General features: G+C 61.0%; 198 protein-coding genes (2 of these 198 running past the window's edge). 98 read left to right on the forward strand and 100 right to left on the reverse strand.

Annotated features, from left to right (window positions below; genetic code table 11):
* Nucleotides 1-660 carry the 3' portion of a glycosyltransferase gene (locus OHL13_RS00305; RefSeq protein WP_263408114.1) on the forward strand. Its footprint begins 642 nt before the window's first position, so the window shows 660 of its 1302 coding nt (coding positions 643-1302); its start codon lies off the left edge, out of view; the stop codon is at nucleotides 658-660.
* A 126-nt stretch (nucleotides 661-786) separates the two neighbouring features.
* Nucleotides 787-3123 (forward strand): GH92 family glycosyl hydrolase, encoded by a 2337-nt coding sequence (locus OHL13_RS00310; protein WP_263408115.1) that lies wholly within the window; start codon nucleotides 787-789, stop codon nucleotides 3121-3123.
* Nucleotides 3124-3273: 150 nt separating this feature from the next.
* On the opposite strand, the gene OHL13_RS00315 is transcribed toward OHL13_RS00310, so the two are convergent.
* Nucleotides 3274-4371 (reverse strand): hypothetical protein, encoded by a 1098-nt coding sequence (locus OHL13_RS00315; protein ID WP_263408116.1) that lies wholly within the window; start codon nucleotides 4369-4371, stop codon nucleotides 3274-3276.
* A 24-nt stretch (nucleotides 4372-4395) separates the two neighbouring features.
* Nucleotides 4396-7038, reverse strand: coding sequence for a TonB-dependent receptor (locus tag OHL13_RS00320; RefSeq protein WP_263408117.1), 2643 nt, complete (start codon nucleotides 7036-7038; stop codon nucleotides 4396-4398).
* Between the two features lie 181 nt (nucleotides 7039-7219).
* Here OHL13_RS00320 and OHL13_RS00325 point away from each other — a divergent pair, with 181 nt between their 5' ends.
* The 7 genes from OHL13_RS00325 to OHL13_RS00355 all read left to right on the forward strand — a co-directional run bounded on the left by OHL13_RS00325 (nucleotide 7220) and on the right by OHL13_RS00355 (nucleotide 14221).
* The gene (locus OHL13_RS00325; protein WP_263409097.1) at nucleotides 7220-8146 is read left to right on the forward strand and encodes an ABC transporter ATP-binding protein; all 927 of its coding nucleotides are present in this window, start codon (nucleotides 7220-7222) and stop codon (nucleotides 8144-8146) included.
* Nucleotides 8146-8919, forward strand: coding sequence for an ABC transporter permease (locus tag OHL13_RS00330; RefSeq protein ID WP_263408118.1), 774 nt, complete (start codon nucleotides 8146-8148; stop codon nucleotides 8917-8919). Before OHL13_RS00325 ends, OHL13_RS00330 begins: the two co-directional genes overlap by 1 nt.
* A gap of 26 nt (nucleotides 8920-8945) precedes the next feature.
* On the forward strand, nucleotides 8946-10046 hold the full coding sequence (locus OHL13_RS00335; protein WP_263408119.1) for a sensor histidine kinase: 1101 nt from the start codon (nucleotides 8946-8948) through the stop codon (nucleotides 10044-10046).
* Entirely contained in the window at nucleotides 10043-10654 is a 612-nt protein-coding gene (locus OHL13_RS00340) for a response regulator transcription factor (RefSeq protein WP_263408120.1), read from the forward strand. Before OHL13_RS00335 ends, OHL13_RS00340 begins: the two co-directional genes overlap by 4 nt.
* A gap of 135 nt (nucleotides 10655-10789) precedes the next feature.
* Nucleotides 10790-12343, forward strand: coding sequence for a DUF5060 domain-containing protein (locus OHL13_RS00345; RefSeq protein ID WP_263408121.1), 1554 nt, complete (start codon nucleotides 10790-10792; stop codon nucleotides 12341-12343).
* Nucleotides 12344-12544: 201 nt separating this feature from the next.
* Complete coding sequence (locus OHL13_RS00350; protein ID WP_263408122.1) at nucleotides 12545-13696, forward strand: VWA domain-containing protein; 1152 nt, start codon at nucleotides 12545-12547, stop codon at nucleotides 13694-13696.
* A gap of 9 nt (nucleotides 13697-13705) precedes the next feature.
* The gene (locus OHL13_RS00355; RefSeq protein ID WP_263408123.1) at nucleotides 13706-14221 is read left to right on the forward strand and encodes a hypothetical protein; all 516 of its coding nucleotides are present in this window, start codon (nucleotides 13706-13708) and stop codon (nucleotides 14219-14221) included.
* On the opposite strand, the gene OHL13_RS00360 is transcribed toward OHL13_RS00355, so the two are convergent.
* From OHL13_RS00360 to OHL13_RS00380, 5 genes are all read right to left on the reverse strand, one after another.
* On the reverse strand, nucleotides 14207-14689 hold the full coding sequence (locus OHL13_RS00360) for a VanZ family protein (RefSeq protein WP_263408124.1): 483 nt from the start codon (nucleotides 14687-14689) through the stop codon (nucleotides 14207-14209). The genes OHL13_RS00355 and OHL13_RS00360 overlap by 15 nt on opposite strands.
* 48 nt (nucleotides 14690-14737) lie before the next feature.
* On the reverse strand, nucleotides 14738-16261 hold the full coding sequence (gene guaB, locus OHL13_RS00365; RefSeq protein WP_263408125.1) for an IMP dehydrogenase: 1524 nt from the start codon (nucleotides 16259-16261) through the stop codon (nucleotides 14738-14740).
* A gap of 276 nt (nucleotides 16262-16537) precedes the next feature.
* A complete protein-coding gene (locus OHL13_RS00370) occupies nucleotides 16538-17722 on the reverse strand; it encodes a GGDEF domain-containing protein (RefSeq protein WP_263408126.1) in 1185 nt (394 codons plus the stop codon).
* A 179-nt stretch (nucleotides 17723-17901) separates the two neighbouring features.
* Complete coding sequence (efp, locus tag OHL13_RS00375) at nucleotides 17902-18477, reverse strand: elongation factor P (protein ID WP_263408127.1); 576 nt, start codon at nucleotides 18475-18477, stop codon at nucleotides 17902-17904.
* A 267-nt stretch (nucleotides 18478-18744) separates the two neighbouring features.
* A complete protein-coding gene (locus tag OHL13_RS00380; protein WP_263408128.1) occupies nucleotides 18745-19374 on the reverse strand; it encodes a hypothetical protein in 630 nt (209 codons plus the stop codon).
* Between the two features lie 210 nt (nucleotides 19375-19584).
* Between OHL13_RS00380 and OHL13_RS00385 the strand changes: the two genes are divergently transcribed.
* From OHL13_RS00385 to OHL13_RS00440, 12 genes are all read left to right on the forward strand, one after another.
* The gene (locus OHL13_RS00385; protein WP_263408129.1) at nucleotides 19585-21765 is read left to right on the forward strand and encodes an LptA/OstA family protein; all 2181 of its coding nucleotides are present in this window, start codon (nucleotides 19585-19587) and stop codon (nucleotides 21763-21765) included.
* Entirely contained in the window at nucleotides 21765-22493 is a 729-nt protein-coding gene (gene lptB, locus OHL13_RS00390) for an LPS export ABC transporter ATP-binding protein (protein ID WP_263408130.1), read from the forward strand. The genes OHL13_RS00385 and lptB overlap by 1 nt, the downstream gene beginning before the upstream one ends.
* Nucleotides 22494-22620: 127 nt before the next feature.
* Nucleotides 22621-24201, forward strand: a complete 1581-nt coding sequence (rpoN, locus tag OHL13_RS00395) for an RNA polymerase factor sigma-54 (protein ID WP_263408131.1) — start codon at nucleotides 22621-22623, stop codon at nucleotides 24199-24201.
* Between the two features lie 36 nt (nucleotides 24202-24237).
* Complete coding sequence (gene hpf / locus OHL13_RS00400) at nucleotides 24238-24891, forward strand: ribosome hibernation-promoting factor, HPF/YfiA family (RefSeq protein WP_263408132.1); 654 nt, start codon at nucleotides 24238-24240, stop codon at nucleotides 24889-24891.
* Nucleotides 24892-24903: 12 nt separating this feature from the next.
* Complete coding sequence (rapZ, locus tag OHL13_RS00405) at nucleotides 24904-25806, forward strand: RNase adapter RapZ (protein ID WP_263408133.1); 903 nt, start codon at nucleotides 24904-24906, stop codon at nucleotides 25804-25806.
* A 213-nt stretch (nucleotides 25807-26019) separates the two neighbouring features.
* Nucleotides 26020-27867, forward strand: coding sequence for an ABC transporter ATP-binding protein (locus tag OHL13_RS00410; RefSeq protein WP_263408134.1), 1848 nt, complete (start codon nucleotides 26020-26022; stop codon nucleotides 27865-27867).
* Nucleotides 27864-28769, forward strand: coding sequence for a YicC/YloC family endoribonuclease (locus OHL13_RS00415; protein ID WP_263408135.1), 906 nt, complete (start codon nucleotides 27864-27866; stop codon nucleotides 28767-28769). Before OHL13_RS00410 ends, OHL13_RS00415 begins: the two co-directional genes overlap by 4 nt.
* 107 nt (nucleotides 28770-28876) lie before the next feature.
* A complete protein-coding gene (gene gmk, locus OHL13_RS00420; RefSeq protein WP_263408136.1) occupies nucleotides 28877-29539 on the forward strand; it encodes a guanylate kinase in 663 nt (220 codons plus the stop codon).
* 165 nt (nucleotides 29540-29704) lie between these two features.
* Nucleotides 29705-29908 (forward strand): DNA-directed RNA polymerase subunit omega, encoded by a 204-nt coding sequence (gene rpoZ / locus OHL13_RS00425; RefSeq protein WP_263408137.1) that lies wholly within the window; start codon nucleotides 29705-29707, stop codon nucleotides 29906-29908.
* 9 nt (nucleotides 29909-29917) lie between these two features.
* The gene (locus OHL13_RS00430) at nucleotides 29918-30826 is read left to right on the forward strand and encodes a uracil-DNA glycosylase (protein ID WP_263408138.1); all 909 of its coding nucleotides are present in this window, start codon (nucleotides 29918-29920) and stop codon (nucleotides 30824-30826) included.
* Nucleotides 30827-30844: 18 nt separating this feature from the next.
* Nucleotides 30845-31633, forward strand: coding sequence for a 2-keto-4-pentenoate hydratase (locus OHL13_RS00435; RefSeq protein ID WP_263408139.1), 789 nt, complete (start codon nucleotides 30845-30847; stop codon nucleotides 31631-31633).
* A gap of 6 nt (nucleotides 31634-31639) precedes the next feature.
* Nucleotides 31640-32179: a c-type cytochrome gene (locus OHL13_RS00440; protein WP_263408140.1), complete on the forward strand. Its 540-nt coding sequence runs from the start codon at nucleotides 31640-31642 to the stop codon at nucleotides 32177-32179.
* Nucleotides 32180-32262: 83 nt separating this feature from the next.
* Here the strand turns inward: OHL13_RS00440 and OHL13_RS00445 are convergent, their stop codons facing one another.
* The 3 genes from OHL13_RS00445 to msrP all read right to left on the reverse strand — a co-directional run bounded on the left by OHL13_RS00445 (nucleotide 32263) and on the right by msrP (nucleotide 35646).
* Nucleotides 32263-32880: a LysE family translocator gene (locus OHL13_RS00445; RefSeq protein WP_263408141.1), complete on the reverse strand. Its 618-nt coding sequence runs from the start codon at nucleotides 32878-32880 to the stop codon at nucleotides 32263-32265.
* Between the two features lie 228 nt (nucleotides 32881-33108).
* On the reverse strand, nucleotides 33109-34392 hold the full coding sequence (locus OHL13_RS00450) for a PQQ-dependent sugar dehydrogenase (RefSeq protein WP_263408142.1): 1284 nt from the start codon (nucleotides 34390-34392) through the stop codon (nucleotides 33109-33111).
* 312 nt (nucleotides 34393-34704) lie between these two features.
* The gene (gene msrP, locus OHL13_RS00455; RefSeq protein ID WP_263408143.1) at nucleotides 34705-35646 is read right to left on the reverse strand and encodes a protein-methionine-sulfoxide reductase catalytic subunit MsrP; all 942 of its coding nucleotides are present in this window, start codon (nucleotides 35644-35646) and stop codon (nucleotides 34705-34707) included.
* A 119-nt stretch (nucleotides 35647-35765) separates the two neighbouring features.
* On the opposite strand from msrP, the gene OHL13_RS00460 reads away from it, so the two are divergent.
* The 5 genes from OHL13_RS00460 to OHL13_RS00480 all read left to right on the forward strand — a co-directional run bounded on the left by OHL13_RS00460 (nucleotide 35766) and on the right by OHL13_RS00480 (nucleotide 43352).
* Nucleotides 35766-37220 carry an FAD-linked oxidase C-terminal domain-containing protein gene (locus tag OHL13_RS00460; RefSeq protein WP_263408144.1) on the forward strand — a complete coding sequence of 485 codons (1455 nt, stop codon included), beginning with the start codon at nucleotides 35766-35768 and terminating at the stop codon, nucleotides 37218-37220.
* Nucleotides 37220-38410: an FAD-binding oxidoreductase gene (locus OHL13_RS00465; protein ID WP_263408145.1), complete on the forward strand. Its 1191-nt coding sequence runs from the start codon at nucleotides 37220-37222 to the stop codon at nucleotides 38408-38410. The genes OHL13_RS00460 and OHL13_RS00465 overlap by 1 nt, the downstream gene beginning before the upstream one ends.
* Nucleotides 38411-38416: 6 nt before the next feature.
* A complete protein-coding gene (locus tag OHL13_RS00470; protein ID WP_263408146.1) occupies nucleotides 38417-39799 on the forward strand; it encodes a heterodisulfide reductase-related iron-sulfur binding cluster in 1383 nt (460 codons plus the stop codon).
* 57 nt (nucleotides 39800-39856) lie between these two features.
* Nucleotides 39857-41707 carry a sensor domain-containing diguanylate cyclase gene (locus OHL13_RS00475; protein ID WP_263408147.1) on the forward strand — a complete coding sequence of 617 codons (1851 nt, stop codon included), beginning with the start codon at nucleotides 39857-39859 and terminating at the stop codon, nucleotides 41705-41707.
* A gap of 100 nt (nucleotides 41708-41807) precedes the next feature.
* Nucleotides 41808-43352: an alkaline phosphatase family protein gene (locus tag OHL13_RS00480; RefSeq protein ID WP_263408148.1), complete on the forward strand. Its 1545-nt coding sequence runs from the start codon at nucleotides 41808-41810 to the stop codon at nucleotides 43350-43352.
* Between the two features lie 97 nt (nucleotides 43353-43449).
* On the opposite strand, the gene aceB is transcribed toward OHL13_RS00480, so the two are convergent.
* The gene (gene aceB / locus OHL13_RS00485) at nucleotides 43450-45054 is read right to left on the reverse strand and encodes a malate synthase A (protein ID WP_263408149.1); all 1605 of its coding nucleotides are present in this window, start codon (nucleotides 45052-45054) and stop codon (nucleotides 43450-43452) included.
* A 54-nt stretch (nucleotides 45055-45108) separates the two neighbouring features.
* Here aceB and OHL13_RS00490 point away from each other — a divergent pair, with 54 nt between their 5' ends.
* Both OHL13_RS00490 and OHL13_RS00495 read left to right on the forward strand, forming a co-directional pair.
* Entirely contained in the window at nucleotides 45109-46320 is a 1212-nt protein-coding gene (locus tag OHL13_RS00490; RefSeq protein ID WP_263408150.1) for a DUF2264 domain-containing protein, read from the forward strand.
* A gap of 115 nt (nucleotides 46321-46435) precedes the next feature.
* The gene (locus tag OHL13_RS00495) at nucleotides 46436-47176 is read left to right on the forward strand and encodes an SDR family oxidoreductase (protein WP_263408151.1); all 741 of its coding nucleotides are present in this window, start codon (nucleotides 46436-46438) and stop codon (nucleotides 47174-47176) included.
* Between the two features lie 127 nt (nucleotides 47177-47303).
* Here OHL13_RS00495 and OHL13_RS00500 read toward each other — a convergent pair whose 3' ends face one another.
* Together OHL13_RS00500 and cyaY are read right to left on the reverse strand one after the other, a co-directional pair.
* Nucleotides 47304-48062: a glycosyltransferase family 2 protein gene (locus tag OHL13_RS00500; protein ID WP_263408152.1), complete on the reverse strand. Its 759-nt coding sequence runs from the start codon at nucleotides 48060-48062 to the stop codon at nucleotides 47304-47306.
* A 45-nt stretch (nucleotides 48063-48107) separates the two neighbouring features.
* Nucleotides 48108-48437, reverse strand: coding sequence for an iron donor protein CyaY (gene cyaY, locus OHL13_RS00505; protein WP_263409098.1), 330 nt, complete (start codon nucleotides 48435-48437; stop codon nucleotides 48108-48110).
* A gap of 374 nt (nucleotides 48438-48811) precedes the next feature.
* On the opposite strand from cyaY, the gene OHL13_RS00510 reads away from it, so the two are divergent.
* Nucleotides 48812-49159 (forward strand): hypothetical protein, encoded by a 348-nt coding sequence (locus OHL13_RS00510; protein ID WP_263408153.1) that lies wholly within the window; start codon nucleotides 48812-48814, stop codon nucleotides 49157-49159.
* 75 nt (nucleotides 49160-49234) lie between these two features.
* On the opposite strand, the gene OHL13_RS00515 is transcribed toward OHL13_RS00510, so the two are convergent.
* The 5 genes from OHL13_RS00515 to cyoE form a co-directional block, all read right to left on the reverse strand.
* On the reverse strand, nucleotides 49235-51154 hold the full coding sequence (locus OHL13_RS00515) for a GGDEF domain-containing protein (RefSeq protein ID WP_263408154.1): 1920 nt from the start codon (nucleotides 51152-51154) through the stop codon (nucleotides 49235-49237).
* Nucleotides 51155-51340: 186 nt separating this feature from the next.
* The gene (locus tag OHL13_RS00520; RefSeq protein WP_263408155.1) at nucleotides 51341-51808 is read right to left on the reverse strand and encodes a single-stranded DNA-binding protein; all 468 of its coding nucleotides are present in this window, start codon (nucleotides 51806-51808) and stop codon (nucleotides 51341-51343) included.
* A gap of 118 nt (nucleotides 51809-51926) precedes the next feature.
* Complete coding sequence (locus tag OHL13_RS00525; RefSeq protein ID WP_263408156.1) at nucleotides 51927-52151, reverse strand: hypothetical protein; 225 nt, start codon at nucleotides 52149-52151, stop codon at nucleotides 51927-51929.
* A 97-nt stretch (nucleotides 52152-52248) separates the two neighbouring features.
* On the reverse strand, nucleotides 52249-52803 hold the full coding sequence (locus tag OHL13_RS00530) for a DUF420 domain-containing protein (RefSeq protein WP_263408157.1): 555 nt from the start codon (nucleotides 52801-52803) through the stop codon (nucleotides 52249-52251).
* Nucleotides 52804-53733 (reverse strand): heme o synthase, encoded by a 930-nt coding sequence (gene cyoE / locus OHL13_RS00535; protein ID WP_263408158.1) that lies wholly within the window; start codon nucleotides 53731-53733, stop codon nucleotides 52804-52806.
* A gap of 183 nt (nucleotides 53734-53916) precedes the next feature.
* On the opposite strand from cyoE, the gene OHL13_RS00540 reads away from it, so the two are divergent.
* Nucleotides 53917-55005, forward strand: coding sequence for a serine hydrolase domain-containing protein (locus OHL13_RS00540; protein WP_263408159.1), 1089 nt, complete (start codon nucleotides 53917-53919; stop codon nucleotides 55003-55005).
* Between the two features lie 17 nt (nucleotides 55006-55022).
* Here the strand turns inward: OHL13_RS00540 and OHL13_RS00545 are convergent, their stop codons facing one another.
* From OHL13_RS00545 to OHL13_RS00580, 8 genes are all read right to left on the reverse strand, one after another.
* Complete coding sequence (locus OHL13_RS00545) at nucleotides 55023-55388, reverse strand: VOC family protein (protein ID WP_263408160.1); 366 nt, start codon at nucleotides 55386-55388, stop codon at nucleotides 55023-55025.
* Nucleotides 55389-55513: 125 nt separating this feature from the next.
* On the reverse strand, nucleotides 55514-56143 hold the full coding sequence (locus tag OHL13_RS00550; protein WP_263408161.1) for a DUF2306 domain-containing protein: 630 nt from the start codon (nucleotides 56141-56143) through the stop codon (nucleotides 55514-55516).
* 79 nt (nucleotides 56144-56222) lie between these two features.
* On the reverse strand, nucleotides 56223-57158 hold the full coding sequence (hemH, locus tag OHL13_RS00555) for a ferrochelatase (RefSeq protein WP_263408162.1): 936 nt from the start codon (nucleotides 57156-57158) through the stop codon (nucleotides 56223-56225).
* A gap of 43 nt (nucleotides 57159-57201) precedes the next feature.
* Complete coding sequence (gene hemE / locus OHL13_RS00560) at nucleotides 57202-58242, reverse strand: uroporphyrinogen decarboxylase (protein ID WP_263408163.1); 1041 nt, start codon at nucleotides 58240-58242, stop codon at nucleotides 57202-57204.
* A gap of 32 nt (nucleotides 58243-58274) precedes the next feature.
* Nucleotides 58275-58604, reverse strand: a complete 330-nt coding sequence (locus OHL13_RS00565; protein ID WP_263408164.1) for a DMT family transporter — start codon at nucleotides 58602-58604, stop codon at nucleotides 58275-58277.
* Between the two features lie 12 nt (nucleotides 58605-58616).
* Nucleotides 58617-60035 carry a hypothetical protein gene (locus tag OHL13_RS00570; RefSeq protein WP_263408165.1) on the reverse strand — a complete coding sequence of 473 codons (1419 nt, stop codon included), beginning with the start codon at nucleotides 60033-60035 and terminating at the stop codon, nucleotides 58617-58619.
* Between the two features lie 14 nt (nucleotides 60036-60049).
* Entirely contained in the window at nucleotides 60050-61198 is a 1149-nt protein-coding gene (locus OHL13_RS00575) for a glycosyltransferase (RefSeq protein WP_263408166.1), read from the reverse strand.
* A 114-nt stretch (nucleotides 61199-61312) separates the two neighbouring features.
* Complete coding sequence (locus tag OHL13_RS00580; protein ID WP_263408167.1) at nucleotides 61313-62185, reverse strand: energy transducer TonB; 873 nt, start codon at nucleotides 62183-62185, stop codon at nucleotides 61313-61315.
* Nucleotides 62186-62642: 457 nt separating this feature from the next.
* Between OHL13_RS00580 and rplM the strand changes: the two genes are divergently transcribed.
* The 8 genes from rplM (at nucleotide 62643) to OHL13_RS00620 (ending at nucleotide 69521) form a co-directional block, all read left to right on the forward strand.
* A complete protein-coding gene (gene rplM, locus OHL13_RS00585; RefSeq protein WP_263408168.1) occupies nucleotides 62643-63077 on the forward strand; it encodes a 50S ribosomal protein L13 in 435 nt (144 codons plus the stop codon).
* 24 nt (nucleotides 63078-63101) lie between these two features.
* Nucleotides 63102-63497, forward strand: a complete 396-nt coding sequence (gene rpsI / locus OHL13_RS00590) for a 30S ribosomal protein S9 (protein ID WP_263408169.1) — start codon at nucleotides 63102-63104, stop codon at nucleotides 63495-63497.
* Between the two features lie 141 nt (nucleotides 63498-63638).
* Nucleotides 63639-64550 (forward strand): 30S ribosomal protein S2, encoded by a 912-nt coding sequence (rpsB, locus tag OHL13_RS00595; RefSeq protein ID WP_263408170.1) that lies wholly within the window; start codon nucleotides 63639-63641, stop codon nucleotides 64548-64550.
* Nucleotides 64551-64697: 147 nt separating this feature from the next.
* On the forward strand, nucleotides 64698-65363 hold the full coding sequence (tsf, locus tag OHL13_RS00600; RefSeq protein WP_263408171.1) for a translation elongation factor Ts: 666 nt from the start codon (nucleotides 64698-64700) through the stop codon (nucleotides 65361-65363).
* A 145-nt stretch (nucleotides 65364-65508) separates the two neighbouring features.
* Entirely contained in the window at nucleotides 65509-66690 is a 1182-nt protein-coding gene (locus OHL13_RS00605; RefSeq protein WP_263408172.1) for an RtcB family protein, read from the forward strand.
* A 201-nt stretch (nucleotides 66691-66891) separates the two neighbouring features.
* Nucleotides 66892-67590, forward strand: coding sequence for a MarC family protein (locus OHL13_RS00610; RefSeq protein ID WP_263408173.1), 699 nt, complete (start codon nucleotides 66892-66894; stop codon nucleotides 67588-67590).
* Nucleotides 67591-67692: 102 nt separating this feature from the next.
* A complete protein-coding gene (locus OHL13_RS00615) occupies nucleotides 67693-68439 on the forward strand; it encodes an SDR family NAD(P)-dependent oxidoreductase (RefSeq protein WP_263408174.1) in 747 nt (248 codons plus the stop codon).
* A gap of 230 nt (nucleotides 68440-68669) precedes the next feature.
* Complete coding sequence (locus OHL13_RS00620; protein WP_263408175.1) at nucleotides 68670-69521, forward strand: aldo/keto reductase; 852 nt, start codon at nucleotides 68670-68672, stop codon at nucleotides 69519-69521.
* 74 nt (nucleotides 69522-69595) lie between these two features.
* Here the strand turns inward: OHL13_RS00620 and OHL13_RS00625 are convergent, their stop codons facing one another.
* From OHL13_RS00625 to OHL13_RS00650, 6 genes are all read right to left on the reverse strand, one after another.
* On the reverse strand, nucleotides 69596-71911 hold the full coding sequence (locus OHL13_RS00625; RefSeq protein WP_263408176.1) for a Tex family protein: 2316 nt from the start codon (nucleotides 71909-71911) through the stop codon (nucleotides 69596-69598).
* 101 nt (nucleotides 71912-72012) lie between these two features.
* Nucleotides 72013-73308, reverse strand: coding sequence for a serine hydrolase domain-containing protein (locus tag OHL13_RS00630; RefSeq protein ID WP_263408177.1), 1296 nt, complete (start codon nucleotides 73306-73308; stop codon nucleotides 72013-72015).
* Nucleotides 73309-73326: 18 nt separating this feature from the next.
* Nucleotides 73327-75060, reverse strand: coding sequence for a DUF4097 family beta strand repeat-containing protein (locus OHL13_RS00635; protein ID WP_263408178.1), 1734 nt, complete (start codon nucleotides 75058-75060; stop codon nucleotides 73327-73329).
* A gap of 5 nt (nucleotides 75061-75065) precedes the next feature.
* On the reverse strand, nucleotides 75066-76217 hold the full coding sequence (locus OHL13_RS00640; protein WP_263408179.1) for a B-box zinc finger protein: 1152 nt from the start codon (nucleotides 76215-76217) through the stop codon (nucleotides 75066-75068).
* On the reverse strand, nucleotides 76214-77053 hold the full coding sequence (locus tag OHL13_RS00645) for a zf-HC2 domain-containing protein (protein WP_263408180.1): 840 nt from the start codon (nucleotides 77051-77053) through the stop codon (nucleotides 76214-76216). Before OHL13_RS00645 ends, OHL13_RS00640 begins: the two co-directional genes overlap by 4 nt.
* A gap of 9 nt (nucleotides 77054-77062) precedes the next feature.
* Complete coding sequence (locus tag OHL13_RS00650; protein ID WP_263408181.1) at nucleotides 77063-77836, reverse strand: RNA polymerase sigma factor; 774 nt, start codon at nucleotides 77834-77836, stop codon at nucleotides 77063-77065.
* A 206-nt stretch (nucleotides 77837-78042) separates the two neighbouring features.
* On the opposite strand from OHL13_RS00650, the gene OHL13_RS00655 reads away from it, so the two are divergent.
* Nucleotides 78043-79113 (forward strand): SRPBCC family protein, encoded by a 1071-nt coding sequence (locus OHL13_RS00655; protein WP_263408182.1) that lies wholly within the window; start codon nucleotides 78043-78045, stop codon nucleotides 79111-79113.
* 159 nt (nucleotides 79114-79272) lie between these two features.
* Here the strand turns inward: OHL13_RS00655 and OHL13_RS00660 are convergent, their stop codons facing one another.
* From OHL13_RS00660 to OHL13_RS00705, 10 genes are all read right to left on the reverse strand, one after another.
* Nucleotides 79273-79785 (reverse strand): superoxide dismutase family protein, encoded by a 513-nt coding sequence (locus OHL13_RS00660; protein ID WP_263408183.1) that lies wholly within the window; start codon nucleotides 79783-79785, stop codon nucleotides 79273-79275.
* A gap of 62 nt (nucleotides 79786-79847) precedes the next feature.
* Nucleotides 79848-80465 (reverse strand): thymidine kinase, encoded by a 618-nt coding sequence (locus tag OHL13_RS00665; protein WP_263408184.1) that lies wholly within the window; start codon nucleotides 80463-80465, stop codon nucleotides 79848-79850.
* A 111-nt stretch (nucleotides 80466-80576) separates the two neighbouring features.
* Entirely contained in the window at nucleotides 80577-81350 is a 774-nt protein-coding gene (locus OHL13_RS00670; protein ID WP_263408185.1) for an ATP-binding cassette domain-containing protein, read from the reverse strand.
* A 2-nt stretch (nucleotides 81351-81352) separates the two neighbouring features.
* Entirely contained in the window at nucleotides 81353-83224 is a 1872-nt protein-coding gene (locus OHL13_RS00675; protein ID WP_263408186.1) for an amidase, read from the reverse strand.
* A 40-nt stretch (nucleotides 83225-83264) separates the two neighbouring features.
* Nucleotides 83265-83918, reverse strand: a complete 654-nt coding sequence (locus OHL13_RS00680) for a BON domain-containing protein (protein WP_263408187.1) — start codon at nucleotides 83916-83918, stop codon at nucleotides 83265-83267.
* 111 nt (nucleotides 83919-84029) lie between these two features.
* Complete coding sequence (locus OHL13_RS00685) at nucleotides 84030-84335, reverse strand: hypothetical protein (RefSeq protein WP_263408188.1); 306 nt, start codon at nucleotides 84333-84335, stop codon at nucleotides 84030-84032.
* A gap of 219 nt (nucleotides 84336-84554) precedes the next feature.
* Nucleotides 84555-85445 carry a succinate--CoA ligase subunit alpha gene (gene sucD, locus OHL13_RS00690; protein WP_263408189.1) on the reverse strand — a complete coding sequence of 297 codons (891 nt, stop codon included), beginning with the start codon at nucleotides 85443-85445 and terminating at the stop codon, nucleotides 84555-84557.
* Between the two features lie 10 nt (nucleotides 85446-85455).
* Entirely contained in the window at nucleotides 85456-86082 is a 627-nt protein-coding gene (locus tag OHL13_RS00695; protein ID WP_263408190.1) for a hypothetical protein, read from the reverse strand.
* A gap of 9 nt (nucleotides 86083-86091) precedes the next feature.
* Entirely contained in the window at nucleotides 86092-87264 is a 1173-nt protein-coding gene (gene sucC / locus OHL13_RS00700) for an ADP-forming succinate--CoA ligase subunit beta (RefSeq protein WP_263408191.1), read from the reverse strand.
* 89 nt (nucleotides 87265-87353) lie between these two features.
* Entirely contained in the window at nucleotides 87354-88028 is a 675-nt protein-coding gene (locus OHL13_RS00705) for a hypothetical protein (RefSeq protein WP_263408192.1), read from the reverse strand.
* A gap of 116 nt (nucleotides 88029-88144) precedes the next feature.
* On the opposite strand from OHL13_RS00705, the gene trpD reads away from it, so the two are divergent.
* Entirely contained in the window at nucleotides 88145-89155 is a 1011-nt protein-coding gene (gene trpD, locus OHL13_RS00710) for an anthranilate phosphoribosyltransferase (protein ID WP_263408193.1), read from the forward strand.
* Nucleotides 89156-89227: 72 nt separating this feature from the next.
* Nucleotides 89228-89563: a YbjQ family protein gene (locus tag OHL13_RS00715; protein ID WP_263408194.1), complete on the forward strand. Its 336-nt coding sequence runs from the start codon at nucleotides 89228-89230 to the stop codon at nucleotides 89561-89563.
* Between the two features lie 52 nt (nucleotides 89564-89615).
* Here OHL13_RS00715 and OHL13_RS00720 read toward each other — a convergent pair whose 3' ends face one another.
* The 3 genes from OHL13_RS00720 to OHL13_RS00730 all read right to left on the reverse strand — a co-directional run bounded on the left by OHL13_RS00720 (nucleotide 89616) and on the right by OHL13_RS00730 (nucleotide 91715).
* Entirely contained in the window at nucleotides 89616-90668 is a 1053-nt protein-coding gene (locus OHL13_RS00720) for an alkene reductase (protein ID WP_263408195.1), read from the reverse strand.
* A gap of 64 nt (nucleotides 90669-90732) precedes the next feature.
* Entirely contained in the window at nucleotides 90733-91296 is a 564-nt protein-coding gene (locus OHL13_RS00725; RefSeq protein WP_263408196.1) for an LOG family protein, read from the reverse strand.
* Nucleotides 91297-91361: 65 nt separating this feature from the next.
* Entirely contained in the window at nucleotides 91362-91715 is a 354-nt protein-coding gene (locus OHL13_RS00730) for a hypothetical protein (RefSeq protein ID WP_263408197.1), read from the reverse strand.
* A gap of 232 nt (nucleotides 91716-91947) precedes the next feature.
* Here OHL13_RS00730 and OHL13_RS00735 point away from each other — a divergent pair, with 232 nt between their 5' ends.
* From OHL13_RS00735 to OHL13_RS00755, 5 genes are all read left to right on the forward strand, one after another.
* Complete coding sequence (locus tag OHL13_RS00735; RefSeq protein WP_263408198.1) at nucleotides 91948-94662, forward strand: ATP-dependent helicase; 2715 nt, start codon at nucleotides 91948-91950, stop codon at nucleotides 94660-94662.
* Nucleotides 94663-94723: 61 nt separating this feature from the next.
* On the forward strand, nucleotides 94724-94879 hold the full coding sequence (locus OHL13_RS00740; RefSeq protein ID WP_263408199.1) for a hypothetical protein: 156 nt from the start codon (nucleotides 94724-94726) through the stop codon (nucleotides 94877-94879).
* 62 nt (nucleotides 94880-94941) lie between these two features.
* Nucleotides 94942-95343, forward strand: a complete 402-nt coding sequence (locus OHL13_RS00745; protein ID WP_263408200.1) for a hypothetical protein — start codon at nucleotides 94942-94944, stop codon at nucleotides 95341-95343.
* Between the two features lie 90 nt (nucleotides 95344-95433).
* Nucleotides 95434-96969: an amino acid permease gene (locus OHL13_RS00750; RefSeq protein ID WP_399255265.1), complete on the forward strand. Its 1536-nt coding sequence runs from the start codon at nucleotides 95434-95436 to the stop codon at nucleotides 96967-96969.
* 79 nt (nucleotides 96970-97048) lie between these two features.
* Nucleotides 97049-97801 (forward strand): glucose 1-dehydrogenase, encoded by a 753-nt coding sequence (locus OHL13_RS00755; protein WP_263408201.1) that lies wholly within the window; start codon nucleotides 97049-97051, stop codon nucleotides 97799-97801.
* Nucleotides 97802-97840: 39 nt separating this feature from the next.
* Here OHL13_RS00755 and OHL13_RS00760 read toward each other — a convergent pair whose 3' ends face one another.
* Complete coding sequence (locus OHL13_RS00760; RefSeq protein ID WP_263408202.1) at nucleotides 97841-98485, reverse strand: helix-turn-helix domain-containing protein; 645 nt, start codon at nucleotides 98483-98485, stop codon at nucleotides 97841-97843.
* Nucleotides 98486-98615: 130 nt separating this feature from the next.
* Here OHL13_RS00760 and add point away from each other — a divergent pair, with 130 nt between their 5' ends.
* Complete coding sequence (gene add, locus OHL13_RS00765; protein WP_263408203.1) at nucleotides 98616-99653, forward strand: adenosine deaminase; 1038 nt, start codon at nucleotides 98616-98618, stop codon at nucleotides 99651-99653.
* Between the two features lie 105 nt (nucleotides 99654-99758).
* Here the strand turns inward: add and OHL13_RS00770 are convergent, their stop codons facing one another.
* Nucleotides 99759-100310 (reverse strand): hypothetical protein, encoded by a 552-nt coding sequence (locus OHL13_RS00770; protein WP_263408204.1) that lies wholly within the window; start codon nucleotides 100308-100310, stop codon nucleotides 99759-99761.
* A 111-nt stretch (nucleotides 100311-100421) separates the two neighbouring features.
* On the opposite strand from OHL13_RS00770, the gene OHL13_RS00775 reads away from it, so the two are divergent.
* The 4 genes from OHL13_RS00775 (at nucleotide 100422) to OHL13_RS00790 (ending at nucleotide 103555) form a co-directional block, all read left to right on the forward strand.
* Nucleotides 100422-100694: a hypothetical protein gene (locus OHL13_RS00775; protein ID WP_263408205.1), complete on the forward strand. Its 273-nt coding sequence runs from the start codon at nucleotides 100422-100424 to the stop codon at nucleotides 100692-100694.
* Between the two features lie 134 nt (nucleotides 100695-100828).
* Nucleotides 100829-101773 (forward strand): ACP S-malonyltransferase, encoded by a 945-nt coding sequence (gene fabD, locus OHL13_RS00780; protein WP_263408206.1) that lies wholly within the window; start codon nucleotides 100829-100831, stop codon nucleotides 101771-101773.
* Between the two features lie 25 nt (nucleotides 101774-101798).
* On the forward strand, nucleotides 101799-102611 hold the full coding sequence (locus OHL13_RS00785; protein ID WP_263408207.1) for an ABC transporter ATP-binding protein: 813 nt from the start codon (nucleotides 101799-101801) through the stop codon (nucleotides 102609-102611).
* Between the two features lie 191 nt (nucleotides 102612-102802).
* Complete coding sequence (locus OHL13_RS00790) at nucleotides 102803-103555, forward strand: metallophosphoesterase family protein (RefSeq protein WP_263408208.1); 753 nt, start codon at nucleotides 102803-102805, stop codon at nucleotides 103553-103555.
* A gap of 88 nt (nucleotides 103556-103643) precedes the next feature.
* On the opposite strand, the gene OHL13_RS00795 is transcribed toward OHL13_RS00790, so the two are convergent.
* Nucleotides 103644-105887, reverse strand: a complete 2244-nt coding sequence (locus tag OHL13_RS00795) for a patatin-like phospholipase family protein (RefSeq protein WP_263408209.1) — start codon at nucleotides 105885-105887, stop codon at nucleotides 103644-103646.
* Between the two features lie 131 nt (nucleotides 105888-106018).
* Between OHL13_RS00795 and OHL13_RS00800 the strand changes: the two genes are divergently transcribed.
* Entirely contained in the window at nucleotides 106019-106417 is a 399-nt protein-coding gene (locus OHL13_RS00800) for a MerC domain-containing protein (protein ID WP_263408210.1), read from the forward strand.
* A 138-nt stretch (nucleotides 106418-106555) separates the two neighbouring features.
* On the opposite strand, the gene OHL13_RS00805 is transcribed toward OHL13_RS00800, so the two are convergent.
* On the reverse strand, nucleotides 106556-107167 hold the full coding sequence (locus tag OHL13_RS00805) for a superoxide dismutase (protein ID WP_263408211.1): 612 nt from the start codon (nucleotides 107165-107167) through the stop codon (nucleotides 106556-106558).
* A gap of 331 nt (nucleotides 107168-107498) precedes the next feature.
* Between OHL13_RS00805 and OHL13_RS00810 the strand changes: the two genes are divergently transcribed.
* From OHL13_RS00810 to OHL13_RS00840, 7 genes are all read left to right on the forward strand, one after another.
* Nucleotides 107499-109922, forward strand: a complete 2424-nt coding sequence (locus tag OHL13_RS00810) for a glycoside hydrolase family 15 protein (protein ID WP_263408212.1) — start codon at nucleotides 107499-107501, stop codon at nucleotides 109920-109922.
* Between the two features lie 96 nt (nucleotides 109923-110018).
* Nucleotides 110019-111992 (forward strand): transketolase, encoded by a 1974-nt coding sequence (gene tkt / locus OHL13_RS00815; RefSeq protein WP_263408213.1) that lies wholly within the window; start codon nucleotides 110019-110021, stop codon nucleotides 111990-111992.
* 332 nt (nucleotides 111993-112324) lie between these two features.
* The gene (gene gnd, locus OHL13_RS00820; RefSeq protein ID WP_263408214.1) at nucleotides 112325-113233 is read left to right on the forward strand and encodes a phosphogluconate dehydrogenase (NAD(+)-dependent, decarboxylating); all 909 of its coding nucleotides are present in this window, start codon (nucleotides 112325-112327) and stop codon (nucleotides 113231-113233) included.
* A 44-nt stretch (nucleotides 113234-113277) separates the two neighbouring features.
* Nucleotides 113278-114816 (forward strand): glucose-6-phosphate dehydrogenase, encoded by a 1539-nt coding sequence (gene zwf, locus OHL13_RS00825; RefSeq protein WP_263408215.1) that lies wholly within the window; start codon nucleotides 113278-113280, stop codon nucleotides 114814-114816.
* Nucleotides 114817-114835: 19 nt separating this feature from the next.
* Nucleotides 114836-115618, forward strand: coding sequence for a 6-phosphogluconolactonase (gene pgl, locus OHL13_RS00830; RefSeq protein ID WP_263408216.1), 783 nt, complete (start codon nucleotides 114836-114838; stop codon nucleotides 115616-115618).
* Nucleotides 115615-116652, forward strand: a complete 1038-nt coding sequence (gene glk / locus OHL13_RS00835) for a glucokinase (protein WP_263408217.1) — start codon at nucleotides 115615-115617, stop codon at nucleotides 116650-116652. Before pgl ends, glk begins: the two co-directional genes overlap by 4 nt.
* A 195-nt stretch (nucleotides 116653-116847) precedes the next feature.
* The gene (locus OHL13_RS00840; RefSeq protein WP_263408218.1) at nucleotides 116848-119415 is read left to right on the forward strand and encodes a M1 family metallopeptidase; all 2568 of its coding nucleotides are present in this window, start codon (nucleotides 116848-116850) and stop codon (nucleotides 119413-119415) included.
* Between the two features lie 8 nt (nucleotides 119416-119423).
* Here OHL13_RS00840 and OHL13_RS00845 read toward each other — a convergent pair whose 3' ends face one another.
* The 3 genes from OHL13_RS00845 to arsM form a co-directional block, all read right to left on the reverse strand.
* The gene (locus OHL13_RS00845; protein ID WP_263408219.1) at nucleotides 119424-121001 is read right to left on the reverse strand and encodes a VWA domain-containing protein; all 1578 of its coding nucleotides are present in this window, start codon (nucleotides 120999-121001) and stop codon (nucleotides 119424-119426) included.
* 168 nt (nucleotides 121002-121169) lie between these two features.
* On the reverse strand, nucleotides 121170-121571 hold the full coding sequence (locus OHL13_RS00850; RefSeq protein WP_263408220.1) for an arsenate reductase ArsC: 402 nt from the start codon (nucleotides 121569-121571) through the stop codon (nucleotides 121170-121172).
* Nucleotides 121572-121580: 9 nt separating this feature from the next.
* Entirely contained in the window at nucleotides 121581-122480 is a 900-nt protein-coding gene (gene arsM, locus OHL13_RS00855) for an arsenite methyltransferase (RefSeq protein ID WP_263408221.1), read from the reverse strand.
* Between arsM and OHL13_RS00860 the strand changes: the two genes are divergently transcribed.
* Nucleotides 122479-122979, forward strand: a complete 501-nt coding sequence (locus OHL13_RS00860) for an ArsR/SmtB family transcription factor (protein WP_263408222.1) — start codon at nucleotides 122479-122481, stop codon at nucleotides 122977-122979. The two genes, arsM and OHL13_RS00860, sit on opposite strands and share 2 nt — an antisense overlap.
* A complete protein-coding gene (gene arsB / locus OHL13_RS00865; RefSeq protein ID WP_263408223.1) occupies nucleotides 122980-124083 on the forward strand; it encodes an ACR3 family arsenite efflux transporter in 1104 nt (367 codons plus the stop codon). It begins immediately after the preceding gene.
* Here the strand turns inward: arsB and OHL13_RS00870 are convergent.
* Nucleotides 124078-124566, reverse strand: a complete 489-nt coding sequence (locus tag OHL13_RS00870) for a heme-degrading domain-containing protein (RefSeq protein ID WP_263408224.1) — start codon at nucleotides 124564-124566, stop codon at nucleotides 124078-124080. The genes arsB and OHL13_RS00870 overlap by 6 nt on opposite strands.
* Before the next feature lie 65 nt (nucleotides 124567-124631).
* Between OHL13_RS00870 and OHL13_RS00875 the strand changes: the two genes are divergently transcribed.
* Entirely contained in the window at nucleotides 124632-125822 is a 1191-nt protein-coding gene (locus OHL13_RS00875) for an MFS transporter (RefSeq protein ID WP_263408225.1), read from the forward strand.
* Between the two features lie 458 nt (nucleotides 125823-126280).
* Nucleotides 126281-129487: a vitamin B12-dependent ribonucleotide reductase gene (locus tag OHL13_RS00880; protein ID WP_263408226.1), complete on the forward strand. Its 3207-nt coding sequence runs from the start codon at nucleotides 126281-126283 to the stop codon at nucleotides 129485-129487.
* Between the two features lie 186 nt (nucleotides 129488-129673).
* On the opposite strand, the gene OHL13_RS00885 is transcribed toward OHL13_RS00880, so the two are convergent.
* Together OHL13_RS00885 and OHL13_RS00890 are read right to left on the reverse strand one after the other, a co-directional pair.
* Nucleotides 129674-130060, reverse strand: a complete 387-nt coding sequence (locus OHL13_RS00885) for a c-type cytochrome (RefSeq protein WP_263408227.1) — start codon at nucleotides 130058-130060, stop codon at nucleotides 129674-129676.
* Between the two features lie 70 nt (nucleotides 130061-130130).
* Nucleotides 130131-130790, reverse strand: coding sequence for an adenine nucleotide alpha hydrolase (locus OHL13_RS00890; protein ID WP_263408228.1), 660 nt, complete (start codon nucleotides 130788-130790; stop codon nucleotides 130131-130133).
* 191 nt (nucleotides 130791-130981) lie between these two features.
* Between OHL13_RS00890 and OHL13_RS00895 the strand changes: the two genes are divergently transcribed.
* The 5 genes from OHL13_RS00895 (at nucleotide 130982) to era (ending at nucleotide 138491) form a co-directional block, all read left to right on the forward strand.
* A complete protein-coding gene (locus tag OHL13_RS00895; protein ID WP_263408229.1) occupies nucleotides 130982-134329 on the forward strand; it encodes a TonB-dependent receptor in 3348 nt (1115 codons plus the stop codon).
* A gap of 248 nt (nucleotides 134330-134577) precedes the next feature.
* Nucleotides 134578-135615 carry a PhoH family protein gene (locus OHL13_RS00900; protein ID WP_263408230.1) on the forward strand — a complete coding sequence of 346 codons (1038 nt, stop codon included), beginning with the start codon at nucleotides 134578-134580 and terminating at the stop codon, nucleotides 135613-135615.
* Between the two features lie 85 nt (nucleotides 135616-135700).
* Nucleotides 135701-136150 carry an rRNA maturation RNase YbeY gene (ybeY, locus tag OHL13_RS00905; RefSeq protein ID WP_263408231.1) on the forward strand — a complete coding sequence of 150 codons (450 nt, stop codon included), beginning with the start codon at nucleotides 135701-135703 and terminating at the stop codon, nucleotides 136148-136150.
* Entirely contained in the window at nucleotides 136147-137478 is a 1332-nt protein-coding gene (locus OHL13_RS00910; RefSeq protein WP_263408232.1) for a hemolysin family protein, read from the forward strand. Before ybeY ends, OHL13_RS00910 begins: the two co-directional genes overlap by 4 nt.
* A 2-nt stretch (nucleotides 137479-137480) precedes the next feature.
* Nucleotides 137481-138491, forward strand: a complete 1011-nt coding sequence (era, locus tag OHL13_RS00915) for a GTPase Era (protein WP_263408233.1) — start codon at nucleotides 137481-137483, stop codon at nucleotides 138489-138491.
* Nucleotides 138492-138632: 141 nt separating this feature from the next.
* Here era and OHL13_RS00920 read toward each other — a convergent pair whose 3' ends face one another.
* On the reverse strand, nucleotides 138633-139883 hold the full coding sequence (locus OHL13_RS00920; RefSeq protein ID WP_263408234.1) for an FAD-binding protein: 1251 nt from the start codon (nucleotides 139881-139883) through the stop codon (nucleotides 138633-138635).
* Nucleotides 139884-140064: 181 nt separating this feature from the next.
* On the opposite strand from OHL13_RS00920, the gene OHL13_RS00925 reads away from it, so the two are divergent.
* Nucleotides 140065-141540, forward strand: coding sequence for a hypothetical protein (locus tag OHL13_RS00925; RefSeq protein WP_263408235.1), 1476 nt, complete (start codon nucleotides 140065-140067; stop codon nucleotides 141538-141540).
* Nucleotides 141541-141574: 34 nt separating this feature from the next.
* On the opposite strand, the gene OHL13_RS00930 is transcribed toward OHL13_RS00925, so the two are convergent.
* A complete protein-coding gene (locus OHL13_RS00930) occupies nucleotides 141575-142924 on the reverse strand; it encodes a sigma-54-dependent transcriptional regulator (RefSeq protein ID WP_263408236.1) in 1350 nt (449 codons plus the stop codon).
* Nucleotides 142925-142942: 18 nt separating this feature from the next.
* Nucleotides 142943-145207 (reverse strand): sensor histidine kinase, encoded by a 2265-nt coding sequence (locus OHL13_RS00935; RefSeq protein ID WP_263408237.1) that lies wholly within the window; start codon nucleotides 145205-145207, stop codon nucleotides 142943-142945.
* Nucleotides 145208-145239: 32 nt separating this feature from the next.
* On the opposite strand from OHL13_RS00935, the gene OHL13_RS00940 reads away from it, so the two are divergent.
* Nucleotides 145240-145653, forward strand: coding sequence for a helix-turn-helix transcriptional regulator (locus OHL13_RS00940; RefSeq protein ID WP_263408238.1), 414 nt, complete (start codon nucleotides 145240-145242; stop codon nucleotides 145651-145653).
* Nucleotides 145654-145738: 85 nt separating this feature from the next.
* Complete coding sequence (locus tag OHL13_RS00945) at nucleotides 145739-149074, forward strand: TonB-dependent receptor (RefSeq protein WP_263408239.1); 3336 nt, start codon at nucleotides 145739-145741, stop codon at nucleotides 149072-149074.
* A 133-nt stretch (nucleotides 149075-149207) separates the two neighbouring features.
* Here OHL13_RS00945 and OHL13_RS00950 read toward each other — a convergent pair whose 3' ends face one another.
* The 4 genes from OHL13_RS00950 to OHL13_RS00965 form a co-directional block, all read right to left on the reverse strand.
* Complete coding sequence (locus OHL13_RS00950; protein ID WP_263408240.1) at nucleotides 149208-150461, reverse strand: Gfo/Idh/MocA family protein; 1254 nt, start codon at nucleotides 150459-150461, stop codon at nucleotides 149208-149210.
* A gap of 33 nt (nucleotides 150462-150494) precedes the next feature.
* Nucleotides 150495-151493: an FAD:protein FMN transferase gene (locus OHL13_RS00955; RefSeq protein ID WP_263408241.1), complete on the reverse strand. Its 999-nt coding sequence runs from the start codon at nucleotides 151491-151493 to the stop codon at nucleotides 150495-150497.
* A gap of 11 nt (nucleotides 151494-151504) precedes the next feature.
* The gene (ald, locus tag OHL13_RS00960; RefSeq protein ID WP_263408242.1) at nucleotides 151505-152620 is read right to left on the reverse strand and encodes an alanine dehydrogenase; all 1116 of its coding nucleotides are present in this window, start codon (nucleotides 152618-152620) and stop codon (nucleotides 151505-151507) included.
* A gap of 68 nt (nucleotides 152621-152688) precedes the next feature.
* A complete protein-coding gene (locus OHL13_RS00965) occupies nucleotides 152689-154263 on the reverse strand; it encodes a hypothetical protein (protein ID WP_263408243.1) in 1575 nt (524 codons plus the stop codon).
* Between the two features lie 312 nt (nucleotides 154264-154575).
* On the opposite strand from OHL13_RS00965, the gene OHL13_RS00970 reads away from it, so the two are divergent.
* The 8 genes from OHL13_RS00970 to OHL13_RS01005 all read left to right on the forward strand — a co-directional run bounded on the left by OHL13_RS00970 (nucleotide 154576) and on the right by OHL13_RS01005 (nucleotide 166626).
* Complete coding sequence (locus OHL13_RS00970) at nucleotides 154576-155871, forward strand: hypothetical protein (RefSeq protein WP_263408244.1); 1296 nt, start codon at nucleotides 154576-154578, stop codon at nucleotides 155869-155871.
* A 74-nt stretch (nucleotides 155872-155945) separates the two neighbouring features.
* Nucleotides 155946-157010: a rod shape-determining protein gene (locus tag OHL13_RS00975; RefSeq protein ID WP_317889889.1), complete on the forward strand. Its 1065-nt coding sequence runs from the start codon at nucleotides 155946-155948 to the stop codon at nucleotides 157008-157010.
* Between the two features lie 60 nt (nucleotides 157011-157070).
* Complete coding sequence (gene mreC, locus OHL13_RS00980) at nucleotides 157071-158171, forward strand: rod shape-determining protein MreC (RefSeq protein ID WP_263408245.1); 1101 nt, start codon at nucleotides 157071-157073, stop codon at nucleotides 158169-158171.
* The gene (mreD, locus tag OHL13_RS00985; protein WP_263408246.1) at nucleotides 158171-158701 is read left to right on the forward strand and encodes a rod shape-determining protein MreD; all 531 of its coding nucleotides are present in this window, start codon (nucleotides 158171-158173) and stop codon (nucleotides 158699-158701) included. The genes mreC and mreD overlap by 1 nt, the downstream gene beginning before the upstream one ends.
* A gap of 65 nt (nucleotides 158702-158766) precedes the next feature.
* A complete protein-coding gene (gene mrdA / locus OHL13_RS00990) occupies nucleotides 158767-160671 on the forward strand; it encodes a penicillin-binding protein 2 (protein ID WP_263408247.1) in 1905 nt (634 codons plus the stop codon).
* 71 nt (nucleotides 160672-160742) lie between these two features.
* Nucleotides 160743-161843 carry a rod shape-determining protein RodA gene (gene rodA, locus OHL13_RS00995; RefSeq protein ID WP_263408248.1) on the forward strand — a complete coding sequence of 367 codons (1101 nt, stop codon included), beginning with the start codon at nucleotides 160743-160745 and terminating at the stop codon, nucleotides 161841-161843.
* Between the two features lie 574 nt (nucleotides 161844-162417).
* Complete coding sequence (locus OHL13_RS01000; protein WP_263408249.1) at nucleotides 162418-165552, forward strand: Rne/Rng family ribonuclease; 3135 nt, start codon at nucleotides 162418-162420, stop codon at nucleotides 165550-165552.
* A gap of 168 nt (nucleotides 165553-165720) precedes the next feature.
* Nucleotides 165721-166626, forward strand: a complete 906-nt coding sequence (locus OHL13_RS01005; protein ID WP_263408250.1) for a hypothetical protein — start codon at nucleotides 165721-165723, stop codon at nucleotides 166624-166626.
* Nucleotides 166627-166698: 72 nt separating this feature from the next.
* Here the strand turns inward: OHL13_RS01005 and OHL13_RS01010 are convergent, their stop codons facing one another.
* From OHL13_RS01010 to mqnC, 4 genes are all read right to left on the reverse strand, one after another.
* A complete protein-coding gene (locus OHL13_RS01010) occupies nucleotides 166699-167079 on the reverse strand; it encodes a hypothetical protein (protein ID WP_263408251.1) in 381 nt (126 codons plus the stop codon).
* Between the two features lie 11 nt (nucleotides 167080-167090).
* Nucleotides 167091-168452 carry a M24 family metallopeptidase gene (locus tag OHL13_RS01015; protein WP_263408252.1) on the reverse strand — a complete coding sequence of 454 codons (1362 nt, stop codon included), beginning with the start codon at nucleotides 168450-168452 and terminating at the stop codon, nucleotides 167091-167093.
* A 22-nt stretch (nucleotides 168453-168474) separates the two neighbouring features.
* Nucleotides 168475-169977, reverse strand: coding sequence for a cellulose synthase family protein (locus tag OHL13_RS01020; protein WP_263409101.1), 1503 nt, complete (start codon nucleotides 169975-169977; stop codon nucleotides 168475-168477).
* Nucleotides 169978-170211: 234 nt separating this feature from the next.
* Nucleotides 170212-171258 (reverse strand): cyclic dehypoxanthinyl futalosine synthase, encoded by a 1047-nt coding sequence (mqnC, locus tag OHL13_RS01025; RefSeq protein ID WP_263408253.1) that lies wholly within the window; start codon nucleotides 171256-171258, stop codon nucleotides 170212-170214.
* Nucleotides 171259-171306: 48 nt separating this feature from the next.
* Here mqnC and OHL13_RS01030 point away from each other — a divergent pair, with 48 nt between their 5' ends.
* Both OHL13_RS01030 and OHL13_RS01035 read left to right on the forward strand, forming a co-directional pair.
* On the forward strand, nucleotides 171307-171480 hold the full coding sequence (locus OHL13_RS01030; RefSeq protein ID WP_263408254.1) for a hypothetical protein: 174 nt from the start codon (nucleotides 171307-171309) through the stop codon (nucleotides 171478-171480).
* Between the two features lie 71 nt (nucleotides 171481-171551).
* Nucleotides 171552-172265: a hypothetical protein gene (locus OHL13_RS01035; protein WP_263408255.1), complete on the forward strand. Its 714-nt coding sequence runs from the start codon at nucleotides 171552-171554 to the stop codon at nucleotides 172263-172265.
* Between the two features lie 58 nt (nucleotides 172266-172323).
* Here the strand turns inward: OHL13_RS01035 and OHL13_RS01040 are convergent, their stop codons facing one another.
* On the reverse strand, nucleotides 172324-173889 hold the full coding sequence (locus OHL13_RS01040; protein WP_263408256.1) for an alpha-L-fucosidase: 1566 nt from the start codon (nucleotides 173887-173889) through the stop codon (nucleotides 172324-172326).
* Nucleotides 173890-173993: 104 nt separating this feature from the next.
* Between OHL13_RS01040 and OHL13_RS01045 the strand changes: the two genes are divergently transcribed.
* From OHL13_RS01045 to OHL13_RS01055, 3 genes are all read left to right on the forward strand, one after another.
* Nucleotides 173994-174905: an ABC transporter ATP-binding protein gene (locus OHL13_RS01045; RefSeq protein ID WP_263408257.1), complete on the forward strand. Its 912-nt coding sequence runs from the start codon at nucleotides 173994-173996 to the stop codon at nucleotides 174903-174905.
* Complete coding sequence (locus OHL13_RS01050) at nucleotides 174902-176440, forward strand: hypothetical protein (protein WP_263408258.1); 1539 nt, start codon at nucleotides 174902-174904, stop codon at nucleotides 176438-176440. The genes OHL13_RS01045 and OHL13_RS01050 overlap by 4 nt, the downstream gene beginning before the upstream one ends.
* Nucleotides 176441-176563: 123 nt before the next feature.
* Nucleotides 176564-178141, forward strand: a complete 1578-nt coding sequence (locus OHL13_RS01055; protein ID WP_317889890.1) for an ABC transporter permease — start codon at nucleotides 176564-176566, stop codon at nucleotides 178139-178141.
* 27 nt (nucleotides 178142-178168) lie between these two features.
* Here the strand turns inward: OHL13_RS01055 and OHL13_RS01060 are convergent, their stop codons facing one another.
* Entirely contained in the window at nucleotides 178169-178651 is a 483-nt protein-coding gene (locus OHL13_RS01060; RefSeq protein ID WP_263408259.1) for a hypothetical protein, read from the reverse strand.
* 146 nt (nucleotides 178652-178797) lie between these two features.
* The gene (locus tag OHL13_RS01065; protein ID WP_263408260.1) at nucleotides 178798-179580 is read right to left on the reverse strand and encodes an SDR family NAD(P)-dependent oxidoreductase; all 783 of its coding nucleotides are present in this window, start codon (nucleotides 179578-179580) and stop codon (nucleotides 178798-178800) included.
* 96 nt (nucleotides 179581-179676) lie between these two features.
* Between OHL13_RS01065 and OHL13_RS01070 the strand changes: the two genes are divergently transcribed.
* Both OHL13_RS01070 and OHL13_RS01075 read left to right on the forward strand, forming a co-directional pair.
* Nucleotides 179677-180204: a TetR/AcrR family transcriptional regulator gene (locus tag OHL13_RS01070; RefSeq protein WP_263408261.1), complete on the forward strand. Its 528-nt coding sequence runs from the start codon at nucleotides 179677-179679 to the stop codon at nucleotides 180202-180204.
* Nucleotides 180205-180555: 351 nt separating this feature from the next.
* Nucleotides 180556-182232 carry a cytochrome c oxidase subunit I gene (locus OHL13_RS01075; RefSeq protein ID WP_263408262.1) on the forward strand — a complete coding sequence of 559 codons (1677 nt, stop codon included), beginning with the start codon at nucleotides 180556-180558 and terminating at the stop codon, nucleotides 182230-182232.
* A 52-nt stretch (nucleotides 182233-182284) separates the two neighbouring features.
* On the opposite strand, the gene OHL13_RS01080 is transcribed toward OHL13_RS01075, so the two are convergent.
* The 5 genes from OHL13_RS01080 to OHL13_RS01100 form a co-directional block, all read right to left on the reverse strand.
* Complete coding sequence (locus tag OHL13_RS01080; protein WP_263408263.1) at nucleotides 182285-182989, reverse strand: Crp/Fnr family transcriptional regulator; 705 nt, start codon at nucleotides 182987-182989, stop codon at nucleotides 182285-182287.
* Between the two features lie 64 nt (nucleotides 182990-183053).
* Complete coding sequence (locus OHL13_RS01085; protein ID WP_263408264.1) at nucleotides 183054-184097, reverse strand: NAD(P)-dependent alcohol dehydrogenase; 1044 nt, start codon at nucleotides 184095-184097, stop codon at nucleotides 183054-183056.
* 34 nt (nucleotides 184098-184131) lie between these two features.
* On the reverse strand, nucleotides 184132-185049 hold the full coding sequence (locus OHL13_RS01090; RefSeq protein ID WP_263408265.1) for an AraC family transcriptional regulator: 918 nt from the start codon (nucleotides 185047-185049) through the stop codon (nucleotides 184132-184134).
* Between the two features lie 127 nt (nucleotides 185050-185176).
* The gene (locus tag OHL13_RS01095) at nucleotides 185177-185716 is read right to left on the reverse strand and encodes an adenine phosphoribosyltransferase (protein ID WP_263408266.1); all 540 of its coding nucleotides are present in this window, start codon (nucleotides 185714-185716) and stop codon (nucleotides 185177-185179) included.
* Nucleotides 185717-185933: 217 nt separating this feature from the next.
* Nucleotides 185934-186215 (reverse strand): acylphosphatase, encoded by a 282-nt coding sequence (locus tag OHL13_RS01100; protein ID WP_263408267.1) that lies wholly within the window; start codon nucleotides 186213-186215, stop codon nucleotides 185934-185936.
* Nucleotides 186216-186769: 554 nt separating this feature from the next.
* Between OHL13_RS01100 and OHL13_RS01105 the strand changes: the two genes are divergently transcribed.
* The gene (locus tag OHL13_RS01105) at nucleotides 186770-187066 is read left to right on the forward strand and encodes a hypothetical protein (RefSeq protein WP_263408268.1); all 297 of its coding nucleotides are present in this window, start codon (nucleotides 186770-186772) and stop codon (nucleotides 187064-187066) included.
* A 44-nt stretch (nucleotides 187067-187110) separates the two neighbouring features.
* Here OHL13_RS01105 and efp (OHL13_RS01110) read toward each other — a convergent pair whose 3' ends face one another.
* From efp (OHL13_RS01110) to pncA, 3 genes are all read right to left on the reverse strand, one after another.
* Nucleotides 187111-187671 carry an elongation factor P gene (efp, locus tag OHL13_RS01110; protein ID WP_263408269.1) on the reverse strand — a complete coding sequence of 187 codons (561 nt, stop codon included), beginning with the start codon at nucleotides 187669-187671 and terminating at the stop codon, nucleotides 187111-187113.
* Between the two features lie 117 nt (nucleotides 187672-187788).
* On the reverse strand, nucleotides 187789-188121 hold the full coding sequence (locus OHL13_RS01115) for a hypothetical protein (RefSeq protein ID WP_263408270.1): 333 nt from the start codon (nucleotides 188119-188121) through the stop codon (nucleotides 187789-187791).
* A gap of 21 nt (nucleotides 188122-188142) precedes the next feature.
* A complete protein-coding gene (gene pncA, locus OHL13_RS01120) occupies nucleotides 188143-188775 on the reverse strand; it encodes a bifunctional nicotinamidase/pyrazinamidase (RefSeq protein ID WP_263408271.1) in 633 nt (210 codons plus the stop codon).
* A 23-nt stretch (nucleotides 188776-188798) separates the two neighbouring features.
* Here pncA and OHL13_RS01125 point away from each other — a divergent pair, with 23 nt between their 5' ends.
* On the forward strand, nucleotides 188799-189221 hold the full coding sequence (locus OHL13_RS01125) for an acyl-CoA thioesterase (protein ID WP_263408272.1): 423 nt from the start codon (nucleotides 188799-188801) through the stop codon (nucleotides 189219-189221).
* Between the two features lie 63 nt (nucleotides 189222-189284).
* On the opposite strand, the gene OHL13_RS01130 is transcribed toward OHL13_RS01125, so the two are convergent.
* A complete protein-coding gene (locus OHL13_RS01130) occupies nucleotides 189285-189965 on the reverse strand; it encodes a porin family protein (RefSeq protein ID WP_263408273.1) in 681 nt (226 codons plus the stop codon).
* Between the two features lie 101 nt (nucleotides 189966-190066).
* On the opposite strand from OHL13_RS01130, the gene OHL13_RS01135 reads away from it, so the two are divergent.
* Nucleotides 190067-190699, forward strand: coding sequence for a c-type cytochrome (locus tag OHL13_RS01135; RefSeq protein WP_263408274.1), 633 nt, complete (start codon nucleotides 190067-190069; stop codon nucleotides 190697-190699).
* A 68-nt stretch (nucleotides 190700-190767) separates the two neighbouring features.
* Here OHL13_RS01135 and OHL13_RS01140 read toward each other — a convergent pair whose 3' ends face one another.
* Complete coding sequence (locus OHL13_RS01140; protein WP_263408275.1) at nucleotides 190768-191916, reverse strand: DUF481 domain-containing protein; 1149 nt, start codon at nucleotides 191914-191916, stop codon at nucleotides 190768-190770.
* A 281-nt stretch (nucleotides 191917-192197) separates the two neighbouring features.
* Here OHL13_RS01140 and OHL13_RS01145 point away from each other — a divergent pair, with 281 nt between their 5' ends.
* The 3 genes from OHL13_RS01145 (at nucleotide 192198) to OHL13_RS01155 (ending at nucleotide 195297) form a co-directional block, all read left to right on the forward strand.
* Nucleotides 192198-192866 (forward strand): trimeric intracellular cation channel family protein, encoded by a 669-nt coding sequence (locus OHL13_RS01145; protein WP_263408276.1) that lies wholly within the window; start codon nucleotides 192198-192200, stop codon nucleotides 192864-192866.
* 229 nt (nucleotides 192867-193095) lie between these two features.
* The gene (locus tag OHL13_RS01150; RefSeq protein WP_263408277.1) at nucleotides 193096-193896 is read left to right on the forward strand and encodes a GvpL/GvpF family gas vesicle protein; all 801 of its coding nucleotides are present in this window, start codon (nucleotides 193096-193098) and stop codon (nucleotides 193894-193896) included.
* 129 nt (nucleotides 193897-194025) lie between these two features.
* On the forward strand, nucleotides 194026-195297 hold the full coding sequence (locus OHL13_RS01155; RefSeq protein WP_263408278.1) for an aminotransferase class V-fold PLP-dependent enzyme: 1272 nt from the start codon (nucleotides 194026-194028) through the stop codon (nucleotides 195295-195297).
* A 200-nt stretch (nucleotides 195298-195497) separates the two neighbouring features.
* Here OHL13_RS01155 and pgsA read toward each other — a convergent pair whose 3' ends face one another.
* The 6 genes from pgsA to OHL13_RS01185 form a co-directional block, all read right to left on the reverse strand.
* Entirely contained in the window at nucleotides 195498-196172 is a 675-nt protein-coding gene (pgsA, locus tag OHL13_RS01160) for a CDP-diacylglycerol--glycerol-3-phosphate 3-phosphatidyltransferase (RefSeq protein WP_263408279.1), read from the reverse strand.
* A gap of 115 nt (nucleotides 196173-196287) precedes the next feature.
* Complete coding sequence (locus OHL13_RS01165; RefSeq protein ID WP_263408280.1) at nucleotides 196288-197562, reverse strand: Glu/Leu/Phe/Val family dehydrogenase; 1275 nt, start codon at nucleotides 197560-197562, stop codon at nucleotides 196288-196290.
* A gap of 224 nt (nucleotides 197563-197786) precedes the next feature.
* A complete protein-coding gene (locus tag OHL13_RS01170) occupies nucleotides 197787-198830 on the reverse strand; it encodes an AI-2E family transporter (protein ID WP_263408281.1) in 1044 nt (347 codons plus the stop codon).
* Nucleotides 198831-198959: 129 nt separating this feature from the next.
* On the reverse strand, nucleotides 198960-199538 hold the full coding sequence (locus OHL13_RS01175; protein ID WP_263408282.1) for a shikimate kinase: 579 nt from the start codon (nucleotides 199536-199538) through the stop codon (nucleotides 198960-198962).
* A gap of 383 nt (nucleotides 199539-199921) precedes the next feature.
* Nucleotides 199922-201316 (reverse strand): aspartate ammonia-lyase, encoded by a 1395-nt coding sequence (locus OHL13_RS01180; protein ID WP_263408283.1) that lies wholly within the window; start codon nucleotides 201314-201316, stop codon nucleotides 199922-199924.
* 188 nt (nucleotides 201317-201504) lie between these two features.
* Nucleotides 201505-201960: a DUF3224 domain-containing protein gene (locus OHL13_RS01185; protein ID WP_263408284.1), complete on the reverse strand. Its 456-nt coding sequence runs from the start codon at nucleotides 201958-201960 to the stop codon at nucleotides 201505-201507.
* Between the two features lie 88 nt (nucleotides 201961-202048).
* Between OHL13_RS01185 and OHL13_RS01190 the strand changes: the two genes are divergently transcribed.
* On the forward strand, nucleotides 202049-203590 hold the full coding sequence (locus tag OHL13_RS01190; protein ID WP_263408285.1) for a fumarate hydratase: 1542 nt from the start codon (nucleotides 202049-202051) through the stop codon (nucleotides 203588-203590).
* 13 nt (nucleotides 203591-203603) lie between these two features.
* Here the strand turns inward: OHL13_RS01190 and OHL13_RS01195 are convergent, their stop codons facing one another.
* Together OHL13_RS01195 and OHL13_RS01200 are read right to left on the reverse strand one after the other, a co-directional pair.
* Entirely contained in the window at nucleotides 203604-204788 is a 1185-nt protein-coding gene (locus tag OHL13_RS01195) for an acyltransferase family protein (protein ID WP_263408286.1), read from the reverse strand.
* Nucleotides 204789-204829: 41 nt separating this feature from the next.
* Entirely contained in the window at nucleotides 204830-205435 is a 606-nt protein-coding gene (locus OHL13_RS01200) for a nitroreductase family protein (RefSeq protein WP_263408287.1), read from the reverse strand.
* Between the two features lie 85 nt (nucleotides 205436-205520).
* On the opposite strand from OHL13_RS01200, the gene OHL13_RS01205 reads away from it, so the two are divergent.
* Entirely contained in the window at nucleotides 205521-206513 is a 993-nt protein-coding gene (locus tag OHL13_RS01205; RefSeq protein WP_263408288.1) for a YpdA family putative bacillithiol disulfide reductase, read from the forward strand.
* A gap of 58 nt (nucleotides 206514-206571) precedes the next feature.
* A complete protein-coding gene (locus OHL13_RS01210; protein WP_263408289.1) occupies nucleotides 206572-208470 on the forward strand; it encodes a sensor histidine kinase in 1899 nt (632 codons plus the stop codon).
* A 166-nt stretch (nucleotides 208471-208636) separates the two neighbouring features.
* On the opposite strand, the gene OHL13_RS01215 is transcribed toward OHL13_RS01210, so the two are convergent.
* From OHL13_RS01215 to OHL13_RS01230, 4 genes are read right to left on the reverse strand one after another with little or no spacing between them, the layout of a single operon-like run.
* Nucleotides 208637-209464 (reverse strand): ABC transporter permease, encoded by an 828-nt coding sequence (locus OHL13_RS01215; protein ID WP_263408290.1) that lies wholly within the window; start codon nucleotides 209462-209464, stop codon nucleotides 208637-208639.
* 2 nt (nucleotides 209465-209466) lie between these two features.
* Nucleotides 209467-210408: an ABC transporter ATP-binding protein gene (locus OHL13_RS01220; protein ID WP_263408291.1), complete on the reverse strand. Its 942-nt coding sequence runs from the start codon at nucleotides 210406-210408 to the stop codon at nucleotides 209467-209469.
* 11 nt (nucleotides 210409-210419) lie between these two features.
* Nucleotides 210420-211616, reverse strand: coding sequence for an efflux RND transporter periplasmic adaptor subunit (locus tag OHL13_RS01225; RefSeq protein ID WP_263408292.1), 1197 nt, complete (start codon nucleotides 211614-211616; stop codon nucleotides 210420-210422).
* A 17-nt stretch (nucleotides 211617-211633) separates the two neighbouring features.
* The gene (locus OHL13_RS01230) at nucleotides 211634-214831 is read right to left on the reverse strand and encodes an efflux RND transporter permease subunit (protein ID WP_263408293.1); all 3198 of its coding nucleotides are present in this window, start codon (nucleotides 214829-214831) and stop codon (nucleotides 211634-211636) included.
* 191 nt (nucleotides 214832-215022) lie between these two features.
* Between OHL13_RS01230 and OHL13_RS01235 the strand changes: the two genes are divergently transcribed.
* Complete coding sequence (locus tag OHL13_RS01235) at nucleotides 215023-215271, forward strand: hypothetical protein (protein WP_263408294.1); 249 nt, start codon at nucleotides 215023-215025, stop codon at nucleotides 215269-215271.
* A 34-nt stretch (nucleotides 215272-215305) separates the two neighbouring features.
* Here OHL13_RS01235 and OHL13_RS01240 read toward each other — a convergent pair whose 3' ends face one another.
* From OHL13_RS01240 to OHL13_RS01255, 4 genes are all read right to left on the reverse strand, one after another.
* Nucleotides 215306-216094: an SDR family NAD(P)-dependent oxidoreductase gene (locus OHL13_RS01240; RefSeq protein WP_263408295.1), complete on the reverse strand. Its 789-nt coding sequence runs from the start codon at nucleotides 216092-216094 to the stop codon at nucleotides 215306-215308.
* Between the two features lie 75 nt (nucleotides 216095-216169).
* Nucleotides 216170-217783, reverse strand: coding sequence for an OmpA family protein (locus OHL13_RS01245; RefSeq protein WP_263408296.1), 1614 nt, complete (start codon nucleotides 217781-217783; stop codon nucleotides 216170-216172).
* Nucleotides 217784-217997: 214 nt separating this feature from the next.
* On the reverse strand, nucleotides 217998-218711 hold the full coding sequence (locus OHL13_RS01250) for a response regulator (RefSeq protein ID WP_263408297.1): 714 nt from the start codon (nucleotides 218709-218711) through the stop codon (nucleotides 217998-218000).
* A gap of 47 nt (nucleotides 218712-218758) precedes the next feature.
* A complete protein-coding gene (locus OHL13_RS01255) occupies nucleotides 218759-219463 on the reverse strand; it encodes an Hpt domain-containing response regulator (RefSeq protein WP_263408298.1) in 705 nt (234 codons plus the stop codon).
* 64 nt (nucleotides 219464-219527) lie between these two features.
* Between OHL13_RS01255 and OHL13_RS01260 the strand changes: the two genes are divergently transcribed.
* Together OHL13_RS01260 and OHL13_RS01265 are read left to right on the forward strand one after the other, a co-directional pair.
* Complete coding sequence (locus tag OHL13_RS01260; RefSeq protein WP_263408299.1) at nucleotides 219528-221252, forward strand: DUF2339 domain-containing protein; 1725 nt, start codon at nucleotides 219528-219530, stop codon at nucleotides 221250-221252.
* Nucleotides 221252-222496 carry a DUF3999 domain-containing protein gene (locus OHL13_RS01265; RefSeq protein WP_263408300.1) on the forward strand — a complete coding sequence of 415 codons (1245 nt, stop codon included), beginning with the start codon at nucleotides 221252-221254 and terminating at the stop codon, nucleotides 222494-222496. Before OHL13_RS01260 ends, OHL13_RS01265 begins: the two co-directional genes overlap by 1 nt.
* Before the next feature lie 58 nt (nucleotides 222497-222554).
* Here OHL13_RS01265 and OHL13_RS01270 read toward each other — a convergent pair whose 3' ends face one another.
* The 5 genes from OHL13_RS01270 to OHL13_RS01290 form a co-directional block, all read right to left on the reverse strand.
* Nucleotides 222555-225068 carry a 2-oxoglutarate dehydrogenase E1 component gene (locus OHL13_RS01270; RefSeq protein WP_263408301.1) on the reverse strand — a complete coding sequence of 838 codons (2514 nt, stop codon included), beginning with the start codon at nucleotides 225066-225068 and terminating at the stop codon, nucleotides 222555-222557.
* Between the two features lie 190 nt (nucleotides 225069-225258).
* Nucleotides 225259-228483 carry a carboxypeptidase-like regulatory domain-containing protein gene (locus OHL13_RS01275; RefSeq protein WP_263408302.1) on the reverse strand — a complete coding sequence of 1075 codons (3225 nt, stop codon included), beginning with the start codon at nucleotides 228481-228483 and terminating at the stop codon, nucleotides 225259-225261.
* Between the two features lie 139 nt (nucleotides 228484-228622).
* Nucleotides 228623-229711: a YeiH family protein gene (locus tag OHL13_RS01280; protein ID WP_263409103.1), complete on the reverse strand. Its 1089-nt coding sequence runs from the start codon at nucleotides 229709-229711 to the stop codon at nucleotides 228623-228625.
* 25 nt (nucleotides 229712-229736) lie between these two features.
* Nucleotides 229737-229865 carry a hypothetical protein gene (locus tag OHL13_RS01285; protein WP_263408303.1) on the reverse strand — a complete coding sequence of 43 codons (129 nt, stop codon included), beginning with the start codon at nucleotides 229863-229865 and terminating at the stop codon, nucleotides 229737-229739.
* A 449-nt stretch (nucleotides 229866-230314) separates the two neighbouring features.
* Nucleotides 230315-230686, reverse strand: partial view of a YceI family protein gene (locus OHL13_RS01290; RefSeq protein WP_263408304.1) — the 3' portion only. Its footprint extends 300 nt past the window's final position; the window shows 372 of its 672 coding nt (coding positions 301-672); its start codon lies beyond the right edge, outside the window; its stop codon occupies nucleotides 230315-230317.

Below are 230686 nucleotides of genomic sequence, written 5' to 3' on the forward strand. Positions count from 1 at the left end.
TTCACCACGCAGGCTTTCGAGTACCCCATGGTCGATCTTCCGCGGAACCTCGTCTTCGTCGGTCCCATTGTGCCGAAGCACGAGGACACCGAAACGCCCGTCTGGATCGACGATCTCGATCCGGAAAAGCCGGTCGTCTTCATCACGCAGGGAACCGTGGCGAACTACGACCTGACGCAGTTGCTGCAGCCCGCGCTCGATGGCCTTGCGGACGAACCCGTGCAGGTAGTGGCTACCGCCGGCGGTGTCGATCCCGGTCGCCTGCGCGTTCCACCCAACGCCCGCGTCGAAAGCTATCTCTCCTACGCGGCCATTCTGCCGCGCACAGCGGTCTTCGTGACCAACGGTGGATACAACGGTGTACAGATGGCGCTGCGTGCGGGCATTCCCATCGTCAGCGCAGGCGCTTCGGAAGACAAGCCCTTCGTCTCCGCCCGCGTGGAGTGGAGCGGTTGCGGTCTCGACCTGAAGACCGGAACCCCCACTGCCACCCAGGTGCGGGATGCCGTACGGACCATCCTTTCCAACCCCGGCTACCGCGCAAAGGCACAAACTCTCGCCTGCGCCTTTGAAGGCTGCGACGCGCTCCGCAACTCGCTGCGTGCGGTGGAAGGTCTGCTGGTGAATTCAAACGTGGCCGAAGAACTGGCCATGATCTAAGTTCCTCCCCTGGATGCCATATTGGGCCCTGCGTCAGCACAACCGGACGCAGGGCATTTTTTACCGCCGTCTACATTCATTGCCTGCGAGACAGCGTTAATCCTGGTGCGGTATAAAGGCGCTGCCATGCGACTGCGCCCCCTGATCCCCGCTCTTGTTCTTCTCTGCTTTTCTGCTTCCATCGCGCTGTACGCGCAGAAGGCCGGGGAGATTGACCCCATGCTTGGCGCCGATAAAGGGGGCAATGTTTTCGTCGGCCCAACGTTGCCTTTTGGCATGGCGAAGCCCGGGCCAGACTATGGTGTGAGCGGCGGCAACTCCGGATGGAAGCCAACGGGGAATCTCAGCGGCTTTTCGCAACTCCATGTCTCCGGTACGGGCGGCGGCCCGAAGTACGGCAACATCCAGGTGCAGGCCATGCTGGGCAAGGCCGACCCCGCGCATAGTGCTGTACCGCGTAAGGACGAGCACGCTGAAGTCGGTTACTACTCCGTCGTTCTGGGCGATACCGGCATCCATGCGGAGATCACCACCGCGCGCCGCACTCCCGTCTATCGCTTCACCTATCCTGCGGGCAAAGACCGCACGCTGCTTGTCGATGTCGGCCACCTGCTGATGCAGTTGCACGATTCACCGCATCGTTATCACGAAGGGCAGATCGTCCACTCCACCCAGGTCGAGGTGCTCTCTCCAACCGAGATCGCGGGCATGCAGGCCTCCGTCATCGGATGGAACATCCAGACCACACCGATGAAGGTCTACTTCTACCTGAAGACGGACACGTCCGCCGTCGCCAGCGGCACATGGCAGGACGGTAAGGCTCCCGTCGCGGGCGCGAAGTCCGCCACCTACGCCATGCCCTTCACCATGAAGACGCTGCCCGATCCACCTGCGCCCATCGTCAGCACCGGCGCATACCTCACCTTCGCTCCCGGCGCAAAGCCGGTCATGGTGAAGGTGGGTGTCTCCTTCGTCTCGATCGAACAGGCAAAGCAAAACGCGATGACGGAGGTCCCAGGCTTTGACTTCGACGGTACGCGCAAAGCCGTGGTCGCTGCATGGGACAAGGCTCTTTCTACTCTCAAGGTCGAAGGCGGCACCGCCGACGAACGGCAGCAGCTCGCCACCGGGCTCTATCACTCCATGCTGATGCCGGTCGACCGCACGGGTGAGAATCCGCTGTGGCAAAGCAGCACGCCCTACTATGACGACTTCTATTGCATCTGGGATACCTTCCGCTCATCCACGCCGCTGCTTACCCTGCTTGCGCCACAGCGCGTCACCGCGATCCTGCAATCGCTGTTGGAGATCCAGGACCACGACGGCTTCTTCCTCGATGGCCGCGCCGGCAACTTCGCAGGCCGTACGCAGGGTGGATCCGACGCGGAGATGATGTTCACCGATGCCTACGTAAAACATCTATCGGGGCTCGATTGGGAGCGTGTCTACAAGGCCATGCGTCATGATGCGGATGTTGACTCGCCGGAGTACACACGCTTTGGCCGCGGCGATATGGAGGAGTGGAAGCGTCTCGGCTATCTCTCCATCGAACACTCTGACCCCACCGGTGGCCCAAACGGTGGTCCGGACCGTCCCGGCAACCGCTCCATGGAGTATGCCGCGAATGATTACGCCGTCGCGCTGATGGCCAAGGGTCTGCATCACGATGCCGATGCAACGCTCTTTCAGGAGCGCGCCGCGAACTGGAAGCGGCTCTGGTACCCGGAGGCCGTGGACCATACCGAAGGTGGCGACATAAAAGGCTTTATCTGGATGAAGCACGCCGACGGACGTTGGAAAGAGAACTTCAACCCGCGTCTGGTGGGCACCTGGTACACCGATAACTTTTACGAGGCCAGCACCTGGACCTACTCGTTCTACGTGCCGCAGGACATGCGCGAACTCATCCGCACCATGGGCGGTGACGTCGCTTTCAAAAAACGGCTTGACCTGTTCTTTGCCAACGACCTCAGCAAGCGTAGCCGCTACCGCTTTGACGTGGGCAACGAACCCGGCTTCCTCACGCCCTACCTCTATAACTGGATCGGCGAGCAGAGCAGCACGGCCAGCCTGATTCACAAGGTGCTGGACGCAAACTATCACTCCGGCACCGGCGGTCTGCCGGGCAATGATGACTCCGGCGCCATGGGCTCCTTCTATGTCTTCAATCGCATGGGCTTCTTCCCGGTGGCGGCGCAGGATGTCTACCTGATCGGATCGCCATCGTTTCCGCGTTCGACCATCACGCTCGGTAACGGCAAACAGTTTTCGGTGATCGCGGAAAATTTATCACCCGCCAATTTCTACATCCAAAGCGCGACGTGGAACGGCAAACCCTATCATCGCTCCTGGTTCACCCACGAACAGCTCGCCAGCGGAGGCGATCTGAAGCTGGTCATGACCGATAAGCCAACACACTGGGACACCGGTGACCCGCCGCCTTCCATGTCCGACAAACAGTAACTTCTTTCCTGTTTGTCATCCTGCAAAGATCAGCTTCTCAACAATCTTCGCCAGGGCACGGCTCCAGCCGTGCCGCAAAGTTTGGATTAGAAAAACCGACGCCGTCCTCGATGGCCGGCGTCCCTTTCCTGGTCATTCTGAGATCAAGACCTACGGGTGCACCACCAGGGTCACGCCCTCCGCGCTGATCGTGTTCGACCCCGTCAGCACCTTCCCTTTCGTCCAGTCCGGCGCCTTCATCGAGAGCTGGTACTTCACCGGCGTTCCGGTCAGCGTGGCCGAGGCGATCTTTGTCTTCTTTCCGATGACAATGTCCATGGTTGAGGTCTCCGTCTGTCCAAACGCAGGGGAGAACTGCAGCGTCATGCCATGGTCTTCGGCATGCACCGGCGCATAGCGAATCTTCTCAATGGCCCAGTTCGTTCCGTCGTAAGCAGCCTCAATCGTCTGCTTCACCAGCGGGTTGCTTTCCACGCCAATGGTGTAGTGCGGCGCGGCGGCTTTCTCAATCTTCAGCACCAGCGTGCGCCCGCTCTCCTGCGTCAGCTTCCAGGCTGCACCAGGCTTCAGTTCGCTCGGCGCTTCGGCCACCCTGAAGCTCTCACTGCCGGCAGCCAGCACCGCGGTCGTCGCGGCATGCGTCAGCGCGCCATGCCATGCAACAAAATACGGCGGCTTCGAAATCTCCTTCCACATCTCGGCCATCGATGTTTTATCGCCCACCACAATCGCCGATCCTTCACCGGCAACCGCCGACTCCTCACGATACGCAAAGACCGGAATCTTCAACTCGGGCATGGCGTTCAAGCCACCGCCCTGCTGCAGAATGTCCGAACCCTGGATGAACCTCCACTCCACCGGTGTTCCATCCTGCAGCCGCAGGCGAAGATCGAAGGTTGCCCCGTTAACCTCGCTGTCGGGCCGCGTGAACTCTATCTGCGCGGCATACGCTTCGCCATCCTGAGCCTTGGCAATCGCCACCAGTTGAGGCTGGTTGGCATAGTGAATGCGCTTGCCGGTCTCGCGGCTGGTGACGATGAAGTCATACAACGGCTTGCCGTTGTTCTCGTCATAATCCAGTTCCACCATCGAGTAAGGAACCTCCGGTCCGGTCCACTGTACAAACTGCTCCGGCCAGAACCGGTAGCTGACCATCAGGCCGGAGACCGGCGGTGCAATGGCCTTCTGCTGTGCGTGTGCCGCGGGAATCATGGTGGATGCGAGGAGCAACGATGCGATGCGGTTCATGAGGGGTCTCCTTGGGAAGATGGGTTAGAAGTTGAAGCGCGCGCCGAACTCGATGCGGCGGCCGGCGTCCGAGGCGTAGGGCTTGAGGAACAGCGGCGAGCCAAGCACGCTGCCCATCGCCGTTACGTTGGTGTGGTTCAGCAGATTGGCTGCGCGTGCGTTGAAGGTGATGGTGCGTGCAGTGTCCTTCTTCGAGAGTGCAAAACTGCGGCTCAGGTTGGTATCAAGCTGAACGGTCCAGGGAAGCGTCGCTGCATTGCGTGGAAAGGCTCCCGTGCCGCCGGTTGCGGTCAGCAGGCCAAAGGGTGTCTGGTACGCATTGGCCGCGGACGTTGCATACTGCGGCCGTTCGTTGAAGATGCCATCGCCGTTGGTATCAAGCCCAGTGGTCAGGTTGACCGGCGAGCCTGAGGTTGCGTTGAACACCTGGCTGAGCGTGAACTTCTGCGGAAGGCTGACCTGCCCAATGCTGATGACACGATGCGTATTCACCCACGATGGCCGCGACTCCTCACCCGCCTTCGTCAGGTTCGACTGCGGGAAGGTACCCGCGCCATCGCTGTCCGAACGCAGGTCCATGCGCACATAGCCGAGAAAGATCTGGAAGCGGCGCAGGCTGTGCTGGTCCACACCGACAAACAGGACGTTGCCGTGGATGTGCCCGGTCTGCTGGTACTGAAAAATATTGGTATTGGCCAGCGAGGGGCGTGGACCCGTGGGCTGGTTGTTCAGCGGCGCATTCACATTGCGCGAACGCATGGTGTCCCACGCACGCACGACGTAGAGATTACTTTGCACGTGCCAGTGACCGGGCATCTCATACTCCGCGCCAAGGTGCGTCTGCAGTGACGGAACCTGCATCATGTTGCCCGCATAGGTGCGCAAGGCGTGGACCGGAGTCGCACCGGCGAACGGCGACCCGTAGTTCGCGTTGTAGATCAGGTTCTGTTGCTGCGTGATGCCGTTCAGGCGCAGCGTTGCTGCTGTGTTACTGGTGTCAATCGGCGAGAAGAACAACCCCGCACGTGCGCGCAGCACCAGCCGCTGTTTCTTGTCTGGCGACCAGGAGATTCCGGCGCGTGGCCCAAAGTTGGTAAAGGTCGAAGGCGATGTCTGCAGGGCATAGCGCAGGCCCAGGGCAACCTGCACATGCGGCGTCAGCTTCCACTGGTCCTGTGCGAAGAGCACAAGGCGAAGCTGGTTGAAGTCGACGGTGGGCGAGCCCTGGTTGACGGTGTACGTCGTTGCGGTGCCGCCGGGCAGCCCAAGCAGCGCGCGGCGATACTGCTCCACGCCGCTGATGTTCAGCCCGTTGACCGTTGCTCCGCTGAAGACATAGCTGCCGTTGAAGGTGTCCGGCTGGTTCAGATGCTCCAGGTTGTTGATCATCTGCAGACCCAGCTTGATGGCGTGCTTCTTCGTGCTGAGAAGGATGTCGTCATCTACTTCAGTCACCTTCTCGTGGCTTTGAAACAACCCGCCGGTGTAGCCGCCCGCGGTAAACGCGCCTGCAACCTGCAGCGCAGCCGCCGTGGAGTGAGGAGCATCATCGCGGTTGCGCCACATAAAGCTGGTGCGTGTTTCATGCACAATGCGTGGCGAGACCGTCGTAACATTCGTCGCGCGAATGATGTGCTCGGCCTGCTGGCTGTCATAGCCGGCTTCCGGCAACGACGTGCCCCCCACGGCAAGGTTCGCCAGCGAGTTCACGTTCGCCGTATAGCTGACAGTGAAGTTGTTCTTCGGGTTGAGCATCATGCCCAGCCGCGCGTTGGCCATCCACAACCGCTGCGGAGTAGGCACATTCTGGTTGGTTACCTGCTGGTTGCCGTTGCTGTCCAGCGTCACAGCGTTCACCACGGCGAAGTCATCGATGTCGCGCTTCTCCAGCGACAGGGTAAAGTCGCGCTTCTTCGAAAAGAACGGTCCTGACAGATCAAACCCATAGCGACGCTTTCCGATCGCGGCACGGCTGGTTGCAAAGGGATCGCGCGCATTGAACAGCGTGTCGGAGTCGGTCAGGAACAGTGAGCCATGAAACTTGTCCTGCCCCGGCCGCGTGATGATCTCGATGCGTCCACCTTCATACGGAGGGCGTTCGTACTCGGCAGAGAACAGGTCGGGATTCACCCGCACAAACGCAATGGATGACTTCGGCGGCATGCGGCTGCCGTTTTGAAATCCGTCGACCGTGATAGTGGCCGCACCCGGCGCCCCTCCGGAGACCGCCGCCATGGCCTGCAACTGTCGCTGCAGATCGTCAGGATCGTCAGCCATCTGGGCCAGGTCCTGGCGATTGAGTGTGCGCGATCCCGCCGCCTCGCCCGCGCTGGTGTCGAGCCCACTACCGTCCAGCACGGCGTCGACCGCTGTGGTCACCGTCTCCGGCTTCAGCGTGATGTTGAACGTAGTGGCGCCATTCAGTGGCAGCGTCTCTGGCGCAAAACTAATGGCCTCGACCAGTAGCGTATGTCTGCCGCTAAGGCAGCCCAGCGAGAAGCGGCCCTGCTTATCGGTGACGATGGCTGGCCGGGTGTCCACCGTTACGGTGGCATCCGCGATCACCGCGCCCGTCGCATCATGCACCATGCCCGTAACGGGCGTGCACTGCTGGGCTGCGAGCGTTCCGGCGAAGAGTGTGGTGAGTACGAGTGTCTTCAGGTGCATCGCTGGTTTCTCCTTGACGAGTTCAAGACTCAGGGAAGCCGCGCCTGCAAAACAGTGTGAGATGTCAGCTTTTGGGCATGACATTTGTCAGTGTGACAAATGTCACCTGTTGAAGATGACATCCGGCACTGTTTCGCAGGCAGCCCCGGGGCGATGCTGAGGATGCAAAGGAGGTGTGGCGATGGTGGCGGTGGACGAAATGGAACCGGTAACAACACCGGCGATGGCAGAGGTGGCCCATCTGTGCGGTGTCACCCGGCGGTATGGCGCACATACGGCGGTGGACGATGTCTCGCTCACGCTGCGCGCGGGTGAGGTGGTTGCGCTGCTTGGCCCCAACGGCGCCGGGAAAACAACGGCAATCAAGCTGCTGCTCGGTTTGCTCGGTCCGGATGCCGGCGAGGTGCGCATCTTCGGCGGCAACCCGCGCGAGACCGCAACCCGCACCCGCATCGGAGCCATGCTGCAGGTGGCGCGCGTGCCGGAGACCTTGAAGGTCAAGGAGTACGTTGACCTGTTCCGCAGCTACTATCCCGCACCGCTCAGCGTGCAGCACATCGTGCGCGTCGCAGGCCTGGCAGGCATTGAGAACCGCATGTTCAGCCAGCTCAGCGGAGGCCAGAAGCAGCGTCTTCTTTTTGCCCTGGCCATCTGCGGCAACCCGGACCTGATCTTCCTGGATGAACCGACGCTGGGCATGGACATCGAAACGCGGCACGCTCTGTGGCAACAGGTACGCGACCTTGCCGCACAGGGAAAGACTGTTCTGCTGACTACGCACTACCTGGAAGAGGCCGACGGCCTGGCCAGCCGCATCGTGGTCATCAACAAGGGGAAGGTGATCGCCGAGGGTACGCCTTCGCAGATCAAGGCGAAGGTCACCGGCCGCACCATCAAGTGCGTCACCGATCTGGAGGAGAGCGTGCTGTGGACCCTGCCGGAGGTCACTTCCGTGGAAGTAAAGCTCGGTGTCACCATCGTTCGCACGGCGCAGGCTGAAGCCGTAATACGCCAGATGCTGCGGATGGATGAATCACTGCACAGCCTCGAAATCACAAGCCCCGCGCTTGAGGATGCCTTCCTTGCGCTGACCAAAGGAGAAGAGTAATGGCAACCATGACCGTAGCTCCCCGCCTCCCGCTGTTCCGCAAAGAGGCAAAGTATGAGTTTCTTCGCCTGCTGCGCGCCCGTACCTTTACCCTGGCAACCATCGGCTTTCCGCTGATGTTCTACCTGCTCTTCGGTGTGGTGAACAGCCGCGCCGGGCAGGAGAATCTTTCCGCCAGCAAGTATCTGATGGCTACCTACGCTATCTTCGGGCTGGTGGGCTCGTCGCTGTTCGGTATCAGCATTACGTTGGCCAGCGAGCGCACGCTGGGCTGGCTGGAGCTGAAGCAGGCCAGCCCGATGCCCGCCTCCGCCTACCTGGTGGCCAAGCTGCTGACCGCCTTTGCCTTCGCCATGATCATCTTTGGCCTTCTGCTGACCATCGGCCTGACAATGGGACATGTAACCATCAGCGTCCTTGAGATCCGCAACCTTGCGCTGACCATCTTCGGAGGCGTGCTGCCCTTTGCCTCCATGGGGCTGATGCTGGCCATGGTGGTGCCGCCGCAGGCTGCTCCCGGCATCATCAACCTGATCTACCTGCCCATGAGCTTCTGCTCCGGCCTGTGGATGCCCATGACTATGCTGCCCCATTGGCTGCAGACCATCGCTCCGCTGTGGCCCACGTATCACCTTGCGCAGCTTGCCATTCACGGCATCGGTTTCCCCATGCGGGGCACCGTCGCCGGACACATTCTGGCTCTGGCAGGGTTCACCGTGCTGATGCTCACGCTCGCAATCCTGCTCTTCCGCCGTAATGCGAGCCGCGCATGAATTACACTCGCGGGCAGGAGAGGTTGATGGAGACGTGTGACACGATCACGGAAGCTGCCCCGCCGCAGAAGCCGCGGCGGATGCTCCGCTACATGTCGCTGCTCTACACCGCCTTCTGCCTGATTCAGCCGATTCTCGACAACACGCGCCGCGAGTGGATCTTGCTCGCGATTGCATACAGCATCTTTCTGGCGTCGTACATCGCTGCCACGGAACTGCGTCCCGGGAAGCTCCGCGCGCTCAGCTTCGTGGTGCTCTTTGCAATCGGCTATGTGTATGTGCCATTCAATAACAGCGCCTCTGGCCTGTACGTTTATCCAACGGCGATCCTGCCGTTTACGGTCCGGTCGCCTCGGCATGTCATCTATGCGCTGTGTGCGCATTGTGCAGCCATCGTCGTTAGCATGAAGCTTCTTGGCGCGCAGCCCTGGTCGGTTGGCCTGGGACTCTTCCTCACCGTCGTCGTTTGCCTCAGCAACCTGTACTATGCGGCGCAGCAGAAGAGCGATGCCAAGCTGCGGATGGCGCATGAGGAGATTGAACACCTGGCCACGGTGGCCGAACGCGAACGCATTGCACGCGACCTGCATGACCTTCTGGGCCACACGCTCACCGTCATTGCGTTGAAAAGTGAGCTCGCGGGCAAGTTGATTGCGCAGAACCCCGACGCTGCTGCGGCGGAGATTGCGGAGATCCAGCAGACCTCGCGTCACGCGCTGGCCGAGGTGAGGGAAGCCGTGCTGGGCTACCGCTCCCAGGGGCTGAACGCCGAGGTAGATCGTGCTCGCAAGACGCTGGCGACGGCCAGCATCAAGCTGGTGTGTGACGGCCTGCCCAACGAGCTTCCTATCGCGGAGGAGACGGTTCTCTGCCTTGCCATACGCGAAAGCATGACCAACATCATGCGTCACTCCGGCGCCACCGAGGTCTGGATGCGTTTCCGCTTTCACGATGGTCGCCTGAACATGACCGTGGAAGACAATGGCAAGGGCGGCGTTAAGGAAGAGGGCTTCGGTCTGCGCGGCATGCGTGAACGCATTGAAGCGCTGGGCGGGCGGCTCTCCATCCAGTCGGAAGCAGGAACGCGGCTGACCATTGACCTGCCGAAGGGTGCCGCAACCGCATGACGAAGATTGAAGTACTCCTGGCCGAAGACCAGGGCATGGTGCTGGGCGCTCTGGCCGCACTACTGAATACAGAGCCGGACATCACCGTGGTGGGCACGGCAAGCAATGGCAGCCTCGCCCTGGAGGCAATTGCGAAGAAGCCGCCGCAGGTGCTGGTCACCGACATCGAGATGCCGCAGATGACCGGCCTGGAACTGGCCGCCGCCGTGAAGGAACGCTTCCCGAAGACACGCATCGTCATCCTGACCACCTTCGCGCGCCCCGGCTACCTGCGCCGCGCTCTCGATGCAGGGGCGCAGGGATACCTGCTGAAAGATCGTCCCGCATCGGAACTGGCCGAGGCCATTCGCCGCGTCCATCGCGGGCTGCGCGTTGTAGACCCCGATCTCGCCGCCGAAGCATGGACCGCGGACCCGGACCCGTTGACCGATCGCGAACGCCAGATCCTGCAGCGCGCCGGCGATGGCATGTCCACAGCCGAGGTTGCGCGCGAGCTTGGCCTCAGCGAAGGCACCGTGCGCAACTACCTGTCCGAATCCATCGCGAAACTCGGCGTCTCCAACCGCATCGAAGCCGCACGCCTGGCACGCTCCAAGGGCTGGCTGTAAAAGCAGTTCTTAGTTGTGAGTTGGGCTTGCGCACGCAACCGGCTTTTCTTGTCCTTTGTCATTGTCATCCTGCAAGGATCCGCTTCTCTTCCCAACCTATGATTTTCTTTCCACTTAACCGATACACTTTTCCCCATGAACCGCAGAGAGATGCTGAAGTCCGGCGGCGCGCTTTTGGTGGCCGGTGTGTCGACAAACAGTATGCAGGCGGCTGCCCCCGCTGCAAAAAACAGTGCAAAGGTTGAGCGCTGGGACGTCTTTGAGATCACGTTGAACGGCCCGAAGGAAGGCAATCCCTTCCTCGATGTCTGGGTCAGGGCCAGCTTCCGCAAGGGCGGCCGCGAGATGCTCATCGACGGCTTCTACGACGGTGACGGCGTCTACAAGGTGCGCTTCATGCCGGACTCAACCGGTGCCTGGAGCTACACCACTGACAGCAACAGCACCGCGCTCAAGGGCAGGACCGGCAGCTTCGAGGTGACGCCCGCAACGGCCGGCAACCACGGTCCGGTCGGCGTACGCGACACCTTCCACTTCGGCTACGCGGACGGCACTCCCTACTACCCCTTCGGCACCACCTGCTACGCGTGGGTGCACCAGACGGAACAGCTTGAGCAGGAGACGTTGGCCGCGCTGAAGACCGGACCCTTCAACAAGATGCGCATGTGCATCTTCCCCAAGTGGTACCAGTACAACCACGGTGTTCCTCCGCGTTTTCCGTTCCCGCGCACGGGAGAGACCAACGACTACTCCCGCTTCAATCCGGAGTTCTTCCAGCACATTGAGAAGCGCATCCTCGACCTCCGCGCCCTGAACATTGAAGCTGACCTGATCCTCTTTCACCCCTATGACCACTGGGGTTTTCAGGAGATGCCTGCCGAGGTCGACGACCGTTATCTGAAGTATGTGATCGCGCGCTTCGGAGCCTACCGCAACGTCTGGTGGTCGCTGGCCAACGAATTTGACCTGATGAAGAAGAAGAACTCCGGCGACTGGGACCGTTATGCGGAGATCGTTACAGAGAACGATCCCTATGGCCACCTGCGCTCCATTCACTACAGCAAGGCTCCGTATGACTATGCACGTGTGTGGTGCACCCACGCCTGCGTGCAGGACTACGCCTTCGACAAGGCCGCAAGCTGGCGCGCCGCCTGGCGCAAGCCCGTCATTTTTGATGAGTGCATGTACGAGGGCAACATCAACTCGCGCTGGGGCAATCTGTCCGGCGAAGAGATGACGCGCCGCTTCTGGCTCTGCGTGGTTGCGGGCGTCTACGCAGGCCATGGTGAGACCTACGTCACCGAAAACGACATCGAGAATGACAAGGCCATTCTCTGGTGGTCGCACGGTGGCTCGCTGAAGGGCACCAGCCCCGGGCGCATCGGCTTCCTGCGCAAGCTCGTTGAGGATACGGCAGCGGCAGGCGGCGGACAGATCGGCTTCACGCAGATTGAGCCGCCCTACTATCCCAGCGCGAAGCGCAGCCAGGACGAGGCCTTCCTCTTCTACCTCGACTTCCACCAGGCGCTCTACTACGACTTCCTTCTGCCGGAGAAGGGCAAATACAAGGCGGACCTGATCGATCCGTGGGCGATGACCGTGACGCCTGTCACCGGAGAGTTCAGTGGAAAGAGCCGCGTCAAGCTGACAGGCAAACCCTACATGGCCGTGCGCTTTACCCGCATCTAGAACTGCTTCCCGCAACGCGTGATCTGTCTTTGCTTTTCTTGTCTTTTGTCATTCTGCAGGGGACCTGCTTCTTAACAATCCCGTCAGGGCACGGCTTCAGCTGTACCGCAAAAAATTTCCCTGTGAAAAACCAACGCCGGCCTCGATGGCCGGCGTCCTCTCCGTACTCCGCAGTCCCACAGTCTCGTCTAATGTGTTGCCATGATCCGGAAATCTCTCGTCGCACTCGTCATTCTCGGTTCAACGTGCTTCATCCCCGCGCAGGAGACGCCAAAGCCCATCCAGGGCGTAGGCGCCAGGCTGGTGCATGTGCCCGCTGTAGTGCATGACAAGAAGGGCGCGCTCGTCCTTACGCTAAAAAAAGAAGATTTTACGCTGAAGGTCGACGGCAAGCCGCAGCAGATCCGCTACTTCACCAACGATGCCAACCTGCCCCTGACGCTGGGGTTGCTGGTCGATGTCAGCGGCAGCGTCTCCAGCCGGCTGGACGAGGAACGCAAGGCAAGTTCTGCCTTCCTGGACGACATGCTCACCTCCGACGACGACCGCGCCTTCATCATTCAGTTCGGTCGCAAGGCCGACCTTCTGGCCGACCTGACGCATGAGCGCGGCAAGCTGCAGGAAGGGTTGAAGCAGCTGGATGGCGACCGCATGGGCGGCGGTGGTGGACCGGACGACCGCAACGGACCTCCTCCCGACGATAACCGTCAGCAGAACTTCTTCCAGTGGCCCGGCGGAGGCTATCCCGGTGGTGGACGCCGCGGCGGAGGACAGGGCAACGGCGGCCAGCGTGGCGGGCGCGGAGCGGGCGGCGGCGGTGGCGGAACGGTGCTCTACGACGCCGTCTTCCTGGGCAGCGACGAGCTGATGAAGAAGCAGGCCGGTCGCAAGGCCGTCATCCTGCTGACGGACGGGGAAGATCGCGGCAGCAAGGTAACGCTGGCCCGTGCACTTGAGGCGGCACAGCGAACGGACACCATCCTTTACGCTATCTACTACAAAGGCGAAGAGCACGGCGGCCAGCGCGGCTTTGGCGGGCCCCGCGGCGCATGGCCCGGCCCTAGCGGCGGCGGTCCCAGCGGTAGCAGCAGCAACCGTGAAGACGGCAAGAAGGTGTTGGAACGCATGACGCAGGAGACCGGCGGCCAGGTCTTCGAGGTCAGCAAGAAACATCCGGTGGATGAGATTTACAAAGAGATCGCCCGCGAGCTCCGCAGCCAGTATCGCATTGAGTTCACACCGGACGAGTCAAGCGCCAGTGACGGCTACCACCAGATTGTCCTGGAGACGAAGGACAACAAGTTGTACGTGCAGACGCGCGACGGCTACTACGTAGGTGAGCCTTCGCGGTAAAGTTGCCGTATGCGCCGTTTCTTCTGGATGCTGCTCGCTTGTGCTGCCATGGCGCAGACGCCGAACCTCTCTGTGACCAGTGGCGTGGCTTCGTCCATGGGTGCGGAGTGGACCCGCATCAGCGTTCGCGGCGAACCGCAGAACGCCTGGCTCACGCTGCAGTGCCTTAAGACGGCGGAGGGCGCAAAGCAGGCCGACCTCTTCTTTGAGACCGCCGCGTCTCCTGCCTTCTGGATGCCGCATGACCGTGCGGCGACAGAGCCACCGCTCCACTCCGTCCGCTTATCGCTGACCTTTGATGCCTACAAGCCGCTGCGCCGCGAGTGGATCGAGGTGCGCGATAACCAGTTCCTGTATGCGCGTCCCGGACTACATTCCAGCAACACGGAGCCGGTGGCTTTCTACGTGAAGTTCATGGGCTCGACAACGACAGCGACCGTCTTCAAAGACCGCGACACCAGCTGGAGCTTTCCCACGCAGCCCCTGCTGAAGGCCATGGCCGCGCAGCCGCTATGCCAGCCATGAGGTCGGCTGCGGCCGCTTTCGCCAGAACAGCAGGGCAATGACGGCCAGGAAGCAAAGCCCGCCGAAGGTGTCGATACCGACGTCCACGATGGTGCCGGTGCGGTCCGGCATAAAGCTCTGGTGAAGCTCATCGCAACTGGCGACGAAGACCGTGGTGCAGATGGCCATCAGCGCGGAGCGTGCGCGCCATGCGCCGATGGGAAGAGAGCGCAGCCGGCGGGCAAAGGTCAGCATCCAGCCGCGAAGGCTGGTAATACAGAGCAGCCCGTAGCCGGTGAAGTGGCCGGTTTTGCGGATGTGATGGTGAATCTCGTCCCAGCGGGCATCGCCCTCCACGCCAAAGATGGCCTGCCAGAGCGTGCGCAGCCAGCTGGTGGTATGCGCCGCTGAAAAGGTGTGCGTGGACTCAATCGCGATGGCGACGACCATGATGAGGGCCGGAAACCATGCGTAAAAAAGCCAGCGCACACCCTTGCGGGATTCCAGATTGGTAGGCCTAGCGAGAAAGACGCCCATCTACTCGACGTGGTAGTTGGGCGCTTCGCGCGTGATGATGACGTCATGCACGTGCGATTCGCGCAGGCCCGCGCCGGAGATGCGGATGAACCGGCCATTCTGCTGAAGCTCAGGAATGGTGCCGCAGCCCAGGTAGCCCATGCCGGAGCGCAAACCGCCTACCAGCTGGTACACCATGTTCTCCAGCGGTCCACGATGCGGCACCCGGCCCTCAATGCCTTCCGGCACAAACTTGGCCAGGCGGTTGTTGTTGGAGGTTTCAGGAGCCGTGATCGACTGGCGGTCCGAACCTGGGCCGGGCAGATCGTCCTTGCCCTGGAAGTAGCGCTCGCCCGAGCCCTGTGCCATGGCGGAAAGCGATCCCATGCCGCGGTAGCTCTTGAAGCTGCGGCCCTGGTACAGAATCGTTTCGCCCGGCGACTCGTCCACACCGGCGAACAGCGATCCCATCATCACGACGGAAGCACCGGCGGCGATCGCCTTGGTAATGTCGCCCGAGTACTTGATACCGCCGTCGGCGATGACCGCAACGCCGCGCTCGTTGGCCGCGCGGTACGCCTCGGAGATCGCTGTGATCTGCGGCATACCTGCACCGGTCACCATGCGCGTGGTGCAGATCGAGCCCGGCCCAATGCCCACCTTCACGGCATCCGCACCGGCATCAATCAGTGCCATGCAGCCATCGTAGGTGGCAATGTTTCCGGCCAGCAGGGCTACATCCGGGAAGCGCTTCTTGCACTCGGCCACAGCCTCCAGCACGCGGCTGGAGTGGCCATGGGCAGAGTCAATGGCGAGGGCGTCGACGCGGGCCTTGATCAGCTCGGCCGCGCGCTCCAGAAAGTCGCCCGTCGCGCCAATGGCTCCGGCCACGCGCAAACGGCCCTGGTCATCCTTGCAGGCGTTGGGGTACTTCAGCTTCTTCTGGATGTCCTTGACCGTGATCAGGCCCTTCAGCTCGTAGGCGTCATTGACGACCAGCAGTTTTTCCACGCGGTGCTGGTGCAGGATCTCTTCGGCCTGCTCCAGCGTGGTGCCCACCGGGACGGTGATCAGGTTGTTCTTGGTCATCACCTCGTCAATGCGCAGGTCAGTGCGCGAGACAAAGCGAAGATCGCGGTTGGTCAGAATACCGACCAGCTTCTTGTTCTGCGTGACAGGAACGCCGGAGATCTTGTAGCGGCGCATCACTTCGAGCGCGGCGGCGATCGGCTGGTCGGGGCCAATAGTAACCGGGTCAACGATCATGCCGGACTCCGAACGCTTGACCTTGTCGATCTCGCCGGCCTGCTGCTCAATGGAAAGGTTGCGGTGAACCACGCCAAGTCCGCCCTGCTGCGCCATGGCAATGGCCAGGCGCGACTCGGTCACGGTGTCCATGGCCGCCGACATCAGGGGAATATTCAGCGTGATCTTCTTGGAAAGACGGGTCTGCGTGGAAACCTGCGTAGGAACGACGTCAGAGTACGCAGGAACAAGCAGGACGTCGTCGAAAGTAAGTGCCTCGGGTACGGGTGAGACGATCATAAGATTTTTGCGGTTCCTCTGGGCGCTGTTGCGGCCGGGTTGAGGGGGTACGACGAAAAGGTTCCTGATAGCTTACCGCACTTGCGTCATTTGGACATGACCCCACCCAACCCCCTGGCCGTAAGTTGCTGATGCTGCGGCCCGAACAGCCACCTTCCGTGTGTCCCCTCTCTGGCAAAGCCAGATGTGGGCTTCGAGCCAAACGCGATCCGCCTCGTCGGGACACGGCTTCAGCCGTACCGCAGAACTTCCCCAGGAAAACGACAATGCCGGCCTCTAAATCGAAGCCACCCGGTTCCGTCCCCTCTCCTTGGCGGCATACAGGTTGCGGTCGGCGCGCGCCAGCACCGCAAAGATGTCTCCGTCGCCCGGCATGGCGACCGCAACGCCGATGGAAACGGAGAAGTAGATCTGCTCCCCCGTCTCGGTGGTTACAGGCGTCTGGGCGGCGGCCGAGCGAATGGCTTCGGCGATCGAGAGGGCGGTTTCCGGAACCGTGTTGGGCAGCAGGATGGAGAACTCTTCGCCACCCAGCCGTCCCATGCGGTCATATGACCGAAGGCATCCCAGCACCGCGGCGACAAACTCCAGGATGACGCGGTCTCCCGTGGCATGGCCCCAGGTATCGTTGATGGACTTGAAATGGTCCAGGTCCAGAGCCAGCATGCACGTACTTGCGCCGCTGCGTTTGGAACGAAGGAAGAGGTTGGAGCAGTCTTCCAGGAAAGCGCGCCGGTTCAGCGAACCGGTCAGGGGATCCGTTCGGGCTGCGGTAATCAGTCCGGAATAGGAAAGCTTGAGTTTCTGGAACAGGGGACGGTAAAGGAACAGCGCCTCGGACAATAACAGCAGAAGCATCAGCAGCAGCATGACCAGCATGGTGTTGCGCAAGTGCTCAATGGCCTCTTCACTGTCTTTCTGGTACGCGGCTACGGCAGCTTCCAGCCCTGGCAGTAGTTTCTGGCGCTGCAGAACGCCGATCTCAGCGATCTCCGCATTCTGCAGGGTCACATCCTTACGCGGAGTGGCGGCAAGGTGCTTGGCATGGTTCAGGAACTGGGTCCCCATTTTCTCAAGCGATTCGGGCCCATCAAAGTAGATGGTTTTCAACCGCGGCGAAGCCGGAGCCAGGATGCGGGGAGAGACTGAACCGTGCAGCAGTTGCTCACGCTCACGCTCCATCTGCGCGGCGGCGTCAATCAACTCGATTCTTGCCTGCACAAAGTCGGCTGAGCCGTCGGCCATCTGCAGGGCAATCCGGAAGACGCGCTGCGACAGCATGCGCTGGCGTCCCGCCATATTCACCGTCCCCGCCGTGGCTGCCTGGCGCTGGATGATGGCATTGGTCAGCAGGTGCGATGCGATCGAAAGACTCGCAATCACCAGCAGGGCTGTGACGTAGATTGCCGTGGTGCGTTGAGAGATGGGCGTACTGGTCGATACGGCTGGCTGCTGGACCAATGCTGCTCCTCGGAAGGTTGGGTGCCCGGCACGAAAAGGGGGAGATGGTTTCCCCTGTAGCCTAGCGCATCCCATACGCTTCCGCCGGAGGTGTTTCATCCAGCCAAAACCAAATTGGGCCAACGTATTTCAGGGAGCCCCATCCACGCCTGCCTGGGTGGATGGGGCTCCGGTGTCTTTTACAGAATCCGCCCGGCGAACTCGCCGCTTTCCGTCGAAACCTTCACCTTGTCGCCTTCTTTGATGAAGAGCGGCACCTTGATGATCAGGCCGGTCTCCAGCTTCGCGTCCTTCACGGCGCCGGAGGAGGTGTCGCCTTTTACGGCAGGTTCGGTGTACACCACGTCCAGTTCGACAAATACCGGCAGAACCACGCCGATCGGGTTGCCGTTGTACTTGTGCAGTTGCAGAGCCGTGTTGTCGATCAGGTAATCCAGGGCCTCGCCATACTGGTCCGCCGTCAGCGAGACGGTCTCGTAGGTGGACTCATCCATGAAGTACGCGCCCGATCCGTCCTTGTACAGGTAGGTGGCGTCCACATACTCCAGGTCGGGCTCCGGGAACTTGTCGCCGGCCTTGAAGGTCTTGTCGAAGACCGCGCGGGTCAGCAGGTTACGCATCTTCAGGCGGACAAGGGTCTGCCCGCCGCGCGCGGTCGGCGTGCTCACCTCCGCGTCCATGCAGTAGTACGGTGCGCCTTCAAACTCGAAGACAGATTTGCGCTTAATGTTGATTGCGTCGATCAGTGCGGCCATAGCTCAATTTTACGGCGAGCGGGCCTCACCGAACCTCTTGCCTGTCATCTCGACCGGAGCATAGTGACGCGGAGAGACTTGAATTTTGCTTTCTTGTCTTTTGGCCTTCTGCAAGGATCTGCTTCTTATCTCCGCCACACGAATCAGGTGCCCCACGTCCCGCAAAGCGCGAAGGCCCGGAGGGAACAGGGGCCTTCAGGCCCCTGAAAAACCCGCCCAGGAAACAAGGATGCCGGCCGCGATGGCCGGCGTCCCCTGCGGAAATCCCTAGTTCAACCGCTGCAGGCTGGCAATCAGCTTCTCCGCCAGCGGCTCTCCGGACTCGGTCCACAACAGCCTGCTGGAGATCCCGCAATGCTTCTCCACCGACAGGGTGAAGGCCAGCAGCTTCTCCACATTCTGCTGAATCTTCTGCTGGGCCGACTGATCCAGGCTCTCCTCGTCTTCCAGAACCCAGGGCGTGTCCAGGCCGAAGTCCACGCGGATGTGGCCGTTCTGGTCATACGCTCCGGCATCGAACTCCGGGCCGAACCCCGTCACCTTCACGGTATAGGGCTGCAGGCGCCATGCCGTGTCCAGGCCGGCGCCGGTCTCCGGCAGCCAGAGCTGCCATTTCATCTCGAACTCGTAGGCGGTGTCGTCGTGCAGCTGCTCAGTGGCTTCGCGCACAGCATTTTCAATCTTGGAGTCGTCGCTCGGCTCCGAACGCTCGTCATTGACGAAGATCCGCTGGTAGATCGGGGCTTCCGACCAGTCAATCGGGATCGTGGAGGCGACCGAGACGCGGTCGTCGCCGGAAATACGGGCAAACTGCTGCAGCACACCAATCAGGGCAGCCGGCAGGGCTTCCAGGCGGAAGTTCGGAAACCAGAGGGAGAGGTAAAGTTGGTCAGACATATACGATCCATTGGATGGCCGGCGACATCACGGCGATTCCTGCTCATTCTAATGACGTATCCGCAGATTTGCTCTCGAGCTGCTCCCATGCCGGGTGCCACATTCATCGCGCAGCGATGCGCGACCTGTCTTTTCTTCGTTAATTCCGCAGTCTGGATAAAGCCGAAGCCGAAGTGCACAGATGAGACAATGAGAAGTGAAAGACAGGGGATGCGGATCACGGTCGAGCGTTTGCGGATGTGGCTGCTGGTCGGCGCTGGAGCATTACTCCTGCTGGTGGCCGGCTACATCGGCTATGCGCGATACCGCGTAGGCCGCTTCCTGCAGAAGCTGCCCCAGCAGCTCGGTGTGGATATCTCGCAATCCACCAACGGGTTTACCTACTCCCAGAGCGTCAAGGGCCGCACCCTGTTCACCGTGCATGCCGCCAGGGCCATCCAGCACAAGGACGGCAAGGTCACCCTGAACGATGTCAGCATCACGGTGCATGACGGCGACCGCACCGACCGCATTACCAGCAACGAATTCCTCTACGACCAGAGCAACGGCATCATCCGTGCCGACGGCGAGGTGCTGCTTGACCTGCAATCTCCCGGCGGCCAGAAGGACCAGTCGGGGGTGCATATCAAGACCAGCGGCCTGGTCTTCGCCCAGAAGCTGGGTGTGGCGGCGACCGAGAATCCGATCGAGTTTTCGGCCAAAGGAGTGACCGGCCATGCCACTGGTGCGGATTACTCCACCGATACCGGCGTCCTGATTCTGCACTCCGCCGTGGACGCGACGATGGAGGCAGAGGGGCGGCAGGTGAAGATGTTTGCCGGATGGGCACAGCTTGACCGCAAGGGGCAGGTCGCGCAACTCAAGCAGGCGCGTGTCGTCCAGCAGGATTCCGTCGCTCAGGTGGCTGAGGCGCTCATCTACCTGCGCCGCGATGGGTCGGCAGAACGGATTGAGACCTCTGGAGGTCTGAAAGTTACCTCCACCGACGGACGCCTGCTGACCGCGCAGCGCAGCCAGACCTGGCTGACCGCCCGCAGCCAGCCGCAGAGGGCGCATCTTCTTGGCGCAGTCCACATGGAGCAGGCCGCTGACGGCCGCGTCTCCCACGGGGACGCAGCCGAGGCCCTGGTGGAGTTCGACGGCGCCGGCAACGCAAAAACTGCCCACCTGGAGGGCGGCGTCCACCTGACGGACGAAGAAGGCAAAAAAGGCGCTCGCGACCTGCGCGCCGCGAAGCTGGACCTGAACTTTGAGCTGGTAGAGAAGAAAGCCGTCCTGCGCCAGGCTGTCGCGCACGGAGACGCCTCCGTGCTCAGCACAGCGAATGGAACCCGCAGCCAGTTCTGGGCGGAGACGCTGACCGCGCAGTTTGCCGGGACGACGCAGTTGCACGCCTCGCAGATGCACGGTGAAGGTCACGCGCGCATGGATTCGCTCTCCGCCAAAGGCGTGCGGCAGAGCGCGTCCTCGGACCGCATGGACGTAGCTCTGAACGCCGCCAACGAGATTGATACCGGCACCATGACCGGCGCAGCCGTCATCACGCAGTCCGGCATCACCAGGGGGAAGCCGCACGAGACGCAGGCCACCGGCGAACGGGCTGAGCTGAAGAAAGATGGCCTGGTAGAGCTGACCGGGCACCCGCGCATCCGCGACAACGACGGCACTGTCGACGCCGACCGCATCCAGATGCAGCGGCAGACGCAGCAGGCCTGGGCCATCGGCACCGTAAAGGCCACCTACAACCGCGGCACGGACCCCATGCACCTGGTGGCCGACCGCGCCGAGTGGCGTCCGCAGGACGACACCGCAATCTTTACCGGCACCTCCCGCCCGGCTCGCATGTGGCAGGCGCAGTCTCAGGTGGAGGCGCCGGAGATCCGTCTGGACCGCGCGAAGCAGGCGGCCATTGCTTCGGCTGGAAGCGGAGCAGTGGTGCATGCGGTGCTGGTTTCGGCGGCAACCCCGAAGCATCCCTCGGCGGTCTACCGCATCACGGCACGGCAGATGGACTTCAGCGAGACCCAGCACCAGGTGGAGTTTACCGGTCCTGTTCGCATGGACAGCGCGGACGGTCACATCGCGGCGCGGCAGGCGACCGTTTACCTTGCGGCCGCCAAAGCGAAAAACTCTGACTTCAGCGGCAGCGTGGAGCGTGTAGTCGCCCGCGAGGATGTCGTTATCGAGCAAGGCCAGCGCCGGGGAACCGGCGGGCAACTGGTGTACACCGCGGCGGATGGTCTGGCCGTTCTGACAGGATCGCCGAAGGTCGTGGACCCCGAGCAGGGCACCATCACCGGGGCACAATTGAGCTTCCACGCCGGCGATGGTAGCGTGGTGGTAACGGGCGCAACCGACCGGCGTGTGCGCACCGAAACGCAGGTGAAGTAATGCGCAGGCTGTCCACAGACGAAATTGGGAAGAGTTACAGCGGGCGGCCGGTTGTTCGGGGTGTAAGCCTGAACGTCAGCCAGGGTGAGGTGGTCGGTCTTCTCGGCCCCAATGGCGCCGGAAAGACCACAAGCTTCTACATGATGGTGGGCCTGGTAAGGCCAGACATGGGCCGTGTCCTGTCCGATGGCGAAGACATTACCCGCGTGCCCATGTACATGCGTGCCCGCAAGTTCGGCATCAGCTACCTGCCGCAGGAACCCTCTGTCTTCCGCAAGCTAAGTGTGGAAGAAAACATTATGGCGGTGCTGGAGGCGCAGCAGCTCGCTCCGGAGACCCGCCGTACCCGCCTGGAAAGACTGATTGAGCAGTTGAATCTTGGTCCGGTGCGCAAGACGCAGGGCTACGCCCTCTCCGGCGGTCTGCGCCGCCGCGTGGAGATCGCCCGCTGCCTGTGTATCCAGCCGGCCTTCATCCTTCTGGACGAGCCTTTTTCCGGGATCGATCCCATCGCCGTGCTGGACCTGCAGGAGATCATCTTCGACCTGAAGACCAGCGGCATCGGCGTGCTCATCACCGACCACAATGTGCGCGAAACTTTGAGCGTGACCGACCGCGCGTACATCATCGCCGAAGGCAAGATCTTCCGCGAAGGAACTCCGGGCGAGTTAGGCCGCGATCCTGAGGTCAAGCGCATCTACCTGGGTGAGGGGTTTTCGCTTTCCTAAGCCGAGTTTCACTTCGGGAAGGGTGTGATCGCGGTCGTATCCGGGGCGTTTGTGCCGGTGTAGACTACGGCACACGGCAGGGGAGAGTCCCCGGCGCGAGTTACAGAGAAGGGATCCGGAAGTAAGAGTGCTTCTTCAGCCAAAGCTAAACGTCAAGATCTCGCAGCGCCAGGTGCTGACGCCCGGTCTTATGCAGATGGTCAGCGTGCTTGCGCTGAACAAACTTGAGCTGAAGGAGATGATCAATACCGAGATCATCGAGAACCCGGTGTTGGAAGAGATCGAGATCAGCGATCCCACCTTTGAAGAGCTGGCCGGTCGCGAAGGCGACCGCGAGCTCAGCGCCGAGGAGGCCACGCACAAGGACGAAAAAGACCCCTTCGAAGAGATCGACTTCGGCAGCTACTTCCAGGAGTACCTGGACCCCGGCTTCCGTACCGGCTCCTCCAGCGAGGAGCTGGATAAGCCCTCCTTTGAAAACTTTCTTTCGCAGCCCAGCACGCTGACTGACCATCTGCACTGGCAGCTTGGAGCCATGACGCTGCCCGAGGATGTGCGCGCGGCCACGGAGCTGATTGTCGGGAACCTGGACGAAAACGGCTACCTCTCCGCTACCGACGAAGAGCTTCTTGCCGCTCTGCGGCAGGACGGCCATGATCAGCCCGAAACCCTACTTGCGGCCGCCCGCAAGGTCATCGGCCAGCTTGATCCGGCCGGAGTCGGTTCGCGCGATCTGAAGGAATGCCTGCGCGTGCAGCTCTGCGCCCGCCAGCGTGAGGCCGAAGTGGCCACCGAACGCCGCACCGCCTACCTGGCGCAGAAGAAGCGCCACTATGACGAAGCGGCGGTCGACGCAGCCATAGCCGCCGAAGAAGCAGAAGCTCAGGAAGCGCAGCACCGCGCGCAGGTCATGCAGACCGCCGACCTCATCGTCGACAAGCACCTCGCCCTTCTGCAGAAAAAGGACATGCGCGAGCTGGTGAAGGAGTGCGCGCAGCCGCAGGAGATTGTGCAGGAGGCAGTGGACCTGATCCGCACCCTGGACCCACGTCCCGGCCAGCGCTACAACCAGGCAGAGACGCGGCTGATTGAGCCCGACGTTGCCTTTGTGAAGCGCGGCGATGAATATGTGGTCGCGATGAACGAGGAGGACATGCCTTCTCTGCGGCTGAACGCCGGCTACCGCCGCATGATGCACCAGAAGGACGCCGACCGCGACCTGAAGGAGTACGTCAAGGAGCGCTACCGCTCCGCCATTCAGTTGCTCCGCAATATTGAGCAGCGCAAGAACACCATCGTACGCACCTGCGAGGCTATCGTGCGCCGCCAGCAGGAGTTCCTCGAAAAGGGGCTGGAAGGCCTGCGGCCCATGATGATCAAGGAGGTTGCCGAGGAGATCGGCGTCCATCCCTCCACCGTCAGCCGCGCGGTGTCGAATAAGTATGTCCACACGCCGCAGGGCGTCTATGAACTGCGCTTTTTCTTCTCAGAAGGCGTGAACGGCCCCGAGGGCGGAGACCTTCCGCTGGTCCTGCTCAAGCGCAAGGTGAAGAAGCTGATTGACGACGAAGACCCGCGTCAGCCGTACACCGACGATTATCTTGCCGCGGAATTGCAGCGCCAGGGCATCCAGATTACACGCCGCACCGTCGCAAAGTACCGGGAGGAAATGCAGATTCCCAGCACGCACAAACGCAGAGTACGATAGCCGCGTCTAACAACACCTGAGAAAGAGGTGCTAAACATGCAAGTGGAATACACCGCACGAAAGATCGTCGTCACCAAGAAACTCAAGGCCCAGGCAGAAGAGGGGCTGAAGCGTATTGAGAAACTGGTCGATGGCTCGGCTAAGATCCACATCTTTTTCAACTGCGAGAAATACCGCTGCAGCGTGGAAATCTCCCTGAAAACCAAGCTGAAGGATATTGCAGCGCAGTGTGTTTCTCCTGAGGCGGAAACAGCTCTGCACGATGCGCTCGACAAGATCGAGAAGCAGGTGCTCAAGCTGAAGAAGACCATCGTCACTAAAAAGCGCCATCCCAAGGGGGAGAAGGCGACCGCCGGCACCATCCGCCTGAGCGGAGACGAGGCCCGCGCCGCGACCGACAATGTAAAGGCCGCGCCGGGGCCGAAGAAGTCCAAAGCCAACGGCAGCGCCAACGGAAAGCTGTCTGTCGTGACCCATAGCTTTCCGCAGACCGGCGCCAGCCTGCCGGAACCCCACGTCATCCGTTCCCTGGATTCCATGGCCATGCGTCCCATGACGCTGGAAGAGGCGCTGAAAGAAGCCGCCTACCGCGATAAGGATGTCTTTGTCTTCCGCAACCGCGGCGGACAGTTGCTCGTCCTGCACCGCATGCGCGACGGCAAGATGGAGCTGATCGAGACTCCGGCGTAGTAGCATCTCTCCATGCCGAAGAAGGCTGCTCGCGTTTCCTCGAAGAAGAAAAAGCCGGACACAAAGGACGAGCTCGTCATCCTGACGGGCTTGTCCGGTTCCGGCAAGCTCAGCGCACTCAAGACCTTTGAAGACCTTGGCTTCTACTCCGTAGACAACCTCCCCCTGGAGCTGGTGCCGCGATTTGCCGATCTTGTCCGGCAGTCGCATGAGATCACCCGCGCCGCTCTGGTCGTGGACGTGCGCGAGGGCATGAAGCTCGAGGCCTTTCCCGCCATCCTGAAAGACGTCCGCAAAGTGCTGGAGACGAAGGTCGTCTTCCTGGAAGCCACCGACGAGGTGCTTCTGCGCCGCTTCAGCGAGACCCGCCGTCCGCATCCTCTGGGCCGCAACGATACCGTGCTGCAGTCCATCCAGCGCGAGCGTCAGCGGCTGGATCCTGTGCGTAACGTCGCCGACATCATCCTGGACACCAGCAAGTTCAATGTCCATGAGCTGCGCGCACATATCAACCAGCAGTTTGACCGCGACGCCCACGGGCAGAGCCTGCTGATCAGCTCCATCAGCTTCGGCTTCAAGAACGGCGTCCCGCCGGAGGCCGACCTGGTCTTCGACGTCCGCTTCCTGCCCAATCCGCACTTCATCCCGGAGTTCCGCAAGGAGACGGGCCTCAACCCCAAGGTCGCCCGCTACGTAAAGCGCTTCCCCCAGACGAAAGAGTTCCTGGACAAGACCTCGGACCTGCTGAAGTTTCTTCTGCCCTTCTATGTGAAGGAAGGCAAAAGCTACCTGACCATCGCCTTCGGCTGCACGGGAGGCCAGCATCGCTCCGTTGCCATTGCCGAAGAGATGAAGAAGCGCCTGGAATCCGAAGGCTACCGCGTCAAAAGCGGCCACCGCGACATGCCCCGCTAGTTGCTGGTGGTTGGATAGTCGGATGGTGGGCCTCGCGCAGAGCGCGACCCGGAGGGAGTAGGGGCGGCCTTCAGGCCTCTGAAAATGTTTAAGCAAAGAAGAACGCCGGCCTCGATGGCCGGCGTCCCTGCTTTCTCAAATCCAACCGTTCCACCCCTCGTTAGAATAGAAAACAATGTTTCTCAAGCTGATCTCCGGTAGGGCGGTGCGCGTTTGAAGCGTATCTGGCGGCTGATGCTCTATGCGCGGCCTTATCTGCTGTACTCGCTCGCTTCGGTCGTGCTCATGGCGGTCGTCGGAGCCATGGCGGCCTTCCGCATCCTTCTGGTCAAGCCCATCTTTGACAGCGTGCTGACGCCCGATGCTCCTCCGGGCAACGTCCTGCTCTTTCATATTCCGTACTGGAACCTGACTCTCAACCTCCAATGGCTTGTTCCCAGCCACTTCCATAACGCATGGACGGTCGTCGCTTACGCGCTGGTCTGCTCGGCGGTGCTCAAAAGCGTCTGCGATTACATCGGCACCTACCTGGTCAACTACGCCGGCTTCGGCATGATCACGGATCTGCGCAACGACCTCTACAACGCCGTCCTGCGCCGCAGCGTCGCCTTCTTCCAGAAGCACACCACCGGCACCCTGCTCTCCACGCTCATCAATGACATCGAGCGCGTGCAGATGGCCATGTCCACCGTCCTCAGCGAAATGCTGCAGCAGTTCTTTACTCTGGTTTGGACCATCGTCGTTGTCATCCTGATGGGCGGCAAGCTCAGCTGGATCCTGTTGATCTTCGTCCCGGTTGTCATCAGCTCCGCGCGCCGTATCGGACGCAGCGTACGCACCACCACCCGCAAAGGCCAGGACAAGCTGGCCGAAATCCAGAACATCCTGCACGAGACCATCACAGGCAACCGCATCGTCAAGGCCTTCGGCATGGAACTGTGGGAGATGAACCGCTTCCGCCGCGCCGCGCGCCGTCTCTTCCGCGCCAACCTCAAGAGCGTCAGCGTGCAGGCCATCAGCTCGCCGTTGATGGACGCCATCGGCTCGGTCGCCATCGCTTCGCTTCTGCTGCTTGGCCGCGGCCGCATCCTGCACCATGAGATGACCGCCGGCTCATTCATCTCGTTCCTTGTCGCTACCTTCACCCTGTATGATCCGGTGCGCAAGTTCGCCATGTTCTACAACAGCTTTCAACAGGCGCTCGGAGCCAGCGAAGAGATCTTCCGCTTCATGGACGCGCAGGACGATGTGCGCGAGAAGAAGAAAGCGCTTCCGCTGCCGGGCTTTGAGAACGAGATCCGCTTCGACAACGTGGGCTTTGCCTACGACGCGGATGAGGGCAAGAAGCAGGTGCTTGGCGGCATTCAGCTTGAGGTAAGACGCGGCGAGGTCATTGCTTTTGTCGGTCCCAGCGGAGCCGGCAAGTCCACGCTGGTGAACCTGATTCCGCGCTTCTTCGACGTGACCGAGGGCGCCATCACGGTCGACGGCCACGACCTGCGCGACGTCACCATCGCCTCTCTGCGTACGCTGATCGGCAAGGTGACGCAGGAGACCGTTCTGTTCAACGACACGGTTCGCAACAACATTGCCTACGGCCAGCCGGACGTCCCTCTGGAGCGCGTGCAGCAGGCGGCAAAGGCCGCCCTGGCGCATGACTTTATTGAGCGCATGCCCCACGGTTACGACACGATGATCGGTGAAAAAGGAACGCGCCTCTCCGGCGGAGAGCGTCAGCGCCTTGCCATTGCGCGCGCCATCCTGAAGGACGCTCCCATCCTCATCCTCGACGAGGCGACCTCCGCTCTGGACACCGAGAGCGAGTCGCTGGTGCAGGCCGCGCTGGCCAACCTGATGCAGGGCCGTACTGTCTTCGTCATCGCCCACCGGCTCAGCACCGTGCGCCGCGCTGACCGCATTGCTGTCATCGATCGCGGACAGATTACCGAGATCGGCTCGCATGATCAGTTGCTGCGCAGCAACGGCACCTACAAACGGCTCTACGACCTGCAATTTGCCAACGACCCGGCTCCGGAGACCGGAACGGAAGGAATCGCATGAGCACCGCTTATTCCATGACCGGCTTTGCCCGCATTCAGGGCAGCATTCAGGAGGGCATCGGCTTCACGCTCTCCCTCAAAAGCGTCAACCACCGCTTCCTTGACCTGCACATGCGCCTTCCCAACGGCTGCGACGCTTTGGAGATGCAGCTCCGCAGGCTGCTGAAGGAGCAGCTTCGCCGCGGCCACGTGGAGATCACCCTGCAGATCGACCGGCAGCGCCAGCGCACGCTGCAGTATGACCGCGCCGTGGTCGCCGCCTATGTTGAGACGTATCGTCGCGCCGCGGAAGAGAACAACCTCCCCGGCGATCCCGATCTTGCCAGCATCCTGCGCATGCCCGGCGTCTTTTCGGCTGAAGCGGAAGATAATGAGCTGAAGCCCGAACAGATTGAAGCCGCGGTGGTAGCCGAGGTCGCTCCCCTGATCGCCTCGCTCAAAGACATGCGGGCCCTGGAAGGCGCTGCCCTGGTTGCCGATCTGGACGCCTGCATGGTGCGCATTGCCGCCGTGGCCGATGAGGTGAACACGCTGCGCACCGATGTCCGCGCCAGCTACTACGAGCGCATTCGCACCCGCATCGCGGAGCTGACAGAAGGCACCGGCGTCAGCGAGGAGCGCCTGCTTTCGGAAGCCGCCGTGCTGGCCGAACGCAGCGATGTGGAAGAAGAGATCGTCCGCCTGAAGACCCACGTCGACCACTTCCGCGGACTCCTGGCTGCCGGCGGCGAACTCGGCAAAAAGCTCGACTTTCTGCTGCAGGAACTCAACCGCGAGGCCAACACCCTGCTCTCCAAGACCAGCGGAGCAAACACCGCCAATGGCCTGCGCATCACCGAACTCGGCCTGGAACTGAAGACCGTCATCGAAAAGGCAAGAGAACAGGTACAGAACCTCGAGTAGTTGCGTGGTGTGAGTTGTGTGCTGTGAGTGCCCTGTATCTGCGCACAACACTCAACTCACAACTCACAACCTCAAGTAAACTTTCCCAAGGCACTACCCTCACCATCATGGCTGGCATTCTTTTCATCATCTCTGCGCCTTCGGGCTCTGGTAAGTCCACGCTGGTTTCCGGTGTGCGTTCCATCGTCGCCGGACTCGAGTTCTCCGTCTCCTACACCACGCGCTCCCCGCGCGGGTCCGAGGTCGACGGGGAGGCCTACCACTTCACCACGCGCGAAAACTTTGAAGCCATGATCGCCCGCGGCGAGTTTCTGGAATACGCCGAGGTCTTCGGCAATTACTACGGCACCGCCCGCTCCGCCCTGGACCAGGCCCGCAAAAACGATCACGACCTCCTGCTCGACATCGACGTGCAGGGCGCCATGCAGGTGATGGAGAAGATGCCTGAAGCCGTCTCCATCTTCATCCTTCCGCCCAGCCCGCAGGTGCTGGAGATGCGCCTGCGCAATCGTTCCGCCGCAGAGAACATGCGCGACGAGTCCGTCATCCAGCGCCGCCTGACCGAGGCCCGCAACGAACTGCAGTACCTCACCCGGTACAAGTACGCCGTCGTCAATGACGTGCTCGATCAGGCCATCACCGAGCTGCGCGCCATCGTCGTTACCGAGCGCGGGGAAGAAGGCCGGTTCCTCGGCGACCTATCGCAGTCCTGCCGCACCTCCATCATGTCTGACCGCCTGAAGAGCTCCCTCGTCAGCTTCACCCACTAATGCCGGGTTTGCTTTTCGTGTCTTTTGTCATCCTGCAGGGATCCGCTTCTTCCCAGCGAAATTTCGCCCCCGGTTATCCACACCCCGAGATTCCTTCCAACCTGCAAGATTCCATCTTGGCGACTTCCATGGGAGCGGGTACATTGCTTGCATACGGAGGCAGCAATGGATCCTAAGCTCGTCAATAAGTACAGCCTGGTCAAGGGTGCGGCCCGTCGTGCGCGTCAACTGCAGTCCGGCGCCACGCCGCTGATCGCATCCAAGTCGATGAAGGCCTGCCGCGTCGCGCAGGATGAAATCAATGCCGGGCATGTAAAGTTCATCGTTCCCAAGACTGAGCTGAAGCCCGACATCCAATCCGTGCTTTAAGATCGTTGTATGAGTGTTACGCCTGAGGCAGCTGCGCGGCTGCGAGCCTATCTTGCCTACTTCCGCGACCTCGGCGTACATGAGTTCTACCGCTGGAGCGAGCCCGCCGCACAGGCGCTTGAACCTGCTGCGGCCGTTGAAGCGCCCGCGCCCTCCATCGCTGCTGCCACCGGCGTTCTCCCGCCTGCCACGCCTCCTGTTGTTGCTCCCCCGCTGGAGATCGACGACCGCGAGCTGCAACCGGCACACATGCTTCCACCGTCGCTGCGCGAGCCTCCTGCGCCTGCGCTGCGTTCTTTTGACGATCTGGTTCCTCTGCCCGCCACAACCATTCCCGCGGCCGATCGCCCCGCTGCCCTGAAGGTTATCCAGGACGAGATTGGCGACTGCACACGCTGCCCGCTGGCCTACGGTGGACGCCGTAAGATCGTCTTCGCGGACGGCGACCCGAACACGGAGTTGATGTTTATCGGCGAAGGTCCCGGAGCGGATGAAGATGCGCAGGGCTTGCCCTTCGTCGGCAAGGCCGGTCAGTTGCTCAACAACATGATCAACGCCATGGGCCTGAAGCGCGAGCAGGTGTACATCGCGAATATCGTGAAGTGCCGTCCCCCGGCCAACCGCACTCCGGAGTACGTGGAAGCCTCCACCTGCTCCCAGTTCCTGATCAAACAAATTGACGTGGTGCAGCCAAAGGTCATCGTCGCTCTCGGCTCCACCGCCGCAACCTACCTTCTGGGACGCAAGCAGGCGCTGGCCGGGCTGCGCGGCAGCTTCCACTCCGCGCGTGGTGCTAAGGTGGCTGTGACCTATCACCCCGCTTTTCTGCTGCGCGAGCCGCGCATGAAGGGCGAGGCATGGAAAGACCTGCAGATGGTCATGCGCGAACTGGGCCTGAAGCCGCCCGTCAAACAGTAAATCCTGGAGAACGCCGCAATGTCGCAGAACGTCCTTACCGCCGCCCGTGAGTCTGAGCTGCTTTCGCTTGCCAACCTGCTTCTGGATGCCCGCCGCACCGGCAGGACCATCGACGCTCTGCCGGAGAATCTTGTCCCCACTTCGCAGCAGGAAGCTTACTTCGTGCAGGACCAGATGGCCGAGGCCTACGGTGAGATTGGCGGCTACAAGGTCGGCGCTCCCTCGCCCACCGCGGAGCCCTTCTTCGCACCCATGCCGGCAGCCTGGATGTCCGAGTCCAGCGTAACGCTGACGGGGCCAGGCCACCGCCTGCGCATCCTCGAAGGCGAGGTCGCCTTCCGCTTCGGCAAAGACCTGCCGCCGCGCAGCACACCGTACACCTACGACGAGATTGCGGCGGCGATCGCCTCCGCAAACGCGGTCATTGAAATTCTGGAGTCGGCTTTCACCGATCCGAAGACCACGCCGAGCCTCGCCGTCTCCGCCGACATGCAGTACCACGGAGCCTTTGTGCATGGGCCCGCCTTTGAAAACTGGCAGACCATTGACTGGGCTACCGAATCCGTCGAGCTCGTCGTCGATGGCGTCGTGCGCGAACAGCGCACCGGTTCCAACCCCGGCGGTACGGATCTCTTCCGCCTGCTCTCCTATGTCGTGAATGAAGGCGCAGCCCGTACCGGTGGCCTCCGCGCCGGGCAATGGGTGACCACTGGCTCATGGACGGGCAACACGCCTGCCTCCTCAGACGCTGAGGCCTCCGTGAAATTCACGCATTCAGCAAGGGTTAAGCTTTATTACGCAAGCTAGCTGTCTATGCGCCCCGCCCTTGCTCTCGGTCTCGGAATCGTACTCGGCATTCTGGTTGTGCCGGCAGCCATCTACCTCTACTTCGCTCTGGGCAATCCTCCGGTAGCTGTCGCGGATGATGCGTTTCCGTTTGAGAAGCAGATCGTCCGCGTGCCGCTGCATGCCCGCATCGAAGCCGAGATGCCGAAAGAGCCCGCAATTCCGGCCACGGATGAAAATCTTGTCGCGGGTGCGTCAATCTACCGCGAGCAGTGCGCCTCCTGCCACGGCTTGAAGGGACGCAAATCCAGCTTCGGCGCGGCCATGTATCCCAGCACGCCACAGCTGTGGGAGAAGCACCGCAACGGGGTGGTCGGCGTCAGCGACGACCCCGCCGGCATGACCTACTGGCGCGTCAAGAACGGCATCCGTCTCACCGGCATGCCGTCGTATCAAAAGCTCCTGAACGAGACCCAGATGTGGCAGGTCTCACTGCTGCTCTCCAAAGCCGACAAACCTCTGCCCGCCGCCGCGGAAGAGGCCGTCTCCAAACCCATCGGCCAATAGCCCCAGGAAGCCGGATACCCCTAACTGTCTGTCATACCGACCAGAGCGCAGCGCAGCGGAGGGATCGGTATCGCGGTGGTGGCTTAATCGCCGAAGGCGACCTTCAGGCCGAGGCCGATGAAGGTGGTTCCGGCGAGGCGGTCAAGCCATACACCTGCACGCGGATTGCGCTTGAGCCAGGCTCCAACAGTCCCTGCGAAGATGCCGATGGTGCTGAAGACGACGAAGGCCATCAGCATGAAGATGGCGCCAAGGATCATCATCTGCACGGCTGGGCGAGGTCCGTTGGATTGAACAAACTGCGGCAGGAAGACGAGGAAGAAGAGAGTCACCTTGGGGTTGAGCACGTTGCCGATGACGCACTGCCGGAAGACCAGCCAGAGCGATTTCTTCGGTGCGTCGGAGGCGACGGAGAGTGCGCCGCCGCGCATGCTCTTGATGCCGATCCAGATGAGATACGCCGCGCCCGCGTACTTGATGAGCATGAAGGCGAGGTGCGAGGCACGCAGCACAGCCGCCAGTCCAATGGCCGCGATGGTGGTGTGGAAGATGACACCGAAGGCGAATCCGCACGCGGCGACAAAACCGGCCATGCGGCCCTGCGAGATACCGCGAACGAGAACCTGGATGTTATCCGGTCCCGGTGCGATGGCGAGGATGAAGACCGTGGCGATGTAAAGGCCGAGTTGCGACGCGTGCATGGGACGAAGTTAACAGTTCTCAGTTGTTCGTTGCTAGTTGAAAAAGCTGAGACGCCGGCCATCGAGGCCGGCGTTGTTTGGTTTCGAAAGGGCTTCTCTTGGCACGGCTGAAGCCATGCCCTGACGAAAGGGGACTCGCGTTGAGGGTACCCCACCCTTCGGTTTCGCCGAAGCATGGGGCAAAAAAGCGGGTCCCCCATTTTGCTCAAAATGACATCCGGCAGAGTGTTACTTTTTGCCGGTGTAGCTGACGCGCCAGATGGTCCGGGAGCCGTCGTCTGCGACCAATAAGGAGCCGTCCTTTGCGGTGGTGACGCCGACGGGGCGGCCCCAGACTTGGCCTTCGGCGGTGACGAAGCCGGTGAGGAAGTCTTCATACTCGCCGGTGGTGGGCTTGCCGTTCTTCATGGGAATGCGGATGACCTCGTAGCCGGCGCGGACTTTGCGGTTCCAGCTGCCATGCTCGGCGGCGAAGATGTCTCCGGTGGCGCCGGGGAACTGCTTGCCTTCGTAGAACATCATTTCAAGCGAGCCCATGTGGGGCTGTACCAGTACGTCGGGCGTGAGGACCTTCGCCTTCAGCTCAGGGTGCTTGCCTTCGTGGCGCGGGTCCTGGTGGCCGCCCATGTAGAACCATGGCCAGCCGTAGAAGCCGTCTTCCTTCACACTGGTGATGTAGTCGGGCACGAGGTTGTTGCCAAGGTTGTCGCGCTCGTTGGTGGAGCACCACAGGGCTCCGGTGACGGGGTTGATGGCCTCTCCCACGCAGTTGCGGATGCCGGCGGCATAGACCTTGACGAACTTGCCCTCGGGGGTGAACTCCAGCACATCGGCGCGGTGCTCTTCCTGCGGATGCGTGTCCATGTCGTCCACATTGGAGCCGGAGCCGACGGAGACGAACATGCGCTTGCCATCCTTGGAGAAGACAACGTCGCGGGTGGAGTGGCCGGTTCCGGGGGCGACGGGATAGAGCTTGTCGATCAGCAGCTCGCCCTGTGCCGTGGCCTTCAGGTCGCCGTTTTTATACGGGAAGCGGTACATCGACTTGGTGGTGGCCACGTAGACGTACTGCGGGTTCGGTCCCAGCGGATAGAAGGCTATGCCGAAGGGCTGGTCCAGGTGGCTGGCGAAGGTCTCCACCGTGCTGGCTTTGCCATCCGCACCGACTCCGCGCAGCACCTTGATGGTACCGGCGCCGGTGTCTGCCAGGAAGACATCTCCGTTGGGCGCGGTGCGCATCAGGCGAGGAATCTCAAAGCCCTGCGCGTAGACCTCTACCTTGTAGCCGGCCGGAGCGACGGGCCATGCGTTCTGCGGGCGTTCGACCAGATGCGGTCCGTTGCCGACAGCTTCACCCGGGTTGGGCTCGGGCAGGTCGGCGAGGGTGACCTTCCAGCGCTGGCCGGGTTTTTCATCGGCATAGCCAGCCCAGGCCTGCTGCCCGGTGCGGACCTGCTGCGCGATTGCGCCTGAAGTGAAGAGTGCCAATACGAGCAAGGAGGTGCGCTTCATCGGGAGTGTCTCCGGGGGGATATTTTTAGAGCGAAACTATTCTCGCCTGAAGGAAGGATGCTCGTCACCCTGTTGCGGTCTCAGGTGGGGGATCTGGCGGTTTTTGCGGGGGGATGAGACGCCGGCCATCGAGGCCGGCGTTGGTTGAGTGTATGGGCGGAGGGAGCAGCGGCCTGAAGGTCGCTGCTCCCTCCGGGGTCGCGCTTTGCGTGACGCGGGCACCCGGAGTTGTAGTGGTTTTAGAAGCAGGTCCTTGCAGGATGGCAAGGACAGGAAAGACTAAAGCGAGAAGCGAGTTCTTCGCTTCTCGCTTTAGTAGAACTTGTCGAGGTTCATGCCGTTGTACAGGCTGGCGACATCGTTGGCGTAGCCGTTGAAGGGCAGCGTGGCCACCTGTTTGGGAAAGAGCGAAGCGTCAATTTTGCGCTCGCTGGCCTGGCTCCAGCGCGGATGGCTGTGCTTTGGATTGACGTTGGCGTAGAAGCCGTACTCCTCCGGCGCGAGGTCGTTCCACGAGGTGCGTGGCATCTTATCGAGGAAGCGGATCTTCACAATGGACTTGGCCGACTTGAAGCCGTACTTCCACGGCACGATGATGCGGATAGGGGCACCCTGCTGTGGCTCGAGCGTCTGGCCGTAACTGCCGAAGGTGAGCAGGGTGAGCGGGTGCATGGCCTCGTCCATGCGCAGGCCTTCGGAGTAGGGCCAGTTGATGCCGGAGGAGTCCGGCAGGTCCATCTGCTTGCGGTCGGCCAGCGAGAGGAACTGGATGTACTTGGCGCTGGGCAGCGGGCTGCACGCCTTCACGAACTCCGAGAAGGAATAGCCAACCCAGGGGATAACCATGCTCCACGCCTCGACGCAACGGAAGCGGTAAACGCGGTCTTCCAGCGGGCGGTAGTTCTGTACGGTGTCGATATCGAAGGTCAGCGGCTTCTGGATAGCGCCTTCGACGGCGATGGTCCAGGGGCGGGGCTTGAGTTTGTGGGCGTTGGCGGCGGGGTCGCCCTTGTCAGTGCCGAACTCGTAGAAGTTGTTGTAGCTGGTGGCCTTCTTGAGAGGAGTCGGTGTCTCGCTGACTGAGAACTTGCCGGGCGTGGTGCTGAGTTTGGTCGCGGCCCACAGGCCCTGCGGCGCGATGATCCCGGCTCCGGCGACGGCGGCGGCCCCGGTGAGGAAGCTGCGGCGGTTGAGGAACGTGTCCTGGGGAGTAATCTCAGAGGACGGGATCGCGGTGGTGGTTTTGATCAGCATGATGTTTCCTCACTCGGTTGTCTGACGCTCTGGACAGCTTTTTTGTTACAGGCAGCAGGAACACGGATTGGATGTCACCAAAGTCGCCCGCAGACCATTATGCTTGTATGGGTTCTGTCATGCTTTCCGCACAGATTCTTTCCGAATTTCGCCAGATTGTTGGGCCGCGCGGCCTGATTACCGCCCAGAACCAGTTGCAGACCTATGAGTGCGACGGCCTGACGGCGTTTCGCGAGGCTCCCGCGGCGGTTCTGCTGCCGGAGACGACGGAGCAGGTGCAGGCGATTCTGCGGCTGTGCACGCGGCACAAGGTGCCGTTTGTGGCGCGCGGCGCGGGCACGGGCCTTTCGGGCGGAGCGCTGCCCACGCCGGGGTCGGTGGTGATTACCTTCTCGCGCATGACCAGGATTCTGAACATTGACTATGCCAACCACCAGGTAACGGTGCAGCCGGGCGTGATCAACGCCAACGTGACGGCGGCGGTGGCAGGAGCGGGATTCTTTTATGCGCCCGATCCGTCGTCGCAGACAGTGTGCACGCTGGGCGGCAATGTGGCGGAGAATGCCGGTGGAGCGCACTGCCTGAAGTACGGATTCACAGTGACCCATGTGCTGGAGGCCAAGGTGGTGCTGCCGAGCGGTGAGCTGGTGACGCTGGGCGGGAAGACCCCGGACGCTCCCGGCTATGACCTGCTGGGGGTCTTCATCGGTAGCGAGGGCACGCTGGGCATTGCGACGGAGATGACGCTGCGCATTGTCCGCAAGCCGGAGGCGGTGCAGGTGCTGCTGGCGGCGTTTGACTCGATCCAGGCGGCGGCGCAGACGGTGAGCGACATTATTGCGGCGGGCCTGTTGCCGTCGGCGATGGAGATTATGGACCGGCTGTCGATTGTGGCGGCGGAGGCTGCGGTGCATCCGCACTACCCCATGTGCGATGGGCTGCTGATCGTGGAAGTAGATGGACCGCTGGCCGAGGTGAAGCTGCAGGCGGCGCAGGTACTGGAGCTATGCCGCAAGAACGGTGCGACCGAGACCCGCCACGCAGTGGATGAGGCCGACCGGCTGCTGATCTGGAAGGGGCGCAAGGCGGCGTTTGCGGCAGCAGGGCGGCTGAGCCCGAACTACATTGTGCAGGACGGCGTGATTCCGCGGACGGCTCTGCCCGTGGTGCTGGACAAGATTGGACAGATGGCGAAGGCGGAGAAGCTGCGGGTGACCAATGTCTTCCATGCCGGGGACGGCAACCTGCATCCAATTGTGCTGTACAACCGCGAGAATCCGGGCGAGGAAGATCGCGCGATTGATCTGTCGATGCGCATTCTTGACCTGTGCGTAGAGACCGGCGGGTCGATTACGGGTGAGCACGGTGTTGGCCGCGAGAAGCAGTGCAGCATGAGCTACATGTACGCTCCGGTGGACCTGGAGACGATGCAGCGGGTACGGCGTGCGTTTGATCCTGAAAACCTGGCGAACCCGGAAAAGCTGTTCCCGACTCCGAGACTATGCGGCGAGCAGAGCCGCGGGCACTACGTGCCGCACCCGGTGGAAGCATCGGGCATTGCGGAGGTGTTTTAGTGGCGGAGTTGCTGGAGCATCTGAAGCCTTTGGTAGGCGAAGAGCATATTGCGGTCCGCGAGGGCGTGGTGGTGGTCTCGCCGAAGAACACCAGCGAGGTGGCCGCGGTGCTTGGCTTTGCGGACCGGCATGGGGTGAAGGTGCGCCCGGTGGGTGGACGCACGAAGCTGGGCTGGGGCGCAGCGTGCGAGGCACAGATCGAGCTATCCCTGCTGCGGCTGAACCGGGTGGTGGATCATCCATGGCAGGATTTGACCTGCACGGTACAGGCAGGATGCACGTGGCAGGCGCTGGAGGATACGCTGGCGCGGCACGGGCAGTTTGTGGCGCTGGATGCGCTATGGCCGGAGAAAGCGACCGTGGGCGGCGTATGCGCGACGAATGATTCGGGTGCGCTGCGGCACCGGTATGGATCGCTACGCGACCAGGTGCTGGGTATGACGATTGTGCTGGCAGACGGCACCATTGCAAAGACCGGCGGGCGCGTGGTGAAGAATGTGGCTGGGTATGACCTGCCGAAGTTGATGGTGGGGTCGATGGGGACGCTCGCCGTGATCACCGAGGTGACCTTCCGGTTGTACTCGCTGCCGTTGCACAGCAGGAGCTTTACGGTTGCCGCAGATACTGCCGCGAAGCTGGCTCCGTTGATGCAGGCGATTCGCGATAGTCACCTGGCGGTGCAGGTGCTGCAGATGCGTGGAGATGCGAGCGGGTTTGCGCTGGATGTGGAGATCAATGCGCATCCGGATGCAGGGCAGGATGCGATGCTGGCAGAAATTGTAGTGAAGAATGGCCTTTCGTTACAGCCGGGGTTCTGGCTTTACGCGGAACGTGACAAGCTGTGGGAACACGAAAGGCTGATTCTGAAGGCGACAATTCGGCCGAATGATCTCGCCAGCTACGCGCAGGAGATTGTTGATAAAGACGGAAGCTTTGTGGCCCAGTCAATCGGCATTGTGTATGCCGCCTTTGCCCGGGATGAGACCACTGTCCGGCTGGCTGAAGAGTTCCGCTATCATCTCGATCTGCAGGGCGGCACGAGTACGGTACTGAAGGGAAATTCCGAGATGGATCCGGTCGTGGGTATGAGCAATATCGGCCCGTTGATGCAGGCGATCAAAGTTCAGTTCGACGCGAACAATACTCTCAACCCGCTGGTGAACCAGACATCCAGCCAACCAGCCATCTAGCCAGCTATGTCCAATTTTCACCAGATCGAAGCCGCTCCCAAGCCCTCCGCCTTTGACGGGCATCATCCTCCGCAGAAGGATCTGCTGGCCGACTGCGTTCACTGCGGTTTCTGCCTGCCTGCCTGTCCTACGTATGTGTTGTGGGGCGAGGAGATGGATTCGCCGCGTGGGCGTATTTACATGATGGCCAAGGCGGCGCAGGGTGAGGCGGAGCTGGACCAGAACTTCCGTCAGCATATGGACAACTGCCTGGGGTGCATGGCCTGCATGACGGCGTGTCCTTCAGGCGTGCAGTACAACAAGCTGATTGAGGACACGCGGGCGCAGGTGGAGCGGCATATTCCGCGCTCGACGGATGATTCCCTCTTCAGGAAGATGCTGTTTGCTACATTTCCGCACCCGGCGCGGCTGCGGATGATGGCGTATCCCATGCTGGCGTATCAGAGGCTGGGATTGCAGAAACTGGTACGGGCGACGGGGTTGCTGAAGCTGCTCCCGAAGCGGTTGCAGGCAATGGAAGCGTTGTTGCCCCGGGTTCCGGATTCGTTGTTTCATTCGCTGCCAACAAGTGTTGCTGCTACCAGTCATCCGGCCAACCAGCCATCTAGCCCACCCTCCAACCCACCCCGCGTGGGCATGCTTACCGGCTGCGTACAGCAGGTCTTCTTTCAGCATGTGAATGAGGCGACGGCGCGGGTGTTGGCGGCTGAAGGTTGCGAGGTGGTGATCCCCGAGAGCCAGCAGTGCTGTGGTGCGCTGATGGTGCACACCGGCGTCGAAGAAGAGGCCATGCGGATGGCCAGGCAGATGATTGCCCAGTTTGAAGCGGCGAAGGTGGACTATATCGCCATCAACGCGGCGGGCTGCGGGTCGACGATGAAGGAGTACGGTTACATCCTTCGCGATGATCCGCAATGGGCGGAACGGGCGGCGGTGTTCAGCGCAAAGTGCCGCGATATCTCGGAGATTCTGACGATGCTTCCGTTGCGGAGCGAGCGGCATCCGTTGCCGCTGCGCGTGGCGTACCAGGATGCGTGCCATCTGAGGCATGCGCAGGGCATCCATGCGGAGCCGCGGACGCTGCTGCGGGGCATTCCCGGGCTGGACCTGCGGGAGGTGCCGGAGGCGAACCTGTGCTGCGGGTCGGCGGGCATCTACAACCTGGTGCAACCGGAGCCTGCGGAGGTGCTGGGCGACCGCAAGGTGGACAACCTGCTGTCGACCGAGGCCGAGGCGCTCATTTCGGCGAATCCCGGCTGCCTGCTGCAGTTGCAGGCGGGGCTGCGCCGGCGGGGCCATGCGGAGATTCCCACCTTCCACATGGTGGAGTTGCTGGACGCGAGCATCCGGAATATACCGGCGGAAGAATTGCTGCATCGCCGCGCCTGAGCCCCGGTAAACCGGCTCCGGGTCGGCTACAATCCCTGTAAGTTTCGCTGCCATTACATGAGCCGATCGACAGGAATGCCGCGCATCCGCAGTCTTCTTCCTTCGTTGACCATGCTCGTATCGACCTTTGCCGTGACGTGGCTCACGCTCGGCCTGGTGGAACGCGCCAATGGGCTGCTTTACCTTTGGCCGTTGACGGGACTGCAGTTAGGGCTGCTGCTGCCGATGTGGCAGACAGGCTGGAGTGCGCTTTTGCCGCCGCTGGCTTCGGGTGCAATCGGGATTATGCTGGGGGCAACGGCGGCTGGCATGCCCGGCGGCGCGGCCGTGATGGTGGGGTTGATCAGCGCGTGCGACGTTACCCTGGCGGCCTGGATCATGAGCCCCGGCATTCTTCGTTTTGATGACCTGAAAGAACGCAGCAAGGTCCTGCGCTTTGGCATCGCCTCCCTGGTGGCTCCACTGATCATGGGGACAGCGGCGGCGCTGGCCACAATCCCGGTAACGCACGAGCCGTTTGGCCGCATTGTGACCGCCACCGTGCTTGCAGACTCGCTGGGGATTGCCATTGTCCTGCCGGCCATTCTCTTTCTGACCAGTGGTGAATATCGCGATCCAGGGAAGCTGCGCCCCTTCCTGCTGCGCGGCACAATCGCCGGGGTCGTCTTTGTTGCGATGGCCTGCTATGCCTTCTGGCAGAACAGAAACCCCATTCTCTACGCGGTCTTTCCGCCGATGGTCATGATGGTGCTGGCGATGGGGCTGGAGGGCGCAACCTTTACCGGTGTGGCGCTGACCGTGATTGGCTGCACCGCAACCCACCTGCACCATGGGCCTATCTGGCTTGCGGTAGGGGCCAGTAACGAGCACCGCATGGTGATGATGCAGACGTTCCTGTGGGTTGGTGCGGCGACTGCGCTGCCCGTCGGCGCGCTGCTGGACGAACGCCGACGGGCGGAGCGCTCCACCAACGAGGCCCGCTCCATTTACCAGACGCTGCTGCAGAATGCCGAGGACATGATCATTCTGTCGTCGATGGATGGAAACCGGAGGTACATTTCGCCGGCGGTGAAGAGCCTGACCGGGTGGACTCCGGAAGAGTTTATGGCGCTGGACCGCCTGCAGACCTTTCATCCGGATGACCGCGACCTGGCCGGCCTGGTGATGGAGAGCATGGCAAGCGGTAAACAGGAACATGTCTTCCGCTATCGCATGGCGCAAAAAAGCGGAGGCTACCGCTGGGTAGAGGCTGTAGCCCGCGCCTACTTTGACGAAAAAACCGGGCAGGTGCGCGGCTATGTGGGAACGATCCGCGATATCTCGTCCCTGAAGCAGTATGAAGAGACCTGGGAGCAGGAGCGCGAGACGCTGACCCGGGAAAAACAGGCCATGGCGAAGCTGGCGCATACAGACGCTCTGACGGTTCTGCCGAATCGCCGCGCGTTTGACGATGCCCTGTATATGGAACTGAACCGCTCCGTTGCCATGACGGTGATGATGATCGACGTGGACTTCTTCAAGGCCTACAACGACAGCTATGGTCACCAGGCCGGAGATGAATGCCTGCGCAAGATTGCGCGTGCCCTGGAGGGCCAGGTGGGGCGCGGCAATGACCTTGTGGCTCGCCTGGGTGGAGAAGAGTTTGGCGTGCTGCTGCCGGGCGCCGATCTGGAGGGCGCTCGCCGCGTGGCGGATGCAATGCTGAACGCCGTGTGGGGACTGGCCGTGGAGCACAAGGCATCCCCCATGGGCCGCCTGAGTGTGAGCATTGGCATTGCAAGCTGGGACGATGCCCGCGGACGGAATACAGCGTTGCTGATCCAGCAGGCGGATCGCGCGTTGTATGTCAGCAAGCGGTCCGGCAAGAACCGCATTACGGTCGCCGGCGCCATGCCGGTCGCCGTTTAGTTCTCCGTTCTCAGTTCGATTAAGAGTCGGTGAATGGGTACGGCTGCCGTGTTCCGGGTCGTGGATACTGAGATCAACAGAACAGTTTGAAGGAGTATCCATGCGTAAGTTGGGGACGTGGTGCGTGGCCGCGCTTCTGGGGGCGTCGGCGTTACAGGGTTGGGCACAGAAGCCCGTGGCCAGGCGGGTATTTGTATTTGTGATTGACGGTCTGCGACCGGACCAGATCACCCAAGAGAAGATGCCGAACCTGTACCGCTTCCAGAAGGAGAGCGCCGTGTATCTGCAGGCGCACTCCACGCTGCCGACGGTGACGCGCGTGAATGCATCGACGCTGTCGACGGGCGTGTATCCGGAGACGCATGGCATTGTGTCGAACTCGATCGATGCACCGACGCTTTCGGCCAAGCCGCTGAACACGGGGTCAGAGGCGGACCTGGTGAAGATGGCATCGTTGCAGGGCGATCGTATTCTGCTGAAGGATTCGCTGAGCGAGCTGCTGACGAAGCAGGGCAGGAAGTTTGTGGTCATCAGCTCGGGCTCAACCGGCGGCGCAACGCTGCTGGCTCCGGAGGCTCGTCATGGCGTGGCCACGGTGATCAACGGCAGCCTGGGCGACGGCAAGCTGGTGGCGTATCCGCAGGCGGTGGATGCAGCGGTAAAGGCGAAGTTCGGCCAGGTGGGTTCGGACCACGGGGTGGACTCGCTGGTATGGGCCGAAAAGGTGCTGCATGAGTATGTGCTGCCGGAGCTGAAGCCGGATGTGCTGTTTGACTGGATGACGGAGCCGGATACCTCGCAGCACCGCTATGGTGTCGGTTCGCCGGAGGCTCTGCATGCGCTGAAGATGGTGGATGAGAACTTTGGTGAGTCGTTGAAGGTGCTGAAGGCTTTGGGAGAGCTGGAGACGACGGATGTGATTGTGACCGCCGACCATGGCTTTGCAGGTAATACCGGCACGCTGATTGGGCTGAAGCCGGCACTGGAGAAGGCGGGGCTTACGGCGGAGTCGGTTGGAATTTTGAATGATGGGCAGACGGTTTCGTTCTTCCTGCGCGAGAAGGATGATGCGAAGAAGAAGGAACTGATTGCGAAGCTGGCCGCGGCGTTGCACGAAGATACGCAGGTGGCGGCGGTGTTTACGCGCGGCGGCGGGGCAAGCTGCAAGGCTGGAACGACGAAGGGATTTGTACCGGGAACGATGGCGCTGGAGACGGCGCATCTGTGCAGTGAGAAGGCCGCGGACCTGGTGGTGACCTCGGTCTGGAACGATGGGAAGAATCCGTTTGGCGAGCCCGGGAAGAATGCCTTCTTTGGCATGAATGCGATGGAGCAGAAGGGCAACGGCGCGGGCCATGGCGGATTCGCGGAGTGGACGATCCATATCCCCATGATGCTGCGCGGGCCGGACTTTGTGACGGGCAAGGAGCTGGATCTGCCATCGGCGAATATCGATCTTCCGGCGACGATTGCGTATGTGGTGGGACTTTCCTTCCCGCAGGCGCAGGGGCGGGTGTTGAAGGACGGCATGAAGGGTGCGAAGGTTCCTGCCAGGCCGGTGAAGGGCGAGGTGCGTGTGGGCGATGCGGTGTTACACACGACATCTTATGGTGGCGAGACGTATGTGGATTCTGTGACGAAGTGAGAGTTGTGGTGTGAGGGGACGCCAGCCATCGAGGCCGGCGTCCTTTTTGCTTAAGCATTTTTCAGGGGCCTGACGGCCCCTGCTCCCGGAGGGGTGACTATGCGAAGGTTTCTTCGGCCAGCACCTGCGTGTAGGCGGGCAGGGTGAGGAAGTCCGGGAACTTCTCGGCGCGGATCAGGTCGCGCATCAGGACGGCGGCCTTGTCGTAGCTTTCTTTGCGGACTTCGTCGAGCGTCGGTGCGAGTTCTGCCAGCACCTGGTCAATGGTCTGGTCGATCAGCTCCACCGTGACGGCGCGGCCGTCGTTCAGCTTCGCGTGGTGGTGCACCCACTGCCAGAGCTGCGCGCGGGAGATCTCTGCCGTCGCCGCATCTTCCATCAGGTTGAAGAGCGGGACGCAGCCGATGCCGCGCAGCCAGGCTTCCACGTAACCAAGGCCGACGGCGACGTTCTGGCGGAGACCGGCTTCGGTGATCTCGCCCGTGGGCACCTGCAGCAGGTCGGCGGCGGTGGCGGTGTAGTCGGGCAGCTGCTTGTCGATCTGGTTAGGCTGCGGCATCACGCGGTTGAAGACCTCAAGCGCGACCGGCACGAGCCCCGGGTGCGCGACCCAGGTGCCATCGTGTCCGTCGGTGGCTTCGCGCTCCTTGTCGGCGCGCACCTGCGTCAGCGCTTTCTCATTGGCGACGGGATCGCTCTTGATCGGGATGAAGGCCGACATGCCGCCCATGGCGTGAATCTGGCGGCGATGGCAGGTCTTGATGCAGAGCTTCGAGTAGCTGCGCATGAAGTGCGTGGTCATGGTGACCTGCCCACGGTCAGGCAGGACGATGGACTCGTCGGCGGCCAGCTTCTTGATGAAGCTGAAGATGTAATCCCAGCGGCCGCAGTTCAGGCCGGCGGAGTGATCGCGGAGTTCGTAAAGAATCTCGTCCATCTCAAAACTGGCGAGGATGGTCTCAATCAGCACCGTGGCGCGGATGGTGCCCTGCGGCACGCCGAGCAGGCCCTGCGCCTTCACAAAGATCTCATTCCACAGCCGGGCTTCAAGATGCGACTCCATCTTGGGCAGGTAGAAGTAGGGACCGCTGCCGCGCGCGACCAGTTCCTTCGCGTTGTGGAAGAAGTAGAGACCGAAGTCGAAGATGGAGCCGGACATGGGCTCGCCGTCGACGAAGATGTGCTGCTCCACCATGTGCCAGCCGCGGGCGCGGATGAAGAGCACGGCGGGCTGCTCGTTAAGCTTGTAGCTCTTGCCCGTCTTTGCATCCTCAAAGGTGATCGTCCGGCGGATAGCGTCGCGCAGGTTTAGCTGGCCGTCGAGCAGGTTGTTCCACAACGGTGTGGAGGAGTCCTCGAAGTCGGCCATGAAGACACGCGCGCCGGAGTTGAGCGCGTTGATGATCATCTTGCGGTCGACGGGGCCGGTGATCTCGACGCGACGGTCCTGGATATCGGCCGGGATGGGAGCGCAGCGCCAGTCCCCGGCGCGGATGTGCGCGGTCTCGGGCAGGAAGTCGGGCTTCTCGCCGGAGTCGATACGAGCCTGCCGCGCGACGCGTGCGGCGAGCAGTTCCTTGCGGCGCGGGTTGAAGGCGCGTTGCAGCTCCACCAGGAACGCGAGCGCTTCCGGTGTGAGGATTTCGGCGTGGGCGGCGGTGAGAGGGGCGTTGATCGAAACGCCTGGAAGGCTCTGATTCATGACTTGGATATGGTATAGCTCCACAGACTATGATGCAGTGGCAAAGGAGAGCGGATGAATCGACGGCAGTTTGTGGCGGGTTCGGGCGTTGCGCTGGCGGTGGGGATGACACGGGGCGAGGCAGTTGCGGCCTCCGCGGAGAAGAACGTGCGCGGAGCGTGGATCAGGACCGTGGAAAAGACTGCCGGGCCGGTGCTGACTGCGCTGAGTCAGCGACGCCTGAAGCTACAGATGCCGGTGGAATGCAAGCCGGGGCAGGAGGAGAGCCGCCGCCAGTGCACCTATCTTGAGGCACTGGGGCGTACGCTGTGTGGCATCGCTCCGTGGCTGGAGAGCGGTGGCGATGCTGGGCGCTATCCCGAACTGGCGCGGGAGGCGATTGCCGCCGGGGTCGATCCCGCCTCGCCGGATTACCTGAACTTCGGCACCACGGCCCAATCCCTGGTGGACGCGGCGTTTCTAGCCCTGGGCATTCTGCGCGCACCGGTGGAGTTGAACCAGAAGCTGCCCGCGAAGGTGAAGGAGCAGCTCATCACCGCTCTTGAAAAAACGCGTGTACAGAAGGCCGGAATGAACAACTGGCTGCTGTTCGCCGCCACGGTAGAGGCCGCTATCGCTGTGCTGGGTGGCAAGTGGCTGAAGGCTCCGGTGGAACTGGCGCTGACCAGGCACAGGGAGTGGTACCTGGGTGACGGCGTCTATGGCGACGGACCGCACTTTCACGCGGACTACTACGACAGCTTTGTGATTCACCCCTTCCTGCTGGCCGTGCTGGAGAGCCCTGTGGGCGAGGTGGACAAGGACCTGGAGCTGACCGAAGTGGAGCTGCAGCGGGCGATGCGGTACGCCGCCATCCAGGAGCGCATGATTGGCCGCGACGGAACGTGGCCTGTGGTGGGGCGGTCGATTGCATACCGCTGCGGCGCCTTTCACCTGCTGGCAGAGATGGCCCGGCGCCAGCACCTGCCGCAGCATGTATCGCCCGCACAGGTGCGCGGCGCGTTGACGGCGGCGATGAACGTCTCGCTGGGTGCGCGTGGCAGCTATGACGCGAAGGGGTGGCTGACAATTGGGCTGGCCGGACATCAGCCAGGGCTGGGAGAGCCGTATATCTCTACCGGAAGCCTGTACCTGTGCCTGGAGGCGTTTCTGCCGCTGGGGCTGACGGACCGTGCCCCCTTCTGGAGCGATGTCGCGGAAGACTGGACAGCGAAGAAGGCGTGGGCGGGCGTGGATATGCCGGCGGACCATGCTGTGGATGGATAAGCGTTGAAGCGGTCGCGCTTTGAACGACGGTCTTGCATCCCGCTCACACTTTTCATGAAACTTCTAACTTCCACCATGATCTAACTGTTCGAAGACCGTAAAAAGGAGATCTCCCATGGCAGACACGAAGGTTGCACTGATTACTGGCGCCAATAAAGGCATTGGATTTGAAACTGCGAAGCAGCTTGGCGAGCAGGGCATTACCGTCGTCGTGGCCGCGCGCGATGAGAAGAAGTCCGGTGAGGCTGTCGCGAAGCTGAAGGCCGCTGGCATTGATGCGTATCCGCTTGTGCTTGATGTCAACGACAGCGCTGGTTTCCCCAGGGCCTATGACTTCCTGGACAAGACCTTCGGCAAGCTTGACATCCTCATCAACAACGCTGGTGTGGCGGAACCCGGCGACGACTGGGCCATCAACACTGCCACGACCGTCACGCAGAAGACACTCCGCGAGATCTTCGACACCAACTTCTTCGGCCTCATCGAACTGACGCAGACCCTTCTTCCGCTCATCCGGAAAAGCCCCGCCGGACGCATCGTGAACCTGTCCAGCATCCTCGGCTCATCTACCCTGCATGCCGATCCGTCCTCGCCCATCTACGGCACCAAGACGGCGGCCTACAACGCGTCGAAGGCCGCGTTGAACTCCTACACTATCGCTCTTGCCGCGGCACTGAAGGACACGCCGATCAAGGTCAATGCCGCTCACCCCGGCTGGGTCAAGACCGACATGGGCACCAGCGCCGCACCGATGGAAATCCCCGACGGCGCAAAGACCTCCGTCCTGCTGGCCACCCTTCCCCCGGACGGCCCCACTGGCGGCTACTTCCACATGGACCAGACCCTGCCCTGGTAAGGGAAAGGCAGTTGTCGGAAAAGCAGTTGTGAGTTGCTAGTTCTGAGTTCTTAGTTGAAACAGAAAGCCGTGGCGAGGATGGATTGCTTCCTCGCCACGGCTTTTGTCTTTCCTCGCAACTCACAACTCAAGACCGCCTTTTTTCCCACGCCTTGGCATACTTCCAGCTTGCATACGCCGCGTGGTACAGGTGCAGCATCAGGCCCTCGCGTCCGTCCAGAAAGCCCAGCCGGAAAAAGAAGTTCCACACAAACTGCAGCAGTGGGCGCAGCACCGTGTTCCACACGAACGCAAGGTAGTTGCGGCTCACCACGCCTTTCTCGACCAGCATCTCGGCGCCCAGCGAACTATAGCGATTCATGTGATCGACGAAGTCTTCAATCGTCGGGTAGGGGTAGTGGATCAGCGCGCCTTCCAGCTCGTCGGACTCCCCCGCAAAGCTGATCGTCTCATGTACCAGCCGCGCTCCGAAGGAAGCAGCGCCACGGCGGAAGAGCCTCAGCTTGCTGTCCGGATAAAAGCCGCCATGCTTGATCCAGCGGCCAAAGATGATGTTCCTGCGCGGCAGGTAGTACGCATCATGCGGAGGATTCGACGGCAGCAGAATGCGCAGTTGTTCCGCCAGGTCAGCGCTCACCTCTTCATCCGCATCCAGCGAAAGAATCCAGTCGCCCGTGCACTTGGCAATGGCGGAGTTCTTCTGCCCGGCGTAGCCCTTCCACGGCTCCTCGTACACCTTCGCGCCAAAGCTGCGTGCCAGCTCCACGGTTTTGTCAGTGGACCCGGAGTCCACCACAACGACCTCGTCGGCGAACTTCAAAGAGGGAAGTGTCCGCCGCAGGTTCGCTTCTTCATTCAGGGTAATGATGGCGACAGAAAGCGTCATCGTATGCCCAGACTAACCGCGGATTCCCATTCTGGCGAATAAAAGTTAGCCAAGCGTGATGGACTCGTCGCTCAGGTGCTCGCGCAAAAGCCGTTGCGTCAGCGGTGTCAGAGCCTCGCCCGTCTTCGGCAAAACGAACGCATCGTCCTTCCACTCCAGCTTGAAACTGGTCGACAGCGCCGAAATCCAGATCTGGCGCACCGGCGTATTCGGCGTAAAGACAAACTTTGCGCTGCCGTCTTCAAACAACACATTCAGCACGCCGTTCTTCTCTTCCACCTCAAAGCCGCCATCTTCCTCGGCATCAATCAGTGCCTGCTTCAGCTTCTCGAGAGCCAGATCGCTCTCTTTCCGAAATCCCGCTTCATCCAGCATGATCACAGTCTACCAACCCGCTCCTCCGGGTGCCCCATGTCCGGATTCTAGGACAGGGGGCCTCGAGCAAAGCGATCCGACTCGACGACTGGCGTCGCCGACGCCTTCAAGCCATCATGAGCCTCATCCGGCTCACCCTTTTGCTCGCCGCGCTTCCAGCCATGGCTCAGAATCCTCACATCCCTCATGGATTTTCCCACCGCTATGTCGGGTGGTAAACTCAGCCATCTTCACGACACTGAAAGCCACGCATTCATTGGCGAAAGTGCGCATTCCAGCTCGAGGAACTATTCATGCGTCAGACAAAATGGCAGTGTGGCGGGTGCCCTCCCGACCCAACGACTCCACCTCCCCGTCAAATCCAGGACTGGGAGATGCATCCCTCCTGGATCGCAGGTATTGAAGCCTTGAACGCCTACAGCCATTGGGTCAGCGCGGTGGTTATGCCAATCGCCTTTCAATGGATCGAGGAGCACAAGCCGGAAGTCTATGCGACTGTGCCGGATAACCTGAAGGACGATGTCGGTACGGTCTTTGCCGCCGCGTTCAAATTGATAAAAGAGTTGCCGGCCTACCAGAATGCTCCCATCGCTGCGTACGAAGCGGCTGTGGCCAGCGGGAATACCGCCGCCATCAACCCGGTGTGGACCAGCGTCGTCCAAAAGGTCCGCACAGAGACCGAAGCCGCCTTTGCCCAGCAGCCATCACTCTCCATCGATTGACGCTTCGTCCATTAGCCGGCGTTGAACAAATTCGATGAATCTCCCTGCGGCCGGAGCATCTCCCGGCCGCAGCGGCTATGCTTCCCCGGGCATATCAGCCCGGACAACACAATTCCGGCCATTGCTCTTGGCCTTGTAAAGGGCTTCATCCACCGCCCGAATCACTGCTTCAGCGTCGCAATCATCCCGGGCAGGTGAAGCTACCCCAAAGCTCGCCGTCACCTGCAGCTGTGTCTCCCCATCCATAAAGCACTCCGACTCCACCGCCATGCGCAGTTGCTCAGCGCGGCCAAGTGCGGCTTCTATCCCGCAGTTCGGCAGAATCAGCAGAAACTCTTCGCCACCATATCTGCCTACAGAGTCATAAGAACGCAACGATCGCATGAAGATCGCGCTGATCTCGCGCAACACCACGTCGCCCGCCATGTGGCCATAGCTATCGTTGATCTTCTTGAAGTGATCCACGTCGATCAGGGCAACGCTGAGCTGCATCCCTTCACGAAGCGAGCGATCCATCTCCTGCCTCAGCCGTTCCACAATGAAGCGGTGGTTCCACAAACCGGTCAGGCCATCATGCTCAGCTTCGTGGCGCATGCGGTCGCTTTCGTGCAGAAGTGCAATCTTCTCCCGCTCCAGGGCATCACTGCGGCGCTGGTCCTCTCGAATGCTGTTGTAAACCGCGTAGACAATCGCGATAAAAAGAAGTGCACTGGCTACTGCCGGTAATGAGACCCCTGTTCCTCCGACAGAGAAAAGAGGCAGGTCAATGGTGTCGGCAATCGCCCAATCCGTGAATTGCCGGCCTTGTTTCACAATGTTGCCGGCCAGGATCAGCAACTGGTAAAACAGGGCACACACCGCGAGCAGCAGACTGGCCGAATCAAACTGTCTCCTCTTCCTCAGCGCATACATCAGAAGAAGCAGAGGGTAGGCCTCAAGAATGATCCAGAAGATCGTAGAGATCGCATCCGCAAGCTGAACCAGACCGACCCGCTGCGGTTGCCAGCTCAACGCCACCAGAAATCCATCCAGCACGGCATTAGCCATGTAAACAATCGCCAGAATGCGGGTAAGGCGGCTGAGCCTCTGGTTCTCGTGAAGAGAAAGAAGCCACAGCAGAAGAAACCACAACGACACATCCTGCACGGCGACCAGCGGTTGGGAAGCTCCCATGGCCAGCACATACGGCAGCCCCAGGTGGGCTTGCAATAGAAGCAGTTCGGCAGGTGCAGCGAGCGCAAAACCCCCTGTCCAGAACAGCACCCACCTGCTGGGGACCCGCAGCCATAGAAGAAAACTCAAAATCGCGACTGTGCCGCAAAGCAGGTTCACCCCGAATAGAAACTGCTGGTGACGCAACCATTGGAACTCTCTCGCATCTCTCGCCGTAGCAATGTCCGCGCTGCCCCCAATCAGGGGCGTCTCCCAGAAGCCACCCGCGCCGCTGGAATCGTCCGAGAGCAGCGGCGCTTTCCATACACGAACAGCCAGTACACCCTGCTTCACTGCTCCAAGCTCAAACGTCTGCGCCGGCTGCGAAAAATACTGGACCGGATGAGGCGGGACTTTGCCGTTCTGCCCAATCAGCGTTCCATTCCAATACACTTCGTACGCGTCTTTGATCCGCGGAATCATGATGGAGAATCGCGGCGTTATGCCAGGCGCGGGGCTCAGCACAAGGTTGCATCGGTACCACGCAAACCCGGTCAGGTTGGCATGCCCCTGTTTGCCCCAGGGTCTATCCGCACTCAGTTGTTCCCACGTAGAACTGTCAAACGCAGGGTTCGCCCATGCCAGGTCATCGCCCACATGGAATTGCCACGGCCCATTCAGAGCAAACGTGCCTCTCCCAAGACCCTCAATCACAATCGATGAAGCTGGTTGTGTCTCAGGATGTACTTGTTCTGCCCGGATCACCAGGGCTGCCAAACCAAGCAGAAGCAAAGCTGCAATGCAGCGAAGATCACGTCGGGACGAACGCATACTGCTCAACATACAAAACTCCTTACCCGTTTGTTCAGGAATTCGCAAACCAGCTTCTTCTGCCTGTAACTCGTCCATGAAGCCTCACGCAAAGCGCGCGCCGGAGAGAGCAGGTGCCTTCAGGCTTCTGAAACTCCCCAATAAAAACAACAACGCCGGCCTCGATGGCCGGCGTCCCTGCTTCTTACCAAAATCAAACTAGAACGGAATATCGTCGTCCGTAATTCCCGTCCCGGCAAAATCATCCACCGGAGCAGGCGAGCTCGACCCAAAGCTCGCCGTGTTGCCGCGCGAGTAGCCGCCACCCTGTCCGCCGCCGGAGCCACCCTCACGGCCGCCCAGCAGCGTCATCTCGTTCACCAGGATCTCGGTGCGGTACTTCTTCTGTCCGCTCTCCTTGTCGTCCCAGCTGCGCGTCTGGATCTTGCCTTCGATAAACAGCTGTGTACCCTTCTTCACATAGTCGCGGACGATCTCCGCGGTGCGGCCAAAGCAGACCATGTTGTGCCACTCGGTCTTGTCCACCCAGTTGCCGGTCTGGTCCTTGGCGCGCTCGGCCGTGGCCAGGCTGAAGGTGCCCACCATGGTGCCGCTCGGGGTCGAGCGGATTTCCGGGTCCTTGCCCACATTGCCCAGCAGAATCACTTTATTTACGCCACGCGCCATCGCACACTCTCCATCGCAAAAAATCTATCCACGTCAGCTTATCAGGTGGCCTTCGAACCGTCAGGGTCCCGCCGGGTGCCCATATCCGGCATCGCCCGATGTGGGAAAATCCAAGGCCCTACTCCCGCATATCCTTCAGCCACTTCGCCATGCCCAGCAGGAACAGGAACACCCCCATTGGCAGGCAGCACATGGCCACCATCAGCCCCAGCCAGCCCATGTTGGTGTGCGGACCCTGCCGCGTCAACCCGCCGAAGACAGTCGCCGTCAGCAAAGCAGCCAGAATCCCCGTCAGCAGAATGCCGCCGCCGTACTGCAACAGAATGCGCGTGTCTTTCTTCATCGACCTATGCTTTCCCGTTTGTCATCCCGAGCGACGCGAAGGATCTACTGTTGCCTTTCACCAGCCAACGATCCAACCATCCATCCAGCCAACTGTTTTACCGCCGGATCGCCGCCTGCATCAGGTACACCACTACACCCGTCACGCTCACATACATCCACAGCGGATAGGTAAACTTCGCCAGCTTCCGGTGCTGCGGAATCCGCCCGCTCAGCGACAGGAAGAACGTGATCAGCACAATCGGCAGCGCCACAATGCTGGTCAGGATGTGGCTCACCAGTAGCAGCAGGTACGTCCACCACACGCCGCCTGTATGCGCAATCGGCAGCTTCGTCTCACCATGCAGCGCAAAGTTGCCCAGGTAGCTCACCAGGAACAGCGTCGAAAACAGAAACGCCGCAAACATGGCGTTGCGATGCTTCTGAATCTGCCGGGCCAGAATGTAGCGCACGCCCACAAACAGGCAAATGGCGCTCAACCCGTTCAGCAGCGCATTCAGCGCGGGCAGAAAGGCAAGCTGCGTTCCGGCCACATCTACCGGTTGATGGAAATACACCAGCCAGAAGATAAAAGCGCTGGCCGCGGCGCTCACCGCGATGATGGCCCACACCACGCTCGCCGGCGTATGAATCTTGTCCGTAGTCTCTGTCATTTAGAAGAAGATCCTCCCCTGCGCGTTCAGCATCATCGCCGCCAGCAACAGCGGCAGGTAGATCACCGACGCCTTCAACAAGTCACGAGCGTACCCGCGCGACTTCAGCGGGTCCGTCTCCTTCAGAATCCTGGCAAAGCGGATCGTGTACCAAAGGTACCCGCAGCTCAGAATGGTTGCGGCGATGGCATAGGGAATTCCCGTCACCCCCAGCCAGCTCGTCCACAAGCTCACCGGAATCATTATCACGGCGTAAAACAAACTCTGCGCCACGGTCGTAAACCCGTTGGGGCTCACCACCGGCGTCATCTTGATGCCCGCCATCGCGTAGTCCTCGCGATACATCCAGGCAATGGCCATAAAATGCGGAAACTGCCACACGAACAGCACGGCAAACAACGCCACCGCTGGCCACTCAATCACGCCGCGCGCCGCCGTCCACCCAATCAACGGAGGCAGCGCCCCCGGAAATGCCCCTACAAAGGTCGCCAGCGTCGTCATCCGCTTCAGCGGCGTGTAGATGCCCACATATCCCACGGCGGTAATCAGCGTCAGCGTGCCGGTCAGCAGGTTGGTGGTGTGCGCCAGGAACATCGATCCAAAGAAAACCGCCGCAAACCCCAGCAGCAGCCCATGCACCAGGCCGATCCGGCCTGTGGCCATCGGCCTGCGCGAGGTGCGCCGCATCCGGGCATCGCTGCGCCGCTCCAGCGCCTCGTTCAGAGCGGCCGACCCACCGGTCACTACCGCCATGCCGCCCAGCGTGTACAGCAGACCCATGTGGAATGGGCTGATACCCGACCGCAGCGAGCCAAGATAAAATCCCGCTCCGCCCGTAATGACAACCAGCAGCGTCACGCGAGCCTTGAACAGCTCGGCATAGTCCATCATCCATTCCCGCAGCCGTGAAGCTGAGGCGGCGTTGGACATCTCCTGGGTTGTCGCACGGGATTGCACGTTCCCTCTAGAATACCGCGCCGGGGCTCCAGCCTAACGATTACCGGCCACCTCTCTGCTGCCCCGTCTTTCGGAACTGCTTCTCAAACAGTCACAACCCTGGGTGCCCCACCGGCACAAGGGAACCCCCGCCGCTCCATCTGCGTATGCAGCTCCATGACCTTCACCGGCTCCCTGGACCGCCGCCGCTTCCTGCAGACCGCCGCCTTTGCCTCCTGCTCGCTGATCTCCTCGCACGAACTCTTCGCCGCGCCGGACAACGCGGCCTGTGCCCAGGTCGTCGACAGCTATGTGCGCGATCACCAGTTTCAGGGAGTCGTCGCTCTCGGGCGCCACGGAAAGCCCTTCTTCTGGAAGACAAACGGTTTCGCCAACGTTGAGACCAGGCAGCCGATCGGCCAAAATTCAGTCTTCGGCGTCGCGTCCATCTCCAAGATGTTGACCGCGGTGACCGTGCTTCGCCTGCAGGAACAAAGCCTCCTGCAGCTTGACCAGCCCATCGCTGCCTATCTGCCGTACTTCCGCAAAGACCTCGGCGGCAAACTTACCCTGCGCCGCCTGCTGGCCAATAACAGCGGCGTTCCCAATCTCTTTTCCTCGTCGGTAAAAGCCGATCCTGCCCTGGTAGAGCAGCCTTTCACCACCCAGCAGGCGGTGCATCGCTTCTGCGAAGGCGACCTGATTTTTACGCCCGGAGAGCGCTTCGACTACTCGGCCTCCAACTGGATTCTGGTCACTGCCATCATTGAAGCCGTGACCGGGCAGCCATACGCGACCGCAATGCAAAGACTCACCGTGAACCCGCTTGGCCTCAAGGCAACCACCGCCGACGTCAACGCAACGGGAGTTGCGGCCTACGACAACGCAACTCCGCCCACCCCCAGAACGCACAAGCGGCAGCCCTACCTGGCCGCCGGTGGAGGCTACTACAGCAACGCCACTGACCTGATGCGCGCGGCCCACCTCATCTTCGATACAGGCTTCCTCTCTGCCGCATCGAAAAAAGAACTCACCACCATCGAAGTTCCCTCCGACCACTACGCCCTCGGCGGACGCATCCGCGAGCTAACCATCGGCGCGCAGACCGTCCATGCCGCATGGGACACCGGCAATACCTCGGGTTACCGCTCCGTGCTGGGACATCGCCTCGACGGCAAAGCCACCGTCGTCGTGCTGAACAACACCTCCATGTCTCAAAAGACCCTGGATGAGTTCAGCGACGCGCTCCTGGCAGCCTTCGCCTAGGGCGGCTTGGTCTGGCGTCAATTCTCTGCTACAGGCTGCCACAGCTCAACCCGGTTTCCCTCCGGGTCGATGAACCAGCCGAACTTGCCAAAGTCATAACTCTCGCGCTTCGGATCGACCGTGACGCCCGCGGCGATCAAACGGTCCAGGACTCTATCCAGGTCGTCTACATGAAGGTTGATCATCACTTTCTGCGCCGGAGGAAAGTACGCATCCTCCTGCTTGAAGAAAGCGAAAACCACCTGGGCTTGCTGCGCCGAAGCAGGAAACGAGAATGACCCGTGAGACCTCACCAGGCCAAGGTGCTGCTCATACCAGCGATACAAACCCTCCGGATCCTTCGCCCGAAGAAACGCACCGCCAAAGCCCGTGATTGAAGCCATGCAAACCTCCTGCCGGAAATATTTGTCCCTAGCTTACGCCTGAAAAACTACACGCAGCCTGGCAAAGAAATCTTCTTCTGCCTTTTTGTCATCCTGAAAGGATCTGCTTCTTTTCGCAGGACGCTTCAGGCCACGTTTCTCCGCGTGGTAAGTTCGCGCCAGTTGAAATAGATGGACGGCAGGAAAAGATACGCGACGTGAAAGGTCAGCAGGACAGCGACAAACTGGCCGTCTGTCAGGCGGGCCCAGATGGGAAACGGGTTGAAGATGCGCGTCATGATGAAGTTCAGCGTAAAGAGATAGGAACGTACCACCCACTGGCGATGCACGGCGATCTGCCGGTTGCGCGCGGTCAGGTAAGCACAGAAGGTGCAGGCGCCCCACAGGAGGGCTCCAACAGCGTTGGCCAGGTTGGGCCGCAGAAGGTAGGCTCCGGGCAGAGCGCAGGCAATGGCCAGGACGTAGATACGGCCCAGAATGCGATGCCGCTTGAGATGCCGCTGACGAAAGCGCGTTGAGAAGAGAAACGGACCCAGCACGGTGGCGATGACCCCGCCGGTGGCGTGTGGCACCAAAAGGAAGATCTGCCGGAGCAGGTGCTCGCGCGCATGGAACGGGTCAGAGCCGAGAAAGATAGGGTATTCCGTGAAGGCGAGCACGGAGAGGCCCAGAATGCCGAGCACGATCCAGAGAACGTGGTGCGATCGCAGGCGGCGCGTAGATGCGCCTGCATTCACCGGGGACAGTGTGGGCATGCGGGGATTGTAGCGTTAACGGCTGCTCCGAAAGGAGAAGCAAATCCTTCCAGGGATGACAAACAAGAAAAGCAAAAAACTATCTGGTCGCCAACTCTGCCAGGGCTTCAATCAGCAAGGGGTGATCGTTGAGTGACTCCGGGCGGGAGATCTTCAGGCCGATCTCCTTTGCATACTGCTGGAAGCTGATGTCGATGTCGTAGAGGATTTCGACGTGGTCGCAGACGAAGCCGATGACGTGCAGGACCACCTCTTCGTAGCCCATCTCTTTCAGCGCCTTCAGTGTGTCTTCCACGGTGGGTCCAAGCCACGGGCCGCGGCTTGCGCCCTGCGACTGGAAGGCGAAGAACCATTCTGGGATGCCGGCCTTTTCTGCAACCAGGGCGGCGGTATGTTTGGCCTCCTGCGCGTAGGGGTCGGGTGTCTCGCCCTGGATCGTGCTGCAGGGGACGCTGTGCGCGGTGAAGAGGATGGCTTGCTTCTCACTCATCTTCGCTTCGCTCGATGAATGGGGCACCCGGTCTGCGGGAACGCGCGTGTGCAGCAGGCGATCGGAGAGGGCTTCGATCAGCTTGGGGTGGTCGTGCCAGCCTTCGACGAACTCCACCTGCATGAAGGGATCTTCACCGAGCGCCTTCATCAAATCGCGCTTGTAGAGGCCGATGCTCGTGCGGGAATTCTGCGGGGCCAGGCAGATAACGCGGGCGGAGGTGATGCCGTCGGCCTTCATCTGCTCCACGGCGGCGGCGATCATTGGCTTCCAGTTGCGCATGCCGACGTAGACCGGGTAGCTGATCTTCTGGCGCAGAAGATCAGCCTGTTTCAGTGTCCAGCGCGTGAGCGGCGGCGGCTCTTCGCCGGGAGTGTCGCGCAGGCCGATCTCGGCGTAGCGGTGCTGCAGCTCTTCCACCACGTGGTCAGGAACGCCGCGTCCGCTGGTGACCAGGTCAAGATAGGCTTTCATCTCGCCGAGAGTGTCGGGAGTTCCGTGGGCGAGCAGAAGAATCGCGTGCATACAGCTCTATTGTAGCGATTGGCTAAAGGCTAGAAGCTAACAGCTAAAGGCCAAACTCCTTCACCCACTGGGCGACAGCAATGACGTTATCGACCGGCGTGCCGGGAACGATGCCGTGGCCCAGGTTGAAGATGTGTCCCGGCTGGCCGTTGTTCAGTCGAAGAATTTCATCGACGCGCGCCTTCAACACATCCTGGGGAGCGAAGAGGGTGATGGGGTCCAGGTTCCCCTGCACGGCGACGTTCGGCCCGAGCAGCGTGCGGGCCTTGTCGACAGGGATGCGCCAGTCCAGGCCGAGGACGTCGGCGCCTGTCTGCTTCATGCTGGGTAGAAGGGTAGCGGAGTCGACTCCGAAGTAGATGACCGGGACGCCCATGCCCTGCACGGCCTGGACAAGGCGCGTGGTGGCGGGGAGGACGTACTCGCGATAGTCGGTGACGGAGAGCGCTCCGGCCCAGGAGTCGAAGATCTGGATGACGTCAGCACCGGCGTCGACCTGCTGCCGCGCGTAGGGGATGAGGACGGTGATGAGCTTGTCCATCAGCATGTCCCACGCGGCACGGTCGGAGTACATGATCTTTTTGGCTTCGATGTAATTGCGCGAACCGCCGCCTTCGATCATGTAGCTGGCGAGGGTGAAGGGCGCTCCGATGAAGCCGATGATGCCGAGTTCGTCGCCGTCGGGGCGCGGTGCGGCGAAGTGCTTGACGACCTTCTCGATGGCCTGTGCGACGTAGATGAGTTCGCCGGCGCGGTCGGTCTGGAGGGCGGCGATCTGCTCGGCGGCGCGGATAGGCGTGTGGACGACGGGTCCTTCGCCGTTGACGAACTCGAAGTCCAGTCCCATGGGCGTAAGCGGCAGCAGGAGGTCGGCGAAGATGATGGCGGCGTCGACGCCGAGGCGCTCGGCGGCAGTGATGGTGACCTCGGCGGCGACCTCCGGCGTGCGGCAGATCTCAAGCAGCGAGTGGTGCTTGCGTACGGCCATGTACTCCGGCATATAGCGGCCGGCCTGGCGGAGGAACCAGACGGGGGTACGGTCAACGGGCTGACGAAGGCAGGCTCTTACAAAACGGCTGGACATGCAGGTTTGATTCTAAGGGAAAGCCGGGCCTGCTAGTGAGCGACGGATTTGGAGTAGAGGTTCAGCACCAGGACTCCGGCAATGATGAGAGCCATACCGAGGACGGCTGCACGATCCAGCGTCTGGCGGTAGAGAAAGACGCCGACCAGGGCGATGAGCACGGTGCCGACGCCGGACCAAATGGCGTAGGCAAGACCGATAGGTACGGTTTTCAGCGTCTGCGAGAGGCAGTAGAAGGCCGCTCCGTAACCAAGCACGACGAAGACCGACGGCAGCGGCCGGGTGAAGCCGTTGGAGGCCTTGAGGCAGGAGGTCGCAATGACTTCTGTCACGATCGCCGCTGCGAGCCAGTAGAAATTCATGGTCTGGCTATCTTATCGATTCGGACGGAAGAGCACGGCCCCATCGCGTGTAAGCGCCGGGCGATAGTTGGCACGGATCAGCTCCAGCATCTCCGGTGTGAAGCGGTTGGCATCGACGTCGGCCCGGGTCAGGGCGATGGAGTTGTTCAGCTGGATGATAGAGAAGTGGCGCTGCGTGAGCTGAAGGTAGAGAGGCGCGGGGTCCAGCTTGCCGAGCTGAATGAAGCGGGTTGCGTTGAATGGATCGTAGAGATAGGGCTTGCCGGCTTCGGCGCAGAGCAGAAGGGACTCGCAGATAGCCGGGCCGGGTGTTTGCTGCAGGAAGGCGAGCGCTTGCCGGTGGCTTAGCTGCCGCTGGCGCAGATGCTGCAGGTCACGCCCGGGAAGGCTGGTTTCATTCGTAATAAAGAGCGGCAACAGCGGCCATAGAGCCAGCGCGACGGGAAGATGTTGCTGTGGCCCTGTAACGAACCGGATTCGATGGATAAAGATTCCGAGCAGGAGAACGGTTGCCAGCAAGGTGTCAAACAGTGCGTTGCTGGCAACGCCAGCTCCACCGGCGAAGAAGATGTTCAGAACAACAGCGCAGGCGAGCCACAGAGTTGCTATCCGCAGAGCCGGGTTATCGCGTAAACGCCATGCGGCGAGGCAGGCGATGGCGAAGGGCGGAATCAACGGCCCGAGGGTGCCGATGGTGTTATCAAAGGCGTGACGCAGCGAGTATCCACGGCCTGTGAGCAGATTGCTGAGAAAGGCGGGGCCGGCGAAGTGCTGGTTCATCCAGAGCGAAAGCGCGGCTGCGGGTATGGCTGTGCCGAGAAAGAATGCGAGCGAGCGTCCGCGGCGCGCAAGCAGCAGGTCAAGCGCGACGGCCAGAGGGATATCGATGAGGTTGTGCTTGATGTTGCCTGCAAGTATGAAGAGCAGGGCGACGAAGACCATGGCGATAGTCCGGTCGCGAGAACGCAAGTACAAATACAGCGCCGCGAGGAAAAAGGGAGTGGCGAAGATTTGCGGATCGTACTGGCCGATGTATCCCGGTGCCGAGGCGCACATCACGCTGACCGTGAGCAGTGCCGTGAAGATGGCTGCATGGCGCGAGCCGGTCATCCGGTGAACCATGGCGGCAAGCAGCAGAGCGGAGCCGAGCAGGCCCAGTAGAGAGAGCATGCGGCCGGTGTAGAGCAGATCGCCGGTCAGGTGCGAAAGCCATGCCGAGATGTAGAACGAGAGCGCGGGATAGTTAACCGTGTGCCAGCCAAACTTCTCTGCATAAAGCGGCTGGTGCGCCAGCACGGCCTGCGCGTTGTAAAGGTTCCAGCCTTCGTTGTAGCCCACCTCCAGATGCATGCCTGAGCGCACGACAGGGACAAAGGCGGTGTACGCGGCAATGAGGGCCGCAGCGAGAAGCTGCTTTGAGGTACGGTGCATGGCCTTGGAGAAGTCTAGTGGATGCTGACGGCACGCCGCGCCTGCGGCATCTGCCAGGTGAAGATCTGGGTCATGGCATAGTTCCATACTGAGCCAATCGCAATGCCTGCCAGTGCCGCCAGAGACCACGGTGTTCTTGTGATGTGCAGATAGTTGGCGTAGGAGACGGAGAAGATGGCGCCAAGCCCGCAAAGGGTCGTAAAGCGCATATAGCCGGTCCAGGCACGGCGCCCGCGAAGGCGGCTCTGCTGCAGAGCATTGTTCACCGTGAAGTTGGTGCTCATGGCGACGAAGGCAGCAGCGGCCTGTGCGGTCAAAAAGCTCCAGTGCAGGCCGAGATAGAGCGCGGTGAGAATGGCAAAGTGGGTCGCCAGCCCGGTGGCGCCTGTCAGGGCGAAGAGTGCGAAACGCGGGCACAGGCGGCCGCCTGCAAGTTTGTTCAGCAACAGGAAGAAGTATTCGCCGGCGACATTCAGCGTGAGCTTGGACTGGCCGTGGACGCGTGTGCGGAAACGGTAGCCAACCTCGCCGATGCGCGGCGTTTGCTCGCAGGAAGCAAGAAGGTCGAGCAGGATTTTGAAGCCGCCTGTCTGCAGCTTCGGCGCGGCGCAGCGGAAGAACTCATCGCGTACCAGGAAGAAGCCGCTCATGGGGTCGGAGACATTGCAGCGGCATACGGAGCGCGACAGCCGTGCGCTGAGCTGGCTGATCAAAACACGTGGCCGGGCAAAGCTGCCCATGCTGCCGCCGTTGGCATTGCGCGTGCCGATGACGATGTCCAGGTTTTCACGACGCATGGTTTCAATCATGCGTGGAAGTGCGGCTTCATCATGCTGCATATCGGCATCCATCACCGCCAGCATGGGCGCGGTGGAGGCCATCATGCCTTCGATAATGGCGGAGGAGAGGCCTCGGCGCCCGATGCGATGCAGAATGCGGATGCGCGTGTCCTGACGGCCAAGCTGCCGGACGATATCTGCGGTGCCGTCCGGAGAGTTGTCGTCGACCACGATGATCTCGTGCGGTGTGTTGCCAAGTACAGCCTGTGTGCGTCGAATGGCTTCCGCAATGTTGGCGCGCTCGTTGTAGGTCGGCAGAATGACGGCAAGCTCAACGGCCTGCGCGGCAACCTGCGGATCGAGTTGGACGGCAACTGTGCTCATCTTCAGGTTTCGCGGGTGGGCTCGGAGTGTCTAACCCGCTGTACCTGTTTTGGTTGCGTGCCGTCAGGATTTGGTTACATCCGGCCCTGTTATTTGGTGGGTTCCCGTTCGTATCTAGCGGATTTCAAAGCGGACAGCGGTGCCGATCTGCATGGACTGCGGTTTTCCGTCCACTGTGCCCGGAGAGAAACGATACTGCAGCACGGCGGCAATGGCTGCCTCATCCAGGCCAAGTCCCGCGGGCTGGATGATCTGCGGATTGGCAACCGTCCCATCCGGATTGACGGTGAACTGCAGCACAACAACCGAGGCATACTTCAGCCGCCGCGCCGCCGGTGTGAAGTCCGGGTTCACGCCGGAGAGCAATGCTGGCTGCACTGTATTGCCGGTGGAAGGCTGAGGCCGCCCCTGCCCGGTGAAGGAACCAAGGCTCGCGTAACTCTTCAGATCGGGCCCGTGAAGCCATTGCGCAGAGGGAATCAGCTGGTTGTCCAGACCGAAGAACTGCTTGGCCGCCGACCGCCAATAGGCGGGCAGGAGAGGAGCCAGGTCGTTGACGGAGTCGGCAAAGATGGCGTCCAGAGAGGAGGTGTAATCTCCGGAGGGCGGCGGGCTGATGTGCAGATGCAGGCTCTCCGCGCCGGTGCGGTCGTTGGGAGTATCCGCCAGGGCGATGGGGACCCAGCGGACAGCGCCATGGTGTTTTGCGTCAACCTGCAGCCCCATGCGATGGGCCTCCAGATCGAGGCCGTTCTTTTGCAGCTTGAGGTGGTCGATTTTTACGCCGGAGAGGGTGAAGGGAAGCTCGGGGTAGTCGTTCAGCGGCCGCCCGTCGGCGGTGAACCACAGGTTTGCGCCCTGCCAGCAGCCGCGGAGCAGGAACTGGCGGTTGAGCAGGCGTTTGCCCAAAGCGGCGTCGGTGGACTGGCCGAAGGCAGGGGAAAACAAAGACAGCAGGACGAGCGCAAGGGGAAGAAAACGGCGCATGAAGGCAGGGTACTGGATTTTGCGGGACAGGGGTGGGAATCCCCCTGTGATGTCTGCACCGGTTATGGTGCAAAACGGGGTAGAATAGAGAACAGGCCTGGTTTGCCCACGGACGGGGTGGAAATGCCCGTGTTCCTGGGAGGTATCTTCGTTGACTCCTCCTAAAAAGTGGGTTACTGTTAAGGCTCGCGCAGTTCCGCGTCTTCATGGCGGGGGAACTACGCCGTGGATCCACCTGGGGCAGCCTGGGGGTGAGGGGCAAAAGGCCGGGAAACCGGCGTTGTGGCCCGGCCTTCCGGTAACGTTCGCATAGCCGGACGAGGACCCCGAAAGCACCCACTGCATTGAGCGCATACTCCACCTGGCGTGTCCGGGAGCGGCATTTTCGCCCCGCTTTGGCCGTGTGGAAACAAGGTTTTGGTCGTTTCGAAGGATTTTGGTTTCAGGAGAAGCAGCAATGTCGACGTTTGTGCCCGGCGCAAAGGACATCAATCGCAAGTGGTTTGTAGTAGACGCAGCCGACAAGACGCTTGGACGTCTTGCCAGCAGTGCGGCGAATATCCTCACGGGCAAGAACAGCCCGAAGTACACCCCGTACATTGATACGGGCGATCACGTCATCGTGATCAACGCGGAGAAGATCAAGCTGACCGGTCTGAAGAGCCAGCAGAAGATCTACCGCCGCTACACCGGTTTCCCGGGCGGTCTGCGTGAGGAAGAGTTCTCGAAGCTGATCGAGCGCAAGCCCGAGGCGATCGTGGAGCAGGCCATCAAGGGCATGTTGCCCAAGAGCAAGCTGGGCCGCCAGATGGCGACCAAGCTGAAGGTTTACCGCGGAGATAAGCATCCGCACCTGGCACAGCAGCCTGAGGCTGTTGAGCTGTCGGCATAAACGGTTTAGGGGATTAGAGAGATTATGGCGGATTTGGTTCAGTACTATGGCACGGGTCGCCGCAAGTCGGCGATCGCTCGTGTTTTCCTGCGTCCGGGTACGGGCGAGTTCAAGGTCAACGGCAAGGCGCTTGACGTCTATTTCGTGACCGAGCAGCAGCGTGCCAGCGCGAAGCGCACGATGCAGACGGCCCAGCTTGAGGGCCAGTTCGACGTACTGACCACGGTGCGTGGCGGCGGCGTTGCTGCCCAGGCCGATGCCGTGAAGATGGGCATCGCCCGCGCCCTGCTCGAGGTAAACCCCGAGCTGCGCAAGACCCTGAAGGCCGATGGCCTGCTGACCCGCGACGCTCGCGCCAAGGAGCGTAAGAAGTACGGTCAGAAGGGCGCCCGCAAGCGCTTCCAGTTCAGCAAGCGCTAATCGCTGGCTGCTGGTTTGGATCTGGATGTACCTGGTGGCGGTCCTTCGGGGCCGCCATCAGGCAAGTAGTTAAATTTCCCACGAACGGGATCAATCGGCCGCTCTGTTGTACTGGCCTGATGACCTGAATAAGGAGCCGAAATGGCAAGCATTACGATGAAGGAGCTGCTCGAAGCAGGCGTACACTTCGGGCACCAGACCAAGCGTTGGAACCCGAAGATGAAGGAGTACATCTTTGGCGAGCGCAACGGCATTTACATCATTGACCTGCAGAAGACCTTGAAGATGTTCAAGGAAGCCGCGAAGTTCGTCACCGATATGACGAGCTCGGGCAAGGTGGTTCTGTTTGTCGGCACCAAGCGCCAGGCGCAGGATGCCGTGGCAGAGGAAGCCGAGCGCGCAGGCATGCCGTTCATCAACAACCGCTGGCTTGGCGGTCTGTTGACCAACTGGGTCACCGTGCAGAAGAGCGTCAAGCGCCTGCAGGAGCTCGACGAGATGTCGACCGACGGACGCTATGAGCTGATGACGAAGAAGGAAGTCATCAAGCTGGAGCGCGAGCGCAAGCACCTGAACGCCAACCTGCGCGGCATCAAGAACATGCGGCGCCTGCCGGACGCGATCTTCATCGTCGACTCGAACAACGAAGCCATTGCCGTCTCCGAAGCCCGCAAGCTCGGTATCCCGGTTGTCGCCGTTGTCGATACGAACTGCGATCCGACCGTTGTGGACTACGTGATCCCCGGCAACGATGACGCCCTGCGCGCCATCCGCCTGTTCACGACCAAGATTGCCGATGCCGCCTATGAGGGCGTGCAGATGGTTGGCGACAAGGCCTTTGCCGATGAGTACACCGACGTGACCCCGGTCACGACCGAGTCGCACTTCATCGCTGAAGAAGGCGAAGAGGGCGAGGCCGTTGAGGCTGTTGCCGCTGCGCCTGCCGCTGAGGAAGAGGAGACTGTGGATCTGGAAGCTGCCCTGGGCGGCGGAATCCGCAAGACCGAAACCGAGAGCGAGCCGGAGCCTGCTGCAGCCGAAGCCGGCGCATAAAAGCAGACACGAACTTTCACAAGGGGAGCGTGGCTGCCGGGGTATTGGCGACCACGCTCTTTTTGTATGTCAGCCGCGTAACCGGACATTGATGTCCGCCGGCTGCTAAATCAACGAAGATTTGAACTGTAACGAAGGGAACTGACAATGGCGACTGAGACTGCAAAGATTGATGCAAAGCTGGTAAAGGAACTCCGCGAGAAGAGCGGCGCGCCGATGGGCGACTGCCTCAAGGCTCTGCAGGAGTCCAAGGGCGACATGGAAGAGGCGTTCGTTGTGCTGCGCAAGCGCGGCATGGCGTCGGCTGCCAAGAAGGCTTCGCGTTCGACCAACGAAGGCCTGGTCTCGAGCTATATCCATGCCGGCGGCAAGATCGGCGTTCTGATCGAGGTCAACTGCGAGTCGGACTTCGTTGCCCGTACCGACGAGTTCCAGGAGATGGTGAAGGACATCGCGATGCACATCGCCGCCACCGATCCGCGCTATGTTACGCGCGAAGAGGTTTCGGAAGAGGACATCGAGCGCGAGAAGGACATCTTCCGCGCGCAGGCTGCCGCCAGCGGCAAGCCGGCCAACATCATCGAGAAGATGCTTGAGGGCAAGATGGGCAAGTTCTACGAGGAGTTCTGCCTCCTGGATCAGCCCTTCATCAAGGAGCAGTCGATGACCATCGGCCAGCTGATCGGCCAGAAGGTCGGCAAGATGGGCGAGAACATCTCCGTCCGCCGGTTCGCCCGCTTCAAAGTAGGCGAGTCCAACTGGACCGTAGCCACCACCAAGATCGCCGCTTCGACGGAGGAAGCTCAGGCATAAGTCTGACTTCGGATCCGCACTTACGAGGCCCGGGCGACAGCCCGGGCCTTTTATTTTGCCGTTAACGCGAGTTGCGCCGAGACGGCACTCAACCACGTTCCTGCGCACTTGCTCGCGTGCAGAGATCAGAAAGGAAGGAGAGCAAATGCAATTTGTAGAAAAAATCCCGGTATGGGGAAAGCATGAAGAGAACACGCTGGAACAGGCGAAGGTCTGCGCCCGCCATGCGGATTACATGGCCCTGATGGCCGACGGGCACCTTGGATATGGTGTGCCGATCGGTGGTGTGATTGCAGCGGAGGGACGTATCAGCCCTACGGCCGTAGGCTTTGATATCGCGTGCGGCAATAAGGCCGTGCGGCTGGATATCCCGGCGGCGGAAGTGCGGCAGAACATCACGAAGATTATGGACGATGTCTGGCGTACGCTCTCCTTCGGTATGGGTCGTAAGAACAACGAGGATGTGGACCATGCGATCTTTGCGAAGGATGGCCATCCGGGTTGGGACACGGAAGCTGCGAAGCCGCTGAAGCGCAAGGCACAGTCGCAGCTTGGCACCATTGGCAGCGGCAACCACTACGTCGACATCTTTGTCGACGAGCAGGACTGCGTGTGGGTTGGCGTTCACTTCGGTTCGCGCGGGCTGGGCCATGGCATTGCAACGTGGTTCCTGAAGGCTGCGGGGGCGAAGGACGGCATGATGGTTGATCCCGTGTTTCTGGATGTGACCAGCGACCTGGGAGCGCAGTACATCCACGCCATGCAGTTGGGCGGAGCGTACGCGTACGCCGGACGTGACTGGGTATGCGACCGTGTCGCTCGTCTGCTGGGTGCCAACGTGGTGGAGGAGATCCACAACCACCACAACTTCGCCTGGCTGGAGGAGCACGACGGAAAGCAGATGTGGGTTTGCCGTAAGGGAGCCACACCAGCCTTCCCGGGGCAGAAGGGCTTCGTCGGAGGCACGATGGGCGAGCAGTCGGTGATTCTGGAGGGCGTTGATTCTCCGGACTCAAAGACGGCTTTGTACTCCACTGTGCACGGTGCAGGCCGCGTGATGGGACGTAAGCAGGCAGCCGGTGTGTACGACCGCAAGACCGGTGAATGCAAGCGTCCGGGGCTTGTGACCTCGCAGATGATGAACGAGTGGATGCAGGGTTCTGGCGTCGTGCTGCGTGGTGGTGGTCTGGATGAGAGCCCGCACTGCTACAAGCGCCTGCACGAAGTCATCGCAGAACATGGCGAGACCGTCCGTGTGCTGCACACACTCACCCCGCTGGGCGTAGCCATGGCAGGAGCGAACGAGTTCGATCCGTATAAGGATTGAGCCACAACAGAAAGGCCCGGCGATAAGCCGGGCCTTTCGTCTTGCTTAAGGACACGGTTCATCCGTGCCAGAACCGCCACACAACTTGTCATCTCGACCGGAGCGAAGCGGAGTGGAGAGACCTGCATTGCCGCACCGTCTCTACCTCTTGTAGTCGAAAGAAGAAGAAGCCGCGCGGAAAGATGAGACACTAGCTAACGCATGCTGGAGCACTCGCGCATTGTCTGGAACTCGTTTCTTATTGCCTTCAGTGCATTGTTGCCGCTGATCAATCCACCCGGGTCCGCGCTGGTGTTTCTCGGGCTGGTGGGCGAGGCGCCGGACCAGGTGTACCGCAGGCTGGCGCGCAAGATCGCCACCAACACCATCATCTTCCTTACCATCTTTGAGTTGTTGGGCTCGTCCATCCTGAACTTCTTTGGCATCTCGTTGCCCATTGTGCAGGTGGCCGGAGGCATTGTCATCGCCGCCATCGGCTGGTCCGTGCTGCAACAGAAGGACTCCACCGCAGCGGCCAACGACAAGATGGAAGAGGTCCGCATGGAAAGCGAGACGCGGGTGCGCGGCCTGGAGGACAAGGCCTTTTATCCCTTCACCTTTCCCGTCACCGCCGGACCGGGAACTCTGGTGGTGCTGCTGACGCTCACCGCGCGTTTCTCGGGTGGCTTCGATACGGAAGCGGTGCTTGGGCATGTCGGCCTGTTCCTCGCCATTGTGGTGCAGTGTGTCCTGGTGTACTTTTTTTACGCCCATGCTGCGAAGATTACGGCGAAGGTTTCTCCTTCCACCACGCACGGCATTCTGCGGGTGATCTCGTTCATCCTGCTCTGCATCGGTGTACAGATTGCCTGGAACGGCGCGCGGCAACTGCTGCTCTCTGTGCTGAAGCTGGCGCACTGACGGCGTGTTGAAAAAAGAGTTGCATCGTTCTCTGGGCCCGCTCCATCAATTAGATGTGCGTCGAATTGTCGAAGTGATGACGAGGCGACGAAGGAGAAAGTCATGGGACGTCTGGCGAATAAAGTGGCAGTGGTAACGGGAGCTTCCAAGGGCATTGGAGCAGCGATTGCAAAAGATCTGGCCAAAGCCGGAGCAACGGTTGTGGTGAACTATGCCAGCAGCCGCGAGGGTGCGGAAAAGGTTGTTGCCGAGATTACGAAGGCTGGCGGCAAGGCAGTCGCCATTGGCGGCCGCGTGGAGAACAAGGCCGAGGTGGAGACCCTGTTTGCCGAGGTGAAGAAGCAGTTCGGCAAGGTGGACGTACTCGTAAACAACGCCGGTGTGTATGGTTTCTCGCCGCTTGAAGCGATTACGGCCGAGGAGTTCCAGCGCCAGTACGGCGTCAATGTGCTTGGCCTGTTGCAGGTCACGCAGGCAGCGGTTCCGCTGTTCCCGGCTGAGGGCGGCAGCATTGTGAACATCAGCTCGGTGGTGAAGACCGGCGGAGCTTCTGCTTCGGTATATGCCGGCACCAAGGGCGCTGTGGATACGATCACCTTCTCGCTGGCCAAGGAGCTTGCGCCGAAGAAGATCCGCGTGAACTCCGTCAACCCGGGCCTGGTGGAGACGGAAGGTACGGCCGGATTCATGGGAAGCGACTTTGAGAAGGATGTGGTTTCTAAGACGCCGCTTGGCCGCGTTGGCCAGCCGGACGATATCGCCCCCGTGGTCACCTTCTTCGCATCGGATGATGCGCGCTGGGTAACCGGTGAGACGCTGTTCGTCTCCGGTGGTGTCGTGAACGTGTAAGACCCACGTTAGGCAGGGCAGACAGGTCCGGCAGATGCCGGACCTGTCTGCTTTTGCGAATGGCTGCGAAGACAGGAATCCATCGGTGGTGTCTTGAGCATCCTATCGATAAGCCTTCAAAATGCAGGTCCTTCCACTACGGCACAAGGCGCCTCCGGTCGGGATGACAAGTCTTCGAAACGATCCGGGCCCTTTCTAAACTTTCAAACACAACCACAGGAGCGAGAACGATGAGCACACCCGTGAAGACATTCAAACTTGGCGGCGATATGGAAGTGAACCGGCTGGGATTCGGAGCGATGCGAATCACAGGCCGCGGTATCTGGGGTCCTCCGAAGGATGCCGACGAGGCAAAGCGTGTTCTGAAGCGTGCCGTGGAGCTGGGCGTGAACTTTATTGACACGGCGGACAGCTATGGCCCGGCAGTAAGCGAGCCGCTGATTGGTGAGGCACTGGCCCCGTATCCCAAGGGCGTCGTAGTGGCCACCAAGGGCGGACTCACGCGTCCTGGGCCGGATGTGTGGCTGCCGGTTGGACGTCCGGAGTATCTGAACCAGCAGGTGGAGATGAGCCTGCGGTTCCTGAAGACCGATGTGATCGATCTATGGCAGCTGCATCGTTTTGATCCGAAGGTGCCGGTGGAAGAGTCGCTTGGCGTGATTGCGAAGCTGCAGAAGCAAGGTAAGATTCGCCATGTTGGGTTGAGTGAAGTGAAGCCGCACCAGATCGACCAGGCACGCAAGGTGATCGAGGTTGTGAGCGTGCAGAACATGTACAACGTCGGCGATCGCCAGCATGAGGATGTGCTGGAGTACTGCGAGAAGCACAACATTGCGTTCATCCCGTGGTTTCCTGTAGCTGCTGGAAAACTGGCGCAGCCGGGCGGCAAGCTGGACGAGGTCTCAAAGCGCCATGGTGCGACGGTGGCGCAACTGTCAGTAGCATGGCTGCTGCATCGCAGCCCGGTGATGTTGCCGATCCCTGGAACATCTTCGGTGGAGCATCTTGAAGAGAATATGAAGTCCGCGGAGATTACGCTTTCCGAGTCTGAGATGAATGAGATCGAAAGCGCTGTGAAGTAAGTTGTTGTGGATGCGAAAAGGCCCGGCGAGAGCCGGGCCTTTTCTGTGCGCGTCAGACCAGGATTATGGCTGCACTATCGTGTCTTCCACTTGCCACTCAGTGCGGCGAGCTTGTCTTCCATCGTTTGCGGCGGTGGGGGAGCGGACTTCGGTTTGTTGTTCCGATTGTCGGGACGGTTGTTGCCGTTCTTGATCTTCGGTCCGGCAGGTGCTTCCAGTTGCTTAATGGAGAGTGCGATGCGCTTGGTCTTGGCATCGGCGCTCAGCACCTTCACTTTCACAATCTGGCCAGTCTTCACGGCCTCAGACGGCTCCTTGATGAACTTGTTCGAGAGCTCGCTGATGTGGACCAGGCCGTCCTGGTGGACGCCGATGTCCACGAAGGCTCCGAACTTGGTGACGTTGGTGACAACGCCTTCCAGCACCATGCCTTCCTGCAGATCGCTGAGTTCGTTGACGCCTTCGGCAAAGCTGGGAGCGATGAACTTCTCGCGCGGATCGCGGCCCGGCTTGCGCAGCTCTTCCAGGATGTCGTTCAACGTGAACGCGCCCGCATCCAGCTTGGCTTTATCAACCTTTTCCAGTAGTTGCGGATTTCTGATCACATCTTCAATCGGCGTACCGATAGCGGAAGCAATCTGCTCCACGATCTTGTAGCTCTCCGGGTGCACGGCGGTGGAGTCCAGCGGATTGACGCCGCCGCGAATGCGCAGGAAGCCCGCGGCCTGCTCGAAGGTTTTAGGTCCAACACCGGAGACCTCCAGCAATTGTGCGCGCGAGTTGAACTTGCCGTTGGCATCGCGGTAGCTGACGATGGCTTGCGCGATGCGCTCGCTGACGCCGGCGACATAACGCAGCAGCGTCCATGACGCGGTGTTCAGGTCAACGCCGACGCGGTTTACGCAGCTCTCAATGGTCTGCTCCAGGGACTCCTGCAGTTGGCGCTGGTCGACGTCGTGCTGGTACTGGCCCACGCCGATCGCCTTGGGATCAACCTTTACCAGCTCTGACAGAGGGTCCTGCAGGCGTCGCGCAATGGAGATGGCTCCGCGCACCGTAAGGTCGAGGTCAGGGAACTCCTGCCGTGCAATGTCGGAAGCGGAGTAGACGCTGGCGCCGCTCTCGCTTACCGTGACGGAGAAGATGGTGTGCAGGTTGTGCTCGCGCAGGAAATCGCGGATGAACTGGTCGGTCTCGCGCGATGCGGTGCCGTTGCCGATGGCGATGGCGCGCACGTTGTGGCCCTTCAACAACGCGGCCACTTTTTGTTTCGCCTGTTCCACCTGCGCTTTGCCCGTATGCGGATACATCACGTCGTGCGCGAGGAACTTGCCGGTCTCGTCAACAACTGCCAGCTTGCAGCCGGTGCGCAGGCCGGGATCAACGCCCAGCACGGCGAGCGGACCAGCAGGCGGCGCGAGCAGAAGGTGATGCAGGTTCTCGCGGAAGACGTCGATCGCTTCCTTGTCCGAGCGGCGCTTGAGTTCGAGACGAATCTCGCTCTGGATCGACGACTTCATCAGGCGTGTCCATGCATCTTCGAGAGCCAGCGTCATCTGCTGCGTCCAGTCGCCCTGGTCGCGCAGAATACGCGCACGCAGAAGTGCGAGAACCCGCTCCTGGTCGCTCTCAATCAGGAAGTAGAGCACACCTTCCTCTTCGCCGCGGCGGACAGCCAGCATGCGGTGCGAGGGGATGGTCTTCACCGGCTCGCGGTACTCGTAGTACATCTTGAATTTTTCCTGCGGGTCCTTCGGCGGGTCGCCCTCCAGCTCCATCACCTTGCGGCTCACGATCATGCCTTCGTCGAAGAGCACCTGGCGAAGCTCCTTACGCAGGTTGGCGTCTTCGCTGATGCGTTCCGCAACAATGTGGCGTGCGCCTTCCAGCGCCGCATCCAGGTCAGCCACACCCTTCTCGGCGTCGATGAAGGTGTTGGCCAGTGTGATCAGGTCCTGCCCGGTACGCTGCTGCGCCCACAGGTAGTCGGCCAGCGGCTCCAGGCCAGCCTCGCGGGCAATGGTGGCCTTGGTGCGGCGCTTGGGCTTGTAGGGCAGGTACAGGTCTTCGAGCTCGCTCTTGTCCATGGCGGCATCGATGCGGGCCTTCAGTTCATCGGTCAGCTTGCCCTGTTCGGCGATGGAGGCGAGGATCGACTCGCGCCGCGCAACCAGCTCGCGGAAGTAGGTGACGCGCTCTTCAATGGAGCGGATCTGGACTTCATCCAGGTTGCCGGTGGCTTCCTTGCGATAGCGCGCGATGAAGGGGACGGTGCCGCCGTCATCCAACAGCTCAATCACAGAAACCAGGCCACGCAGCGGAACATTCAGTTCGTTGGCAATGTGCTGCAACAACGGGAGAGCAAGAGCGGGAAACTTCGATTCAGCCATGTCTCTGCTGATCTTAATGGAATTGGCGGTGAGGAAATGTAGGGCGGGGAAAAGCTTTCCCCATCCCTCCTGATCGGAAGGGTGGGGAAAGCAGGCGCCTATTAGTACTTCCTGGTCTTTTCCTTCAGCTTCTCTGCTTCCTTCTTCACCCAGCTCTGTTTTTTCGGCTTGGGTGCGGGCGGAGGAGCAAGCTCCGGATGATCGTTGATCTGGTTCTGACGGATCTGTTCAGGAGTGTAGCTCTCCCATTCCCAAGGCGTGACCGTGTCGCCCAGCAGCTTTTCGAAGAGCGGCTTAAAGGCCAGTTCGCCGTTCTCGCTGTTGGTCAGCATGATCATGCAGTCCTGCGTCTTTTCAAAGCAGATCATGTAGTTCTGAGCGCCGTCGCCGTGTCCTTCTTTGAAGAACGCGCGGCCGTACCTGGTGTTGGTCAGCAGACCCCATCCAAGGCCATAGGCAAGGCCAACGCTGACGGGCTCGTCTGAGAGCTCTTCTGTGAGGGTAGGGAACTGGTGCGCGGTGTGGATCTGGATTTGCGGTGCGAACATCTGCGCCTGCGAGGGACCGTTCAGCAGCTTGCCGGCCAGCAATGCCTGCGTGAACTTTACAAGGTCACTGATGGTGGTGTCCATGGATCCTGCGCCGCGGGGATTGACACGCCGGTTATGTTCCACCAGTTTGCCATCGGGCGTATAACCATCGGCATAGTTCGATGCGAAGCTGTCTTTCCAGCTCATGCCGGTGCGTGCCATGCCCAGCGGTGTGAACAGATGTTCTTCCATCATGTCGCGCAGGCTGCGGCCGGTCTTCTGCTCAATGACGAACTGCAGCATGTTCAGACCTTCACCGGAGTAGGCAAAGCGCGTGCCCGGGTTGAAGTGCAGCTGCAGCTTGCCGCCGGGTTCCAGGGCTGCGAAGTTGGCAAGACCGGAGGTGTGCGAGAGCAGATGGCGCGCGGTGATCTTCTGCCAGCGAGGATCATCCGCCAGTCCCTTGTACTTGTCGTACTCAGGCAAAGGCTTCGGCAGATACTCGGCGATGGGCTTGTCGAGATCGAGCTCGTTGGCCTGCACCAGCTGCATGACGAAGGTTGCGAAGACGCCCTTGGTGATGGATGCCGCATACATCACCGTGTCGTTATTGATGGGCTGAGCCTGGGCCACGTTGCGCAGGCCAAAGCTTTGTACCCACACGGGTCTGCCGTGGTTCAGAATTGCGATCTGTGCTCCGGTGATATGTCCGGCAGTCAAAGTCCCGCGCACAATAGAGCTAGCCTCTGCTGGAGTGAGCGTGGTGCCATCCAGACGGTGAATCGTGCTCTGTGCCTGAGACGCAAACGGGGCCGCAAACAAAGCGGCCCCGAGCAAACTTCCGCGAACGACTGATTCGAATCGCATCGACCTGGACTCGTCTCCTTAGAAATCGTTGTCGTTGGAGTTGGTGTTGGAGGTTTCCTTTTTCTTCTTCGTGACCTTTGTGCTGCGGTCACGAACGATGATGCCGTTCTTGTTGATGATGACACGGCTTCCGTCAGAATCGGTAATATCGAGCGCTGGAATCTCTGGCGTCGCCGGGGCGCTTGGCTTCGTAATGGTGATCTTCGGCGCAACCGGAGGCATTGGAGGAATGGGCGCCAGCATGTTGCGGTTGATGGAGATATCGCTCTCAGAGTTCACAATGTGAATCTGCTTGCCTCCGCCGTTGATGGTGCCGGAGAGCGTGCGGTGATCGCCGCTTGCATTGTGCTCGAGCGAGAAGTCGGTATCCGTGCTGCCGTTCTTGGTATCGGCAGATACGGTGTAGCCGGCCTTCTCGGGAATGGTCAGCTTCACATCGCCGCTGCGGTTGGTTACGGTGATGTTGCCGGCAGGCTCAGCCACGCCGATCTCGACACTGCCGTTCTTGTTGCTCACGGTCACATCGCCGGCAACGCGGTTCAGTACGATGTCGCGGTTGCGTGTGTTCAGCACAATGGGGCCAAGCGCTTCTTCGACCGTCATGTCGTGGTCGGGGTCGATGTCGATGTGGCCATCCAGGCGGACGAAGCGGAGCTCCGTGCGGCTGGTGCGCATCTGCATCGGTCCCTGGATACGCTCGATGTGTCCCGCACCGAAGAAGTCTCCACGCATCTGTACCGGGCCGTTCACATCGGAGATGCTGAGTTCGTCGATCTTGCCTTCAATGTTCAGCGGGCCGGTCAGCGAGTGTGCGTTCAACGAGGAATCATTGTTGTTGATGTGGACATTCACCGTGCCGGTGATGGCCGAGATATCGACATCGCCGTGGTTGGCGGTCAGGTTTACAGGAGCCTTCAGGTTGCGCACATGCAGTTCGCCCCGGTTGGCGGTGGCGGTTACCACTGCGGAGGCAGGCACGGTAATGTCGAGGTCGATCTTGGTGCCCTTTTCAGGAGCGATGCTGACCACGACACTGTTACCGCTGGTGGAGATGCGCGGCTCGATATTCTTTGCCTTCTGCTCAGCATCGGAATCCGAGTCGGAGTAGACCTCTTTGTGACCGGTGATGTGGATCTTGCCGTCGTCACTGGTGCCGGAGACGGTGAGGTCGCCGCGCGGGTTGTCGACGGTGAGCGTTCCATTCTCCGGGAAGGACTGCTCGACGGGCGCCATATCGCTCTCGTGCTTGTCGCCGGTGAACTCGTCCCAGTTATCGCCGTTGACGTGGAAGCTACGGGCGAACCAGCCATTGGCGCGGCGCGCATCGGTGTACGCAAAGCTGATAAGGGCCAGCAGGATCACCAGGAAGACCACGCCGCCTGCGCTGCGGCGCACGGGAGGTGTATCGCTGGAGCGCACATAGTGATCGACAGCCCATTCGGCCAGCATCAGAACGCCGATGCCGATCAGGACCAGGGGCCAGAAACGTCCGTACCATACCCAGAACTGGTTGGCGCCGATGCGGCCGGTCTGGATGAGCAGAAAGACGATGCCGATGGCAACCAGCAGAAGCGGGCCAACGATGGAGCCGCGGCGGTACTGCCGCATCTGCCAGCGCATCTGCTCGCGCTGCATTCTTGCCTGGGAGCGCCACGCATCGCGCTGGGCCTTTGCCTGCTCGCGTGCCATGCGCTGCTGCTGGCGCCACTGCTCACGCTGAAAACGCGGATCGATTGGAGGTGTCGTGCCCATCGTGCTTACCTTGCCTCTCCGTCACGGTCAGCGGGTTCCACGCCTGTGGAGGTGGGTGCAGCCGGGCCGGTTGCGGTGGCCGTGGGCTGCGCATAGTACTGCGAGGCAGCAGCGTCAGAGTAGGCGGCACGCTCGGCAATGGCCAGCACGCCGACAACGATCAGGAAGATGGGCCAGCTATGCCCCCAGCTCAGGGCATGCGTCTCGTTGAGCAGGAACAGAACTCCGGCAACGATGATCCATACCGAGCCGCGCAGGGCACGCAGAACGCGCAGGCGGTAGCCCGGGGTGCCGTCATCGCCCAGGGACATGCCGGCGTCCGTCATCTTGCGGACGAAGATCCAGATGCCGAAGCCGATGAGCAGGAAGGGCCACAGGTAGCGCATGCTCATGCCACCCAGGATGCCGGTGTTGCCGACGAGGAAGACCAGTCCCAGGCCGATGAGCCAGACGGCTCCCGCAGGAAAGCGGTTGGCCGGCGCAGGCTGCCAGTTCGGGTCATAGGCCGAAGGCATCGGTGGTACGGGAGGAGCCGCGTAGGGGTTCACCGGAGGTGTATACGGAGCGCTCCAGCCCGCGGGCGGCGGGGGAGGAACGACCGGATCCACCGGAATTGCTGAAGGATCGACCGGGCCGGTGGCGTTGTTCGAGGGCCACGCCTTGCCGAAACCGAACTTCTCGCCTACTTCGTTCAGTCCGAAGGGATTGGGCAGCGGCGTACCATCGCGACGGGCCTTGGCCGTCTGGTAGGCGTCGAAGACCATGTAGAAGATCCAGCCAGCCACAAACATGCCGAAGATGCCGTCGACATGGTCAGAAAGAGAGACCAGCACCGCGAAGATGGCCAGGTGAACAATGCCTTTGGCAAACTGGCCGTTGTACATGGCGCCCACGCCGGGGATAAGGCCGAGCAGACCGGCAAGGCTAGGATTCGGTCCACTGGCAGGCGGCGGAACAGTGCCATAGGCGGCGCCAGAGACAGGCTGCCAGCCAGTGCTGGCGGAAGGCGGAGGAACGGCACCCGAGATCTTGGCGGCAAGGCAAGGTTCACAGAAGACAGCAGTGCCCACGGTCCGCGTGCACTCCTGGCAAAGAGGCTTGCCGCAGTTCTGGCAGAACGCCACATGTTCGCGATCGTTATGGTTGGCGCACATCATACCGTGCCTCTTTCCGTCTTGCCGTCCACGCGGACGGCGGTGGGGACTACACCCTGGGAGTAGTACTGCAAAGCTCTTGGATCCAGCTGCGCTGTCAGAACGTAGCTGGGTCGAAGGTTCTCTTTGCGGCTCGATCCGTTCCGCGGCCGCTTTTCTTCGTTTTTCTGCTGATTCTGCTGCTGTGGTTTCTGGCCGTTGTTCTGGTTCTGCGCCGGAGCTTCGTCATCCTGGCGGAGTTCGCGCACGCGCGACTCCAGCTCATAGACCACGCGCAGGTTGTCGTAATAGCGCACCACGCGTGCATTGGTCTGGTACAGGGTCCGCTTCAGGCTGCTCGGCGACAGGTCACTGGCCTTCAGGTCGGTAATGCGTACGCCCACCAGGTTCAGGGTCAGCGCGATGGAGAAGAAAGCCATCGCGGCGGTCATGGCCAGGCGCGGCTGCAGCAGGGACTGCCCGAAGCCCTTCAGGTTGAACCAGCCGGTGATGCGTGTGGACCAGCGGGCGGCGATCGGCTGAACCAGCACCGGCTGCACCGCGGGCACATAAGCCGGCTGCGCCGCCTGCACGCCCGAGGTCTGGGCCAGGATGCGGGCCATCAGGTCGACCGTTGGTTCCGGACGATCGCTTTTGAGCATCTCCAGCCAGGCCGCGCCGCGCTGTGCGTCTTCAAACGCCATCGCACAGTCCTCGCAACCCAGCAGATGAAGGTCAAACCGTGCGCGCAGCTCGGGGGTAAGCAGGCCGTCGATTGCGTCGGTCAGCATTGCCTCGCACTCCGCGCATCCCATGCCGCCGGCGCGGCTGCCTGGGTTCTGCGCTCCGAATTGGTTCATCTCCGCCACTTACACCACCTGCCTTTCGCTTTTTCCTAAAATTCTTGCCAACTCACCGCGTCCGCGGTTGATGCGGCTTTTGACGGTGCCCTCGGGCACCTTCAGTACCGCCGCAATTTCTTTGTAATCCATGTCTTCCAGATCGCGAAGGATAACAGCCTCGCGCAACTCCGGCGAGAGCTGTTTCAGCGCCGTCTGGATGCGGGTCTTCAATTCCAAACCCGCCACATGTTCATGCTGGCCCTTGCGTGTATCGGCCAGACGGTCGGCGAAGGTCGGCCCATCGTCCTCACCGTCAAAACTTGCGTCCATGGAGTCCGAGACGCGGTCCATGCGCGTGCGGCGGAAGTGATCCACCAGCAGGTTGCGCGCCAGCGTCGTGATCCAGGTCTGGAAGCTGCCTTTGAAGGCATCAAAACTTTCCAGGTTTTTGTACAGCTTCAGGAAAACATCCTGCGTCAGGTCTTCGGCGTCCGTGGCCGATCCGGTGAAGCGATAGCAGATGGCGTAGATGCGCCGATGCTGCGAGGCCACGAGCTGCTGCCAGGCATGCGAGTCGCCCGCCATACATTGGCGGACCAGCTTCTCCATGGCCTCCTGCTCGGGTGTGCGCTCCACGATGCGTTCCTCAACTGGCTTATGTGCCGTATCGAGTGTAACTTGCGGCGCCTTCTGGGGCGGTGGAACCTTTGCCCGGCGGGGCTCCGGCGACAGGAACATGGCTCGTTTGGCCGATGCCATCGGGAGGCCCTGCGCGGGAATCGTCATGTGAAGAACGCCCATGTGTTCCTATACGAAAGCGGGTTCGCCGGAGTTCCGCGAAGTTGCACGAAAATAGGGGCTACGGCGATCTTTCTGAGATATCCGTCGAATCTTAATTCAGGCTGAAAATCCGGACTGGAACTACCCGCGATTGACAGCGGCTTGACGGGCGGGGTTTCATGCTTCTGCACCGCAATCCTGCTTTTTTTGACACCCAAAGGGAATCCATGTTCAAGGTCCACCTCGCTCTGCCTGCCTGTGTCCTTCTTGCCTCCGCAACCGTGTTTGCCCAGGCTCCGGCGGCCCGGCCCGCTCCGGCTCCGCTGGAAAGCCCGGCGCCCCACTACGTCAGCTTTCAGTTGACGGAAGAGGTCAACGCCTCGGCGGACGCGGTCTGGGCGAAGGTTGGCAAGTATTGCGACATCGCCGCTTGGTCCGGTATGCCCTGCAGGATTGTGCAGGGGCCGGGGGAGGAGATCGGCACGGTGCGCTCCATCCTGAACGAGGTGATGGTCGGCAAGACGACATACTCCTACACCTACACGCAGGCGCCCCGGCAGGGAGCGGTCTACAACCTGTACCACGGCACGCTGGAGGTGGTTCCGGTCACCGCGAAGACCTCGCGCCTGCAGTACAGCTTTTTATATGACAACTCCATGCTGGCCGACGACGCCGCCCGCGAGGCCGAGATTGCAACCCGCAAGACGCGCTTTGGCGGCTATTTGAAAAACATGAAGGCAATGGCGGAGGGCCGCAAGGTGGAGCCGCCTGTGGCCCCACCGATTCCCGCCGCAACCTGGCTGGTGGCTGAGCCGCACTACATCTCCATCCCGATGAGCATTGAGGTCAATGCCCCTGCGGACAAGGTGTGGGCGCGCATCGGCAAGTACTGCGATATCGGCGAGTGGGGAATTCCGGGCTGCAGCATCGTCTCTGGCGACGGTGGGCTGGGAACCATCCGCACCATCGGCAGCGAGATACTGGTGGGCAAGACAAAGACCAGCTACATCTACACCCAGCCAAAGCGCGTGGGTGCGAACTACAACCTGTACCACGGCCAGCTTTGGGCGGAGCCGGTGACGGCCTCCACCACCCGGCTGAACTATACGCTGATGCTGGACAACTCCGCCCTGCCGGATGATGCCGCCCGCCAGAAGGACATCGACAACCGCCGCACGCGGTTTACGAAGATGCTGGAGAACATGAAGTTGCTGGCCGAAGGGAAACCGCTGCCGGAAGGCGCCGTGGTACGGCCTGCCACCCCGCCCGCGAATATGGGCGTACCGGTACCGAAATAGCCGCCTCGGCATCCTGAGCAGTGGTTTAAGGGCACGGCTTCAGCCGTGCCGCAAGGACGGCACAATGAGCGGCTTTAGCCGCTGAGGTCGCTTTTGTAGATGGACCACAGAAATAGAAAGCCCCGCAATCAGCGGGGCTTTCTATTGACTTGAATCCGCTTACATCGCGGGCTTTTCAATCACACCGCAGGCGATGCGGCTGCCGGCGTTTCCGGCCGGATCCGAGGTCTGGTCGTCGGCTTTCTCATGCACAACGACGGTGTGGCCGTAAATGGAGTTGGGTGCAGCCGGATCAAGCGACAGGTAATCGGCAACGAAGACCTTGTGGCCCATGTCACCGGTCATCGCGACAGACTCCGGGAAGTCGCCGTCGTGATGGCCTTCCGGGTTCTTGAAGCCGTGGTGCTTGTTCTCCGGGTTGAAGTGGCCACCGGCGGAGGTGAACGGGGCAACGCACTCGCTACCGGCGTGGACATGCACGGCGTGCTCGCCGGCGGGCAGGTTCGCGAGCATAACCATTACCTTCACACCCTTCTTATCGGGGGAAAAGGTCACATAGCCGGCATCCTTGCCGCTCGCGTCCTTCAGTTCCACCTTGACGGGCTTAGGGGCGGCAGCGAAGACGGGAACGGCAACCAGAAGGGCGGCCGAAGCAATAGCGGCAAAACGCATGGCGAATCTCCTTATATCCCGAAGGATACGCATTGGATGCGAACCAGCGCAAAGCGTGTCGCCTAGAGAGGAACAGCGGGCAGTTCCATCTGCTCGCTCTTGTTCTCGTCCACAAAGGGTTCGAAGTGCTCGCGGCAGCGTGCCTCGTACAGCCCGGCGGCGCCGACGACTACCAGTTCCTGGCTCTGGCCAAGGCGCTGCGTATGGATGGCCGGGTTGCCGCAGACCATGCAGACGGCCGAGAGCTTGGTCACCTGGTCAGCCAGCGCCATCAGGTTGGGCACCGGGCCAAAGGGCTCGTTGGCGAAGGTGGTGTCCAACCCGCCCAGAATCACCCGTTTGCCCAGGTGCACAAGCTCCAGGGTGAGCGGGATGATGCCTTCGTCGAAGAACTGCACCTCGTCGATGCCGATGACGTCAATTTCTTCGATGCTGCTGTTCTCAAACAGCTCAGCCTTCAGACGGTCGGAGGTGGGTGTGACCACGGCGGCGTCATGCGTCTGCTCGGAGTGCGAGGCGATGGCCGTGCGGTGATAGCGAAGGTCGATGTCGGGCTTGAAGCAGGCGACGCGCTGGCGGGCGATCTTCGCGCGCTTCAGGCGGCGGATCAGCTCCTCGCTCTTGCCGGAAAACATGGGGCCGGTGATTACCTCCAGCCGGCCAACGTGCTGCTGGGTCATTCGGAAATGGTACTGCTGGCGGGTGTGAAAAAACGGGCACGAAAGACGTCTTGTCCTCTCTCCACTACGCTCCTCTCCGGTCGGGATGACAACGCTGAGGAAAATAGGACGTTACACCGGCATCTCCGGCGTCGCCGCAATCAGTTGCTGCGTATACGCCTCTCGCGGGCAGTCGCAGACCTCCAGGGCGTCACCGATCTCCACCAGTCGGCCCTTTTGCATCACCGCCACGCGGTCGCACAGGTAGCGCACCAGCGGCATGGAGTGCGAGATGAACAGGTACGTCAGCCCGTAGTTCTTTTGCAGGTCGCGCAGCAGGTTCACCACCTGCGCTCCTACCGACACATCGAGCGCGCTGACCGGCTCATCCAGGATCAGGAACTCCGGCCGCAGCATCAGCGCGCGGGCAATGTTGATGCGCTGCCGCTGGCCGCCGGAAAACTCGTGCGGGTAACGCTCCAGCGCCGACTCATCCAGACCCACCTCGCGCAGCAGACCCCGGACACGCTTCTGTGGGTCCACGCCCTCCGGCGCTCCGTGGATGGCGCATGGCTCGAGCAGAATCTGCCGCACGCGCATGCGCGGGTTCAGCGCCGAGTAGGGGTCCTGGAAGACGATCTGCATGCGTCTGCGCAGGGCGTGCATGCCCGCGCGGCCTGCGCCAAGTACGTCCACGCCATCAAAGTGTACGGAACCGGAAGTCGGCTCAATGAGGCGCAACATCATGCGGGCCACCGTGCTTTTGCCGGAGCCGGATTCGCCGACCAGGCCAAGCGTCTCGCCGCGCGCTATCGAGAGCGATACCTTGTCGACCACGCGGACAGCCCCGGCTGCGTTCTTTGCCGGGTACTCCTTCACAAGATCATGGGCTTCAACAAACGCCATGGCTAAACCAGCCTCGGATGCAGTTTATGGAAGCCGGTGGCCTCCTGGTAAGCGCGCGCAAAGGCGGCCAGGCGCGCGTCCGAGTACAGCTGCCCGAGGAACGTAATGCTGACCGGCGTTCCGGGGCCGCCAATGTTGTCTGACTCGCCATCGTCTACATGTGGAGGAGGTGGAGCATCGTCGCCTCGCAGGCCGTTCGGCACAATCACAGCCGGATGCCCGGTAAGATTGGTCGCACGCAGCTGCATTCCGCTCGACGGTGTGACGATCACATCCACCTGCTCGAAGAGCTTCGCCATGGCCTCAATGCCCAGCGAACGCGCACGCATGGCGTTGATGTAATCCACTGCCGAGTAAAGCCGGAAGGTGCGGAAGATGTTTGGCCAGTCGTCGGCAGCCTGCGCGGTGAGCAGCTTGTCGCGGCCCGAGCGTGTCAGCTCATCAAACGCAGCGGCAGCTTCGGCTTCGAGATTGCCCGTCATCGGCCCCCACGGCAGCTTCGGCAGTTCCACAGGAACCAGCGTTACGCCCATCTTCTTCAACACGTCCAGGGTTGCGCGTTCGTACTTCGCATCGTAGGCACGGCGCGCAAACGAGCTTTTCGCAGCCTCTTCCTTCTTCTGCTTCTCGTCCGCGGTCGCGCCCTCGTATCCGTCTTTCGGAGCCTCGAACTTCGGCTCCGCAAACGCATCGGCGAAGTAACCTACACGCAGCTTCTTCCAATCGAAGCCCGCATTCCAATTGAAGGCAGCATCCTTCACGCTGCGGTCGTGGCCATCGGGCCCATAGATGGCGCTCATTACCAGGGCGCAGTCTTCCACGCTGCGGCAGATAGGGCCAATCTTGTCCATCGACCAGCTCAGGGCCATCGCTCCCGTACGCGGCACAAGGCCAAACGTTGGCCGCAGGCCGCTGGTGCCGCAACGCGTCGACGGCGAAGAGATCGACCCCAGCGTCTCCGTACCAATGGCAAAGCCAACACAGCCCGCGCTGACAGAAGAAGCCGAGCCAGCAGACGATCCGCTCGAGCCCTGCTTCGGGTTCCACGGATTGCGTGTCTTGCCGCCGAACCATACATCGCCCTGCGCCAGCGCGCCCATCGTCAGCTTGGCCAGCAGCACCGCGCCCGCTTCATCCAGACGCTGCACCACGGTCGCGTCCACATCGAACTGCTGCTGCTCAAATCCACCCGCGCCCCACGTCGTGCGATATCCCTTCACGCTCAACAGGTCCTTAGTTCCCCACGGAATCCCATGCAGAGGGCCCTTGTACTTGCCCGCGGCAATGGCGGTATCGGCCTCTGCAGCCTGCTTCAGGGCTCGCTCTTCGGTCAGCGTGATAACGAAGTGCAGGCGAGGATCGTAGCGCTTCAGGCGATCAAGATAAAGCTTCGTCAGCTCCGCTGACTTCACCTTGCGCAACCGCACCAGCTCCGACAACTCGCGCACACTGGCAAAAGCGATCTTCTCTTCCTCGCTCAGGGAAAGGCCCGCGACACTGGGCGCCGGTCCCAGCTTCGCAGGCGTTCGTACTGTCTCCAGCTTCATCCCACCCGGCACAGGGTCGAAGTTGAAGGCCGGGGCAACGCTGTTCGGTATGTGCAGATTGCGGATCTGGCGGATCATGCCCCGCTGGTCGGCCAAGCCGTCCATCATCAATTTCTTCTGTTCATCGGTGATGGTCAGCCCTACCAGAGCTGCGGCTTGATCAATCATCTCGGGCGTTAGCTTTGGGAAGGGGGCGGCCTCATTGGAGCTCTGCGCATTGGCCTGCGTGGCCAGGGCAAACAATACTCCCGGCATCAGCGTAGCTCCCACACCAGCCTGCGCGCACACACTCAGAAAACGGCGGCGGGATTCGTCAGCTTGCATCATGTTTGCAAGCATAGCCGAAGCCCGCCGCCGTTGCGCCTGCTTACTTCTTCAGTTCCTTTTTGCTGCCTGACTGGTTCACTACGTACAGCTCATTGCTCACGCCGAAGACTCCCGGGGTTCCGTTGGCCTGCATCTGGGCAATGATCGAGTCGCTCTCGTTGTTCACCACGCCGGTCAGGATCACATTGCCGTTCTTCACGATGATATGAATGGCGTGGTAGCCAATGGGAGGATCCCAGGTGATGCCACCGGCCGATCGTGCAATCGACGGTGTGATGGCGGCGTTCGGGAAGTTCGAGGTGTATTTGCGAAGCTGTGCCTGCCCGTAAACCCGCGTATAAACCGCCATGCGGATCCGGTCGTCGTTGGGCGAGTTGGGCAGAACCTCGATCTGGTTGTCGACCTCGGTAACGCCTTCAATCTTCTTCACCACACGCTCAGCATCGCTCTTCAGCGTGGGGCGGCTGGCATAGCCACCCAGCGTGACCACACCACCGCGCAGGCCGAAGTGCAGGCTGTCAAAGACGCTGTAATTGGGAAGCTTCAATAACTGCTTCTGTACTTCGGTGGCGATACGGGAAGCGTCGTTGTCAGAAAAACGCGACTGCTGTGCATGGGCTGAAGAAATCGGTGCAAAGGGAAGTGCCAATACAAGCAGGAGGAAATAGCGGGTGATACCTTGCATCCTCGTCATTTCATACTCTCCTGGCTGCGCCGAATCAGGACCAGCTTGCAGCCATCTTATTCAGATGGCTGCAAGCTGCCGGGGAGTTGTGTGCCCCCCGCCCTTGAAGGCCAGCGGAGTTTACGCCGCTTCGTACAGCTTTTCGCGCGAGTTGGAATGAACCTCCGCGTCGGAACCGTGCTGCTTCACCAGCTTGTTGTAGATGCCGAAGAGCAGGAAGGGGGCCACCCACTGCCCGACAAACTGTGCCTCGCGGTCGCGGCCACCCAGCTTCAGCGCCAGCGATGCAATGACAGAGACTCCAGCCGCCCCGAGGTAAAACGAACTGGGAAGCTGCGAGGTGTGCTTTTCAATGTAGGACGTGACCTGATCCTCTTTCACCTGGCCCGGAACAACGCGATGATCCTGCTCTGTCAGAAACGACATGGTGGTTCTCCTTTGTTCATTCACAGTCTGGAAGCATTTCTCGATCGGCTTCGGGGGATGAGATGGGGCATCGCCGCTTCGCTTTGCCCCGCGGTGGCAGGCCTGCTTCATACGCTGAAAGAAAAGGTGGAAGTTGTGCGGGAGGTGTAATTCGCGTGCAGAAAAGCAGAAGGGCGGCCGAAGCCGCCCTCTCTTGCCTTGCTTCTGGGAACAAAAGGCTTATGCCTTACCCAGTACCCTTGCCATCATTTCGCCCATTTCAGCGGGCGACTGGACGACGTGGATGCCGGCGGCAGCCATCGCAGCCATCTTGCTCTGCGCGGTACCTTCGCCGCCGGAGATGATGGCACCGGCGTGGCCCATGCGGCGTCCCGGAGGCGCCGTCTGGCCGGCGATAAAGCCGACGACGGGCTTGGTGACATGCTCCTTGATGTAGGCCGCAGCTGCTTCCTCGGCCGATCCGCCGATCTCGCCGATCATGATGATTGCCTCGGTGTCGGGATCCTCCTGCAGCAGCTTCAGCGCGTCGATGTGCGTGGTGCCGATGATCGGGTCGCCGCCGATGCCGATAGCCGTCGACTGACCGATGCCGCGCTGTGTCAACTGGTAAACGGCCTCATAGGTCAGCGTGCCAGACTTGGAGACGATGCCGACCGAGCCTTCCTTGTGGATGCGGCCGGGCATGATGCCGATCTTCGCCTTACCCGGCGAGATGACGCCCGGGCAGTTCGGTCCGATCAGGCGCGAGCCCGAGGCCTTCACAATCGGCCATGCCTTCACCATGTCCAGGGCGGGAATGCCCTCGGTGATGCAGATAACCAGCGGAACCTTTGCGTCGACGGCTTCCAGAATGCCATCCGCAGCAGCCGGCGGAGGAACAAAGATAACAGTCGCGTTGGCTCCTGTTTCTTTTACGGCCTCTTCCACCGTGTTGAAGACCGGCCAGCCCTCATGGATGGTGCCGCCCTTGCCGGGAGTTACACCGCCGACAACCAGATCCACACCAAACTGCTTGGCGTACTCCGCGCATCCCTTCGCATGGAAAGTACCTTCACGACCGGTAATTCCCTGCACAATCAGCCGCGTATTCTTATCGACTAGAACGGACATTGTTACCTTCCTAATTTGCTTGCTTAATCTTTAGAACACAATCTTCGAACTGTGCTTTCTTCCACTCATCGATCAAATCTTCTACTAATGCAGTCCTAAGGTCTTCCCATTCCGCTTCACGTTCACAAAGTTGAACCACATGTGATGCATGAAAAACGAAGAGCCCCAGAAATTTCTCTTTCGAGGGTAAAGATGATTGCCTTACTACTTCCTTGAATTCAGTTTCAGACTGTTGAAGCTTCTGAACGAACTCATCTTTCATCCTTTGCTTAATCTCTCCTGGCCAATGTTGAAAATAGGAGTCGACCGCCACCGACGGAATCATCATTTCCAAATATTGGCTCACCTTTGCAGACTGTTCGTTTGATAACACCGCAAAGCCATGTCTTAAGCCCAGGTGACAAAAGAAGTAAATATGCTCATAGAACAAATAGACTTCCCGTTCTATTCGCTTTTTCTCGTCCTCAATCCTGATGAATTTCTTTGTGGCATTACGACTGTTAGTTGCCGCCGTAATAATGGCTAATCCAAAATCTCCGATTGGCTGATATTCCCGCTCCGTATTCTGCTGCAACTCTCGAAAGAGATCTTCAGCTACTTTTTGATCCTTATTTCGAAATGGATTGGGAAACTGCATCTCTTGGATTTACCCTTTAGCGGCTTTCACCACTAAATCAGCGGCTTCCTTCATCGTTGCGCCTACTTCGAACTTCAGGTCGCTGTCCTTCAGAATCTGGCGTCCTTCTTCCACATTGGTGCCTTCAAGACGCAGCACGATCGGAATCTTTACGCCCAGGTTCTTCGCCGCCGCAACCACCGCGGTCGCCAGTACATCCACGCGCAGAATGCCGCCGAAGATGTTGATGAAGATCGCCTTCACGTTCGGGTCGCTCAGCAGAATGCCAAAGGCCTGCTCAATCTGCTCCTGGTTGGCGCCGCCGCCCACGTCCAGGAAGTTTGCAGGCGAGCCGCCGGCGTACTGAATAATGTCCATCGTCGCCATCGCGAGACCGGCGCCGTTCACCATGCAGGCGATGCTGCCATCCAGCTTGATGTAGTTCAGGTTGAACTTCGAGGCTTCCACCTCGAGCGGATCTTCCTCGGCAACGTCGCGCAGTTCCTTCAGGTCTTTGTGGCGGAACATGCCGTTGTCGTCGAAGTTGATCTTGCAATCCAGGGCGGCCAGCTTACCGTCCTTGGTCGTGATGAAGGGGTTGATCTCCATCAGCGAGCAGTCGGTTTCAACAAAAGCCTTGTACAGGCCCATCATGAACTTGACGGCCTCACCCACCTGAGCCGGCGTCAGGCCCAGCTTGAAAGCCAGCTTGCGCGCCTGGTACGGCTGGAAGCCGATGCCCGGATCGATGTATTCCTTGAAGATTGCGTCGGGGTCCTTGGCGGCAACCTCTTCGATCTCCATGCCACCGGCCTTGGAAGCCATGAAGACCAGCTTCGCGGTCGCACGGTCCAGAACGATGCCGAGATAAAGTTCGCGGTCGATCAGCGAACCCTCTTCGATCAGCAGGCGCTGCACCTTCTGGCCCTGCGGCCCGGTCTGGTGCGTGATGAGCTGCATGCCGAGGATCGCCTTGGAGGCCGTGTTGGCATCCTCAATCGTCTTGACGACCTTCACGCCGCCGCCCTTGCCACGGCCGCCGGCATGAATCTGCGCCTTGACGACGACAGCAGGTGCGCCGTTGGAGAAAAGCTGCTTGGCGGCCTTGTCGGCCTCTTCCAGCGTTGTGGCCATCTCGCCGTTGGGAACGGTGACGCCATACTTCCGCAGGATTTCTTTCGCCTGATATTCGTGAATTTTCATGGGCTTCCTGAGCTAACGACACGATGGTAGTCGAGTGGAGAAAGCAGGCGCAACCACGATTTCGCACATTTGTGCGATGTTCGCACTAGTTACGGTGTCAGGAATCCGTCGGGAAGACTTTTAACAATTCCCGAGTACCGCAACGGAGCGCAGACCTGCACCGTGAAAGGAATGTGCTGGGCCACACTGCCCGGGTGGGTCACCCAACTCAGGGTGTTGGCCTTGGCGCAGGGGGAGGAGTTCAGGGTGGTGAACCCGATCAACTTATAGACCGTGCCGCCCGGTTCCACGGTAATGTCCTGTCCGGGGCCGGAGTTGAAGAAGAACCCGCCGCAGTTCTGGCAGCTCTCCAGGGCCAGGGGGACATAGCGCATCACCGGCTTCATCACCCACTGCGTCCCTTCGCGGACTTGCATCTGCACGTTGGAACCTGTCTCCAGGCGCATGGTGGTTACCGGACCAAGCCTGCAGGAGAAGTTGCTGCCGTTGCGAAAACTGACCGGAATGGCGTGCTGGCCATTGGAGGCGTTGTCCGCACCAATCTTCACCTCCAGCTGTTCCGGTTCACAGTAGGGCGAGGCGTCCCGGTTTTGAGGATTCGCCATGGGATTGTCGTAGTTGTAATCGCTGGCCGGCTGGGAGTAGTTGTCCATCGTCGGCGCATCTTTAATGGGGCTGTTGTCGCTGGGCTTGGCCGTCTGCTGCGGATTCTGCGCCATCGCCGTGGCCGTCAACAACGTCGCAACTAGAAGCCAGGTCTTCATCACCATTAGTTGGATGCTTCGCATCCTGGTCCGGCTTCTTTTGGCTTTGATCCGGGTTTTCCCGCTCTTTGGAGTCGAGCCGTCCCGCGTGCCCAGATGCTACCCTCAAAAGCGATATGGGCCTTTCACTCACTCTCAAGCGCATTGTCGAACAGAAAGCCGTGCTCACGCGTGAGGAGGCCCGCAACCTGATGGCGGAGATCCTCGGTGGCGACTTTACCGAGATCACCCTTGCCGCTCTGCTGGCCGCCATGGCCACCCGGGGAGAGACGGCCGCCGAGCTTGCCGGTTTTGCCGAGGCCATGCGTTCGGCCGCGCTGCAACTGCCGCTTGAGACGGACGAGCGCGAGACGCTGGTGGATACCTGCGGCACAGGCGGTGACTCCAGCGGCACCTTCAATATCTCCACTGCCGCGGCGCTGGTTGCCACGGCTGCCGGGGCAAAGGTGGCCAAGCACGGCAACCGCTCCGTGACCTCGCTGTGCGGTTCGGCCGATGTGCTGGAGGCTCTGGGCATTCCCATCTCGCAGACGCCCGAAGCGGGCGTCGAGAGCCTGCGCAGCAACAACTTCCTCTTTCTGCACGCGCCGGAGCTGCATCCTGGCTTCAAGCCGATCATGCCAATCCGTCGTGCCCTTGGTGTCCGCACGGCCTTCAATGTGCTGGGACCGCTGGCCAACCCGGCAGGAGCGACAGCGCAGGTGATGGGCGTCTACGCGGCGCACCTGGTGCCGGTGGTGGCAGAGGCGATGGCCATGCTGAACACGCGCCACGCCATGGTGGTCCACGGCAACGGGCTGGACGAGATTACGCTTGATGGCGCTACGCAGATCGCCGAGGTGAAGGGAAGGGTCGTCAGCCTGATGACGGTGAAGCCGGAGGAGCTTGGTCTGCAGTCGGCTCCGCTGGAGGCGCTGAAGGGTGGCAACGCCGAGGTCAATGCGAAGATCCTGACGGCGATCTTCGCCGGAGAGAAAGGTCCTCACCGCGATGTGGTGGTGTTGAACGCCGCGGCTGTGCTGGTGGTCTCAGGAAAGGCGAAGACGCTGCAAGAAGGCGTTGCGCTGGCGCAGCAGACGATTGATGCGGGAGCCGTCACAGCCCTGGTGGCAAAGCTGCGGGCTTAGCGGTATCGGATTCATCGATCGCTTCTTCTTCCCGGCGCCCGCTCCCGTACAATTTCCGCCAAGGAGAAACCCATGCCCATTGATCCCTCCATGGTCACCACCGCTCTTGAGCTTCCCGGCTATCGCATCGTTCGCAACGTTGGTGTGGTACGCGGAATTCTGGTGCGCTCGCGCTCCATCTTCGGCTCGATTGGAGCAGGTCTGCAGACGCTGGTTGGCGGCAACATCACCATACTGAGCGACCTGTGCGAGAAGACCCGCAACGATGCCTTCCAGATGATGCTGATGCACGCGGACCAGCACGGCGCCAATGCCGTGATTGCCGCGAAGTACGACGCCACGGAAGTGATGCAGGGTGTCACCGAGGTGCTGGCCTATGGTACAGCGGTGATCGTCGAAAAGATTTAGCCATATCGCGGCGCCTGATGGATGCACGGCGCCGCCACAGGGCTAACTTTGGTTACGCAAGCTCCGGATAATCGCTGTAGCCCACTTCGGTATGACCGTAGAAGGTCTCAGGCACCGGCGTGTTCAGTGGCTTCCCTTCGCGGAGACGGCGTACCAGGTCGGCGTTGGCGATAAACGGCTTGCCGAAGGCCACGGCATCGGCCCATCCGGCGGCAATGGCCTGGTTGGCAGAGTCGAGCGTGAAGTTTTCATTGGCCACGTAGACGCCGCCGAACTTCTTCTTCAGCTCCGGTCCAAGGCTGTCCGGCGCAACATGCTCGCGCGCCGCGATGAAGGCGATCTTCCGCTTACCGAGTTCGGTTGCCACGTAGCCGAAGGTCGCGGGACGGTTGGAGTCCGAAATGTCGTGCGAGTCGCTACGCGGAGCCAGGTGCACGCCTACGCGATTGGCTCCCCATACTCCGATCGCGGCGTCGGTGACTTCGAGCATCAGGCGGGCGCGGTTTTCAATCGGACCGCCATACTCGTCGGTGCGATGGTTGGCGCCGTCCTGCAGAAACTGGTCTAGCAAATATCCGTTGGCCCCGTGGATGTGAACGCCATCAAAGCCGGCGGCCTGCGCGTTCTGCGCACCGCGGCGGAACTGCTCGATCACATCCTTCACCTCCGGCAGCGTCAGGGCACGCGGAGTTTCAAAGGGCGTGATGGGACGGATCAGGCTGACGTGACCCTGGGCCGCAATGGCGCTGGGTGCAACCGGAAGCGCACCGTTGTGGAAGGACGAGTGCGAGATACGGCCGACATGCCAAAGCTGCATGAAGATATGGCCACCGGCCTCCTTCACCGCCCTGGTGATGGGCTTCCAGGCCTCCACCTGTTCCTGGCTCCAGATGCCGGGAACCTGCGAGTAGCCAATGCCCAGCGGATCAACGGGCGTGGCCTCGGTGATGATCAGGCCGGCGCTGGCGCGCTTGCGGTAATAGTCCACCATGATGGGCGTGGGAACGTTGTTGGGCGTGGCGCGCAGCCGTGTAAGCGGCGCCATGAAGATACGGTTCGGCAGCTCAAGGTCACCGACGCGGATTGGATCGAAGATCGTAGCCATAACACCCACTTTGATGGTTCGATCCTCGTGGAAGATTCATCCTCTACCCCAATGGGGGAGACGGCTAGCCTACGCAGAGCCGGATAGCTTCATCCACGGTATCCGCCACCAGCAACAGGTCGCGTTTGGGCTGCGTCAGCACTCCCTCGGTAATGCAGTGGTCCAGGAAGGTGAGCATGCCGTCCCAGAACTTTGCTGTGTTCAGCAACACAATAGGCTTGGCGTGGAGCTTCAGCGTGGACCAGGCCAGGACTTCGAAGAGCTCTTCCAGGGTGCCGAAGCCGCCGGGCAGGATCAGGAAGGCGTCTGCCTTCTCGCCCATCAGGGCTTTGCGGTCGTGCATGGTTTTTACAATGTGCAGTTCGGTGACATCGTGGTGGGCCACTTCCATGTCGACCAGCACATGCGGAATCACGCCGGTGACGCGACCGCCGGAGCCGAGGGTGGCATCGGCAACGGCACCCATCAAGCCAACGCGGGCGCCGCCGTAGATCAGTCCAATATTTTGTGAGGCGAGCTTGCGGCCAAGGTCTTCGGCTACGAGCCGGTACTCCGGCTGTGTGCCGTCGGCGGAGGCGCAGAAGACGCAAATATTGCGGGAAGGAGAGATGGCTGTCGGCGAAGACATACTCCACTAGAGTACGCCTTCACCGCCAGCCATCTGGTAAAGAGAAAGTGTGGTGCGGGGGAAGCTTAGTTCAGCGCCAGGGTCGCGTTGTTCAGTTGCTTGGTGACCTGCACCATCAGGGTGCCGGCGGCGAGCTTTTCGGTAGCGGTGTTGTTGTAGACGCTGGCGCCTTCGGCGGCCTCAAGCTGCTTGCTGGTCTTGGCGGCGACGGTGACAACTTCATCGCCGATGCGGAGTTCGCGGGCTTCGTTGGAATCGTTACGGACGGTAAACTTCACGGTCTTGCCGGCCTTCTTCATGGCGGACTGCGTGTCCGGGGTGCTCTTCTTGAAGAAGCTGGCAGCCTGTGCGGTGGGGGCCATGGTGATGGCGGTGAAGGCGATAGCGAAAGCGGCGCGCGTAACAGTCTGACGGTTCATGTGAGTTCTCTCCTCTGCGGTGGCTTGATCGAATCTCATCTGCCTAGGTTCAGGTGATTTCGTCACGCAGGAGGCATTACGCGGCCAGTTCCGCATTTGTTCCAACTTTTTTCGAAATTAATTTCAAGTAATTTTGGGAACCATTCTTGCTAACCACTCCCATGTCTCTGCTGTCTGATAAGCCCTGTGAATTGCCGCGGCGGTAAACTTGTACGAGGAGCAGTTTCTCGTCTTGCAGCATCTTCTCGACAAGTTGAATCCGCAGCAACGGGCCGGTGTGGAGACCGTCGACGGTCCTGTCCTTCTGCTTGCCGGCGCAGGCTCCGGCAAAACGCGCGTCATCACACACCGCATCGCGTACCTGATCGATCAACGCGGCGTCGCTCCGGACTCTATCCTTGCCGTGACCTTTACCAACAAGGCCGCGAAAGAGATGGAAGAGCGCGTGAGCGCGCTGATCGGCCACGCGTCGCTGGCCAGGCCCAGCATCTCCACCTTTCACTCATTCTGCGTGCGCACGCTGCGACGCGATATTGAAGCGCTGCGTGTCGGCAATGTGGGATTGACCAAGAGCTTCGCCATCTATGACGAGACCGACCAGCAGGCCGTGGTCAAACAGGCTCTTAAGCGCCTGGGGATTGATGACAAGCAGCTGAAGCCGCGCATCGCTCTGGGCCGCATCTCGTGGGCGAAGAACCACATGATCGACCCGCAGGAGTACTTCCTCAACTCCTCCAACCCCATGGAAGAGAAGATCGCGCACATCTTCGAGATCTACAAGAAGGAGCTTGCGAAGGCCAATGCCATGGACTTCGACGACCTTCTGCTGGAGACGGTGCGACTGCTGAAGTCCTCGCAGGAGACACGCGAACGATACAACCGCCGCTATCGCTATCTTCTGATCGACGAGTACCAGGACACCAATAAGCCGCAGTATGAGCTGATGAAGCTGCTCTCGGGCGAGCACCATAACGTCTGTGTCGTCGGTGACGAAGACCAGTCCATTTATAGCTGGCGCGGCGCGGATATCCGCAACATCCTCGAGTTCGAGAAGGACTTTCCCGAGGTCAAGACCATTCGCCTGGAGCAGAACTACCGCTCCACGCAGGTGATTCTTGAAGCCGCCGGAGCCGTGGTTGCGAACAACACGCAGCGCAAGGGCAAGAACCTGTTCACCACGCGCGATGGCGGATCGCTCATTGGCTACTACGAAGCTCCCGACGGTGAGAATGAAGCCCTCTTCATCGCTGATCGCCTGTACAAGTATCTGAAGGACGCGGGGCAGACGAACGAAGAAGCCCGCTGCGCCATCCTGTACCGCACCAACTCGCAGTCGCGACTGGTGGAAGAGGCTCTGCGGCGCTACCAGATCAAGTACACGATGGTCGGTGGCTTCTCCTTCTACGAACGCGCCGAGATCAAGGACATGATCAGCTATTTGAAGCTGGTCCAGAATCCGAACGACTCCGTCGCCCTGGCGCGTGTCATCAACTCGCCTGCGCGCGGCATCGGCAAGACCACGCTTGAGACCCTGGAACGCCTGGCGCTTGAGACCAGCATGTCCACATGGGACGCGCTGGCGCACGCCATCCAGCAGAAGCTGTTGCCGCAGCGTGCGTTGACCGCGCTGACCAGTTTTAAGAAGCTGATTGACGATGCCCGTGCCATGCTTGGCCCCGGCTTTGCCGAGAAGCTGGCCGAAGACATCGCCATGCCCAGTGAAGATGTCTCCTTCGCGATCGCCGAGGCGGAGATCGAGAATGAGGAGGCGGAGACCTCTTTCGACACCAGCTTCAATTTCAACTTCAACTTTGACTTTGGCCCGACGGAAGAGCAGTCCGACATCGCCCCGGAGAACTCGCATGGCGGCGAGGATGTTTCCTTCAATCCGTTTGCTCCGGTCGTGGAGAAGGCAACACCACAATCAGCCGCTGCACTGACTCCGCTGGAGATCAGCACCCGGATTGACGGCTTCCGCGCTCCCGGCGATGCCGCCACGCTGCCGGAGTTGATCAAGTTCCTCAACGACCGCTCGGGCTACATCAAGGCACTGGAAGACGAAGGCACCCCGGAGAGCTTCTCGCGCATTGAAAACCTGAAGGAACTTGCCAACGCGGCGCAGGACGCGCAGGAACGTGGCGAAAGTCTGGCGGACTTTCTGGACCACGCCGCCCTGGTCTCCGATGTGGACGCCTACCAGGCCGACGCCAAGGTCACATTGATGACGCTGCATGCCGCCAAGGGGTTGGAGTTCCCCCTGGTCTTCCTCTGCGGCATGGAAGAGGGGCTGTTCCCGCACTCCCGCGTGCTGCAGGACCCCACCGGCCTCGAAGAAGAGCGCCGCCTCTGCTACGTGGGCATCACGCGCGCCATGGACACGCTGGTGATCACCCGCGCCCGCTACCGTCGCCGGTATGGCAATGACATGCCGGAGGCCAGCATGCCATCGCGCTTTCTTGAAGAGATTCCTTCGCGGTTGATGGAAGATCTGGGCAGTCCGCAGCCTTCGCCATCCTGGTCATCGGGCGGCGGTGACCGCTACTCCCGCTACGGCGGCGGACGCTACGGACAGCAGCGCCGCGACCCCTACGAAGAGGGCGAGCGGCACTATTCCTACGAGGATGAGGACCAGTCCGGCAGCTATGACAACCGTGGCGGTCAGCAGAGATCTGGAACCGGGAAGAGCTCCGGCGGCGGGTCTATCGACAACATCGCCAGCTTCTTCGGCCAGCGCGGGCAAAAGGTCTCCCGCCCGAAAATGGATCTCCCCGAGCCCACCGGAAAGACCGGAATGGGGCGCGGAACGCGCGTCCGGCACCCGAAATACGGCGAAGGAACGCTTCTTCGGCGCGAAGGAGACGGGGACGACGCCAAAATTACGGTAGAATTTCAGAAGCACGGCGTGAAAAAGCTGGTAGAGAAGTTTGCCCAGCTCGAGCGCATCTAGGTTTCGCGGCAGGACTCGCGGGCAGCTCGTGCAAAGTTTCTAAGAGAGCAGAGAGAAGACATTGGCAAATACCAAGAGCATTACCGATACCGAAGAGCGCAAGAAAGTTAAGCGCGCAGCCCGCGCCAAGGCTCCGGCCAAGGCCAAGCGTACCGTTCCCCGTGGCTCCAACAAGAAGAAGGTTCGCAAGCTCGTACGTGGCGCGTCCAAGCGCTAGTCCGTCGCAACGTAACTTTTTTTGATAAAGCCCGCCCTTCCGGCGGGCTTTATCATTGCCCCATGACGGCTGATGAGTTGATTCTGCAGGGAAAGACAGCGCGGCTCGAGAATCGGCTGCTGGAAGCCGCAGAGTATTACCGCGAGGCTGCGAATCTGCAGCACGATCAGCCGCTGCGCTATGCACACACCATCCGCCACGCAGGAGATATCCTGCGCCTGGCCCGGCGGTTCGATGCGGCGGAACCCTGCTTGGTCGAGGCTCTGGCGATCTATCGCTCGCATCCTGAGAGAGATACGCTTGACCTGGCGAATGCGATTCGCGGGTATGCGTGTCTTGCCGACGACCTGCAACGCAGGGAGCTTTCGGCGGAGCTGTGGGCTGAGGCGCGCGAGCTTTACCGGCTATGCGGGATCGACGCAGGTGTACAGGAAGCTAAACAGCGTCTGGGCTTGCTGGGCTGACCCTGGTGGAAGCTTGCCGCTGAACCGTAATCTTGCTGTAATCGAACCTGCACCCAACCCACCCCGAGGAGTACTCCGCTGGCCCGGCAAATCTTTGCGACCAAGTCGATCGACAAGCTTATCTCTGAGTCGGAGGCGCCGGAGCGCAGCCTGAAAAAGACCCTCGGCCCGGTTTCGCTCACCGCACTGGGCATTGGAGCCGTCATCGGCTCCGGTATCTTCACGGTCATCGGCACGGCCATTGGCGGCAATCCATCGAAGGTGGTGGACTGGAAGGCCTCGCCCATCATCGACCTGATCCTGCATCATGGCTCGGTCGCGGGGCGTCCCGGCGCCGGACCGGCTCTGGCGCTGTCGCTGGTCCTGGTGGCCATTGTCTGCGCGCTCACCGGGCTTTGTTACGCCGAGCTCTCCAGCATGATTCCGATTGCCGGCTCCGCCTACACCTACACCTATGCCACGCTGGGCGAACTGGTGGCCTGGATCATTGGCTGGGACCTGATCCTGGAGTACGCCTTCTCCAACATGAGCGTTTCGGTCGGCTTTGCGGCGCACGTGGTCGACCTGTTGGACTGGCTGGGCATCCGGATGGACCCGAAGTGGCTTTCTCCGGCCTACCTTCCGCTCGGTTTGCAGGACCTCTCCGGTCACGACATCTACCAGCCCGGCTGGCACTTCGGCTTCAATATCCCGGCGTTCCTCATCGTTCTCATCCTCACCGTGATCCTTGTCCGCGGTATTCGCGAGTCGGCGCGCACCAACAACATCATGGTGCTGGTGAAGATCGTCGCCATCCTGCTGTTCATCGGCTTCGGCCTCAGCTTCATCCATCCGGGTAACTACCATCCGTTCATGCCGAACGGCTTCCCTGGCGTGCTGGCCGGCGGCTCCATTATTTTCTTTACCTACATCGGCTTCGACTCGGTTTCCACGGCCAGCGAGGAGTGCCGTAACCCGCGGAAGGATGTGCCCATTGGCATCATCGCCACGCTGGTTGTCTGTACCATCCTGTACGTCGGCGTCGCCGCAACGCTTACCGGCATGGTGCCGTGGCAGTCGATTGCAGGCGACGCGGCCCCGGTCGTCACTGCGCTCAAGCGCATCAGCCTGACGCCCGAAGGGCACCACCTGCACTGGGTGCGCCTGGTGGTGCTGATGGGCGCCATTATCGGCATGATCTCCTCCATCCTGGTCTTCCAGCTTGGACAGGCGCGTGTCTGGTTCGCCATGAGCCGCGACCGCCTCCTGCCGGACGTCTTCAGCTCGCTGAACCCCAAGTACCGGACTCCGGCCTTTGCAACCTGGTTCGCGGGCATCCTCGTCGCCATTCCGTCGGGCCTGTTTGACGTAGGCTCCTTCGCCGAGATGTCGAACATTGGAACCCTGTTCGCGTTTGTGCTGGTCTCCATTGGCGTTATCGTGCTGCGCAAGCGCCAGCCGGAGCGCTACCGCGGCTTCCGCGTCCCCTTCGGCCCGGTGATTCCCGTGCTCAGCATCCTCTGCTGCGTTCTGCTGATGGCTGGCCTGCCGGCCATTACCTGGGTGCGGTTCTTCGTCTGGCTCATCATCGGGCTGTTCGTGTACTTCTTCTACAGCCGCAAACGCAGCGAGTTCGCCAGGCACTAGGGAGAAGAATTCTGCATCCTTCGACGCTTCGATGAATCTCTAACTATGGCCGGAATGACCTCCGCGCCAGGAGAAAGACATGTCGAAGAAACTCGAAGGAAAGATTGCACTGGTAACCGGAGGCAACAGCGGCATCGGCCTGGCCACCGCCAAGCGTTTCGTCGCCGAGGGCGCGTTTGTCTATATCACCGGACGTCGCAAGGAGAACCTGGAGGCGGCCGTCAAAGAGATTGGCTCGAACGTTGTCGGCATCCAGGGCGATGTCTCCAGGCTCGACGATCTGGATCGCGTTTACGCACAAATTAAGCAGGAGAAGGGCCGCGTCGACGTGGTCTTCGCCAACGCCGGCGGCGGCGAGTTTGTTCCGCTGGGCCAGATCACCGAGGAGCACTTCGACAAGACCTTCAACACCAATGTGAAGGGCCTTGTCTTCACCGTGCAGAAGGCGCTTCCTCTCATGCCCGATGGCGGCGCCATCGTGTTGAACGGTTCCATCGTTTCTATCAAAGGCTTCCCGGCCTTTGGTGTTTACAACGCCACCAAGGCGGCTGTGCGTTCGTTTGCCCGGACCTGGACCAACGACCTGAAGGACCGCAAGATCCGCGTGAACGTGGTCAGTCCGGGGCCGATTGATACTCCCGGAGTCGATGGTCTGGCCAAGACTGCCGAAGAGGCAGCGCAGATCAAGGCTGGTCTGGCGTCGCAGGTGCCGCTCGGTCGCATCGGCGAGCCGGATGAAATTGCCAAGGTGGCGGTCTTTCTGGCATCTGAAGATGCCAGCTTCGTCGCCGGTGTCGAACTGTTCGTCGACGGCGGTCTCGCGCAGGTATAAGTACGTGGCGCGGGCTGTGGGGATCTTCCCCTGCCCGCGCTAAATTTCAGGAAACGTAATAATCATCGCCTTGGCGTTACTGCTGTTCGCCGAGCGGTAGATACGCTGGATGTGGCCGTCGACCCAGATGGCGTCGTTGGTGTGTGCTGTCTGGATCTCGCGCCCGACGGTCATCTCCAGTTCGCCTTCCATGACGAAGACAAACTCCAGACCCTGGAAGATCGTGGGGTGGAAGCCGACACCCTGGTCGGACGGAGCCAGGTCCGCGATGCAGGGTACGATCCGGTGGTCGGGGATCAGGGCGCTCATGTTCTGCGTGATCATCTCCGCGGTGCCCTTGCCGCCGAGTTTCAGGTGTATGCGCTCGTCTTCGCGCAGAATGCGGAAGGGCTCATCCTTCTCCGGAGCCCGGTGGAAGAAGATGGCCATGTCCTTGTCAAAGGCCTGTGCGATGCGCGCCAGATGTTTGACCGTGGGCACCACGCGGCCGGTCTCAAGCTGCGACAGAAAGCTGGCGGAGAGTCCGGCCTGAACGCCCAGCTCAACCAGGCCCATGGAGCGGCTAAGGCGCAGGCGGCGGATCTTTTTGCCGATCTCCTTGGCCTGGATGCTGGCCTCGACCTCATCCTCGTGCACGATCTGTCGTGGCTCCTGTGTCTGATGGGCTGTCGGAAAATTCTTCATAGCGTGCCAATCCTGCTCAGTGATGTTGGTATGGAGAAAAAATACGTCAGCTGTTTCAAGAATACGCCTGGGTCGCGAGCAGATGGCCGTGTCTCTCCAATGCACAGCGCAGCCCGGTACACTAACAGGCATGTCTCGCCGGCAAGTTTCCGCCACCGACCTTGAACCCCGTGAATGGCTGCGCCGGCTGCCAAAGTGTGAACTCCACCTGCATCTTGAAGGCACCATTGAGCCGGAGACGCTGGTTGAGCTCTCCTGCCGGCACGATGCCCAACCCCTGACGCTGGAGCAGGCACGAGCGCTGTACCAATATGGGAACTTCCTCGAATTTCTGATGGCCTTCAAGGCCGTGACCGAGCGTCTGCGCACGCCGGAAGACTACGAGCTGATTACCTACAACATGCTCCGCTCCCTGGCGGCGCAGGGCGTCGTGCACGCAGAGGCGTATATCTCCTTCGGCATCATCTACTTCATCAAGAAGCTCGAGGTGGAACCGTTTGTCGAAGCCATCGAGCGCGGCCGTCTGCGCGGCGAAAAGGACTTCGGCGTCTCTCTGCTGTGGATCATCGATGCCGTGCGCCACTTCGGCGTGGAAGAGGCCACACGCGTCTTCCACAAGGCAGCCGAGCTGCGGGCGAAGTATCCCAGCATCGTCGGCATTGGCATTGGCGGTGACGAGGCCCGCGGCCCCGCGGATCAGTTCCGCGAGCTTTACGCCGAGGCCAAAGCCGCCGGTCTGCGACTGACAGCGCATGCCGGGGAGTCCGTAGGGGCGCACAGTATCTGGTCCGCCATCAACATCGGCGCCGAACGTATTGGCCACGCCCTGACCGCGGCGGAAGATCCTGAACTGCTGGAAGTGCTGGCCGAAAAGCAGATTCCCCTGGAACTGAACATCACCAGCAACCTGAAGACCGGCTGTTGCCCCGGCCTGGATCTGCATCCGGCGCGGGATTACTTCCACGGCGGCCTGATGGTCACGCTGAACTCCGACGACCCGCCGATGTTCGGCGCCAACCTGCTGGACGAGTACATCCTGGCCTACGAACAACTGGAGTTCACCCTGGAGCAGATGCGCGAGCTGGCAGCCAACTCCGTCGAAGCCAGCTTCCTTGGCCCGGAGCGCAAGCTGGAGCTGCTGCGCAAGGTGGAGCAGTTCGGCTGGTAAGGAAAACAGTTCTCAGCGCACAGTTCTCTGTCATCAGAACAGGCAAGAACTGGTTTCAACTGACAACTGTTAACTGACAACTGCGCCATAAGCAGCGGAAGCCGCTTATGGCGCTGGAACCATGACTGCATTGGGATCGACCTTCGGGATGCCGAAGTGTCCGCTCAGGTGTAGCAGGTCCAGCGGGCGAAGCTGGCAGGCTACGGAGATAAAGCTCATCTGTCGTGGCTGGCGGATCAGGACAGCGACATCGTCAATCTGCATGCCGCTGAAGTGCAACCACAGGTCGGTTCCGCTGTAGGCGTCGCGCTGGTTGGCGTTGACCAGGTGCTTCCATCCGGCGGCGCTGTATTCGGCGGAAACCTGGGCAAGCTGGCGTGGGTCATAGCCAAACTCGTCGCGGAAGCGGTAGTTGGTCACGGTAATGCCGTTGACAGCGGCTGCGGCGCGGCGTGCGTCTTCGTCCATCAGGAAGGAGTCGGCGGCGTCCAGCATGGCCTTGTCGAAGCTGAAGCTGGCGCGGGAGCCGGCGGAGCCCATAGTCTCCACGCCCTCGGGGACGCGGTTCATCAGCGGCTGTTGTGCCGCAAGACCTGCGGTGAGTCCAAATACCAGCACGGCAAGTGCAATCCAGCGGAGCCGGGAAGAGAGTTTCATCACATCCCGTACAGACCCGAAGGTTACAAATTGGTTACTGCCGATGCGAAAAATTCCAAGGAACCTTTACGTCGCTGCCAGCCATGCCACAGGTGCGTTATGATGCTTTGCATGAAGCCGTTAGGAAAGCGCCGCATCTTTGGCACAAGGCTCGATAAGATTCCGGCCGTAGTGATTGAGTCTCTTCCCAGCAGCGAACCCTCGCGTTCGCGCGTATTGAAGACCGTTGGCTGGGTCTCTGCCGGTCTTGGCGCGGTGGCCCTGGGCCTCTTCGTCGGTCGAGAACTGCGTCAGCGTTACAAGTTCAATCGCCGCACCCCGTATGACATCTACTCCCACGCCGGAGACGAGATGCAGGATGTCGAGTTTGGTGTAGGCATCTAGTTCTCAGAAAACAGTTCTCAGTTTTCAGTAGCAAACAAAGCCGTGGCATGAGGTGCATCCTCGCCACGGCTTCTCTCTTTTGCCTTTCCTGACAACCAGGAACTGACAACTGGCAACTCATTTACCATCCCTATATGAGTCAGAAACTTGCCTTTCTTTTTCCCGGCCAGGGATCGCAGACGGTCGGCATGGGCCGCGATCTGTATGACAATTTTCCGGTCGCCAAAGCGGTGTTTGACGAGGCCGACGAGGCGCTTGGATTTTCCATCTCGAAGCTGTGCTTTGATGGGCCGGAAGAGGACCTGAAGCTTACCGAGAACACCCAGCCGGCCATCCTGACCGTCTCCGTCGCCGTCCTCCGCGTTCTGGAAGAGAAGGGCATCACGCCCGCCATCACCGCCGGTCACTCGCTGGGCGAGTATTCGGCGCACGTCGCTGCCGGAACCCTGAGCTTCGCCGATGCTGTCCGCACGGTGAAGAACCGCGGCCGCTTCATGCAGGAGGCCGTTCCCGCCGGGGAAGGCACCATGGCTGCCGTTCTGGGCCTGCCCGCGGCCACCATCGGCGAGCTGTGCACCCGCGCCTGGGACGAGACCGATTCGGTCGTCTCCGCCGCCAACCTGAACGCTCCGGAGCAGACCGTGATCTCCGGCGCTATCAAAGGCGTGGAACTCGCCGCAGAGCTGTGCAAGGAGGCCGGCGCCAAGCGCGTGGTCATGCTGCCCGTCAGCGCCCCCTTCCACTGCGCCATGATGAAGCCCGCCGCCGATGCATTGGCCAGCTACCTGGAGCAGATCACCTTCAACGACCCGAAGATTCCCGTCATCTGCAACGTCGACGCCCGCGTGGAGCACCGCCGCGCCGAATCGCGTGACGCCCTCATCCGCCAGGTCACCGGCGCCGTCCGCTGGGTGGAGTGCGTGCAGACCCTGGTCGCCCAGGGCGCAACCCACTTTATCGAGGTCGGTCCCGGCCGTGTCCTCACCGGCCTGATGCGCCAGATCGACCGCGAGCAGAAGGCCCTGAACGTCGAGGACTCGGCATCGCTGGAGAAGACCCTGGCCGCGCTGGCCGGCTAAACGCTCGTTGACCTGACGAGACACCATGCACCCGCTCCTCCAAATCCGCGATCTTGAAATCTCCTTCAACGGAGCGCGCCCGGCTGTCAGCGGTGTGAACCTTGAGATCGCCGAAGGAGAGTCGCTTGGCCTGGTAGGGGAGTCCGGCAGCGGCAAGTCCGCCACGTCCATGGCTGTTTTGCGGCTGCTGCCGCCCACGGCCGGGGTGCGCGGGCAGATTCTTTTCGATGGCCGTGATCTGCAATCGCTTTCGACCGAGGAGATGCGGCGCGTTCGCGGCCGCGGCATCGCCATGATCTTCCAGGAGCCGATGACGGCGCTGAACCCTGTCGCTACCATCGGGAACCAGATTGCCGAAGCTGTCCGTGCGCATCACCCGGAGCTCTCGCGCGCCGAGGTGAAAGAGCGCGTTCTGGAGTCGCTGGCTCAGGTCGCCATGCCCGACCCCACGCGCCGGTATGACGACTACCCGCACCAGTTCTCCGGCGGCCAGCGGCAGCGCATTCTCATCGCCATGGCTATCGTGAACAAGCCGCGACTGCTGATTGCTGACGAGCCGACGACGGCTCTTGATGTTACCGTGCAGGCGCAGATTCTTCGCCTGCTGGCCGATCTGCGCGAACGGCATGGGCTTTCGATGCTGTTCATCTCGCACGACCTTGCGGTGGTGGCGCAGACCGCTGACCGCGTGGCAGTGATGCAGCATGGGCAGGTCGTCGAGCAGGCCCCGGTCGGGAAAATCTTCCGCACGCCGCAGCACCCCTATACGCAGCGCCTGCTGGCCTCTGCACCGACCATGCGGACGGACCGGACGAAGCCATTGGCACAGCTTGGTTGAAACTCGCCACTCTGGTTGTCTTCCCGCCGCTGAAGGAGGAGGGGATCTGCTTTTTCGCTTTCAACACGGCAGGAAGAGCTGTCTCTGTGGTCTAACCTCTTCTTCAACTTTTAACTTTCAACCTCTAACTTGATACAGTGGTGTGCAGGCCCAACCTGCACCTGTTGCGCGCCCTTCCAAAACACCTAATCATGCGCGCACTTGTTCTCTCAGACATTCATGGCAGCCTGGAGGGGCTCGAGGCTGTTCTCGAAGCCGTCGGCACGGTGGATGCTGTCTGGGACCTGGGCGATGTCGTGGGCTATGGCGCCAGCCCGAATGACGTGGTGGAGAAGATGAGGAGCATTGGCACGCTGCATGTGCGCGGCAACCACGACCGCGTAGCCGCCAGCCTCAGCTCCTCGTTGAACTTCAATCCTGTAGCGCGCGCCGCTGCCCTGTGGACGCAGGAAGCGCTCTCGCCGGAGAACATGGAGTGGGTGCGTGAGATGCCGCACGGGCCGGTGCAGCCGGAAGGCATCGCCGTCTCGCTGGTTCACGGCTCCCCGCTCGACGAGGATGACTACATCCTGAGCGTGCGCGATGCCTGGGCTCCGCTGCAGCAGATGACGCAGCCGATCACCTTTTTTGGCCACACGCATGTGCAGGGTGGCTTCATACAGCAGGGAACCGCCTGGCGCGAACTCATCCCGGAGTACCGCACTCGCGATACAGCGGAGACCTGGGAACTGACGATCTCGCCCGAGTCGCGCTACCTCATCAATCCCGGCTCCGCTGGCCAGCCCCGCGACGGCGACTGGCGTGTAGCCGCTGCCGTGTATGACACCGAGGCCTCCACGGTAACCTTCCACCGCCTGCCCTACGACATCATCAAGGCGCAGGGAAAGATCCTGATGGCCGGCCTGCCCGACCGGTTGGCTCTGCGTTTGAGAGACGGGAAGTAGTGGTGCGTTGTGAGGTGCGAGTTATGTGTTGCGCATGTTTGGAACGCCATGTGCTCTCAACTCGCACCTCACAACTCCTAACACACAACTAAAACGATCTGCCCAGCGTAAAGATCAGCTTTCTGCGGCCGGCATCGCCGATGCTGGGGCCGAAGCTGATGACGCCGAAGGGTGTCTCCGCCAGTACGCCGAACATCACATCCTGCCGCAGGAAGCTTGAGACTGGCTGTGCGTAATCGGCCCCGGTAACGCCAATGCTCCTGGGGGCGCGCATCTGTCCGGCCTCATAGGCAAGGGCCAGGTAGATGCTCTGGCCCAGCGGGTCAGGCAGCTTGGCAATGCGGCGCAGATAGCCTTCGCGCAGGTAGAAGTAGTCGGTACCGCGGTACTCCTCGAAGGCTGAAGCCGCCAGTCGCCCCGGCCCGCCCAGGGTGAAGCGATAGGGTTGTGCCACCACGTGGTTGAAGTAGGTGCCGCCCTCGGCCGTGGAAAGCACTGTATTGCCGCCGGCGGAGTAGGCATACTGCAGCTTGCCCACCATGCGTGGAGCCGAGGCCGTCTGTGCTCCGGCCTTCAGATATCCGGCGCTCAGGTTGTAGTGGTAGCCGCGCTGCGCTACCTCGGCGCGGTCCTGGCTGTCGTGGGCATAGCGGACGTCAAACAGGTGCGCCACCTCAGACGAGTTGCCTTCGCCATCGCTGCCGGTCTTGGTAATCCAGCGCTGACTGAAGGCCTGCCATCCGGCACGGATCTCAGACTGCGGGCTGAGGGTATAGCCCAGGTCAAGGCCACCGCCACCTCTCTGCCACAGGCGTTCTGACAGGCGGGTCTGGCCCTGGTAGACGAAGTACGGCCTGCGCGTAAATTCGCCGTGCGGCGCAAGAAACAGGCCGCGCGAGTTCAGCAGCCGGTAGTACTCCAGGTTGAAGTCCTGCAGCCAGCCCAGGCGTGCGGAACCGCGCAGTTCCGACCCATAGCGTCCAAAGTCCTGGTGCAGATAGGTCAGGTCCAGCGTAAAGCGTGGAGTCTGTCCGGACTGCGCCTGCCCGTTGATACCCAGCAGGATGAACGGAGGTCCGTTGCTCTTGTCCGCCAGCTTGACGGTGATGTCCGCGTCGCGGTTGCCCTTGATCGGCCCCGGCGGATAGCTCACCTGGTACATCGCTTCATACCGTTCGTCGGCGCGCAGCTCGTCCAGTTTGTTATCGATGGTTGCCGGTTCGGCAGGCTGGCCCACGAGCTTCTGCAGCTTGTGTTCCACGGCGGTCTTGACCTCGTGGTTCTCGGTCTCCACCTTGATGGAAGCGATGTTGCGCGGCTTGTCCGCGCTGCGCGAGTCGCGGCTGGCCATATAGATGGCCCACTCGGCGTCGCTGACGGCATAGGGCAGCAGCTTCGCCTTCTGCGCTTCGGTGGCGTCGTAGCCCAGCTTCACCAGGTCGGCGGACCTGGCGTAGTCCATCGTGGTCAGATCGCCGGTCTGCGGCTCAATCACTACATCGGCCAGGCGGCGCGACTGCAACTCGTTGCCCCAGATGGCGACGGAGAAGGACCTTTGCAGCGTGCCCAGCAGGCTGTTGCCGCTGCCCGCAGAGAGCTTGCTCAGAGGCAGAGAGACGGCGAGAACGACATCGTCATGCAGATCGGAACGCAGCGTCTGCGTCGGCAGGTTTTCCAGAACACCACCGTCCACGTAGGTGTGGCCATCGCGCTCGACCGGCGGAAAGATGCCTGGCAGGGAGATGGAGGCGCGGATGGACTCCGGCAGGGAACCGCGTGAGAAGATCGCAGGCTTGCCCTCGGTAATGTCCGTTGCCGTGCAGCGGAAGGGAATCACCAGGTTGTTGAAGTCTGTCTTGTCGCCCCAGGTGAGAAACTGTGCCGAGAGAAACGAGTTCAGCCCGGAGTCCACCAGGATTCCACTGCGGATGCTGATGCCATGCTTCAACCCGAGGGTCATGTAATTGGGGGCTCCGCGGCGATCCTCGCGGCGGCGGTAGTTCAGGGTATTGAAGTCGCTGGAAAAACGGAAGACCTTGCCCAGAACCTCTTCCCGGGTCAGCTTCTCCATCTGGTCAGGCGTGTGGCCTGTGGCGTACAGGCCGCCCACCAGGGCGCCCATGCTGGTGCCGGCAATGCCGTCGACCGGGATGTGGTGTTCTTCCAGCCAGCGGATGACGCCGATTTCGGTCAGGCCCAGTGCGCCTCCGCCGCCGAGGGCGAGGCCGATCTTCTTGCGGACAGGCTGCGGCGCGGATGTCTGGGAGCAAAGCAGGGGAGTGCAGCACAGCGTGGCGGCAAGCACCCGGGCCACGGTCGATCGAATGCGCATACTCAATGGGATGCTTTCACGCCTCGGACAGTCCAGTAAAAAATGCGCTGTGGAAGCGAGAAGACCAACGGTTCCAGCTCGTCCTGGCCGCAAATCTGCAATCTGCGGGTACACTGAAGGATTGGTGACCGATGGAAACGAATACAACGACATGGCCTGACCGGCTCGGTATCTGGGCCTCTGCTCTTTGCGTGGTGCATTGCCTGCTGACGCCTGTTCTGCTCTCCGCTTCGGCGGTCTTTGCGCATTTTCTGCCCTCGGAGGAGGGCTTCCACCGCGTCTTCGCGGTCCTGGTCGCCGCCCTCGGCACCATCGCCCTCATCCGCGGCTACCGCCAACACCGCCAGCCGTCGATCATCGGTCTGATGCTGGCCGGCTTCGCTTGCATCACCTGCGGAGCCTGGTTCGGAGACTCGCTCCCCGGCCACTGGACCGAGGTTGCCATCACCATGTGCGGCAGCGCGCTGATGATCACCGCCCACCGCAGGAATCACACCTTTTGCAAGGACTGCTCCTGCTCGTGTGAGTAACCTGCTCTTTTTGTCATCCTGCTGCGCTGCGAAATAGCGACAAGAAAAGCATGGCAGCAGGAACGAACGTGGCACAAATAAAAACCCCGTCCTCACTTCACATGAGCACGGGGTTTTGTTTTTCCTGACAACTGACAATTACTTCTTGGCTTTTTCAAAGCGCTTGTTGATCTCGTCCCAGTTCACCACGTTCCACCAGGCGGCCAGGTAGTCCGGGCGGCGGTTCTGGTAGTTCAGGTAGTAGGCGTGCTCCCAGACGTCATTGCCCAGGATCGGGTACAGGCCGTCCGAGATGGGTGAGTCCTGGTTGGGCTTGGTGACGATCTCCAGCTTGCCGCCCTTGAAGACCAGGAAGCCCCAGCCGGAGCCGAACTGCTTCGCTGTGGTCTCATTGAACAGCTTCTTGAAGGCTTCAAAGTCGCCGAAGTCCTTGGTGATCTGCTCAGCGATCGCGCCGGTCGGAGCTCCGCCGCCGCCCGGGATCATGATCTCCCAGAACATGGTGTGGTTCACATGGCCGCCGCCGTTGTTACGGACAACGCCACGGATGTCCTCGGGAATCGAGGCCAGGTCCGCCACCAGCTCCTCGGGCGACTTCGAACCCAGCTCCGGGTGCTTGTCGATGGCGCCGTTCAGGTTGGTCACGTAGGTCTGATGGTGCTTGTCGTGGTGCAGCTTCATGGTTGCCACGTCGATGGTGGGTTCCAGGCCGGCGTAGTCATAGGGGAGTGCGGGAAGTTCGTAAGCCACGGATGTGTCTCCTGTTCGGATCGTTTCGGTTCAGGGTTAGGATGCGGCAAAAGTGCGCCGCGATGCTGCGGCAGGGCTACGGTCTCTGATGATATCGCAGAGCGGAGAAGGAACGATTTTTGCCCGGTCCTTGCCTTTCGTCAGGGCACGGCTTCAGCCGTGCCACAACAATCTCCTAAGACGCGGCTTGAGGCGCTGAGGTAGGCCATTCTCTCTCCGGGACTGAAGCTGCCCCTGAGAAAGGCATTTGTCTTCAAAAAAATGCCCTGACTCTGCGACAATTCTCCGTCTTTTTGGCCCACGGCCTCCCAATGGGGTTTAATCAATACCAATGAACGCTCTTTCTGCTGCGTATCGCTGGCTGGACGACCAGGGCATGGCCTTTGGCGCTCCAGGGTTGGAACCTCGCTGGACCTCCTCAAAAAAGGATGCCGTCTGTACGGCCTACGCTGCCTCCTCGCGGGTGTGGTTTACCGTCTCACACGGCACACTGAACGAGATCTATTACCCCACCATCGACCGTCCGCAGACCCGCGATATGGAGCTGCTGTTTACCGACGGCGAGACCTTCTTTCACGAAGAAAAGCGCGACTTTGAGTACGACTTCCACTACGTGGATCCGGATGCCCTGGCCGTGCGCGTGGTCGCCACCGACCTGCAGGGCCGTTACCGCGTCACCAAGGAATTTCTCTGCGACCCGCACCACCCGGTGGTGCTGGTCCGCGTAAAAGTGGATGGCGATGAAGAGCTGCTGCAGCGGCTGAAGTGTTATGCCCTGCTGGCTCCGCACATTGAAGGCGGCGGCGCAGGGAACTCCGGCCGGTCGATCGAGGTTGCCGGTCAGCGTGCCTTGCTGGCCTGGAAGAACGGAACCTCGCTGGCCATGGGCGCTTCCTGCGGATTTACACGCTCCTCCTGTGGCTTTGTCGGCTCCTCCGACGGCTACCAGGACATCATCCAGAACATGAAGATGGACTGGGAGTTCGGCCAGGCGCTGGATGGCAACATTGCCATGATGGGCGAAATCGACATCGCCCGGCACCGCGAGTTCACCGTGGCCATTGCCCTGGGCGAAGGCCACCACGCAGCGCTTGCCGGCATGATGCAGTCGCTTTCGGTTCCGTATGAGAACCATATGAAGCGCTTTATTGAGCAGTGGCACCGCGCTCCCGCGCCCGAAGTTCTGGCCGCAAAGGCCACTGACGGCGGCCGGCTGATGCGCATCAGCCACAACGTGGTGCTGGCGCACGAAGACAAGACCTACACCGGAGCTTTTATCGCCTCGGCCTCTATTCCGTGGGGAGCCTCCAAGGGCGACGATGACCTGGGCGGCTACCACCTGGTGTGGACGCGCGACATGGTGCAGTCGGCCTCGGCGCTGTTGGCCTGCGGACGTGTCGATACCGCCCGCCGCGCCTTGGTCTACCTGGCCTGCTCGCAGCAGCCTGACGGCAGCTTCCCGCAGAACTTCTGGATCAACGGAACGCCCTATTGGACTGGCATTCAGCTCGACGAGGTCGCCTTCCCCATCATCCTGGCCTGGCGGCTGTGGAAGCTCGGCGGACTGGGCGGTTTCGATGTTTTCCCGTTTGTTGAGAACGCCGCAGCCTTCCTGGTGCACTACGCTCCGGTCACCCAGCAGGAACGCTGGGAGGAGAACGCCGGCTACTCGCCCTCGACGCTGGCCGCGGTCATCAGCGGCCTGCTATGCGCGGCCGATATCGCCCGCGGCCACAAGGCGCCGGAACTGGCCGAGTTCCTGGAGGTCTACGCCGACTGGATCGAGGCGCATCTGGACGAATGGACGACGACCTCCGACGGTGTTCTGCACCCGGAGATCCGGCGTCACTACATCCGCATTGCTCCGCCCAACCCCGGGGAGCCGTTCTACAACCCCAATATCGGCGATGGCCGCCTGAACCTGGCCAACCGCACTCCCGGCGAGCAGTACAACTTCGCCGCCAATGAGATCGTCGATGGCGGCTTCCTGGAGCTGGTGCGCTACGGCATCCGCCGGGCGGACGATCCGCTGATTATCGACTCCCTCAAGGTGATCGATAAGGTCCTGAAGATCGACACACCCTATGGCCCCTGCTGGCGCCGTTACAACCACGATGGCTATGGCCAGCAGAAGGACGGCGGTCCGTTCATCCACTATGGACAGGGGCGTGCATGGCCTCTGCTGACCGGCGAACGTGCACATTATGAGCTGGCTGCCGGCCGCGATGTCACACCGCTGATCACCGCGCTGGAGCGCTTCTCCAGCTTCGGCGGCATGCTGCCGGAGCAGATCTGGGATTATCACGATCTGCCGGAGGAAGGTCTGTTCTTTGGCCGCTCCGCCGGTGCCGCCCAGCCGCTGGTGTGGGCACACTCGGAGTATCTGAAGCTGCTGCGTTCGGCCACGGACGGACAGGTCTTTGACCGTATCTCCTGCGTGGCAGAGCGGTATGCCGCGCCCTGCGCTCAGCGCGCGGGCTGCCACCAGATTGAGATCTTCAAGATCATCCGCCCGGTGCGACTGATTGGCGCCGGGAAGCGTCTCCGCATTGTGGATCGCGATAAGTTCCAGGTCATCTGGACAACGGATGGTTGGACCACCCGGCAGGCAGCGGATTCCAAATCCGCGGGCTACCCAGGTTATTTTGCCGAGATCGCGACCCACGCAGGGCAACAGGGACCGATCGAATTCACGCTCTACTGGCCGCAGCAGAATCGCTGGCTGGGGTACAACTTTACTGTTCAAGTGGGCTGACCACTGGGGTAGTAAACGGAACCTGTACACTGAAAGAGACAACGAAAACCACCTAACACGAGTGCACGCACTTCTTTCGCGATGCCCGAGGAATACATGAGCGACCTGGTTCAGAAGTCCATCAATACCCTTCGCCTCCTTGCCGTAGACGCCGTGGAAAAGGCCAAGAGCGGCCACCCCGGTGCTCCGCTGGCGCTTTCGCCGCTGACGTACCTGCTGTATCACGACGTGATGAAGCACGATCCGGCCGATCACAAGTGGATCGACCGTGACCGCTTTGTGCTGTCGAACGGCCACGCTTCGGCGCTGCTGTACAGCGTGCTGCATCTGGCCGGCTACGATGTTCCGCTGGACCAGGTGAAGAGCTTCCGTCAGTGGCACTCGATTACCCCGGGACACCCGGAGTACGGCGAGACCCCGGGCGTTGAGGTCACCACCGGTCCGCTCGGTCAGGGCTTCGGTATGTCGATCGGCCTTGCCATTGCGGAAAAGCACATGGCTGCCCGCTTCAACCAGCCGGACATGCCGATCGTCGATCACCACACCTACGTCGTCTGCGGCGACGGTGACCTGATGGAAGGTATCTCGCACGAGGCCGCGTCGCTGGCCGGAACGCTGGGCCTGGGCAAACTGATCGCCTTCTACGATGACAACCTGATCTCGCTGGACGGACCGACCGAGCTGTCGTTCACCGAAGATGTGACCAAGCGTTTTGAGGCCTACCACTGGCAGGTTCTGCATGTGGCCGACGGCAACGATCTGGACGCGCTGACCAAGGCTATCGCCGAGGCCAAGCGTGAGACCTCCAAGCCGACGCTGATCCGCGTTCGCACGGTCATCGGATACGGCAGCCCGCACGCCGGCACCAGCAAGGTGCATGGTGAGGCACTGGGCGCCGAGAACACCAAGAAGACCAAGGAATTTCTCGGCTTCCCGCCGGAAGAGTCCTTCTACATCCCCGAAGATGCCGCCGCCAGCTGGGGCGAGATCAAGCCCAAGGGCAAGAAGGCTCACGAGGAGTGGGACGCTCTGTTCGCGAAGTACAAGGTCGCTCATCCGGATCTGGCTGCCGAGTTCTCGCGCACCATCAAGGCCGAGCTGGCTGCTGACTTCGACAAGGAGCTGAAGCCCTTCCCGGCCGAGAAGCCGGTTGCGACCCGCAACGCAGGCCAGGTCGTGATGAACGCTCTTGGCAAGACCATCCCCGAGCTGATCGGCGGCGCCGCCGACCTGACGGCTTCCACCAAGACCATCTTCAAGGATTCGGCCAACTTCCACGTCGATCCGAACGGCCGCAACATCTTCTTCGGTGTGCGTGAGTTCGGCATGTGCGCGGCGGTCAACGGCATGGCGGCCCACGGCGGCCTGATTCCGTTCGGCTCCACCTTCTTCGTCTTCTCTGACTACGCCCGTAACGCCCTCCGTCTGGCGGCGCTGATGAGCACGCACTCGCTGTTCGTCTTCACGCATGACTCGATCGGCCTGGGTGAAGACGGCCCGACGCATCAGCCGGTGGAGCACCTGATGAGCCTCCGTGCGATCCCGCAGCTCACGGACTTCCGCCCGGCGGACGCCAACGAGACGCTGGAATGCTGGAAGCTCGCGGTTGAGCGCAAATCGGCCAGCTTCATGGCTCTTTCGCGCCAGGACCTGCCGGTTCTGGACCCCGAGAAGACCAAGGGCGCACGCAAGGGTGCCTATGTGCTGGAAGACGCAGCCGACGCGCAGCTGGTCATCATCGCCACCGGATCAGAGATCTCACTGGCGCTGAAGGCTCTGCCGGAGCTGAAGGCCGCTGGTATCTCCGCCAAGGTCGTCTCCATGCCCAGCTTCAAGATCTTCGAAGAGCAGGACGAGGCCTATAAGGCCAGCGTTCTGCCGGCGAACCTGCCCAAACTGGCCATTGAAGCCGGCGCCACCATGGGCTGGTACAAGTACATCGCCGGCAACGGCGCGGTGATCGGCATCGATCGCTTCGGAGCCTCCGCTCCGGCACCGATCGTCTTCGAGAAGCTCGGCTTCAGCGTGGCAAACATCCTCGAGCACGCCAAGAAGCTGACCGGCAAGTAAGCAAGTGCAGCAAGGAAGGGCCTCCGGGAACGGAGGCCCTTTCGCAGGACAGGCTAACGGGCTAGATCTCCGGCGCGTTCAGGCTCTCACGGCACATCTGCTGTGAGCTCGCGCCCGCCGGAAAGACTCCCTTCGCCGCAAACCATCGCCACGTACGTCACGGCGATTCGGGCTCAAAAGGGCAGTCGATTTGAAGCGTTCGACAAATTCAGTGCATCGAACTAAGTGGTTCTCATGAATGCCGCCGAATCCTTCAAAGACGCCCCCAACGGTTTAGCTGGTCGTACTTCGTTTCTAAAAACATAAAAAGCAAAGCTACGTTAGGAGTCGAGATGGAAATTGGCCTCATCGGTCTGGGAAAAATGGGTGGCAACATGGCGGAGCGTCTTCGCCAGGCTGGTCACAAGGTAGTCGGGTTCGACTTTAACCCGGAAACCACCGCGAAGCTGACAGCGGCTGGTTCCGTTGGCGTAAATACGCTGGAGGACCTGGTCAAGAACCTGACCGCCGCCAAGCGCGCTATCTGGATCATGGTTCCGGCCGGCGACCCGGTCGACGAGACCATCGCCAAGCTAAAGCCGCTGGTCAACAAGGGCGACATCTTCATCGATGGCGGCAACTCGAACTACAAGGACACCATTCGCCGCCACGACGCTCTGAAGACCGAGGGCTACGAGTACGTCGACGTGGGAACCTCCGGCGGCGTATGGGGCCTGAAGGAAGGCTACTCGCTGATGATCGGCGGCGATGAAGAGCCCGTGACCTATCTTTCGCCCATCTTTGAAGCGCTTGCACCGACGCCCACCACGGGCTGGGGACATGTTGGCCCCACCGGCGCCGGCCACTTCACCAAGATGGTGCACAACGGCATTGAGTACGGCATGATGCAGGCCTTCGCCGAGGGCTTTGCCATCATGAAGGCCAAGGAGAGCATGAAGCTGGACCTGGCGCAGATCTCTGAGGTCTGGCGTTATGGCTCGGTTGTCCGCTCCTGGCTGCTGGACCTGACCGCCGAAGCTCTGAAGGAAAACCCGAACCTCGAGGGCCTGGCCGCTTATGTTCCTGACTCCGGCGAAGGCCGCTGGACGGTATTTGAGGCCATTGACCTCAATGTTTCCGCCCCGGTCATCACCGAATCTCTGATTCGCCGCCTGCGCTCGCGCGAAGACAATAACTATACGGACCGTGCTCTCTCGATCATGCGGAACGCATTCGGTGGCCACTCGGTCAAGAAGTCCTAAACCAGAAGTATTAGCTTTAAGTAGTAAGGAGCTCGTGTAAGCCCATGGCGACTGCCGAAGTAACTGTATCTCCCGCGACCGTGAACGAACAGCGTAACGAGCGCAAGCCTGACCCCTGCATCGTGGTCATTTTTGGCGCCTCGGGTGACCTGACCAAACGTAAACTTCTGCCGGCCCTGTTCCACCTGGAACAGGAAGGTCTGTTGCCGGAAGAGTTTGCGGTGGTTGGCGTTGCCCGCCGCGACCTGTCTGCCACCTTCGCCCCGGATATGCGCGACGGCATTCTGAAGGGCGGTGGTGTGGACGAGGACGACCCGAAGCTGAAGAACTTTGTCGACCGCGTTCATTACTTCACCACCGACTTCGATAACGACAAGGGCTTTGCGGACCTGAAGTCCACCCTGTCAGACCTGGACCAGAAGTACGGTACCAAGGGCAACCGCCTGTTCTACCTGGCGGTTGCTCCTGAGTACTTCTCTGACATCATTCACCGTCTCGGCAACCAGAAGATGGTCAAGCCGGAGAGCGGTGCGTGGGTCCGCGTCATCATCGAAAAGCCCTTCGGCCATGACCTGCAGTCGGCGCGCGAGCTGAACGACGAGGTCAATGAGGTTCTGGGCGAAGACCAGATCTTCCGCATTGACCACTACCTGGGCAAGGAGACGGTGCAGAACATCCTCGTCTTCCGCTTCGGCAACGGCATCTTTGAGCCGGTGTGGAACCGCACCTATATCGACAACGTGCAGATCACCGCGGCTGAGTCGATCGGTATTGAAGGCCGTGGACCGTTCTACGAGAAGGCCGGCGCATCGCGCGACATTCTGCAGAACCACATGATGGAAGTGCTCAGCTATGTTGCGATGGAGCCGCCGGACTCGTTCGAGGCCTCGACCATCCGCACCGAGAAGCTGAAGGTATGGCGTGCCATTGAACCGATCAAGCCAGAGAACACCGTCCGTGGCCAGTATGGCCCCGGCGTGGTCGATGGGAAAGAAGTGATCGGCTACCGCCAGGAAGATCGCGTCAATCCAGAGTCGCAGACTGAGACCTTCGGCGCACTGAAGCTGGAGATTGAAAACTGGCGCTGGGCGGGCGTTCCGTTCTACATTCGCGCGGGCAAGCGTCTTGCCAACCGCGAGACCGAGATCACCATCACCTTCAAACAGCCGCCGCTGCACATCTTCAAGGGAACCACGAACAATTGCAGCACGCAGGTTACGCCGAACATCCTGACCATGCGCATCCAGCCGGACGAGGGTATCAGCCTGCGTTTCGGCGCTAAGGTTCCCGGACCGACCACCAACATCGCCCCGGTGACCATGAACTTCAAGTATGCCGATGCCTTTGGCAAGTCCACCGCCAACGGCTACGAGCGTCTGCTGCTGGACGCCATGCTGGGTGATGCCACACTGTTCGCACACCGTGACGGTGTGGAGGCCACCTGGGCTCTGTTCACACCGCTGCTGGAGCAGTGGGCCGCTAACCCGATCGCCGACTTCCCGAACTACAAGGCGGGAAGCTGGGGACCGGATGCCTCCAACGAGCTGCTGGCACGCGATGGCCGCTGCTGGAAGAGCTGCTAACAACAGATAAGGATCAGCAATGGCTCGGACCACTCTCGTTACCCTGGATGTGTCGCCGGATTCGGCGGCCGTAGCAAAGAAAGCGGCCGAGCACCTGGCCGCAACCGTAAAGCAGGCGGTGGCAGCGCGCGGAATCGCGCGCGTTGCCATCTCCGGCGGTTCTACCCCAAAACGCATGTTCGCCCTGCTGGCGCAGGAGCCTTTCCTGAGCGGGATCCCCTGGGACAAGGTGCATCTCTACTGGGTGGATGAGCGCTGCGTTGCGCCCACCGATCCTGAATCCAACTTCGGCGTCACCAAGGAGCTGCTGCTGGACAAGGTACCGCTGCCCGCATCGCAGGTCTATCGCATGGAAGGCGAACTGGACCCCCAGGAAGCCAGCTCGCGTTACGAAGCCCTGATCCGCAACACCTTCAAGCTGGAAGGCGCCGAGACCCCGGTCTTCGACCTGGTGCAGCTTGGCATGGGCGACGACGGCCATACCGCCTCACTGTTCCCGCACACCGCGGGCATCGACGAGATGGGCCGTATCGCCTTCGCGAACCACGTTCCGCAGAAGAACACCTGGCGCATCACGCTCTCGTGGCCGGTTATCAACGCCGCCCGCGAGGTCGTCTTCCTCATCGAAGGTGCCGCCAAGACCGAGGTTCTGTCGCGCGTTCTCACCGGTCCGAAGGATGTTGAGACGTTGCCCTCGCAACTGATTCGCCCCGCAAATGGTAAGCTGCTCTTTTTGCTGGATACGGTCGCGGCGGCGAAGCTGCCCGCGCCCAATGGCGGCACCATGGAGTGGGTTGGATGATTCTTGCAGGCGACGTCGGCGGTACAAAAGCACACTTAGCTCTCTTTGATTTCACCGGCGGACGCCTGCACATGCTGTGCGAGCACAAGTTCCCCTCGCGTGATTTCAGTGGTGTGGAAGATGTAGTGAAGGCCTTCATCCAGAAGGCGAAGTGCGATGATGGACAAACCATCACCGCAGCCTGCTTCGGCGCTCCCGGCCCGGTCATCGACCAGCGCATGGAGCCCACCAACCTGCCCTGGAAGCTGGACGCACGTGCCATCTCGCGCACCTGCGATATTCCGCACGTCCTTCTGCTCAATGATCTTGAGGCCAATGCTTACGGCATTCCCGAACTGGAAGCCAGTGACCTGGTGACGCTTTACCAGGGCGATGCGTCGGCGGTCGGCAACGCGGGGTTGATCTCCGCCGGTACCGGACTGGGCGAAGCTTTGCTCATCTGGAACGGCAAGCGCCACATCCCGGTAGCCAGCGAAGGCGGCCATACGGACTTTGCCGCGCGCACGCCGGACGAGATTGAGCTGCTGCAGTACCTGACGGCAAAATTGAACGGCCGCGTCAGCTACGAGCGCGTCATCTCCGGGCTGGGACTGATCAACATCTACACCTTCTTCCGCGATGTGAAGAAGCTGGATGAGCCGCAATGGCTGAAGGACCGCATGGCCACCGAAGACCCGAACCTGGTCATCGGCACCTGCGGTGAGGATGGATCGAGCGAACTGTGCGCGGCCACGCTGAACCTGTTTGCCGGTGTCTATGGCGCAGAGGCAGGCAATATCGCGCTGAAGGTCCTGGCGCGCGGCGGTATCTATCTGGGCGGAGGGATCTCACCCAAGCTGCTGAAGACGCTGCAGAATGGAACCTTCCGCCAGGCTTTCCTGGCCAAGGGCCGCCTGTCGCCGCTGCTGGAAACCATCACGGTGCGGGTCATCCTGAACCAGAGTTGTGCCCTGCTGGGCGCCGCGGCTTACGCAGAATCACGCGCAGCCGAATTCTCAGGTACCAGCGAACGCGCGGCATCGCGCCAGCAGTAAGCCGAATCAATCAAATAAAGGCACGCCCCCTCATTGGGCGTGCCTTTGCCTTTCTTGTGTTTTGCCATTCTGGAAGGATCTGCATTTCAAAACAATGGCTCTCCCTTGTAATTCGGGTAGAACCGTGTTTCTGGAAGAAGTCTCAGGTAGCTCGCGAAACCTCCCCGGCTCTGGTATCGTCCTTTCATTCAACAGATGCGAATTCAGCTTTCCGTTTTCCTTGCTGCACTTTGTTTCCTACCCTCTGCACACGCACAGCGTCTCCCCGCGCATGCGCACCCGTCGCATTACGCGCTGACGATTACGCCTGATCTAAAGACGGCGGTCTTTACCGGCGAAGAGATAATCGATCTCACGCTGGATACGCCCTCCAGCACCATTACGCTGAATGCGGCAGAGATCCAGTTCCAGTCCGTGCAGGCTGTGGGGCAGACCGCCAGCGTTTCGCTCGACGAGGCAAAGGAGCAGGCCACCTTCACCTTCGCAAAACCGCTGCCCGCTGGCCCTGTTGCACTGCATATCCAATACACCGGCATCCTGAACGACAAGTTGCGCGGCTTCTATCTCTCCAGGACGCCCCAGCGCAACTACGGCGTCACCCAGTTTGAGCCAACCGACGCGCGGCGCGCCTTCCCCTCGTTCGATGAGCCCGCCTTCAAAGCCACCTATGACATTGCTCTGGTGCTGGACAAGGGCGATACCGCCATCTCCAACACGCAGGTCGTCAGCGATAAGCCCACCTCTGACAACAAGCACACGCTCACCTTTGCCACGACGCCGAAGATGTCCACCTATCTTGTCGCCTTCCTCGTCGGAGAGTTCAGGTGCTCTACCGGTAAGGCCGATGGTGTGCCCATCCGCGCCTGCTCCACACCGGACAAGGTGAAGTACACGAAGTACGCGGTTGAGTCGGCCGAGTCTCTCCTGCACTACTACAACCAGTACTTCGGCATTCCATATCCGATGCCCAAGCTCGACATGATCGCGCTGCCGGACTTCGAAGCCGGTGCGATGGAGAACTTCGGCTGCATTACCTATCGCGAGACCGATCTGCTGGTGGACTCGAAGAACGGCTCCATCCCCGCAAAGAAGAATGTGGCGGAGGTTGTTGCGCATGAGATGGCGCACCAGTGGTTCGGCGACATGGTGACCATGCAGTGGTGGGACAACCTGTGGCTGAACGAGGGATTTGCCACGTGGATGGAGAAGAAGTCGCTGGCCGCGCTGCATCCGGAGTGGAACATGCAGCAGGACCGCGTTGAAGAGCTGAACGATACGCTCAACTACGACTCCGACCGGTCCACGCGCCCGATTCGTGCCAGGGCCGAGACGCCTGATGAGATCAACGAGCTGTTTGACGGCATTGCCTATGGCAAGGCCGGTGCTGTGCTTGCCATGGTGGAGCACTATATCGGCGCCGACCTCTTTCGCCAGGGTGTCCACAACTACCTTGCGGCGCATCTCTACGGCAACGCCACAGCGGAAGACTTCTGGACAGCGCAGACAGCCATCAGCCATCAGCCGATCGATCGCATCATGGAGAGCTTCATCAGCCAACCGGGTGCTCCGCTGCTGCATTTTGCGGATAAGGCAGAAGAGTCCCCAGCGTTGCCGCAAAGCCGTTTCTACCTGTCGCCCATGGAAATGAATCGTCCGGTTGCAGGGCGTACGCAGGAGTGGACGGTTCCCATCTGCCTGAAAGGCGTCGCAGCGGACCTTTGCCGCGTGATGGATCCGTCTGAAAAGAATGCGACCATCCCGGAGCCGTTCTTCTTCGCCAACTCCGGCGCTACAGGCTACTACCGTGCTGTCTACACGCAGCAGCAATACAACAACATTCTGCAAACGCTGGAAGCGCGCTTCTCCCCCGCCGAACGCATGCTCTTCCTGGGTGAGCGAGAGGCACTGATGAGGGCAGGGCTTACGCAGGCGGCGGACTACCTGAACCTTCTCCGCATGGTGAAGAACGACAGCAGTTCTGCCGTAATGGGAACCGTTGCCGGCGGGTTGATCGGCGTGGACGCGCGCATTGTTTCTGACGAAGATCGACCGCGCCTGCAGGCATGGATTCGTACACAATATCGCCCGGTGTATGAGGCGCTCAGCAAGCCCTCGAAGCAGGACAGCTTTGAGAAGCAGAGCCTTCGCGCCACGCTCTTTGGCCTGCTTGGCTTTGCAGAAGACCCGCAGATCATCGCCGAGGCCAAACGTATGACCAGCCTTCTGTTCCGCGGCAGGATCGCGCTTGATCCTTCCATGACGGGTACAGCACTGGCGATTGCCGCGCGTAACGGCGACCCCTCGCTGTACGAACAGGTGCTGAAGGCATCGCAGGTTGTGAAGGATCCCGGCCTGCAGGCGGACTTTCAGCACACGCTGGCTCGCTTCAGTAATCCCGCGCTGGTCAACGAGACGCTGAAGTATGCCGTATCCGGCGAGGTGCGCACACAGGATAGCTGGATGCTGCTCTCCATCCTGCTCTCGCGGCCTGACACGCATACGCAGGCATGGGAGTTTGTGCAGCAGAACTGGCCCCAGGTGCAGGCCTCGCTGACCACCAGTTCCGGCGCGCGTATCGTCTCAGCCGTTGGCAGCTTCTGCACGCAGAACGAACGCACGCAGGTCGAGCGTTTCTTCACGGAGCACAAGGTTGACGCAGCGCAACGCACCCTGAAGAAGTCGCTGGACGCCATGGATGCCTGCATCGCCCTGCGTGCCAGCCAGCAGAAGCCGCTCTCTGCGTGGCTGGACGCGAACCGGTAGTTGTACTGCTAGTTGTTCAGGTCGGTATCGGCGGTGCCAATTCGGCCGGTTGCCGTCATGCGAAGCGTGAAGCGGGCGCGCACTGCCTTGTCGTTGTGCTTCATGTGGTAGCGCAGGTTCAGCTGCTTGAGCAGGGGGCCGGTCGGCGGAGCATCCGCCCCGGCGGAGATCTTCATGCTGCGTGCATCGCGGTCAATCTCCTTGCCCTTCTTGTCGAACTGCGTACACATCAGGATCAGCTCGACGCGTCGCGGCTCCGTGTCCGTGGCATAGCTCCAGGGAACATTGCGCGGCTCGACATGCAGCAGAAAAGTATCGGGCGCGGTGGTGTCCTTCTCCAGAGTGACGGGAACGCCGTCGTACACCATCTTGCTGCTCTCTGCCGCGACAAGGTCGGTCATCAGCCGCCGTGACGGGTTCGTCGGATCGACACGGCCCGGACCATACGCCAGGAAGTAGCCTTCGCGCGTCAGCACCTTCGTTCCGGGGCGATTCACGGTCACCACGATCTTGCGGAACTTCTGCATATCGCGTGAGGTGTCCGTCGGCCGGTAGGTCAGCGTGTAGAAGCTGGCGCCATCCTTGATTGCGGCGCCAATCTCCGTATCCACATCGTTGCGGCCATACAGCGCTGCTCCTCCGGTGGATTTGGCCAGGGCGGCAAACTGGTAGTTGCCACCCATCGGATCGTTGAACGCAGCGGCATTGCCATACTTGCCGGGGTCAATCATCACGCCGGCAGGGTCAATGGTGTACAGCGTAATGCGGGCATCGCGCAGGGTATTGACGGCGTCCTGAAGGGCGTTGTCCACGCGGCGCTGCTGGTCCACGGCGGCGTTGGCAAAGTTAAAGGGAGGAAACCCTCGGCCTACCCAGATCATGTTCTTGTGGCCAAAGTGGCCGGTGGTCGCCTGCGCAACACGGCGCAGCGTGATGAAGGCCGTGGCATAGCGCTCACCGATCCAGGCAAACTGGTGCGTCTGCCAGGGATATGCGACAAAGTGCTTGTCCAGGGCCTGGATCAGGGCCTGCTTGTCCTGCGTGTAGTCCTTCACCACGTTCAGGTTCTGCAGGTCGACCGCCAGCAGCATGGTTGGAATCTCCAGCTTGTCCGGCTGCTTCTCCAGGAACTTCTTCAGCGAGTACCGCGCGAACGCCATGTCTTCAAAGCGCGTGTTGAACTCATCCAGAACAATAATGTTGACCGGCGCGCGTGGCGCCATCTTGTCCAGCTCAGCGGTGGAGTTGATGGTGAGCGATGCTGCCGGAACACTGGCTCCCGCATGCTCAAAGTTCAGCACCTGCTGCGGCTCACCCATCTCCGTGACGGAGAAGTCTTCCTTGCGCAGGTCGGGGATGGGGTTGCCCTTGCCGTCGACAACCACCGCGTCCAGAATCACCAGCCGCGTGTTGCGCTGGATGGTGTACGTTCCGTTCGGCTGCTGCTGTGCCGGGGTGGTGGGCTGCTGGGTGCCGGCAGGCGCTTGCTGTTGTGCCGGAGAAGGCGGTGTCGTACCGGCCGGGTCCTGTCCCATGGCTTGCACGGCCGCTGTTGCCAGCACAGCAGCCAGAAATAGAGTTCTCATCGGTGTCACCTCTGTCGTGTGCTTCCCGTATATGTGCGCCCGTTTGCCAGAAAGTTCGTTGGAGCGCGGTAACCAAGTCTGACACATGAAACGCCAATAGGTTGCGTTGCCGACAGAGGTTTCTATCCCGTTGATCGGCCTTGCCATGCTTCGCAGGGCAAACCACCGTTATCTTCCTGCGTTTTCAGTCTCCAACAATTGCTGAACTCGAATGCGGATCTCATCCCGGATCGCACGCACCTCCTCCAGCGGCAGACCTTTCGGATCGCGTAGCGGCCAGTCGTCCCGCCTGAGCCCGGGCACATAGGGGCATTGATCGCCACAGCCCATGGTGATCAGCAACTGGGCTCCGCGTGCCAGCTCCTCGGTCAGCTTCCGTGGTGTTGCCGTGCTCAGGTCGATGCCCACTTCTGCCATGACCTTCTGAACCTCAGGATGCACGCGCGCTCCGGGCGCCGTCCCGGCCGAGATCGCCTGCGCCTTTGCAGGGTCCGCTCGTTGATTGAAGAAGGCCGCAGCCATCTGCGAACGTCCGGCGTTATGCACGCACGCAAAGATTACCTTGAACATGTGTGTCTCCTAAGACGAGGCATGGCTGGATTGTGCGGGAGCGCCGCCGCTCTTCGTGGAGGGCTTCAGAGCGTAGATTTTCACGCTGGCCGCGCTCCGGTTCACATCGTACTGCGAGAGTGTATGCCGCAGCTCTTCATGAAAGGTTGCAGGCGAAGGCGTGCAACAGGAGGTCGCGTCTCCCTCCATGGCCGGGGAGCAGCACCCTGCCTGATTCTCCACCTTCGCATAGGCATTCAGGTCCGCTCCGCTATCGACAATCTGAATATGTTCCAGACCCGCCAGAGCAAGCCCCTTGCGATACTCCTCGATCAGGATGGCTCCAGCAATGCAGCCGACGTAGGCCGCCATACTTGTTGCAATCGCCTCCGGCAGTGGCTCCTTGAGTGCGATATCGCTGATGGCAACACGGCCACCAGGCTTCAACACACGCGCAATCTCGCGGAAAACGGCCTGCTTGTCCGGGGCCAGGTTCACCACGCAGTTGCTGATCACGCAATCGACGGAGGCGTCTGGCAGGGGGATGCAGTCGATGGTCGACTGGTAGAACGCAACGTTGGTGTATCCACCGGAAGCAGCATTCGCACGGGCACGGTCGACCATCGAAGGTGTCATGTCGACTCCGATGGCGCGCCCCGTGGCCCCGACCATCCGGGATGCGAGAAAGACATCGAGACCTCCGCCCGATCCCAGGTCGACCACTACTTCGCCGGGACGAAGATTGGCCGTCGCCGTGGGGTTGCCGCACGAAAGTCCCATGTTGGCTTCCGCTGGAATCGACATCAGTTCCTCGGCCGTATAGCCAAAGGCTTCCGCAACCGCGCGTACGCCGTCATCCTCGCTTGAGAGCGTGCTTTTCGCTACGGCACCGTATTTTGATCTGACGGAATCCAGCACGTGTTCTGTCATGTTTTTCTTCTCCGGTGACATATTCGCTTATACGACTATATGTCTTGATTTCATATTCGTCAAAGCGTATAAGTTCAACATGGCCGCGAAACAAGCTTCTTTCAATATGGAACTCTTCTTCCAGGCCCTCGGTGACAGGACGCGTCTGCGGCTGCTCAACCTGATGGACGACCAGGAGATCTGCGTCTGCTATTTCGTCGAAATACTGGACCAGGCGCAGCCCAAGATTTCGCGGCATCTGGCGTACCTGCGCCGGGCGGGAATCGTGGAGGCGAGGCGGGACGGCAAGTGGATGCACTATCGCATCGTGATGCCTGCGAACATCGGTGCAGCCCAGGTGCTGCGGCAGACGCTTGCATGGATGAAGGAAGAAAAGTCGATGCAGAATGACCGTTCCCGGCTGACCAGGGCGTGCTGCAGTCCGGCAAAATTTGTGTCGCTTGCAGCGGCACCTATGCCCACTCGCAACGAGATGCTGATCCCTCAAGGGGAAAGATAAATGCCGGCTATTCCTCTTACGCAGGGACGGGTCTGCGCGCCGCATCAGCGCAGGAAGCTTTCTTTCCTTGACCGCTTCCTGACGCTCTGGATCTTTCTCGCCATGGCCCTTGGAATTGCGGCAGGCCACTTCCTGCCGGGGACGGCGGTCTTCGTGAACCGCTTTCAGTCCGGCACGACGAACATTCCCATTGCCATTGGTCTCATCATCATGATGTTTCCACCGCTGGCAAAGGTGCGTTACGAGAAGCTGGGAGAGGTGTTTCGCAATCGACGCGTGCTGGCGCTCTCTCTGGCGCAGAACTGGGTGATCGGGCCTGCTCTGATGTTCGCTCTCGCGGTCCTTTTTCTCCGCGGCGAGCCTGCATATATGCGCGGCCTGATCCTGATCGGCATCGCGCGTTGCATCGCAATGGTGCTGGTGTGGAATGAGCTTGCGGAAGGCGATACGGACTACGTGGCAGGACTCGTTGCGATCAACAGCGTCTTCCAGGTGTTGTTTTACAGCCTGTACGCCTGGGTCTTCCTTGCGGTGCTGCCAGGCTACCTGGGGTTGCAGGGTAGCGTCGTACAGATCGGCATCGGGCAGATAGCCGAAAGCGTCGGCCTCTACCTGGGCGTGCCCTTTGCTGCCGGCTTCCTCGCTCGTTTCCTCCTGATTCGCAGCAAGGGAGAAGCCTGGTACACAACGAAGTTCATTCCGCGGATCAGTCCGCTCACGCTGATGGCGCTGCTGTTCACGATCCTCGTCATGTTCTCCCTCAAGGGAGACCTGATTGTGCGGCTGCCATTGGATGTCGTGCGGATTGCAGTGCCGCTGGTCCTCTACTTCTTCCTCATGTTTGCCGTAAGTTTCTGGATGGGGAAGAAGCTCGGTGCTGACTATGCGCAGTCCGCAACACTTTCCTTTACGGCGGCAGGCAACAACTTCGAGCTGGCGATCGCGGTTTCCATTGCCGTGTTTGGTCTGAACTCCGGCGAAGCCTTTGTCGGAGTCGTTGGGCCGCTGATCGAAGTGCCGGCACTGATTGGCCTGGTAAACGTTGCCTTCTGGATACGAAGGAAGTTCTTCGCCGCGGAGGATCGCCTGCCCGTGGTGCTATAGCTCCAGGTGTGGCACGTCCATCCCAAGCAGCTCTGCAATGGCCGTGACCACCAGTTCATGGTCCTCGGGCTGCGTCAGACCGCTGAGCACAACGGCTCCCAGGCATCCCGATCCCTTCAGCGTCAGGGGAAATCCTCCACCATGCGCGGCATAGTCGGCCAGCGTCAATCCCTGACGGACTTCCAGCGTGGTGTTATTTTTTGCCAGCTCCTTGCCTACGCGAAACGACGACTTCGCGAAGCGCAGTACGGTGTTGCGCTTCCGGCGCACCCAGTCCTCATTGCCCGGAGCAACAAAGCCTGTCGCCGCGTAAAACAACGTCTGCCCGCCCAGCGTGATGCTCATGGCGGTGGGACGGCTGTCGGCTGCTGCCAGTGCACGCAGACGGCTGCCGAGTTCCCACGCCGTCTCGCTGTTGAAAGAAGGGAACTGCAGCAGAGCTTCCTGCTCGGTCAGTACGCGGATCTCATCATCAAGCGTCATGGGGTTATTCAACCATCCCACCCTCCCACTATCCAACCATCCCACTCTCCATCTAGATTGGTCATGTGCCCGGACAAACCTCCACGTTGCGGCGCTGGCTGCCTGCCATCGCCATGCTCCTGCTGTCGTTTATCTCCTATGTTGACCGCAGCGTGCTGTCCATCCTGTCGCCCACCATCCTCGCGGACCTGCATCTCTCCGCGCAGCAGTATGGTGAGGCCATCCTGGTCTTCTCCCTCTGTTACATGGCCGCCAACCCCATCTGGGGCTGGATCATGGACCGCCAGGGGCTCTTCTGGACCTGCTTTGCCGCCGTGGGCATCTGGTCGCTGGCTTCCGGCAGTCATGCCCTGATGACCGGCCTGCTCACCATGAGCCTCTTCCGTGGAGTGCTTGGGTTCGGCGAGGGCGCCACCTTCCCGGCAGGCCTGAAGACGGTCAGCGAGACTCTGCCAGCCGAGCAACGGTCGTTTGGCCTGGCCCTGGCCTACAGCGGAGGCTCGCTGGGCGCAGCGCTTACCCCGCTGGTGGTCACACCGCTGGCTGTCCGTTACGGCTGGCGTTCGGCGTTTGTCTTTACGGCTGTCGTCGGAGCCCTGTGGCTGGTGCTCTGGCTTGCACTCAGAATCGCCGGAGTCTATCCGCCGAAGCATACCCAGCCCGTGGAAGAACCCGCTGCACCCATCCATCGCTGGAACCGCGACCTCTTCGCCACGGCGGCCATCTACGGCCTGGGCGCTGCTCCGCTGGCCTTCGGCCTCTATGCCACGCCGCTGTACCTGTCGCGCGTGCTGCATGTCCCGCAGGCCGCACTGGGGCACATGCTGTGGGTGCCGCCCGCCGGTTGGGAGGTCGGATACCTGGTCTTCGGCCGCCTCAGCGACATGCGCCGCCGCCGCACCACCTCGCGCCCTCTGGGCGTCTTTCTTCTGCTAATGGTGGCCAGCTTCCTGATTACGGCCGTTCCGCTGTTTACCTCGGTACCGGTCGTGCTCACGCTCTTCTTCCTGGAGATGTTCTTCGCCGGCGGCTTCGTCGTCTTCACCCTGGCCGACGGAGCCAGTGTGCAGCCGAAACAGAACACCGCCTTCCTGGCTGGCTTCTCCATCTCGAGCTGGGCGCTGCTGACCGGCCTGCTGATGCCCTGGCTGGGCCGCCTGTTCGATCAGAAGCACTACTCGGCAACACTCTGGATCGTCAGCCTGTGCCCGCCCGTGGGTGTGGCGCTGTGGCAGGCACTCAGGACGAGGGAGTAAGCCTGGAAGCAACCCCTCAGCTGCGCCGTGGCAACCAAGGTTTTCCCTTTCTTCCTTTTCATCCCGCAGCAGAGCGGAGGGATCCGCTTTTGAATCAACCTCCCCGGCAGTTTTCCACCCAAACACCCCACTTTTCCGCCGCTCGAAGAGGCGTACTCTCATCCAGGTGCGCTGTTAACCGGTCTGTAAACACGCGTCAGACCGGCCATTTTGAAAACTTCCACAGAGGTTTTCTAAGCATTTGCGCATACCCGGCAGAAATCTCCGCGATTCGCGGGGTATTCACAAAACAACTACAATAGGTTGTATAAGCCGGTTGACATGCCCAACGGACAGCGTTATTTTCACAACTGCTTCCTTATTCCGGGCCCGGTCGTTCCCATGTACGCCGCGGAAGCAAGCAGTCGAAAGACATCCGTACAACACAACCTCAGACTTCCCCCCAAGGAGCTCCCACTATGGCTGAAACACGCAAAGCCGCCGTCGCTGTCGCTGACTCTGTCGCCGCCTCGGCACCGAAATCCACCCCTGCAAAAAAATCAGCTCCCGGCCTGACCTGGCAGCGCTACTTCTCCAAGCCCGGCGTAAGTCCTTACGATGAAGTGGTTTGGGAGAAGCGCGACGCCATCATCCAGGACTTCAAGGGAAAGACGATCTTCGAGCAGAAAGACGTTGAGGTTCCGGTCGACTGGTCCATGACCGCGACCAACATCGTCGCCAGCAAGTACCTGCACGGCCAGCTCGGCACGCCGGAGCGTGAGACGGGCGTTCGTCAGCTGGTAAGCCGCGTTGCGGAGACGATTCGCGACTGGGGGAAGAAGGACGGCTACTTTGCGACGGATGCCGACGCGGACACCTTCCATGACGACCTGGCGCACCTGCTGGTGCAGCAGAAGGCCGCATTCAACTCGCCGGTATGGTTCAACGTGGGTTGCGACCGCCTGGAGCCGAACTCCGACGCGCAGAACTGGCACTGGAACCCGCACACCTGCGCCATTGAGTTCTCCGTCACCGGCTACACCAAGCCCCAGTGCTCGGCCTGCTTTATTAACTCCGTGAACGACTCACTGGACTCGATCCTGACCCTGGCCAAGACCGAGGGCATGCTCTTCAAGTGGGGTTCGGGCACGGGCTCCAACCTGTCGGCTATCCGCGGTTCCATGGAGACCCTCTCCGGTGGCGGTACCGCCAGCGGCCCGCTCAGCTTCATGCGCGGCTTTGACGCCTTCGCCGGCGTCATCAAGTCCGGCGGCAAGACCCGTCGCGCCGCCAAGATGGTCATCCTGAACGTCGAGCACCCGGACATCATCGACTTTATCGAGTGCAAGCAGAAGGAAGAGGCCAAGGCCTACACGCTGGTACAGGCCGGCTATGATGGCTCCGGTCCGGACTCTGAAGCGTATTCGTCGATCTTCTTCCAGAACGCGAACAACTCCGTGCGCGTCAACGATGAGTTCATGTCGGCCGTGGAGCGTGATGCCGAATTCACCACGAAGACGGTGAAAGACAAGGCTCCCGTAAAGACCTACAAGGCCCGCGAGATCATGAACAAGATCGCCGAGGCTACCTGGCAGTGCGGCGACCCCGGCATGCAGTACGACACCACCATCAACCGGTGGCACACCAGCAAGAACACGGCGCGCATCAACGCCTCCAATCCTTGCAGTGAGTACATGTTCCTGGATGACTCGGCCTGCAACCTGGCCAGCTTCAACCTGCTGAAGTTCCTCACGCCGGGCGGACAGTTCGATATCGAGGCCTACCGCGCCGCCATCAAGACCGTCATCACCGCCATGGAGATCCTGGTCGACAACTCGGGCTACCCGACGGAGAACATCGCGAAAAACTCGCACGACTATCGTCCGCTGGGCCTTGGCTATGCCAACCTCGGCGCCCTGCTGATGGCCTTCGGTCTTCCGTATGACTCCGACGCCGGCCGTGACTTTGCCGCCACGCTCACCGCCATCATGTGCGGCGATGCCTACTGGCAGTCCAGCCGCGTGGCTGAGCTGTGCCAGCCGCTGGCCGCAGCCACGCCGCTCACCCAGTCGGTGGAGCGCGAAGGCGGCGCCTGCCCCGGCTTCTACGTCAACCGCGAGCCCTTCCTGGATGTGATCCGTCTGCACCGCGCTTCGGTCAACGAGATCGGCAAGTCGGTCGACTCCGCCGAGGGCTTCATTGCTCCGCAGCTTGCTGACCTGATCGCCGCCAGCAAGGACTCGTGGGATGGTGCTCTCGCCCACGGGGAGAAGTATGGGTACCGCAACTCGCAGGTCACCGTGCTGGCTCCCACCGGCACCATCGGCTTCATGATGGACTGCGACACCACCGGCATTGAGCCTGACCTCGCACTGGTCAAGTACAAGAAGCTGGTCGGCGGCGGCATGATCAAGATCGTGAACAACACGGTCCCGTCGGCTCTGTTCAAGCTGGGCTACTCCAATGACCAGGTGAACTCGATCGTCAGCTACATTGACTCCACCGGAACCATCGAAGGCGCGCCCGGCATCAAGCCGGAACACCTGGCCGTGTTCGATTGCAGCTTCAAGCCCGCCAAGGGCACGCGCTCCATTCATTACATGGGCCACATCAAGATGATGGCCGCAACGCAGCCCTTCCTATCGGGCGCGATCTCGAAGACCGTCAACCTGCCGCACGATGCTACGGCGGAAGACATCGCCGAGGCCTACATCGAGAGCTGGCGCCAGGGTTTGAAGGCTGTCGCCATCTACCGCGACGGATCGAAGGGTTCGCAGCCGCTGAACGTTTCTGCCGGCGACGGCAAGGCGAAGAAGGAGGGCATTGCTGACAAGGCGACCGCCGCCATCAATGCCACGGCCGAGCTGGACCTGTCTGTGGTTGCCGCCAAGGATGCGAAGATCACCGCGCTGGAAGCTCAGATAGCGAAGCTGATTGCGCAGTCGAACCAGAACACGGATGCGTCGGATGCTTCAGCTCCTCCGCGTGCGGTTCGCCATCGTCTGCCGGCTGAACGTGCTTCGGTCACGCACAAGTTCTCCATCGCGGGGCACGAGGGCTACATTACCGTCGGCCTGTATCCGAACGGCGCTCCGGGCGAGATCTTCATCCGCATGGCGAAGGAAGGCTCCACGGTCTCCGGTCTGATGGATTCGTTCGCAACGGCCATCTCTCTCGCACTGCAGCACGGCGTTCCGCTGAAGGTGCTGAGCGAGAAGTTCGCCCACACCCGCTTCGAGCCCTCGGGCTGGACCGGCAACGAGCAGATCGGCTACGCAAAGTCGATCATGGATTACCTCTTCCGCTGGATGCAGCTTCGCTTCCTCAGCGGCCAGCAGCTTGACCTCTTCCAGGGCCTTGCCCCGGCGAAGTCGGTTCCGGTTGCAGGCACGGTAGAAGGCGCACAGGCGGCGGTGATCCCGAGCCTGGCTGCAGAGTATGAACTGCGCACCACGCCTCCGGTCGAGGGCATCGCTCCTGACCCGACGGCAACGGGCGCTCCCACGGTTGAGAGCTACGGCGTCGAAGACCGCGGCGTAGCCAACACCATCCACGCTGCCGACGCGATGAAGAGCCTGTACGACATGGGCGACGCTCCGTCCTGCTCCACCTGCGGAGCCATCATGGTCCGCAACGGAAGCTGCTACCGCTGCATGAGCTGCGGCTCAACGAGCGGCTGCTCCTAGCCGGAGGGGCGGACGCGCTTCGCGCAAACAACAAAGGAAAAGCCCCGCTGAAGCGGGGCTTTTCCTTTCGCGTAACGCGAGAACGCCGTGCCCTTAAGCAAAACGTGTTTCGTAGAAGATTCTGAAAAGAGACTGGGCGGTCTCCTCCCGAGATAAGAAAAAGAGACCTTCCGGTCGCAAATCCGGCTACTTTTTCGCCAGCGACTTTACGTAGATCACCATGTTCCAAAGGTCGTTCTCTTTCAGGCGGTCGCCTTCTCCGGGCATGTCGCCTTTGCCGCTCTTGATCAGGGTGTACAGGTCGCTGTCGGAGATGTCTTTGAGAGAGGCTGGGTCGGTCAGGTCCTTGATGGACTTCATCGGGATGTCGCCCTTGCCGTCGCCGGTGGCGCCGTGGCACATCGCACAGTCGTAACCGTACATCTTTTTCGCCTTGGCCTGGGACTCGGCGGTGGGTTTTACGGGGTTTGCCATCGCAGGCGCTCCAGCCGGCGGTGCCGGTGTGGACTGCTGTGGTGCGGGGGCCAGAGAAAGAACTGCGGGCAGGACGAGTACAAGTAAAGGCTTCACCATGCGAGCCTCCTTAATGTCGGGACGAATGCTAAGCCTTTCCCCGGTTTTTGGGGAAGAGTTTTTTTTGCCCTTATCCCAGCAGCTCCGCGTAGACGAATCCCTCGCGCTCCAGCACCTCGCCGGGTGTAACGGCGATCTCCCGGGAAAGCATGGGGCCGGCCGAGACGAAGGTGTGGAACTCCCCGTTCTCGCCGCAGGGGTCAACGCCCGTGGGCAGGGAAGCGATCAGATCGCGGCTCCACTGCTTTCCAGCCAGCTCTGCCGGAAGCTTGCGCGGGTCCAGGCAGGCGATGCGGGCTTTTACGCCGGCGACCAGCATCTGTTCGGCCAGCAGGTCCGTTGGAATGCCCCAGACCGGGAACAGGGGTTGCAGACCGGTGCCGGTGAGCATGCGTTCGCGGTAGGCGCGAATCTCCTCAAGGAACAGGTCGCCGAAGGCAACAGCCTCAAAGCCTTCCGCAATTGCGCGCTGGCAAACGGCCGCCATACGCAGTTCGTACTCTTCGTTAGGACAGGGCCAGGGCAGCGGCACCTTCCACAGCGGAAGACCTGCCGCGGCGGCCTGGCGATCCAATAACTCCTCGCGCACGCCATGGATGGCGATGCGGTGGAAGTGTTCGTTCACGGTTGTCAGCAGCGCGCCAACCTGCCACTCGTTCTGCTCGCGCAGCAGCTTCAGGGCCCAGGCGGAGTCTTTGCCGCCGCTCCAGCTCAGGATGCATTTCTTCATAGGCCTATTGTCATTTACCGTTCACAGTTCTTGGAAGATGCGAGTTTTTCCTAGGGAAATGCCGCTGTTAACGCAACATTCATACTTCCGTTAACGAGCCGTAATGGGTGCTGGGCGAAGCTTTGAGCTATATGAAACTATTCAGGCTTGCCCTCCTGCTTGCCGTTATTTGTATCCCGTCATTTGGCCAGATGACGACCGCACGCCTTATCGGTACTGTGACCGACCAGAGCGGCGCTGTGATCTCGAACGCAACTGTAACCGTCAAGAACACCCGCACCGGCCAAAGCCGCACGGTGACCACCAACGGCGATGGCCTCTACATCATTCCTTCGCTCGTGCCCTCTGAGTACGACGTCAAGGTTACGGCGAGTGGATTCGCCGATGCCGAGGCAACCGGTGTAACACTGGCCGTCGGTCAGGAGCTGGTGAAGGATATCGCTCTGCCGGTTGCCGGCAGCTCCACCTCCGTCATGGTGGATGCCGGTCAGATCATTGCGCTCGACACCTCTTCGGCTCGCATCGGCGCCAATGTCGCCAGCCGCGAGATTGAAGACCTGCCCATCAATGGCCGCCAGGTCTCGCAGCTGTACCTTCTGGCTCCCGGCGCCACCAATGTGGGCTCCGGTAACTTTGGCGAAATCCGTTTCTCCGGCCGCGCGGTTGAGCAGAATGTCCTGCGCCTGGACGGTGTAGAAGCCACGGCGCTGATCAGCGCTGTTCCGGGCAACCTGAACGGTGAAGCCAACTCGATCTTCCGTCTGCAGCAGTCACTGGAAGCCATCCAGGAGTTCCGCGTGGACTCCAACAGCTACCCGGCTGAGATGGGTACCGGGACCGGTGGCCAGATCAGCTTTGTCACCAAGTCCGGTGGCAACATGTTCCACGGATCGGCGTTTGAGTATGTGCGTAACGACTTCTTTGACGCGCGTAACACCTTCAACCGCCGCAACACGGCCAACAACTCGCCGAAGTTCCGCCTGAACCAGTTTGGCGGTTCGGTGGGCGGTCCCATCATCAAGGACAAGCTCTTCTTCTTCGGTGTGTACGAAGGTCTGCGCCAGTACTGGAATGTAGCCTCGACCGGCAACACCATCTCGAACTACACCATCTCGCGTATCCCGGTGAACTCGCCGATCCGCAACCTGGTGGCTGCGTATCCGCTGGACCCGAATCCGATTGCGATCGAGCAGCCGGGTGTGACCTTCACCGACGGTACGGTCAACGGTGCAACCGGTCGTGAGCTGGTTTCGGTCAGCCGCGCGGTTCCGTACTCGCTGACCGAGAACTTCGCCGCGGCCCGCTTCGATTACCACATCAACGACAAGTACAGCGTTTATGCCCGCTTCAACCGCGACCAGGGAACAGCGAACTCCACGCAGGACCCCGCCGGCGGCCTGACGCAGAACAAGTACATTCCGCAGAACGCGGTGATCGCCCTGAACCAGGTCCTCTCGGGATCGATGTTCAACGAGACCAAAATCGGTCTGAACTACGTCAAGACGCGCGTCAATGGCGTGAGCGGCGCAAGCCCGAATGCTGACCTGAGCGCCAGCCTGTTCAGCATCGCCAATGCCGTCAAGCCCGGTGGCCTGGTCACGACTTCGTCCAGCTTTACCGGCCGTGGCGCACCATACACCGGCTGGAGCATCTCGCCGATCGACAACTTTTCGATCATCAAGGGCAATCACAACCTGAAGTTTGGTTTTGAGTCCCGCATCATCAAGATCTACAACGACCAGCTGGGCGGCACGCAGTACACCTTCAACAGCGTGACCAACTTTGTGAACAACACGCCGGATCAGACCGCCTTCAACGGCGATCTGAGCGCGCTGAGCCCCTTCAGCGGCCTGTCGGGTGTGGCCCAGATGCGTCAGAACTACTACATCGGCTACGCGCAGGATGAGTGGAAACTCAAGCCCACCCTGACCCTGTCGTATGGCGTTCGCTACGAGTACTTCCAGCCCCTGCACGAAGTCAATGACAAGTATGTGTTCTTTGACATGACTTCGGGCACCCTCTACTCCAGCGGCCGCGTTTCCGCGTTCCCGAAGTACAACAAGAGCTGGTTCGGCAGCTCGACCAAGAACTTCGGACCGCGCGTCGGCCTGACCTGGGCTCCCGCTTCGCTGCACAACAACACCGTGGTTCGCCTGGGTGCCGGTATCTTCTACGGTCCCGGACAGACGGAAGACCAGGTACAGCCTGAAGCCAACGACCGCGTAGGCCGCACGCTGACCGGCGCCGCCGGAGCTTATCCGGTCAACACGACTGCGTTGCTCGCAGGCTTTGACGCCAACAACCTGTCCGGCTTCCAGCCGCGCGCTTACGCTCCGTACTACCACCTGCCGGAGCGCATTGCGACCTACACCTTCTCGATCCAGCAGCAGCTGCCGGGTCAGATGCAGTTGATGGTTGGTTATGTCGGTTCGCAGGGACGCAACCTGTTCCTGCGCTCCATCACCAACCGCATCGTGAGCGTGAACACCAACGCCTCCACCGGCGCGGGTTCGGCAGTGCGCGAGTTCGGCAGCCGCTACGGCGAAATCGACTACAAGACCTCCGGCGGTACGGACCACTACCATGCTCTGCAGTCGACCTTGCAGCGCCGCTTCAAGCAGGGCCTTTCGCTGGGTATGCAGTACACCTGGGCGAAGGAGCTCGGCACCACCTCCGGTTCCAACGAAGCCAGCACCGCGCAGAACCCGTACGACTTCCGTATGGAGTACGGCCGTGGCAACTTCGATATCCGCCACAGCTTGAACGTCTCCGTGCTGTATGACCTGCCGGTAGGCCGCGGCAAGGCTGTCGATTTCGGCACCCTTGGCAACGCAGTGGCCGGTGGATGGCAGATGGGCGGCATTGTGAACTTCCGCTCGGGCCTGCCGATCGATGTCCTGGCAACGCGTCCTGATATCGCCTACGTGGGCACGCCGGTCTCCGGCAGCTACGCCGGCAATGTCTACTCCGCTCCGGTGTTGGATTCGTCCTGCCCGGGCTACACCAACGGCACCACCACGGTAAACGCCGGCGTCTGCACCACGGCTGTGGTCAACGTTCCGGGCGGTGGCAACACGCGTAACATCCGCCGCGTAAACCTGGTAGCGGGTGTGAATCCGTACACGAACGTAGGCAAGCAGCTGCTGAATCCGGCCGCCTTTACTCTGCCGGCTCCTGGCAGCTTCGGAACCCTGCGCCGCAACGGTCTGAATGGCCCGTCGATGGCGCAGCTGGATATGACCCTGGAGAAGACCTTCGCGCTCACCGAGCGCGTGAAGTTCAACTTCAAGGCCGAAGCCTTCAACGTCTTCAACCACGCCAACTACGCCGTTCCGGGAACCATCCGCTTTGCGCAGGGCATCGGCACGGGCGGCACCAAGACCTCGACCAACACCATCAGTGCAGGTGTCCAGCCTGGCCAGGCCTACTCGACCGGAACGGCGGGCAGCAACTGGGGCACGCTGACCTCGACGGTGGGCAACCAGGTGGGTCAGGGCGCCAACCGCCAGATCCAGCTCTCGGGCCGTATCAACTTCTAACCCCAAAGCAGCACCACTTTCATGCGGCGTACCCGGTTTTTGGGTGCGCCGCATGTTTTTTGCCTGTTTTTCGCTTGACTCGCGGTTTTTACCGGGGTTACTCTTTGCGCAACTTCATTGGCAAACCTCGCCAACCCGTTCCGGCTCCCGATTGCGCGTTGCGCAGCGTGGTGGCTGGATGCGGCATCTAACTCCCAGAGCCAATCAACCTTTACCGCCGTAGCAGCTGACGGAGGTCAGCATACTGCTTGATGAAAAAAGCGCTTGAGATCACGCCCAACATCGAGCCCCTGTTCGGGACCCGCGACGAAAACCTTCACCTGATGGAAAAGGCCCTGCGTGTTGCCATTGACCTGCGATCGGATGCAGTGATGGTGACCGGCGACCCGGATGGCATCGCCCGCGTCGAGAAGATCTTCACGGACTACGACCAGCTTTGCCACCAGGGTGTGATGCTGCAGAACGGCGAACTGCACGGCATGCTGAAACTGGTGGTGGCTGACCCTCGCATTACCCTGCGCGGCCTGGTGGAGAGCGGCAAGCAGCGCTCTACCGGAGCCAAGCGAACGGTACAGCCGCGCTCTCCTAACCAGCGCAAGTACATTGAGCTGATTGAACAGAACGACATGATCTTCGGCATCGGCCCGGCCGGCACCGGCAAAACCTATCTTGCCGTGGCCATGGCGGTTGCCGCGCTGATGTCGAAAAAAGTCAGCCGCATCATCCTCGTCCGCCCGGCGGTGGAGGCTGGGGAACGGCTTGGCTTCCTTCCCGGATCGCTGCAGGAGAAGGTTGATCCCTACATGCGTCCGTTGTATGACGCCCTGTATGACCTTCTGGACCCGCCCCGCGTCGACAAGATGCTGGAGACCAACGTGATTGAGATTGCCCCGCTGGCCTTCATGCGCGGCCGCACGCTCAATGACGCCTTCATCATCATGGACGAGGCGCAGAACACGACCAACGAGCAGATGAAGATGTTCCTCACCCGCCTGGGAGCCAACTCCAAGGCCATCATCACCGGCGATCTGTCGCAGATCGATCTTCCGAACCCGAAGAAGAGCGGCCTGCTGGAGGCGTTGCGTGTGCTGGATGGGGTGGAGGGCCTTGGCTTCTGCCACTTTGAGGACGCCGACGTGGTGCGCCACCACCTGGTGCAGCGCATCGTGCGTGCTTACGACAGTCATACGCGCGAGCAACAGCAGCTTCCGCTGGGGCTCGAAGGCTCCGTTGGCGAGGGGATGCCGGCAGCCGAACCGGCCAAACGCATCTCAAAGCCGCAGTAGAACGCTTCGGATCGAGTACCATCATGGAAAGAGGGCGTAACGCCCTCTTTCCTTTTTCTGCATGATTCGCATCGAACCACAAGAGATGCCTGCTGCCATCGAGCTCGACCGGACCCGTCTGTCCCGCTACCTGCTGCGCGCCCGCCGCGCCGTAGGGCTGGAAGGGCAGGTGGACGTACTGTTGACCGACGACAAGACCATCAAGCGCCTGAACCGCGACTTTCGCGGGAAGAACAAGGCTACGGACGTGCTGAGCTTTCCCGCCGGAGACTTCGCCGAGGGGCTGGCAGGCGATCTTGCCGTCTCGCTGGATACAGCGGCGAAGCAGGCCAAACGCTTTGGCCTGACGCTCGAAGACGAGGTGAAGACCCTGCTGCTGCATGGCACCCTGCACCTGGCCGGATATGACCATGAGGTCGACAACGGCGAGATGGCCGCGGAGGAAGCGCGTCTACGCGCGAAGCTGCGGCTGCCCAGCAGCCTGATTGCCCGCGTAGAAGGCCCGGGCAAGCGTGTAAAAGGAGCTGCGCGATGAATTACTGGGCGTTGAGCTCGCTGATTCTGCTGCTGGTCATCCAGACGCTGGCCTCCTACATCGACCGAGTCTATTCGGAGATGGGAAAGTTCCTCTCTCGCGACTTTCAAGAGAATGTCGATGCGTGGACACGTGCCGTTGAGCCCAGGATGATTCTTGGCCGCGACACGCTGTCGCTATCGGCCTCAGTGCTGCGACAGGTGACGCTTGCGGCGATCGCCGTGCTCTTCGGAGCCAAGCTCTACAGTTCGTTTGTCCTGCTTCCCCTGCTGCATCACGGCCCTGGCCTGCCGGACTTCGTGATGACCGCCGTGGAGCTGGTCGGCATTGTCATCCTGTTTGACCGCCTGGTTCCGTACCTGCTGTTTGTACGGACCAGGGGCCTTTGGATCGCCTACCTGCGCCTGCCGCTGGTGCTGGTTTTTCTTATCCTGTTGCCCATCACCATGTTCCTCAGCCTGCTGATCTCCATCATCGCCCTGGCGGAGCCGGAGGAGCAGGAAGAAGAGGAGAATACCTCGGAGGGCGTGGATGCGCTGCTCGAAGCCGGGGAAGAAGAGGGCATTCTGGAGGAGAGCGACCGCGAGCTGGTGCGCAGCGTCGTGGAGTTTGGCGACATGGTGGCGCGCTCCGTCATGACGCCACGGCCGGAGATGTTCTGCGTGCCCGCGACCATGTCGCTTGAAGAGTTCACCACCGTCATGCTCAAAGAGGCCTACTCCCGCGTACCGGTCTACGGGGAGTCGATCGACGTGATCACCGGGATCGCCTTCGCGCGCGACCTGCTGGGTATTGCTGACGCTGACGCCGGACAGGCGACCGTTGCCAGCATCCAGAAGCCAGTGGCCTTTGTGCCGGAAACCAAGAAGGTGAACGAGCTGCTGAAGGAGATGCAGCGCGCCAAGCAGCACATGCGCATCGTAGTGGACGAGTATGGCGCCGTGGCCGGTCTCATCACCATTGAAGACCTTCTCGAGGCCATTGTCGGGGACATTGACGACGAACACGATGTCGAGGAAGAGACCAACGAGCCCGTGGGCAGCGCCGCCACCGGTTGGTCTGTTCCCGGACGTTTTGAAGTCTCGCGGCTGCGGGAGCTGTTTCAGCACGAGGAAGACGAAGACCCTGTCGATCTGGAGCTTCCGGCCGACGTGGAGGCTACCACCGTTGGAGGCCTGGTCAGCGAACTGGCGGGGCATATTCCGCATTCGGGCGAGGTGGTAGAGGCCGGCCGGCTGCGGCTGGAGGTGCTCTCTTCCACCGACCGCCGGGTCCAGCGCGTAATGGTCCAGATGGCAACGCTCGCCAATACGGCGGATAATCAATAACGATGCCTATTCGTTCCGGATTCGTTTCCATCGTCGGCCGCCCCAATGCCGGCAAGTCGACGCTGGTGAACGCGCTGCTTGGCCAGAAGGTGGCCATTGTGACGCACAAACCGCAGACCACGCGCAACCGCATTCAGGCGGTGCTCGAGGTTCCACTTAAGAAAAAGACCGCGCGTGTACCCGGCCACCCCGCCGCCCAGATTGTCTTTGTTGATACGCCGGGAATCCACAAGCCCACCACGGAGCTGGACCGCCGCATGATGCAGGAGGTCCACGATGCCCTGGAGAGCCGCGATGTGGTCGTCCTTATGGTGGATGTGACCCACCGCCTGCCCAAACCCGGCGAAGAGCCGACCGGCAAGGCAAAGCTTTCGCTGGATGAGCACAACTTCACGCTGGGCCTGGTGAAGAAGCTGGACTGCCCGGTGATCCTTGCGCTGAACAAGATTGACGAACTGCCGCGGGAGATACTGCTGCCGCAGATCGCCTACTGGCAGCAGCAGCACAACTTTGCCGCGGTCATTCCCATGTCGGCGAAGAAGAAGGATGGCCTCGACACGCTGATTGAGGCCATCATCGCGGTTCTGCCGCTGGGCGAACGTTACTTCCCGAAGGACCAGATCACCGACCAGCCGGAGCGCTTCCTGGTCGCCGAACTCATCCGCGAGAAGGTGCTGATGTTTACCGGCGAAGAGGTTCCCTACGCCACGGCGGTGGTGGTGGAGCGCTTCGAGGAGCCCGTGAAGAAGGGCGCCGCGACCAAGATCGCCGCTGCCATCTATTGTGAACGCACCGGGCAGAAAGCCATCCTCATCGGCAAAGGCGGCGCCATGCTGAAGCAGATTGGCACCGCGGCCCGTAAAGAGATGGAGTACGTGCTGGGCGGCAAGGTCTTCCTGGAGCTGTTTGTGAAGGTGCAGGACGACTGGCGCTCGAAGCGCGGCTTTATCGACGACCTGGACTGGCGCAAGCAGCTTGAAGATCTCGCCATTAAGCAGTCGAACGAAGAGTAGCAGCTTCTCTTACATTCCCCATATCTCTTGTCATCTCGACCGTAGCGAAGTGGAGAGATCCGCATGTTCAGCCGAATGCAGGGTTTCTCCACTCCGCAGAACGCCGATGGCGTCCTGCTACGGTCGAAATGACAGGTTCTTCTACAAATACAGCGTATTTTCCAGGAACTCGTTCAGGAACTTGCCCTTCGGATCGTGGTGATAGGCCAGGTTCTTGAATCGTGTCAGGTTGGGCAGGCGGCGTTGCAGTACCCGCGGCTCCATGGTGAAGAACTTGCCCCAGTGCGGCAGCGCTCCAAAGGGCTGCAGGGCGGCTTCGACCTCTGGCACAACCTTTGCGACAGCCTCCGGCTCTGCCTTCCACGTGAAGTGAATGCCAAGCGAGTCGCGCTGGTAGTTCGGGCTCATCCACAGGTCATCGGCGGCAACGGAGCGCAGCTCGGTGACGTGCAGATGGGGCGTGATCTTTTCCCGCAAAGCCTCCACCGCAAGAATAGCGTCGTACCCCATGTCGATGGGCACAAAAAGCTCGGTCTGAATCTCCGCGCCGGAGCTGGGCGTGAACTCCATGCGGAAGTGCGGCAGCCGTTCATGCCATGGGCCCGGCACTCCAAGCTGTTCGGTGCAGTTGACCGGGTCATGCCCAGCCAACGGATGCAGCCTGGTGGCGGCACGCGTCGCGCCGTAGAACTCCTCCGGAGCATATGGCTCGCCCACCCGCTGTTTCAGCCACACCTGCTGCGCGCGATGGTCCTGCCACGTGGTGAAGAGTGAGACGGAGTAGGCCGCGTCCATGATGGTGCGCAGGTTGTCCTTCAGGTGATCGAAAGAGAGGTTTTCGTAGACCGTTTGCGCCACGTCGTACGTGGGTTCTATGCGAAGCGTGATGGCGGTGACGATGCCCAGTGCTCCCAGGGCAACGACCACGCCGGAGAAGAGATCCGGATTGCCCTCGCGCGTCAGTGATACCAGTTCCCCTTTCGCGTTCAGAAAGTCGATGCCGGTGACTGCCGTGGCAAGATTGCCATGGCGCAGGCCGGAACCATGCGTCGCCGTCGCCACACCACCGACCACGGAGATATGCGGCAAGGAAGCCAGGTTGTGCAGCGCATATCCGCGCTGGTGCAGCCACGCGGCCAGCTCGCCGTAGCGAATACCTGCGCCCAGCGTTACGGTGCGCACGTCTTCATCCAGCGTGATGCCGGTCAGCTTTTCAAGCGAGACCTGCACGCCATCGCTGTCGGCAATGCCATTGAAGGTGTGACGTGTGCCCAGGGCGCGCACCTGTGCCGTGTCACGCACGATGGCCTGGGCTTCTTCGACGGTAGCGGGAGTCAGGAGAACGCTGGCGTAGTAGGTGTAATTGCCGGCCCAGTTGTTGCGTTCAGGCATGAATGTCCTTCGGAAAGCGGTTTTGCAATTCCCATTCTAGGCGGCGGTGGGAGCGTCGATTTTTATTCCTTCAAAAAGTTCTTTACTCGTACACATAGTCACGCTATCTTCGGCCCAGGTTACCCCAACAATCTGTGCAGACGAAGTATCCCGTTTCTCATCCTTTGAGGAGATTAGTGAGATGGTGTGGATGATCCGTATTGCTGCGCGTGCATGGGCATGCGCATTTGTCTTGGTGTGTCTGGCGATGGTGCCGGTTTTCGAGATGCAGGCGCAGAGCTTTGCACCTGGAACAGGAAGGGCTGGCGTTTCCAGTAGAACCGCGACGAGCCGTGCAGAATTGACAGCGGCTGACAAAGCGCAAGTGCGTGGAGCGGTCTTTCAGGGGCGTGCGGAAAAGACCCTGAATGCCACACAAAAGAAAACCCTCAAGGATGCGTATCGCGCCAAGCTTGAGCAGAAGAAACAAATCGCCCTGGCTTCAAGGTTCATCCTCTATCCGGGGACATCCTCTAGCCCGAACAATATTCAGGCGCCATCCAGTCGTATCCTGACAGCCACGGTGAACAGCTCGGTCGATATGGATGATCTATCGTTCGAGGTCTTGAATGGAACAGAAAATTACACTGCAACGGCGACGGTAGATGATACGAACTTCTCGATTCAAAATTGCGCCGGCGTAATTAACGCATCTCATCCTTGTGTGATTCCGGTGACATATAAGCCCATGAAAGAAGGCCAGGCATCCTCAACTCTCAAGGTTGTTTTTGCGCTTGCGGGTTCTCCGGGTACGACAGTCACTGTGACGGTGCCATTGATCGGAAGCGGAACTCAGACCTGTCAGACCTCTGATTTTGCGTGGCTCCCACTCACGCACAAAGATATTCGCAAGAATGTGGTTAATTGTTTTTTCAATGCGAGTGGCAGCCTTGATTTTGTCTCACAGGTGCAATATGCCTATAACCCATCCGGAAGCGCATCGACGGTAGGAGCGGATTTGCTTGCATTCAATTTTATGCCCGGAATCCAGTTGGTGCTCGGCGGGAATGGTTCAACCAACAGTTGCGACCAGCAAACGTCTGGCTCAAGCGGCACAGCGACCACTTGCGGCGGGAGCGCGGCGCAAACGAATGATGGAACGGGTTCCGTTCAACAGGCGGCCCAGGCGTTGCAGCGGGGTGGCGATTTTTACACGCGGGCTACATGGCCTATGCTCAATTGGCGCAAGCATGATTTACAAGCGCTCGCAGTGCTCTCCCCGCGCCTCGGGTTTACCGTCGCTGGTCTTGGAGATCAAACGACCGGCAGCGGTGTGAATCCACTTCCACAATTTGCAGCAGAGCTTTTTGTACAGTATGACGCGATTGGACAAGACGGAGGCAGAGATGCTCCTGCCTCCGTCTTTGTCGATTGGCGTCCCGCGTATCAGCACGTGGGAGAAGATTTTCGCCAAGCGGCAGGCTTGGATCACAAAAATTTCTATCTTTCTCAACTCGCGATAGGACTCGCGATCAAGGGAGGAATCACGATATCGGGGCAAAGATTTTTCGGACCGGCACTCTTCTTTGTGGATGGAAATGGAAAGACGTCCGAGAACAATTTTGGTGGTTGGCAAATCCGCCTGGCTATCAATCCGAAAGCTTTCGGAAAAAGCTAGTCGACCACTTGATCAAAGGTGAAAGGGCATATCGCTATTCCTTGATGTTGATGCCCAGCGCCTTCATCTTGCGGTAGAGATGACTGCGTTCCAACCCCAGCAGCTCGGCGGCGCGGCTTACGTTGCCATGCACGTCGTCGAGCTTCTTCAGGATGTAGTCGCGCTCGTAGGCTTCGCGTGCCTGCAGCAGGGTAGGGAAGTCTTCCGTGCGGCCGGGTTTTCCCTGCTCGCGGTACACCAGTACCGGCAGGTGTTTGCGTTCGATACGCAGCACGCGCGGATTGAGAATGAGCACGCGCTCAATCACGTTGCGCAGCTCGCGCACGTTGCCGGGCCAGTGGTAGTGCTGCAGGGTTGCGATGGCGTCGTCGGCGATCTCCACGCGCGGGCGGCCGTACTGCCGTCCAAACTCCAGAAGGAACTCGCGCACCAGCAGCGGAATGTCTTCCTTGCGGTCGCGCAGCGGCGGGACGAAGAAGGGAATCACGTTCAGCCGGTAGAACAGGTCTTCGCGGAAGTTACCGCGAGCAATTTCTTCCTGCAGGTCTTTGTTGGTCGCCGCGATCACCCGCACATCGACGGAGATGGGGGAGGTGGCTCCCACCGGCGTGAAGCGCTGCTCATCGAGCGCGCGCAGCACCTTGGCCTGCGTCTTCAAACTCATGTCACCCACTTCATCCAGAAACAGCGTTCCCAGGTGGGCACGCTCAAAGGTACCTGGCTTGTTCTGCGCGCCGTCGCCGCGCTGGCCAAAGAGTTCGGCTTCAATAAAGTCTTCCGGAATAGCGGCGCAGTTCAGCTCGACGAAAGGGTGTTCCCGGCGCAGCGACTCCGCGTGCATGGTGCGGGCGATCAGTTCTTTGCCCGCGCCAGACTCTCCATAGATCAGAACGCGGCCATTGGTTGGCGCCATCAGGCCAATCTGCTGGCGCAGCGCCTTCAGCGGGACCGACTGTCCGGTGAGCGACGCGCTGGTGGCAAGCTGCCGCTTGAACTCCTGGTTCTCCATGCGCAGCTGCCGCGACTGGATCGCGTTGCGCAGCACCAGCAGGGTACGGTCCAGCGAGAGCGGCTTTTCCAGGAAGTCGAAGGCCCCCAGCTTGGTGGCGCGCACGGCCGATTCGATGGTTCCGTGGCCGGAGATCATGATGACCTCTGGCGCCGAGGGCAGGTTCAGCTCCCGCAGCTTCGCCAACAGGTCCAGGCCATCGGCGTCCGGCAGCCAGATGTCGAGCAGCACGGCGTCCCACGTGCCGTCCTTCAGCAGGGCAAGACCCTCTGCCCCTGTAGCGGCGCTGGCAACATGGTACTGCTCATCGCTCAGGATGCTTTCAAGCGATGTCCGGATTGCGGCTTCGTCGTCGATGACGAGAATGTGATTCATATCTTGTTGGATGGCCAGTTAGGTGGAGGGTTGGATGTTTACGGCGTCGGACGTTGTGCCGTGTACGTCTATCTCCGATGCTACCGGGAGTTCGAGAATAAAGCGTGCACCGACGGGCGTCGCACTTTCCGCGCGGATGCTGCCATGGTGTTCCTGAACGATCTTTGCCGCAATGGCCAGTCCAAGGCCGGTGCCGCGCTGCTTGGTAGAGAAGTAGGGCAGAAACAGCCGTTCGCGCATCTCGTCGGTCACGCCGGTGCCGGTATCTTCCACCACAAGCTCCAGCATGCCCGAGGGCAGCAGGGCGGTGGAGATATGCAGCTCGCGCAGGAGCTGGTTCTGCATCGCCTCCAGTGCATTGTCGATCAGGTTGGAGAGTGCGCGCTTCAGCGCCTCCGGGTCGGCCAGAACCAGCGGCAGGGAATTCGTCAGGTCCTGGCGAATCTTCACCGCCTGCGTGCGACCGGCAAACATGGCCAGGGAATTCTGCACGATTGTGTTCAGGTCCGCGGGTCTGGGGCGCGCCATGGGAAATTCCGCCAGCGACGAGAACTGGTCGACCAGTGTGCGCAGGCTTTCTACCGCGGAAAGAATCGTCTCCGAGCTGCGGCGGATCACTGCCGGCGATGGCGATTCCAGGCCGGCCTCCTGCATTTGCGTGTCGATGCGGCCGGCGTGGCGATGAATCTGTTCGGCGGAAAGCGAGATAGGCGTGAGCGGGTTCTTGATCTCGTGCGCGACGCGGCGCGCTACTTCCTTCCATGCGGACTGCCGCTGCGCGCGCAATAGCTCCGTGGCGTTCTCCAGCACCAGCACGTATCCACGGTGGTCGTGTTCGGCAGATTCAATCAGGGCTATCGTGGCGGACAGGTTCAGGCCCAGCATCTCAAACTCTGCCGAAGCCGATCCCATGCGGTGGGACCGCTGGAAGAGCCGTGTAAACTCCGGCATGTGGTCCGCAGGGACAAAGGTGGAAACCTGCAGGCCGGTGAAGGTACGCTGTCCGCCGGGGTCCAGCATCTCGCTGAAGGCGCGGTTGGCCAGCAGCACGCGCTGGTGGATATCCAGCATGGCCACGCCGTTGGGAATGGTCTGGAGCATGGTCTCCAGCTCTTTGCGGCGGGCTTCCAGGGCGGAGTTCGCCAGGGAGATCTGCAGTGTTGACTCGGTAATCTGCGCGCGTGAGCTTTGCAGGTCGGCCGCCATGTGGTTGAAGCTGCGCACCAGCTCGCCCAACTCCTCCGTTGCGCTGGCCTCGACACGGCGGGCGTAATTGCCAGTCGCAATCTCTTCCATGGCATCCGCCAGCGCTTCGACAGGCCGTGTTACCTGGCGCGACAGGTGGAGGCCCAGCCACACGCTGGCAAACAGGGCGAGCCCCGTGATCATGAGCAGCAGCAGCATGTACTGGTTGCGGATGGAGCGGCGCGTGCGGAACAGCGTCCAGTAGGTATCGGCTGCACTGCGGATGCGGCCAACCGTGTCCGACATCCCCTGTGGCAGGGGTAACCCCACCACCACAATGTCGCCCTGCGGCTTTACCCAGGCCGTGCCCAGGGCAAAGTCCTTGTCCGCAACCGAGTAGAGCGCATCGTCGGAGCGCAGTGCGGTTTGCAGCAGCTCTGCCGCGGACGAGGCCTTTGTCCCGCCCTCGGGAAGCAACTGCTTGATTACCACCTTGCCGTTCTGCTCCTGCGGCAGCTGGAATGCGGCCAGCAGGGCATTGTTGCGGTAGACGGCGGCAAATCCGCCCTGCAGCGTGACCTCATGCTCCTGCAGGGGCGTTGATAGATCGCCACCGCTTGCGGGCAGGGAGTTCGCAATAGCCTGTGCCTCTGCCCGCGCATTGGCAGAGGCGTAGCGCGACAACTCCACGGCAATCGAGTTGGAGTCGTCGCGAAGCTGCGTTACCGGCTGTGAAAACCAGCGCTCTACCGCGCGGTTCATCAGCAGATAGCTGAAGGCAAACATAAAGGCGATGGGCAGCAGAGACAGGATGACGGCTCCCCAGACCATGCGCGCCCGCAAACGCGAGCCCAGCAGCCGGCTGCGATGCTCCGCATAGAGCTTCAGCAGGTTGCGGGTCAGCAGGATCAGCACCACCACAAACAGCAGGAAAGCGATGGTCGACAGGGCCGTAAACAGGAAGATCTGCGGGGTGGACGACGGGTCCAGGAAGTCCAGCTTGAAGGCGTTCAGCGCCGCCAGCCCCAGGAACAGGATCAGCAGGCACACGCCCAGCACGATGGTCAGGGCCTTGCGCGTTGGCGTCCCGGGGCTCATGCAATGCTGATGTTTATGGTACAGAATGCTTTATGGCTACGACGGCAATGTTCAGCGCGCGGGAAGCGGCACGGATGCTCGGTATCAGCTATCCGACGATTAAACAGTGGATTCTCAGCGGAAAACTCAAAACGGTCACTACGCCTGGAGGTCACCACCGGGTGGCGGAATCGGCCCTGAAACCGTTCCTCGCCCAGGACCGCGAGCGTCCGGCGGAGGTTTCCCGCGAGCGCTACCGCAAGGTCTCCGGCCGGAACCAGCTTCTGGGCAAGGTCGTCAGCGTCCGGATTGAGGGCCTGCTGGCCCAGGTGGTAGTCGCTGTGGGCGAGCAGCATATCAACAGCATCATTACCGCGGACGCCGCCCGCGAGCTTGGCCTGAAGAAAGGCCAGACCGTGGCCGCGCTGGTTAAGTCCACGGACGTGATGATCGAACGTGTGGAATAGCAATCCACGCCAATGTTCCGGCAAGGCACGCCAAATCACTCTATCGAGGGGTGTTTATACGGTTTCAATCGTATAAATTCGTTGCATGTTGAATTTCCCCCGTACGCTGCTTCCTGCTGTCTTTGTGTGCCTGTTTGCCTTGTCAGGGCTATCTCATGCGCAGGTGCTTGGTGAGTTGAAGGGCCGTGTCTCCGATGCCAGCGGAGCCTCCGTTGTCGGGGCAAAGGTGACACTGACGCAGACGGCAACCGGTGTCACGCGCGATACCGTCACCGGTTCCTCCGGGGAGTACAGCTACACCCAGCTCACCTCCGGCGCCTACAGCGTGGGAGTTACGCAGGACGGCTTCGCACGGCTGCAGCGCAGCGGCGTCACCGTGACCACCGGGCAGACCGTTACCCTGGACCTGCAGTTGAAGCCGGGCAGCGCGGGCGAATCTATCACCGTGAATGAAGACGCGCCCCTGCTGCAGAGCGCGACCAGCGATATTGCAACCACCATCCCCAGCCACGCCATTGTTGCGCTGCCGTTGAACTCGCGCAATTTCATCCAGCTCACGCAGATGGCTCCTGGCGTGGAACTGCCGCCTGGAACAGTGCTGCCGCGTATCAACGGCGGACGCCCGCGCACCAACGAATATCTGTACGACGGTATCTCCGCCCTGCAGCCGGAGCCCGGACAGGTTGCCTATTTCCCCATCATCGACGGCATTGCGGAGTTCACCGTGGCCGCCAACAACGTCCCCGCCGAGTTCGGACGCTTCAACGGCGGCGTGGTCAATGTGTCCACACGCAGCGGAGGCAATGCCTTTCACGGAAGCGTGTTCGAGTTCTTTCGCAACGAGGCCTTGAACGCGCGCAATTACTTTGCCGGTTCCAACGCGCGCAAGCCGCAGTACCGCCGTAACCTGTTTGGCGGAACGCTGGGCGGACCCATCCTGCGTGACCGTCTCTTCTTCTTCACGGACTACCAGGGCGTGAAGCAGCGCATCGGTGTCACGCGCATCTCTACCGTGCCGACCAATGCCATGCGGCAGGGCATCTTCACCGGAGTCGCCCGTATCTATAACCCTGCGACGACCACCACTGTGGGTGGCCAGTTGCAGCGCGCGGAGTTTGCCAACGACGTCATTACTTCGTCGTTTGATCCCGTGGCGCAGCGACTTCTCAGCCGCATTCCCACGCCCACCAGCAGCGGAGCGTCGAACAACTACACGCGCACTGCTCCGGATGACGACCACCAGAACCAGTTCGATGTGCGCCTGGATGGCGCGTTCGGAGCGAAGGATCGCGGGTTTGCTCGCTACTCCTACTACCACGAGGTGGAGAACCCCGTAACGCCGCTGCCGGAAGGCTCAGGCTCCATCAGCGGATCCGTGCTGGGCACCGGCAATGTGGCCGGCCTGACCAACGTGCTGGGCCAGCAGGTGGTTCTGAATGAGACGCACGTCTTCTCGCCCACCGTGCTCAACAATCTTCGCGTGGGCTACACGCGCCGTGGCAACTCGCAGATTGGTGTATCGCTTCCGAACTCGCCCGCCAGCGACCTGGGGATTCCCGGCATTCCCACCAACGCTGCCTTCAACAACACGCTGCCGCTGTTCACCTTTACCGGTCTGCAGCAGCTTGGCGCGAATGCCAGCACCTCGGCGCGCTACCAGACCTCCGTCAGCGAACTGGTGGAGATGGTGGTGTGGACGCACGGAGGCCACTCGCTGAAAGCCGGTGGAGACCTGCGCCGCTATGAACTGAACGCCATCTCTCCGCCGAACCCGACCGGTTCGTTCGCCTTCACCACGACCGGCACCAACACGACCGGAAGCAGCGGCGCGACGGGCGGGAATGCCTTCGCCAGCTTCCTCCTGGGACAGGTGGACAACTTCTCCATCGACCTGCAGAGCCGCACCCTGCGCCCGCGAGACTACATCCATGAGTTCTTCGTGCAGGATGACTGGCGCGTCACGCCCAGGCTGACCCTGAACCTTGGTGCACGTTGGACGCTGCACATGCCTTCGACCGAGGCGCATAACCAGGGCGCGGTCTTCAACCTGGCCACACAGCAGCTTGACTATCTCGGTGTCAATGGCAACTCGCGCAGCGCCCGGCGCCTGCACTGGGCCAACGTGGCTCCGCGTGTGGGCCTGGCGTATGCATTGGACTCGAAGACCGTTCTGCGCAGCGGTTTCGGCATCGTCTTCATCGATCAGAGCGGCATCACCACGCCCTTCACCACGCCGCAGTACCCGTTCATCCAGAATGTGCAGCAGCGTACGCAGGACGGATATGTCTCGCCCTTCCAGTTGAGCAGCGGGCCAACCGTGCAGCCGATTGCGTTGACACCGAATGCGGGACTTGGACAGAGCGTCTACACCGCGAACCGTGATGCAGGCTCCGGCTATGTGCAGCAGTGGAACCTCGCCGTACAGCGCGCCATTACCAGGAATATGTCGCTGGAAGTGGCCTACGTCGGCTCGCACATTGTGCATGTGGGGATTCCCGATTCCAACCTGAACCAGCTCACCGCCACGCAGCTTGCGCAGGGAAGAGCCCTGACCGCGCGTGTCACAAATCCCTACTATGGACAGTTGCCGGCGGGCTCCACGCTCAACACGCCGACCATCGCCGCAGCGCAGTTGTTAAAGCCCTATCCCCGCTTCCAGAACGTGGCGACGTATCGCAACAACTCCGGTACGACGAACTACAACGCCGTGCAGGCGCGGCTGGAGCAGCGTCTCTCCGACGGGCTGTATCTGCTGGTCAGCTATGCGCACTCCAAGCTGATTGACGATGCCTCTTCCGTCTTCTCGTCGACGGTGCTGTCGTCGCCCAACACCTCCTCGCTCGTCGCGGCGGACACCTATCGTCCGTACCTTGAGCGCGACTCCTCCAGTGGCGACATGCCCAACGTGCTGACGGCCAGCGTGGTCTATGACCTGCCGAAGTTCCGTGGGCATGGCGCGGCCACCACGCTGCTGGGCGGATGGACCGTGAACGTGATCGGCACCATGCAGAGCGGTATGCCGGTCACGGTGACGCAGGCCACCAACAACAACAGCTTCGCGGGAGTTGTGCTGCAGCGGCCAAACATCGTCGCTTCGCCGTCACTGCCAGCGGGCCAGCGCACGCCGCAGCGCTTCTTCAACACGGCGGCGTTCCAGACCGCGCCGCAGTTCACCTTTGGCAATGGCTCGCGCAACCCGGTACGCGGCCCCGCCTATCGCGATGCCGATGTGGCCATGGTGAAGCACACCCTGATCGGTGAGCAGACAGACGTGGAGTTCCGCGCCGAGCTGTTCAACGTCACCAACACGCCCGCCTTCTCGCAGCCCAATGGATCGTTTGGCGCAGCGGCCTTCGGCAGTATCACCAGCACCACGACTGATCCGCGTGTCGCGCAGTTCGCGGTGAGGATTCGCCGCTAAAACATCCTCAAACCTTTGTCATTCCGACCGAAGGTGCGAAGCGCCGAAGTGGAGGGACCTGCATTGATATTGCCGTAAATGCAGATCTCTCCACTTCGCAGGACGCTGTCCTGTTCTGGTCGATGACAGAACTTTAGACCGGAATCTCCACTTGCCTGCCGTCGTCGCGCGCCTTGTTGGCCTGAATGACCGCGAGCGCCGCCGCGCGGCCGATATGCACGTTCGATACCGGCTCGGCGTTGTTGCGCACGCAGTAGATAAAAGCGCGTGTCGCCGCCGTCGTCGGGTCTTCGGCGGTGGTGACGTCCACTGGCTTGCCGGCTCCTCGATAGGGCATCTCGTTGGAAGGCTTGTAGCTGGCGGTGGTGGTTACACCCTTGTCTTCATTCTTGCCGGTGGCAGCGGGCTTCACGATCTTCGCCGGCTCGTAGTAGAAGGTCGCGTCTTCCAGCGTCAGGTTCAAGGATCCCTTGGTGCCGTAGACCCACAGCTGATCGCCGCGCATGGCGTTGTTCAGCATGCTGGTGAAGATGAAGCGGCGGCCTCCCGGATAGCCCAGAACGACCTGCACATTGTCGTCTGTCTCGCGGCCATCGTGATAAGTGCAGATGGAGCCGGAAGCAATCGCTGTCGTCGGGTTCGCGTCCATGATCCAGTTGGCCAGGTCAATGTGGTGTGTTGCCAGTTCGGCGATCAGGCCAAGCGACCACGGGCGGTAGAGCCGCCAGTTGATCAGGTGCTCCAGCTTGCCGCCGGGGTCCTGCGCGGGGACGGGACGTCGCCAGTCATTGTTGCGATGCCAGTAGCCCTGGATGTGCGTGACCGTGCCAATCTCTCCCTTGGCAATGCGAGCCAGCGCCGCGCGAATCCACGGCGAGTAGCGATACTGGTGTCCAGCCTGGAAGATCTTCTTCGTTCGTCCAACCGAGGCGACCAGCTTGTCGGACTCCTCGGCATGATAGGTCATTGTCTTCTCGCCGTAGACATTGTGGCCGCTGTCCAGCGCAGCCAGCATGTGTTCGCCATGCAGGCCCAGCGGCGTCGCCACCACAATGGCGTCCAGGTCCTTGCGATCGCACAAGGCGCGGTAGTCCGTGTGGCGTGCCACTTTGTAGCCGCAGGTCTGGTCCAGTTGATCGAAGCGCGGCTCGTAGACATCGGCGGCTGCGACAATCTTCACCCCGGGCACGCGCAGAAAGCTGCGCACCAGCTCCTTGCCGCGGCTGCCCGGACCAATCACTCCCAGCCGGATGGGCGAGCTGTCGCGCGTCATTGCGGTCTGGCGGTCAGCCTCCTCCACACGCGACTGCATGGCAAAGGCGGAGAGCGGGGAAGGCGTAAGGGCGGCGGCGGAGAGCGAGCAGATCAGTTCGCGACGAGTCAGCAAGCGGTATTTTCCTCGCACGCAAGGTTAAACGACTTACCGCACCTTCGGCCAGCGCAGAGCCTGCACGCTCCCCTTGCCATTCGCTGTGCGGTACACCAGCACGCTGATTTCAGGGTGGTTGCGCAAGCTCTCTTCCACCTGTGCGGCAGGCAGCACAAAGGCTACGGTGGAGACGGCATCGCCGTCTGTGGCGCTGGGCGAAAGCACCGAGCTTTGCAGGACGCCTTCGACTGGCCTTCCTGTGCGCGGATCGAAGATATGGCAATAGCGATGGCCGTTCTGCACAAAGAACTTCTCGGTACAAGCCCCTGTGGAGATGGACAGGTCACGCAGGCGCAGCGTCTGCGGATGTTCCTTGTCCGCGGGGTTGGGAATGGTCACCGGCCAACCTTCTTCGTCCGGTGGAGCACCCAGCGCGTAGATGGTGCTGCCTCCCGTTGAGAGCAGGGCAGAGGAGATACCTTCCGCCTTCAGGCGGGCCACAACGCTGTCGACGGCGAAGCCCTTGCCGATGCTGCCGGGGTCAAGCTCCAGTGCGCGATGGTCGCGGAAGCTGACGGTGCGTGTCGCGGCGTCAAGCTGCAGATTCTGCCAGCCCGTGTCCTTCTTCGCTTTGGCGAGATCAGCTTCCCCAGGTACGCGGCCCTGCGCCCGGAAGAAACCCCACACGCGCAGCAGCGGGCCAACGGTGATGTCGAAGGCTCCGTGAGAGACATGGCTCCAGTACACCGATCGCGCGAGGAACGCGAAGCTCTCCGGGTCCGTCGTTACTGGTCCGCTACGGGCTTCGCGCGTGATGCGGCTCAGCTCGCTCTGGGGCTTGTAGTTGCTCAGCAGGTCGTCCAGCCGGTCAACCTCGTCCCACGCATCGCCAATCGCCGCGTTGGCTGTGGCTTCGTCCGCGGCATACAGGTCAAGCGTGAACTCCGTACCCATGGCGCGGTGTGTCGCGTGGAAGCGCTGCTGGGCGCTGAGTGGGCTGCAAAAGAAAACGGCGCCGCAGGCAACAAGCATGCAGCGCCGCAGGTTCATGGTGAAGTCCTTTACTGGATCAGGCGCGAGACCGGCGTGTACACGCGGTCCTGGTCCCTGGCGACAGCCTCATAGGTGCAGTGGCCCTTGTAGGTGTTCACGCCCTCGGCAATGCCCTTGTCCTGGCGGATCGCCGCTTCCGCGCCGTGCAGCGCCAGCTTCATCACGTAGGGGAAGGTCGCGTTGGTCAGCGCCAGCGTGCTGGTGTTGGGCACAGCGGCCGGCATGTTGGTCACGCAGTAGTGGACCACTCCATTGACCTCATACGAGGGGTCGGAGTGCGTGGTCGGGTGCGCAGTCTCAATGCAGCCACCCTGGTCGATGGCCACATCCACAATCACCGCGCCCTTCTTCATGTTGGCCACCATCGCCTTGGTCACCAGCTTGGGAGCGGCAGCGCCTGGAATCAGTACGCCGCCGATCAGAAGATCGGCTTCCGCCGCGGCCCTGGCGATGTTGTAGCTGTTGGAGGCAACCGTGGCGACGCGTCCGCCAAAGATGTCGTCCAGTTCGCGCAGCCGTTGCAACGACAGGTCCACAATGGTGACGTTGGCGCCCATGCCTACGGCAATCTTTGCCGCGTTGGTGCCCACAATGCCGCCGCCGATGATGGTGACGTTGCCCGGAGGCACGCCCGGCACACCGCCCAGCAGCAGGCCGCGTCCGCCATGCGCCTTGGTCAGGTACTCGGCGCCTACCTGTACGGAGAGACGTCCTGCAACCTCGGACATCGGTGTCAAAAGCGGCAGGGTATTGAAGCGGTCGCGCACGGTCTCATAGGCAATGCCCGTAACCTGCTTGTCCAGTAGCTTCTGGGTCAGGTCTTTCAGCGGAGCCAGGTGCAGGTAAGTGAACAGGGTCAGACCTTCGCGGAAGTGACCGTATTCTTTCTCGACCGGCTCCTTCACCTTGACCACCATGTCAGCCAGCCGCCAGGTGTCATAGGCAGAGCCGACAATCTCCGCGCCGGCGTTCTGGTAGTCGTCATCGGGGAAGGCGGAGAGCTCGCCGGCGTTGTGTTCCACAAGCACCTTGTGTCCAGCTTCCGTAAGAGCACGCACGCCGGCAGGGGTAATACCGACGCGCGTTTCGTGGTCCTTAACTTCTTTAGGAACACCAATGATCATTGCAGCGTAAACCTCACTTTTCAGAGTGTATTCCTCTCAACCGGCTCCGGCATCCCCCGCCGGGCCGGTCAGTGAGCGCTGGTCTCCAGCTTCCATACGGCAACGTCGTTCGGAATGTTCGTGACCATGTTCTCCGGCTTCAATTCCAGGGTGCCTGCAGGAACAATGCCGAGGCGTGCGTATACCGTCACGGAGGTGATCTGCCAGGCCTCCGGCCCGGTCTGGACGCAGTGGAACATCAAGGACGTGAGATAAAGTTTGTCGCAGAAGGCATCCGCGTGCAGCCGGTCCAGCGGTTGCGGCGGCCCCATAAAGCTGTCCACCTTGTTCTCGCGGTCAAAGGCGGCAATGCCGCGGCTGGCCAGGTCATGCTGGAACTTCAGGTCGCCCATCAGGCCATCCAGTGCGATGATCTGCGCCGTGGTGTAGTAGGCAGCGCGCCCAGGTTTGTCGAAAGCCAGAACCACCTGCATCCCCTTGCCGGGGATATTGGCCTGGTATTCCGCCCCGCGCTGCTCCGGCTTGTAGTGGCCGAAGCGGCGGTAGCTGGCCATATACCAGGAAGCAAGCAGGGCCAGCACCGTAACGGCCGAGAGTGCCGGAGCAAATCGTGCCAGCGATGTGGTCCTCAGCAGGCGGGCAACGCACCGGGCCAGCAGTACCGAAGCCAGCAGGCTCCAACTGGTGTAGTACCAGGTCCAGCGGGTCTCGGCCGACATTACCAGGGAGATATAGATTGCATGCGTCAAAACTCCGGCAGTGAAGGGAACCTCAATGCAGCGGAAGAAGTTGTCCCGCTGCCCCAGCGCTTCCAGCACGATGCAGGGAAGGATGATGAGCATCGCCAGCTGACCGACATGCGGAATATTCGTAAACAGGGCATGGTGCTCGGAGTGAGCCTTCAGCATGCCGCTGATCGGCTGGATGGTCCCAAACCAGACCACGTTGCTGGTGACATAGCCGCCCCACAGCACAATGCAGATAGGCAGCAGAAGGATCTGCAGCCGGCGTACGGCGGAGCGAGTCTCCGTGGGAGCCAGGAAGAAGACGGCCAGATAGACAAACGTGACAATGAAGATGTTGTCCAGCCGGCTCAGTACGGCCAGCGCTGCGCTCAGGGTGAACAGGATGCCCGATGTCCAATCCGGCAGGCTCGTCAGCCTGTAACCCGTCAGCATCAGGCACACCAGGCAAAGTCCGCTCAAGGCTCCTTCGGTGCCAAGCTGGGTGGTGAAGCAGAACGGCATGTAGAGCAGGAAGGCAGCCCACCACGCTTCCGGAGCAACCTTGCGAAGCAGCCTTGCCAGCACAAACAGGGCGCCTGCATTGACCACGGCGATCGCGAGCCCGATGCCATGAATGGCGCTGTCTTTCGTGGGAAACAGCTTGAAGACCAGCGTGCAGACCAGCATCCACAGCGGATGGTAGCCATTGGTCGGCATCACGTTATTGAAGGTGCTTCCCATTCCACGGGCAATGTTCCATGCCACCTGGAAGTAGAAGTAGCTGTCGTCTGCGAAGAAATTATCCGGCCAGCGGATGAGCACGTAGGCAAATAAAGCAAAAGTCAGGAAAAAGCCCGCGATCAGCCATGGGGAAACAGAAGAGCGAGGCTGAACCTGGTGCGTGGATTCGTGCTGCATGATCGTCATCCCTCATTTAGGCTTTACGCGGAGTCCCGGCGCATTGCTGTCGCGCACCGGAAATCATGGCTTCGCTTCTCAAGAATCAAGCTGCCTGCACAATTGAGAAGGGGCGTCCCGCGAAGGGTTGCTGTAGTCTCCTGGAAAAATGCAAATTCTTCAGAATGTTACAAAGGGCAAAGCAACTGCTACAGGAACTCAGTCTACGGTAGTCCCTGGGCCTGTCAGAAGGATGAAGGCTTTGACTTCATCCCAGCTCGTTGTGATGATGGCGTAAGGTAACACGGCTTCCACGAGGAGACAAGGCAACACATGGCCCAGGCAAGACAGAGTACGGTCACGCGAAATTTACTGATTGTCTACTGCCTCTCCACGGTATTGATCTCCCTGGCGGCCTGCTACGCCTTCCTCAGCCAGCACCGGGCATCGGTATACCTGTTGCCCAACCTTGTCGGCCCCACCGCGCAGTCGTTGACTGAGCGGCATAGCTTCACCGTCTGTCCTACGGACCCCGCCATCGATCCATACCTCTGCCTGTATGACGGACGTATGCCCGCCGCCAGTGTTTTCATCGCCGTGTTGCGTGGCATCGTCGGAGATGATTCGCTGCGGGTCGGCCTGGTTAAGACCGTCCTGATGCTTACACTGGTCTGGCTGGCCGGATGGACCGTGTTCTCCTCCGTCAGCCCTCGCAAGGCAGCACTGGTGCTGGCGCTGCTGCTTGTGCCCTTCTTTGCAACGCCGCTTCTGGCGGACGTCGTGAACCTCCAGGTGGAGGAAGGCTATACCTACAGCGCCCTCATGCTTTGTGTGGCCCTGCTGCTGTTTCCAGCCTTCTGGATCAGCGAGAGCGGCCGCGCCAGGTGGCCGTGGCTCATCACCCTGGCGCTCTCGGTCGACCTGTTGTACCTGGCCAAAAGCTCGATGATTGCTGTAGTGGCGGTGCTCGTGTTCTGGGGACTGCTGCAGGTTAAGCCGGGCGCACAGCGGCTGGCTCTCTGCCTGCTGGTGCTGGCTGCTCCGGTTGGCTGGATGGTCCACGCGCACACAGTCAGCGGGCGCTACGCCATCGGTACCAGCCTGGACGGCATCAACTTCCACAAGGGGAACAATGCGAAGTTCCTGGAGCGGTTCCCTCCTCAGCCCGGAAGGAATCTCGATGAATTCGACCATGAACTGAACGTCGGTCACGTCTTTCACAACGAATGGGAGTACAGCGACTACCACCTGCAGGCCGGCAAGCAGTACATGCGCAAGCATCCATCCGAGACGGTGACAGGCTGGTGGCGCAAATTTTACGTCCTGTTCTTCAGCATGAAGAAGATCGGCTCGACTGAGAGCCAGGGAGCCATGAGGCTGGCTGAGACCCTGGGCCTGGTGATCCTGCGGGTGTTCCTCTGGGTTTCCTTCCTGCTCTGTTGCCTGTGGATCGTCCGCCCGGCTCTGCCCGGTGACCGGCTTTCGGGGCTGCTGATGCTGGCGTTGTTCGGCGCGGCTGCGGCACCTTACCTTGCCGGTTTTGGTTACACCCGGCACATCAGCGTGCTTCTTCTGCCCGCCGCGCTGGTACTGTGCAGGTACGCCGCGCCCAAAGCCCGGTTTTTCTAGTGTTCCTCAGGCCCAAAGCAGATTTTGTGGTCTTACAATGGAAATAACCTACGGATCAGGATCCCAGCTTCAAAATGTCGTCAAACGGTTTCCAGCAGCGCACATCGCGGGGGCGTAGCCTACGCTCTCTGTTCAGCCTTTTCTCCAGCGATCTTGCCATCGATCTCGGCACTGCGAACACCCTGGTCTATGCCCATGGGAAGGGAATTGTCGTCAACGAGCCGTCGATCGTGGCCATCAACAAGTCGACCGGCGAGGTTGAGGCCGTCGGGAAAGAGGCCAAGGAGATGCTTGGCCGTACTCCGGGCAACATTGTTGCCATCAAGCCGATGAAGGACGGCGTCATCGCCGACTTCAAGGTCACGGAGAAGATGCTCAACTACTTCATTCAAAAGGCGCATAACCGCAAGCGCATGGTGCATCCGCGCATCATCATCGGTGTGCCGTCTGAGATTACACAGGTGGAAAAGCGCGCCGTTGAGGACTCCGCCTACCGCGCAAAGGCCTCCGAGGTGTACCTCGTTGAGCAGGCCATGGTGGCCGCCATCGGCGCAGGGCTGCCCATTACCGAGCCCGGCGGCAACATGGTTGTCGACATCGGCGGCGGCACTACGGACATCGCCGTCATCTCCCTGGCCGGCATTGTGTATTCGCGCTCCGTCCGCATGGCTGGTAACCAGATGGACGAGGCAGTGATGAACTACCTCAAGCGCAAGTACAACCTCCTGATCGGCGAGCGTACCGCGGAGCAGATCAAGATGGAAGTCGGTTCCGCCTATCCTCTGGACAAGCCGCTGACGATGGAAATCAAGGGCCGCAACCTGATTGAAGGCGTGCCGAAGACCATCACCATCGACGATTCGGAGATCCGCGAGGCTCTGGGCGAGTGCATTGCCACCATCATGAATGCCATCCGCGTCGCTCTCGAACGCACTCCGCCGGAGCTCTCGGCCGACATCAGCGACCGTGGCATTGTGCTCACCGGCGGCGGAGCCCTGATCAAGAACCTGGACAAGCGCATCCGGGAGGAAACGGGGCTGCCCGTCTCCATCGCCGACGATCCGCTCGCTTCCGTGGTTCTGGGCACCGGCAAAATGCTCTCGGACTTCAAGCTGCTGCGTAAGATTTCGATCGACTAACCACGGTCCATGGGGCGGCCCTGAAGGGGCCGCGCTCTTTCGCCTTAGGCTCTCAAGATCATGGAAGGGTTTTTCGCCAGGTACAAGAACGCGCTCGTACTGATTGCGGTGCTGGTGGCCTTCACCATTGGCCTGGCCGTGCAGGTGCGGAGGCCCGACTATGGCTCGCGCGAGGACGGCAGGAACGTCCGTGTCTTCCGCTACTGGGCCGTGGCGCTGGTTTCGCCGTTCGAACGCCTGTTCCGCGGAACCGGGCAGGGCATCCGTGGCATCTGGCATAACTACATTGACCTTCGCGGCATCCGCAGGCAGAACGAGCAGTTGAAGCAGGACCTGGACCGCATGCGTCTCTACCAGGCCGCGCTGGCGGAAGACGCTCGCCAGGGCCAGCGTCTACAGACCCTGCTCGATTTCAAGCAGAAGTACATTGCGAAGACAGTCGCCGCGCAGGTCATCGGCACCAGCGGAAGCGAGCAATCCCGCGTGATCTATATCGACAAGGGCGTGGCCGACGGCTTGAAGCCGGACATGGCGGTCATTACGCCGGACGGCATCGTGGGCAAGCTGCGCGACGTATTTCAGCACTCGGCTCAGGTGCTGGTTATCAATGACACCACCTCCGGCGCGGGTGTCGTGCTGGAGACGACGCGTATCCGCGGCGTCCTGCGCGGCACCGGCGACGGCCGCCTGCGCATCCTTGACGTTCTGCCCGACAGCCGCATCAAGCCCGGTGAAAAGGTGCTGACCAGCGGAGGAGACCAGGTCTTTCCGCGCGGCCTGAACGCCGGTGTGGTGGAGAGCATCGGTCAGGACCGCAACTATGCCCGGGTGATCGTCAAGCCGACCGCGAATCTGGCCCGTCTGGAAGAGGTGCTGGTGGTCGTCGAGAAGGGAGCAGCCGCCTCCGACCAGGTGGCCTCTGCCGAAGGAGAGCCGGAGACCGGCGCACGCGGCGAACATCTGCCGCAGCTCAGGCAGGACTCCCCGGATGAGGAAGCGAAGGAGGCCAAAGAGGCCCCGCTGCCGCGTCCGACCCCTGTCACCCGCCCGGACAAGTACAGCCCCGGCACAACGCCTTCGGCAGCCTCTCTGACCCCAGGTGCACGGCAGGGAGAGGCCGATACGGCTCCTCAATCCAACCAGGGAGGGAACGACCGCTAATGGCAGGCCTTGGACGCATGTACAGTTCCCGCCGGGAGATGGATGAGCACGTCTTTCATCCGGCAATCAGTCTTATCGTGCCGCTGGTGGCCATCTTCGCCGGTGCCTACCTGCCGCGGCTGGCTCCGTGGCTCATCATTCTTGACTTGCCACTGATCGTCGTCATTTTCTTCGCGGTGGCGCGGCGCAGCCCCATCTCCGGCGTTCTGACCGGCGGTGTCATCGGCATGCTGCAGGACCTCCTGCTGAACCAGCCCATCGGCATCAACGGCATGGTGAAAGCTATCGTTGGCTACATTGCAGCGTCCATCAGCCTGCGGGTTGATGTGGATGCGCTGGCCACGCGGGTCGTCATGAATTTCGGCTTCTGCCTGCTGCAGAGCGTGCTGATGCTGGGCATCTATCACTGGCTGCTGCAGGATGTGAATGTGCAGGTGCGCTGGCTGCATGAGCTGCTGCGCGCGGGTGTGAATACGGTCATCGCCATTCCTCTGTTTTTCCTGCTGGATTCCACCAAGCAGCAGGCCTGAAGAGAGCCGTTGCACAGCGCGCCAGGGCAGGCGCAAGGTTATAGGCGTAGGTCGGAGCGGAACCAATGCTGGACGAAAACTCGGTCATATCCAAAGAGGAGAAGGTCTCTCCGCTGAAGCTGAACATGGTTCAGTATGTTGTGGCGCTGATGCTCGTGGTGCTTCTCGCCGGGCTTTGGCGTCTGCAGGTGGTCAGCGCCGACAACTACCGCGTTCTGGCCGAGCAGAACCGCATCCGCAAGGTGCCCATTATGGCGCCGCGCGGCAAGATCTTCGACCGCGAAGGCCGTCTCCTGGTCGACAACTACGCCTCCATCTCCTGCTACCTTCTGCGCGAGCCCTCGCACGACCTGACCGCTGACCTGCCCCGCATCGCAGAGGGGCTGCATATGACGGTCGACCAGATCCAGTACGTTCTGCGCAAATACCAGTACGCTCCCAAATACCAGCCCATCCCGCTGAAGCAGGACCTCTCGCCCGACGAGGTGGCCTTCATCGAGGCGCACCGCAATGAGCTGCCCGAGCTGGAAACACTGGACGAGCAGCGCCGTCTGTATCCCAACGGAGGCTTCGCGGCCCACCTGATCGGCTACGTTGGAGAAATCAGCGAAAACGACCTGAACAAGGAGAAATACGCCTTCTACCAGGCCGGCGATGTTGTCGGAAAGTCCGGCGTGGAGGCTACCTACGACGCCGTCCTGCGCGGTACGGACGGCTCCCGCGATGTGGTCGTCGACAGCCGTGGCCGCGAGGTCGGCCAGCTTGGCCAGCAGGACCCCGTCCCCGGCAAGGACCTTCGCCTCAGCATCGATCTTGACCTGCAGATGGCTGCCGAGAAAGCCATGGAAGGCAAGACCGGCGCCATGGTCGCCATGGACCCGCACACCGGCCAGATTCTCGCCATGGTTTCGCGGCCTACGTATGACCCCAACCAGTTCGCCGTCCGCCTGACCCGCGACTACTGGAACAAGATCCTCAACGACCAGGACCACCCCATGATGAACAAGGCCATCCAGGCGCAGCTCGCACCGGGGTCCACCTTCAAGATCATCATGTCCTACGCTGGCCTGGAAGAAGGCCTGGCGCAGGATCTGCACGTAAACTGCGCGGGCGGCGGCACCTTCTTCGGCCACTTCTTTGCCTGCGACAAGCACCACGGAGGCGTCGACATCTATCACGCCATTCCGTGGAGCTGTGACACTTTTTACTACACGCTGGCCGAGCGCCTGCAGATCGATACCATCGCGAAATACGCCACCTCGGTCGGCATCGGCCAGAAAACCGGCATCGACCTGCCGGACGAGGCAACCGGCACGATGCCCTCTACCGCCTGGAAGCTGAAGAACTTCCACGACAAGTGGTACGCGGGTGAGGTCATCTCGGTCGGCATCGGGCAGGGAGCTGTGCAGGCTTCTCCCATTCAGCTGGCCCGCGCGCTCAGCGGCATTGCCTCCGGCGGAGCCCTGAAGCGTCCACACGTCATCCTCGACGGTCAGCTCCCGGAGCAGTATGTCCAGGCCGTACGCGATACCTATCCCGGTAGCGGGGAAAAACAGGTGCCCCTCAAGACGGAGAACTGGCAGATCATCACTGATGCCATGGCGGAGACCCTGAACACCGGCACCGCCGCCGCCTCTCACTTGGAAGGCATCGACTTTGCCGGAAAGACCGGCACCGCGCAGGTGATGAGCCACGCGGCCCTGGCGCGTTCCGGCGGCGGCAAAAAGACCGTGCCCAACGCATGGTTTGTCGGCATGGCTCCGCGCCGCAATCCGGATATCGTCGTTGCCGTGTTGTGGGAGAACGGCGACTGGGGATCGAACTCCGCCAAGCTGGGCGCGCAGGTGGTCAACACCTTTGTGGAAAAGCAGAGGAAAAAGGCCGGCAACCTGATCAAGGTCGCTGAAGCTCCCAAACCCGCGCCGTCTTCTGGCAGTGCGGCTAAAAAAGAAGAGCCGGTCACCAACTAGTCAATTCGCTGCCCGGGAGACGAGCCGTATTGCTCTCCACGCAGCCGTTACACTGAAGCTGTCCTATCTCCATGCGCCGTTTTTCAACCTTCCGCGATTTCGATTGGGTCCTGCTGGGCTTTGTGCTGCTGCTGAGCGTGATCTCCGTGCTGGAGATTTACTCGGCGACGATGCACACCAAGTTCCATGGTTTTGAGAAGAAGCAGATGGAGTTCCTGATCATCGGCCTGGTGCTGATGTTCCTTGTCTCGCTGATCGACTATCACATGCTGCTGGAGATCGTTCCCTGGGCCTATGGGGTCAGTATCGTTTCCCTGATTGCGGTGGCCCTTGTGGGAACAAGGGTGCTCGGCGCAAAGCGGTGGATCAAGTTTCCCGGGGGCATTCACTTCCAGCCAAGCGAGTGGATCAAACTCGTGCTGGTGATCGCCGTCGCCCGGTATTTCTGGAGCCTGGGCGGGCGAGACCTTACCTGGAAGGACATCGCCAAGGCCTTCGCACTGGTGTGCATTCCCATGCTGATGGTGCTCAAGCAGCCGGACCTCGGCACCGCGCTGACCTATTCACCCATCCTGATCTGCGGCCTCTTCCTGGGCGGCATCCGCTTCAAGCAGGCGGCCATCCTTGTCATCAGCTTCCTTCTGCTGGTAGGCGGGGTGTGGAAGACGGGTAAGTTGCTGAAGCCTTACCAGAAGGCCCGCCTGACCAACTTTATTGACCCGGACAACGACCCGCAGGGCTCCGGCTACCAGATTCGCCAGTCGCTGATCGCTGTCGGCTCGGGCGGTATCTGGGGCAAGGGAACCACCAAGGGCACGCAGACGCAGGGCGACTTCCTGCCTATTCCGTATACGGACTTCATCTTCGCAGCCTTCTGCGAGGAGCATGGTTTTGTCGGTGCGCTGGGCGTTCTGCTGATCTACTTCCTGATCCTGATGCGGCTGATCCAGAACGCGCAGACCGCGCCCGATCCACCCGGAGCCTTCATCATAATGGGCATTGTGGCCATCATCATCTTCCAGATGGCGGTCAACATCGGCATGGTCATCGGCTTTATGCCGGTCACAGGCATTCCGCTGCCGCTTATGAGCTACGGAGGGTCGTCCGTACTGTTCACCTTCATGGCGCTGGGGATTGTGATGAATGTGCGTATGCGCCGGTTTGTGAACTAGGGCTTTGACGGAATCTTGTAGAACTCAAACTGCTTCGGTCCAACGTCCCTGAGATCCACCTCATCACCTTCTTTTAAGGTCGAGCGCTTTCACAATAGTCTCGGAAAGCGGAAGAGCAAAATCGTCATCCCATTTTTCTATTTGCATGGCCAGATTGCAGGTCTAATTTCCTTCCCGCACCTCGGATAGTGCATACTAGGGGCATACCTGCCCGAGGCCAGGCCTCCGGCAGATGGGTTGCACCCGTCCTAGCGGCGCTTTGTGAGCGCGGGCGGCGAACAAGATTTTATAAGTGATTCCAGCCAGGCGAGGACGATTCCGCCCGCTGGACAGGATTGAAGAAGAAACGATGAATGCATACGGACCGCGAACGGCCGCACCTCACGTTGAGGCAGCACAGGTCACAAAATCCGTATGTGTTTTCCCCGCTGTTACCCCCTCTATGTCAGTTATGGAACACTTCGATGCTCCCCCGGGAACGGGGCGGCACGGGGCGGGAGCGTAGCACGGAATTTTCTGCTTTTCTGTTCGGCAGGTAGTTGATTCGCCTGGTCTTTGAAGAAAGAGACCAGACATGTCGAAGGAAATTTTCATCTCCTCAACGCCGCACGAAACGCGGCTGGCCATCGTGGAAAACGATGCGCTTTCGGAGATCTACTACGAGCGCGAGAACGAGTACACCCTCGCCGGCTCCATCTATAAAGGCAAAGTAACGCGCGTTCTCCCGGGTATGCAGTCGGCGTTTGTCGACATCGGCCTGGAGCGCGATGCCTTCCTCTACATTACCGATTTTTTGGAAGAGAGCCCGGACTCGGATGAGTTCGATACCGAGGGCTCTGCTCCTGCCGCAAGTGCCAGCACCTCGTCTGAACCGCGTGCTGAGCGTGGCGACAAGGCCGACCGCGGGGACAAGGGCGGACGCCGCCGTGGCCGTGGACGCCGTGGACGCGACCGTGGCGACCGCACCGAACAGCCCCAGGCTGCGCAGGACGCGCCCACCGGCGAGACCGTTGTACTCGAAGGCGGCTTCTCGGATGACGAGCCCGCAGAGTTTACCGCTCCGGCAGTAAGCGAGGGCGGAGACAGCCAGGCACAGGGTGAGGACGAGGCAGGCAGCCGTCGCTGGCGTGGCCGTCGCGGCCGTCGCCGTGGCCGCGGAGCCCGTCGTGACGAGCAGCAGGCCGCTCTGAGCGGTGAGCCCCGTTCCGAGCATGAGTCCGACCCCGTTGAATTTGAGCCCGAAGCACACCCGGCTGAATTGCCGGAGCTGCACGCCGAGGTCGCCGCTGACCTGGAAGCGCCGTTTGTTCTGCCCGGCGAATCTCTATCGAAGTACCGCACCGGCGGCGAACCTGCTCCCACGGAAGAGGCAAAGCCCGCAGCCGCTGCTGCTCCGGCCGTTGTTGGCCTGGCCAAGCCCAAGACCCTTGTAGAAGAGCTGGACGCCACCGGCTGGGATGGCGGTTTCGCTCTTCCCGGCGAGACGCTGAGCCGCCGTCGTGGCGGCAAGCCGCAGGCAGCTCCCAGGCCCATCGCGGAAGCTGTTCCTGTCATCGCCGAGCAGCCCACCGAGGTACAGGCCACCGCTACCGATCTGGAGTTCTCTCCTGCAGCGGAGGAGAAGCCGGTCGAAGCCGCTGCTGAGGCAGTAGTTGAGGCCTCTCCTGTTGCCGAGGCTGCCGTCGAAGCTGCTCCTGCGGAAGCTGTTGTGGAAGCACCGGCTGCCAAGCCGGAAGAGCCCACCGAGTACGAGCCCACCGAGGGGTCAGCCTCGTTCCGTGTCGATCCTTCGCAGAGCGAGTTCCGTCAGAAGCCGGAACCGGAGGTTGAGGAAGAAGAGATTGTGATCGAGGAGGCCGCTGCTGAGGAGAACGAGGCAGTTGAGCATGCCTTTACCACCCTGCAGCCCACGGGCGAGATGATCTCTGAGGTAGCGACTCCGGAAGACCCCGCCGCTCCGATCGAGCACGAGTCCGCTGTACAGTCCGTCACTCTCGCGGAAGCTGAGTTTGCCGTGACCCCGGTGGAAGAGACTGTTGCCGCCGCTTCGCCTGTCCTGGATGGCGAGTTTGAAGAAGAGGTCATCGAAGAGGAAGAGTACGAGTTCGAGCCTCTGGCCATGCACGCCTCCGACGATGAGTTCTTTGAGGATGACCTGGAGGAGGAGACGCTGGAAGGCGCCGCCGACCTGGGCACCATGCTGCGCGACATGTCCATTGACGAGGCGACCCAGCCCGATGAGGACGAAGAAGAAGATGAGGACGAGCACGAGGAGCTGACACTCGAAGGCGATTTTGAGGAGACCTCAGAGGAAGATGCTCCCTCAGAAGAAGAGGCGGAAGGTGTCACCGCCGACGGACAGGCCCAGCCGCGCCGCGAGCGCAGCGGCCGCCGTGATCGGGATGGCCGCCGTGGCGGACGCAGCGGCGGACGTGACCGTGGCGGTAACCGCGACCGCGGTCGTGGCGGACGTGGCCCCAGCCGTGCCTCTATGCAGACCACCGACCTGCCGGCCATCAGCGACCTGCTGAAGCCCGGCCAGGAGGTCCTGGTCCAGATCGCCAAGGAGCCCATCGCCAAGAAGGGTGCGCGCATCACCTCGCACATTGCCCTTCCGGGCCGCTTCCTGGTCTTTATGCCGACGGTCAACCACGTTGGTGTCTCGCGTAAGATCTCGTCGGATGATGAGCGTCGCCGCCTGAAGCAGGTACTGCTCAGCGAAAAGGGCGAGGCCACCGGTGGCTTTATTGTCCGCACGGCCGCCGACGGCGCCAGCGAGCAGGAGCTCCGCAGCGACCTTCGCTTCCTGATCAACCTGTGGAACGATATCAAGGGCCGTTCGGAGTCTTCCAAGCCGCCCGCGCTGATCTACCACGATCTCAACCTCGTCGAGCGCATCCTGCGCGACCAGGTCACCGATACCTTCTCGCACATCTGGGTCGACACGGAAACCGAGTACGAGCGTGTCCTTCGCTTCCTGCAGCGCTTTGAGCCCTCGCTCATTCGCCGCGTGAAGCTCTACACCAAGGAAACGCCGCTCTTCGAGCAGTTCGGCATCTCGGAAGAGATCAACAAGGCCCTGCGTTCGAAGGTATGGCTGAAGTCTGGCGGATCCATCGTGATCAACCAGACTGAGGCGCTGGTAGCCATCGACATCAACACCGGCAAGTACGTCGGCAAGACGGCCCGCCTTGAGGACACCATCGTCAAGACGAACCTCGACGCCATCCCGGAGATCGTTCGCCAGATCCGCCTGCGCGACCTGGGCGGCATCATTGTCATCGACTTCATCGACATGGACGAGCGCAAGAACCGCCAGAAGGTGCTCACCGCTCTCGAAGAAGAGTTGAAGAACGATCGTGCCCCGTCGAAGGTTCTGCAGTTCAACGATTTCGGTCTTGTGGCGATCACGCGTAAGCGCGTGAAGCAGTCGCTGGAGCGCACCCTGAGCACCCAGTGCAACATCTGCGCCGGCACCGGCATGGTGAAGTCGCCGGTCACGGTTGCCAACGAGATCTACATCGAGATGCGCAAGATGTACAAGCACATCGACAAGGGCGACGTGATGCTGCGCGTGCATCCTGAGGTGGTCAAGCAGTTGAAGACCAACAATGCAAACTGGCTGCACGAGATGGAAGAGATGACGGGCAAGACCATCCTGGTGAAGAGCGACCCGAGCCTGCACCCGGAGCAGTTTGATATCCACTAAACCCTAATGGAATGGCGGGTTCCGCATTGCACGATGCGGAACCCGTTTTCTTTTGTTTGTATCCATTTGCCGGGAAAAAGCGTCCTACACAACAACCGGGAAAAACCGGTGTCTGAACAGGCCAGAGGATACCCATATCCTCGTTTGAACCAAGGAGCGATACATATCATGCAGATGAGTACTGAGTTTGCCGGCCGGCGCATTGTCAAAATTCTAGGAGTGTTTGCCCTGGCGGCAGGATCGCTGGTCGCCAAAGCGCAGACCGCACAGGAACCGAAGCTGGATCTGACTCCGTCTCTTCCTTCGCTGAACCAGTACCTGCACGACACTACGCCGGAGGCGAGCTACAGCTCGTCGCAGGTGGCCATGGTGGAGCCTGCCATGAACTTCTCCTCCAGCGAGATGCAGCCGCCCCCGCGCCGCCAGTACGGGCGTCCGCGTTACAACGACCGCAACCATAATCCTGATGGCTCCAACCGCTACACCTTTGCCGTCGGTGGCGGATTCGCCGTTCCGGCCGGTCACAGCGGCCAGATCTTCAAGCCAAGCTGGAAGTTCATGGTCGGCGGCGGTGTGAACTTCAACAAGACCGTGGCCCTGTTGCTGGAATACAACTATGACCACTTCGGCATGACGCAGGGCTACCTGCAGGCCGTGGCCGATGCCAATGACATGACCCAGCTGGGCGGCAACGGCCACCTGTGGTCCGTCACGCTGAACCCGATGATCACCTACTACCACGGCGAGAGCCTGGGCGCGTACATCATCGGCGGCGGTGGCTTCTATCGCAAGCTCTTCAACTTCACGCAGGCCACCACGCAGCTTTGCTACAGCCCGTATTACGGCTACTACTACTGCACCGGCAACCAGACCATTGCGCACTGGTCCAACAACGCTGGCGGAGCCAACCTGGGTGCGGGCTTTACCTGGAAGGTCTCCAAGTGGAGCAACCAGAAGTTCTTTGCCGAGGCACGCTACGTATGGGTGAACAACCAGAAGAACCTGAACAATGGCTGGATTGAGGCCAACGACCGCACCGGCTATTTCCCGGTGACCTTCGGTCTACGTTGGTAGAACACCGGAAGCAGAAACAAAAGGGGTGACGGCAGACCGCCGTCACCCCTTGTTCTTTATGCCTATGCGGGCCTACATGCCTGCGATGAGCAGCGATCCACCGGCAATTCCGGCAACGGCAAACAGCGCCTGCGCCGCGCGCGAGCGGCTCAACTGGCCGCTGTTGGTCAGCACAATATAGCTAATCGCCAGGACCAGGATGCCCGCAGGCAGATAAATCTGGTATGGCTTGTCTCCGGGAGACAGACGGGTGGCGACATACCCTCCAGCCGCTCCGCACACCGCCCATAGAAGCGAGTGCAGCGTGATGAAGGCGCCGGTGAAGTGTCCCTTGCGCATGACAAACCTGGGTTGCAGCGCGGTAACGCCAAAGGTCAGTGCAAGATAGACCCCGATGACCGCAAGGTATCCGCACAGCACGGAGATGACTACAAAGAGAATGAGGTGGGGCATTCGTTTCGATCCTATCGCATGCCAGCTTCCACCGCAGTGGAATCCAGGGGGAGATTTGTGATCAGATCGACCAGCTTTCCGTCCTGATCGACATAGTAGGTGTCCTCGATACGGATGCCAATCTTTTCTTCCGGAATATAAATCCCCGGTTCGATAGTGAAGACATTGCCCTTATCCAGGGGCTTGGCGGGGTCGTACGGATCATGCACATTGATGCCGACGTGATGGCCCAGACCATGCAGAAAATACTTGCCGAGCGGCTCGCCATGCAGGTCCTTGCCATGGGTGTTGATGTAGTCGTAGGCCACCTTGTCGAGCGTATCCGTCACCTCGGGTCCGCGTTGATTCACATTGCCCAGCCGCGTCTTTCCGGCGGCGAAAGCCTCTGCGGCGGCGCGATGCGCCCCAAGAACGATCTCGTAGATCTCGCGCTGGCGGGCGGTGAACCTGCCGTTCACCGGCATGGTGCGTGTAATGTCGGACGCGTACATGGAATACTCGCAGGCCGCATCGATGGTGACGACATCGCCCTTCTCCATCAGGGCTTCATTCGATGAGTAATGCAGCGTGGTGGAGTTCAGTCCGCTGCCCACAATCGGTGCATAGGAGACGCGCTCGCACCCTGCCTCCAGAAACTTCTCGGTTTCCATGCCCGCGATGGTGCGCTCTCGCACTCCCGGCTTGATGGCCTTCATGCCAGCCTTCTGTCCTGCGACCGAGGCCACAGCCGCCTTGCGCAGAAGCTCGATCTCCGCCGGCGACTTGACCATGCGCTGCGGGACCAGCACAGGACGCACATCGCGTGCTGACAGCCCACTGCCGCCCAGCACCGCCCCGGTGAACTCCATCGCCGCCTTCGCGGCCGCCACATCGTTCTGCGTATAAAGATTCGCTGCGCGCCGGCGGTCTTCGCCGATGAACTTCCCCAGAACCTCGGGCAGCGCGGACATCGGCATCACTTCGGCAAAGCCGGTCTTGCTGGTCACGTCTGCGGTGGTGGCGTCCATCTTGATGCCGGTGTACTTTTCCAGCACCAGGTTGCGCGTGGGCAGGAAGAGGATCTCGCGGTAGACGTGCGGGGGAATCTGCGTTCCCAGCCGGTCCACGGAACCATCGCCCGCGCCGATAATCAGCAGCGCAGCTCCGGGCTCATTCCATCCGGTCAGGTAGTAAAAGTCCTCATCCTGCCGGTAGGGCATAAAGTCCAGCAGCGGCTCTTCACCAGCGAACAGCAGGGCTGCGCCACCCTTCAGGCTGGCGCCCAGAGTTTCGCGCCGCTGGTGGTATTCGGGCTGTGGGACGGAGTCCAGGGCATGGGCCATGATCGATCCGGCCAGTAGTAGAACGGCAGAAGCTAAGGGACGAATACGCATTAGCACTTCCTTGAATTGTTACTTACACCCCGACCGGATACGGCTTCTCGTGCATCTCACCCGAACTGGCGGCCACTTTCTTATCGAACCGTCCCTGCAACAGGCTCAGCAGGCCGGTGTACCAGTAACCCAGCACAAACAGCAGCAGGAAGGGCACGGTGAAGTAGTTCTCGCTGGAGAAGGCGTACCAGACCGTGAAGGCAAAGTAGCAGCCCAGCGCTATTTCAATCCATGGGATGATGCCGAGCCGCTTGCGGTACTTCTGCGCCTGGTTCTTTTCGCCCTTCTTCTGCACGCGGTACTTCGGCGTGCGGGCGAAGGCGCTCTTGATGCCGAACAGGGCCTCCATTACGGCCTTGGTATTGGTGATGGTCAGGCCGACTCCCAGCGCCATCAGGAAGGGAAGATACAGGAAGGTGCGGTACCAGGTCTTCGGGAACAGTTCCTTCTGGCTGACCAGGTAGAAGCTGGAGACGGAAAAGGTGCTGGCCATGAACAGCGGAAAGTCGATCAGCAGCATCTGCAGCCAGCCCTGCCAGCTGCGGATGATCATGGCGGGCATCAGCAGCGTGGAGAGAACGATCATCAGCGGGTAGCTGATGTTGGCCGTCAGGTGGTACCAGGCTTCCAGCTTGGTATGCCAGGGCGCGTCAGACTTCAGAACGCGCGGCAGAATTTTCTTGCCAGTCTGGATCAGGCCCTTGGCCCAGCGTGCCTGCTGGGTCTTAAAGGCTGTCATCTCGATGGGCAGCTCGGCCGGGCACTCGACGTCCTGCAGGTATTTGAAGTGCCAACCCTTCAACTGCGCGCGATAGCTAAGGTCGGTGTCTTCGGTCAGGGTGTCGTGCTGCCAGCCACCGGCTTCTTCAATCGCGGCGCGGCGCCACATGCCGGCGGTGCCGTTGAAGTTGAAGAAGACATCGGCGCGCGAACGGCCGCCATGCTCCAGCACGAAGTGGCCGTCCAGAAGGATGGCTTCCACCTGCGTCAGGAAGCTGTAGTTGCGATTCAGGTGGGTCCAGCGGGTCTGCACCATGCCCACGCCGGGCTCGGCAAAGTGGTGAATCACCTTCATCAGCCAGTCGCTGGGAGGAACGAAGTCAGCGTCAAAGATGGCGACCAGCTCGCCCCTGGCCGACTTCAGACCGGCGTCCAGGGCGCCTGCCTTGAAGCCGTAGCGGTTCTCGCGGTGGTGAAAGCTGATGGGCTGGGGGGCCAGGTCGCCAAAGCCATTGGCGTAGCGTTCCACGACCTCGGCGGCAACCTCTTTGGTCTCATCGGTGGAGTCGTCCAGAAGCTGGATCTCAAACCGGTCACGCGGATACTCAATGCGGCAGCAGGCGTCGATCAGGCGGTCGATGACGTACTGCTCGTTGTAGCTGGGCAGCTGGATGGTGACAAACGGAAGCTCGCCCTCGGGAAACTTCGCCGGTGGCTGGTCAGACTTCGACGCGTTCTTGCGATGTTTGTAATAGAGATAGACCAGTTGATACCGGTGCACGCCGTAAAAGGCCAGCACTACCATCACGAAGAAATACGGCACCAGGAGCCAGGTGTCGAAGGCGTTCCAGCGGTACAGCGAGCCGTACTGGCGCAGGGTATTGTCCAGGTAATGGGAACGAACGTAATGCCCCAGCCCTTTGGGGGCCAGCAGGAAGCTCGCAATCAGGTTGAGGTAAGCAATCAAGGGTTCTAAAACTCTAAGGGAAACTGTCTCTTGATCTTACTTGAGCGCCTGCCGGGATGTCCCCCCGGCTATCTAGTTCAAAAACATGGTCTGGTAGAGGGTGTCGCGCTGCACCGGGCGGAAGCCGGCATCGCGGATGATGCGCCGCAGCTCTTCTTCCGTGGTGTGGTTGACCGTTCCGGCCGCCTTCACCACGTTCTCCTCCAGCATGACGGAGCCCACATCGTTGCCGCCGAAGCGCAAGCCCATCTGCAGCACCTTCAGGCCCTGCGTCACCCAGCTGGCCTGCACATTCTGGATATTGTCCAGGTACATGCGGCTGATGGCCAGGGTCTTCAGGTACTCCACCGCCGTCGCCTCTTCCCATCCACGGCCGCCGAGGGCGGTGTTGTGGGGCTGGAAGGTCCAGGGAATAAAGGCGGTAAAGCCGCCAGTCTCTTCCTGCAGCTGGCGAATCACCTCAAAGTGGTTCACGCGCTGCTCAAAGGTTTCGCCCATGCCGAACATCATGGTGGCCGTCGTCCGCATACCCATCTGGTGGGCGGTACGGTGTACGTTCACCCAGTCCGCGGTCGTGCACTTCAGGCGGGCCACGCGATGGCGCACCTCATCGTCCAGAATCTCTGCCCCGCCACCCGGAATTGACTGCAACCCGGCATCGCGCAGGCGGGCGAGGGTGGTCTGCAGGTCAAGGTTCGAGTATTCGGCAATGGCCAGGATCTCGCTGGCCGACAGGCAGTGCAGCCAGATCTGCGGGAAACGCTCGCGGATGCCGCGGAACAGCGACTCAAACCACTCAATCTTCAGGTCCGGATTGACGCCGCCCTGCATCAGTACACCGGTGCCGCCCATCTCCACCGTCTCGGCAATCTTCTGGTGGATGGTCTCGGCGTCCAGAACGTAGCCTTCCTCGGAGCGGTGGCCTTCCAGCGGCCGGTAGAAGGCGCAGAAGGTGCAGTACTCCGTGCAGAAGTTGGTGTAGTTGATGTTGCGGTCCACAATGTAGCTCACGATGCCGTGGGGGTGCAGCTTGCGGCGTACAGCGTCGGCCTCCATGCCGATGCCGATCAGATCGTCCGAGCGGAAGCAGTCCAGGGCCTGTTCGCGAGTAATTGCCATAACTCCTTAAGGATAGCGCAGCGACGGCGGCAGGCGCATACTGTGTGCATGGCGGCCGCCCACCTGCTTCCGGCAGAACAGCAGAGCATCACGGTCGAGGAATACCTCGGGACTCCTTACGATCCCGATTGCGACTACGCCGATGGGCGCGTGGAGGAGCGAAACACCCTGCCTGGAACCCCGATTGTGATTCCGGTAGCCAGGGTCACCGCGCTCGACTAACCGAAACTTCACTGGCGCGTCTCAGCAACAGCCTGCTAGGCTTTCCCCGCACGCTAAAGGAGATTCCCGCAATGAAGTGTACCCAGATTGCAGCCATGTTGATGGTGCTCGGCGGCATTGCCGTCGCACAAGGTCCTCCCCCGATGGGCCCACCGCCGCCGGACGCTAACCGAAAGGTCGAGAACGGCGGTATCTTTGTGCCCGGATGGAAGGGCGTCGTCGATGAACTCTCCGCCAAGCGTGGCGAAACGATTGCAAACGCCCGGCTGGCCAAGGATGGCAAGAACCTGCACGTCACCACCGGCCCGGCCATTACCTACTGGAACGCGGCCAACCTGGCCAAAGGCGACTACACCGTCTCAGCCACCTTCCGCGAACCGCATTACATGAACCTGAACGACCATCCGCATCCCTATGGCATTGTGATTGGCGCCAATGACATGGGGACGGAGACCCAGAGCTTCCTCTACTGCGCCGCCTACGGCAGCGGCAAGTTCATCGTGCGCGGCATGGGCCCGCAGCCCTTCCAGATGAACGGCCGTACCGGCCAGGAGAACGCCGCTGTGCACAAGGCTCCGGCCAAGGACGCGGAGGTCACACAGCAGATCTCCATGTCCGTGAAGGGCGATACGGTAAGCTGCTCCATCAACGGCACCGAGGTCTGGTCTGCTCCCAAGAGCGACGTGATGGCTGCCGGCAAGCTGAAGTCCACCGACGGAGGCTACGGCATCCGCTCGGCGCACAACACTGAGGTTGAAGTCATCGACCTGAAGCTGAGCAAGTAAGCCACTCAGTTCTGCATGGATCACCAGGAGGGCGCCCATCGATGGGCGCCCTCTTCTGCTAGAACCCGTTCATCTTTCCTTCAATCCGCAGCACATAGGGTTCTTCGCTTGCGGTTGGGGTCTGTGGCAGTTCCACTTGTGTTCCGGCTTCGGTTTGCCGGAACTTCAATCCCTGTGCGCCGCGCAACAGCGTTACCCGCTCCACCTTCGCCTGCGAGGCAGGCAGCGACTTCACGGTTACCGTGCCTGCCCGATACTTCATGCCGATGGCATACAGGCTGCCGCGGTTCACCGTGAACCGGAATGTCTCCTCTGTGAGTTCGTGTTTGACCGGCATCACCTTTGGCAGAGGAGAGGCTGTGCTTCCGCCCTTCCAGTCGCCGGGAGCCGTCGCGGGGATCCCAGGACCTTCTCCGGGGATATGCCATGCGTGGGAGCCATAGATCGCCTCGCCATGCGTCTTCAGCCACGTGCCCAGCATGCGCAGCGAATCCTGCTGGTCCTGCGGAATACTGCCGTCGCCCTTCGGCGAGATATTCAGCAGCAGGTTGCCGTCATTGCTTGCGATCTCAACCAGGGTACGGATCAGCGAAAGTCCGGAGATCACCTTCAATCCATCGATGTAGCCCCACGAATTGCCGATCGGCGAGTCGCATTGCCATGCGGCCGGGTAAGGCCACTTCGGAGCGCGTCCGCTTCCTTCAAAGTCCTGCACCGTTGCAAACAGGTAGGCGTAGTCCTTGGTGGCCAGTGTGGACTCCTGCTTCCGCTCCGCTGCACGGTTGTAGAAGTACGCCGCGGCCCGCAGTTTCACCTCGTCGTACTCGCGCGGATTGATGCCGTTGTCGAAGTACAGCATCTGCGGCGCGTACTTATCAATCAATTCCTGCGTGCGCGCCAGCCAGTCCATCTGGAAGGCCCTGCCATTGCCGGCGGAGTTGAACTCACCCTGGATAGGCGGCCCGTAGAAGCCCGCATAGCGAGGATCGTTCTGATCGTTCGGCAGCCCCGGCGTGGGATAGGCAAAGTAGGCATGCTCCATGCGGTGCGACGACAGACCGAAGATCATGTTCTTCTTCCGCGCCGCCGTGGCCAGTTCTCCGATCAGGTCGCGCTTCGGCCCCATCTTCGCGGCACACCACGGTGTCAGGCCGGAGTCATACATGGCGAAGCCGTCATGATGTTCGGCCACGGGAACGACGTACTTCGCACCGGCATCCACAAACAACTGCGCCCACTCGTCCGGGTGATAGTTCGGCGTGGTGAACAGCGGAATAAAGTCCTTGTAGCCGAACTTGTCCGCGGGCCCATAGTGCTGCGTATGCCAGTCGGAGTCTTCCTTGTTCTGGTACATGTGCCGCTCGTACCACTCATTGCCATGCGCCGGCAGCGAGTACAGACCCCAGTGAATGAAGATGCCGAATTTCGCCTGCCGGAACCACGAGGGCACGGTGTAGCGGTCGCGCAGCGATTCCCACGACGGTTGAAACGGTCCGGCCAGGTCGGCCTTCGGTGTGGCATAGGCATCGGCGGAGCCAGCAGGCGCTCCTTGCTGCGCTCGCAGAAGGGTAGAGGCCGTGAGCATGGCGGTAGAGGAGAGAAAGCCGCGGCGTGTCATCGACATGTGCAAAAGCTTAAACCAGAGAACGCACGCCGCGCTTTTCCGTGGACATCCCTCGCGGGCTCAAAGATGATGCAACCATCCAGTAAGGCGAGGAGAATCTCTGGGTGGACGCGTTGCCGAAGGTTGTGCAAACGCAGGGTCTGGTGCGGAAGTATGGCCGCACAACGGCGCTGCATGGTCTTGATCTCTCTATTCCTGAAGGCGCGGTCTTTGCCCTCGTCGGCCCCAACGGAGCCGGAAAAACAACCCTGATCAAGGTACTGGCGAACCTCGCCCAGCCCAGCTTTGGCTACGCCACCGTGATGGGGGAGGACTCCAAGCTGCTGCGTGGCCAACTACTGGAGCGGCTCGGCTACATTTCGGAAAACCAGGAACTGCCCGGATGGATGACCGTTGGCTACTACCTGGACTATCTGCGACCTTTCTATCCGACATGGGATGCGGCGCTGGAGCAGCAACTGCTCCAGATGCTGGATGTGCCGCTGGACCGCAAGCTGAAGTCGCTCTCCCGTGGACAACGCATGAAGGCTGCCTTTGCCGGAGTGCTGAGCTATCGGCCCTACCTTGTGATTCTGGACGAGCCTTTCAGCGGCCTCGATCCGCTGGTGCGCGAAGAGCTGATTGCCGTACTGAAGAGCTGCGCCGGACAGATGACCTTCCTCGTCTCCTCGCATGACCTGGACGAGATTGAAGGCTTCGCCACGCATGTTGGATTTCTGGAGAAAGGGAAGATGCTCTTCGTGGAAGAAGTGGCGCCGCTGCGCCGTCGTTTCCAGCGCGTGGAGTTCGATCTGGCTGCGCCGCCAGAAGGCTTCGCAATACCTTCCCCATGGATGGAGGCGCAGTGGTACGCCGGCGTCTACTCCTTCGCCATCAACAATCCGGAGGGAGCCGACGTGACACGCGCACGTGTACTGGAGCACTTTCCCGAGGCACGCAATATCCAGGTCGCATCGATGGGCCTGCGGCAGATCTTCCTGGCGGTGGCGCGCTCGCGCCGCGGAGGTGCGGCATGAAGCAGGCCCTGCACATCCTTCGCAAAGACCTTCGTCATCTGTGGCCCTTCATCGCAGCCATGCTCGTCTCTGTGGCGGCAACCGCTCTGCTTTATCCCCGCAGCTGGGGAGAGTTTGGCGGCTATCCCAACCGCTTTCTCGGCATGGCTCTGCGGCCTGATCTGGTCATCGTTCTGGTGCCGCTGGTCGCGTGGCTGCTGGTCACGCGGATTCTGCAGGAAGAGCCGCTGGTGGGCGATCGCCACTTCTGGCTGACACGGCCATACCAGTGGCAACAGCTTCTGCTGGCGCGCGTTCTTTTCTATCTGCTGGTGATTGTCGCGCCGGTCGCCGTTATGCAGATGGTGCTTGTCCATCGCGCCGGGTTCGCTGTCTTTGCCGCTTTCCCTGCGCTCGTGCTAAACGCTTTCACCCTCAGCCTGTTTCTGCTGCCGTTCGCGTTGATCGCAGTGATCACGCGGACCTTTGTGCAGGCTTTCTTTACGCTGATTGGGCTCTGCATCTACATCGCGATGTGTGCTGGGCTCAATTCATTTTTCAACGCCGGCTTTAACCCCGGTCCCGATGGCCCGCTGTTCACCGTCTTCCTGATCCTTGTGCCGATGGGCATCATTGTGGTGCAGTTCGCCTCGCGCCGCGTCTGGTGGTCACGCACCGCCTTCGGCATCCTGTTGCTTCTGGTGGCAGCAACGGCGGTTGCTCCCATGGGGAGCATCACCGTGCCCATGAGCTATCCGGAGTTGCGTGAGCCGGAGGTCCGCCTGCATTTTGACGCGGACAGCAGCCGCAAGCTGGAGAATCTTGAGGTTGATCCGAAGCGCGATGAGGTTCCGGTTCGTCTCCCGTTGGAGTCCGATGGTCTGGTGCTGAATCATCAGTACTCCGTGGCTGCCGCCAGCATTGCCCTGCGCGGCGCCAACGGCGCCTACTGGAACTCCGGCTGGAAGGAGCAGGGATGGACGCTGCAACCTGGCCGCAGTGTGGAGACGGCGGAGGTGATGATGCCCCATGCCGCCTATGAGCAACTGAAAAACACACCGGTGCATGCGGAGATTCAGCTCGCGGTACGTGAAACCGTTCTCGGTGGCGTTACGAAAACTATTCTGAAAGACGGCTGGAATGATCTTCCCGCCATCGGCCGCTGCCGTGCGCATAGCAATCGGTTCCTTGGCAGCCAACTGGAATGTCGCACGGCCGTGTGGGAGCCATACACCGCGGAAGTAGGTGTTCAGTACTTCACCGCGCCATGCGGCACATCGAAGTCCCAGCCCTCGGTGGCTGGTTATATGCAGGCCTTTGGGGAGATTACGCGCGTATTGCCCATGTCGCTTCCTGGCGTGTGGGTACGGCAGCTTTCCCCGACCAATGGGTTCATCCTGAAGGATCAACCCGTCCGGTATGTATGTCCCGGTTCGCAGATCACCCTCCGCCGCATCCTTGATGGGCAGCAGATGCGCGTCTCTACGAAAGCCGATGGCATCCGGTTGGCGGAATACGCCGGTTATGTTGCATCAAAGGACGATGCAGACGACTAAAACGCACGTTTCATGCGTTGGCGTCGTGCTATGCTTCGCTCACCGCTGGCACTCTTTGCCCTTTCGCACGTTCTGTGTGGGCGGATTTGACGTACCGTCGTACCCCTGTTTCAGCAAGTGTTTTTGACGCCATCTGTCTCTGTGAGCGCCTTCGCCGAAGTGTCGCTGCCGCAGGGCCATCCGGAGAGACGCGAAGCCATGAAGAAGACGGGAAATGCCTGGGGAATTGCTGTAAAGGCCCTGACCAAGAACAAGCTGCAGACCGTGCTCACCATGCTCGGCATGACCATCGGTGTGGCCACCGTGCTTACCATGATCGCGCTGGGCGCGGGCGCTGAAGCCTCCATCCAGGACCAGGTGCGTTCCGCCGGCATGAACCTGATCATCGTTCAGGGCGGGAACTGGAGCCGTGGCAATGGCAGCGGTAATGACAGCGTGATGGGCGCTTCGCTTCGCCAGGAATCGCACGCGAAACTCGTCAGCGCGGTATGGGAGCCATCGGCGCATCCGCGCCTCGTCCGTGTGCAGGGAGAAGCTCCCGCAGCCGGCGAAGCCGCCGGCTCCGAAGGCGGATTCGTCATGAAGAAAAAGGGACGCCCCGGTGACGGCAAGGAAGGACGTGGTGCTTCTACCACCTTCACGGACGCCGATGTTGAAGCCATTCGCAAGATCAAGGGCGTGCAGTTCGCCTCCGGCGGCATTCACGATACCGTCGCCATTGAGACCGCCGACAAGCGCATCGTTACCTCCATGCATGGGGACGACACCGAGCTTCTGAAGATCCGCCGCGGTTGGGTCTTTCCCTTTGGCCGCTTCTATTCGAAGGGCGAGGAGAAGAAGAGCGAGAACGCCGTTGCGCTGGGCCAGTATGTGGCGACGCAACTCTTCGGTGCGGCGAATCCCGTGGGCAAAACCATTACTCTGAAGGGCGAGCCGTTCAAAGTTGTCGGCGTGGTGGGCAGCGGCAGCTGGATGGTGCAGCCCAAGGAGCATGACGACCAGTTCGACGCCGTCTACGTTCCCGTCGGCGCCATGAAGCGTCTACTGGGGCAGAACTACCTGAGCGTTGCAGCCGTCACGACTGAGAGCACCGGTGATGTGTTGCGCGTGGAGAACACGCTGAAGGAACTGCTGCGCGAGCGGCACCACATCAGCGACAACGATCCCGATGACTTCACCGTGGTGGGCGAGGCGCACAAGACCATGGAGCACTCCATGCGGCCCGACGTTGCGAGTGCCGTGATGGGCAACGCCGCGCACCTGGACAAGATGACGCTCGATCAGCTTGGCCGCACACTCGATTCTGCCAGCGCCACCATGTCCGCGTTGCTGATCAGCATCGCTACGGTCTCGCTGATCGTCGGCGGCATCGGGGTCATGAACATCATGCTCTTGTCGGTTTCGCAGCGCACCAAGGAGATCGGCATCCGCCGTGCCATCGGTGCTCGCTCGGCTGACGTGCTGACACAGTTCCTGCTGGAGGCTGCAACCCTAAGTGTCGGCGGCGGTCTGCTGGGAATCATTCTCGGTGTAACTCTGTCCGTCTCCATTGCCCGCACCATCGGCTGGTCGACCAGCGTCTCCCTTCCTGCGGTGGCGATCTCGTTTGTCATCTCCGCGGGTATCGGCATCTTCTTCGGGTACTACCCGGCCAAGCAGGCTTCGCAGGTGATGCCGCTGACCGCGCTGCGCCACGAGTAAACAAAATATCCAAGGGCATACGTGGTTCTAGGCTGGTTCCGATACCGGAGCTTCGCGCAACCACTTATGCATCTTGGGATAGGTTTCCATGGTCGTCAGTCCCATCCACTGGAGCAGGGGAACGCCGACAGCGCCTGCACGGAAGCTCTCGATCAGGCGTTCGCTGCTCCCTTTGTAGCCGTTCTCGTGGAAGACGATTTCAGGCGGCAGGCCGAGATGGACGGCCGCGGTGTAAGACCAGATTTGGGCGGCGATCTCCGTGCCCATATCAGAACCAGTGTTTGTGCTTCCTTTGGCGCGGTCTTCCGGAATTATCGTGGCCACGTGGCCTGCTTCATGGAGCAGGTCGCCGGGGTAAAGAAGCTTCTCCATGTCGACAAGCAGACCGTTGGGCTGGATACGGATGCCAGGAAGGAAGGTCTCGCCTTCGATCGCTTCCATACGGATGTCGAGGCCAATCTGCCGGAGAAAGTCCACGATGGTGCGAACGGTGGGGTCAGAAATCTGCATGCGATGAAAGTGTAGCCTCTGCTTCCGTAGGGGAGCAGTGCCTTCATAAAAATGAAAGGGCTTTCGCCTTGGGTCCTTTGCAATGGCCCTGAGCGAAAGCCCTTTCCTCTCTGGAGTAAGCGGCCTCTCCACAGAGAGAGTGCTTTTTACTGACGGAACATCGGAGCACCGAACGGAGCGCCGGTTGCGCCTCCATCCACCATCAGTTCCACCGCATTCACATACGACGAATCATCCGATGCCAGGAAGAGAGCGGCCTTGGCCAGCTCCTCCGGCTCTCCCCAGCGGCCTAGCGGAATACCTGCTGCAATCGCAGCAACGCGCTTCTGGCGTGCTTCATCCGGAGCGCTGGAACTTGCACCGCGCGTCCAGATCGGCGTCTTGGTCGCACCGGGAGCTACTACGTTGACACGAATGTTCCGCGGCGCCAGGTCGCCTGCAATGGCGCGCGCCATCGACACCACGCCGCCCTTGGTCGCAGCATAGGCCGCATATCCGGGAGCTCCCAGATAGTTGTGCACGGATCCGTTGATGATGATGCTGCCGCCATCGTTCAGCAGAGGAGCGGCCGCATTGATGGTGAAGAAAACACCGTTCAGGTTGATGTTGATGATGTTCTCAAACACCGCCTCATCCGTGCTTCCGGTCGGTGTGGAACCGCTGATCCCGGCGTTGGCAAAGACGATGTCGAGCTTGCCGAAGTCCTTTGCCAGAGCCTCAAAGAGCTGTTTGCGCTCCTCGCGGTTGGTCACGTCGGCACGATAGGCGCGAGCGCCCGGTCCAAGCAGGGCGGCGGCCTCGTCCAATGTCTTCTGGTCGCGGCCGGTAATGGCCACCTGCGCGCCTTGTTCCACAAACAGCTTGGCGGTGGCCAGTCCAATGCCGCTGTTGCCGCCTGTAATCAGGGCTTTCTTTCCGGAGAGTTTCATGGTGATCTGCATCCTTTCGGGAGTGGCCGTCTCAAATATGATGACGGTCATGTTTCGTTATGTAGGATGATCGTCCTATATCGAGGATTCACAAAGATGCGTTATTCCGTCGAACAGACTCAGCAGCACCATCGCCGTATTATTCAGGAGGCCTCCCGTCTCTTCCGCGAGCGTGGTTTTGAGCACGTCACCGTCTCCGAGGTGATGAAGGCTGCCGGTCTGACGCACGGGGCCTTTTACGCGCATTTCCAGTCCAAGGACGAACTGCAGGCCGCCGCCGTGGAGTACGGTCTGCAGCAGTCGCTGGGCCGCATCCAGCAGAGCCTCGGCTCCCAGAAGGAACGGAAGGCCTATCTGGATCGCTACCTGAGTCCTGCGCACCGGGACACCCCCGGCGACGGCTGCACCATGGCGGCCCTGGGGGAAGAGATCGCCCGCTGCCCGGAGGTTGTGCGCCAGGCCTTCACCCGTGAGGTGAAGGAGCTGCTGAAACTCGGCTCCGAGGGCCGGGGAGAGACGATCCGGAGAACCGCCCTGATGGTAGGAGCCATGGTGCTGGCCCGCGCCATCGACGACGAGACCTTCTCCGGGGAGATTCTCCGCGAGGCGCGAAAGGGCGTCTAGCCGACTCACTCTGGAAGATCTCCCCTCCGCGGCTGCGCTGCGGTTGAGAGGAGTGAATATCCTGCCTGGCAGCAAAAGGCCAGCCCATCCCCGGGCTGGCCTTTCCATTTTGGAACCTGTGCAGCGCTGTGATGCCCATCACAGCGCTGAAATGTCCTGAAGCTCGAACATACTTTTCAAGGAGGACATCCCAGACATGGTTCCGATCTGCAAAAACACGGTAGCGTCATGGGCTATTCATCCGTGCAGCGGTCACTGCACGGGCTACGGGGCGCATGCGGGGTGTCCTCCATTGATTGTGATCGCCATCCAGCAGCAGGTGGCCAAAACCTCGGGGGAGGGAAGCAGACGATGAGTACTGCCGCGATTAGTCCGGACCTGGTGAGCGAGAAGGAAGCACGCGCCCAGCGCACCAATTACCTGAATGCCACCCACGGTATCAAGAGCTGGTTGCTCACCGTGGACCACAAGCGCATCGCCCTCCTGTACCTGATGGGCGTCAGCTTCTTCTTCCTGGTGGGCGGCCTGCTTGCGATGGTCATCCGCATGGAGCTGCTCACACCGGACGCCGACCTGATGGCGATGGATACCTACAACAAGGTATTCACCATGCACGGTGTCGTCATGGTCTTCTTCGTGCTGATCCCCGCGGTTCCGGCGGTCATCGGTAACTTTGTCTTACCCATGATGCTGGGGGCAAGGGACCTGGCGTTTCCAAAGATCAACCTGCTGAGCTGGTACCTGTACATGATCGCCGGCCTTCTGCTGGTGGTCACGGTGGTCAACGGAGGCGTGGATACCGGCTGGACCTTCACCGCTCCGCTCAGCACGCGCTTCGTCAATACCAACGTCATCACCGCCGGTCTGGCTGCATTTGTCGCAGGCTTCTCGTCCATCCTTACCGGGCTGAACTTTATTGTCACCATTCACCGGATGCGCGCGCCGGGTCTCACCTGGTTCCGTCTGCCGCTGTTCGTATGGGCTAACTACTCGGCCAGCATCATCATGATCCTGGGCACACCGGTGGTCAGCGTCACCATCATCATGGTTGCCGTGGAGCGCCTGTTCCATTTCGGATTCTTCGACCCCACCATGGGCGGCGATCCGGTTCTGTTCCAACATCTGTTCTGGTTCTACTCACACCCTGCCGTGTACGTCATGCTGCTGCCGTCGATGGGCATCATCAGCGAGATCATCGCCTGCTTTAGCCGCAAGCGTCCCTTCGGCTACACGGCGGTGGCCTTCAGCTCGGTCTCGATCGCCGTCTTCGGCTTCTTCGTGTGGGAACACCACATGTTCATCATGGGCGTCAGCCAGTACTCGGCTCTGGTCTTCAGCCTGCTTACCATGCTGGTCGCTGTCCCTTCGGCTATCAAGAGCTTCAACTGGTCGGCGACTCTGTACAAGGGCTCCATTGAGTTCAAGGCGCCGATGATCTACGCGCTCGGCTTCCTTGGCCTGTTCGTGGTGGGCGGCTGCACCGGCATCTTCCTGGGCAACCTGGGCACGGACATTCACCTGACCGAGACCTACTTTGTCGTCGCGCACTTCCACTTCGTCATGGTGGGTGCGGTCATCATGGGCTACCTCGGCGGGCTGCACTTCTGGTGGCCGAAGATCACCGGCCGTCTCTATCCGGAAACGCCTGCCAAGATCGCCGCTGCGCTCGTCTTCATCGGCTTCTTCTTCACCTTCGGTCCGCAGTTCATCCTTGGCTACCTGGGCATGCCTCGCCGCTATGCCATGTATCCCGCCGAGTGGACCGTGCTGAACGTGATGTCGACCGCCGGAGCCACCGTGATGGGCGCAGGCTACATGCTGGCCGCCGCCTACCTGATCTGGAGCCTCAAGTGGGGCAAGGTCGCCGGCGACAATCCCTGGAACGCGTACGGTCTGGAGTGGGAGACACAGTCGCCCCCGCTGACCGAGAACTTCCTGCGGACTCCGACGGTGACGCACGAAGCCTACGACTACGAGTGGATTGATTCGCAGAAGCGGAGCACGGCCACGGAACCTGAATTGATCTAGATAAGTTTGCGGCAGCGGTTGGGCATACTGTTACGAGCCCAACCGCTATTTTTTACTGCGTCAGAGCTGCAAGCTGTTCAGGCCGCGGAATTTCAAGAAATGCACCCTTGCGATGGATCAGGGCTTCGCGCTCAAAGCGAGCCAGCAGACGGGTGGTTGTCTCCCGTGTAATGCCAGCCATCGAACCCAGCTCTTCGTGGGTCAGCGTCATGGCAAAACGCGTTGGCAGGGTAAGGTCGTTCGGCCGCGCCCACTCGATCAGCGTATTGGCCAGCCGTGCTGCCGCCGATCCGGACAGGGCCAGACGGCGTGCCGAAATCAGCGCCTGCTGATACTCGGAAGCAGCCTTGCTCGCACAATTCTGGCTCACCTGCGAGTGATCGCGCATAAACGTCATAAAGTCTGCCTGCGGAACTTTCTTCAGACGGCAGGGCTCCAGTGTCTCCGCCGTGGCCTCATAGGGCACATTGCGCAACACCGCCGCCAGGCCAATCACATCGCCCGGACCGGCAATGCGGAGCAGCAGCGAGTGGCCATTCTCCGCTGAAACCACCAGCTTCAGGCGTCCGCTGCACACCACGTACAGGTTGCGAGGGGTGCTGCCTTCTTCCGTCACGCGTTCGCGTGATTCCACCGTGATCTGCTCGCCAAGCGTATCCAGATTTTCCAAGGACGCAGGATCGAGCGCACAGAAGCTGTTCGCATTCCGCAGAGTGCAATCCATGCAGCTTTTCTGGAAGCGTTCGGTCATGGACATAGGCGCGTCGTTATTGTTGCATGAAAAAGCGGCCCGCGCAGTGGCGGGCCGCATCTGGTTGATATTACAGGCTCTTGCAGTCCAGCACGAAGCGGTATTTTACGTCCGCCTTCACCACGCGGACCCAGGCTTCGCTTAGCTTGTCGAAGCTGGTCATCTCAATGTCAGAGACGATGTTGTGTTTGCCGCAGAAGTCCAGCATCTCCTGGGTCTCGTTGATGCCGCCAATCGACGATCCGGTGACATGCTTGCGGCCAGCGGCGACGGAGAATGCGCCGACCTGCAGCGGAGTCTCCGGAATGCCCACGGTGCAGTACACGGCATCGCGCTTCAGAAGGCTCAGGTAAGGGTTGATGTCATGCGGCGCGGCAACACAATCCAGAATGAAATCGAAGGTGCGGATGTGGCCCTTGTCCCAGCCAGCTTCCTTGGTCAGGATGACCTCGTCGGCGCCCAGCTTCTTCGCATCCTCAATCTTCGAGGGCGAGGTGGTGAACTGCACCGTCTTCGCTCCGAAGGCGTGCGAGAACTTCAGGCCCATGTGGCCCAGACCGCCCAGGCCGATGATGCCGACCTTCTTGCCGGGACCCGCGCCGAAGTGCTTCAGCGGCGAGTAGGTGGTGATGCCGGCGCACAGCAGCGGAGCCGCGGCAGCCAGGTCAAGGTTGTCCGGTACATGCAGCACAAAGGCCTCGTCGGCAACGATGTGGTTGGCATAGCCGCCAAAGGTCAGGTTGCCGTTCTTGTCCTTGCCGTTGTAGGTCCACACGGTAGCGAAGTTGTCGCAATACTGCTCATCGCCAGCCTTGCAGGAGGTGCAGGTACGGCAGGAGTCGACCATGCAGCCGATGGCAGCCTTGTCGCCCACCTTGAACTTGGTCACGGACGATCCGACAGCGGCAATGCGACCGACAATCTCGTGGCCCGGAACCATCGGGAACATGGCATTGCCCCACTCATTACGGGCCTGGTGAATATCCGAGTGACAGATGCCGCAGAACTCAATGTCGATCAGCACATCGTTCGGGCCGGGATCGCGATGCTCAAAGTTCCATGGGGAGGGATCGGTCGTCGCATTGTGCGCAGCGTAGCCTTTGGTAGCAATCATGGGTGCTTTCTCCTTGGTAAGGGGTCGGTTGGAATTAAATCATGGCAACGTGGAGTGGAGTCTGTGCCTGGGCTCCCAGGTGGGAACGCAGGCGCTGTGACTCTTCCGCGGGGGAGACCCCGAAGAGCCGTTTGAACTCCCGGGAAAACTGTGACGGGCTCTCATAGCCCACGCGCGATGCGGCGACGCTGGCTCCAATGCCTTCCTGGATCATCATCAGCCGCGCCTTGTGCAGCCGCGTCACCTTCAAATACTGCAGGGGCGAGGTCGCGGTCATATTGCGGAAATGCTGATGAAAAGCCGAAAGGCTCATGCCGGCGTCGGCGGCCAGCGTGGGGATATCGAGTTGCCGGTCAAACTCGGTCTGAATGCGGTGCATGGCGCGATAGATCTGGCAGATGCTGCCCTGCATGGCCAGCAGGTCGCGCAATACCTGCCCGCGCGGCCCGGTCAGAACGCGGTAGGTGATCTCACGGATGATCTGCGGCCCAAGAATCATGCGGTCATTGGGATTCTCGTACGCCTCCAGCAACCGCAGCAACGCTTCCGCCAGCTCTGCCGGCAAAGGCGTCGCATCGACGGTGCGGGCAACTGGCTGCGGGGGCGAGGAGGGCAGCTTCAGCACCAGGTCCGCCAGCACGGCCATGTCCAGCAGAATGGAGATGCCACGCATCGGAGCCTCCGGAGCGCAGAAGGTCTCGCAGTCAAAGGGCAGGGGAGCGGCCAGCACCAGGTAGTTCTCGGTGTCATACACAAAGCTGCGGATGCCCACGTGACCCCGCTTGCTGCCGCTGGTCACAAAGACGATGGAAGGCTCGTACAGGACGGAGCTGCGCGGCACATTGCGATGGCAAAGGATCGTCCGCAGGCCAGGCAGCTCGGTCGAGCGAATGCCTTCGCCACAACTGATCCGCTCCAGAATGCGGTTGATCTTCGCGTGCGTGCTGGCCATGCTGCTCACAAAATTGAGTCTAGCGAAGCCGGAAAGCGGATGGCGTAAATTCTCCGAAGTTCTGGAGAAACAGGCAAGCCTTCCGCAGGATTCCCCACGGAAGGCTCATTTTCCTGTAAAAACGGGGTTACTCGTTGTAGTGCAGCAGGGAATAGACGTCGTAGTCCGGGAACTTGGCGCGGCCCTTCAGGAAGTCCAGTTCCACGGCAAAGCCCAGGCCCACGATCTGTCCGCCGAGCTGGCGAACCAGCTGCGTGGTGGCTTCCATGGTGCCGCCGGTAGCCAGCAGGTCGTCCACGATCACAACCTTTTGTCCGGGTTGGATGGCGTCCAGGTGGATCTCGAGCGAGTCCGAACCGTACTCCAGGTCATAGGTCACCTTGGCGGTGGCGGCGGGCAGCTTGCGCGGCTTGCGAACGGGCACAAAGCCGGCGTTCAGGCGATAGGCCAGCGCCGGTCCAAAGATGAAGCCACGGGCCTCAATGCCCAGCACCAGGTCGACGTCCTTGCCGATGTAGTAGGCGGCAAAGGCATCAATCATCTGCGCAAAACCGGCCTGATCCTTCAGCAGCGTCGTGATGTCGTAGAACAGGATTCCGGGCTTGGGGAAGTCGGGAACAGTCCGCACCAGGGACTTGAGAGGTTCACAGTTAATGGGTGTCGCCATATGGAGATTTTAGTTGGAGGGTGGGATGGTTGGATAGTGTGATGGTGCGCCGGTTGTTCCCGAAAATCCCGCCGCCTGATTGGCGACGAAGTCGCTTTTCCTGTGTTGTGATTCCGCAGCGTAGCGGAGGAATCTGCTTTTTGAAGTTGTATGGTTTGTCATTCCGGCCGGAGGCGCAAAGCGCCGTAGAGGGACCTGCATTTCACAATCCAACCAGCTACCAAGCCCCTTCAATCTGAAAGGGTCCCAGCTTCTCGCCCTCGGCCTCGACCAGGTCGTGAATCTGCAGGCGGTCCACCCGCGATCCGCGCGAGCCTTTACGGAGCGCGGCTTCCAACTCCTCCAGTTTCGCTTCGGAGCCCGCGGCCACGCATTCCACCTCGCCGGTCTGCAGGTTACGCACCCATCCATCCAGGCCAAGCTCGGCCGCCTCGCGATGGACAAACCAGCGGAACCCCACACCCTGCACACGACCTGAGACGAGATAATGACGCACCATCGTTCTTTACCGGACCCTCCGCAATGGAGTGATTGTAGCGTGGCGGCCCGTGCCCTACGTACTCAGCCCGCCGAAGAGGCGTACACTCAAAGGTGTAGTCCCCTTCTCGCCTTCAGCCTCAAGGCATCTGCTCCAGACGAGCGTCGTTCAGGTACGCAACCGCACGACTGGAGAGACAGCATGAGCCTTCTCAGAAAAACTGACGTTAAGAAGCACATGGCGCCACGGACGCACAAGATGGTGCCGGATACGGTCGAGCAGCCCGTTGCGCAGCCGGCTCCATTCCCCTTTCGCCCCACGCCGGTAGCGTCCGCATTGCCGCCGAAATCGGCAACGGAGCTCAAGCCTCGGGCAGGGAAGTAGTTCATCCCATGAAACTGCTCTTCGGTCAGAAATCCCAATGCCCTTTGTGCACGTCGGTGCAGTTTGAAAATGCTGTGCCACGCCCCATTGACAACCTTCTGCGCTACCTCGGTTTGTTCCCGGTGCGTTGCGTCAACTGCTGGCGGCACTATTATTGGTTTGGACCTTCCGTCAGGGTATAGATCGTAACAATGGCACTGAACTACACCGTAGTGGCACAAGGCATTGATGAGGTGCGCGACCTCTCCAACTCTCCCTCGGTCAGCCTGTGGAACTACCTGCAGGCCACCGGGCAGGAGACACTGCTGCGCACCATCAGCATCTACGGCGAAAGCGGCAGCACCCGTGAACAGGTGCGCCTGCTTTACATGAACGCGGACGCCCTGCGCATCTGGCGCGAGATGGGCAAACAGCCCACCATCATTGGCGAGATGCGCCGCCCGTCGCGGACGTCGGTCATGGTCTTTGGCGTGCCGTACAGCGAATAGCAAAAGGCCCGCCGAAGCGGGCCTTTTCGCTGATTTCAACAAGACTACGCGCGTGACATGTACGTACCTTCGGCCGTATCCACGCGGACCTTTTCACCCTCGTTGATGAACGGCGGAACCTGGATCACCAGGCCGGTCTCGGTCTTGGCGGGCTTGGTCACCGACGATGCCGTGGCCGACTTGATGCCCGGCTCGGTCTCGACGATAGTCATCTCCACTACGCCGGGCAGGTCGATACCAACAGCCTTGCCGTCGTAGAAGCTGACGGAGATATTCAGGTTGGGCAGCAGGTAGTCTACGGCATCGCCCAGCGTGTCGCGGGTCAGCATGGTCTGCTCGTAGGTGGTCGTGTCCATGAAGTAGTAGTCGTCGCCGTCGTTGTACAGGTAGTCCATGGAGATCTCGTCTACGATGACGCGTTCAATCGCGTCGCCGGAACGGAAGCGGTGCTCGAACATCGCATTCGAGGACAGGTTGCGCAGCTTGGCCTGGATGAAGGCGCGCAGGTTGCCCGGCGTGCGGTGCTCCACGGCAAAGACCATGTGCAGCTTGTCGTTATGCTTGATGATCATGCCGGGGCGCATCTGAGTGGCGGGAATCGCCATGGTGTGTCTCCTGAAATTGTTGGTGGGTTTCCGCGCCGCAAAGGGCCGGATCTGGCAGGGCGTCAGCACTGCACGGTTGAACCTCTTCGATTGTAGCTCAGCGCCCCTCCGGGCCGCTTACAGGGCCACGGGGGCAAATCCGGCGAACATCTGGCTCGATTCTGGAAGCTGGTTCAACGGAACCACCTCGCAGCAGGCCCAATATCGCTCCCACAGCGCCATCACCCGCGGATTCGCGTGCGCCTTCTCAATCGCTCCGGCCTCCCACTCGAAGACCTCGAGAAGGGTGCCGTCCGCGGCGCGGCACACGACGGCTTCGCGGTCCGTTGCCAACCCCTCTGTACGCAGCAGCGGCAGGTGCTCCCGCGTCAGCTGCAGCAGGTCTTCCTCTTTCCCAGGCTTCGGGCGGTACGCGACGATCACAACACTGCGGCCTTGCACGGCATTCATGGCCAGAAGCGTAGCACAGCGCTACAGCAGATCATCACTCGAAATCAGGTGAACGCCCAGCTCCACCATGGTCTGCTTCGCTGCGGCTTTTGACCCATGCAGATCAATCGCGCGGCATGCATCCTCAATCACATACGCCTCAAAGCCCTGCGCCACGGCATCCACCGCCGAGTAGAAGACGCAGTAGTCATACGCCAGCCCGCAGAAGAACAGCCGCCCCAGTCCGCGCTCGCGCAGCGCTCCGGCAAGCCCTGTCGGCGTTGCATGATCGTTGTCCAGAAACGCCGAGTAGGAATCCACCTGAGGGTTATACCCCTTGCGCACCATCAGTTCCGCCCGCGTGGTCTCAAGCCCCGGGTGAAACGCTGCCCCTGTGCTGGCCTGCACACAATGATCCGGCCACAGTACCTGCGGGCCATAGCCCAGCTGGATCAACTCAAACGGCTGTTTATCCGGGTGCGCACTGGCAAAGGAGATATGCCCGGCCGGGTGCCAGTCCTGCGTCAGAACCACGTGCCGGAACTGCTGCTGCAACCGGTTGACCAGTGGAACGATCGTATCGCCGTCGTTGACCGCCAGCGCACCGCCGGGGCAAAAGTCATTCTGCAGGTCGATGACAATCAGCGTATCGGTCGGCTTCAGCGCAAGGCCCATAGCTTATTCGTACACTAAGAGATATGTCCGCACCTACAGCCGAAGCCCGCGTTCGCGTCCGCTACGCCGAGACCGATCAGATGGGCGTGGTCTATCACGCAAATTACGTTGTCTGGTTCGAAGTGGGTCGCGTCGAGCTGCTCCGTTCTCTCGGCCTCCCCTATAAACAGCTTGAGGAAGAAGGGATTCTCATCGCAGTCGTCGAGGTCAATGCCCGCTATAAGCGTCCCGCCCGGTACGACGACGAGATCGCTATCCGCACGACGGTGAAGCAGGTGCGCGGCGGTTCCATCATCCGCATCGGCTACCAGGTCGTCCGTGTCTGCGACGAGGAACTGCTTTGCGAAGGCGAGACGGTCCACGTCGTTATCGACCGCGAGTTCAAGAAATCCCGCCTGCCTGACCACTATGCCGCCCGCATGGCGGGTGAAATGGCTGGCGAATAATCCGCCTGCAGGCATAGAAAAGCCCGGCAGGCCGCCGGGCTTTTCTCCTGTTTCTGACGGGATTTACTTCCCCTGTACGCCCCAGCGGTACAGGACACCCATGTTGAAGCCCATGTTGTTCTGCAGCTTGGAGCCGAAGGTGGTCGCCTCATAGGCAGGAGCGATACGGAAGGCCAGGTTCGGGTAGAAGCTGTACTCCAGGTTTGCACCCACGGAGAAGGCGCCGGTGTTGCTGGTCTTCCACATTCCCAGCGCGTCGGCCGGAATGCCCTTCGATCCGCCGTCAAAGTTGCCCATCGCCAGACCGCCCAGGGCGTTTACGCTCGCGCTGAAGCGCTCCTTACGGTAGAAGCGATACTGCGGTCCTCCCATAAAGGTGTAGTGCGTAATCAGCGGGTTCCACACGTTGTAGGGATTGTTGTTCGTCTTGGCGTTGCCATAGTGGCCGCGCACGTCGGCAACCACCGCCCAGCGCGGATTCAGGTAGTAGTTCCCGGCAACATTCCACGTAACCTCGTTGTTGCGCTGCAAAAACTCGCCCGAGCGGAAGCGCAGGTAACCCACGCCGCCAAACAGCTCGTACTTGTGAGAGTAGGTCTCTTCAATCGTCTTCGCGATACGCGCCCTGCGCGTCGCATTCAGGCGCCGCTGACGGCGGTCCTGCTGCTGCGCTTCGCCCTGAAAAGCCGTTCCCACCAGCGCGGCCATTGCCAGCGCGCACACCATCCGCTTCAAACCGAACATCAAACGATACCCCTGCAGCCTTCTTGCTCTGTTAGTTTCAAACCAGTAGCGCCAGCGCAAACGGCGCACTCTTTTATTAGAACATCCCCGGCGCGGAATTCATGGCCAAACGATCCAGCAAAGGCTCCTCCAAATCTTCTTCCGGCTCTGGCAAGCTGCTGCTCGGCGCTGTGCTCGGCGCCGGCATGGCCGCTACAGCCGGCTACCTGTACCTGCATCCAGAGGCCCTGCGCGGCGTCCGGAACTCCTCCGGCATCCGTGGCAGCTACCCCGGGTCCGAGCCCGGAGCAGAGCCGGCGGAACCCAGGATTTCGCAGGCAGCACCCGCGCCAAAGCCTCAGCCGCCAGTTCAGCCGGCTCCCGCTGCACCGCTTGAGGTCGCTCCGCCCAGCAAAACCGCTCTCGCCGCGGGGCAGGCACCTTTTGCTGCCAGTGAAGAGGTCTTTGAAGCCGCCGCACCTCTCTACCGCAAGCAGTGCGCTGCCTGCCATGGCTCACCCAGCGGTAAGCCGCGCAAGGGCAATGCGCCGCAGTTCTGGGGCCAGCACGCACCCAGCCTCGGCCATAAGACTCCCTCGGCGATCTACACCGCCATCGCCAAGGGAAGCCCGAATGCCAGTGGACACGCCTTTGCCGGCAAGCTCACCAGCCAGCAGATCTGGCAGCTGACCCTGCTGCTGCAGCAGGCAGGCGACGATCTTCCAGACCCGGTCCGCAACCTGATGGGCGACTGACACAATCAGAACGCATAAAAAAGCCCCACCTCTTTTTGTAGAGGTGGGGCTTTTTGCGGTTTCCGCGATTACGGCAGCGTGTAGGTCACGCCGGTCACAAACTGGAAGGTGTTCTTCTTGAAGCCCGGCGACGGGTTGTTCAGGAAGTTGTCGCTGGCCGAGACGCTCATGCTCAGCCGCTTGAAGACTGGCATCGTCAGGCCCGTGGCAAAGTTCGCCGAGTAGGCCTGGACATTATTGAAGGCCGGCAACACCTGCAGCGACTGGGTGAAGACCACCGCGCGCGGCAGGTTACGCTTGTAGGCTTCGCCAATCGAAGCGCCAATCAGGTTCAGATTGCTGGAGGCGCTTTCAAACTGCTGCTTCTCGTAGTTGATGCTGCCCTTCACATCCAGTTGCTGCTTGGCGGTTGAGATCGGTGTCCAACCCATGCCGGCACCGTAGATCTGCTGCAGGTCCAGACCGGAAGAGTAGTTGTGGTCAAACGCTACCGTTCCCAGGTAGTAGAACCGCTGCGAGACATACTGGTCGCGTTCCAGATCGGTGTGGAAGATGCTGGTCTTGACCACCGAGTCCGGCGTCGGAGGATTGGTCTGCGGAATCACCGGCGTTGTCAGCTTGCCGTAGGTCTCTGTCAGGTTGAACAGCGTGCGGTTGCGCGTCTTTAGGTAGGCCACCGTCGGAATCGATCGCGACAGGCTGATGCCGCTGGTAAAAGTGCCGCCATGCTGCGTGCTCTGGACAAACGATGCTCCCGCCGTCAGCGTGCCCTTCCAGCCATACAGAGGTCCGGCCTTCTTTTCGAGCTCGCGGTCATAGGTCTGCTGGTCGATGATGTAGGCCAGGTTCTTGACCGGGATCGTCTCTACCTGCCCCATCGGCTGCAGCAGGGTCACGGAGTCGCCAACCACGTTCACCATGCCGGTCTGGGTGTTTTTCCTGTTCACCGGGGTGTCCTTCTTCAACAGGGCAAAGCTGCCGCTGGAACGCAACTCCTTGACCTTGCTCAGGGGAACGGTGACTTCGCCCACCACGTCGCTTTTGAAGACAACCGTATCGCCAATGCCGCGCACCAGCGTTCCGGTTAACTGGTCGCCGTTCTGAAAGACGATGACGTCCGGGGTGGGTTTCTCGTTGGGTTTGTCCTCAGCTACTACCGCTACCGGCGCCAGAGCCAGCAGCAACGCCAATCCGTGCACGCGCTTAAACAGAGACATGAACTCGCGATTTTCCTCTCAAAGATGGATTGATCTTGCGGTGTGCCACGGTGGCCAGGAGACGTATCCCATTCGCCACACCTGTAGGCTGTCTCATAAGATGATGTCATCTTTCCAGTTTTGAGACGAGGGCACCCAATACTCATGAAGTCAATCGTAACCATGATCCTCCGTATCCTTTCCCTCGTGGGCATCTCCAATCCTGAAGAGGCCCGGAAGCGGCGCGAGGCCAATGGCCCAAGCTGGCGCGATAAGCTTCCCGCAGAGAAAAAATAGCGCTCATGCTGCCAGGTCTTCCCCACGCACCCATCCGCACGGCCACCGTTTCCATGGTGATTGAGTACCTGGCGCTTGGTGTGGGAGCCTTCGCCGGAGCGCTCTCCGTGCGGCGCGACCAGCGCTACCACTATGACTGGATGGGCGTGCTCGGCCTCGGCCTGATCTCCGGCGTCGGAGGAGGCGTAACCCGCGATCTGATCCTGCAACAGGGCGTGCCGCTCTCCTTCGAACACCCCTCCTACCTGACCTGCGCCCTGGGCGGAGCGACGCTGGCGCTGTTCTTCGGCTCGGTTGTCGGGGTGCGGGTCCAGCGGTTCATCTTCATCATTGACGCCGTTTCGCTTGGCCTGTTCGCCGTCGCCGGCGCAACCCGCGCGCAGGATGCCGGTCTGGCTTTTCTGCCCTGTCTGCTGCTGGGCATCACCACCGCTGTCGGCGGCGGAGCCCTGCGCGATGTGTTCAGCGGACGTACCCCCGCCGTCTTCGAACGCGGTGAGCCGTACGCCATTGCCGCGACCGTTGCGGCGGCCACTTACCTGGGTGCGGAACGCTTTGGTCTGTCCACGGAGACCAGCTCAACGCTGGGCACCGTGACCGGCTTTCTGCTGCGTCTGCTGTCCAATGTATTTGGCTGGCGCACACCGTCTATGAGATTGAATCGTAAGGCTTAAGAGGGCCATGCAGGGCGATGGCAGGACCCCTTTCTTTTCTTCAAAGCTGCAACAAAACAAAGGCTTGCCAAACGTTATAGGGCAGGCATAGTATCCGTTTCGCAATCGGTTCAGTCCGCCTTTTAGTGGTCGAACCAGCTGCCAAACGTTTGTTGAGCTTTACCGCTACATACATAAAAACGGCTGCGGGAAGAATCCTTCATTCCCGACAGTTTTATGCGGAGAAAATATGTCTTGGTATGCCTACTGTATCGCTGAGCGCCAGGCTTTTCCGGAGCTTTCACGGCACCGCCGACCAATGCCCCTGGAAAACGTAAAGGGACTTTTTGGAAATCAGGTATTTTTGTTCCCGGCGAGTGATCTTGCCGTCCTGGTCTCTGAACATTCCGAAGAAGATGCAGCCCGTATCGACCAGCAGTGCCAGAAAGACCACGCCCGCGTGATCGCTGACTGCTTTAAACAGACGACGCTTCTGCCATTTCGTTTCAACACCACTTTTGCGGATGACGACGCTTTGCGCCGCTCCATCCGTTCCAACCATCGCCACTTTGCCGCTAACATGGAGCGTTTCCAGGGCAAGGCAGAGATGCATCTGAAGGTGCTGGTCGACGACGTCGAAGGCGCTTCCAAGCTGCAGGTCTGCTGCGCCGGCAAGGAATATCTGGCGGGTCTGCGTGAGCAGGCCGGTCGTCAGAGAGAGCGTCAGGCTCGTGCCCGTGCTCTTTCGGTGCAGTTCAACCGCATGTTCCTGCCGCTGTCGGAGGAGATCTCCTGCAAGCGCCTGGATTCCGGTAAGCTGCTGATCGATATCGCCCACCTGATCGACCGCAAGTGTGTGGAGCGCTACCAGAACAAGTACGCCCAGGCCCTGCAGACAATGAAGGACTGCCAGTTCCAGCTCTCCGGACCCTGGCCGCCGTATCATTTCGTCCACAAGCCTGCGGCCAGTGGCCATACGCATACCGCCGTTCCGGCCCAGGTAGTAGCTGCCGCCGCGGCACGCGTTCCAACGACCGCTGTAAGTGCATAAACCGCGTCAAAACTCACGCAAAACCCGCCCTAAAGGCGGGTTTTTGCTGCTTAAAACAAGCAAAATTGACACGTTTTGCCGCACCCCATAGGCTGGGTTTACTCCAAACAGTCTGAAGGGGAACCACGGATGTCCCTGAACCGCAGAAGTCTTCTGAAGGGCGCGGGAGCCCTGCCGTTTGCTCTGCGCGGCCTGCCTGCGCTGGCCCAGCAGCGCGCCGCCAGCCCTTTGCCGCAGCTTACGTTTCCCACCAGCCTGCCGGACAAGGCATCCTTCCCGCAATTCCGTGAGACCGCATACCTGGACGGAGCGGCGCAGCACGCGCGGCCTGCCGGAGCAAATGTGCTGATCCGCCATGCGGCGTCGTTTGAGGCCGGGGACCCGGACGGCTTCCGGCCGGACCAGAACCGAATCCGCGCCAACTTTGCGAAGCTGGTGAACGCCGATGTCTCTGAAATCGTGATGGTTCCCAGCACGCAGGCGGGCGAGAGCTTTATCGCCAGTGCCGTGGGGCTGCACGAAAAAGGCGCGCATGTGGTCAGCGATTACCTGCATTTTGTGGGATCGCAGGAGATGTACACCGACATGTCCCGCCGCGGGCTGGAGGTGACCTGGGTCAAAATCAAGGACAACCGCATTCCGCTGGAAGACCTGGACCGCGCCATCATCAAGGGCAAAACGAAGCTGGTGGCCGTTTCCCATACTGCATTCGTCAACGGATTTCAGCATGACCTGAAGAAGGTCTCGGAGATGGCCCACGCCAAGGGTGCGATGGTCTACGCGGACGTAATTCAAGCCGCCGGCAATCAGCCACTGGACCTGGCTTCCAGCGGAGTCGATGCAGCCTGCTGCGCGACCTACAAGTGGCTGATGTCGTCGGGCACGGCATTTCTGTATGTCCGCAAGTCGTCGCAGGAGAAGATGCAACCGCCCTTTTACCACTTCAGCCAGTACACACGGCTGCTGCCGGAGACGCACATGTATCCCTTCGACAAGCCGGGGGTGCAGATTGTGGACGACTACCAGAACAAGGCGGGAGCGCCGGGCATGTTCTCGATGGGCTATGAGCCGAACACGGCGACGATGGCGGGGCTGGAGTATTCGCTGCCGTATATCGCAGGCTTTGGGCCGGAGAAGATCCAGGCGCATGTGCAGACACTGACCCGCTATGCCAAGGAAGAACTGGTAAAGCGCGGCTACACGTTGATGACTCCTATGGATGCGACCTCACCGATTGTGACGGTGGTAGCCCAGAACGCGCAGCAGTATGCGGACAGCTTCCGCAAGGTTGGCGTGAAGGTGACAACACGGTGGAACCACATCCGCATCTCGCCTTCGGTCTATAACGATATGGCCGATGTCGAACGGTTTCTTGGGGCGATGCCGAAACTGGTTGGATAGATGGCTAGTCGGCTGGATGTCTGGTTGTCCAGCCGTGCCCTTATATAAGGCAAAAGCAGATTCCTGCGCTAACGCTGCGGAATGACAAACAGAAAGACGAAAGCAAAGCAAAAGCAGGCCTTCGCTTCGCTTAGGATGACACGCGGAGAATGCAGGTTTCTCCGCTACGCGCTCCGGTCGAAATGACAACGTGGTGTTTCTTAGCTGATGTGCTGGGTGCCGGAGGCGTTCGGGACCTGGACTTTTTTCTTGCGGTTCAGGACGAAGCTGCGGCGCTTGCGGCGGCTCTCGGACTTGTTGTCGATCTTCTTCCAGAAGCCGACGAAGTAATCCACGGCCGAGATGATGGAGACGATGGTCATCCAGTAGATGGCGGTAACGGCGACCAGGTGCCAGTCGAAGATGAAGCCGTAGATATCCCAGCGCTGCCATCCGTGCGACATGATGGCCGTGGTGACGGAGACGATCTGGATGACGGTCTTCAGCTTGCCGATCTCGCTGGCCTGGATGGTGAAGCCTTCCGAGGCTGCAATGGAGCGCAGGCCGTTGACCAGGAACTCGCGGCCGATGACCAGGACTGCGATCCACGCCTTCACGACCGTGGGTGTGAAGCTGACCAGGCAGATGTAGCCTGCGGTGACCAGCAACTTGTCCGCCAGCGGGTCCAGCAGCATACCGAGCGTAGTGATCTGCCCGCGCCGCCGGGCCAGGTAGCCGTCCAGGCCGTCGGTAATGGAGGCCATGACGAAGATGACCGAGGCGACAATCTCCTGCGCCCCGGGGACGTGCTGCCAGGGAAAGACCGGCGACAGCGCCCAGATGAGCAGCGGTACGGCGGCAATGCGGCTCATCGTGATGGAGTTGGGGAGATTCACAACAAGACTATTCTATGAGGGAACAGCGATCAGAGAACAGGGAACAGGAAAGAAAGCACAGGGAACAGCGACGGTTTACTGTTCCCTGTTGGCTGCTCCCTGATGCCCGTATTGATTACGCGTAGATGCCGCGCTGGCGGATGTTGTAGGCGACACGATCGATGGCCAGCATGTAGGCCGCGATGCGGTTGTTGACGTTGTGCTGCTGGGCGTAGCGGACGACGTCGGCAAAGCTGTCGGCCATGGTTTTGTCCAGACGGGTGTTTACCTCTTCCTCGGTCCAGAAGAAGCCCATACGGTCCTGTACCCACTCGAAGTAGCTGGTGGTCACGCCGCCGGCGTTGGCCATGATGTCCGGAATGACAAAGATCTTTTTGTCGGACAGGATTTCGTCGGCGATGGGAGTGGTGGGTCCGTTGGCGCCTTCGCAGAGGATGCGGCACTGCAGGCGTTCGGCGTTGCGGCTGGTGATGACGTTTTCCGTCGCCGCGGGCAGCAGAATGTCCGTCTTGTATTCCAACAGGGTGGAAGGGTTGACCGCTTCGGCTTCCGGGAAGCCGACGACGGTTCCGGCGTGCTGCTTGTACTTCAGCAGGGCCGGGATATCGATGCCGCCGGCGTTGTACAGCCCGCCATCATGCTCGGCGATGCCGATGACGTGGTAGCCGCGCTCGTGCAGCAGGCGGGCAGCGTTGGAGCCGACGTTGCCGAAGCCCTGCACGATGACCTGGCAGCCCTTCTGCTCAATGCCGAGGTGCTTGAGCGCCTCATCACAGACTACGGCCAGGCCACGTCCGGTAGCGGCCGTGCGCCCCTTGGAGCCGCCGATGTTGACCGGCTTGCCGGTGACCACGGAGGTGACGGTCTGGCGCATGTGCATGGAGTAGGTATCCATGATCCAGGCCATCGTCTGCTCGTTGGTATTCATGTCGGGGGCCGGGACGTCTTTCTCCGGGCCAATGAAATCAATCAGTTCGGCGGTAAAGCGCCGGGTCATGCGCTCCAGTTCCCCCTGGCTCATCTTGCGGGGGTCGCAGATAACGCCGCCCTTGGCTCCGCCGAAGGGAATGTTGACGACCGCACACTTCCAGGTCATCCAGCTGGCCAGGGCGCGCACTTCGTCCAGGTTGACGTCGGGGGAGTAGCGGATGCCGCCCTTGCCCGGGCCGCGGGCCACCGAGTGTTGTACACGGTAGCCGGTAAAGACTTCGATCTTTCCGTTGTCCATCAAAACGGGGAAATGGACGATGATCTCGCGATTGGGCTGGCGCAGAACCTTCTGCAAACCTTCCTCGAGACCAAGTTTTTCAGCCGCTTCATTGAAGCGGGCTTCCTGCGCAGCCCAGGGATTGGTTTCCTGTTCCAGCGTCAAAATGTCGTTCACCTGCATGGGTTTACTTCCTTTAGTTACTACTCTCCGGCCGTCGGCTGCCACCTGGTATCTATCGGCAGCAATCCTGGTTTGACCAGACCGGTTCGTGGCCAAACCGCACGAGTATAGGACGCTGCAAACAGGGGTAGCAACTCAACAAAAGTGGGAGAAAAGTTGTGAGTTGCGAGGTACGAGCTGTGAGGAGATACCCGATTCCCGCAACTCGCACCTTGCAACCTGCCTCAATCTCCCCGGACCAGATATTCATCCGCGATGACGGCAACCAGGGCGGCGGTGGGTACGGCGACCAGAGCGCCGACAATGCCGGCGACGGCGGTGCCGCAGAGCAGGGCGACCAGGACGGTGATGCCCATCAGGTCGACCGAGGACTTCATGATGCGCGGGGTAAGCCAGGCGTTCTCTACCTGCGAGTAGAGCAGGTAGAAGGCGAGGACGATGAAGGCCTTGGTCCAGGAGTCCACCGCGGCGACGCAGAAGACGATGACGATGGTGATGAGGTTGCCGGCTACCGGGATGATGTTGGTGATGCCCATCAGCACGCCCAGCAGCATGAAGTAGCGCACATGCAGCGCCCAGAAGACGATCACGCTGTAGATGCCCTGGATCGCCATGAGCGAAAGCTGGCCAATGAGCCAGCGGCTGACGCGAAGTTCGGCCTTCTGCAGGGTCATGTCCAGCCGTGTGCGATAGATGCCTGGGACCATGGACAGGAAGTAGCGGTAGACGGTGTCGCCTTCCAGGATGAAGTAGACGGTCAGGATGATCGCCATGAAGATGTCGGCGACGCTGCCGATCCACTTCGGTAGAGTGGCGACGATGTAGCTTGCGGTGGCGGAGAGAGCCTGCTCGACATGCGAGGTGACGGCATCGACGCCCAGTTTGTCGGCCATGGGCAGATGTTTGATTTTGGCGAGCGCCGGGGGAATGCGCGCAGGCAGGTCGGTGGCAAACTCTTTCAAATCGGAGATGACCGGCGGCAGACCCAGCCAGAAGAGCAGGGTGAGGCCACCGACGATGCCCACCATCAGGAAGACGACCGACAACCCCCTGCCCGGATGCCAGGTGCGGATGCGCCAGTGCATAATGCTGCGCACAACCGGGGTAAGCACCACGGCAAAGATGGCCGAGACGTAGAGGATCTCCAGTTCATGGATGAGCCGCCAGGCCAGGTAGATGGCCAGCATAACCATGAAGGTGAACAGGATATAGCCGCGAATCTCGCGGGCACGGTCTTTGGGTGGGTTGATAATCGGCGGTTCAGCCAAGCGCAGTCTCTCCGTACGTTGTGCAGATGTGTCACAGCATACGATGCAGAAACTGCGCCCGGCGTGTAGATCGTTTCATTGAACCCAGCCCGGCTCCGCGAGGGTGGGGCACACGGGTCGCGGTATGACTTAGCGGGTGCGGAGTTCTTCGATCAGCCGGGCGACTGTCTCGGCCGGGGTCAGCGGCTCCGTGTCGACGGTGAGTTGGGCGGCGCGGCGGTAGTGCGGATGACGGCTCTTGAAGCGGGCTTCGGCGGCGTTGGGATCCTTCAGCACGGGGCGGATGGCCGCGTCCGGCTGCAGAACGCACCGGTCGAAGAGAACGCCGAAGGGAGCATCCAGGAAGACGGTCAGCGTATTGGGCTTCTGCTCGATGAGCAGGCGGTTGGCCAGCGACTCGATGGCGCCGCCGCCCAGGGCCAGGACGATGTTTTTGCGGCCCAGAGCGGCGGCCAGGGCGCGGGTCTCAAACTGGCGGAAGGCCGGTTCGCCGTGCTGGGTGAACAGGTCGGCAATGGTGGCGCTGTGGCGTGCCTCCAGAAAGTGATCCAGGTCCACGAACTCCCAGCCAAGCTCCGCGGCCAGGGCACGGCCCACCGTCGATTTGCCCGCGCCCATGTAGCCGGTCAACACCACGCGTTCGGTGGAGGGGGCAATCTGCGGCGGGGTGGAGGTTGCGGGTTTGGATGAGCTGTCGACGGTCACCATTCTATTTTCCTCTTTTGGACTGGATTTGGGGGTAAAACAAAAGCCGCGACCTGGTAGGGGTCGCGGCTCGGGGCTTGAAACTTGGGCTTTTCTGGATCTTTGGGGATTATCCCCGGAACGCACGCCCGCGCTTCGCCTGAGCCGCTACTGGCCAGCAGTAGCGGTAGGTAAAGCAAAAGCCGGACTGGAATGCGCGATGCTGCATGTCAGTTGTTGAGAGTACTGCGGGGTGCGGGAAGTTGCAAGGGGTTTGTTGAGGGGAGATTGATGGTGACAGGGCTTAGGCTGCGGTGGGCGGTCATGAGGGTTATGCAAAAGCAGATCCCTCTGCTTCGCTGCGGAATGACAAGGTAAGAAAAGCAGCCCGCCATCCCAGCATCCGATTAGATCGTCTCTCTCGGCTCGGTCATCTTCTTTGGGTCAAGAATCTCCGTAATCTGCTCGTCGGTGAGGAGTTCTTTCTCTCGTGCGAGGGAGAGGATGCCTTTGCCGGTGGCGATGGATTCCTTCACAAGCTCCGCTGCCTTGGCGTAGCCGATATAGGGGTTCAGCGCGGTGGCGAGCGAGACGGTGCTCTCGGCATAGAAGGCGCAGCGGTCTTCGTTGGCGGTAATGCCGGCGATGCAGCGCTGGTCAAACTCGCGGAGTGTGTTGGTGAGGATCTGGATGGACTGCAGGGTGTTGTAGGTGATGGTGGGCATCATCACATTCAGTTCAAGCTGGCCGGCCTGCACGGCGTAGCCGATGGCGGTGTCATTGCCGATGACCTGGAAGGCGACCATGGCGGTGAGCTCGGCGAGGACGGGGTTGACCTTGCCGGGCATGATGCTAGAGCCCGGCTGCAGGGCGGGGAGCTGAATCTCGTTGAAGCCGGTATTGGGGCCGCTGGAGAGAAGTCGGAGGTCATTGCTGATGCGGATGAGTTCCAGCGCCAGCGTGCGCAGGCTGGCGGAGAGGTCGGCCATCGGGGCGCAGCTCTGCATGGCGTAGCGCATATCCGGTGATGGCGCGAGCGGCTGCCTGGTGATGGTCGAAAGGTTCTGGATGGCCAGCGCGCGGTAGTTGGGGTGCGTGTTGATGCCGGTGCCGACGGCTGAGCCGCCGAGGCCGAGCTCGCGCAGGCTGGCGCTGGTGCGGGTGATGGTGCGGCAGCAGTTGGAGATCGCAAGGCCATACGCTGCGAACTCCTGCCCCAGGCGGATGGGTGTGGCGTCCTGCATGTGGGTGCGGCCGGACTTGAGGACGTGGTCGAACTCGGCGGCCTTTTTCGCGAAGGTGGCGGCGAGAGACTTGAGCACCGGGAAAAGGTCTTCGAGTGCCAGCAGCGCAGAGAGGCGCATGGCCGTGGGAAAGACGTCGTTGGTGGACTGGCCGTAGTTGACGTGGTCGTTGGGGTGGACCTTCTCGTACGAACCCAGCTTTGCACCGAGGATCTGGTTGGCGCGGTTGGCCAGCACCTCGTTGGTGTTCATGTGGAAGCTGACACCGGCTCCGGCCTGGAAGACGTCCACGACGAACTGGTCGTGGTGTTTGCCGTCGAGGACCTCCTGCGCGGCCTTGACGATGGCGTTGGCTCGCTCGGCGGAGACGGTTTCGAGGTCGCGATTGGCTTCGGCCGCGGCGAGTTTGATGGCCGCGATGGCGCGGATCAGCGCCGGATGTGCGCGCATGCCGCTGATGGGGAAGTTGCGGATGGCGCGGGCCGTCTGTGCGCCGTATAGCGCGTCGGCGGGGAGTTCGATGGGGCCGAGGGAGTCTTTTTCGGTGCGGGTCTTCATGGGGGCTCCGGTCGCCTCCATTATCGCTTGTTCGCCATGTTTTTCCTGCTTTGTTATCTCGCAGCGTAGCGGAGAGATCTGCTTCTTGCTCCGTCAACAAGCAGATTCCTTCGCCTTCGGCTACGAATGACAAGGCACGAAAGATAAAGGCTCAAAGCAGATCTTTCCAGGATGACAAGACAGGAAACCTACTTCGTCGCGAAGGCGTACTCGAAGTCGTAGGTGTGCTTGCCGCTGGCGTCGATGGTGATGGTGAAGGTACCGTAGATGCCGGAGAGGTCGTTGGTGCCGGAGCCGGGGACGACGATGATCTTCATCTCCTGTTTGCCGCCGGACATGGTGGCGAAGTGCATCAGGGCGAAGCTGCCGACGCGGCCGTTCAGTTTGCCGGTAACGCGTTCCATGGCGACGTAGCCGGCGGTGCCGGCCTTCGGGTCGCCGGCGGAGAGCATCTCTCCCTTGGTGGTGGCCTCCAGGTCGCCGTGGATGTTCTTGTCGATCGACATGGAGGTGATGCTCGCGTCGGGGTTATGACCGGTGGGCGCGACGTTGACGTCGAAGGATCCTTTGGCGTGGGTCATGGCTTGTCCCTGGAGAAAGGTGGGGAAGAGTGACAGGGCAACGAGGAGGAGGAGTTTACGCATAGTCATTTTGGATGCAGAACTGGCCGATCTTCGCACGGCATGGGGACAAGGGTAATCCACAACGCCTAGAATAATTGCGGGAAAATCAATGGCCACGATCAAACAGGAAGACCTCATCCAGAGCGTTGCGGACGCGCTGCAGTACATCAGCTACTACCATCCGGTGGACTACATCACCAACCTCGCTCGCGCCTATGAGCTGGAGCAGAGCGTCGCCGCCAAAGACGCGATGGCCCAGATCCTGATCAATAGCCGCATGTGCGCCGAGGGCCACCGGCCCATCTGCCAGGACACCGGTATCGTCACCGTCTTCCTCAAGATCGGCATGGACGTGAAGTGGGCGGGGCCGAACGGTTCCAGCGCGACCATGGATGTGCAGTCCATGTGCGATGAAGGTGTTCGCCGGGCTTATAACGATGCAGACAACAAGCTGCGCGCCAGCGTGCTGGCCGACCCGGCGTTCAGCCGCAAGAACACCAAAGACAATACACCCGCCGTCGTTAACATCGAGCTGGTGCAGGGCGATGGCATCGATGTCATCGTCGCGGCCAAGGGGGGCGGCAGCGAGGCGAAGAGCAAGTTTGCGATGCTGAACCCGTCGGACTCGATTGTGGACTGGGTCATCAAGACCGTGCCGCAGATGGGCGCTGGCTGGTGCCCGCCGGGCATGCTGGGGATTGGCATTGGAGGCACGGCAGAAAAGGCAATGCTTCTGGCGAAGCAGGCCCTGATGGAACCCATCGACATGCAGGAGCTGATCGCGCGCGGGCCTGCGAACAAGCTGGAAGAGATGCGCATCGAGCTCTACCAGAAGGTGAACGCCCTCGGCATCGGAGCGCAGGGCCTGGGCGGCTTGACCACCGTACTCGACATCAAGATTCTGGACTACCCGACGCATGCGGCTAACCTGCCGGTGGCGATGATTCCCAACTGTGCGGCGACGCGCCATGCGCACTTTCACCTGGATGGCAGCGGTCCGGCGCATATCGATCCGCCGTCGCTGGAAGACTGGCCGGAGCTGACCTATTCCCCCGCGAATGCGCGGCGTGTGGACCTGGACACGGTGACTCGCGAGGACGTGCTGGACTGGAAGCCGGGCGAGGTGCTGCTGCTGAACGGCAAGCTGCTGACCGGCCGCGATGCGGCGCACAAGCGGATGATCGACATGCTGAACAAGGGGGAGAAGCTCCCGGTGGACTTTACGGGACGCTTTATCTACTACGTCGGGCCGGTGGATCCGGTGCGGGAAGAGGTGGTTGGCCCGGCTGGTCCCACCACCGCGACGCGTATGGACAAGTTCACGCGCCAGATGCTGGAGCAGACGGGCCTGCTGGGCATGGTGGGCAAGAGCGAGCGCGGACCGGCGGCGATTGAAGCCATCCGCGACAACAAGGCCGTCTACCTGATGGCTGTGGGCGGCGCGGCGTATCTCGTCTCCAAGGCGATCAAGGCATCGAAGGTGCTGGCGTTTGAAGACCTGGGCATGGAAGCTATCTACGAGTTCACGGTGAAGGATATGCCGGTCACGGTGGCGGTGGATTCGAACGGCGTCAGCGTGCATGAGACGGGGCCGGCGGAGTGGAAGGCGCGGATCGCGGGAACGTTTGGGGGAGTGCCGATTCTACAGTAAGAGCTCAATGGAATTACGTTTGGTTGAGCACAGGTTTGCCTCTTTGCGGAAGCAGCCGTTCGCGCATTCTCTGTTTGATCCAGTTCATGGGTGCTTCTGCGGCGACGCCGAGGACGATGCTTACAAACAACACGAGGCAGGCCTGCAGGTTGCTGGAGCGGTCATAGGGAATGTACGCCCCGGCCAACGCAAACAGGGCGGGGTGGATCAGGTAAAGAGCAAAGGTGCCGTCGGCTATGGTGCGGATGGTGCGAACGATGGCATCGTTCTTGTCTAGGCGGATGCGGTCGCACAAGAGGAGCCCATACAGCATGACAAATGCTGCTGGAACGCCCACATAGTAGAAGCGTGGCCTAGAGCGGCGCAGCAGGTGAAGATGGGCGGGCAGATACGACCGCAAGTGATGCAACTGTGCATGCAGTGCGGGCGAATGCAGCAGGCTGCGGAAGTGCATTGCCGCCAGGAGCAGAACCAGAGCGGCAACTCCCATCACGGCATAGATGAGGGTGAGTGTTCTGATCGGGTTAGGACGGTTGCGAAGGTACTGATAGGCCTCATAAAGCGCGCATCCCAGTAACCAAAGCGGCAGCAGAGAGAGAATCGGCGGGCCATAGAAGAGGCAGAGCAGGACGAGCGCTACCACGCGCTTCCATCCGCGTATGAAGATGGCGACGCCGAACAGAACGTAGTAGGCGCACTCATAGCCCAGTGACCAGAAGACCTGGTTGAAACCTACGGGGATATCCATGCCCCAGATCTGCGAGCTGAGTGTCAGGTTGGCGAAGATCTGTTTGGCCGCATCAGCAAGCGTGTAGTGCATCTCAAGCAGCGAGTGGCCCGGAAATGCCTGTACCAGTGCGGTTACAAGCAGCGAGAAGAGCATGGAGGGAATAAGTACGGAGTAGATGCGAGAGACTCGGTCTACGGTGTATTGCCGCGCGCTGACGCGGCCACCCACGGTGATCATACGGATGACAAAGCCTGAGAGAACAAAGAAGACCGAGACCGCATCGGCCGCGGAGCCCTCAAGGTTGGGCCAGCGGGTGGCATAGCCGTCGGAGAAGTGGCCGATGGCCACAACAACAGCCGCGCTGAAGCGAAGAAGGTCCAGAAAGACCGAGCCGGTTACGGAGAGCCGGCTCGGCCCTGATTTTCCAATGGGTAATGACTGTTGGGGAGAGGTCATCGAAATCAGCATACATGCCTGCTTGTAAGGGCATGTAGAAAATCGTGCCCTGCTTAGAACTGTGCGGGTTTGTCCCACTCAGTGAAGACGTAGCTTTCGAGCGGCTTGCGTTTGCGCGGGGAGAGTTCCTGCTGCTTCATGCCGCCCTGCAGTGTTTCGGGGTCGCCGAGGTAGCCGAGGGCCCAGACGGCGCCGATGTCGAAATCTTCCGGGATATTGAAGACCTCGCGTGCTTTTTTGTGGTCGAAGCCGCCCATGCCGTGGCTGTGGATGCCGAGGGCGATGGCCTGCAGCGCGGCGGTGGTGGAGGCGGCGCCGGTATCGTGCAGGCTGTAGTAGTCGGGCTGTCCGTTGGCGGTGAAGGTCTTCTTCCCCGCGGAGAGGTAGAGCACGGGGGCGGACTTGGCCCAGCCCTGATTGAACTCCACGAGTACGGACAGGATTTTGTCGTAGGTGCTGTCGCCCTTGATGCCGACGATAAAGCGCCAGGGCTCTTCGCCGTAGGAGCTTGCGGCCCAGCCGGCGGCGGTGAAGATCTTTTTCAGATCAGCGGGCGCGATGGGCTTGTCTGAGAAGGCGCGGGGACTCCAGCGCTTGAGGATGATCTCTTCGACGCCGGTCTCCGCCGGGCCATGCTTGATGTGTTCCAGATCGGGCATGTGCAGGTGCTCCTTATGTGTTGTCAATGTCTGTTGGATGCTCAGGATACTTCGATGTCGCAGCGTCTCCGATAAAATTGTGGTTATGAGCGCGATCGAAACTTTCGATGTTCTGGTGATTGGCGCGGGGCCAACGGGTATGGCATGTGCGATTGAAGCGCAGCGCGCGGGCCTGAAGGCCGTGATGGTGGATAAGGGCTGCCTGTGCAACTCGCTGTTTCACTATCCGGCGCACATGACGTTTTTTACGACGCCCGAACTGCTGGAGATTGGCGACATGCCCTTCAGCTCGCCGAACCAGAAGCCGACGCGCAGCGAGGCGCTGGAGTACTACCGCAAGGTGGCCGAGCACTACAGGCTGGATGTGCGGCAGTATGAGCGTGTGGAGAAGGTTGCGGGCATGGATGGCGCGTTTGTTATCCATACCGAAGACCGCTTCGGCCGTAAGGTTGAGCACCACGCGAAGAAGATTGTTGTCGCGACCGGCTATTACGATCTGCCGAACTATCTTGGCTTGCCGGGTGAGGAGCTGCCGAAGGTGCAGCACTACTACAACGAGCCGCATCCGTTCTTTGGTCTGGATGTGCTGGTGATCGGGGGCAAGAATTCGGCTGCGATTGCGGCGCTGGACCTGTGGCGGCACGGAGCTCGCGTGACCCTTGTGCATCGCGGGCCGGAGATGCACAAGCATGTGAAGTACTGGATTCTGCCGGACATCAACAACCGCATCAAGAATGGTGAGATTGCGGCGCACTTCTCGACCGTGGTGAAAGAAATTACGGAAGACGCGGTGACGCTGACCACGCCTGAGGGCGAGGTGACGATTGCGAATCACTTTGTCTTTGCGTTGACCGGATACCGGCCCGACTTTGAGTTTTTGGAAGAGTTGGGTGTAAAGCTGGATGCGGAGAATGATCGCTGCCCGGTGTGCGATCCGGAGTCGCTGGAGTCTAACGTAGCAGGCATCTATCTTGCCGGGGTGATTGTGGCGGGGGAGCGTACCAACGAGGTGTTCATTGAAAATGGGCGCTTCCACGGTGTGCAGATCGCGCGCGACCTGAAGAAGAAGCTCTCCTGAGGATGAGGAGGGTTTCCCTCAATCTCCATAGGGTTTAGGCTTGGAAACACCATTTGTCATGCGTCGCATTCTGCCAAGAACGATCCAGGGGCAGTTGATCCTCGGCACCATCGTGGTGCAGACTATCCTGCTCGTCATTTTTCTGAGCTATACGATCTCATCGCAGCGTGAGTTTACGCGGTCGCGTGCGCGGGAGCGTTTGTTGCAGCAGGTGGAGCGTCTGGCCAACGCCTCAAGCGTTCCGTTGAGCCAGGGGCACATGGATGCTCTGCGGGAGATTCTGGAGATATCGCGCATTACGCCGACCATTGGTGGAGCGCGCGTCACGGACCTGGATGGCAAAACCCTGGCGGTAACGCAGTCCAACGTTGATCAGCCGTTGAGCGCCGAAGAGCGCCGCGAACTGGGTGGAGCTCTGAAGCCACGGCTGTTTGTGACCGAGCGCGGTCAGACGGAGGCGGTGGCTCCGATTTACGTCAGCGGCCAGTCGACGGGGTTGATCTGGCTGGAGCCAAGCGCCTCTGCAACGGCGGTGAACACGACCAGCGTCGTGAACAGCGCGCTTTGGTATGGCGGGCTGGCGCTGCTGTCGAACCTGTTGCCGATTGTGCTGATTGTGCGCGGTGTCAGCCGTCCGCTGCGCCGGCTGCGCGAGGCGACGCAGCAGATCATCCGCGATCCTGAGTCGAACGCGGGATTTCCTCTGACGGTGACGACCAGCAACGAGGTAGGAGAACTGACGCGCAGCTTCAACACGATGGTGCGCGAGCTGGAGGACCAGCGATCGGGGCTGTATGAGACGCTGGCATTGCTGGATTCCATGCTGGGCAATGCGCCCATCGGGTTTGCGTTCTTTGATCAGAAGCTGCGCTATGTGCGGCTGAACCAGTTCCTGGCGGACATGAACGGGATGCCGATCAACCGGCACCTTGGCCGCAGGATGAGTGAGATTTTTCCGGGGCAGCTTGCGGGAGGCGTCGAGCAACTCCTGGAGACGGTCTTCACGACGGGTGAGCCGGTACGCGATGTGGAGATGAAAGGCGAACTTCCAAGCCAGCCCGGCGTGCAGCGTACATGGATCTGCAACTGGTACCCGGTGCGTTCGCAGCAGGGAACCGTGCGCTGGGTGGGCGGTGTGGTGATGGAGATTACGCAGCGCCTGCATTCGGAGGAGCTGCTGCGCAAGACGGAGAAGCTGGCTGCGGCAGGACGATTGGCCGCGAGCATCGCGCATGAGATCAACAATCCGCTGGAAGCCGTAACCAACCTGCTGTACCTGCTGGAGACGCATCCGCAGATGGACGAGGAGGCTCGGCAGTATGTCGCCATGGCGCAGGGGGAACTGGCACGTGTCTCTGAGATTACGCAGCAGACGCTGCGCTTCTACCGGCAGTCCACCTTCCCCGTGGAGACGCAGATTGTCGAGGTATTGAACTCGGTGCTGACGCTGCACCAGTCCAGGCTGACGAGCGCGCGCATTATGGTCGAGCGTGAGATGGATGCATCGATCTCGCTGTTTGGCTTCAGTGGAGAGCTGAGGCAGCTTTTCGCCAACCTGATCGGCAATGCGATTGATGCGATGGTCGGCGGCGGACGCCTGATTGTACGGGCTCGTTACGGCACGGGCCGCTCCTTGCAGGGCCAGTGGTGCACCGGCGTGCGTGTGACTGTGAGCGATACCGGGAGCGGGATGAGCGAGGAGACGCTCCGCCGGCTGTTTGAGCCCTTCTACACGACAAAGGACGCGACCGGCACGGGCCTGGGGTTATGGGTGAGCGATGAGATCATCCGCAAGCACTCCGGAACGGTGCGGGTGAAGAGTCGGCAGGGCGAGCACTCCGGCACGAGCTTTGCGATCTTCTTCCCCGAGGGTGGGCTGGTGGATACCCAGGTTGCGTTAGGCAGTGACGATAAACTGGAACGGCCATCGGCGGGAGCCGTTGCTTCTCGTCAGTAGTATGAGAAAAGAGAAAGGGCTTTCGCGCTGGGTTTTCTTGTGTACCCAGGGCGAAAGCCCTTTCTCTTTGATCGCTGTTTCAGCGGCCTGAAGGCCACTGTTTAATCCGTTGGAGAGCTGAAGCTCTCAACGAAGGTTCGTCTTCCCCGTCAGTGACGAAAAGAATTTAACCGATCACGCGGCGAAGGAAGCCGCGAATGCCTAACCAGGTCAACAGCACCAGGAAGAAGCAGAGCATGGCCAGGATGGCAGCCGGATGCATGTGCGGCAGTGCCGGTGTCAGCGCGGCGCGCAGGCCTTCACTCATATACACAATCGGGTTGAACAGCACACCGTACTGCAGCCACTTGATATGCGTGAGCGCTCCCCACGGATAGTAGACACAGCCCAGGAAGGTGATGGGCATGACGACAACGCCGAAGATGAGGCCGATCTGCTGCGGCTTGACCGTGGTGCCGATGGTCAGCCCCAGGGCGCCCGCGGTCAGCGAGGCGAGAATGAGTACAAGAATCAGAAAAGGCCAGCTGGAGACGTGCGCTGAGACCGGTGTGCTGGGAATGTAATAGGCCAGCGGGAAGACGATACAGGCGGCGATGATGCTCTGCATGGCGGAGAAGACGATCTTCTCAATGGCGACGGCGCCGACCGGCAGAGGGCACATGACGCGGTCGTCGATCTCGCGGGTGACGCCGAACTCCTGCGCCAGGGGAAGAGCGACGGCGGCGATGCCACTGAACATGATGGCCACAGCCATGAGGCCGGGAAGAAGCACGGTGGAGAAGGTGACCCCTGTGCCCTGGGCCATGCTGGCGGTGGGATTCATGGCCGCGCCGCCGGACATGTGCGGCATGATGTAGGTGAACACGAACAGGAACAGGATCGGGTTCATGCAGATGCGGATGATGAAGGGGAACAGCTCGCGCCGCAGAACATGCAGGTCGCGCAGGAAGAGTCCGCGGAAGGCGTGGGCGTATTGGGTAGCGTTGCTGGGCATCGTTACTCTCGCAGGTCACGCCCGGTCAGGCGGATGAAGACGGTTTCAAGGCTGGGCTCGGTGATGGAGAGATCGCGCAGGCCGTAGGGGTTGGCGGCGGTGACGATCTCCGGCAGCAGGCCGTCCGATGCTTTGGCCAGGACGCGGACGCCGCTGGGTGTGTTTTCCACGCTGGAGACGCCATGGAAGCTGCGTAGCTGGGCGGCAAGCTGCGTGGCCTGCTCCGGCTGGCGCAGGTCGAGCTGGTAAATGGTCTCCGCGCCGATGGAGCTTTTGAGGGCGGCGGGGGTGTCCTGCACCAGGATTTTGCCGTGGTCGATGATGGCGAGCCGGTTGCAAAGCTCGTCGGCTTCTTCCATGTAATGGGTAGTTAGAACGACGGTGATGCCCTCGGTATGCAGGCGGCGGACGATGTCCCACATGGCGATGCGCGACTGCGGATCGAGGCCGGCGGAGGGTTCGTCGAGGAAGAGCACCTTGGGGCGGTGGGCGATGGCGCGGGCAATCTGCACGCGCTGGGCCAGGCCGCCGGAGAGCTGCTGCGGGTAGGCCTTGGTGCGTTCGCTCAGATGGAACTGGTCGAGCAGTTGGGTGGTGCGAGCCTTGGCCTCGGCCGAGGAGGCTCCGAAGTAGCGGCAGTGGAAGTAGATGTTCTCAAAGACGGTGCAGGCGCGGTCCAGCGTGTTGTACTGCGGCACCACGCCGATATGGCGGCGGGCCTCTGCCGGGTTGGCGACTACATCGACGCCTGCAATGCGCACGGTGCCCGCGGTGGGCAGGGCACGTGTGGTGCAGATGGAGATGGTTGTGGTTTTGCCGGCGCCGTTCGGGCCGAGCAAGCCGTAGATCTGACCGGGCGCAACAGAGAGGTCAATGCCATCGACGGCTGTGACGGTCTGCTTGCCTTCGTATACCTTGCGCAACGACTGGATTTCTACGATCACCGCTATGAAGTTTACTGCATGGGCTTGGGGTTGACGTGTGCTCCGTCAACCACCTGGTCTGTGGGGTTGATGACGACGTCTTCCCCAGGCTTTAAACCGGAGACGATTTCGACGCTGCTGCCCATATCGCGACCCAGGACGACGCTGCGCACGCGGGCGATATTGTCCTGGCCGACGACGAAGGTCTGCGGGCCGGCGGTGCGGACGATGAGGGCATTGGTGGGCAGAATGGTGGGCGGCTCGGCGCGTGGAGCATCGAACTGGATGCTGGCATACATGCCCGGAAGGATTTTGCCATCGTTCTTCAGGTCGATTTCTACCAGCATGGTGCGCGAGGTGGGGTCGATGCTGGCGCTGGTGCGCGCGATGGTGCCGGGATAGGGGTGGTTGGGCAGCTCGCGGAAGTTAACCTTGGCGGCCTTGGAGTTGAGAACGGCGATGGACTCAGACTGCGGAACGGAGCTGAGGACGCGGACGATGTCGGACCGTCCAAGGGTAAACATCTGCGTGGTGGCGGTGGAGGAGCCGGAGGTGATCAGCGATCCGTTGTCGATGTTGCGTGAAAGGATCACGCCATCAAATGGTGCGGTGACGCGCGAGAAGCTGAGCTGTTCCTGCAGGCTTTTTACGGTGGCTTCGCCGGCGGCGACACTGGCTTTTGCGGCTTCCACGGTGGCCTGGTTGGTGGAGGCGGTAGCTCCGCGGGTGTCGGCGTCGAGCTTGCTGACGACGCCCTGTTTGTAGAGATCCTTCCAGCGGGTGTCGTTTGCGTCGGCCAGCTTTGCATTGGCTTCAGCCAGCACAACCTGCGCTTTCAGCTGCATGACGTTGGCCTGGGCCTGACGAAGAGACTGTTCTGTGGTGGGGTCTTCAATCAGAGCGAGCAGTTGGCCCTGGCGCACGTGGTCGCCGATATCGACATAGCGGGCTTTTACGTAACCATTGGTACGCGCATAGACGGCGGTCTGCTCAAAGGCCTGCACGGTGCCGGGGAGCTCAAGTTTGCTGTCCTTAGCGCCGGTTTTGATCCTGGAGACCAGGACGACCGGCGGCCCGGTGACGGCGCTGGATTCTTCCGCGAGTTCTCGGTTGTGCCGCAGCCGGGGAAGGAAGACAAGCACGGCGACGACAGCAAGCAGCAGAAAGAATCCGGCGGCGATAACGTAGGACGCGCGGGAGGAGCGTTCAGTGGAGTGGTTAGCAGTCATGTTGCTCGATGTCTTCCTTACTGGGGAATCTCTTCGGCTTGCAGTTCTTTGATCTCCTGCTTACGCAGCAGGCTGTAGAAGATGGGCACGATCAGCAGCGTGGTGAAGGTGGCTACCAGCAGACCGCCGATGACGGCGCGGCCCAGCGGAGCGTTCTGTTCTCCGCCTTCGCCCATGCCCAGGGACATGGGCAGCATGCCGATGATCATGGCAAGGGCGGTCATCATAACCGGGCGCAGGCGGGTGAATCCGGCGGAGCTGGCGGCCTGGAGAGAGTCCAGTCCGGCGCGGCGCTGGTCGTTGGCGAAGGTGACCATCAGAATGGAGTTGGCCGTAGCCACGCCGATGCACATGATGGCGCCCATCAGGGACGGCACGCTGAAGGTGGTGCCCGTGATGAATAGCATCCACAGGATGCCGCAGGCGGCGCCGGGCAGGGCCATCAGGATGATGAACGGGTCAAGCCAGCTCTGGAAGTTGACCACCATCAGCAGGTAGACCAGAAGCACGGCGAAGAACATGCCCAGGCCAAGTCCGACAAAAGATTCGCGCATGCTCTGTACCTGCCCGCGAACGCTGATGGTGGATCCCGGCGGTGCCAGCTTGCGGTACTTTTCAATCACCTTGTCGATTTCGCCTTCCACGCCGCCCAGGTCGCGGCCCTCTGTTGTAGCGAAGACGTCATAGACCGGCTGCACATTGTAGTGGTTGGTGATGGAGGGGCTGGAGCCGTGCTGGATGGTCGCCAGGTTGCTGAGCAGCTGCGGTGTCACCGTGCTGGAGCCCGAGGTGATGGGCATATTCCTGACCGTGTCGATGGAATCGAGCTGGTGCTGCGGCACCTGCACCTGCACGGAGTAGTTGACGCCGTTCTGCGGGTTGAGCCAGTAGTTGGGCGAGGCCTGGCCGGAACCGGAGAGGGCGAAGAGCATACTGTTAGCCACATTGGCCTCAGTCATGCCAAGGTTCTGCGCGCGGGTGCGATCCACATTGACCAGCAGCTGCGGAGCGTAAAGCACCTGGTGAACGTGGACATCGACAGCGCCGGGGATCTTTGCGATCTCGGCACGCATCTTCTGGGCAATCTCGTAGTTGGGCAGCGTCTGGCGGCCGCTGATCTGCACGTCAATCGGTGCAGGCAGGCCGAAGTTCAGAATCTGGTTGACGATGTCGGATGCCTGGAAATAGAAGACCGTGTCCGGGAAGCGCTCGCGCAACACCTTGCGCAGCTTCTGGCGGTACTCGGCGGTGGGGCGATGGTCTTCCTTCATGGAGACGATGATTTCGCCGTCCTGCACATCGGTGAGGGAGCTATCGCCAAAGGCAAGGTTGAAGCCGCCGCTGGGGATACCGATGTCATCGAGGATGGTGTTCAGCTCGCTGGGCGGAATGGTCTCGCGGATGGTGTTTTCCACCTTCGCGAAGAGCTGTTCCACCTCTTCAATGCGTGTTCCGGGAGCGGCGCGAACGTGCAGGCGGAAGGTGCCGGCGTCGACCTGCGGAAAGAAGTCCTCGCCGATAAAGGGAATCAGGCAGAGCGTGCCGGCAATGAACAGGCTGAAGCAGCCCAGGGTGAACTTGGGGTGGGAGAGAGCCCAGTCGAGCAGGGCGTGGTAACGCGCGCGCAGGCGCTCAAAGAACGCGTTGAAGCGGAAATGGACGCGCCAGATGAGGCCGGCGTTGGCTGGCGCCTCATGGTGACCGCCCTCCTCCATCAACTGGTACATGTCGACTTCTGAGGCCAGAAGGAACTTGACCATGGTGGGCACCAGCGTACGGGACAGCAGGTAGCTGGCCAGCATGGCGAAGACGACGGCCATGCCGAGTGGCGTAAACAGCGACTTGGCTGCGCCGGAGAGGAAAGCGACCGGCACGAAGACGATGCAAATGGCCAGCGTGGAGACGAAGGCCGGTACGGCGATCTGCGCTGCGCCGTCCAGAATGGCGGGCTCAATCTCTTTGCCCTGGGCCAGGTTGCGATGGATGTTTTCGATTTCGACGGTGGCATCGTCAACCAGGATGCCGACGGCGAGTCCCAGGCCGCCGAGGGTCATGGTATTCAGCGTCTCGCCAAACAGCTTGAGGATGATGATGGAGACCAGAATCGAAAGCGGAATGGAGATGGCGACGATGACGGTGGAGCGCCAGCTGCCGAGGAAGAGCAGGATCATCAGCGCGGTCAGGCTGGCGGCGATGGCGGCTTCCCGCACAACGCCTTCCAGGGCGGCCCGGACGAAGATGGACTGATCCAGCAGAGGGATGACCTCCGGTGGAGGCGGCGGCAGGTTGGCGATGATGCGTGGCAGGGTCGCTTTGACGCGCTTGATGATGTCCAGCGTGGACGAGTTGGTGGACTTGAGAACGGTGATCAGAGCGGCGCGTTTGCCGTTCAGCCGGACGATATTGGCCTGGATGGGAGAACCGTTATGCACGTAGGCCACATCGCGCATATGAATGGTGGTGCCGTTCACCTGCCGGATGGGGATGTCGTTCAACTGGTCCAGGACCTGGGGGCTGGCGTTGGTGCGGACGATATAGTCCGTGCTTCCGACCTTGACGTCGCCCGCCGGAAGAATCAGGTTCTGCGCGGTCAGAGAGTTGACCACGTCCGTGGGGGAGAGCCCTTTGGAAATGAGCGCCTGTAAATCGAGGTCGACCATGATGCTGCGCGCCTTGCCGCCGTAGGGGGCCGGCACCTGTGCGCCTTGAACGGTGGCGAGCTGTGTGCGCAGGAAGTTAAGGCCGATGTCGTTCAGGTCAGCTTCGGTGAGCTTGTCGGAGGAGAGGCCAAGCTGCAGGATGGGGACGTTGGAGGCCGAATAGCGCAGAAGAAAGGGCGCCTGCGTGCCCGGCGGCATGACGCGCAGGATGGACTGATTGCCGGCGGAGATCTGCGCCACCGCAGCCTCAATCTTGGCTCCCGGCTGGAAGAAGACCTTGATGATGGAGATGCCGTTCACCGACTGCGACTCGATATGCTCGATGTCGTTGACGGTGGTGGTCATACCGCGCTCAGAGATGGTGGTGAACCGCTTTTCCATCTCGTCCGGACTTGTGCCGCTGTACTGCCAGATGACGGTGACGACCGGGATATCGATGGTGGGGAAGATATCGATACTCATCGTCATGATGCTGACGACGCCCAGGACAAGGATCAACACGGACATCACCACGAAGGTGTAGGGACGGCGCAGGGCGAGGCGGACAATCCACATGGGAGACTCTTCAGGCCTTATTTAGAGCGATTCAGAAACGCAGTGATTTGGACACGCCCATTGTAGTGCGCGCGACCCATCATTTTCAGGATGCTGACTAGACGTTCCGGAACCGAAAGTGGTCGCAGGTGCGAATATCAAATTCGAGATGCCGGAACCGCCAGCGCCATCTGCTGGGACTAGAATGAGATATGGCGCGAGGCTGGGAGAGCAAATCCGTGGAAGAGCAACAGGCAGAAGCAACCGTTAAGGCGCAGACCGCAAAAGCAAACCTGGTAGCCGAGACCGAGAAGGCACGTCGCCGGCGCGAGCTGGAACTACAGCGCGAGCATATCCTGTCGCAGCGTACCTCCAGCCCTCACCGCCGGACAGCGCTGGAGACAGCACTGGCCGACATTGAGGAAAAGCTGGGCGAGCTGGGCTGGACCATCCACATGTAGGGTGGCGCCGGAACTGCCCGGTAGCCCTTGCGGGCTAGCGGGTAGCGTTTCCGTTGGTGCGGTGCAGGTAGTAGGCGTTGCCCTGGTGGATCGTGGTCAATACCATGCTGTGGATGTTGACGTGGGCCGGTCGTGTGACCGCCCAGAGGATGGCGTCGGCGATGTCTTCCCCGGTGAGCGGCGTAATGTTCTGGTAGACCTTGGCGGCAGCTTCCTCGTCTCCGTGAAAACGTACCTTGCTGAAATCAGTTTCGACCATGCCTGGGTCAATGGATGTGACCCGCACGGCGGTTCCCAGCAGATCGATCTTCAATCCCTCTGAAATCACTTTTTCCGCGGCCTTGCTGGCGCAGTATACGCCCCCGTTGGCATAGGTGTTGTAGCTGGCCGTAGAGCCCATGTTGACCACATGACCACTGTTGCGTGCCACCATGCCGGGAACAATGGCCTTGGTGACGTAGAGCAGGCCCTTCACGTTGGTGTCGATCATCTCGTCCCAGTCGTTGGGGTCATTCTCGTAGAGCTTTTCCATGCCACGGGCCAGGCCGGCGTTGTTCACCAGAACGTCGACGGCCTTCCACTCCTCAGGCAGGGATGCAATGGCATCGTTGACCGAGGTGCGGTCGCGGACATCGAGCTGGAAGAAGTGAATAGCCTCGGCGCCGGCAGTCGTCAGCTCATCGCGCAGGGCTTCCAGTTTTTCCAGGCGGCGGGCGCAGAGCAGCAGGCGTGCTCCCTGCTGGGCGAAGGTCAGGGCGGTGGCGGCTCCGATGCCGGAGCTGGCGCCGGTGATGAAGACAATCTTTCCACGAACGGGCTGCATACCATCCACGCTAGCACGTCCAGACACGGCAAGGGCCGCCCGGAAGGCGGCCCTTGCCGTGTTGCTGGAATGCGGTTACTGCTGCGGGGTTGAGGTGCCTGTATTGGCGGGCGCCGGGGCAGGGGCAGGAGCGGCGGCGCTGCCCGGGTTCTCGGAGTCCTGGACGCCGATGGCGGCGCCGGAGACAACCAGCTCGACACGACGGTTCTGCTGACGGCCCTGAGCGGTGCCGTTATCAGCCACTGGGCGCGTCTTGCCGAAGCCTTTGGCGGTCACGTTCTCCTGCGTTACCCCCTGCGAGGTGAGGAAGGCCGCAACGGTGTTGGCGCGGTTTTCGCTCAGCTTCTGGTTGTAGTCATCGCCGCCCACTGAATCGGTATGACCTTCTACCTGAACCTTCAGGGCCGGGTAGGCCATCAGGATGCCGGAGACGCGGGCCAGAGCGACCTTGGTGTCAGGCTTCAGCGTGTACTTGCCGGTGTCAAACAGCACGTCCGACATGTTGACGATCAGTCCGCGGGCGCTTTCCTGTGTGGCGAGGACCGAGTTCAACTGCTGGCGCAGCTTCTCGCGGGCCTGTGCGGCAGAGTCCTGCGCTGCCTGGGCAGCATGGGCTGCCTCTGCGGCGCGGGCACGGGCATTGGCTGCATCGGCTTCAGCGCGGGCGCGCTGAGCGTCCGCCTGGGCCTTGGCTGCAGCCGAAGCCTGTGCCTCGGCCTGTGACTGTGCGGCCTGCAGTTCGGCGGCCTTGCGGGCATCAATCTCCGCCTGCTGCTGCTCGGCGGCGATCTTGCGCAGGGTGATCAGGCGGGCATCCTCAGAGCGCTGAACCGCTTCGCGGGCGTAGGTGATCTCCTGCTTGCGGTCGCCATGCTTGTTCCGGTCGAAGTTATCGGCGTTGTCGAGATTCTGTTTGACCTGCGACATGATCTCCGGGGCGTACTTGTCGGCGCCGGCGTTGATGGCGATGCGGTACGCGTTGTGAGCCTCGTACAGTTCCAGGGGGCTCTTTTCGTCCCGCGTGATGGGATTCAGCACCGTCTTTGAGCCGGAGGTCTGCGAGACATACTGGCCGCGCGGAAGAAGTGTGTAGTGGGCGTTGACTTTCTCCAGAACGCCGTTGGTCTTGCCTTCAATGATCTTGTTTTCCAGAACGACGACGTCGGAAGGGACCTTGACGGCGAAGTACGGTTCGGCGGTGATCATCAGGCCGAAGCTCTGCAGGCCGGTGGTGACGTTGATGCTGACATCATCGCCCGAAGGCAACAGCTCGCCCAGGTTCTGCGGATTGCCGTCCGGGGTGATAGCCCACAGGACATAGGTCAGATATTCGGGGCCAAAGCCGTTTGCCGGGGGAAGCTTGTCGGCCTTGACGCTGACGGTCATGCGTCCCTTCTCGCTCTTGACGGTGGCCTTGCCTTTGGCCGTTCCCAGCAGAGGAGTACCAACGAGATCGAGAGTGGTGGAACCGGTGCGATGCAGGTAGTTCACGGCGTCCAGGTCGCGCTGTACGACGTTGACGCGATAGAGGGGAACCCCATTGTACTCACCGTCAAGATGTGCTCCGGCCGGTTGTGACTGGCCTGCGGGTGTGTTGGTGGGGTTGGCCTCTTGCGCGACCGCTGCGAGAGGCAGGCTGGCGGCGGCAAGCAGTGCTGTGTAGAACGAGTGTTTGGCAATGACGTGCATAGGTCTGACGAACTCCTTCATAGCTCTCCGTGACGTCTTCTAAACGCGCTAAAGCGGACGTCATCAGAGCAGGCACCGGTCCAAGCGGTCTTTGCCGTTCCGGCGTGCAATAAGTCAGATGCCGGATTCAAGAAGAAAGGCTACCCGCATGGAGTATGCGAAATAGCCTGATTTTATTGCGTATTTTTGTCGTATGAAGGCAACCAAACAAGGATTAGTTGTCCGAGTTCACCAGCTTGTGCGAGATAGCGAAGAGTGCGAGCTCAAGCCGTGTGGAGACGCCGGTCTTGTCAAAGACGTTGGACAGGTGGCGCTTCACGGTCTCTTCACTGATGGTGAACTGCTTTGCGATGTCCTTGTTGCTGCAGCCTTCGACGATGCAGGCGACGACTTCCAGTTCGCGCGGTGTCAGTCCGTAGGTGCGTCGTTCCGGCTGCGCGGCGGCCTTCTGCATCAGGTCATGCAGGGCCTTGACCAGGTTGACGACGCGCTCGCCGCCGATCCAGTAATCGCCACCGGCAACCGCGCGAACGGCCTGTGCCAGGTCGCCGGCGACGGCGTCCTTCAACACAATGCCGCGGGCGCCGATCTGCAGCGCTTCAATGATCTGCTGTGTGGTGATGGTGCTGGTCAGAAGAACGATCTTGACGCCGGGGGAGCGGCCCATGATGGCGCGCATGGTCTCAAGACCGGGAAGGCGCGGCATCTGCAGATCGAGCAGAAGGATATCCGGCTCATGTTCCAGCGTCTGGGTGATGGCGATGTCGCCGTCCTCGGCTTCTGCTACAACGTCAAACCCCTGATCGGGAGAGAGCATGTTGCGCACGCCAAAGCGCACCACGGGATGGTCATCGGCGACCACAATGCGAATCGGTGGACCAACGTGAGCGATGATGTGCGCTCCAGACTTCGAGGTGACTGTTTTCATCTCTGCGTTCCTCCGGTCTGAATGGCATGGTGCGCATACCTGCTTTGTCAGAACCGCGTTTCCAGCATACGACGCAGGCGGTCTGCCGCGAGATGGAATTCGTCCAGGTCAGTACCAACTTGCTTCCCGGTGATGCCATTTCGCTCAAAGATGGATGCGATGGAAGCCAGTTCTACGGCTCCAACCATGGCGCATCCTCCCTTGATGGAGTGTGCCTGGCGGCGGAAGGTGGAGTTGTCATTGGCGGCAAAGGCCACGCGCATGGCTTCAATGCGCGCAATGGCATCGTCCAGGGCAAAGGTATAAGTGGCCTGCAACTGCGCGGGGGGCATGGCGTTGGCCATGCGGCGATAGATGTTCTCATCCAGCAGGTGCGACTCCTGCGGCACAGCAGCACGGTGCGACCCTGAGCCGTGGACGAGCGAAAGGAACCGCTCCATGGACAAAGGCTTTAAAAGGAAGGCATCGAAGCCCGGCAGGCGATGCTCCGGTGCGGTCGCGCTCATGGCAAAGATACGCAGCGCAGCAGGTGTGGCTTTGCGCAGCGCAGCGGCCAGAGCAGGTCCGCGAAGTCCGGGAATCTGCAGGTCAGTCAACACGAAATGGATGTCATGGTGTTGGGTGATCGCGGCCAGGGCATCTTCTCCTGAACCACAGCCGGTGACGGCGAAACCCTCCTGGGTCAGCAGCACATCCAGCAGCTCCAGGCTCATGGGGTCGTCTTCGATAACGAGAATCCGGTTGGTTGCCATGTCGCAGACAGGGTATAACAGCCTGCATATGGACGGCAGCCCGGAAAATTTTCAAGAGCAGTTGATGTGGTTGCGAAAGCGGGTGGAGACCTTGGAGAGCGAGGTCGCGGAACTGCGCTCCGGCCGGCCACGGACAGCCCCTGCGTCACCGGTCACGGTGCAGCCACGGGCTGCTGAGCCCATGATCCCTTTCCCGCCAGCGCCTGTACGTCCGGCAATCCGGGAGTCGCAGAACCTTGAATCCCGGATCGGATCGCAGGTCTTCAACCGCATTGGCGTGCTGGCGCTGTTGATTGGTGCAGCCTGGGCGTTGAAGCTGGCCATCGACAACCAGTGGGTCGGCCCGGCGGGACGCGTCATACTTGGCCTGCTGACTGGCGCAGGCATTGTGCTGTGGTCAGAGCGTTTCCGCCAGAAGGGTTTTTCTGTCTTCTCGTATTCGTTGAAAGCTGTTGGCAGCGGGGCGTTGTATCTGTCGCTGTGGGCATCGTTTCAGCTGTACCACCTGTTGCCGGCGGCTGTGGTGTTTGCCGCGATGCTGGGTGTAACCGCGTGGAACGCATGGATGGCGTGGGCGCAGGATGGCGAACTGTTGGCAGCCTATGCCATCGCGGGCGGCTTTGCCACGCCGGGGCTGCTGTCCACCGGGCAGAACCATGCGGTCTTCCTGTTCAGTTACATGTTGGTGTTGATCGCGTCCGTGGTGGTGCTGCTGGCTTTCAAGCTGTGGCCGCGGCTTCTTCTGGGTTCGCTGACGGCAGTTACTCTTTACACCGTCGGCTGGTACTCGCACTATTTCACGGCAGACCAGTTCTGGCTGATCAGCATGTTTGCGGCAGGGCTGTTCCTGCTGTTCGCCACCGTGCCACTGGTGCGTTCCGAAGCAAAGAGCGGAGAGTTTTCGGTATGGGCTCCTCTGGGCGCTGCTCTGTATGGATCGTTGACCTTCTACTCGCTTCTGCAGGACTCCGGACGGCACGACTGGCTTGCCTGGGGAGCGGTGGCGTTTGCGGCGTTCTACCTGCTGCTGATGCGCGTGCAGGCGCGTGTGAAGCCGAACCCTGTGAGCGAGGCAATCCACCTGACGCTGGCCATTGTCTTTCTGACGATTGCGATTCCGCTGAAGGCCTCAGGCCGGTGGATCACCCTTGGATGGCTGGCCGAAGGCATCGCGCTCTACTGGGTGGCTGTTGCAAGGTTGGGAGAGGCGACCCCGGGCATTCGCTTCAGCCTGCGCTGGCTGTCGCTGGGCGCGCTGGCGCTCGGGTATGCAGGAGCTCTCTCGCTGCCCTGGTGGACGGTGAGCGGAACGGCTCCGTTTCTGAATGCACGTTTTGCCACGGAGTTGTTTGCGATGGCCGCGCTTGGGTTCGTGATCTTTCTGGACGTCAGGCGCAAACAGTACGAGGTGCCGGCGATCCTGTCGGTCGCCTTAAACCTTCTGCTGCTGGTAGCCATGCGGCGAGAGATTTTTGCCTTCCAACCTGCGGGGCGGTATGAGGAGTCAATCGCGCTGGAGTTCACCTTCTCCGCCTTCATGATGCTGCATGGCGCGGCGCTGCTGGCCATTGGTTTCTGGAGGAGGTCGGCGTTTGTGCGCTGGCAGGGGCTGGTGCTGCTGGTGGCGACCATCGCCAAGGTCTTCCTCTACGATATGCGTAGCCTGTCGCAGGGCTATCGCGTTCTTAGCTTTATTGGCCTGGGAGCGTTGCTGATGGCGGTCAGCTTCGTCTATCAGAAGGACTGGCTCGGCCTGAAGGCTGCGCCACACACGGAGGAGTCGTCGTAGTGAAGTGGTTTGTTGCGGGGCTGGCGTTGCTGGCGGCGGCCCCCTCCCCCCAGCAGTCGGATTTTCGTTACCAGCGCCAGCTTACGGTCCGGTCCGCGGGCGCTTCGGACCAGGCGTGCGCTGTGCTGGATGCCGATGTGTTTTCGCACGCCGCTCCGGCGCTGCGCGACCTGCGGCTGTATGCCAGCGGCCGCGAGGTTCCGTATGCCACCACGGTCAGCGAGCCGGCCACACCGGACCCGGAGCCGGCGCGCGTGCTGAATCTTGCGAAGCAGGGCAATGCCGTTGCCTTTGACCTCGCCATGCCGGGTCATCCGTATACCGATGTGGAGTTGAACCTGGACGTGAAAGACTTCCTCTCCACGGCAAAGGTAACGGCGGGCAGTGCGCAGCTTGGCAGCTTCACGATCTTTGACCTGACCAGCCAGAAGCTGGGGCGCAGCACCACGCTGCACCTGCAGGAGAGCACCTTTCCTCTGCTGCACGTAGAGTTGACCCCGATCCAGACTGCGGGCAACCTGCATGAGCTGGCGGTAGCGGAGGTGAAGTCAGCCACCATTCCGCCAAGCCGTGAGGCACAGACGCTCTACACCTCCGTGGCGCGCAGCACCAGCGTGCTGCAGAAGGGCAGGCAGACAGTGGAGACGATCGCTCTGCCAATGCAGGTGCCGGTGGAGCGCGTGCGCTTTGCCCTGCAGCCGGACTTCCACGGCAACTTTGCACGCAGGGTCACGGTGACCGCCCGCGCGGCCGAGCAGGGAAGCCGCAGCGAGTCGGCCTCGGGAGAGATTCTGCGCGTAAAGATGACGCGCGCAGGACACGAGATTGAGGACGAGCAACTGGCGATACCCTTCACCATCGGCGCGAACCTGCAGTCACCGGCCACGGTGGAGGTAACGGTGGAGAATGGCGATGACCAGCCGCTGCCGATTGCTTCCATCGAGCTGGAGATGCGTCAGCGCAGGCTTTGCTGGCCAGCGGGAACGGCCGCTTCGCCCGTACTTTTCTATGGCTACAAGGGGTTGCCTGCGCCGGTGTATGACTACGCTCGGTTGTTCGCGGTGGGTGGCAGACAGACTGAGGCAACCATGCGTGCCGAGGAGCCAAACCCTGTCTATCGCGAGACGCAGGAAAAACGCCCGCTGACCGAACGCTATCCGCAATTGCTGTGGTTGGCGCTAATTGGCGTGGTGGGTACGCTGGGGCTGGTGGCGCTGCGGTCGGCGATGAAGCTGCCGAAATAAGCTGGCCGAAAACAGAAAAGCCCGGCGCGATGGCCGGGCGTTTTCAGGTTGAGTTGCGTTAGATCTGGCGGAAGGCCATCTCGATGAGGAGCTTCTCCTCGATCTCGTGGGCCTTGGCTGAACCGGTGGCCGGGCTGGCGGCTGCGGCGCGGGTCACGGTGCGTACCGGGATGTCGCCGGCGGCGTAACGCAGCTTCGGGTTGATGTAGGTAAGCGGTCCCATGTTGGCCGGCTCTTCCTGTACCCAGACGAGTTCTTCCACGTTGGGATGCTGGGCGATGGCGGCCTGCAGGGCAGCCTCGGGCCAGGGGAAGAGCTGCTCGACGAAGATGATGCCGGTCTCCGTGTCCTTGCGCTTGGCGCGCTCCACGCGGAGGTTATGGCCGATCTTGCCGGAGCAGATAAGCAGGCGCTTTGCATTCTGTACCTCGCCCTCGGGCAGCACGGTCTTGAAGGTCTCTGCCGAGAAGTCAGCAATCGGCGAGATGGCGTCCGGGTGGCGCAGCATGCTCTTGGGCGTGAAAACGACCAGCGGCTTGCGGTACGGCGACAGGGCCTGGCGGCGCAGCAGGTGGAAGTACTGGGCTGCGTTCGACGGCTGCGCGACGATCATGTTGTCCTGCGCGCAGAGCTGCAGGTAGCGCTCCATGCGGGCCGACGAGTGTTCCGGGCCCTGGCCTTCGTAGCCGTGGGGCAGCAGCATCACGACGCCGGAGAGCAGGTGCCACTTGGCCTCTGCCGCGGAGATGAACTGGTCAATGACCATCTGCGCGCCGTTGGAGAAGTCGCCGAACTGGGCTTCCCACAGGACGAGCGTCTCAGGGTAGTCGCGCGAGTAGCCATACTCGAAGCCCAGTACGGCAGCCTCGCTCAGCATGGAGTTATACGCTTCGAACATGCCCTGTTTGTCGCTGAGGTGCTGCAGCGGAGACCAGCGGAGCTCGGTCTCAGTGTCGGTATAGAAGCTGTGGCGCTGGTTGAAGGTGCCGCGCTGCGAGTCCTGGCCGGAGAGGCGGACCGGGGTGCCGTCTTCCAGCAGCGAAGCGTAGGCGACCAGCTCGGCCATACCATAATCGAACGGGCGCTTGCCCTCACCCATCTCCTTGCGCTGGACCAGAAGGGCCTTCACCTTGGGATGGATGTTGAAGTCAGACGGGTAGCTGGTGAGTTTGTTGACCAGCTCGGTGACGCGCTCCTGCGAGAGACCTGTCTTCGTGTCGTCGTTGGCCGGCAGGTAGCCGCCCTTGTAGTTGTCCCAGTAGGCTGGCGGCTCGGCCATGTGCGGGACGTGGCTGGCCTGTGTGGCCTGCTTCTGCGCTTCCAGGAACTCTTCCTGAACGGTCTTGGCTTCAGCCGTGGGGTCGACGCCGATCTTCTGTGCGTAGGCCTGGTAGATGGCCGGGCGATCCTTGATCAGGGCGTAACGGCGCGGCTGCGTGACTGTGGGGTCGTCCACTTCCGAGTGTCCGTGCTTGCGGTAGCCAACCAGGTCAATGACAACGTCAGAAGCGAAGATGGCGCGATAGTCGGCGGCGATCTCCGCAATGCGGGCAACGGCGTCGATGTCCTCGGCGTTGACGTGGAAGATCGGAATCGGAAGACGCTTCGCCAGGTCTGTTGAATAACGCGACGAGTTGGACTCGTTCGGCATGGCGGTAAAGCCCAGCAGGTTGTTGGTCAGCACCTGGATGGTTCCGCCGACGTTGTAGCCGTTGATGGTGGCCAGGTTCAGCGTCTCGGCCGTCATGCCCTGTCCGGCGAAGGCCGCGTCGCCGTGGAGAACCATGGGAAGAACCTTCTTGTCTCCGCCCAGGCCGATGCGTGTCTGCTTGGCGCGGGCACGGCCCACAACTACAGGGTTGACCACCTCAAGGTGAGAGGGGTTGGAGGCCAGGTGCAGAGCAATTTTTTTGCCTTCGGCAGTGGTGTAGGTGCCGGTGGCGCCAAGGTGGTACTTCACGTCGCCGCCGCCCAGGGTGCTGCGCGGATCGACATCTTCAAACTTGGTGAACAGTTCCACCGCGCCACGGCCAACGGTGTTGGTCATCACGTTCAGACGGCCGCGGTGGGCCATGCCGAAGACGCAGGTCTCAACGCCATGCCTGGCGCTGGAAGAGAAAAGCTGATCGAGGAAAGGGATCAGGCCGCAGAGGCCTTCGAGAGAGAAGCGCTTGGTGCCAAGGTACCGGGCCTGGATAACCTGTTCGAAGATATCGGCGCGGATCAGCAGAGAAAGCAGGCGCTTCTGGTCGTACCTGGGAGCGGGCTGTTCCATCCGCTCCTGGATCCACTTGCGTCGCTCCGGCGACGGGATGTGCATGAACTCGGCGGCGATGGTGGAGCAGTAGTAACCGCGTGCTTCCTGCGCGAACTCACTCGAAAGCTCGTCCTCCGGGATATCGGCCGGGAACGGCTCGGCGGGCAGGTACTGGCCCAGCGGGTCGAGCTGTGCCTGCAGGTAACCCCAGCGACGAAAGACATCAAACACCAGGTCGCGGGTCATTGTGTTCGCCGTTCCGTTCTTCTGTGGGGTTGTGGTCTTCTTCCGTTCGACAGGAGCCTTCGTTGCCATTGCACCATCTTCTCCAATTAGAGGCAGATTTTTCCTCGAAAATCCGCCACACCTATGCTAAGCCTGTGCGGGTACTTCTGGGCAGGGGTTGCACGGTTACCGTACCGATTTTCGCATTTTGTGTGCGGTAAACGAACGAAGCAAAAACGGCGCAGCCCGGAGGCCGCGCCGTTTATGGAAGAGGGTCAGTTTAGAACGCCAGCTTGAGTCCGAACTGCAACTGGCGGGAGGTGGTGGCCGTGGCTGTAATCGCTCCTGCTGTGGGGGAGGCGACAACGGCGGCGGTCTGGTTGGCGTTGGTGCCCTGCGTCGGACCGCTGGTGAAGACGGTCGGGTTGGGCAGGGCAAAGTTGGTGTGATTCAGGAAGTTGAAGGCCTCGGCACGGAATTGCGCATTGACCCGCTCGCCTATCTTGAAGCGCTTGAGCAGGGAGAGGTCCACGTTGAGCATGTGCGGTCCGGTAAGAGTATCGCGGCCCAGGTTGCCGACTGCTCCATAATGCGGAGCACTGAAGGCGGCCGGGTTGAACCACTGGTTGACCGTGCGCGGGTAGAGCGAGCCGTTGAAGCTGGCGTTGACGTCCGGGCGGACTGGATTGCGTGTGTCTCCGCTGCCGGTGGGGTTGTAGCCAAGCTGCGGTGTGAAGGGGAAGCCCGAGAGCAAGTTGGCGATGCTGCTGATGGTCCAGCCATCCAGCGTCTGGCGGGCAATGCCGTTGCTCAGAGGATGGGCAAAGGGAATCTCCCAGGTGCCATTGATGTTGGCCGAGTGCTTGATGTCGGTGGCGGCGCGACCCCAGTCCAGCTTTGGGATGTACGGCACGCTGACGAAGGCGGGCGTGTTGGCGCTGACGCTGGTGTTCCAGGCCGAACCATTGTCGAGGTTGCGCGCCCAGGTGTAGTTGCCGCGAACCTGCAGGCCGTGCGCGAACTGGCGGCGGATGTCTACCTGCAGAGCTCCGTAGAAGCTGTTGGCGGCCGACCACCAGGAGGTCGTGTTCGCGACATTCGGATTCAGCTTGGTGGTGGTGGGGTAGTAGTAGCTGCCCGCGGCCAGGGTTGAGGGGCAGGCCGGGTTGGGGCACCGCACCATGGCCGGCTCATTCAGGTCGCCGGAGACAACCTGGTGATAGCCGCGCGAGCCTACATAGCCGATGGTGAGCGAGGTGTCTCTGGCGATCTGCTGCTCCACGCGCAACGACCATGCGATGACGGTCGGTGTGCGGATATCCGGCTGCACGTTCGAGGGCGAGATGAGCGAGCCGGAGGATGCCGTAGTGTTGGGCGTGATGGCCAGGCTGGAGACGACGACGTTCTTGAAGGCAAGCGTGGTGTTGAAGGGAGCCACCTGCGTCAGGCGGTAGTCCAGGTTGTCCAGCAGGGCGCGGTGCACGCCGGCGCCCAGGCGGATGGCGGTCTTGCCGCTGGCAAAGGGCGACCAGGAGAGGCCAAGGCGCGGCTCCGGAAGGAACTTCGCCTTGTTGTCTGAAAGCGCGTATTTGCCCACGGTGGGGTTGGTGGCGATGACCCAGTTCGTCAGGGCGTAGTTGGAGGCGCGGTTCTGCACCTCGCTCCAGTTGCTGGCGGATTCAAAGCGGAAGCCGGCGCGGATTTCGAGGCGGGGTGTAATGCGGAAGGTGTCTTCTACGAAGCCCGCACCGAAGAGGGCGCGGAAGCCAAGCGCCGTGGGCGCGGGCACTACGCTGAAGGTGGCCACGTTGCCCTGCAGGAAGCTGGTGAGCGTGGAGAACGATGCTTGCCCGTACTGGTTCTGTGCCAGCAGGTCATTGGCCTGCAGACGCTGCAGCCATCCCCCGGCTTCAATCTGGTGACGACCCACGGTGTAGAAGACATGGTCATCGAAGGTGAACAGGTTGCGCACGGCGCGGTTGTTGGAGCCGACGTTCGCTCCGGCAGTGGAGACCTGCGAGGCTCCGTTTGATGCGGTGGAGCCGGCGATGACGATGGCTCCTACAGGCTTACCGGTGACGAACGGGGTAACACCGTCGACGGGAACTTCTCCGGTGAAGTAGAAGGCGGCGCGTGAGTAACCAAAGCGCGCGGTGTTCAGCAGGCGCGGGGAGAAGACGTGCTGCTCCTGCAGGCTGATCACCTGCTCGCGCAGGTCTTCTCCAATCCACGAGAGCGGGTTGACGGTGGGCGTGTGCGCCGTGGAGTCGTCGACCGTGTAGACAGAGAAGAACTGATCCTTGCTGCCGATATTCCAGTCAAAGCGCGTGGTGCCGAAGTCTTCGCGAATGCGCTGCACGGGGTTGGAGTAGGCGTAGGCAAGGCCGGAGCCGATATCGGCTCCATTGGCCGTGGGCCACAGCTTCAGCAGGCTGGCGACTCCGGGAGCGACACCGACATAGGTTTCTCCGCCGGAAGAGTTGGGCAGATAGCCCTGGCGTGCGCGAGCGTTGGGAACGATGGCCTTGTTCGAGAGGCCGAGGTTCTGGCGGTAGCCCTCGTAGTTGGAGAAGAGCAGCAGCTTGTCCTTGCGGATAGGTCCGCCGATGGAGCCGCCGAAGTTATTGCGCTGGAACTGCGGCAGGCGCTTGCCGTTCTCCTGTACCTGGTCAAAGTAATTGCGTGCATCCAGAGCGGAGTTGCGCAGGAACTCATACACATTGCCGTGGTACTGGTTGGTGCCGCTGGCGGTCACGATGGAGATCTGCGCGCCCTGGCGCTTGCCGTAGTTGGCGCCGTAGGTGTCGCTGATGACATTGAACTCGCGCACGGCATCGACGCCCAGCAACTGGCCGCTGGCGCCGCCGGGGGTCAGGTTGATCAGCGACGCTCCGGTGTATTCAATGCCGTTGAGCAGGAAGAGATTGTCCTGAGGGCGGCGGCCGGAGACGGAGAACATGGCGCCGACCGAGGAGTTCGACGTGCCGACCGAACCGGAGCGCTGGCCGGTGTAGTTGACCACGCTGGGGTTGAGCGTGATGAGCTGGTCGTAGGAGCGTCCGTTCAGCGGCAGCTCTTTCACGGCGCGCTCGTCCACAAGGCCGGCTGTCTGCTGCGTGGAGAGGTTGACGACCGGAGGTGTGTCCACCACGGAGACAGCCTGCGAGACCTCGCCGACGGTCAGGCGGATGTCGGCGGTCACCGCCTGGCCAACCACGACCTTGATGCCGGTGAGGGACTGCTGGGCGAAGCCATCTTTTACCGCCGAGACCGCCCAGCTTCCGATGGTGACGGAGGGAGCGGAGTAGCGGCCCTGGCCGTCGGTGGCCAGGTGGCGTTCGGTGCCGGTCTCTTCATTGCGAACGGTCACGGTCGCTCCGGAGACGGCGGCGCCACTGGCGTCCGTGATGGTACCGGCGATGGAGCCGCCTACCATCTGGGCGTGAAGAAGAGCGAAGCTGGCGAATAGCAATAGAAACGCGGCGATATAAGCGATACGGCGCATGGAGTGGATCTCCTAGTCGTTGTATGTGCGCGTCCGCTGGATGCGGCGCGGCTTTGAGATGGAATGGAAAGGTGTGCCAGAAAAACGAAGATGCGCTGACCCGAAGCGGGTTAGCGACAACAACAGGACTCGCGGCGCATTACTGAATGCCTCCGCGGATAAACGTCCAGTAGACGAGCCCGAGGGTGACCAGGGCGATGAAAATTTCGCCGAGGACCCCGACCACGATGGGCCGCCATCCCTGCCCGACCAGGTCGCGCAGGTTGGTGCGCAGGCCAACGCCCGCAAATGCGGGAAGAAAGGCCCAGCGCGAAAGATTGCTCAGGCTGGTGAGCTGCGTCGCGGTAAAGAAGTGCGACGAGGCCAGTACCGAGATGATGAGGAAGCCGAGGATGAACTTGGGGAACTTCTGCCAGAGGAAGAGCGCTTTGTTCGGAACATCCGGCGCCTGTCCCTTAGAAGCCCAATAGACGGCATAGCCCAGAACGACGAAGCCGATGAAGGCCGAGCGCGCGGTCTTGGCCAGGATGGCGAAGCGTCCGGCGACATCGCCGTAGAGAGCGCCGGTGACGGTGGCCTCGGCGGTGTTGTCGACGGCAAGGCCCGTCCAGATACCGTAGCTCTCCTGGCTCAGGTGCAGCAGGTGGCCGATGGTGGGGAAAGTAAACAGGGCAATCGCACCCAGGGTCAGAATGGCGGCGATGGAGGTGGAGACATCTTCCTCTTCCGGATCAATGGCTCCGCGCGCAGCCATGATGGCGGTAACGCCGCAGATCGACGAACCGATGGCCAGCAGCGAGGTGAGCTTGGGGCGCAGACCGAAGATGCGGCCAAGCAGCGTCATCACCGTAAGCGAGAGCGCCAGCTCAATGAAGACCAGAATCATGGAGACGCTGCCGATGCGCATGACATCGGAGAAGACAAAACGCGCGCCCACCAGCACGATGCCGAGCTTCAGCCAGAGCTCATAGGTGGCGACACCGGGGCGGAAGATGGACTTCACGCCGATGGTGTTGGAGACGATCAGCCCAAGAATGATAGCCCAGAGAACGTATTCGATCTGGGGCAGGCGCAGATGATACTCGGTGCGCAGATGGGTGAATTCATGTTCCAGGAACTTGCCCAGGAAGCCGATGCCGAACAGAAGAGCCATGCCGGGGAGAAGGCGCACGAATGCCTTCACGACAGAGCCGGAGCTCTGCGTGTGGGTCTCCGGAGATGCAAGCATTGTCGGCACGGTCAACTGTCGAAAATTAGAAGCTGATGTGCGGAACTACATCGAGGCGGACCAGCACGGCCAGCGCCAGAGCGATGCCGATGGCCAGCATGTCGATGACGGCGGTATTGTGCTTTGCTGCCTTGGTCGTGGGATTCGGTGACATTTCTTTTCGGCTCCTTACCGTGATGCCTGGTGCTCACGATGCGCCGGAAAGAGAAAACCCACGCATCGCTCTGTTGGCTGATGCGTGGGTCCTGAATCTTGAGTGGAAGCTTATTCTAAGCTTCGTCGTATCAGGCTTGAACCGCGCAGCAGCATACGCTGTCGCAACAAACGCAACAGGTACAGGCAGCGGTGGGGTTCATAACCATTACTGAGAGGTTAGAGTTTCTTCGGTTTTTCGTCAAGGGCTGGCTGGCGGATATCCGGGAGCAGTCTATGCTCTGTGAGGTAGAGAAACCTGCATCCCGTTCGCAACAAAGTAAATGCAGGGCCCCGCTACGCGCTTCGGTCGAGATGACAAGGCTTCAGAAGCACGAAACCCCACCCTTTGGCTTCGCCAAAGAATGGGGAAACGGGTGCTTTGCTTTTTCTAAGAACTGACAACTGCCTTTACGGCATGCTGCGCTTGAAGCGGTAGACCAGTTCCAGCTCGATCTTGTTGTCGACGCTGGCCAGGCGGCCGATCTTCGGCGGTGCGATGCCGAACTGGTCAAAGGTCAGCGTGGTCTTGGCGCGGCCGGCGACTATGCTCTCGCGCGGGTTGAAGGTGGCGATGCCCTGGAAGGTGACTTCCTTGGTGACGCCGTGAATGGTCAGGTTGCCGGTCAGTGCGATGCCGGTCTGCCCGGTCGACGGAATCATCTTGTCCAGGCCAGAGACCTTGGTCGGGACGAACTCGGCGGTGGGGAACTTGGCGGTCTCCAGCGTCCGGTTCTGCACGAAACCATCGCGCTGGTCCTGGTCGCTCTTAAGGCCCTTCAG

Source organism: Terriglobus tenax (assembly GCF_025685395.1).
GTDB classification, from domain to species: Bacteria; Acidobacteriota; Terriglobia; order Terriglobales; family Acidobacteriaceae; genus Terriglobus; species Terriglobus tenax.

Bases quoted from the DNA above. Each gene is read 5' to 3' on its own strand.
- OHL13_RS01165 (WP_263408280.1), bottom strand. From the start codon at position 197,562: ATGCAGGTGAACGACATTTTGACGCTGGAACAGGAAACCAATCCCTGG.
- OHL13_RS01255 (WP_263408298.1), bottom strand. From the start codon at position 219,463: ATGGCAACCAACCGGATTCTCGTTATCGAAGACGACCCCATGAGCCTG.
- guaB (WP_263408125.1), bottom strand. From the start codon at position 16,261: ATGATCGTCTCACCCGTACCCGAGGCACTTACTTTCGACGACGTCCTG.
- OHL13_RS01145 (WP_263408276.1), top strand. From the start codon at position 192,198: ATGCTGCCAGGTCTTCCCCACGCACCCATCCGCACGGCCACCGTTTCC.
- OHL13_RS01150 (WP_263408277.1), top strand. From the start codon at position 193,096: ATGTCTTGGTATGCCTACTGTATCGCTGAGCGCCAGGCTTTTCCGGAG.
- OHL13_RS01020 (WP_263409101.1), bottom strand. From the start codon at position 169,977: ATGGTAGTGCTGGCCTTTTACGGCGTGCACCGGTATCAACTGGTCTAT.
- zwf (WP_263408215.1), top strand. From the start codon at position 113,278: ATGGCGACTGCCGAAGTAACTGTATCTCCCGCGACCGTGAACGAACAG.
- OHL13_RS01015 (WP_263408252.1), bottom strand. From the start codon at position 168,452: ATGCGTATTCGTCCCTTAGCTTCTGCCGTTCTACTACTGGCCGGATCG.
- OHL13_RS01205 (WP_263408288.1), top strand. From the start codon at position 205,521: ATGAGCGCGATCGAAACTTTCGATGTTCTGGTGATTGGCGCGGGGCCA.
- OHL13_RS00920 (WP_263408234.1), bottom strand. From the start codon at position 139,883: ATGCCTGAACGCAACAACTGGGCCGGCAATTACACCTACTACGCCAGC.
- rapZ (WP_263408133.1), top strand. From the start codon at position 24,904: ATGCCGAAGAAGGCTGCTCGCGTTTCCTCGAAGAAGAAAAAGCCGGAC.
- aceB (WP_263408149.1), bottom strand. From the start codon at position 45,054: ATGAATCAGAGCCTTCCAGGCGTTTCGATCAACGCCCCTCTCACCGCC.
- OHL13_RS01155 (WP_263408278.1), top strand. From the start codon at position 194,026: ATGTCCCTGAACCGCAGAAGTCTTCTGAAGGGCGCGGGAGCCCTGCCG.
- OHL13_RS01260 (WP_263408299.1), top strand. From the start codon at position 219,528: ATGTGGTTGCGAAAGCGGGTGGAGACCTTGGAGAGCGAGGTCGCGGAA.
- OHL13_RS01235 (WP_263408294.1), top strand. From the start codon at position 215,023: ATGGCGCGAGGCTGGGAGAGCAAATCCGTGGAAGAGCAACAGGCAGAA.
- mreC (WP_263408245.1), top strand. From the start codon at position 157,071: ATGGAAGGGTTTTTCGCCAGGTACAAGAACGCGCTCGTACTGATTGCG.
- OHL13_RS00935 (WP_263408237.1), bottom strand. From the start codon at position 145,207: ATGAGCCCCGGGACGCCAACGCGCAAGGCCCTGACCATCGTGCTGGGC.
- OHL13_RS00565 (WP_263408164.1), bottom strand. From the start codon at position 58,604: ATGAATTTCTACTGGCTCGCAGCGGCGATCGTGACAGAAGTCATTGCG.
- OHL13_RS00480 (WP_263408148.1), top strand. From the start codon at position 41,808: ATGCGTAAGTTGGGGACGTGGTGCGTGGCCGCGCTTCTGGGGGCGTCG.
- OHL13_RS00640 (WP_263408179.1), bottom strand. From the start codon at position 76,217: ATGATGTGCGCCAACCATAACGATCGCGAACATGTGGCGTTCTGCCAG.
- OHL13_RS00575 (WP_263408166.1), bottom strand. From the start codon at position 61,198: ATGAGCACAGTTGCCGTCCAACTCGATCCGCAGGTTGCCGCGCAGGCC.
- OHL13_RS00685 (WP_263408188.1), bottom strand. From the start codon at position 84,335: ATGTCGTTTCTGACAGAGCAGGATCATCGCGTTGTTCCGGGCCAGGTG.
- OHL13_RS00350 (WP_263408122.1), top strand. From the start codon at position 12,545: ATGATCCGGAAATCTCTCGTCGCACTCGTCATTCTCGGTTCAACGTGC.
- OHL13_RS00355 (WP_263408123.1), top strand. From the start codon at position 13,706: ATGCGCCGTTTCTTCTGGATGCTGCTCGCTTGTGCTGCCATGGCGCAG.
- OHL13_RS00515 (WP_263408154.1), bottom strand. From the start codon at position 51,154: ATGTTGAGCAGTATGCGTTCGTCCCGACGTGATCTTCGCTGCATTGCA.
- tkt (WP_263408213.1), top strand. From the start codon at position 110,019: ATGAGCGACCTGGTTCAGAAGTCCATCAATACCCTTCGCCTCCTTGCC.
- OHL13_RS00660 (WP_263408183.1), bottom strand. From the start codon at position 79,785: ATGCGTTTTGCCGCTATTGCTTCGGCCGCCCTTCTGGTTGCCGTTCCC.
- OHL13_RS00845 (WP_263408219.1), bottom strand. From the start codon at position 121,001: ATGAGAACTCTATTTCTGGCTGCTGTGCTGGCAACAGCGGCCGTGCAA.
- OHL13_RS00720 (WP_263408195.1), bottom strand. From the start codon at position 90,668: ATGGCTACGATCTTCGATCCAATCCGCGTCGGTGACCTTGAGCTGCCG.
- OHL13_RS01210 (WP_263408289.1), top strand. From the start codon at position 206,572: ATGCGTCGCATTCTGCCAAGAACGATCCAGGGGCAGTTGATCCTCGGC.
- OHL13_RS01090 (WP_263408265.1), bottom strand. From the start codon at position 185,049: ATGGCCAGCACGCACGCGAAGATCAACCGCATTCTGGAGCGGATCAGT.
- OHL13_RS01200 (WP_263408287.1), bottom strand. From the start codon at position 205,435: ATGCCCGATCTGGAACACATCAAGCATGGCCCGGCGGAGACCGGCGTC.
- OHL13_RS00315 (WP_263408116.1), bottom strand. From the start codon at position 4,371: ATGAACCGCATCGCATCGTTGCTCCTCGCATCCACCATGATTCCCGCG.
- OHL13_RS01280 (WP_263409103.1), bottom strand. From the start codon at position 229,711: ATGCTTGCATCTCCGGAGACCCACACGCAGAGCTCCGGCTCTGTCGTG.
- OHL13_RS00680 (WP_263408187.1), bottom strand. From the start codon at position 83,918: ATGACGAGGATGCAAGGTATCACCCGCTATTTCCTCCTGCTTGTATTG.
- trpD (WP_263408193.1), top strand. From the start codon at position 88,145: ATGGGCCTTTCACTCACTCTCAAGCGCATTGTCGAACAGAAAGCCGTG.
- OHL13_RS01250 (WP_263408297.1), bottom strand. From the start codon at position 218,711: ATGAAAACAGTCACCTCGAAGTCTGGAGCGCACATCATCGCTCACGTT.
- OHL13_RS00495 (WP_263408151.1), top strand. From the start codon at position 46,436: ATGGCAGACACGAAGGTTGCACTGATTACTGGCGCCAATAAAGGCATT.
- arsB (WP_263408223.1), top strand. From the start codon at position 122,980: ATGCCGGCTATTCCTCTTACGCAGGGACGGGTCTGCGCGCCGCATCAG.
- OHL13_RS00570 (WP_263408165.1), bottom strand. From the start codon at position 60,035: ATGCACCGTACCTCAAAGCAGCTTCTCGCTGCGGCCCTCATTGCCGCG.
- OHL13_RS00675 (WP_263408186.1), bottom strand. From the start codon at position 83,224: ATGATGCAAGCTGACGAATCCCGCCGCCGTTTTCTGAGTGTGTGCGCG.
- OHL13_RS00775 (WP_263408205.1), top strand. From the start codon at position 100,422: ATGAAGCCGTTAGGAAAGCGCCGCATCTTTGGCACAAGGCTCGATAAG.
- OHL13_RS00500 (WP_263408152.1), bottom strand. From the start codon at position 48,062: ATGACGCTTTCTGTCGCCATCATTACCCTGAATGAAGAAGCGAACCTG.
- OHL13_RS01195 (WP_263408286.1), bottom strand. From the start codon at position 204,788: ATGCTGATTTCGATGACCTCTCCCCAACAGTCATTACCCATTGGAAAA.
- OHL13_RS00795 (WP_263408209.1), bottom strand. From the start codon at position 105,887: ATGCGCATTCGATCGACCGTGGCCCGGGTGCTTGCCGCCACGCTGTGC.
- OHL13_RS01105 (WP_263408268.1), top strand. From the start codon at position 186,770: ATGGCACTGAACTACACCGTAGTGGCACAAGGCATTGATGAGGTGCGC.
- OHL13_RS01230 (WP_263408293.1), bottom strand. From the start codon at position 214,831: ATGTGGATTGTCCGCCTCGCCCTGCGCCGTCCCTACACCTTCGTGGTG.
- OHL13_RS01005 (WP_263408250.1), top strand. From the start codon at position 165,721: ATGCAGATGAGTACTGAGTTTGCCGGCCGGCGCATTGTCAAAATTCTA.
- OHL13_RS01080 (WP_263408263.1), bottom strand. From the start codon at position 182,989: ATGTCCATGACCGAACGCTTCCAGAAAAGCTGCATGGATTGCACTCTG.
- mqnC (WP_263408253.1), bottom strand. From the start codon at position 171,258: ATGGCAATTACTCGCGAACAGGCCCTGGACTGCTTCCGCTCGGACGAT.
- OHL13_RS01175 (WP_263408282.1), bottom strand. From the start codon at position 199,538: ATGGTGACCGTCGACAGCTCATCCAAACCCGCAACCTCCACCCCGCCG.
- OHL13_RS01115 (WP_263408270.1), bottom strand. From the start codon at position 188,121: ATGAATGCCGTGCAAGGCCGCAGTGTTGTGATCGTCGCGTACCGCCCG.
- OHL13_RS01285 (WP_263408303.1), bottom strand. From the start codon at position 229,865: ATGTCACCGAATCCCACGACCAAGGCAGCAAAGCACAATACCGCCGTC.
- mrdA (WP_263408247.1), top strand. From the start codon at position 158,767: ATGCTGGACGAAAACTCGGTCATATCCAAAGAGGAGAAGGTCTCTCCG.
- OHL13_RS00415 (WP_263408135.1), top strand. From the start codon at position 27,864: ATGAGCACCGCTTATTCCATGACCGGCTTTGCCCGCATTCAGGGCAGC.
- OHL13_RS00745 (WP_263408200.1), top strand. From the start codon at position 94,942: ATGACGGCTGATGAGTTGATTCTGCAGGGAAAGACAGCGCGGCTCGAG.
- OHL13_RS00310 (WP_263408115.1), top strand. From the start codon at position 787: ATGCGACTGCGCCCCCTGATCCCCGCTCTTGTTCTTCTCTGCTTTTCT.
- OHL13_RS00645 (WP_263408180.1), bottom strand. From the start codon at position 77,053: ATGAACCAATTCGGAGCGCAGAACCCAGGCAGCCGCGCCGGCGGCATG.
- efp (WP_263408127.1), bottom strand. From the start codon at position 18,477: ATGGCCGCACTGATCGACGCAATCAACATTAAGCGCAAATCTGTCTTC.
- OHL13_RS00625 (WP_263408176.1), bottom strand. From the start codon at position 71,911: ATGGCTGAATCGAAGTTTCCCGCTCTTGCTCTCCCGTTGTTGCAGCAC.
- cyoE (WP_263408158.1), bottom strand. From the start codon at position 53,733: ATGTCCAACGCCGCCTCAGCTTCACGGCTGCGGGAATGGATGATGGAC.
- sucC (WP_263408191.1), bottom strand. From the start codon at position 87,264: ATGAAAATTCACGAATATCAGGCGAAAGAAATCCTGCGGAAGTATGGC.
- OHL13_RS00945 (WP_263408239.1), top strand. From the start codon at position 145,739: ATGTTGAATTTCCCCCGTACGCTGCTTCCTGCTGTCTTTGTGTGCCTG.
- OHL13_RS01085 (WP_263408264.1), bottom strand. From the start codon at position 184,097: ATGATTGCTACCAAAGGCTACGCTGCGCACAATGCGACGACCGATCCC.
- OHL13_RS00925 (WP_263408235.1), top strand. From the start codon at position 140,065: ATGGTGTGGATGATCCGTATTGCTGCGCGTGCATGGGCATGCGCATTT.
- OHL13_RS01180 (WP_263408283.1), bottom strand. From the start codon at position 201,316: ATGAAGACCCGCACCGAAAAAGACTCCCTCGGCCCCATCGAACTCCCC.
- OHL13_RS00635 (WP_263408178.1), bottom strand. From the start codon at position 75,060: ATGGGCACGACACCTCCAATCGATCCGCGTTTTCAGCGTGAGCAGTGG.
- OHL13_RS00470 (WP_263408146.1), top strand. From the start codon at position 38,417: ATGTCCAATTTTCACCAGATCGAAGCCGCTCCCAAGCCCTCCGCCTTT.
- OHL13_RS00435 (WP_263408139.1), top strand. From the start codon at position 30,845: ATGTCGCAGAACGTCCTTACCGCCGCCCGTGAGTCTGAGCTGCTTTCG.
- OHL13_RS01130 (WP_263408273.1), bottom strand. From the start codon at position 189,965: ATGTTCGGTTTGAAGCGGATGGTGTGCGCGCTGGCAATGGCCGCGCTG.
- OHL13_RS00910 (WP_263408232.1), top strand. From the start codon at position 136,147: ATGAATTACTGGGCGTTGAGCTCGCTGATTCTGCTGCTGGTCATCCAG.
- OHL13_RS00340 (WP_263408120.1), top strand. From the start codon at position 10,043: ATGACGAAGATTGAAGTACTCCTGGCCGAAGACCAGGGCATGGTGCTG.
- OHL13_RS01225 (WP_263408292.1), bottom strand. From the start codon at position 211,616: ATGACTGCTAACCACTCCACTGAACGCTCCTCCCGCGCGTCCTACGTT.
- OHL13_RS00970 (WP_263408244.1), top strand. From the start codon at position 154,576: ATGGCCCAGGCAAGACAGAGTACGGTCACGCGAAATTTACTGATTGTC.
- OHL13_RS00760 (WP_263408202.1), bottom strand. From the start codon at position 98,485: ATGAAGAATTTTCCGACAGCCCATCAGACACAGGAGCCACGACAGATC.
- OHL13_RS01065 (WP_263408260.1), bottom strand. From the start codon at position 179,580: ATGAAACTCTCCGGAAAGAAAGCCCTGATTACAGGCGGCAACAGCGGC.
- OHL13_RS00380 (WP_263408128.1), bottom strand. From the start codon at position 19,374: ATGTCTGACCAACTTTACCTCTCCCTCTGGTTTCCGAACTTCCGCCTG.
- OHL13_RS00870 (WP_263408224.1), bottom strand. From the start codon at position 124,566: ATGACGCTTGATGATGAGATCCGCGTACTGACCGAGCAGGAAGCTCTG.
- ald (WP_263408242.1), bottom strand. From the start codon at position 152,620: ATGATCATTGGTGTTCCTAAAGAAGTTAAGGACCACGAAACGCGCGTC.
- OHL13_RS00955 (WP_263408241.1), bottom strand. From the start codon at position 151,493: ATGAACCTGCGGCGCTGCATGCTTGTTGCCTGCGGCGCCGTTTTCTTT.
- OHL13_RS00450 (WP_263408142.1), bottom strand. From the start codon at position 34,392: ATGAAGCGCACCTCCTTGCTCGTATTGGCACTCTTCACTTCAGGCGCA.
- OHL13_RS00385 (WP_263408129.1), top strand. From the start codon at position 19,585: ATGCGGATCACGGTCGAGCGTTTGCGGATGTGGCTGCTGGTCGGCGCT.
- gnd (WP_263408214.1), top strand. From the start codon at position 112,325: ATGGAAATTGGCCTCATCGGTCTGGGAAAAATGGGTGGCAACATGGCG.
- cyaY (WP_263409098.1), bottom strand. From the start codon at position 48,437: ATGCTGGATGAAGCGGGATTTCGGAAAGAGAGCGATCTGGCTCTCGAG.
- sucD (WP_263408189.1), bottom strand. From the start codon at position 85,445: ATGTCCGTTCTAGTCGATAAGAATACGCGGCTGATTGTGCAGGGAATT.
- gmk (WP_263408136.1), top strand. From the start codon at position 28,877: ATGGCTGGCATTCTTTTCATCATCTCTGCGCCTTCGGGCTCTGGTAAG.
- lptB (WP_263408130.1), top strand. From the start codon at position 21,765: ATGCGCAGGCTGTCCACAGACGAAATTGGGAAGAGTTACAGCGGGCGG.
- pncA (WP_263408271.1), bottom strand. From the start codon at position 188,775: ATGGGCCTTGCGCTGAAGCCGACCGATACGCTGATTGTCATCGACCTG.
- OHL13_RS00510 (WP_263408153.1), top strand. From the start codon at position 48,812: ATGCATCCCTCCTGGATCGCAGGTATTGAAGCCTTGAACGCCTACAGC.
- OHL13_RS00665 (WP_263408184.1), bottom strand. From the start codon at position 80,465: ATGACCCAGCAGCACGTTGGCCGGCTGGAGGTAATCACCGGCCCCATG.
- OHL13_RS00840 (WP_263408218.1), top strand. From the start codon at position 116,848: ATGCGAATTCAGCTTTCCGTTTTCCTTGCTGCACTTTGTTTCCTACCC.
- OHL13_RS00930 (WP_263408236.1), bottom strand. From the start codon at position 142,924: ATGAATCACATTCTCGTCATCGACGACGAAGCCGCAATCCGGACATCG.
- OHL13_RS01035 (WP_263408255.1), top strand. From the start codon at position 171,552: ATGAAGTGTACCCAGATTGCAGCCATGTTGATGGTGCTCGGCGGCATT.
- OHL13_RS00705 (WP_263408192.1), bottom strand. From the start codon at position 88,028: ATGAAGACCTGGCTTCTAGTTGCGACGTTGTTGACGGCCACGGCGATG.
- OHL13_RS00330 (WP_263408118.1), top strand. From the start codon at position 8,146: ATGGCAACCATGACCGTAGCTCCCCGCCTCCCGCTGTTCCGCAAAGAG.
- OHL13_RS00880 (WP_263408226.1), top strand. From the start codon at position 126,281: ATGGCTGAAACACGCAAAGCCGCCGTCGCTGTCGCTGACTCTGTCGCC.
- OHL13_RS00860 (WP_263408222.1), top strand. From the start codon at position 122,479: ATGTTTTTCTTCTCCGGTGACATATTCGCTTATACGACTATATGTCTT.
- rodA (WP_263408248.1), top strand. From the start codon at position 160,743: ATGCGCCGTTTTTCAACCTTCCGCGATTTCGATTGGGTCCTGCTGGGC.
- OHL13_RS00785 (WP_263408207.1), top strand. From the start codon at position 101,799: ATGCACCCGCTCCTCCAAATCCGCGATCTTGAAATCTCCTTCAACGGA.
- OHL13_RS00715 (WP_263408194.1), top strand. From the start codon at position 89,228: ATGCCCATTGATCCCTCCATGGTCACCACCGCTCTTGAGCTTCCCGGC.
- OHL13_RS00650 (WP_263408181.1), bottom strand. From the start codon at position 77,836: ATGGGCGTTCTTCACATGACGATTCCCGCGCAGGGCCTCCCGATGGCA.
- OHL13_RS01140 (WP_263408275.1), bottom strand. From the start codon at position 191,916: ATGTCTCTGTTTAAGCGCGTGCACGGATTGGCGTTGCTGCTGGCTCTG.
- OHL13_RS01190 (WP_263408285.1), top strand. From the start codon at position 202,049: ATGGCCACGATCAAACAGGAAGACCTCATCCAGAGCGTTGCGGACGCG.
- msrP (WP_263408143.1), bottom strand. From the start codon at position 35,646: ATGCTGATCAAAACCACCACCGCGATCCCGTCCTCTGAGATTACTCCC.
- OHL13_RS00670 (WP_263408185.1), bottom strand. From the start codon at position 81,350: ATGGCGTTTGTTGAAGCCCATGATCTTGTGAAGGAGTACCCGGCAAAG.
- OHL13_RS00890 (WP_263408228.1), bottom strand. From the start codon at position 130,790: ATGAAGAAATGCATCCTGAGCTGGAGCGGCGGCAAAGACTCCGCCTGG.
- OHL13_RS00725 (WP_263408196.1), bottom strand. From the start codon at position 91,296: ATGTCTTCGCCGACAGCCATCTCTCCTTCCCGCAATATTTGCGTCTTC.
- era (WP_263408233.1), top strand. From the start codon at position 137,481: ATGCCTATTCGTTCCGGATTCGTTTCCATCGTCGGCCGCCCCAATGCC.
- OHL13_RS00325 (WP_263409097.1), top strand. From the start codon at position 7,220: ATGGTGGCGGTGGACGAAATGGAACCGGTAACAACACCGGCGATGGCA.
- OHL13_RS01030 (WP_263408254.1), top strand. From the start codon at position 171,307: ATGGCGGCCGCCCACCTGCTTCCGGCAGAACAGCAGAGCATCACGGTC.
- OHL13_RS01075 (WP_263408262.1), top strand. From the start codon at position 180,556: ATGAGTACTGCCGCGATTAGTCCGGACCTGGTGAGCGAGAAGGAAGCA.
- OHL13_RS00730 (WP_263408197.1), bottom strand. From the start codon at position 91,715: ATGAACCGTCAGACTGTTACGCGCGCCGCTTTCGCTATCGCCTTCACC.
- hemE (WP_263408163.1), bottom strand. From the start codon at position 58,242: ATGTCCAGCCGTTTTGTAAGAGCCTGCCTTCGTCAGCCCGTTGACCGT.
- rplM (WP_263408168.1), top strand. From the start codon at position 62,643: ATGTCGACGTTTGTGCCCGGCGCAAAGGACATCAATCGCAAGTGGTTT.
- pgl (WP_263408216.1), top strand. From the start codon at position 114,836: ATGGCTCGGACCACTCTCGTTACCCTGGATGTGTCGCCGGATTCGGCG.
- rpsB (WP_263408170.1), top strand. From the start codon at position 63,639: ATGGCAAGCATTACGATGAAGGAGCTGCTCGAAGCAGGCGTACACTTC.
- OHL13_RS00610 (WP_263408173.1), top strand. From the start codon at position 66,892: ATGCTGGAGCACTCGCGCATTGTCTGGAACTCGTTTCTTATTGCCTTC.
- OHL13_RS01060 (WP_263408259.1), bottom strand. From the start codon at position 178,651: ATGCAGATTTCTGACCCCACCGTTCGCACCATCGTGGACTTTCTCCGG.
- ybeY (WP_263408231.1), top strand. From the start codon at position 135,701: ATGCCTGCTGCCATCGAGCTCGACCGGACCCGTCTGTCCCGCTACCTG.
- OHL13_RS00550 (WP_263408161.1), bottom strand. From the start codon at position 56,143: ATGCCCACACTGTCCCCGGTGAATGCAGGCGCATCTACGCGCCGCCTG.
- OHL13_RS01125 (WP_263408272.1), top strand. From the start codon at position 188,799: ATGTCCGCACCTACAGCCGAAGCCCGCGTTCGCGTCCGCTACGCCGAG.
- OHL13_RS00530 (WP_263408157.1), bottom strand. From the start codon at position 52,803: ATGACAGAGACTACGGACAAGATTCATACGCCGGCGAGCGTGGTGTGG.
- OHL13_RS00895 (WP_263408229.1), top strand. From the start codon at position 130,982: ATGACGACCGCACGCCTTATCGGTACTGTGACCGACCAGAGCGGCGCT.
- OHL13_RS01135 (WP_263408274.1), top strand. From the start codon at position 190,067: ATGGCCAAACGATCCAGCAAAGGCTCCTCCAAATCTTCTTCCGGCTCT.
- OHL13_RS01010 (WP_263408251.1), bottom strand. From the start codon at position 167,079: ATGCCCCACCTCATTCTCTTTGTAGTCATCTCCGTGCTGTGCGGATAC.
- OHL13_RS00335 (WP_263408119.1), top strand. From the start codon at position 8,946: ATGGAGACGTGTGACACGATCACGGAAGCTGCCCCGCCGCAGAAGCCG.
- fabD (WP_263408206.1), top strand. From the start codon at position 100,829: ATGAGTCAGAAACTTGCCTTTCTTTTTCCCGGCCAGGGATCGCAGACG.
- mreD (WP_263408246.1), top strand. From the start codon at position 158,171: ATGGCAGGCCTTGGACGCATGTACAGTTCCCGCCGGGAGATGGATGAG.
- OHL13_RS01070 (WP_263408261.1), top strand. From the start codon at position 179,677: ATGCGTTATTCCGTCGAACAGACTCAGCAGCACCATCGCCGTATTATT.
- rpsI (WP_263408169.1), top strand. From the start codon at position 63,102: ATGGCGGATTTGGTTCAGTACTATGGCACGGGTCGCCGCAAGTCGGCG.
- efp (WP_263408269.1), bottom strand. From the start codon at position 187,671: ATGGCGATTCCCGCCACTCAGATGCGCCCCGGCATGATCATCAAGCAT.
- OHL13_RS00345 (WP_263408121.1), top strand. From the start codon at position 10,790: ATGAACCGCAGAGAGATGCTGAAGTCCGGCGGCGCGCTTTTGGTGGCC.
- rpoZ (WP_263408137.1), top strand. From the start codon at position 29,705: ATGGATCCTAAGCTCGTCAATAAGTACAGCCTGGTCAAGGGTGCGGCC.
- OHL13_RS00770 (WP_263408204.1), bottom strand. From the start codon at position 100,310: ATGAAACTCTCTTCCCGGCTCCGCTGGATTGCACTTGCCGTGCTGGTA.
- OHL13_RS00620 (WP_263408175.1), top strand. From the start codon at position 68,670: ATGAGCACACCCGTGAAGACATTCAAACTTGGCGGCGATATGGAAGTG.
- hpf (WP_263408132.1), top strand. From the start codon at position 24,238: ATGCAAGTGGAATACACCGCACGAAAGATCGTCGTCACCAAGAAACTC.
- OHL13_RS01040 (WP_263408256.1), bottom strand. From the start codon at position 173,889: ATGTCGATGACACGCCGCGGCTTTCTCTCCTCTACCGCCATGCTCACG.
- OHL13_RS00695 (WP_263408190.1), bottom strand. From the start codon at position 86,082: ATGCAGTTTCCCAATCCATTTCGAAATAAGGATCAAAAAGTAGCTGAA.
- tsf (WP_263408171.1), top strand. From the start codon at position 64,698: ATGGCGACTGAGACTGCAAAGATTGATGCAAAGCTGGTAAAGGAACTC.
- OHL13_RS01275 (WP_263408302.1), bottom strand. From the start codon at position 228,483: ATGCGCCGTATCGCTTATATCGCCGCGTTTCTATTGCTATTCGCCAGC.
- OHL13_RS01215 (WP_263408290.1), bottom strand. From the start codon at position 209,464: ATGCCCAGCAACGCTACCCAATACGCCCACGCCTTCCGCGGACTCTTC.
- OHL13_RS01245 (WP_263408296.1), bottom strand. From the start codon at position 217,783: ATGCACGTCATTGCCAAACACTCGTTCTACACAGCACTGCTTGCCGCC.
- OHL13_RS00490 (WP_263408150.1), top strand. From the start codon at position 45,109: ATGAATCGACGGCAGTTTGTGGCGGGTTCGGGCGTTGCGCTGGCGGTG.
- add (WP_263408203.1), top strand. From the start codon at position 98,616: ATGTCTCGCCGGCAAGTTTCCGCCACCGACCTTGAACCCCGTGAATGG.
- OHL13_RS00540 (WP_263408159.1), top strand. From the start codon at position 53,917: ATGACCTTCACCGGCTCCCTGGACCGCCGCCGCTTCCTGCAGACCGCC.
- OHL13_RS00525 (WP_263408156.1), bottom strand. From the start codon at position 52,151: ATGAAGAAAGACACGCGCATTCTGTTGCAGTACGGCGGCGGCATTCTG.
- OHL13_RS01095 (WP_263408266.1), bottom strand. From the start codon at position 185,716: ATGGCGACACCCATTAACTGTGAACCTCTCAAGTCCCTGGTGCGGACT.
- OHL13_RS01100 (WP_263408267.1), bottom strand. From the start codon at position 186,215: ATGGTGCGTCATTATCTCGTCTCAGGTCGTGTGCAGGGTGTGGGGTTC.
- OHL13_RS00520 (WP_263408155.1), bottom strand. From the start codon at position 51,808: ATGGCGCGTGGCGTAAATAAAGTGATTCTGCTGGGCAATGTGGGCAAG.
- OHL13_RS00850 (WP_263408220.1), bottom strand. From the start codon at position 121,571: ATGTTCAAGGTAATCTTTGCGTGCGTGCATAACGCCGGACGTTCGCAG.
- glk (WP_263408217.1), top strand. From the start codon at position 115,615: ATGATTCTTGCAGGCGACGTCGGCGGTACAAAAGCACACTTAGCTCTC.
- OHL13_RS01050 (WP_263408258.1), top strand. From the start codon at position 174,902: ATGAAGCAGGCCCTGCACATCCTTCGCAAAGACCTTCGTCATCTGTGG.
- OHL13_RS01185 (WP_263408284.1), bottom strand. From the start codon at position 201,960: ATGCGTAAACTCCTCCTCCTCGTTGCCCTGTCACTCTTCCCCACCTTT.
- OHL13_RS00755 (WP_263408201.1), top strand. From the start codon at position 97,049: ATGTCGAAGAAACTCGAAGGAAAGATTGCACTGGTAACCGGAGGCAAC.
- OHL13_RS00810 (WP_263408212.1), top strand. From the start codon at position 107,499: ATGAACGCTCTTTCTGCTGCGTATCGCTGGCTGGACGACCAGGGCATG.
- arsM (WP_263408221.1), bottom strand. From the start codon at position 122,480: ATGACAGAACACGTGCTGGATTCCGTCAGATCAAAATACGGTGCCGTA.
- OHL13_RS00445 (WP_263408141.1), bottom strand. From the start codon at position 32,880: ATGCACGCGTCGCAACTCGGCCTTTACATCGCCACGGTCTTCATCCTC.
- OHL13_RS00440 (WP_263408140.1), top strand. From the start codon at position 31,640: ATGCGCCCCGCCCTTGCTCTCGGTCTCGGAATCGTACTCGGCATTCTG.
- OHL13_RS00430 (WP_263408138.1), top strand. From the start codon at position 29,918: ATGAGTGTTACGCCTGAGGCAGCTGCGCGGCTGCGAGCCTATCTTGCC.
- hemH (WP_263408162.1), bottom strand. From the start codon at position 57,158: ATGCACGCGATTCTTCTGCTCGCCCACGGAACTCCCGACACTCTCGGC.
- OHL13_RS00320 (WP_263408117.1), bottom strand. From the start codon at position 7,038: ATGCACCTGAAGACACTCGTACTCACCACACTCTTCGCCGGAACGCTC.
- OHL13_RS00580 (WP_263408167.1), bottom strand. From the start codon at position 62,185: ATGCGCCGTTTTCTTCCCCTTGCGCTCGTCCTGCTGTCTTTGTTTTCC.
- OHL13_RS01270 (WP_263408301.1), bottom strand. From the start codon at position 225,068: ATGGCAACGAAGGCTCCTGTCGAACGGAAGAAGACCACAACCCCACAG.
- OHL13_RS00615 (WP_263408174.1), top strand. From the start codon at position 67,693: ATGGGACGTCTGGCGAATAAAGTGGCAGTGGTAACGGGAGCTTCCAAG.
- OHL13_RS01240 (WP_263408295.1), bottom strand. From the start codon at position 216,094: ATGCAGCCCGTTCGTGGAAAGATTGTCTTCATCACCGGCGCCAGCTCC.
- OHL13_RS00800 (WP_263408210.1), top strand. From the start codon at position 106,019: ATGGAAACGAATACAACGACATGGCCTGACCGGCTCGGTATCTGGGCC.
- OHL13_RS00630 (WP_263408177.1), bottom strand. From the start codon at position 73,308: ATGCGATTCGAATCAGTCGTTCGCGGAAGTTTGCTCGGGGCCGCTTTG.
- OHL13_RS00790 (WP_263408208.1), top strand. From the start codon at position 102,803: ATGCGCGCACTTGTTCTCTCAGACATTCATGGCAGCCTGGAGGGGCTC.
- OHL13_RS00940 (WP_263408238.1), top strand. From the start codon at position 145,240: ATGGCTACGACGGCAATGTTCAGCGCGCGGGAAGCGGCACGGATGCTC.
- OHL13_RS00975 (WP_317889889.1), top strand. From the start codon at position 155,946: ATGTCGTCAAACGGTTTCCAGCAGCGCACATCGCGGGGGCGTAGCCTA.
- OHL13_RS00965 (WP_263408243.1), bottom strand. From the start codon at position 154,263: ATGCAGCACGAATCCACGCACCAGGTTCAGCCTCGCTCTTCTGTTTCC.
- OHL13_RS00655 (WP_263408182.1), top strand. From the start codon at position 78,043: ATGTTCAAGGTCCACCTCGCTCTGCCTGCCTGTGTCCTTCTTGCCTCC.
- OHL13_RS00460 (WP_263408144.1), top strand. From the start codon at position 35,766: ATGCTTTCCGCACAGATTCTTTCCGAATTTCGCCAGATTGTTGGGCCG.
- OHL13_RS00545 (WP_263408160.1), bottom strand. From the start codon at position 55,388: ATGGCTTCAATCACGGGCTTTGGCGGTGCGTTTCTTCGGGCGAAGGAT.
- OHL13_RS00605 (WP_263408172.1), top strand. From the start codon at position 65,509: ATGCAATTTGTAGAAAAAATCCCGGTATGGGGAAAGCATGAAGAGAAC.
- OHL13_RS00475 (WP_263408147.1), top strand. From the start codon at position 39,857: ATGAGCCGATCGACAGGAATGCCGCGCATCCGCAGTCTTCTTCCTTCG.
- OHL13_RS00885 (WP_263408227.1), bottom strand. From the start codon at position 130,060: ATGGTGAAGCCTTTACTTGTACTCGTCCTGCCCGCAGTTCTTTCTCTG.
- OHL13_RS01000 (WP_263408249.1), top strand. From the start codon at position 162,418: ATGTCGAAGGAAATTTTCATCTCCTCAACGCCGCACGAAACGCGGCTG.